Annotated in this window: 217 protein-coding genes, 1 tRNA gene and 1 pseudogene (2 of these 219 running past the window's edge); 98 read left to right on the top strand and 121 right to left on the bottom strand. The window is 61.9% G+C overall.

Features of this window, described 5'->3' with window-relative positions; translation table 11 throughout:
- From AMC88_RS05460 to AMC88_RS05435, 6 genes are all read right to left on the bottom strand, one after another.
- Positions 1 to 2,118 carry the 5' portion of a TniQ family protein gene (locus AMC88_RS05460; RefSeq protein WP_064829912.1) on the bottom strand. The gene continues 24 nt to the left of window position 1, outside the view, so 2,118 of the gene's 2,142 nt are visible here — the first part of the coding sequence; its start codon is at positions 2,116 to 2,118; the stop codon falls past the left edge of the window.
- Complete coding sequence (locus AMC88_RS05455) at positions 2,115 to 3,068, bottom strand: TniB family NTP-binding protein (RefSeq protein ID WP_064829911.1); 954 nt, start codon at positions 3,066 to 3,068, stop codon at positions 2,115 to 2,117. Before AMC88_RS05455 ends, AMC88_RS05460 begins: the two co-directional genes overlap by 4 nt.
- Entirely contained in the window at positions 3,065 to 5,392 is a 2,328-nt protein-coding gene (locus AMC88_RS05450) for a DDE-type integrase/transposase/recombinase (protein ID WP_064829910.1), read from the bottom strand. The genes AMC88_RS05455 and AMC88_RS05450 overlap by 4 nt, the downstream gene beginning before the upstream one ends.
- A 10-nt stretch (positions 5,393 to 5,402) precedes the next feature.
- The gene (locus AMC88_RS05445) at positions 5,403 to 6,155 is read right to left on the bottom strand and encodes a hypothetical protein (protein WP_150128079.1); all 753 of its coding nucleotides are present in this window, start codon (positions 6,153 to 6,155) and stop codon (positions 5,403 to 5,405) included.
- Between the two features lie 570 nt (positions 6,156 to 6,725).
- Positions 6,726 to 8,648 (bottom strand): AAA family ATPase, encoded by a 1,923-nt coding sequence (locus AMC88_RS05440; RefSeq protein WP_081282694.1) that lies wholly within the window; start codon positions 8,646 to 8,648, stop codon positions 6,726 to 6,728.
- A gap of 47 nt (positions 8,649 to 8,695) precedes the next feature.
- Entirely contained in the window at positions 8,696 to 9,295 is a 600-nt protein-coding gene (locus tag AMC88_RS05435) for a hypothetical protein (protein WP_064829907.1), read from the bottom strand.
- Between the two features lie 247 nt (positions 9,296 to 9,542).
- Between AMC88_RS05435 and AMC88_RS05430 the strand changes: the two genes are divergently transcribed.
- A complete protein-coding gene (locus AMC88_RS05430; protein ID WP_081282693.1) occupies positions 9,543 to 11,174 on the top strand; it encodes a cytochrome-c peroxidase in 1,632 nt (543 codons plus the stop codon).
- Between the two features lie 41 nt (positions 11,175 to 11,215).
- On the opposite strand, the gene AMC88_RS05425 is transcribed toward AMC88_RS05430, so the two are convergent.
- From AMC88_RS05425 to AMC88_RS31860, 4 genes are all read right to left on the bottom strand, one after another.
- A complete protein-coding gene (locus AMC88_RS05425; protein WP_064829905.1) occupies positions 11,216 to 11,551 on the bottom strand; it encodes a YnfA family protein in 336 nt (111 codons plus the stop codon).
- Between the two features lie 71 nt (positions 11,552 to 11,622).
- Positions 11,623 to 12,333: a cytochrome c biogenesis CcdA family protein gene (locus tag AMC88_RS05420; RefSeq protein ID WP_064829904.1), complete on the bottom strand. Its 711-nt coding sequence runs from the start codon at positions 12,331 to 12,333 to the stop codon at positions 11,623 to 11,625.
- A gap of 2 nt (positions 12,334 to 12,335) precedes the next feature.
- Positions 12,336 to 12,722 carry a thioredoxin family protein gene (locus tag AMC88_RS05415; RefSeq protein ID WP_064829903.1) on the bottom strand — a complete coding sequence of 129 codons (387 nt, stop codon included), beginning with the start codon at positions 12,720 to 12,722 and terminating at the stop codon, positions 12,336 to 12,338.
- On the bottom strand, positions 12,719 to 13,318 hold the full coding sequence (locus tag AMC88_RS31860) for a hypothetical protein (RefSeq protein WP_081282692.1): 600 nt from the start codon (positions 13,316 to 13,318) through the stop codon (positions 12,719 to 12,721). Before AMC88_RS31860 ends, AMC88_RS05415 begins: the two co-directional genes overlap by 4 nt.
- A 76-nt stretch (positions 13,319 to 13,394) precedes the next feature.
- Between AMC88_RS31860 and AMC88_RS05405 the strand changes: the two genes are divergently transcribed.
- On the top strand, positions 13,395 to 13,838 hold the full coding sequence (locus tag AMC88_RS05405; RefSeq protein WP_064829902.1) for a MerR family transcriptional regulator: 444 nt from the start codon (positions 13,395 to 13,397) through the stop codon (positions 13,836 to 13,838).
- Positions 13,839 to 14,275: 437 nt separating this feature from the next.
- Here AMC88_RS05405 and AMC88_RS05400 read toward each other — a convergent pair whose 3' ends face one another.
- The 4 genes from AMC88_RS05400 to AMC88_RS05385 all read right to left on the bottom strand — a co-directional run bounded on the left by AMC88_RS05400 (position 14,276) and on the right by AMC88_RS05385 (position 18,691).
- Positions 14,276 to 16,036 carry an ABC-three component system protein gene (locus AMC88_RS05400; RefSeq protein WP_064829901.1) on the bottom strand — a complete coding sequence of 587 codons (1,761 nt, stop codon included), beginning with the start codon at positions 16,034 to 16,036 and terminating at the stop codon, positions 14,276 to 14,278.
- On the bottom strand, positions 16,033 to 16,284 hold the full coding sequence (locus AMC88_RS34580; protein WP_064829900.1) for an ABC-three component system middle component 6: 252 nt from the start codon (positions 16,282 to 16,284) through the stop codon (positions 16,033 to 16,035). Before AMC88_RS34580 ends, AMC88_RS05400 begins: the two co-directional genes overlap by 4 nt.
- Positions 16,271 to 17,221, bottom strand: a complete 951-nt coding sequence (locus AMC88_RS05390) for an ABC-three component system protein (RefSeq protein ID WP_150128078.1) — start codon at positions 17,219 to 17,221, stop codon at positions 16,271 to 16,273. Before AMC88_RS05390 ends, AMC88_RS34580 begins: the two co-directional genes overlap by 14 nt.
- Positions 17,222 to 17,836: 615 nt before the next feature.
- Positions 17,837 to 18,691, bottom strand: a complete 855-nt coding sequence (locus AMC88_RS05385; RefSeq protein WP_064829898.1) for a DUF3800 domain-containing protein — start codon at positions 18,689 to 18,691, stop codon at positions 17,837 to 17,839.
- A gap of 210 nt (positions 18,692 to 18,901) precedes the next feature.
- Here AMC88_RS05385 and AMC88_RS05380 point away from each other — a divergent pair, with 210 nt between their 5' ends.
- The gene (locus AMC88_RS05380; RefSeq protein WP_081282691.1) at positions 18,902 to 20,590 is read left to right on the top strand and encodes a RecQ family ATP-dependent DNA helicase; all 1,689 of its coding nucleotides are present in this window, start codon (positions 18,902 to 18,904) and stop codon (positions 20,588 to 20,590) included.
- A gap of 460 nt (positions 20,591 to 21,050) precedes the next feature.
- Positions 21,051 to 21,314 (top strand): HNH endonuclease, encoded by a 264-nt coding sequence (locus tag AMC88_RS34650; protein ID WP_081282690.1) that lies wholly within the window; start codon positions 21,051 to 21,053, stop codon positions 21,312 to 21,314.
- A 451-nt stretch (positions 21,315 to 21,765) separates the two neighbouring features.
- Here AMC88_RS34650 and AMC88_RS05375 read toward each other — a convergent pair whose 3' ends face one another.
- The gene (locus AMC88_RS05375) at positions 21,766 to 22,578 is read right to left on the bottom strand and encodes a metallophosphoesterase (protein WP_064829897.1); all 813 of its coding nucleotides are present in this window, start codon (positions 22,576 to 22,578) and stop codon (positions 21,766 to 21,768) included.
- Between the two features lie 61 nt (positions 22,579 to 22,639).
- On the opposite strand from AMC88_RS05375, the gene AMC88_RS05370 reads away from it, so the two are divergent.
- Positions 22,640 to 23,494 carry a hypothetical protein gene (locus AMC88_RS05370; protein WP_150128076.1) on the top strand — a complete coding sequence of 285 codons (855 nt, stop codon included), beginning with the start codon at positions 22,640 to 22,642 and terminating at the stop codon, positions 23,492 to 23,494.
- Positions 23,495 to 23,496: 2 nt separating this feature from the next.
- On the opposite strand, the gene herA is transcribed toward AMC88_RS05370, so the two are convergent.
- The 4 genes from herA to AMC88_RS05350 all read right to left on the bottom strand — a co-directional run bounded on the left by herA (position 23,497) and on the right by AMC88_RS05350 (position 27,521).
- Positions 23,497 to 25,233 carry an anti-phage-associated helicase HerA gene (herA, locus tag AMC88_RS05365; RefSeq protein WP_064829895.1) on the bottom strand — a complete coding sequence of 579 codons (1,737 nt, stop codon included), beginning with the start codon at positions 25,231 to 25,233 and terminating at the stop codon, positions 23,497 to 23,499.
- A gap of 7 nt (positions 25,234 to 25,240) precedes the next feature.
- On the bottom strand, positions 25,241 to 26,497 hold the full coding sequence (locus AMC88_RS05360) for a DUF4297 family anti-phage-associated protein (protein ID WP_150128075.1): 1,257 nt from the start codon (positions 26,495 to 26,497) through the stop codon (positions 25,241 to 25,243).
- A 419-nt stretch (positions 26,498 to 26,916) separates the two neighbouring features.
- A complete protein-coding gene (locus AMC88_RS05355) occupies positions 26,917 to 27,252 on the bottom strand; it encodes a hypothetical protein (protein WP_064829893.1) in 336 nt (111 codons plus the stop codon).
- Between the two features lie 194 nt (positions 27,253 to 27,446).
- Positions 27,447 to 27,521, bottom strand: a tRNA-Gln gene (locus tag AMC88_RS05350).
- 165 nt (positions 27,522 to 27,686) lie between these two features.
- On the opposite strand from AMC88_RS05350, the gene AMC88_RS05345 reads away from it, so the two are divergent.
- The 4 genes from AMC88_RS05345 (at position 27,687) to AMC88_RS05330 (ending at position 32,388) form a co-directional block, all read left to right on the top strand.
- On the top strand, positions 27,687 to 28,595 hold the full coding sequence (locus AMC88_RS05345) for an MBL fold metallo-hydrolase (protein ID WP_064825811.1): 909 nt from the start codon (positions 27,687 to 27,689) through the stop codon (positions 28,593 to 28,595).
- A gap of 21 nt (positions 28,596 to 28,616) precedes the next feature.
- Positions 28,617 to 29,066 (top strand): thiol-disulfide oxidoreductase DCC family protein, encoded by a 450-nt coding sequence (locus AMC88_RS05340; RefSeq protein ID WP_064824924.1) that lies wholly within the window; start codon positions 28,617 to 28,619, stop codon positions 29,064 to 29,066.
- Positions 29,063 to 30,796: an SDR family oxidoreductase gene (locus tag AMC88_RS05335; RefSeq protein WP_064824923.1), complete on the top strand. Its 1,734-nt coding sequence runs from the start codon at positions 29,063 to 29,065 to the stop codon at positions 30,794 to 30,796. The genes AMC88_RS05340 and AMC88_RS05335 overlap by 4 nt, the downstream gene beginning before the upstream one ends.
- Positions 30,797 to 31,062: 266 nt before the next feature.
- Entirely contained in the window at positions 31,063 to 32,388 is a 1,326-nt protein-coding gene (locus AMC88_RS05330) for an IS1182 family transposase (protein WP_049772018.1), read from the top strand.
- A gap of 400 nt (positions 32,389 to 32,788) precedes the next feature.
- On the opposite strand, the gene AMC88_RS05325 is transcribed toward AMC88_RS05330, so the two are convergent.
- Positions 32,789 to 33,694 carry a DUF1499 domain-containing protein gene (locus AMC88_RS05325; RefSeq protein ID WP_064824922.1) on the bottom strand — a complete coding sequence of 302 codons (906 nt, stop codon included), beginning with the start codon at positions 33,692 to 33,694 and terminating at the stop codon, positions 32,789 to 32,791.
- 331 nt (positions 33,695 to 34,025) lie between these two features.
- On the opposite strand from AMC88_RS05325, the gene AMC88_RS05315 reads away from it, so the two are divergent.
- Positions 34,026 to 34,415: a hypothetical protein gene (locus AMC88_RS05315; protein WP_016734534.1), complete on the top strand. Its 390-nt coding sequence runs from the start codon at positions 34,026 to 34,028 to the stop codon at positions 34,413 to 34,415.
- A gap of 30 nt (positions 34,416 to 34,445) precedes the next feature.
- On the opposite strand, the gene AMC88_RS05310 is transcribed toward AMC88_RS05315, so the two are convergent.
- Positions 34,446 to 34,691: a hypothetical protein gene (locus AMC88_RS05310; protein ID WP_004668480.1), complete on the bottom strand. Its 246-nt coding sequence runs from the start codon at positions 34,689 to 34,691 to the stop codon at positions 34,446 to 34,448.
- A 121-nt stretch (positions 34,692 to 34,812) separates the two neighbouring features.
- Here AMC88_RS05310 and AMC88_RS05305 point away from each other — a divergent pair, with 121 nt between their 5' ends.
- Together AMC88_RS05305 and AMC88_RS05300 are read left to right on the top strand one after the other, a co-directional pair.
- Positions 34,813 to 35,010 carry a hypothetical protein gene (locus AMC88_RS05305; protein WP_029531594.1) on the top strand — a complete coding sequence of 66 codons (198 nt, stop codon included), beginning with the start codon at positions 34,813 to 34,815 and terminating at the stop codon, positions 35,008 to 35,010.
- Positions 35,011 to 35,286: 276 nt separating this feature from the next.
- Positions 35,287 to 35,556: a hypothetical protein gene (locus AMC88_RS05300; RefSeq protein ID WP_064821481.1), complete on the top strand. Its 270-nt coding sequence runs from the start codon at positions 35,287 to 35,289 to the stop codon at positions 35,554 to 35,556.
- Positions 35,557 to 35,621: 65 nt separating this feature from the next.
- On the opposite strand, the gene ppdK is transcribed toward AMC88_RS05300, so the two are convergent.
- The gene (gene ppdK / locus AMC88_RS05295) at positions 35,622 to 38,306 is read right to left on the bottom strand and encodes a pyruvate, phosphate dikinase (RefSeq protein WP_064824920.1); all 2,685 of its coding nucleotides are present in this window, start codon (positions 38,304 to 38,306) and stop codon (positions 35,622 to 35,624) included.
- A gap of 939 nt (positions 38,307 to 39,245) precedes the next feature.
- Between ppdK and AMC88_RS05290 the strand changes: the two genes are divergently transcribed.
- The 5 genes from AMC88_RS05290 to AMC88_RS05270 all read left to right on the top strand — a co-directional run bounded on the left by AMC88_RS05290 (position 39,246) and on the right by AMC88_RS05270 (position 44,662).
- Positions 39,246 to 39,779, top strand: coding sequence for an AAA family ATPase (locus tag AMC88_RS05290; RefSeq protein ID WP_029531596.1), 534 nt, complete (start codon positions 39,246 to 39,248; stop codon positions 39,777 to 39,779).
- Between the two features lie 118 nt (positions 39,780 to 39,897).
- Positions 39,898 to 40,548, top strand: a complete 651-nt coding sequence (locus AMC88_RS05285; RefSeq protein WP_016734540.1) for a glutathione S-transferase family protein — start codon at positions 39,898 to 39,900, stop codon at positions 40,546 to 40,548.
- A 217-nt stretch (positions 40,549 to 40,765) separates the two neighbouring features.
- Positions 40,766 to 41,488, top strand: coding sequence for a hypothetical protein (locus AMC88_RS05280; RefSeq protein ID WP_237353168.1), 723 nt, complete (start codon positions 40,766 to 40,768; stop codon positions 41,486 to 41,488).
- Entirely contained in the window at positions 41,485 to 42,564 is a 1,080-nt protein-coding gene (locus tag AMC88_RS05275) for a toxic anion resistance protein (RefSeq protein WP_064824918.1), read from the top strand. The genes AMC88_RS05280 and AMC88_RS05275 overlap by 4 nt, the downstream gene beginning before the upstream one ends.
- Before the next feature lie 235 nt (positions 42,565 to 42,799).
- Positions 42,800 to 44,662 carry a hypothetical protein gene (locus tag AMC88_RS05270; RefSeq protein WP_237353167.1) on the top strand — a complete coding sequence of 621 codons (1,863 nt, stop codon included), beginning with the start codon at positions 42,800 to 42,802 and terminating at the stop codon, positions 44,660 to 44,662.
- Positions 44,663 to 44,707: 45 nt separating this feature from the next.
- On the opposite strand, the gene AMC88_RS05265 is transcribed toward AMC88_RS05270, so the two are convergent.
- Complete coding sequence (locus AMC88_RS05265) at positions 44,708 to 48,169, bottom strand: chromosome segregation SMC family protein (protein WP_064824917.1); 3,462 nt, start codon at positions 48,167 to 48,169, stop codon at positions 44,708 to 44,710.
- Positions 48,170 to 48,274: 105 nt separating this feature from the next.
- Positions 48,275 to 49,045: a DsbA family protein gene (locus AMC88_RS05260; RefSeq protein ID WP_404817289.1), complete on the bottom strand. Its 771-nt coding sequence runs from the start codon at positions 49,043 to 49,045 to the stop codon at positions 48,275 to 48,277.
- Positions 49,046 to 49,504: 459 nt separating this feature from the next.
- Between AMC88_RS05260 and AMC88_RS31850 the strand changes: the two genes are divergently transcribed.
- A protein-coding gene (locus AMC88_RS31850) for an IS5 family transposase (protein WP_097541909.1) occupies positions 49,505 to 50,265 on the top strand; the annotation gives its coding sequence in 2 pieces (ribosomal slippage) (positions 49,505 to 49,832 and positions 49,832 to 50,265; 762 coding nt in all).
- Positions 50,266 to 50,320: 55 nt separating this feature from the next.
- Here the strand turns inward: AMC88_RS31850 and AMC88_RS32980 are convergent.
- Both AMC88_RS32980 and AMC88_RS05245 read right to left on the bottom strand, forming a co-directional pair.
- A complete protein-coding gene (locus AMC88_RS32980) occupies positions 50,321 to 50,497 on the bottom strand; it encodes a hypothetical protein (RefSeq protein ID WP_185171392.1) in 177 nt (58 codons plus the stop codon).
- Positions 50,494 to 50,991 carry a DUF721 domain-containing protein gene (locus tag AMC88_RS05245; protein WP_064821475.1) on the bottom strand — a complete coding sequence of 166 codons (498 nt, stop codon included), beginning with the start codon at positions 50,989 to 50,991 and terminating at the stop codon, positions 50,494 to 50,496. The genes AMC88_RS32980 and AMC88_RS05245 overlap by 4 nt, the downstream gene beginning before the upstream one ends.
- Positions 50,992 to 51,087: 96 nt before the next feature.
- Between AMC88_RS05245 and mutY the strand changes: the two genes are divergently transcribed.
- The 3 genes from mutY to AMC88_RS05230 are packed head-to-tail and all read left to right on the top strand — an operon-like array spanning position 51,088 to position 53,178.
- A complete protein-coding gene (mutY, locus tag AMC88_RS05240; protein WP_064824916.1) occupies positions 51,088 to 52,191 on the top strand; it encodes an A/G-specific adenine glycosylase in 1,104 nt (367 codons plus the stop codon).
- A 2-nt stretch (positions 52,192 to 52,193) separates the two neighbouring features.
- Positions 52,194 to 52,808, top strand: a complete 615-nt coding sequence (locus AMC88_RS05235) for an HAD family hydrolase (protein ID WP_064825809.1) — start codon at positions 52,194 to 52,196, stop codon at positions 52,806 to 52,808.
- Between the two features lie 4 nt (positions 52,809 to 52,812).
- Positions 52,813 to 53,178 carry a nuclear transport factor 2 family protein gene (locus tag AMC88_RS05230; protein ID WP_004673987.1) on the top strand — a complete coding sequence of 122 codons (366 nt, stop codon included), beginning with the start codon at positions 52,813 to 52,815 and terminating at the stop codon, positions 53,176 to 53,178.
- Positions 53,179 to 53,276: 98 nt separating this feature from the next.
- Here the strand turns inward: AMC88_RS05230 and AMC88_RS05225 are convergent, their stop codons facing one another.
- The 3 genes from AMC88_RS05225 to AMC88_RS05215 all read right to left on the bottom strand — a co-directional run bounded on the left by AMC88_RS05225 (position 53,277) and on the right by AMC88_RS05215 (position 55,220).
- Complete coding sequence (locus tag AMC88_RS05225; protein WP_012482959.1) at positions 53,277 to 54,419, bottom strand: site-specific DNA-methyltransferase; 1,143 nt, start codon at positions 54,417 to 54,419, stop codon at positions 53,277 to 53,279.
- Positions 54,420 to 54,543: 124 nt separating this feature from the next.
- Positions 54,544 to 54,894 (bottom strand): antibiotic biosynthesis monooxygenase family protein, encoded by a 351-nt coding sequence (locus tag AMC88_RS05220; protein ID WP_012482958.1) that lies wholly within the window; start codon positions 54,892 to 54,894, stop codon positions 54,544 to 54,546.
- Positions 54,891 to 55,220 carry an NIPSNAP family protein gene (locus tag AMC88_RS05215; protein ID WP_012482957.1) on the bottom strand — a complete coding sequence of 110 codons (330 nt, stop codon included), beginning with the start codon at positions 55,218 to 55,220 and terminating at the stop codon, positions 54,891 to 54,893. Before AMC88_RS05215 ends, AMC88_RS05220 begins: the two co-directional genes overlap by 4 nt.
- A 69-nt stretch (positions 55,221 to 55,289) precedes the next feature.
- Here AMC88_RS05215 and AMC88_RS05210 point away from each other — a divergent pair, with 69 nt between their 5' ends.
- The 5 genes from AMC88_RS05210 (at position 55,290) to AMC88_RS05190 (ending at position 58,429) form a co-directional block, all read left to right on the top strand.
- On the top strand, positions 55,290 to 55,976 hold the full coding sequence (locus AMC88_RS05210) for an ArsR/SmtB family transcription factor (protein WP_012482956.1): 687 nt from the start codon (positions 55,290 to 55,292) through the stop codon (positions 55,974 to 55,976).
- A gap of 245 nt (positions 55,977 to 56,221) precedes the next feature.
- Positions 56,222 to 56,692 (top strand): hypothetical protein, encoded by a 471-nt coding sequence (locus AMC88_RS05205; RefSeq protein ID WP_041683560.1) that lies wholly within the window; start codon positions 56,222 to 56,224, stop codon positions 56,690 to 56,692.
- A 51-nt stretch (positions 56,693 to 56,743) separates the two neighbouring features.
- Positions 56,744 to 57,088, top strand: a complete 345-nt coding sequence (locus AMC88_RS33970) for a hypothetical protein (protein ID WP_012482954.1) — start codon at positions 56,744 to 56,746, stop codon at positions 57,086 to 57,088.
- A gap of 9 nt (positions 57,089 to 57,097) precedes the next feature.
- Complete coding sequence (locus tag AMC88_RS05195) at positions 57,098 to 57,547, top strand: hypothetical protein (protein WP_012482953.1); 450 nt, start codon at positions 57,098 to 57,100, stop codon at positions 57,545 to 57,547.
- A gap of 192 nt (positions 57,548 to 57,739) precedes the next feature.
- Positions 57,740 to 58,429 (top strand): HAD family hydrolase, encoded by a 690-nt coding sequence (locus AMC88_RS05190; protein ID WP_064824915.1) that lies wholly within the window; start codon positions 57,740 to 57,742, stop codon positions 58,427 to 58,429.
- 198 nt (positions 58,430 to 58,627) lie between these two features.
- Here AMC88_RS05190 and AMC88_RS05185 read toward each other — a convergent pair whose 3' ends face one another.
- Positions 58,628 to 59,275, bottom strand: a complete 648-nt coding sequence (locus tag AMC88_RS05185) for a hypothetical protein (RefSeq protein ID WP_170965696.1) — start codon at positions 59,273 to 59,275, stop codon at positions 58,628 to 58,630.
- 262 nt (positions 59,276 to 59,537) lie between these two features.
- On the opposite strand from AMC88_RS05185, the gene thrC reads away from it, so the two are divergent.
- From thrC to AMC88_RS05155, 6 genes are all read left to right on the top strand, one after another.
- Positions 59,538 to 60,962: a threonine synthase gene (gene thrC, locus AMC88_RS05180; protein ID WP_064824914.1), complete on the top strand. Its 1,425-nt coding sequence runs from the start codon at positions 59,538 to 59,540 to the stop codon at positions 60,960 to 60,962.
- 3 nt (positions 60,963 to 60,965) lie between these two features.
- The gene (locus tag AMC88_RS05175; protein ID WP_010024890.1) at positions 60,966 to 62,264 is read left to right on the top strand and encodes a M16 family metallopeptidase; all 1,299 of its coding nucleotides are present in this window, start codon (positions 60,966 to 60,968) and stop codon (positions 62,262 to 62,264) included.
- Positions 62,265 to 62,292: 28 nt separating this feature from the next.
- Positions 62,293 to 62,907: a GNAT family N-acetyltransferase gene (locus tag AMC88_RS05170; RefSeq protein WP_004673096.1), complete on the top strand. Its 615-nt coding sequence runs from the start codon at positions 62,293 to 62,295 to the stop codon at positions 62,905 to 62,907.
- The gene (locus AMC88_RS05165) at positions 62,904 to 65,816 is read left to right on the top strand and encodes a sensor domain-containing phosphodiesterase (RefSeq protein WP_004673094.1); all 2,913 of its coding nucleotides are present in this window, start codon (positions 62,904 to 62,906) and stop codon (positions 65,814 to 65,816) included. The genes AMC88_RS05170 and AMC88_RS05165 overlap by 4 nt, the downstream gene beginning before the upstream one ends.
- Positions 65,817 to 65,934: 118 nt before the next feature.
- Positions 65,935 to 66,354: a hypothetical protein gene (locus AMC88_RS05160; protein ID WP_041683849.1), complete on the top strand. Its 420-nt coding sequence runs from the start codon at positions 65,935 to 65,937 to the stop codon at positions 66,352 to 66,354.
- 96 nt (positions 66,355 to 66,450) lie between these two features.
- Entirely contained in the window at positions 66,451 to 66,759 is a 309-nt protein-coding gene (locus tag AMC88_RS05155) for a Dabb family protein (RefSeq protein WP_010017558.1), read from the top strand.
- Positions 66,760 to 66,823: 64 nt separating this feature from the next.
- Here the strand turns inward: AMC88_RS05155 and AMC88_RS05150 are convergent, their stop codons facing one another.
- From AMC88_RS05150 to AMC88_RS05130, 6 genes are all read right to left on the bottom strand, one after another.
- Entirely contained in the window at positions 66,824 to 67,726 is a 903-nt protein-coding gene (locus tag AMC88_RS05150; RefSeq protein WP_016734569.1) for a metal ABC transporter substrate-binding protein, read from the bottom strand.
- 16 nt (positions 67,727 to 67,742) lie between these two features.
- On the bottom strand, positions 67,743 to 68,615 hold the full coding sequence (locus AMC88_RS05145; RefSeq protein ID WP_010021814.1) for a metal ABC transporter permease: 873 nt from the start codon (positions 68,613 to 68,615) through the stop codon (positions 67,743 to 67,745).
- Positions 68,612 to 69,361, bottom strand: coding sequence for a metal ABC transporter ATP-binding protein (locus AMC88_RS05140; RefSeq protein ID WP_064824913.1), 750 nt, complete (start codon positions 69,359 to 69,361; stop codon positions 68,612 to 68,614). Before AMC88_RS05140 ends, AMC88_RS05145 begins: the two co-directional genes overlap by 4 nt.
- Positions 69,358 to 69,486 carry a hypothetical protein gene (locus AMC88_RS34475; RefSeq protein ID WP_257784690.1) on the bottom strand — a complete coding sequence of 43 codons (129 nt, stop codon included), beginning with the start codon at positions 69,484 to 69,486 and terminating at the stop codon, positions 69,358 to 69,360. The genes AMC88_RS05140 and AMC88_RS34475 overlap by 4 nt, the downstream gene beginning before the upstream one ends.
- 514 nt (positions 69,487 to 70,000) lie before the next feature.
- Complete coding sequence (locus AMC88_RS05135; RefSeq protein ID WP_012482942.1) at positions 70,001 to 70,486, bottom strand: peroxiredoxin; 486 nt, start codon at positions 70,484 to 70,486, stop codon at positions 70,001 to 70,003.
- Between the two features lie 83 nt (positions 70,487 to 70,569).
- Positions 70,570 to 71,409, bottom strand: a complete 840-nt coding sequence (locus AMC88_RS05130; RefSeq protein WP_170965695.1) for a protein-disulfide reductase DsbD domain-containing protein — start codon at positions 71,407 to 71,409, stop codon at positions 70,570 to 70,572.
- A gap of 141 nt (positions 71,410 to 71,550) precedes the next feature.
- On the opposite strand from AMC88_RS05130, the gene AMC88_RS05125 reads away from it, so the two are divergent.
- The 3 genes from AMC88_RS05125 (at position 71,551) to AMC88_RS05115 (ending at position 73,611) form a co-directional block, all read left to right on the top strand.
- Positions 71,551 to 72,156, top strand: coding sequence for a YqgE/AlgH family protein (locus AMC88_RS05125; protein ID WP_004673076.1), 606 nt, complete (start codon positions 71,551 to 71,553; stop codon positions 72,154 to 72,156).
- 101 nt (positions 72,157 to 72,257) lie between these two features.
- Entirely contained in the window at positions 72,258 to 72,449 is a 192-nt protein-coding gene (locus AMC88_RS05120) for a CsbD family protein (RefSeq protein WP_010019980.1), read from the top strand.
- Positions 72,450 to 72,540: 91 nt separating this feature from the next.
- Positions 72,541 to 73,611, top strand: coding sequence for a zinc-binding metallopeptidase family protein (locus AMC88_RS05115; RefSeq protein ID WP_064825808.1), 1,071 nt, complete (start codon positions 72,541 to 72,543; stop codon positions 73,609 to 73,611).
- A gap of 306 nt (positions 73,612 to 73,917) precedes the next feature.
- On the opposite strand, the gene AMC88_RS05110 is transcribed toward AMC88_RS05115, so the two are convergent.
- The 6 genes from AMC88_RS05110 to AMC88_RS05085 all read right to left on the bottom strand — a co-directional run bounded on the left by AMC88_RS05110 (position 73,918) and on the right by AMC88_RS05085 (position 77,857).
- On the bottom strand, positions 73,918 to 74,148 hold the full coding sequence (locus tag AMC88_RS05110) for a hypothetical protein (protein WP_039751149.1): 231 nt from the start codon (positions 74,146 to 74,148) through the stop codon (positions 73,918 to 73,920).
- 41 nt (positions 74,149 to 74,189) lie between these two features.
- On the bottom strand, positions 74,190 to 74,645 hold the full coding sequence (gene rnhA, locus AMC88_RS05105) for a ribonuclease HI (protein ID WP_010032196.1): 456 nt from the start codon (positions 74,643 to 74,645) through the stop codon (positions 74,190 to 74,192).
- Complete coding sequence (locus tag AMC88_RS05100; RefSeq protein ID WP_037143786.1) at positions 74,642 to 75,607, bottom strand: homoserine kinase; 966 nt, start codon at positions 75,605 to 75,607, stop codon at positions 74,642 to 74,644. Before AMC88_RS05100 ends, rnhA begins: the two co-directional genes overlap by 4 nt.
- Before the next feature lie 56 nt (positions 75,608 to 75,663).
- Positions 75,664 to 76,665, bottom strand: a complete 1,002-nt coding sequence (ispH, locus tag AMC88_RS05095) for a 4-hydroxy-3-methylbut-2-enyl diphosphate reductase (RefSeq protein ID WP_064821464.1) — start codon at positions 76,663 to 76,665, stop codon at positions 75,664 to 75,666.
- 63 nt (positions 76,666 to 76,728) lie between these two features.
- Positions 76,729 to 77,484, bottom strand: a complete 756-nt coding sequence (locus tag AMC88_RS05090) for an SURF1 family protein (RefSeq protein ID WP_064824911.1) — start codon at positions 77,482 to 77,484, stop codon at positions 76,729 to 76,731.
- Positions 77,477 to 77,857: a DUF983 domain-containing protein gene (locus tag AMC88_RS05085; RefSeq protein ID WP_010029252.1), complete on the bottom strand. Its 381-nt coding sequence runs from the start codon at positions 77,855 to 77,857 to the stop codon at positions 77,477 to 77,479. Before AMC88_RS05085 ends, AMC88_RS05090 begins: the two co-directional genes overlap by 8 nt.
- 119 nt (positions 77,858 to 77,976) lie before the next feature.
- On the opposite strand from AMC88_RS05085, the gene AMC88_RS05080 reads away from it, so the two are divergent.
- On the top strand, positions 77,977 to 78,618 hold the full coding sequence (locus tag AMC88_RS05080) for a chloramphenicol phosphotransferase CPT family protein (protein ID WP_064824910.1): 642 nt from the start codon (positions 77,977 to 77,979) through the stop codon (positions 78,616 to 78,618).
- Positions 78,619 to 78,640: 22 nt separating this feature from the next.
- Here the strand turns inward: AMC88_RS05080 and AMC88_RS05075 are convergent, their stop codons facing one another.
- The 7 genes from AMC88_RS05075 to coxB form a co-directional block, all read right to left on the bottom strand.
- Entirely contained in the window at positions 78,641 to 79,141 is a 501-nt protein-coding gene (locus AMC88_RS05075) for an HIT family protein (protein WP_064824909.1), read from the bottom strand.
- Positions 79,142 to 79,586: 445 nt separating this feature from the next.
- Complete coding sequence (locus AMC88_RS05070; protein ID WP_037143778.1) at positions 79,587 to 80,465, bottom strand: cytochrome c oxidase subunit 3; 879 nt, start codon at positions 80,463 to 80,465, stop codon at positions 79,587 to 79,589.
- Between the two features lie 62 nt (positions 80,466 to 80,527).
- Entirely contained in the window at positions 80,528 to 81,136 is a 609-nt protein-coding gene (locus AMC88_RS05065) for a cytochrome c oxidase assembly protein (protein ID WP_064824908.1), read from the bottom strand.
- Entirely contained in the window at positions 81,133 to 81,273 is a 141-nt protein-coding gene (locus AMC88_RS33525) for a hypothetical protein (RefSeq protein ID WP_004672998.1), read from the bottom strand. Before AMC88_RS33525 ends, AMC88_RS05065 begins: the two co-directional genes overlap by 4 nt.
- Positions 81,273 to 82,223 (bottom strand): heme o synthase, encoded by a 951-nt coding sequence (locus AMC88_RS05060; RefSeq protein ID WP_029531605.1) that lies wholly within the window; start codon positions 82,221 to 82,223, stop codon positions 81,273 to 81,275. The genes AMC88_RS33525 and AMC88_RS05060 overlap by 1 nt, the downstream gene beginning before the upstream one ends.
- 68 nt (positions 82,224 to 82,291) lie before the next feature.
- Positions 82,292 to 84,013: a cytochrome c oxidase subunit I gene (ctaD, locus tag AMC88_RS05055; protein ID WP_064824907.1), complete on the bottom strand. Its 1,722-nt coding sequence runs from the start codon at positions 84,011 to 84,013 to the stop codon at positions 82,292 to 82,294.
- 18 nt (positions 84,014 to 84,031) lie between these two features.
- Positions 84,032 to 84,916: a cytochrome c oxidase subunit II gene (coxB, locus tag AMC88_RS05050; protein WP_012482931.1), complete on the bottom strand. Its 885-nt coding sequence runs from the start codon at positions 84,914 to 84,916 to the stop codon at positions 84,032 to 84,034.
- Positions 84,917 to 85,231: 315 nt separating this feature from the next.
- Here coxB and AMC88_RS05045 point away from each other — a divergent pair, with 315 nt between their 5' ends.
- The 5 genes from AMC88_RS05045 to AMC88_RS05025 all read left to right on the top strand — a co-directional run bounded on the left by AMC88_RS05045 (position 85,232) and on the right by AMC88_RS05025 (position 89,956).
- Complete coding sequence (locus tag AMC88_RS05045) at positions 85,232 to 85,888, top strand: invasion associated locus B family protein (RefSeq protein WP_029531606.1); 657 nt, start codon at positions 85,232 to 85,234, stop codon at positions 85,886 to 85,888.
- A 310-nt stretch (positions 85,889 to 86,198) separates the two neighbouring features.
- A complete protein-coding gene (gene tldD, locus AMC88_RS05040) occupies positions 86,199 to 87,614 on the top strand; it encodes a metalloprotease TldD (protein WP_064821457.1) in 1,416 nt (471 codons plus the stop codon).
- 14 nt (positions 87,615 to 87,628) lie between these two features.
- A complete protein-coding gene (locus tag AMC88_RS05035; RefSeq protein WP_064824906.1) occupies positions 87,629 to 88,120 on the top strand; it encodes a GNAT family N-acetyltransferase in 492 nt (163 codons plus the stop codon).
- Positions 88,121 to 88,301: 181 nt separating this feature from the next.
- On the top strand, positions 88,302 to 88,943 hold the full coding sequence (locus AMC88_RS05030; protein ID WP_004671832.1) for a DUF47 domain-containing protein: 642 nt from the start codon (positions 88,302 to 88,304) through the stop codon (positions 88,941 to 88,943).
- On the top strand, positions 88,943 to 89,956 hold the full coding sequence (locus AMC88_RS05025; RefSeq protein ID WP_064824905.1) for an inorganic phosphate transporter: 1,014 nt from the start codon (positions 88,943 to 88,945) through the stop codon (positions 89,954 to 89,956). The genes AMC88_RS05030 and AMC88_RS05025 overlap by 1 nt, the downstream gene beginning before the upstream one ends.
- A gap of 45 nt (positions 89,957 to 90,001) precedes the next feature.
- Here the strand turns inward: AMC88_RS05025 and AMC88_RS05020 are convergent, their stop codons facing one another.
- A complete protein-coding gene (locus AMC88_RS05020) occupies positions 90,002 to 90,319 on the bottom strand; it encodes a nucleoside triphosphate pyrophosphohydrolase family protein (protein WP_010016042.1) in 318 nt (105 codons plus the stop codon).
- Positions 90,320 to 90,402: 83 nt separating this feature from the next.
- Positions 90,403 to 91,686, bottom strand: a complete 1,284-nt coding sequence (locus tag AMC88_RS05015; protein WP_064824904.1) for a D-alanyl-D-alanine carboxypeptidase family protein — start codon at positions 91,684 to 91,686, stop codon at positions 90,403 to 90,405.
- 214 nt (positions 91,687 to 91,900) lie between these two features.
- Between AMC88_RS05015 and AMC88_RS05010 the strand changes: the two genes are divergently transcribed.
- Positions 91,901 to 92,938 (top strand): polysaccharide deacetylase family protein, encoded by a 1,038-nt coding sequence (locus tag AMC88_RS05010; RefSeq protein ID WP_064824903.1) that lies wholly within the window; start codon positions 91,901 to 91,903, stop codon positions 92,936 to 92,938.
- Positions 92,939 to 92,943: 5 nt separating this feature from the next.
- On the opposite strand, the gene pdxH is transcribed toward AMC88_RS05010, so the two are convergent.
- Positions 92,944 to 93,564 carry a pyridoxamine 5'-phosphate oxidase gene (gene pdxH / locus AMC88_RS05005; RefSeq protein ID WP_064824902.1) on the bottom strand — a complete coding sequence of 207 codons (621 nt, stop codon included), beginning with the start codon at positions 93,562 to 93,564 and terminating at the stop codon, positions 92,944 to 92,946.
- A 65-nt stretch (positions 93,565 to 93,629) separates the two neighbouring features.
- Between pdxH and AMC88_RS05000 the strand changes: the two genes are divergently transcribed.
- The 4 genes from AMC88_RS05000 to AMC88_RS04985 all read left to right on the top strand — a co-directional run bounded on the left by AMC88_RS05000 (position 93,630) and on the right by AMC88_RS04985 (position 97,168).
- Positions 93,630 to 94,088 carry an RT0821/Lpp0805 family surface protein gene (locus tag AMC88_RS05000; protein WP_010020363.1) on the top strand — a complete coding sequence of 153 codons (459 nt, stop codon included), beginning with the start codon at positions 93,630 to 93,632 and terminating at the stop codon, positions 94,086 to 94,088.
- 305 nt (positions 94,089 to 94,393) lie between these two features.
- Positions 94,394 to 95,617: a DnaJ C-terminal domain-containing protein gene (locus AMC88_RS04995; protein WP_029531607.1), complete on the top strand. Its 1,224-nt coding sequence runs from the start codon at positions 94,394 to 94,396 to the stop codon at positions 95,615 to 95,617.
- A 121-nt stretch (positions 95,618 to 95,738) separates the two neighbouring features.
- Complete coding sequence (gene fabI, locus AMC88_RS04990; RefSeq protein WP_012482922.1) at positions 95,739 to 96,557, top strand: enoyl-ACP reductase FabI; 819 nt, start codon at positions 95,739 to 95,741, stop codon at positions 96,555 to 96,557.
- Positions 96,558 to 96,577: 20 nt separating this feature from the next.
- Entirely contained in the window at positions 96,578 to 97,168 is a 591-nt protein-coding gene (locus AMC88_RS04985; RefSeq protein WP_012482921.1) for a histidine phosphatase family protein, read from the top strand.
- A gap of 20 nt (positions 97,169 to 97,188) precedes the next feature.
- On the opposite strand, the pseudogene AMC88_RS31845 reads toward AMC88_RS04985, so the two are convergent.
- The 3 genes and pseudogenes from AMC88_RS31845 to AMC88_RS04975 form a co-directional block, all read right to left on the bottom strand.
- Positions 97,189 to 97,382, bottom strand: a pseudogene (locus AMC88_RS31845) (type II toxin-antitoxin system HicA family toxin).
- Between the two features lie 4 nt (positions 97,383 to 97,386).
- Positions 97,387 to 97,644: a DUF1902 domain-containing protein gene (locus tag AMC88_RS04980; RefSeq protein WP_064824901.1), complete on the bottom strand. Its 258-nt coding sequence runs from the start codon at positions 97,642 to 97,644 to the stop codon at positions 97,387 to 97,389.
- Positions 97,645 to 97,767: 123 nt separating this feature from the next.
- Positions 97,768 to 98,028, bottom strand: a complete 261-nt coding sequence (locus tag AMC88_RS04975; protein ID WP_003569889.1) for a DUF1344 domain-containing protein — start codon at positions 98,026 to 98,028, stop codon at positions 97,768 to 97,770.
- Between the two features lie 325 nt (positions 98,029 to 98,353).
- Between AMC88_RS04975 and aroC the strand changes: the two genes are divergently transcribed.
- Together aroC and ribB are read left to right on the top strand one after the other, a co-directional pair.
- Positions 98,354 to 99,451 (top strand): chorismate synthase, encoded by a 1,098-nt coding sequence (gene aroC, locus AMC88_RS04970; RefSeq protein ID WP_064825807.1) that lies wholly within the window; start codon positions 98,354 to 98,356, stop codon positions 99,449 to 99,451.
- 8 nt (positions 99,452 to 99,459) lie between these two features.
- Positions 99,460 to 100,563: a 3,4-dihydroxy-2-butanone-4-phosphate synthase gene (ribB, locus tag AMC88_RS04965; protein WP_004674139.1), complete on the top strand. Its 1,104-nt coding sequence runs from the start codon at positions 99,460 to 99,462 to the stop codon at positions 100,561 to 100,563.
- Between the two features lie 183 nt (positions 100,564 to 100,746).
- Here the strand turns inward: ribB and AMC88_RS04960 are convergent, their stop codons facing one another.
- A complete protein-coding gene (locus AMC88_RS04960) occupies positions 100,747 to 101,937 on the bottom strand; it encodes a winged helix-turn-helix domain-containing protein (protein WP_064829892.1) in 1,191 nt (396 codons plus the stop codon).
- A gap of 288 nt (positions 101,938 to 102,225) precedes the next feature.
- Between AMC88_RS04960 and AMC88_RS04955 the strand changes: the two genes are divergently transcribed.
- Genes AMC88_RS04955 through AMC88_RS04945 form a run of 3 tightly spaced genes read left to right on the top strand, consistent with a single transcriptional unit; the run spans position 102,226 to position 104,096 of the window.
- The gene (locus AMC88_RS04955) at positions 102,226 to 102,900 is read left to right on the top strand and encodes an energy-coupling factor ABC transporter ATP-binding protein (RefSeq protein WP_016734594.1); all 675 of its coding nucleotides are present in this window, start codon (positions 102,226 to 102,228) and stop codon (positions 102,898 to 102,900) included.
- Complete coding sequence (locus AMC88_RS04950) at positions 102,900 to 103,508, top strand: energy-coupling factor transporter transmembrane component T family protein (RefSeq protein ID WP_064824899.1); 609 nt, start codon at positions 102,900 to 102,902, stop codon at positions 103,506 to 103,508. The genes AMC88_RS04955 and AMC88_RS04950 overlap by 1 nt, the downstream gene beginning before the upstream one ends.
- 24 nt (positions 103,509 to 103,532) lie before the next feature.
- On the top strand, positions 103,533 to 104,096 hold the full coding sequence (locus AMC88_RS04945) for a biotin transporter BioY (protein ID WP_064825806.1): 564 nt from the start codon (positions 103,533 to 103,535) through the stop codon (positions 104,094 to 104,096).
- 217 nt (positions 104,097 to 104,313) lie between these two features.
- Here the strand turns inward: AMC88_RS04945 and AMC88_RS31840 are convergent, their stop codons facing one another.
- Positions 104,314 to 104,496, bottom strand: a complete 183-nt coding sequence (locus AMC88_RS31840) for a hypothetical protein (protein WP_081277714.1) — start codon at positions 104,494 to 104,496, stop codon at positions 104,314 to 104,316.
- A 144-nt stretch (positions 104,497 to 104,640) separates the two neighbouring features.
- Entirely contained in the window at positions 104,641 to 105,525 is an 885-nt protein-coding gene (locus AMC88_RS04940) for a LysR substrate-binding domain-containing protein (protein WP_064824898.1), read from the bottom strand.
- Between the two features lie 189 nt (positions 105,526 to 105,714).
- Between AMC88_RS04940 and AMC88_RS04935 the strand changes: the two genes are divergently transcribed.
- The 5 genes from AMC88_RS04935 (at position 105,715) to AMC88_RS04915 (ending at position 109,234) form a co-directional block, all read left to right on the top strand.
- Entirely contained in the window at positions 105,715 to 106,101 is a 387-nt protein-coding gene (locus tag AMC88_RS04935) for an ectoine synthase (RefSeq protein ID WP_064824897.1), read from the top strand.
- Positions 106,102 to 106,404: 303 nt separating this feature from the next.
- Complete coding sequence (locus AMC88_RS04930) at positions 106,405 to 106,674, top strand: PepSY domain-containing protein (RefSeq protein WP_185171390.1); 270 nt, start codon at positions 106,405 to 106,407, stop codon at positions 106,672 to 106,674.
- A 3-nt stretch (positions 106,675 to 106,677) separates the two neighbouring features.
- The gene (locus AMC88_RS04925) at positions 106,678 to 107,244 is read left to right on the top strand and encodes a cytochrome b/b6 domain-containing protein (RefSeq protein WP_064817599.1); all 567 of its coding nucleotides are present in this window, start codon (positions 106,678 to 106,680) and stop codon (positions 107,242 to 107,244) included.
- Positions 107,241 to 107,918 carry a response regulator gene (locus AMC88_RS04920; RefSeq protein ID WP_064817598.1) on the top strand — a complete coding sequence of 226 codons (678 nt, stop codon included), beginning with the start codon at positions 107,241 to 107,243 and terminating at the stop codon, positions 107,916 to 107,918. Before AMC88_RS04925 ends, AMC88_RS04920 begins: the two co-directional genes overlap by 4 nt.
- Positions 107,915 to 109,234 (top strand): sensor histidine kinase, encoded by a 1,320-nt coding sequence (locus AMC88_RS04915; protein WP_064817597.1) that lies wholly within the window; start codon positions 107,915 to 107,917, stop codon positions 109,232 to 109,234. Before AMC88_RS04920 ends, AMC88_RS04915 begins: the two co-directional genes overlap by 4 nt.
- Before the next feature lie 31 nt (positions 109,235 to 109,265).
- Here AMC88_RS04915 and AMC88_RS04910 read toward each other — a convergent pair whose 3' ends face one another.
- The 4 genes from AMC88_RS04910 to AMC88_RS04895 all read right to left on the bottom strand — a co-directional run bounded on the left by AMC88_RS04910 (position 109,266) and on the right by AMC88_RS04895 (position 115,111).
- On the bottom strand, positions 109,266 to 110,369 hold the full coding sequence (locus AMC88_RS04910) for a helix-turn-helix transcriptional regulator (RefSeq protein WP_064825804.1): 1,104 nt from the start codon (positions 110,367 to 110,369) through the stop codon (positions 109,266 to 109,268).
- 258 nt (positions 110,370 to 110,627) lie between these two features.
- Positions 110,628 to 111,977: an SLC13 family permease gene (locus AMC88_RS04905; RefSeq protein WP_064824896.1), complete on the bottom strand. Its 1,350-nt coding sequence runs from the start codon at positions 111,975 to 111,977 to the stop codon at positions 110,628 to 110,630.
- Between the two features lie 198 nt (positions 111,978 to 112,175).
- On the bottom strand, positions 112,176 to 113,690 hold the full coding sequence (locus AMC88_RS04900) for a malonate--CoA ligase (RefSeq protein ID WP_064824895.1): 1,515 nt from the start codon (positions 113,688 to 113,690) through the stop codon (positions 112,176 to 112,178).
- Positions 113,687 to 115,111 carry a malonyl-CoA decarboxylase gene (locus tag AMC88_RS04895; RefSeq protein WP_064824894.1) on the bottom strand — a complete coding sequence of 475 codons (1,425 nt, stop codon included), beginning with the start codon at positions 115,109 to 115,111 and terminating at the stop codon, positions 113,687 to 113,689. The genes AMC88_RS04900 and AMC88_RS04895 overlap by 4 nt, the downstream gene beginning before the upstream one ends.
- Before the next feature lie 158 nt (positions 115,112 to 115,269).
- Between AMC88_RS04895 and AMC88_RS04890 the strand changes: the two genes are divergently transcribed.
- The gene (locus AMC88_RS04890) at positions 115,270 to 115,920 is read left to right on the top strand and encodes a GntR family transcriptional regulator (protein WP_064824893.1); all 651 of its coding nucleotides are present in this window, start codon (positions 115,270 to 115,272) and stop codon (positions 115,918 to 115,920) included.
- Between the two features lie 6 nt (positions 115,921 to 115,926).
- Here the strand turns inward: AMC88_RS04890 and AMC88_RS04885 are convergent, their stop codons facing one another.
- Positions 115,927 to 116,328 carry an acyl-CoA thioesterase gene (locus AMC88_RS04885; RefSeq protein WP_064824892.1) on the bottom strand — a complete coding sequence of 134 codons (402 nt, stop codon included), beginning with the start codon at positions 116,326 to 116,328 and terminating at the stop codon, positions 115,927 to 115,929.
- A gap of 249 nt (positions 116,329 to 116,577) precedes the next feature.
- Between AMC88_RS04885 and AMC88_RS04880 the strand changes: the two genes are divergently transcribed.
- The 5 genes from AMC88_RS04880 to AMC88_RS04860 all read left to right on the top strand — a co-directional run bounded on the left by AMC88_RS04880 (position 116,578) and on the right by AMC88_RS04860 (position 120,476).
- Positions 116,578 to 117,159: a hypothetical protein gene (locus AMC88_RS04880; RefSeq protein WP_150128055.1), complete on the top strand. Its 582-nt coding sequence runs from the start codon at positions 116,578 to 116,580 to the stop codon at positions 117,157 to 117,159.
- Positions 117,160 to 117,434: 275 nt separating this feature from the next.
- Entirely contained in the window at positions 117,435 to 118,370 is a 936-nt protein-coding gene (locus AMC88_RS04875) for a histone deacetylase family protein (RefSeq protein ID WP_064824890.1), read from the top strand.
- A 2-nt stretch (positions 118,371 to 118,372) separates the two neighbouring features.
- A complete protein-coding gene (locus tag AMC88_RS04870; protein WP_012482899.1) occupies positions 118,373 to 118,624 on the top strand; it encodes an exodeoxyribonuclease VII small subunit in 252 nt (83 codons plus the stop codon).
- Positions 118,625 to 118,704: 80 nt separating this feature from the next.
- Complete coding sequence (locus AMC88_RS04865) at positions 118,705 to 119,472, top strand: SDR family NAD(P)-dependent oxidoreductase (protein WP_064824889.1); 768 nt, start codon at positions 118,705 to 118,707, stop codon at positions 119,470 to 119,472.
- A gap of 80 nt (positions 119,473 to 119,552) precedes the next feature.
- Positions 119,553 to 120,476, top strand: a complete 924-nt coding sequence (locus tag AMC88_RS04860) for a pirin family protein (RefSeq protein WP_012482897.1) — start codon at positions 119,553 to 119,555, stop codon at positions 120,474 to 120,476.
- A 61-nt stretch (positions 120,477 to 120,537) separates the two neighbouring features.
- Here the strand turns inward: AMC88_RS04860 and AMC88_RS04855 are convergent, their stop codons facing one another.
- Positions 120,538 to 122,514 carry a phospholipase D-like domain-containing protein gene (locus tag AMC88_RS04855; protein ID WP_064824888.1) on the bottom strand — a complete coding sequence of 659 codons (1,977 nt, stop codon included), beginning with the start codon at positions 122,512 to 122,514 and terminating at the stop codon, positions 120,538 to 120,540.
- A gap of 288 nt (positions 122,515 to 122,802) precedes the next feature.
- Between AMC88_RS04855 and dxs the strand changes: the two genes are divergently transcribed.
- Positions 122,803 to 124,719 carry a 1-deoxy-D-xylulose-5-phosphate synthase gene (gene dxs, locus AMC88_RS04850; protein WP_012482895.1) on the top strand — a complete coding sequence of 639 codons (1,917 nt, stop codon included), beginning with the start codon at positions 122,803 to 122,805 and terminating at the stop codon, positions 124,717 to 124,719.
- Between the two features lie 242 nt (positions 124,720 to 124,961).
- Here dxs and AMC88_RS04845 read toward each other — a convergent pair whose 3' ends face one another.
- Together AMC88_RS04845 and AMC88_RS32970 are read right to left on the bottom strand one after the other, a co-directional pair.
- The gene (locus AMC88_RS04845; RefSeq protein WP_064824887.1) at positions 124,962 to 126,905 is read right to left on the bottom strand and encodes a methyl-accepting chemotaxis protein; all 1,944 of its coding nucleotides are present in this window, start codon (positions 126,903 to 126,905) and stop codon (positions 124,962 to 124,964) included.
- Entirely contained in the window at positions 126,881 to 127,168 is a 288-nt protein-coding gene (locus AMC88_RS32970) for a hypothetical protein (protein ID WP_139052573.1), read from the bottom strand. Before AMC88_RS32970 ends, AMC88_RS04845 begins: the two co-directional genes overlap by 25 nt.
- Before the next feature lie 9 nt (positions 127,169 to 127,177).
- On the opposite strand from AMC88_RS32970, the gene AMC88_RS04840 reads away from it, so the two are divergent.
- Positions 127,178 to 127,924, top strand: coding sequence for a TlyA family RNA methyltransferase (locus tag AMC88_RS04840; protein ID WP_029531612.1), 747 nt, complete (start codon positions 127,178 to 127,180; stop codon positions 127,922 to 127,924).
- The gene (locus AMC88_RS04835) at positions 127,921 to 129,171 is read left to right on the top strand and encodes a class I SAM-dependent RNA methyltransferase (protein ID WP_064824886.1); all 1,251 of its coding nucleotides are present in this window, start codon (positions 127,921 to 127,923) and stop codon (positions 129,169 to 129,171) included. The genes AMC88_RS04840 and AMC88_RS04835 overlap by 4 nt, the downstream gene beginning before the upstream one ends.
- 47 nt (positions 129,172 to 129,218) lie before the next feature.
- Here AMC88_RS04835 and AMC88_RS04830 read toward each other — a convergent pair whose 3' ends face one another.
- Positions 129,219 to 129,668, bottom strand: coding sequence for a winged helix-turn-helix transcriptional regulator (locus tag AMC88_RS04830; RefSeq protein WP_012482891.1), 450 nt, complete (start codon positions 129,666 to 129,668; stop codon positions 129,219 to 129,221).
- Positions 129,669 to 129,752: 84 nt separating this feature from the next.
- On the opposite strand from AMC88_RS04830, the gene AMC88_RS04825 reads away from it, so the two are divergent.
- The gene (locus AMC88_RS04825; RefSeq protein WP_064823070.1) at positions 129,753 to 130,571 is read left to right on the top strand and encodes an oxidoreductase; all 819 of its coding nucleotides are present in this window, start codon (positions 129,753 to 129,755) and stop codon (positions 130,569 to 130,571) included.
- 80 nt (positions 130,572 to 130,651) lie between these two features.
- A complete protein-coding gene (locus tag AMC88_RS04820) occupies positions 130,652 to 131,656 on the top strand; it encodes an MBL fold metallo-hydrolase (protein WP_064824885.1) in 1,005 nt (334 codons plus the stop codon).
- A 168-nt stretch (positions 131,657 to 131,824) separates the two neighbouring features.
- Here AMC88_RS04820 and AMC88_RS04815 read toward each other — a convergent pair whose 3' ends face one another.
- Together AMC88_RS04815 and AMC88_RS04810 are read right to left on the bottom strand one after the other, a co-directional pair.
- Complete coding sequence (locus AMC88_RS04815; RefSeq protein ID WP_064824884.1) at positions 131,825 to 132,577, bottom strand: crotonase/enoyl-CoA hydratase family protein; 753 nt, start codon at positions 132,575 to 132,577, stop codon at positions 131,825 to 131,827.
- A gap of 29 nt (positions 132,578 to 132,606) precedes the next feature.
- Positions 132,607 to 134,382, bottom strand: a complete 1,776-nt coding sequence (locus tag AMC88_RS04810) for an acyl-CoA dehydrogenase (protein ID WP_064824883.1) — start codon at positions 134,380 to 134,382, stop codon at positions 132,607 to 132,609.
- Positions 134,383 to 134,675: 293 nt separating this feature from the next.
- On the opposite strand from AMC88_RS04810, the gene AMC88_RS04805 reads away from it, so the two are divergent.
- Together AMC88_RS04805 and AMC88_RS04800 are read left to right on the top strand one after the other, a co-directional pair.
- Positions 134,676 to 135,671 carry a transporter gene (locus AMC88_RS04805; protein ID WP_064824882.1) on the top strand — a complete coding sequence of 332 codons (996 nt, stop codon included), beginning with the start codon at positions 134,676 to 134,678 and terminating at the stop codon, positions 135,669 to 135,671.
- A gap of 431 nt (positions 135,672 to 136,102) precedes the next feature.
- Positions 136,103 to 136,366: a DUF982 domain-containing protein gene (locus AMC88_RS04800; RefSeq protein WP_012482886.1), complete on the top strand. Its 264-nt coding sequence runs from the start codon at positions 136,103 to 136,105 to the stop codon at positions 136,364 to 136,366.
- Between the two features lie 271 nt (positions 136,367 to 136,637).
- On the opposite strand, the gene AMC88_RS04795 is transcribed toward AMC88_RS04800, so the two are convergent.
- Both AMC88_RS04795 and AMC88_RS04790 read right to left on the bottom strand, forming a co-directional pair.
- Entirely contained in the window at positions 136,638 to 137,093 is a 456-nt protein-coding gene (locus tag AMC88_RS04795) for a BA14K family protein (RefSeq protein WP_010018941.1), read from the bottom strand.
- 139 nt (positions 137,094 to 137,232) lie between these two features.
- A complete protein-coding gene (locus AMC88_RS04790; RefSeq protein WP_064825803.1) occupies positions 137,233 to 138,477 on the bottom strand; it encodes an aromatic ring-hydroxylating oxygenase subunit alpha in 1,245 nt (414 codons plus the stop codon).
- Between the two features lie 413 nt (positions 138,478 to 138,890).
- Here AMC88_RS04790 and AMC88_RS04785 point away from each other — a divergent pair, with 413 nt between their 5' ends.
- The 3 genes from AMC88_RS04785 (at position 138,891) to AMC88_RS04775 (ending at position 142,103) form a co-directional block, all read left to right on the top strand.
- Complete coding sequence (locus tag AMC88_RS04785) at positions 138,891 to 139,499, top strand: DUF6656 family protein (RefSeq protein WP_004680461.1); 609 nt, start codon at positions 138,891 to 138,893, stop codon at positions 139,497 to 139,499.
- A gap of 61 nt (positions 139,500 to 139,560) precedes the next feature.
- Positions 139,561 to 140,535 (top strand): L-threonylcarbamoyladenylate synthase, encoded by a 975-nt coding sequence (locus AMC88_RS04780; protein ID WP_041683846.1) that lies wholly within the window; start codon positions 139,561 to 139,563, stop codon positions 140,533 to 140,535.
- Positions 140,536 to 140,666: 131 nt separating this feature from the next.
- The gene (locus AMC88_RS04775; RefSeq protein ID WP_064825802.1) at positions 140,667 to 142,103 is read left to right on the top strand and encodes an FAD-binding oxidoreductase; all 1,437 of its coding nucleotides are present in this window, start codon (positions 140,667 to 140,669) and stop codon (positions 142,101 to 142,103) included.
- A gap of 213 nt (positions 142,104 to 142,316) precedes the next feature.
- Here AMC88_RS04775 and AMC88_RS04770 read toward each other — a convergent pair whose 3' ends face one another.
- A complete protein-coding gene (locus tag AMC88_RS04770) occupies positions 142,317 to 145,652 on the bottom strand; it encodes a DUF1217 domain-containing protein (protein ID WP_064824881.1) in 3,336 nt (1,111 codons plus the stop codon).
- Between the two features lie 300 nt (positions 145,653 to 145,952).
- On the opposite strand from AMC88_RS04770, the gene AMC88_RS04765 reads away from it, so the two are divergent.
- On the top strand, positions 145,953 to 146,519 hold the full coding sequence (locus AMC88_RS04765) for a DUF6101 family protein (protein ID WP_004680407.1): 567 nt from the start codon (positions 145,953 to 145,955) through the stop codon (positions 146,517 to 146,519).
- An 82-nt stretch (positions 146,520 to 146,601) separates the two neighbouring features.
- Here AMC88_RS04765 and ubiA read toward each other — a convergent pair whose 3' ends face one another.
- From ubiA to AMC88_RS04740, 5 genes are all read right to left on the bottom strand, one after another.
- Positions 146,602 to 147,561: a 4-hydroxybenzoate octaprenyltransferase gene (ubiA, locus tag AMC88_RS04760; RefSeq protein WP_029531616.1), complete on the bottom strand. Its 960-nt coding sequence runs from the start codon at positions 147,559 to 147,561 to the stop codon at positions 146,602 to 146,604.
- 151 nt (positions 147,562 to 147,712) lie between these two features.
- A complete protein-coding gene (locus AMC88_RS04755; protein ID WP_064824880.1) occupies positions 147,713 to 148,525 on the bottom strand; it encodes a MipA/OmpV family protein in 813 nt (270 codons plus the stop codon).
- A gap of 169 nt (positions 148,526 to 148,694) precedes the next feature.
- Entirely contained in the window at positions 148,695 to 149,276 is a 582-nt protein-coding gene (locus AMC88_RS04750) for a histidine phosphatase family protein (RefSeq protein WP_012482876.1), read from the bottom strand.
- A 34-nt stretch (positions 149,277 to 149,310) separates the two neighbouring features.
- Positions 149,311 to 150,570, bottom strand: coding sequence for an SAM-dependent methyltransferase (locus AMC88_RS04745; RefSeq protein WP_064824879.1), 1,260 nt, complete (start codon positions 150,568 to 150,570; stop codon positions 149,311 to 149,313).
- A 133-nt stretch (positions 150,571 to 150,703) separates the two neighbouring features.
- On the bottom strand, positions 150,704 to 153,013 hold the full coding sequence (locus AMC88_RS04740) for a Tex family protein (RefSeq protein ID WP_064824878.1): 2,310 nt from the start codon (positions 153,011 to 153,013) through the stop codon (positions 150,704 to 150,706).
- Positions 153,014 to 153,258: 245 nt separating this feature from the next.
- On the opposite strand from AMC88_RS04740, the gene glyS reads away from it, so the two are divergent.
- The gene (gene glyS, locus AMC88_RS04735) at positions 153,259 to 155,373 is read left to right on the top strand and encodes a glycine--tRNA ligase subunit beta (RefSeq protein ID WP_064821425.1); all 2,115 of its coding nucleotides are present in this window, start codon (positions 153,259 to 153,261) and stop codon (positions 155,371 to 155,373) included.
- 472 nt (positions 155,374 to 155,845) lie between these two features.
- Positions 155,846 to 156,361, top strand: a complete 516-nt coding sequence (locus AMC88_RS04730) for a 2-thiouracil desulfurase family protein (protein WP_010025685.1) — start codon at positions 155,846 to 155,848, stop codon at positions 156,359 to 156,361.
- Positions 156,362 to 156,504: 143 nt separating this feature from the next.
- Here AMC88_RS04730 and AMC88_RS04725 read toward each other — a convergent pair whose 3' ends face one another.
- The 10 genes from AMC88_RS04725 to AMC88_RS04680 form a co-directional block, all read right to left on the bottom strand.
- Positions 156,505 to 156,969 carry a plant virulence effector HPE1-like domain-containing protein gene (locus AMC88_RS04725; RefSeq protein ID WP_064824877.1) on the bottom strand — a complete coding sequence of 155 codons (465 nt, stop codon included), beginning with the start codon at positions 156,967 to 156,969 and terminating at the stop codon, positions 156,505 to 156,507.
- Between the two features lie 105 nt (positions 156,970 to 157,074).
- Positions 157,075 to 158,346, bottom strand: coding sequence for a phosphoribosylamine--glycine ligase (purD, locus tag AMC88_RS04720; protein ID WP_010025687.1), 1,272 nt, complete (start codon positions 158,344 to 158,346; stop codon positions 157,075 to 157,077).
- A gap of 64 nt (positions 158,347 to 158,410) precedes the next feature.
- Positions 158,411 to 160,345 carry a DUF2207 domain-containing protein gene (locus AMC88_RS04715; RefSeq protein WP_064824876.1) on the bottom strand — a complete coding sequence of 645 codons (1,935 nt, stop codon included), beginning with the start codon at positions 160,343 to 160,345 and terminating at the stop codon, positions 158,411 to 158,413.
- Between the two features lie 37 nt (positions 160,346 to 160,382).
- Positions 160,383 to 161,645 (bottom strand): 3-phosphoshikimate 1-carboxyvinyltransferase, encoded by a 1,263-nt coding sequence (gene aroA / locus AMC88_RS04710; RefSeq protein ID WP_064824875.1) that lies wholly within the window; start codon positions 161,643 to 161,645, stop codon positions 160,383 to 160,385.
- Positions 161,646 to 161,839: 194 nt separating this feature from the next.
- Positions 161,840 to 162,391 carry a LemA family protein gene (locus AMC88_RS04705; protein ID WP_012482870.1) on the bottom strand — a complete coding sequence of 184 codons (552 nt, stop codon included), beginning with the start codon at positions 162,389 to 162,391 and terminating at the stop codon, positions 161,840 to 161,842.
- A gap of 114 nt (positions 162,392 to 162,505) precedes the next feature.
- On the bottom strand, positions 162,506 to 164,254 hold the full coding sequence (locus AMC88_RS04700) for a DUF2207 family protein (RefSeq protein WP_064824874.1): 1,749 nt from the start codon (positions 164,252 to 164,254) through the stop codon (positions 162,506 to 162,508).
- Between the two features lie 296 nt (positions 164,255 to 164,550).
- The gene (locus AMC88_RS04695) at positions 164,551 to 165,102 is read right to left on the bottom strand and encodes an AAA family ATPase (RefSeq protein WP_064824873.1); all 552 of its coding nucleotides are present in this window, start codon (positions 165,100 to 165,102) and stop codon (positions 164,551 to 164,553) included.
- On the bottom strand, positions 165,099 to 166,055 hold the full coding sequence (locus AMC88_RS04690; protein ID WP_004672605.1) for a glycine--tRNA ligase subunit alpha: 957 nt from the start codon (positions 166,053 to 166,055) through the stop codon (positions 165,099 to 165,101). Before AMC88_RS04690 ends, AMC88_RS04695 begins: the two co-directional genes overlap by 4 nt.
- Positions 166,056 to 166,196: 141 nt before the next feature.
- Positions 166,197 to 166,388 (bottom strand): hypothetical protein, encoded by a 192-nt coding sequence (locus tag AMC88_RS04685; protein ID WP_064824872.1) that lies wholly within the window; start codon positions 166,386 to 166,388, stop codon positions 166,197 to 166,199.
- Between the two features lie 17 nt (positions 166,389 to 166,405).
- Positions 166,406 to 167,266, bottom strand: coding sequence for a S49 family peptidase (locus tag AMC88_RS04680; RefSeq protein ID WP_004672606.1), 861 nt, complete (start codon positions 167,264 to 167,266; stop codon positions 166,406 to 166,408).
- A gap of 182 nt (positions 167,267 to 167,448) precedes the next feature.
- Here AMC88_RS04680 and AMC88_RS04675 point away from each other — a divergent pair, with 182 nt between their 5' ends.
- A complete protein-coding gene (locus tag AMC88_RS04675; RefSeq protein ID WP_016734641.1) occupies positions 167,449 to 168,789 on the top strand; it encodes an Nramp family divalent metal transporter in 1,341 nt (446 codons plus the stop codon).
- A 100-nt stretch (positions 168,790 to 168,889) separates the two neighbouring features.
- On the opposite strand, the gene AMC88_RS04670 is transcribed toward AMC88_RS04675, so the two are convergent.
- On the bottom strand, positions 168,890 to 169,684 hold the full coding sequence (locus AMC88_RS04670) for a tRNA1(Val) (adenine(37)-N6)-methyltransferase (RefSeq protein WP_064824871.1): 795 nt from the start codon (positions 169,682 to 169,684) through the stop codon (positions 168,890 to 168,892).
- A 5-nt stretch (positions 169,685 to 169,689) separates the two neighbouring features.
- On the bottom strand, positions 169,690 to 169,917 hold the full coding sequence (locus AMC88_RS04665; protein WP_004672609.1) for a putative signal transducing protein: 228 nt from the start codon (positions 169,915 to 169,917) through the stop codon (positions 169,690 to 169,692).
- 108 nt (positions 169,918 to 170,025) lie between these two features.
- Here AMC88_RS04665 and AMC88_RS04660 point away from each other — a divergent pair, with 108 nt between their 5' ends.
- The 4 genes from AMC88_RS04660 (at position 170,026) to moaB (ending at position 174,523) form a co-directional block, all read left to right on the top strand.
- Positions 170,026 to 171,042 (top strand): polyprenyl synthetase family protein, encoded by a 1,017-nt coding sequence (locus AMC88_RS04660; protein WP_064824870.1) that lies wholly within the window; start codon positions 170,026 to 170,028, stop codon positions 171,040 to 171,042.
- 131 nt (positions 171,043 to 171,173) lie between these two features.
- Positions 171,174 to 173,009, top strand: coding sequence for a tetratricopeptide repeat protein (locus AMC88_RS04655; protein ID WP_064824869.1), 1,836 nt, complete (start codon positions 171,174 to 171,176; stop codon positions 173,007 to 173,009).
- 54 nt (positions 173,010 to 173,063) lie between these two features.
- A complete protein-coding gene (locus tag AMC88_RS04650) occupies positions 173,064 to 173,972 on the top strand; it encodes a 4-(cytidine 5'-diphospho)-2-C-methyl-D-erythritol kinase (RefSeq protein ID WP_064824868.1) in 909 nt (302 codons plus the stop codon).
- Entirely contained in the window at positions 173,972 to 174,523 is a 552-nt protein-coding gene (moaB, locus tag AMC88_RS04645) for a molybdenum cofactor biosynthesis protein B (protein WP_064824867.1), read from the top strand. The genes AMC88_RS04650 and moaB overlap by 1 nt, the downstream gene beginning before the upstream one ends.
- A 39-nt stretch (positions 174,524 to 174,562) precedes the next feature.
- On the opposite strand, the gene AMC88_RS04640 is transcribed toward moaB, so the two are convergent.
- Both AMC88_RS04640 and AMC88_RS04635 read right to left on the bottom strand, forming a co-directional pair.
- Entirely contained in the window at positions 174,563 to 174,877 is a 315-nt protein-coding gene (locus tag AMC88_RS04640; protein ID WP_064823065.1) for a hypothetical protein, read from the bottom strand.
- Positions 174,878 to 175,319: 442 nt separating this feature from the next.
- Positions 175,320 to 175,838 carry a glycosyltransferase family protein gene (locus tag AMC88_RS04635; protein ID WP_010017818.1) on the bottom strand — a complete coding sequence of 173 codons (519 nt, stop codon included), beginning with the start codon at positions 175,836 to 175,838 and terminating at the stop codon, positions 175,320 to 175,322.
- A gap of 138 nt (positions 175,839 to 175,976) precedes the next feature.
- Between AMC88_RS04635 and AMC88_RS04630 the strand changes: the two genes are divergently transcribed.
- Positions 175,977 to 177,134: a PA0069 family radical SAM protein gene (locus tag AMC88_RS04630; protein WP_064824866.1), complete on the top strand. Its 1,158-nt coding sequence runs from the start codon at positions 175,977 to 175,979 to the stop codon at positions 177,132 to 177,134.
- A 166-nt stretch (positions 177,135 to 177,300) separates the two neighbouring features.
- Positions 177,301 to 177,990, top strand: a complete 690-nt coding sequence (locus AMC88_RS04625; protein ID WP_064824865.1) for a ribonuclease HII — start codon at positions 177,301 to 177,303, stop codon at positions 177,988 to 177,990.
- Positions 177,991 to 178,387: 397 nt separating this feature from the next.
- Here the strand turns inward: AMC88_RS04625 and AMC88_RS04620 are convergent, their stop codons facing one another.
- The 13 genes from AMC88_RS04620 to AMC88_RS04570 form a co-directional block, all read right to left on the bottom strand.
- On the bottom strand, positions 178,388 to 178,879 hold the full coding sequence (locus AMC88_RS04620; protein WP_004675824.1) for a F0F1 ATP synthase subunit B: 492 nt from the start codon (positions 178,877 to 178,879) through the stop codon (positions 178,388 to 178,390).
- Positions 178,880 to 178,882: 3 nt separating this feature from the next.
- On the bottom strand, positions 178,883 to 179,506 hold the full coding sequence (locus AMC88_RS04615; RefSeq protein ID WP_004675823.1) for a F0F1 ATP synthase subunit B: 624 nt from the start codon (positions 179,504 to 179,506) through the stop codon (positions 178,883 to 178,885).
- Between the two features lie 77 nt (positions 179,507 to 179,583).
- Positions 179,584 to 179,811, bottom strand: coding sequence for a F0F1 ATP synthase subunit C (locus tag AMC88_RS04610; protein ID WP_003588243.1), 228 nt, complete (start codon positions 179,809 to 179,811; stop codon positions 179,584 to 179,586).
- Positions 179,812 to 179,878: 67 nt separating this feature from the next.
- A complete protein-coding gene (locus tag AMC88_RS04605; protein WP_010004512.1) occupies positions 179,879 to 180,631 on the bottom strand; it encodes a F0F1 ATP synthase subunit A in 753 nt (250 codons plus the stop codon).
- A 62-nt stretch (positions 180,632 to 180,693) separates the two neighbouring features.
- On the bottom strand, positions 180,694 to 181,032 hold the full coding sequence (locus tag AMC88_RS04600; protein WP_004675822.1) for an AtpZ/AtpI family protein: 339 nt from the start codon (positions 181,030 to 181,032) through the stop codon (positions 180,694 to 180,696).
- Positions 181,033 to 181,304: 272 nt separating this feature from the next.
- Positions 181,305 to 182,516 (bottom strand): cell wall hydrolase, encoded by a 1,212-nt coding sequence (locus AMC88_RS04595; RefSeq protein WP_049772051.1) that lies wholly within the window; start codon positions 182,514 to 182,516, stop codon positions 181,305 to 181,307.
- 265 nt (positions 182,517 to 182,781) lie between these two features.
- Positions 182,782 to 184,680, bottom strand: a complete 1,899-nt coding sequence (locus AMC88_RS04590; protein ID WP_004680422.1) for a potassium transporter Kup — start codon at positions 184,678 to 184,680, stop codon at positions 182,782 to 182,784.
- A gap of 17 nt (positions 184,681 to 184,697) precedes the next feature.
- Entirely contained in the window at positions 184,698 to 185,675 is a 978-nt protein-coding gene (locus tag AMC88_RS04585; RefSeq protein ID WP_012482854.1) for a magnesium transporter CorA family protein, read from the bottom strand.
- A gap of 116 nt (positions 185,676 to 185,791) precedes the next feature.
- Positions 185,792 to 185,926: a hypothetical protein gene (locus AMC88_RS34470; RefSeq protein WP_016734653.1), complete on the bottom strand. Its 135-nt coding sequence runs from the start codon at positions 185,924 to 185,926 to the stop codon at positions 185,792 to 185,794.
- 185 nt (positions 185,927 to 186,111) lie between these two features.
- Positions 186,112 to 187,296, bottom strand: a complete 1,185-nt coding sequence (locus tag AMC88_RS04580; protein WP_004680421.1) for an Mrp/NBP35 family ATP-binding protein — start codon at positions 187,294 to 187,296, stop codon at positions 186,112 to 186,114.
- Positions 187,297 to 187,321: 25 nt separating this feature from the next.
- Positions 187,322 to 187,597 (bottom strand): hypothetical protein, encoded by a 276-nt coding sequence (locus AMC88_RS32960; protein ID WP_141489230.1) that lies wholly within the window; start codon positions 187,595 to 187,597, stop codon positions 187,322 to 187,324.
- Positions 187,598 to 187,829: 232 nt separating this feature from the next.
- Positions 187,830 to 188,567 (bottom strand): helix-turn-helix transcriptional regulator, encoded by a 738-nt coding sequence (locus AMC88_RS04575; protein ID WP_041683555.1) that lies wholly within the window; start codon positions 188,565 to 188,567, stop codon positions 187,830 to 187,832.
- 308 nt (positions 188,568 to 188,875) lie between these two features.
- Positions 188,876 to 189,673, bottom strand: coding sequence for an IclR family transcriptional regulator (locus AMC88_RS04570; RefSeq protein WP_012482849.1), 798 nt, complete (start codon positions 189,671 to 189,673; stop codon positions 188,876 to 188,878).
- 103 nt (positions 189,674 to 189,776) lie between these two features.
- On the opposite strand from AMC88_RS04570, the gene AMC88_RS04565 reads away from it, so the two are divergent.
- From AMC88_RS04565 to AMC88_RS04545, 5 genes are all read left to right on the top strand, one after another.
- Complete coding sequence (locus AMC88_RS04565; protein ID WP_010019944.1) at positions 189,777 to 190,547, top strand: SDR family NAD(P)-dependent oxidoreductase; 771 nt, start codon at positions 189,777 to 189,779, stop codon at positions 190,545 to 190,547.
- Positions 190,547 to 191,461: a 2-dehydro-3-deoxygalactonokinase gene (locus AMC88_RS04560; RefSeq protein ID WP_012482848.1), complete on the top strand. Its 915-nt coding sequence runs from the start codon at positions 190,547 to 190,549 to the stop codon at positions 191,459 to 191,461. Before AMC88_RS04565 ends, AMC88_RS04560 begins: the two co-directional genes overlap by 1 nt.
- Before the next feature lie 13 nt (positions 191,462 to 191,474).
- The gene (locus AMC88_RS04555) at positions 191,475 to 192,107 is read left to right on the top strand and encodes a 2-dehydro-3-deoxy-6-phosphogalactonate aldolase (RefSeq protein WP_012482847.1); all 633 of its coding nucleotides are present in this window, start codon (positions 191,475 to 191,477) and stop codon (positions 192,105 to 192,107) included.
- A gap of 4 nt (positions 192,108 to 192,111) precedes the next feature.
- A complete protein-coding gene (locus tag AMC88_RS04550; RefSeq protein WP_004680414.1) occupies positions 192,112 to 192,999 on the top strand; it encodes an SMP-30/gluconolactonase/LRE family protein in 888 nt (295 codons plus the stop codon).
- Positions 193,000 to 193,216: 217 nt separating this feature from the next.
- The gene (locus AMC88_RS04545; protein ID WP_004680413.1) at positions 193,217 to 193,822 is read left to right on the top strand and encodes a PRC-barrel domain-containing protein; all 606 of its coding nucleotides are present in this window, start codon (positions 193,217 to 193,219) and stop codon (positions 193,820 to 193,822) included.
- A gap of 216 nt (positions 193,823 to 194,038) precedes the next feature.
- On the opposite strand, the gene AMC88_RS04540 is transcribed toward AMC88_RS04545, so the two are convergent.
- Positions 194,039 to 195,403 carry a putative bifunctional diguanylate cyclase/phosphodiesterase gene (locus tag AMC88_RS04540; protein ID WP_064824864.1) on the bottom strand — a complete coding sequence of 455 codons (1,365 nt, stop codon included), beginning with the start codon at positions 195,401 to 195,403 and terminating at the stop codon, positions 194,039 to 194,041.
- A gap of 157 nt (positions 195,404 to 195,560) precedes the next feature.
- A complete protein-coding gene (locus tag AMC88_RS04535) occupies positions 195,561 to 197,291 on the bottom strand; it encodes a response regulator (protein WP_064824863.1) in 1,731 nt (576 codons plus the stop codon).
- A gap of 182 nt (positions 197,292 to 197,473) precedes the next feature.
- On the opposite strand from AMC88_RS04535, the gene mutL reads away from it, so the two are divergent.
- Entirely contained in the window at positions 197,474 to 199,294 is a 1,821-nt protein-coding gene (gene mutL, locus AMC88_RS04530; protein ID WP_012482844.1) for a DNA mismatch repair endonuclease MutL, read from the top strand.
- A gap of 67 nt (positions 199,295 to 199,361) precedes the next feature.
- On the top strand, positions 199,362 to 199,592 hold the full coding sequence (locus tag AMC88_RS04525) for a DUF2093 domain-containing protein (protein ID WP_004677472.1): 231 nt from the start codon (positions 199,362 to 199,364) through the stop codon (positions 199,590 to 199,592).
- A 92-nt stretch (positions 199,593 to 199,684) separates the two neighbouring features.
- Here the strand turns inward: AMC88_RS04525 and AMC88_RS04520 are convergent, their stop codons facing one another.
- From AMC88_RS04520 to AMC88_RS04490, 7 genes are all read right to left on the bottom strand, one after another.
- Positions 199,685 to 199,978: a DUF1330 domain-containing protein gene (locus tag AMC88_RS04520; RefSeq protein ID WP_012482843.1), complete on the bottom strand. Its 294-nt coding sequence runs from the start codon at positions 199,976 to 199,978 to the stop codon at positions 199,685 to 199,687.
- A gap of 87 nt (positions 199,979 to 200,065) precedes the next feature.
- Positions 200,066 to 201,109, bottom strand: coding sequence for a tetraacyldisaccharide 4'-kinase (lpxK, locus tag AMC88_RS04515; protein WP_012482842.1), 1,044 nt, complete (start codon positions 201,107 to 201,109; stop codon positions 200,066 to 200,068).
- A gap of 114 nt (positions 201,110 to 201,223) precedes the next feature.
- Positions 201,224 to 201,946, bottom strand: a complete 723-nt coding sequence (locus AMC88_RS04510; RefSeq protein WP_012482841.1) for an HAD family hydrolase — start codon at positions 201,944 to 201,946, stop codon at positions 201,224 to 201,226.
- A gap of 9 nt (positions 201,947 to 201,955) precedes the next feature.
- Positions 201,956 to 203,275 carry a lipid IV(A) 3-deoxy-D-manno-octulosonic acid transferase gene (gene waaA, locus AMC88_RS04505; protein ID WP_012482840.1) on the bottom strand — a complete coding sequence of 440 codons (1,320 nt, stop codon included), beginning with the start codon at positions 203,273 to 203,275 and terminating at the stop codon, positions 201,956 to 201,958.
- 182 nt (positions 203,276 to 203,457) lie between these two features.
- Complete coding sequence (locus tag AMC88_RS04500) at positions 203,458 to 203,706, bottom strand: DUF4170 domain-containing protein (protein ID WP_004673745.1); 249 nt, start codon at positions 203,704 to 203,706, stop codon at positions 203,458 to 203,460.
- A 63-nt stretch (positions 203,707 to 203,769) separates the two neighbouring features.
- The gene (locus tag AMC88_RS04495; RefSeq protein WP_012482839.1) at positions 203,770 to 204,579 is read right to left on the bottom strand and encodes a 3'(2'),5'-bisphosphate nucleotidase CysQ; all 810 of its coding nucleotides are present in this window, start codon (positions 204,577 to 204,579) and stop codon (positions 203,770 to 203,772) included.
- 89 nt (positions 204,580 to 204,668) lie between these two features.
- Positions 204,669 to 206,015 carry a TldD/PmbA family protein gene (locus AMC88_RS04490; RefSeq protein WP_064817549.1) on the bottom strand — a complete coding sequence of 449 codons (1,347 nt, stop codon included), beginning with the start codon at positions 206,013 to 206,015 and terminating at the stop codon, positions 204,669 to 204,671.
- A 119-nt stretch (positions 206,016 to 206,134) separates the two neighbouring features.
- On the opposite strand from AMC88_RS04490, the gene AMC88_RS04485 reads away from it, so the two are divergent.
- The 3 genes from AMC88_RS04485 to AMC88_RS04475 all read left to right on the top strand — a co-directional run bounded on the left by AMC88_RS04485 (position 206,135) and on the right by AMC88_RS04475 (position 208,915).
- Entirely contained in the window at positions 206,135 to 207,949 is a 1,815-nt protein-coding gene (locus AMC88_RS04485; RefSeq protein ID WP_012482837.1) for a monovalent cation:proton antiporter-2 (CPA2) family protein, read from the top strand.
- A 111-nt stretch (positions 207,950 to 208,060) separates the two neighbouring features.
- Complete coding sequence (locus AMC88_RS04480) at positions 208,061 to 208,432, top strand: VOC family protein (RefSeq protein WP_064821405.1); 372 nt, start codon at positions 208,061 to 208,063, stop codon at positions 208,430 to 208,432.
- A gap of 3 nt (positions 208,433 to 208,435) precedes the next feature.
- Positions 208,436 to 208,915, top strand: coding sequence for an EVE domain-containing protein (locus tag AMC88_RS04475; protein WP_064821404.1), 480 nt, complete (start codon positions 208,436 to 208,438; stop codon positions 208,913 to 208,915).
- On the opposite strand, the gene AMC88_RS04470 is transcribed toward AMC88_RS04475, so the two are convergent.
- From AMC88_RS04470 to AMC88_RS04460, 3 genes are read right to left on the bottom strand one after another with little or no spacing between them, the layout of a single operon-like run.
- Positions 208,904 to 209,785, bottom strand: coding sequence for a patatin-like phospholipase family protein (locus AMC88_RS04470; protein ID WP_064824862.1), 882 nt, complete (start codon positions 209,783 to 209,785; stop codon positions 208,904 to 208,906). The genes AMC88_RS04475 and AMC88_RS04470 overlap by 12 nt on opposite strands.
- Before the next feature lie 13 nt (positions 209,786 to 209,798).
- Positions 209,799 to 210,359 carry a 16S rRNA (guanine(966)-N(2))-methyltransferase RsmD gene (rsmD, locus tag AMC88_RS04465; RefSeq protein WP_012482833.1) on the bottom strand — a complete coding sequence of 187 codons (561 nt, stop codon included), beginning with the start codon at positions 210,357 to 210,359 and terminating at the stop codon, positions 209,799 to 209,801.
- On the bottom strand, positions 210,340 to 212,277 hold the full coding sequence (locus AMC88_RS04460) for a pseudouridine synthase (RefSeq protein WP_064821402.1): 1,938 nt from the start codon (positions 212,275 to 212,277) through the stop codon (positions 210,340 to 210,342). Before AMC88_RS04460 ends, rsmD begins: the two co-directional genes overlap by 20 nt.
- A gap of 90 nt (positions 212,278 to 212,367) precedes the next feature.
- Between AMC88_RS04460 and AMC88_RS04455 the strand changes: the two genes are divergently transcribed.
- Positions 212,368 to 212,805, top strand: a complete 438-nt coding sequence (locus AMC88_RS04455; protein WP_064821401.1) for a nucleoside deaminase — start codon at positions 212,368 to 212,370, stop codon at positions 212,803 to 212,805.
- 271 nt (positions 212,806 to 213,076) lie between these two features.
- Here AMC88_RS04455 and AMC88_RS04450 read toward each other — a convergent pair whose 3' ends face one another.
- Positions 213,077 to 213,706 (bottom strand): hypothetical protein, encoded by a 630-nt coding sequence (locus AMC88_RS04450; RefSeq protein WP_012482830.1) that lies wholly within the window; start codon positions 213,704 to 213,706, stop codon positions 213,077 to 213,079.
- Positions 213,707 to 213,837: 131 nt separating this feature from the next.
- Positions 213,838 to 216,765, bottom strand: coding sequence for an isoleucine--tRNA ligase (gene ileS, locus AMC88_RS04445; protein WP_064823064.1), 2,928 nt, complete (start codon positions 216,763 to 216,765; stop codon positions 213,838 to 213,840).
- 351 nt (positions 216,766 to 217,116) lie between these two features.
- Here ileS and AMC88_RS04440 point away from each other — a divergent pair, with 351 nt between their 5' ends.
- Together AMC88_RS04440 and AMC88_RS04435 are read left to right on the top strand one after the other, a co-directional pair.
- On the top strand, positions 217,117 to 217,380 hold the full coding sequence (locus tag AMC88_RS04440) for a type II toxin-antitoxin system Phd/YefM family antitoxin (protein WP_064821400.1): 264 nt from the start codon (positions 217,117 to 217,119) through the stop codon (positions 217,378 to 217,380).
- Complete coding sequence (locus AMC88_RS04435; protein ID WP_012482827.1) at positions 217,377 to 217,835, top strand: type II toxin-antitoxin system VapC family toxin; 459 nt, start codon at positions 217,377 to 217,379, stop codon at positions 217,833 to 217,835. Before AMC88_RS04440 ends, AMC88_RS04435 begins: the two co-directional genes overlap by 4 nt.
- Before the next feature lie 26 nt (positions 217,836 to 217,861).
- Here AMC88_RS04435 and AMC88_RS04430 read toward each other — a convergent pair whose 3' ends face one another.
- Together AMC88_RS04430 and AMC88_RS04425 are read right to left on the bottom strand one after the other, a co-directional pair.
- Positions 217,862 to 218,845, bottom strand: a complete 984-nt coding sequence (locus tag AMC88_RS04430) for a bifunctional riboflavin kinase/FAD synthetase (protein WP_064821399.1) — start codon at positions 218,843 to 218,845, stop codon at positions 217,862 to 217,864.
- 14 nt (positions 218,846 to 218,859) lie between these two features.
- Positions 218,860 to 219,708 carry a TIGR01459 family HAD-type hydrolase gene (locus tag AMC88_RS04425; RefSeq protein ID WP_012482825.1) on the bottom strand — a complete coding sequence of 283 codons (849 nt, stop codon included), beginning with the start codon at positions 219,706 to 219,708 and terminating at the stop codon, positions 218,860 to 218,862.
- 334 nt (positions 219,709 to 220,042) lie between these two features.
- Between AMC88_RS04425 and groES the strand changes: the two genes are divergently transcribed.
- The 3 genes from groES (at position 220,043) to AMC88_RS04410 (ending at position 223,206) form a co-directional block, all read left to right on the top strand.
- On the top strand, positions 220,043 to 220,339 hold the full coding sequence (gene groES, locus AMC88_RS04420; RefSeq protein ID WP_004675403.1) for a co-chaperone GroES: 297 nt from the start codon (positions 220,043 to 220,045) through the stop codon (positions 220,337 to 220,339).
- Between the two features lie 70 nt (positions 220,340 to 220,409).
- Complete coding sequence (gene groL, locus AMC88_RS04415) at positions 220,410 to 222,047, top strand: chaperonin GroEL (protein WP_012482824.1); 1,638 nt, start codon at positions 220,410 to 220,412, stop codon at positions 222,045 to 222,047.
- Positions 222,048 to 222,759: 712 nt separating this feature from the next.
- Entirely contained in the window at positions 222,760 to 223,206 is a 447-nt protein-coding gene (locus tag AMC88_RS04410; protein ID WP_064823063.1) for a hypothetical protein, read from the top strand.
- 180 nt (positions 223,207 to 223,386) lie between these two features.
- Here the strand turns inward: AMC88_RS04410 and AMC88_RS04405 are convergent, their stop codons facing one another.
- Positions 223,387 to 224,005 carry the 3' portion of a glutathione S-transferase family protein gene (locus tag AMC88_RS04405; protein WP_037143620.1) on the bottom strand. It continues 92 nt past the right edge of the window, so 619 of the gene's 711 nt are visible here — the last part of the coding sequence; its start codon lies off the right edge, out of view; it ends in the stop codon at positions 223,387 to 223,389.

Genomic DNA, 224,005 nt, shown 5'->3' with positions numbered 1-224,005 from the left:
GATAAGCGATACCAAAGCACTCTCCAGACGAGCCAGCGAACGTTCTGGGTCGCAAACGCGAAGTGCAACGGTCCCCAAGCTCATCGCCTGACGCCTACCCTCGAACCTCAGAATTCGCATCTCCGGCTCATAGTTCACCAGAAACGCAACGGAGTTCTTGGCATTCGACACCAGCTGCCCATCGACCGGGAGCTGCGACGGCAGTTGAAGATACGGAGGCATGTTCCCGCCAAGCGCCCTTACCCGGTCCCAAAGCTCATCGAATTCGGGATCATCAATGCGCGTCGGATCGATCTTCAAACCAAAAGCCTTGGCGATGTCTTCGTACCGATAAATCGTGTTGACCGAGCGGAACGCCGCCTTTGGACGGCGAGGCAGGACTGGCTCTACACCGTTGACGACCATGATGGCGATCATCTCTTCCAAGCCAACGCCAAGCGAGCGCAGGAACTCGCTGGCATTTCGGTACTCAGCAGCGAAAGCCAGGACAGAACTCTTTTCCAACCAACGAGCGGCCCCATCCTCCTTTCCTTCTTTCAAATGCCCCTCTTCGATCAACCGAACTAGCGTCGTGCGGGTCACGTTCAATTCGACTTGTGCCTCGCCAAGCGAAAGCACGTCATCGGGCCGCTGAAGCTTTCGCAGAGGTCGTCGTGTTGATGTGGAAGGCTCACAAATGATCGCCAGCGCCTCGAAGCCGACATTCGATTGGGAAGCAAGCGCCACTTCAAGCTCTCCCTTCAGGATCGAGACAGCGAGATCACCTCTGCGCAAGTTGTGGTCTTTGGCATAGTAGCGAAATCCGGTCCGGTTCGCGGGCAATCCGTCTTTGGAGAGGGCTGCCAGCTTGGAAAGAACGTCATCGATATCGGACGTCAGGTAACGGAAGCCTTCGTCGTCCTCGACCCCACGGCTTGAAAACTCTCGAAGGTGTCCAGCGTCAACGAGCGGTTTGATCTCCGGCGGAGTGAGACCGAGGAGCGGCGCTGCTTGCCGACGATGGACAGTCTTTCCCCAGAATGCCTCGATGGCATCGGCCTCAGACGGGTCGAACATCACAAGTCCGCGATAGTGCTCACGTTTTGGAAGGAACCCAAGCATATCAGCAACAGTTGCGACACCGTTCTTGGCCACACCCATGCGGCGAGCAAGCGCCGCCAGCCCAATTTCCCGCTCTAAAAATGCTGTAGACGTGAGCGGCTCAACCGACCTGCGTCCTTCGAGGGCCAAAGCCTTGCGGAGCACCTTCTGCAACATGTCCGTAACACGCAGGTCTAGAAGGCCCCACTTCCTATCAACAACCCACTCAAAGACGAACCCGTATCCTTTGATGCGGTCCGCTTGGAGCACGGCACGTCTAATCCAAGCTCGCACGGCCTCCACGAAGACTACTGCATCACCACGCAAAGCCTGAAACCCGATCTCCGCGAACTTCCAATCGGCCGGTGGGACGTCGTACATGGAAGGGGACGCTAACAACCGGCCAACCAAGGTGCAAAGGTCGAGTACGGTGCCGATATCGCTTCCGTCCAAAAGCGGTGCCTCGACCGGCCGATCAAAGCCGAGCCTGCCGATAATATAGCCTGCGAAGGTCTCGTTGTTGTTGGCTCGCGGCAGCGGCGCAGAAAGCATCGTCCCGCGCGGGGACGCGTCCATGATCGGCCACCACCATCTGACGGGCTCGCCGTCCTGGTCGAGATCGAGGAGCGCATGCTTGTGATATGGACACTCGGTGATCGCAACGATGTCCCACCACGCTCGATGATGAGCGCTCTCGTGCAAACAGCCTGGGCACCACCGCCGGGCCGAGAACGAGAGGTCGAATGCGTTGAAACGTTGTCCTGCCAACCAGACGCCGTCGTCTCTCCGCAAAGGGGTGGCATTTCGGAGACGCTGTTTGCGCTCTTCGCTGAGTGGCAGCTTCAGAATGATATCCATCAGCCTCTCAGGGTTCATGTGGCGAGTATCTACATCGATGCCGTCACTGTAACGAGTGACACTCGAATGTCCTTCCGCCGCGACCAGTCGCGCGTAGTAGCCATGGCCCGGCTCGTCGCGCTCGTTCTCGACGGTCCAGCGGCTGAAGGGTGCTGTTCGAATATCGAAAGCGATGGTCATGCAGGCACTCCTTGACCAAATGGTTTGTAGGTCTTGCCAGTCGGCAAACGGTCCATGGCTGCTCGCTCAAGATGTTCGCGCATAATGCATGCGGTATTGTCGTTGATCGCTTCGTAAGCGGCTGCGATGACGATGTTCATGACCATGCCAAGCGATCCATCAGACATTTCGATCAGGTCACTGAGGTAACGCTTTGAAGACAGGTCCGAGAGTGTCTTGAACGGAAGACGTTGGTCGACGCCGTGCAGGAAGATTCGAAATTCGTCCCGTCCGGACTTAGCCTTGATATCGAAACCATTGGTCCGGAAGCGGGGAAATCCGCCGCGCCCAATCATCTGCATGTCCGTTTCCATCGAACGCTCAACGATGGAGGGCCCCACGAGCAAGATGTTGCAGGCATTAACCTGGTCGAGAAGATACTTGATCAGGGAAATGAATACCGTCCGACGGCGGCCCGGCGTTGCAAGCAGGCAGTGCGCGTCGTCCACGATGATGAGCTTCACGCCGCAATCGACAATCCGGCGGGCGGCCTTCGTATTCAGTGTTGACGTTGTAAGGCGCGGCAGCGTTGGCATGCCGGTCGCAAGGTAAATCTGCCGTCCAAGTTCCAGCGAATCCCAGTCCATGCGAGCTTGCAGGTAGACGACCACTTGTTCTAAGCCGTTGCCAGTGATGACCGGTGGAAACTGACGTGCAAAGTTCTGAAGAATAAAGGTTTTCCCTGACCGATACTCTCCGATCAATCCACCCAACCAACCAGTATCGGCCTCGCCACCATCCACCGGCCGATGGAACTTCTCGATCTGCTTGGAAATCGTCAAAAACTGCTCATACGGGAAGAGAACGTTCTTCACCATTGCCTGACGTTCGGCGGGAGGAAGACGCGATGCACCTTCACGCTCCAGGGCGGTTTTAAACGGCGTCGTGTGAAACTTGGGGAACACCATCATTTCGCATTGTCCTTGTCATTCAGGAGATTCGTGATGTCATCATCGTCGTAGTCGATATCGAGATTGTATTTCCGACCCTGGTTGGCCGAAGTGGCTGGCTCATCCGCCTTTGGTTTCCTCGATGACCTTTTGGCTGGTGACTCGTGGGGCTGATCGGCAGGCGGCGGGGCCGACCCGTCTGCCGAAACGGGTGCCGAGGCCGTAGCAGCCCCGTCCGGCGCAGAATCCATGTCGCTGGCCAATTGCATCGGCACCGCACCCGACGGCGCTTCATGATCGATCTCCACGATCCGGCTACGGAGGTATTTCTTCGAGGCTTTGGCGTGAAACCTTGCGAGCGCTTGGCGGGTGTGCCGGTTGCCTCGAATGCGGTTGATCTCCACCAGACGACTTGAAAAGGCGTCGAGCGCTCCGGCAAAGTCACGCTTGTCGCGGCCCATTTCGCGATTATAAGCCATGATCTGCTGATGCTGATAAAGCCTCAGACCCTTGGCATACCAGGCGTCGATGCCTTGCACCGGGACCGTAATAACGCGGTCGTTGTGGTGATCGAGAACATAAATCTCGCCAAGGTCAGATGGATCGCGCCAAGCTTTATAGAGCGTTGTACTCACGCCCGGGACAGCCGTTTTGTTTCGGGCGTCAGCCTGAACGACAAGCAGGTCAGGATGGCTATAGGTAAGGTTATCCCACAGGATGTTGCCGTTCCGGATCGCGACATCTTCCGTATTGCCTGTGGCACGAACGAGAACGTCGGGATCGAACGGACGCCGGTCCTTGGCATTTTTAATGTCCTGGTCCCAGAGCGTGTTCGGCACGCCGTTCAGCGTTCGGAGCATGCCAAGCCCCTTATGCGAGCTGGGATGGTAGTCCGCGCAGATGTAGTGAGTGAGGAAAGAATCAAGTTCACTCAGTGTGATCTGCGGCTCGTCTTCGTTGACCTCAGCGAACTTCTGGCGTTCAACAACATTCGACATTGTCGCGCCAGGGAGGTTGTGGACGAGGTCCTGATTGAGAATGCGAAAGAGACGCTCGACCGCGCCCTTTTCCCATGGATGGCCAGGCCGGTATTCTACAAGCTGGATGCCCAACTGCGAGAGGGTGAAGCGGACGTGATCGTTGATGAGCGCTTGGTCGTTATCGACCCCAAGTCGCAGGAACGTCCCGAACTGCTTCCATTCGAGACCGGGATATTGCGACATATCCTTCGGCATGATTGCCATCTTCAAACCTTCGAGGAAGGCCTCGAAGGTGGCCCCCATGAAGCTGATAGCCTTGCCAAGAATCGAGCCCGTCTTTCGGTCGCGGAAAGCGATAATATGCGGGCGACCGTAGATGATCGGGCGCTCATCATCGATCACGGTCACATGAATTGGAGTGAAGTCCACATCGACGATATCGAGCGGATGATCGGGCAATGCTTGGCGAACGTAGAGATCGCAATTCTTCTTCGCGTATCCAGCACCGTATCGCCACAACGTCCTCTGAAAGTTGTCGACAGCTCCGAAACGGCGCTGAATGGTTCGATCTGACGGACGGGCCAATCGGCCCTTCTCATCGAACAAGATCGCCTTCAACGAAGCGTTTTCCGGCTTCTTCAGATAGGCGATGAAGATGGATTTTACGTCGAACCAATCGCCGGTCTTCAAACGCCAGGCGCTTTCGACAGCGTCCGCGAGCAACTCTTCGATCCTGTCGCAGAACCGGTGAGACTTGTTACCGGAACCCGACTTCGGCGCAATCGCAACCAGATGGTCAAACGAGCCGCCGCAATACTGCTTGATCTTCGAATTCACGGTGTTGTAGCACGGAGGATCGTTGTCGTCCGTGAGAGCAGCGTGGTTGCGAATAGCGGCTTCAATCATGCCACGACGAAGCGGACGCTGAGCATCATGGCAAGCTTTCAAGCACGCCTCGACATATCCAGCATACCGTTCCGCCTTCGCCTGGCGGCGCTCTGAAAGAAGGAAAGCGGTACCGGGAGCATTATCGGCGCGTTGCCCACCATCATTCGGCCGCATCCGACGGTGCTTCTCCAAATACACGAGTTGGGAGCTAGTAAGGTGGATGGAGCTATTGCTGAGGACATTGTCCATCGTGACGAACGCACCGAACCGGTCATCGACTGACCAGGAGCGCACGACATATCGGCCCACCCGCAGGCGGTCTGCGGAATAAATGTCATAGCCGTCGCCAACCGCCATCGAGAGCGGTTGTTGATTTTTTGCCTCTTGTGCATGTGGCAGGTCGAGATCATTGGCCGTCATTGCCATCTTGAGGGCATTCGGGCTGAGGAAGGCGGTTGGGTTCTCCCGGATCGACATCACTATCCCCCTACACCGCAGGCTCAGAGAGGATCGACACATCGCTGAAGGGGCGAGCAAGGTCGATGGAAATCTCCCCCATCGCCGCCATCTGCATGATCGCCGTGAACACCCGGTCAACTCCGTTGAGAGTTCTGGCAAACACGATTGTTTGGCCGGTGAGATCGGATACTTCGAAACGGAGGACGCGCAATTTAGCTTCCTTCCGAACAGCTGCAATGTTCGTCGGCATGTCCATCTGGGCTACGATGCGGCGCACGACCATCAAGGCCTCGTCGTCTTTCACACGCATATGCCGGTACATGATTTTGATATTGGAGAAGCGTGGTTGGATGTGGAGGATGCGTTCGTCGTGGACGGCATAGTCCGCCCCAAGCTCGCGCCGAGCGACGTCCTGCAAGCGCTCGGTACGGTCCGCGATCCAACGACGCTCCTGCTGGATAGCAAAAGGCTCATAATCGATGTAGATGCGCCGTCCATCGCGCAACTCGACGCCGAGATCGAACGTGTGCTCACGCATCTTGAACACCTCGCTGGTCTGGCTCGACGCGTATTCGATGCGGATGGGATACGGACGAATTCGGGCGACCGACGGATTGGTCTCCAGATGCAACATGCCGTCCATCATCAAAGGGAGCCGGGTACGGACATAGCCGCCGTCGACCTTAATGCTTGGCGCAATACCAGGCAGCGTCATGTGCATCACACGACGCTCCGGCTCAAATACAGGAGCGCTATTTGGCTCAAATCCCGTCTTCATCATTGAGCACCCCCGGACGTTTTGACGGACGCATCGTGGCATGAGGACATGATCGACGAGAGGGCAAGAACCGAACTGGGAGGAACGCCAAGCAGTTCGAGATCGCAAAGCTCGACAAATGAAATTGCACGCAAAAAAATCGAAGCGGGGAAAACCACACCAACCTCCAACATCGGCACGACAACGGTCGGCCAATCACATTCGGACTGATCGAAAAGACGGTTCAGTTCGCTATGCGCGGTAGTCGGCAGGAGGCGGCAATGACCAGGACGTGCTGCAACGCACGGGCCAACGAGAAACCTTCAATTTTTACTTCGATTACGTTCATGCCACCTGATCCACATACGGTTTCTCGGTGACGTTCGGCCTGTCGCGGCCGAGAGGAGACTCAGCGCACGGACAGGCTAAACGCCCATAGGTCCTTCAGTCTTGATAGCGCTGCATTCACGATCTTGTTCTCCAACACAAACGTGCCTGCAGCGTATTTCATGCAACCTGAGAGAGTCACGAGAAACCTATTTTCATGGGTAATTCCTTGCAAAAATGGGAAGCTATTTTTGAGTGATTTCCTTGTCACGACGCTAACGCCGTTTCCTTGGGAGGGCGGTATCTGCGCCGAATTTCCTGAAACCGTTCGGCGGAAACCCGTCCTATTTCCTCCAACTCCTTCGACAATGCTTCGAGAAGCGGACGCTGATTGGAAAGGATGGCTTTGGCCCGCTCGAACTCAGCCCTGAGAATTTGATCGACCTTCTGCGAAAGCTGCCGGTCAACCTGGGTGGAATTTTCGTCGGACGGGATATCGACGAAGCGAAGTCCGTCGCCCATGCCGAAGTTGCCTTCGATGCGGAAAGCCAACCGAGTCGCCCGTCGAAGATCGTTATCGCTTCCAACACCCGAACCATCACCGTGGCGGCCAAAGACGACATGCTCCGCAGCCATACCGGCGAGATTCCTGCAAATTTCGTCTAAGTAAGATTGGCGGTCCCGAAATGAGATCGGTGCATAGCGGAATACAGCTGCCCCGGCTTGCTGCTCCCGGATACGTGGATTGAGCTGGCGACCAACGAAAACGCCGACGAGTTCGCCATGGCCGATTTCATCTGCCGCGATGACATGGCCTGCTTCATGTACCGAGACAGTTTGCCTAAAGAAGCCTTCCACGGGAATGAGACGCGGCAAATTGGCCCGGAGGTCATCAACCGTTACAGCTCGTCGTTCTCTACGGGCAAGCCGCCGAGCCTCCCTTGCCAACTGCTCGATGTCGGCACCCGACATGCCTTCCATCTGAGGTCCGAGAATCGAGAGGCTTGCGGAAGGAACCGAACTGCCGAGATGGTGTCCAAGGATGGCGACCCGCTCCTCTTCGTCAGGCATACCGATGATGACGTGCTTGTCGAGGCGTCCAGCGCGTCGCAAGGCGGGATCGATCCGGTCAGGGTTGTTCGTAGCGCCAACAACGATGACCCCTTCTCGTCCGGCGATGCCGTCGATACATTCGAGCAAGGCATTCACGACCTGCACCGAATAAGACGCATAGTTATTGGTGAAGGTGTCCCGATCACCGATGCTGTCGAGTTCGTCCAAGAAGATGATCGCAGGTACGTTTTGACGGGCGGCGTCGAAGTCCGCTCTCATTGCCTTGAGAAGATCACCAAGATGCCCTTTTGCCTGCCACTGCCCGAGAGAAGACGCGATGAAATGGCACCCGCAAGTCTCGGCGAGGGATCGTGCAAACTGCGTCTTTCCAACACCCGGAGGTCCGCTTAACAAGAGGCCCTTGTCGACATCGCTCCAATCAAGCTTGCCGTCTCGCCACTGCGCGAGGTCGGTCGCGAGCTGAAGGCCCCAGTCTTTCGCTTGTCCGTAGCCATGCATTTCTTCAAGGCGGGCGACGCGATTCGACCTGGCGCGTGATGCGACAGCGTTCTTTTCGGCTACGGTCGCTTCTTTCAACCGTCTAAGCGTGTCATCCATCGGCCGCCCAACGCGCAACGCGCTCCAAAGCATCGCCTCTGGATACGAGAGCGCTTCGGCCGCTTGCTCCTCGGTGGCTTCGATCTTAAGGGCACAGTGGCAAGCGGCCTGAAGGTCCTTCGGCGTGATCGGCGGGATGTCGACTACGGCGTCTGCGGCCAACGAGATCACCGTCGGCACGATCTCTCTCGACTCGGCGATCACGATTGCCCGGTGTTTATCTCGGCATTCGGTTTCAAATTCACCGATAGATTTCGCCGGACGATCCTTCGATACAATGCACATGAATCCCAACTCACGGCCAAGGTAGTCAACCTCGGTTCCATGAAGTGCGGTTGTGACCGGTTTAACATAGTCAAATGGAGGCTTGCCACCAGGCGTGATGAGCACGAGGACACCGGGGCCGCCAGCGGCGAATGCCGGAACTGAACGAACAGCTCGCGTGATGCAGCAATGTAACGCAAACCCGTAACTCGAAGCGGGCTTTTGCCGTTTTCTCGGCTTTTCGATCTTAGACATAGAAACCTACCTGCAGCCGATGCTGCGGAACCAATAGAAAAAGGAGGCTAGTCGCGCTTGCGACGGACCTGCGTCTCGGGGCCGATCAACGCGTCATCTAGGTCCATCGTGATGAAGCGATGGAGCACAAGGCTGGCGAGCCCGGCTATTGGTTTGGTTTCTTGAAAGGCATTGAGGCATTCGGCGACGCTAAGGCTGCCATGCTCGTCGAGGGCGGCAAGGAGCCGGATGCGGTCGGAAAGGGCTGCCTCAAACTTCGCGTATCGGAGAAGGTCTTTGGCGTTTTTTACACGAATTTGGGGCAACGCCGACCGCGAGATTGTCTCGTGATGGTACCCGGCAAGCTTGGCAGCCTGATGAATCCACGACGGTAAAGAGCCCTCGGACGTAACGTCCACGACGAACGTGATGTCGTTACGCTCGACGACAAAGTCCGGCCGGTGAAAGCTTTCGCCGTCAGTAAGAGAGATTGACATGCAGGACCACGCGACGATGTCGTCATCCACGTCAAGGATGCAGCCGACGTCCCGCGCAAGCTGGCTGCGGAATACGCTAGGTCCCGCGCAGCGAACGGTGCCGAGGGGATAATAGGTTTGTGCCGATGCCGTCGGCAATCCGGTTTGGGATGAAAGAGAGACGCTCATCATGAACACTCGCAACAGAACAACACTGGTCAGTCCCGCCTAAGCGGAACGGCTCATAGGGTTATTCGTAGCGATGTGAGCGCGTGCTGGGTCATGGCGTGAACAAATACAGAACGTAGCTCGCTGTGTCAACCTCAGCGGCTCGATTTTTTTCTGATCGCAACCTGTGAACGCCTAATACAATTTTGATGGATTCGAATTTTGCATTCTGCTAACGTCCTGGTTGTTTCTTCGGAGGTGGGGGCCAGTCATGAAGAATGCAATATCCGGGAGTGTAAACGGCGTACGCAATATTGGGCTATTTTTGATAATAGCGTCTTCTTGTGCCGTTCCTAGTATTATATGGGCGCAGTCAACCAATCCTGATCACGAGCTGAAACAGCTTTTAGCTCGATATAACTTCACTGGAAACACACAAGCCACCCTTGAAAAGAAACATCCAGTTGATGAAAAACTAGCTGCAATCGGTCAAAATCTGTTTTTCGACCGCATTCTTGGACTTTCTAACGACAACTCTTGCTCAGGCTGTCATTCGCCTCAGTTTGCATTTGCCGACTCGCAATCAATCGCGATTGGTGTCGACAATAACTGTCGTGTCGGCCCGGGTCGTGTCGGGCCGCATAATCAACGCAGAAGTCCAACGGTCACGAACGCGGTACTCTACCCCGTGATGATGTGGAACGGTAGGTTCAGTTCCATTTCGGGCGATGGTCTGGACAATAGTAAGGGCTTCCTGTTTCCCGCACCTGAAGGGAATACAAAGTTCGCTTCCTACGATCCGTATGTAAAAATGTTGATGGCCGCTCAAGGACATATGCCGTCCACGGAGTTGCCGGAGATGGCGGGGTTTCCGCCAAAAGGAACGTCACTGTTCCTGACGATGTCTAAGTTTGGCGGCGATCTAGCGCTTGTCGAGGACAACATGATCAAGCGACTTAAAGCTCCCATTTCCAGCTCCCAAGCAAAGGATGCTAATCTCCGGGCATTCTCTAAATCCAGTCTTTCTGGAATCCAGCCCCTTACGACGAATGCTTGTGGGACGACCCCGACGCCGCTGCCCATAGCCGACATCCCCATTACGAGTTTGAACGAACCAATTCGGCGAGAAGTCTTGAAGCGCCTCGACGCTGATCAGGGTTATCACAAGCTCTTCGCTGACCAGTTCCCTTCTGAGCCTTTGAATTTTGGGATGATCGGAGCGGCTTTAGCCGAGTTCCAAACGAAACTCGTGTTCGCTGACGCTCCGATTGATAAGTACGCGAGAGGCGACGTAAACGCTTTGACGGACGAAGAGAAGCAGGGTGCAATTCTGTTTTTTGGCTCAGCTGGCTGTGTAAGCTGCCACGCTGTCAACAGCACGGGTGGCGAATTATTCAGCGATTTTGCGTCGCATAATATCGGCGTTCCCCCACTGTATCCCTCCCCAGGCGAGGGCAACGTTGAGTTCCTCGGCGTGAACAAAGATACAGATTTTGGAAGGGCCGAGTTTACAGGCCTTGAAGACAGCAACGCTGCCGACCGATACCTCTTTAGAACCAGCCCGTTGCGAAATGTAGGCCTGCAGCCTACCTTCATGCACAATGGCGCGTATACAAAACTGCGGGATGCAATCGCACACCATTTGGATGCGCCACGAAGTCTTCTGGACTACGATCCCGCTAAGGCTGGGGTCAAAGGCCTTTCCAGGGTCGCCAATCGGTATCCCATTCTTGATACAATCGATCCCACTCTAAAGCCCATTGCTGCCAGCGATACCGAGTTGAACGCCTTAACATCCTTCGTCGGCAATGCTCTGACTGACCCCAGAGCCCGCAAAGGCTGCGACCTCGTGCCGAAAACACTTCCCAGCGGCAACCCGCTGCCCGTTTTCGAAGGGTGTTAATACTCTGCTCGGTGGTGCACGTCGCTACCGAGCACCTCGAACTAGGTCCGGGGTGCAAAGAGGATCACTGCTGAGGCAATTAACGCCAGGCCCGAGCCGGATAGGTCCCACCGGTCGGGCTGATGTCCTTCGACCGCCCACAGCCAGATCAGCGATGCGACGATATAGATGCCACCGTACGCGGCGTAAGCTCTTCCTGCGGCCCCACTCGGAACCAGCGTCAGCAAATAAGCGAACGCCACCAGCGAGATGACACCCGGGATCAACCAGTAAATGGACCTCTCAAGCTTGAGCCATGCCCAGAAGGAGAAGCAACCTGCAATCTCGCAAATCGCGGCGGCCGCAAAAATGAGGGCCGTGGAAAGAAACACCGGCATTCAACTCTCAATTAGGTCAACAATGTTGACGCTATGGTCACACACATTATTCCGATTGGCTACCCGACAAGTCAAAGCGAGGTGGTGATCCGTGCGATCCAATCCGGTACATGGCTTTCGAGCGCCGTCTGAACTGAGCGGTCAACGCCCGTTAAGGTCATCGTTCCGGCCAGTATCAAAAGCACGCCAAGGACTATTTTCATCTGAGAGGCGAAAGCAGTCATCCTCCCGCGCCACCTAAGTAGCGCCTCACGAGAAAGCATGCCAATGACGAGCAACGGTACCGCCGTGCCGATTCCGAAAAGCAGCATGGTCAAAGACACGATGCCCAGGCTTTGACCTCGGGCGGCCATCACCGAAGCGGCCCCTAAGGTTGGCCCCACACACGGTGTCCAGACAGCGCCGAGTAGGACGCCGACGCCGAATTGTCCACTCACCCCCGAGGTAGACAGACCGCCGAATTGGGTTTGGGTCCAGTTTGCGACCGGCCCCGTCGCAGCTGAAAACCGAGCTTGCAGACGAGGCAAGACGAGGAACGAGCCAACAAGTACCAGCATGATCGCCGAAGCGGCCCGAAACAGCGTCATATCGAGGCCGATGGAGAATCCTATTGTTGCGACGAACAGTCCAATTGCCGTGAACGATAGCGCCACCCCTGCTGCCAGCCCTAAAGGCGCAAGCCGATGTTCGGAAACGGCACTCGCCAGAACGACTGGCACCAACGGCAAGACGCAGGGCGACAGGATCGAAAGAACCCCGGCGATAAAGGCGAGGACCAGCATCGTCACAGCGCCTTTCGCAGGAAGGCTTCGATCACCGATGGTTCAGTTTCCCCAACCTGCCGATCAATCTCCTTGCCGTCCTTGAATATGATCATCGTGCTCTGCATTTGGACCCGATAGCGCTTGAGGATTTCTTTCTGGCTATCGAAATCGACATCGAACTTTTTCATCTTGGCGAAATCACCATTGCCGACCAGCTTGGCAACGATAGGTTTCTGAGCCTGACAGACTTCGCACCATGGTGCAGTTACATGGACGAGCACAGGAATGCCGCTGGCGGCCGCCTCATCGAATCCGGGTATGGTTTCGTCGCCATTATGAGCAATGGCTGGAACGGTCATCGCGAGTGAAAAACCGGTTGCGGTAAGAAGAAAATGGCGGCGGTTCATTGAGCTGGCTCCAGGTGGGTCAAATTCTGCTGAGGGACGAAATGGGCAAACAGGAGGTCGGCGGCTTCGGCCGCGTCAGTTGGCGCGGTGATCTTGAGGTAGACACCGCCGTCATCCCGGCTGAGATCGAAGTCCAGGAATGCACAACAGATTTGCTCTTTGCGCACGAGTTCCTGCACAGCGTGGAACGCTGACGATTTGTAGGTCAGCGAAAGGGTCAACCCATTGCGCGTGGCTTTGACCAGTTGCGCGGTCGATAACTCCTCGATCCACTGTGTGCGAGCCTTGAAATCCTCTGCATCGAGTGTGCAGGCGATAGCAGGCGGGGTCTCGGCTTTTGGAATACACGCTCCGCCACATCCACAGGCTTCAGCATTTGCCGAGAACAAATTGAAGGGGCTGGGTGAAGCTGTCCGCCGTCGGGAAAGGGCGAAGAGTGTTCCCAGTGGCAACACAATCAAGAGCGCTGCAGCACCCCAGTAAGCGATCATGCTGCCAGAAATCACTGCACTCGCAACCAGGGCAGGAATTGGGAACGCGCAACAGGCCACACAAGCAACCGCTGCCGCTCCGGCTAATTTCGTTTTCGTCTGCATGTTTCGGCCTCCAAATTTTGTGATTGGTCGAAGCCTACTCCTTCAAGTAACTTTAAGGGCAAGGAGAAAAATTGCTATGAACCTTCACGTCCGTGTGTTCACCATTGGTGCGTTAGCAAAAGCTGCAGGCGTCAGCGCCCCGACGATCCGTTACTACGAAGATATTGGCTTACTGCCGAAGGCTCGGCGCACCGGAGCTGGACAGCGGAATTACGAGGAGAGCGATCTTTCTCGGCTGACCTTCATAAAGCAGTGCCGGGATTTCGGCTTCAGCATTGATCAGGTTCGAGACCTCCTCGCTCTCTCCACCAGCTCGGACCGGGATTGCGTTGAGACGCGGGACATCGCCCAGATGCACCTGAACGAGGTTCGTCAGAAAATGGCCGAGTTGAAGCAGCTTGAGAGACGTCTGGCAGGTTTTGTAGACCAGTGCAATCAGGCTTGCGCGGGCGGACCGGGCGACGAGTGCATGATCTTTAAGGAACTCGCCCAGACGGAAAGATCATGTTGTGGAGGCTAGAGCCGATGGATCGGGCTTGGGGTCCGGCCGGTATGTATTGCTGCAATCATTTCACTTGAACGGGTTTCCAGATCACCTGCGTGCTTCGCGGATCGGGATCGAATATCTCGCAAGTGATCTTCATCTCGTAACCCTTGCATTGGCTGCACCGGAACCTGAGCTTCCACGGGCTCCTGTTCCAGCCAGCGTATGAAGCAAGGTCGCTCGCCAGAAATCGCCCCTCCCGTCCACAAGGTACGCATTTTGCCACGACAACCATGTTGTGCCGCGCTGCCTCGCCAAGGGTTTTCAAACTTCCGACCATGGCTGGAAACATGGAACGAAGAGGGAACGAGATCAAGCCGCAAAAGCGTTGATCTCTGCTGTCAGTTCCACGTATCTACGTGCAGCACCCGCCGACTTCTTGGCGTGCATTTGCGGACACGGAGTTACTCTTGTCACTCAAATCGGAACCCAAACAGCCCACCCGTTGTGGTGTCATCAAGCACCACAGGAAGTACATGGCGGCTGGCATCAAAGCCCTCCGAGAAAGGCATTTCTTTGAAAACGTCGCTATTCATCGTGACTATATATTGACCCGCCATCTCATTCGCTAGTGCGCCGCCGATTTCTAGCGCCGTCGCGACTTGTCGCGAGTCCACCCCATCGAAAAGATGGCTGTCGTGGATCAGGAAGTGCGGCCCGCCAAAGCTCTTGGACACCAGTTTGAAAAGCGCATAATCCATCGCGAACACCTCCATGTTCGCGATGCCACCGCTACGGTTCCCGTCAATATGGACGATAAAGCGAGGCCCATTTTCGGTGCTCTCGATACGCAATGACTTGTTTCTGTCTGCTTCGTACAGGGCGTTTAGAGCCTCATTGACGGCGAGCGTGGCGTCCCGTACGGCCTTCTCACGCGCGGCCAAGTCGGCATCAAGCCTCTGTTTGAGATTGATGCGCTCTTTCCGGTGTTCGCTTTTGTTGCTTTCTGCCTTTTGCAGAGCATCTTTCTGCATGGCGAGTGTAGCGACCTGCTGATTCACCTCAGCGAGCCTGCGCTGCATGTCGACCAGCTCGCCAAAAGCGCCCTTGCCTTTTAGGCTCTGGTAGATTTCGCTTTGGCGGGTTGTGTGAGAGCGCCTTTCGACGTCTATTTCCCGCAGCCGCTGCTGGTTGCGTTCAAGCTCCTGGGAAAGATGAAATTTCCGGTTCGTCACAACCGACTCATGGAATGCGGCAACGTTTTCGAAGCCGATACGGACGCTGTCTGGCAGTTGAAATCCGACAGCGTCGTAGAGCCGCTCGACATCGCTTAGGGTCGACCGTTTCTCGTTTTCGACGCTGGCTTCGATGTGCTTTATTGCTGTAGCGTACTGGACCTCTTCGCGCGTCAATCGTTCGGCCTGTAGGCGCGAGTCAGTCGCCTCCTTCATGAGGTCGTGATAATGCTCCTCAACCTGAAAATCGGCGATCTGCTGGGACAGCCTCGCGGCACGCTGCTGGGCGAGAACGTGTTCTGCCGTGACAGATGCGTGGGTGGTCAGTGACGGATTGGCGCGAATCGCGTTTTTAGCGTCAGCGTCGATCTCTCTCTTTGCCTGCTTTGCCTCTTCGAAAGCGCGGACGATGGTCCAGTCCAGACCCATCATATAGGAGAGCGCGGTTTGAGCTTGGGGATCGGGAGCTTTCTCAAAAGCCTTTGCCGGATGAAGGAAGCCGCCATTGCTGCGCCGCCGGGTGAAGTATGGCAGCAGCATGCGAAAGGTCGGGCCGCCGTCTTCATAGACGGTGTTTTCTCGATGAAGCGGGAGCCGGAACAGGACATGGCCAAGCCATGTATTCCAGTTTCTGACGGAAGTGTACGGCTCGATCAGGTCGCCTTCCTGTACCAGCGGGGTCTCAGGCTGACCATCGAACTGAACGTAAACCCGGTCAGCCATATTCACATGCCTGGTCACCCTTGTTCTGGTTCCGGCAATGTTGAACTCTCCCCAAAACGACGATTTGGCCAAAGCTTTGGCGACAAAAGGCGTGCCTTGGGTGATGTCGGCACCCAGCAGGAAGTGAACGATCTCGATGACGCTCGATTTCCCGGCGCTGTTACGCGTCTGTTTCTCCGTTGAGATTTCGCTCTCATCGGCCAAAAGGATATTGAGACCATCGCGGAAATTGATGGTCTTGAACGATGGAAGCGAGCTACCGATAGCAATGATCATGGCCTGACTGCCCGGCGAACCCGAAGAAGCCCGTCACTCATCTCAATCATCTGCACGGTGTAGAGGAAGGTGAGAGCCAAAGTGAACCAGTCGAAGCCCAGGATTTGCCCACGGGTCTTTCGATCCGCGCTCACACGTTCCCAGACCTCGCTCACTGAGCGTGGCGTCTCGTTGATCACCGTTAGGACCTCGCCGCCTACGGTTATAAGGGCGCGGTCAGCGGGCAAGAATTTGCTAGGCAGGATCATTGACGACTTCCGGAGATTTTGCCTTCTCTTTATCCTCAAAGATCATGCAGGATTCAAACATGCTGGCCATTATCGCGAGCGCAGCTTCGTAGCGGCCATTATGCTCCGAAACATACCCGGCGAGCTGTTCATGCAAGGTCTGCAGGATGGTCGTCGGCGACAGATGCTGCTGCTTCAGGAGTTTGTATTGCCTGTTGAAATAGGGCGGCGCTAGCTCCGCTGCTTTCTCCGTTGGATAATTCTCGATCACGTATTCCACCGTCGGGGCGTGCTTCAGCCAGGTGATGAGGTTCTCCCGCCAGATGGGCGGGATGTTGTTATATTCCAACTTATCAAGCGGAACCGGCTTGATCGGAAGCGCTGCAAGCTTCGTCTCGATCCCGGACGAGTAAATCTCCTGGATAACGCCGTCCAGAATTCCAGAGACGAGTATCGGCAATTCCTCGACGTGAGCGGTGTTTAGCGCTCTGATCCCGATGAGTTCTTCGAGGTTGTCCGCCGACTGCTGCGACAACAATTCGCGAAAGTTGTTGAACCCAAAGAAGCCGACCTTGATGCCGTGCTTTTTGCCCTCGTCTTCCAGTGCGAATAGCTGTTTTACAATTGGGGCCGGGATATCAATCAGATTGTGCGTGAAGCGCCACTCCTTGAGATTCCCGTAGTGTGTCCGCGCGGTGTCGAAATCGTCCTTCATCTTGCCGATGACATTGTGGATATTGTTAACAACCCCATTTTCCGCACCGTAGCACTGATAGAGCGTGTCGCTGCTACGCAAGTAACCGTCCATGCCGCCGTCGCCAAGCGACCCATGCGGCCTAACCGGGATGTAGTCGTCTGGATACAAGCAGCCCATAAAGTCCGCGAAGAACTTCTGAAAACTTGTCGAGGTGCTTTTCCTCAAGCGCAGTTCGAGCAACTGCCGCCATTCACGAGCCACTGTTATCCCCTCCAGACGTCCGACGCAGATTCTGGTAAAAGTATCAATGCAGGGTTTACGGAAAGCAAGATATGCATGCCGAAGTGGCCCTGGCGCTCCCTGCCTGGAAGTAGGCGAGCAAGCGGCTGAATCGGGAGGTTTGGCCACCCGCGATCCCGGTCAGACGGCAACCGTTACATTCCGTAACCGTCAGGTTCATACTCTCCAAACGGGCGGTTCAGGAGCCTGACAGCTTCCGTCGCTGAAAAGATGCGATTGCCCGAGTATCCGGTTTTCTCCTCCAGAATGCCGACTACAAACGTCAATCTTGATATCTTGGAGCAGAGTGACGCCATTGCTCTGTACGATGCCTTTGGCTTCAAGCGAAGCGTTCCAGAGCCCGCAAGCTTGCAAGCCCATCACGTTTTTCATGGAGAGGAACTCTAAGCGAGCGTGATTCCGTGAAGGCGGAAGCGTTTCTGACCGTTGGTTCCGGCGGGCAAGATGAGGAGCAAGTCAAAGTCGGTGCACCGTTTCCACGATGACCATACAGTACCCCAGAAACACATAACGCCCCCTCGCGGGAGCGCTAAGGCGGCCTCATTCGGAGACCCAACAGGCATTGCCTACATTCATTTATAGCGAATCTTTTTCGCCAAGCAAGCCTTCAGTCGAGTTTTTCTCATTTGAACTGTCGAAACAGCTATATTTGATGCCGCATTGTGCGAGCTGGTCAGCAGCTAGGTAGGCATCATAAAATTTTTTATCTCTCACTAATAGCTCATAGGCTTTGTAGGTCGGATCGTATCGACCTGCAGCCATGGGGTAGAGCAACAGGTCCGCGAGCTGCATCATTTTTGATGCTTTGGTTTTGTATTGGAAGTCTATTAGGATTGACGAGAAGTCCGTCTGAGAAAGTGGAGCATATTTTGAAGAGCTGTCCTTGTCGAAAGGCATGCCGGTTGACTTGAGGTCTTTATAATACGCTCTAATCTGCTGGTCGACCTTCTTGCCACTTGATTCAATAAATACACGCAGCTTTCTTTCTCTGGAATTCGCATACCGAGCGGCCCTTTCAACGACGATATTGAAGGCGGTTTTGCACATCTTCCATCGTTCATTCTTGTAGGCCTCCTTGTACCGAGTGTTGTAACCGCCCCTATCGATAACACATCCCATTCCTAAGATCGGGAGCGAACAAATGGTATCGTGCAGGTCTGTATAGAATTGCGTCTTTTTCTCCTTTGGCAGCTTGTACAGCCAGCTAAAATTGTCGGCTGCGTGCCTTATAGCTACTGAGTGCAAGGGGTATGTTATTTCCCATCGCTGACAAAAGGCGTCATACTTGATCTTTGAAGAGTCTTCTTCCTCTTCATCGATCATAAAACCGCCCATAGCAAAGTAGTCGAATTTTGGCGGCTGTTCATTGGGGCTTCGATCAGGCTTTCTCGAACCAGAATCGTCGATGTAGAGGTTTACGCTTTTTGCCATGTTGCTCTCCTGCACGTCTTAGGACACTACCGGCGAAAGGTTGCTGCTTAACTTACGGACGAGAAGAGCTAACCGGCGGAGAGCTTAAGGGGAGCATTCCTGCGACGAACAAAATTCGATAGTCCCGACCGTGTTCCTTCGTGAGCGGTGTCGAGTAGCAGGTGGCTCCTGGTTACACTTTCTCAGCGACTTTCGCTCATTCTCAGCCCGATGAAGAAAGCCGCCAGACAAAGTCTGACAGAAAACTGGAAGCAAACGCGCCGCGTTGTCCTGCAACGTGATGGTTTTCAGTGCGTGTCCTGTTCGATGAAGGTGACGTCCGCCGAGGCCGACGTGCACCATCTATTGCCTCGGTCTATGGGCGGGTCCGATGACCCCTCAAATCTTGTCACCCTTTGCGATGGCTGCCATGCAGCCCATCACCCGAATCTCGCCGGAGGCCTTGCGCGGCGAGTGATCGAACGCTGGGCGATGCGGCTTGCCCGATGGCTGGACAAGGAGGCGCGAGCCCTTGAGGCCGATATGAACTTCGGCCCCATTCTCCGGCTTTTTGGTGCATCCCATTTTCGCGACGGTCAGCTGCCAATCGTTTTGGCTGCGCTCACCGGCAAATCCATTCTGGTCGTGAGTCCGACGGGGTCCGGCAAGTCGCTATGTTTCCAGCTCCCCGCCATGCTGCGAAAGGGGATGACAATTGTCGTCAGCCCTTTGAAGACGTTGATGACCGACCAAGTTTCGGGACTGCTCCGCAAGAAAATACCGGCCACTTTCGTCAACAGCGGCCTCAGTCCCGACGAGAAGGAAATCCGTTACTCCATGGTAGAGCAGCAGGCCGTGAAGTTCCTCTACCTCGCGCCGGAGCGCTTCTTCGTTCGGCGACAAGAGGAGCGAGACGCCTTGGCACGAAGCCAGCCAGAATACATCGTCGTCGACGAAGCCCATTGCGTCGATCAATGGGGTCGCGACTTCCGCCCCGAATATGGGCGTCTGCGGGACGTGCGCCGGAGCTTGGGTTCGCCGCCGATCTTGGCTTTCACCGCGACTGCCGGATTGGCGATGCAGAAACGCATCCTCGCATCCTTAGGGATCGAAGACGCGACTGTCTTCGTTCGCGGCGTTGATCGGCCGAACATCGCATTGATCCGCTGGCGCTGCGCTCCTTCCTCTCGCCATTTGGAAATCGCGAAGTTGCTGCGCATGCCGTTTATCGCGGGACGGAAGGCCATGATCTTCGTTCCGACGGCTCGTATTGGCCAGGAACTGCAATCCAACCTGCGAAACGGTGGCCTTGACGTCCCGTTTTACCATTCAAAACTCGGAACAGAGTGGGAGCGCCAGGAACTGCTAAAGCGCTTCCAAGGGGAAAGCCGACCAGTTGTCGACCACATAATCTGTACGAACGCCTTCGGCATGGGCTTGGATGTTCCCGACGTTCGGCTCGTTATCCACTGGCAACAGCCGTCGTCAGTGGAAGATTACCTTCAGGAATTCGGAAGAGCCGGGCGCGATGGCAAACAGTCGGCAGCGATCATATTCACCGAAGGCAACCGTGCCGGGCGCGATGTTGGCCTCCTTCGTTTTATGGCCGAAAAGACGTCCGGCAGCGCCGAACTCGATGAAGTCACTGCTCGGTCGATGCTCCAACAGCGGTATTCGCAGATTGATGATCTCAGTGTGCTGCTCAACGCCAAGGGTTGTCTGCGGACTGGGCTCGTCGAATATTTCGAGGGTCCGAAAGTCCCGCCCCGGCAAGGGCTCGGACGCATGATCTTAAACTGGGTCTTCAGCAGCGATAGCAAGGCGCGGCGCTTCCGATATTGTTGCGACGCCTGTGCGCGACAAGGCCGCCAGTCCAAGGCTCTTCCAGACCATGTCATGTCGGTGTTCACACGTTTCTGAGGCTGACAATGTTGCGCCTGGTCGCGACGCCTGAGGTTGCAGCTTGGTCCGAATCTCGTCATGTCGATGCCCTGCCCAAATGATCCGCCTTCAAGACGGCTTTCGCCTGATCCAGATAGCGCTACTTGGAGCAGTCGATGTTGACAATCTGGCTTACCCATTTACCTTGGGATCGGGCGGAGGCAAGATGATATGCTTGCTTGGGGTTGGTTGAAGACCCGTCAGCGTAGCGCGGATATCGACGCGTCGTACCGTTCAAAGACTGCGGAGTGACGCCAATAGGCGTCGTCTTGTGCGAGGATTGTCCTCCCAACTGAGGGGCGGCTCTTAAGTCGCTGCACGTCCGCTTCAGCAATGAAGCAAGGGACGTGGACTCGTGAAATCAAAGAACCGAATACAAAATCTGAGACGCAAGGCAGCCGAGCGCCAGGAATGGCAATGCTACTACTGTCAGCAACCCATGTGGCAGACCGATCAGAGAAGCTTCAGCGCACGCTTCCGTGTCACCGACCGCGCCGCGTTGCGCTTCCGGTGTACGGCAGAGCATTTGGAGGCGCGATGTGACGGAGGGCAGGATACCGAGGAGAACGTCGTCGCTGCCTGTCTGTATTGCAACAAGAACCGCCACAAGAGGAAGCGGCCGAAAGACCCCGTGTCCTATAAGAGCCTTGTTCGATCACGGATGGAGCAAGGTCGATGGCATTCTGTAGCGCTGACGCATTAGTACGGCCCCGACAGGATAGTCCTCCCAATGTAAAAGCCTCCCGGCGCGAACCGAGAGGCTTCATGTCACTCAATCTTCCACTAAGGGAAAATTCTAGCAAGCAGCGAAATCAAACCAATGATCCGCATATCGGTAATACCGAAGGAGTGGACCACCCTGTAAGTCTCGCCCTTGGTATTGCGATATTCCAGCGCGAGGAGTGAAAACACTCTTAGCCCCTTCATATTGCTGCACGAGAAGCCTCCAAGGCAGACCATTCTCGTGCTCGTTAAGCCGACGCCCCGCAAGGGTTTCCTTAATTAGGCCGTAATGAAACCCTTGCGGGGAAACGTCGTGGCCTTTTTCCGTGGGGTGCCAAAGCACCAACGCGTTCTCGATGTAGGGACGGCGATTTAGTTGTTCAAGTCGCGGAAGGTCAATTTCGGCGAGCAGATGCCACAGAGGTGGCTATCTAAATCGTTGGGAGCAACGGAATGGCGTGCCCGGCAGCAATGTGCTCGACGTCAATGCTGCTTGACGATTTCTCGGTTGCGCAAATAAAACGCGGCGCTGTATTTTTCTCAAACACGGCCGCCGTCAGCCTGCCAGTTGCATATGCGCCCGTGTCGACCGCGATCCGGTTGGGGTAAATTTCCGGCAGATCGGTCTCGGTCGGAGTGTGCCCGTGCACGATGATCTTTTCAAACTGATCTTTGTGATCAAGGAATTCCTCTCGTATCCATCGCAGATCAAACGAATTCTGCGCATCCAGGGGAATGCCAGGCCTCACGCCTGCGTGCACGAAACAGTGCGATCCAATAACCACCTTGTCGGTGGCCTGCTTCAGCAGCAAATGATGATGTCCGTAGTATTCATGAATGAACCCTGCGAACTGCTGAACGGTCGGGCTGCTGCCGGGGAGATATGACTGCACGGTCGCCCGACCCCCGTTGCCTGCCAACCAAATCGCAGCGTCTGTCTCCGTCAGAAGACCTTCGAGCGCGAGAAGAAAATATTCATCGTGATTTCCAAGGATCAGCCGCGAACCTGGGAAGCGGTCGAAGGCTTCATCGACGAGTTCAAGTGCCTCTTTGCTATCGGGACCTCGGTCGATGATATCGCCAAGGAAGATGATAATCGGGCTTTGATCACCGGCATCGTCCGCAATGGCGTCCAGCAACGGGCGCAGCAAATCTGCTCGGCCGTGGACGTCCCCGATAGCGTAGATCAGCTGCTCATTCTGCACTTCGAACCGCTCGCTTTTCCCTTGCAAAATCAGATGCAAAACTCGTTATCGTGAAATTTGGAAACGAGCAATGCGCTACCCTCATCCGTCTCGGTCGATCATGTTTGACACCCTGTTCGAGAACAGGGTGCATGCGCTTGCCCGCACATACAGGGAAACACTGCAGAATTCGGACCTGCGCAACACCTACAGCCAACAGCAAATTATCAGAAACTGGGCCTCCTCGAAGGAATTCGCGGGAATGCGGGACGATGAACGCATTGAGAGGTTCGAGACCCTTGTTGGCCTACAGCCGCTCGCGACTGATGTGTTGGTTCACGGTGATCGCCTATTCGATATTTCACACCTCGTAGATCAATTCCAGTCAGACAGCCTTGTTGGCCTCCAGTTCGACAAGGAGCGCCTACCGTTTGAGACGATTTTCGTTTCCTTCGGGAAGAGACGGAGCCTCACTGTCGATGCTAACGAAGGCATATTCTTCGAGGGAGCGTACGTCCGCCAGTCTGTCGAATGCGGAGAGGTCATCTTCGACGTCGTCCTGGTTTGCAACGACCCGAAATTCGTCAACGAAGACGAAAACATCGGCGACATGCTGAAAGGATTGACCCGGTTCTACCAAGTGAAAATTCCACTTGGAAAGCCGTTGGAGGCGGCTACCAACACCCTGTCGCACGCTCTTGATCCATCGGTTCTAGGAGACCGGTTCGCAGTGGTCGCCGGGACGCGATTGGTCGCCCACACCATCATGTATCTCTCGCAACCGAAAATCGATGCAGTGTTCGGGCACGATGCCGCAGCGCCTAAAAAGATGGCGCAGAGAGCAATGATGAGGGAGTATGGCGCTCAGCCTGAGTTGGATTGGCGTGGATATCCGAGTGTCACGTATCTGGGTCGTAAACCGAAGGTCGCTGCAGCATGGGACACCACGCCCTACCGACGCCTCCCCGGGATGTAAAATCATCCCTTCCAATTTTTTGCACGCTTCTCGAAATCGATCTTTTTCCATTCCTCCTTCCAAAGCGTGAGATATTTCACGTCGCTAGAAGCCGGTTCCGGATCGCACTTTTCCACGTAGACAACGCAGGGCATGATGACGGCGTCACCAATGAGCAGCGCCTCACCCTGCTCCAACGCAGGCATGCCTTCGGTCAGATTGCCAAGGGTGTCCGGCAAAAGGCGGCGCACATAGCTCTGATCGTCCGGGTTTGTAAGGCGCATTGCCAGAAAGTTGCTGCACTGTGAGAAGATAGTCTCCGAGATTTCCGACGGCCGCTGGCTCGATATCATAAGGCTGATGCCATACTTGCGGCCCTCCTTCGCGATGCGTTCGATAGCTGCCAAGGACGCCTTGTAGCGAGCCAGGCCGCTTTTAGGGGCGTATTTGTGGGCCTCCTCGTACACCATCAAGAAGGGCTGCTCGGTGCCGCTCTCGACCCGTCGCGCATAATAGCAAAAGTCAAACATCAGGCGGGAAATCAAGGAAACTGTGATACTCAGAAGTTCAAAGGGAATGCCGCTGAGGTCGATGATCGTGACATTGGCCTCCGATCCCTTTGGGTAACCAGTGAATTGCTCCAAGACAGCTTCGAGCGTCGCCTTCTTCGCCTTGTCACCGAACAGGAATTCGAGCCGTGAGTTTGTGATCTTCGATCTCACACGCCGTTCGAACTTATCGATGCTTCCTTCAGCGTATGGCCCCTTTTTTACGCCTGTGGCCTTGATCGCGAACTCATATGTATGCTGGCAATAATGGGAAAACTGGTCATCTGTGTCGATGAACTCCTTTGAAGTTCCGTCTTTAAGCTTGATGATCAAAGAATTGTCGCTGTCGATTTTTTCCCGGGTCAAGTTGCGCAAAGCGTTTGCCAGATGATCGATGTCATATTGAAGCGGGCTATCGAAATTAACCTTCGTTACTGCCGGATTAGCCACCCGTTTTGCAACGGTAATGATGGAGCGCAGCAACGCTTCCTGGTTGTAGTTGTTGTTGTCCCCTGACTCCAGAAACATGTCCTCCATCTCGTCTTCGTTCAGAAGCCAGTATGGAAGGACAAGGTTGTCGACGGTTATTACGTTCGCCTGTGGGAACGCCGCCGCATATTCGGAATGCAGATCAAATATTACGATATGAGAGTTGTTTAATCCGTCGTATTCGCCATTTTTCGCCGCCATTGCCTTCTGCAAAATGGAAGACACGCTTGACGATTTACCCGATCCGGAAGCGCCAACGACGGCAATATGCTTGTTGAAGAACCGATCCCCGTGCACTGGAACCTTGATGTCGCGCTGCCGTATCAGCGAAGAAAATCCAAAGCGGTCTTTAACATCAAAGGCCTCTGCATAGATCGCCGCGATCTCGTCTTTCGTGGCAGGCACGACCTTCTTCGGCGGGATCGCCAGCTCGTCGCCGCCACGGTTGAATTTTCCGTTCTTCAGGGTGCCCAGTGGGTACGCATCAATCATGTATACGCGTTTAGAATCCGAGGCACCCTCGGTCTTCGTTTCCTTCATCTCGATGGAAAAGCTTTCGATGATGCAGATCAAGGAGACGTTGTCGTTATCGGAAACCTTCAGGAAAGAGCCGACGCGCAGCGATTCACCGGCCGCCTGGAAATTGACCAAGTCATCGACTGCAACGCGAACCTTATTTGGATAGACGGCAACGACTTCCGCGTTCGCGATCTCTTCGGTCATGTTTACCTCAAATGATTTTCTTGATTGTGGAAATGTCATCAACTGGGATCGAGAACGTGCGGGCCTTAAAGTCGGTCGGTTCCAGCGCCAGGGGACGTTCAAGGAAGAAGTCGTACAGATGGCAAAGCTTTCGCCCGACGCCCGCGAGCGCGTGCAGGAGCTGGTCCAAGTCGTCGGCGAAGCGAAGCGCTATCTGCCGCTCTCTGGTCTGCGCAGTGTGAAGATGTTCCGCCCGGAACGCCGAGCCGTTGTAAGGATAGCCGTCTACAAAATCGGTGCCGGTGTCAAAAAGCTCGTTCTTGACCTGGGCAATCAGCTCTGGGGACGAATTTCTCAGCATGACAAACGGCGCGTACCGGTCGTTATTCGGCATATTCTTGTTTTTAGCCGAACTCCATTTACGAGCCATCTCCCTCAGCTGGTCGCAGACGGCTGCGCTGTCGCTATTGGGGGCGACTTCAACGATGAACGTCCTCACGACACCAGCACTGTTGCTTGGCGAGAAATAGAGACGACGCATAAAGCTGCCGTACTCGGAGCTTTCCTTTTCGCGCAATAGCCATCGGTGGTGAATCGCCTGCGTGCCTTTCAGATGCTCTTGCAAGGCTCGGCGTGTCGTCGTGCGCTCCAAGTGATTGGCCTTTGTTGCCATTGTCGCAACAAAATCAAAGGCACGCGGATACTGAAAGCCTTCAGCTTCCACAAGCGTGACACCTTGCGCTTTCTTGACGGCCGCTATTACCGCAGCACGATGCTCGAAGAACTCAGCGGACAGCACAATGCTGAAAGCTTTACAGAACTCTCCGATGACGTCATCGGTTACCGGTGCTTGATCCAGCAATGATTTCTTGTGGAGCCGCTTAGCACCAGCAGCGTCGGTAACATATTCACCGACCTCCATAAGGCCCTTGAAATCGTCGACCGCCAGCTCGTCAGTCGAGATTTTGACATCCGCATAAAACCCGTAGAGCACATACTTGCGTTTTTTCCGCGCATCCTCATCAAGGCTAAGGAAGTGCTGAAAAAGCTTGAAGAGCGGATCGCGGAGCACGCTGTTCGTCAGGTCCTTGCCAGCATAATATTTGACCTGGCTGTAGGTAATTTGCTCAACCGAGTACCTGTCGAAATCTTCGATGCCTTCAATGACGATCTTATCGTCTATGTCGGCATTTAAGATTTCCAGCAAAGCAGCGTCGAGCTGATACAGATACCCGCGTATAGAAGCTGTGGCTTCTCGCTGTTTATCAACGTCTACGTCTGCCACCCCGGCCCCCGAATCAATCCCTGATTGGCAGCATAGTCCGGAGATCGCATCCAAGGCGAGCGTTGACGCTTGCGCCGACGAAAATCTCGCGGGAAAATTCGGAGGGGAACACCAGCGTCAGAGAGTGGAGAAATCATGTTGAAATTAACTGAAAGAAATATCGAGAATTTCCGCAGGTTCTACATCCCTCATATCCAGGAATGTCTTGAGGTAGGGAACGTCGCTCGTCTTCGCTCTGTTGTCAGCCAGCACTCTGAATTTGTGCAACAAGTAGGGCAAGCGGATTTCACAGCGGTCTTCGCCAAGGCAAATGACTGGCTATTCGAGGCCGAACAATATGAAGCTGCAAATGGCGCAGGATCGCGATTTAACTCTGCACATCCATTGGTATTGGAGGCCCGACAGAAAGCCGCTCAACGTCACATGCCGAAGCCCCCTGTCGACCAACTTTTTCTCAAATCAACTTCCGAGTCAAAAGCGGGCGTCCAGCCACCTGGGGTCAAAGCAGCGTAGCGCTCATAACCATTCCACGTCGCTTTGAAAACCCGCTCTCTTTCGGCGTCGGCTGATTCGTCGGCCTTTGTGTCAAAGATTTCTTCGACGACGACGTTGTTGATAGCATCGACTTCAACACCAAGTGATGTCGCCAATTCGGTAAAAGTTCCGATCAACACACCGAGCACTCGCACTTCAAAATACGTAAGATTCCCTGAAGTTATTTTCTTGGGGCCGGTTGCGATCACGTTCGTTGACATCGAGCATCCTCTCACTTTGAGGGCTTGTCTAAGCGAAATCACGTTGCCAGTTGATTAAAACTGAAAAATTGACGCGTCAGAATGACGCCGAAATAGCAGAACGGTCGTCATCGATGATGAACAAACAACTACTGAGAGCACTTTGCTCAATTTGAGTGGCGAAAGTTCAAAGATATGTGGCGAGCTATAGAAAATGGCTGGGGCGCCTGGATTCGAACCAGGGGATGGCGGTACCAAAAACCGCTGCCTTACCGCTTGGCTACGCCCCACCAGAGCTTTCGGCGCTAAGCGCCGGCTCAAATCGACGCCTGATTAGCAAAGCTCTCCGTCTGTCACAATGACTAAGTTGCGCCTCGCGCAGATTTATACGCTGCAGAGTGCCAAGGCCCGTGCTAGGAATGGGCGACGTCATCGGCCGCGAGATCATCGCCTTCATGGAAAGCCCCGCATTCGACCTTGCTTTCGAGCCGGCCTATGGGCGCGCCGTGCCGGTGGCGCCTCAGGTCGAGCGGATCACGGCTGAGAATCCCGGGCCTTTCACCTTTTACGGCACCAACAGCTATATCGTCGGCGCCGCCTCGGTTGCGGTCATCGATCCCGGGCCGGAGGACGAGGCGCATTATCAGGCGCTGATGGCGGCGCTTTCCGGCCGCGAGGTGACGCATATCTTCGTCAGCCACACGCATCGCGACCACTCGCCGCTGGCTCGCCGGCTGCAGGCGGCGACGGGGGCGGTGACGGTGGGCCAGGGGCCGCACCGGCCGGCACGGCCGCTCCGGGACGGCGAGATCAATCCCTTTTCCGAAAGCTCGGATCTTTCCTTCGTGCCCGATATCGCGCTCGGCGACGGGCAGACCCTATCCGGCGATGGCTGGTCGCTGACCTCGGTGCCGACACCGGGGCACACGGCCAATCATGCCGCCTTCGCGCTCGAAGGCCGCGACATCCTCTTCTCCGGCGATCATGTCATGGCCTGGTCGACCTCGATCGTCGCACCGCCGGATGGGTCGATGGCCGATTATATGGCCTCGCTCGAGCGGCTGATCGCGCGCCAGGACCGCCTGCTGCTGCCCGGCCATGGCGGGCCGGTGACGCAGCCCGCCGCCTTCCTGCAGGGCCTGAAGGCGCACCGGCTGGGGCGCGAGCAGGCGATCCTCGAGCGCATCCGGGCGGGCGACCGCGCGATAACGGGGATGGTGAAGGCGATCTATCGCGATACCGATCCGAAGCTGCATGGGGCGGCGGCGCTTTCCGTGCTCGCCCATATCGAGGATCTCGTCGAGCGCGGCGCGATCGCGGCGGATGGGCCGCCTTCTCTTGCCGCCACCTACCGGCTGTTGTAAGCGTGAGATGGGGAGATTACCATGGCGCGTGCCGCTTACAGCTATCGCGATGATGCCGATGTGCCGGCTTTTGCCGATGACCAGCCGCTGATCATCTTCGATGGCGAATGCGTCTTCTGCTCCGGCTGGGTGAAATTCGCGCTGAAGCACGACAGGCAGCGGCGATACCGCTTCCTCGCCGCCCAGTCGCCGCTCGGCGCCGCGCTCTACCGGCATTATGGGCTGAACGAGCGCGACTATGAAACCAATATCCTCATCGAGAATGGCCGCGCCTTCTTCAAGTCGGACGGGTCGATCCGCATGGTGGCCGGCCTCGGCTTTCCCTGGTCGCTGGTGAAACTCTTCCGGCTGCTGCCGCGCCGCCTTGCCGATACGCTTTATGAATTCATCGCCCGCAACCGGCTGAAGATCGCCGGCCGGCAGAGCTGCATGGTGCCGACGGCGGAGCAGCGCAGCCGTTTCATCGCATGAGCGGCGAGCGGCTCTCGCTGCTGATCATCGGCGGCTACGGCACCTTCGGCGGCCGGCTGGCGCGGCTGCTGGGCGACGAACCGCGGCTCAGGCTGTTGATCGCCGGGCGCTCGCTTGAAAAGGCCGATGATTTCGTGGCCGAGCTCAGATCGCCGAAAGATGGATCCGAGGGCCTGGGAAGCAGCAATCTCGGGGCGACGCTGCAGGCAGTGCGCTTCGATCGCGACGGCGACCTCGCCGAACAGCTGACGCGGCTGCGGCCGGATCTCGTCATCGATGCCTCCGGACCGTTTCAATGCTTCGGGCAAGACCCCTATAAGGTCGTGCGCGCCTGCATCGTGCTCGACATCGATTATGCCGATCTTGCCGACAGCACCGGCTTCGTTGCTTCCATCGGCGGGCTCGATGCCGAGGCGCAGGCGAAGGGGGTTTTTGCGCTCTCCGGCCTCAGCAGCCTGCCGGCGCTGTCCTTCGCCGCACTCGAGGCCATGGCGCCGCGGTTTTCTCGGATCGATGCGGTGGCCGCCGGCATTGCCCCGTCGGCGCATGTGAAGATCGGGCTTAATGTGGTGAGAGCAATCGCGAGTTATGCCGGCAAGCCGGTCTCGGTGCTGCGCCAGGGGCGGCCGGCGCTGGCGCCCGGGTTGATCGAGGCGATGCGGGTGACGATCGCCCCGCCCGGCGTGACGCCGCTGAAGAGCCGGAATTTCCTGCTGGTCGATGCGCCGGATCTGGCGCTGCTGCCGGGCCGCTTTGCCGGCCTGCAATCGAGCTTCACCGGGGTCGGCACGGAGCCGCAGCTGCTGCAGCGGCTGCTTGGGCTTGCGGCGGGTCTCACGCGGCGGAAGCTCTTGCCGTCGCTGACGCCGTTTGCGCGGCTCATGCAGCGGGCGAGCCACGGCCTGGCGGTCGGCGAGCATCGCGGCGGCATGTTCGTGCGCCTGAGCGGCCTCGATGCCGCCGGCCAACCGCTTGCCTGCGGCTGGCATCTGATTGCCGAGGGGGATGACGGGCCGTTCATTCCGGTCACCGGCGTGGCGGCGCTGGTGCGCCGGCTGCTCGGCGGCGTCCGGCCGGAGAGTGGCGCGCGGCCGGCGACAGGGGAATTGCGGCTGGAAGATTTCGAAGCGGAATTCCGGCGGTTCTCGATTGTGACGGGTATCCGGGCGGAAAGCGAGGGCGCCAGCCTGCCGCTTTACCACAGGGTTCTCGGCAGCGCCTTCGCGCGGCTGCCGGCGGCGATAGCAGCCATGCATCCGGGCGAGCCCGCCGGCAGCGCCCGCACCGCCTCCGGCCGGGCGCGGGTCGAGCGCGGCAGCGGCTGGCTGGCAAGGATCGTCGCCCGGCTGATCGGCTTTCCCCCGGCGGGTGAGGATGTGCCGGTGACGGTGCGCTTTACCGCCGATGGCGAGAAGGAGATCTGGACGCGGCAGTTCGGGGATAAGAGCTTCCACAGCCAGCAGCTCGAGGGCAAGGGCCGCGACCGCCACCTGCTCACCGAGGTGTTCGGGCCGTTCCGGGTGCTGGTGGCGCTGGTGCCGGAGGGAGAGAGGCTGCGGCTGGTGGTGCGCGGCTGGCGGTTTTGCGGGATCCCGCTGCCGCTGTTTCTGGCGCCGGGCGGGGAGACTTATGAGGAGGCGCGTGAGGGGCGGTTCCATTTCCACGTCGAGATCGGCGGGCGGCTGACGGGGCTGGTGGTGCGCTATACGGGGTGGTTGGTGGTGGAGTGAGGGGCGGCGCGCCCTCTCCCCAGCCTTCGGCGCGCCCTCTCTCCAGCCTCGTGGCGACCTCTCTCCAGCCTCATCCTGAGGTGCGCAGCCCATAGGGCGAAGCCTCGAAGGACGGGGCTGGCCACCTTCTCGATGCCGTCGCAATTCAGCCACCCGCCCTCGCCCTTCGAGGCCCCTGCGGTGCACCTCAGAGCCTGTGAATGTTTAGTGGCGGAGGCGATTTTATTGTGATTCTGTTGGGTCGTTGATTTGCTTGGAGGACGGTGATGGACGACGAGTTGTTCGAGGGATTGCCGGCGCAGGGATCGCGGCGCAGTGCTCAGGTGGGGCGCGGGGCGGCGCGCATGCGCGAGCCGGTGCGCGATCAGATCGAGTTGCGTGCCGTCGATATCGACAGCTTGATCGGCCAGGATCACGCGGTGCGCGTCATTTGGAGCTATGTCGAGGGGCTGGATCTGAGCGCGCTTGAAGGTCGGATCAAAGCGCGCGAGCACCGGCCGGGCCATCCGCCGATTTCGCCACGGCTTTTGCTGGCGCTGTGGCTCTATGCCAGCAGCGACGGTGTAGGCAGCGCGCGGGCTCTGGAACGGCTGTGCGAGAGCCACGACGTCTATCGCTGGCTGTGCGGCGGTGTCTCGGTGAACTATCACACGCTGTCGGATTTTCGGGTTGGTTGCGCCGATCTGCTCGACCGGCTGCTGGCCGAGCATCTGGCGGCGCTTGCCGATGCCGGCCTCGTCACTCTCGACAGTCTGGCGCAGGATGGCGTGCGGATCCGGGCGAGCGCGGGGGCCGCCTCGTTCGGCCGCAAGGCGAAGCTTGATCGACATCTTTCGATTGCCGAGGCGGTTGTGGATCAGCTCAAGCACGAGGTTGATGCGCGTTCGGATGCCAGCACTCGGCGTATCAAAGCGGCCAGGGAACGAGCGGCGCGCGAGCGTGGTGAGCGGGTCAGAGCAGCCCAGGTCGCTCTTGACGAGATCCAGCGCCAGCGTCAGGCGCGCGAAGAAAAGCGCGGCAATGGCAAAAAGCCGAAGGAGCCGCGCGCCTCCAGCACGGATGCACAGGCGCGGGTGATGAAGATGGCCGACGGCGGCTTCCGTCCGGGTTATAATGTGCAGGTTGCGAGCACGGCCGGTGAGCAGTTCGTGGTCGGGCTCGAGGTGACCAATGCCGGCTCCGATCGCGGCCTCATGCGGCCGATGCTGGAGCGGTTGCGCGCGTTAAGCGGCCATCTGCCGCGGCGCTATCTCGCCGATGGCGGCTTTGGCAGCGCTGAAGATATCGAGTGGGCGCACGGCGAAGGGGTTGAGGTCTTTTGTCCGCCCACTCAGTCCAAGCACGGAACCGATCCCTTCTTGCCGCGGCGCGGCGACGGTCCGGGTGTGTCGACCTGGCGGGCCCGCATGGCAAGCGAGGCGGGCAAGGCTCAGTACAAACCCCGATCGATCTGCGAATGCATCCATGCCCGCTGGCGCAACTGGAATCTGCGACAATTGACGGTCCGCGGTATCGAAAAGGTCCGTGCCGTCGTGCTCTGCTACGCACTCACCAACAATATCTTGCAAGGCCGTCGGCTTGCCAATGGATAGCTAGTGCCATCACCCAAACGCCAACTAGCGACCATCCGCACGCACCGCGCAATCGTCTAACGTTCGATTGCATCGGTCAGCCAAGACCGGCCAGAACCGCACCAACTCAAAAGCTTCACAAGCTCTCAGGTGCGTAGCCCAGAGGGCGGAGCCTCGAAGGACGGGGCTGGCCGCCGCAGTCACCCGCCCCCGTCCTTCGAGGCCCCTGTGGGGCGCCTCAGGATGAGGGCTGATCGTTGTGGGTGGCGCCGTCTCGCCAGGCGGCTGATCGTTGAGTTTGCGGCGCCGTGATTGGGTTGAGCCTGCCGCACCCTCTCCCGGCCCTTCGCTTTGGGCTCAGGGCGTTCGCCGCTGCAATCGATTCACTGGATCGATTGCTGGCGCTTTGCGCCACCGCGGCTCACCCACCCGCAAGCCCCAGCAGTTCGGCATCGAGCGCCTTCAGATAATCGCCGGCGACCGCGGCGCTGAAGCCGAGGTCGTGTTGGCCGTAGCGGGAGGCGACGCGGATGTCGACGAAGGTGGTTTCGGCCTCTTCGCGCAGGCGAATGAGGATATCGAAGCGCAGGCCGAGGATCAGCGTGCGGTGGCTCGCCTGCAGCGTCACACCGTTGGCGCCGCGGATCAGCTTGGCGACATCGTCGTCATAGGGGCGCGGCGTCGGCACGGGGATGATGCCGGGCGCATCGGCGACGGCCTCGTCGCCGGCGCCAGGTTTTGCCGGTCTGTCCTCCGGGTCGCGGTCCGGCTCGCTGGTGCCGCTGCTCCTGACGATGGTAAAGCCGCTCTGCTTGGCGACCTTGCGCACCGCCTCCAGCACGCGGTCGAGCGCGCCCTCATAGCGCCGGCCGGTCAGCTCGGGATAGGCGGCCAGCTGCTTTTCGCGATCCTCCGGTGTGACGAGATTGCGCTTCAGCCAGATCTGATCGGCTTTCGGGGTCGACAGCCAGTCGGGGGCGGCGACCGGATCGGTGGAGACGTCGTAGATATCGGGCAGCGTCATATAGCGCTCGGCGGCGAAGGCGCCGATGCCGAGCGGAAAGGCGGCGTAGATCAGCGCGGCGAGTGCCGCCAGGCCGCCTTCGGCGCCCGATGTCCAGAGGCTGCGCAGGCCGACGGCTGCCAGCAGCGCGGCCAGCAGCGCAAAGCCGGCGGCAGCAATCAGGAGCAGCACGAGATAGGGGGTGGCGAGCCCGCCGAAGCGATGGGCGATGAGCACCGCCAGCGCCAGAACCAGCGAAAATGCCCCGAGCAGCCGCGAGACGCGGGCGGCGCTGGAAACGGGACGGTCGTAACGGATGGCCATCAAACTTACCGGTTGCTCGTCAGCGCCGCGCCCTCAACCACGCAAATCGCCATATCCCTGTTTAGAGCATGAAGCCGAAAAGTGTGAAGCGGTTTTCGGACGACATCATGCTCTATTTCTTTGATTCAGATTTTAGGCCAGCCCGGCCTGAAATCATCCGGATCTGCGCAAGCTGCGGCGGAATTGAAACTGTTGTCTCGGAATATCCGATGGAATTCTCCTGGGATGATCGAGGCGATTGCCGGCCGGATTCATGAGCCCTTGCTGATATGTCAAAAACAGGTCATTCTGCCGCGGTTTCATCTCCGGTTTAAAAGCAAGGAGAGGCGGGATGATTTCACCCGAGATAGCAGCAAGGCCGCAGGCGTCTGCGCTTGGCGGAATCGACCACGGCGAACCGATGCTGCCGATGGAGCTCGTCGAGCTCGAACTTTCGCTCGAAGGCTATGCCGGCGGCGATGCCGGTTTCTGCGAGGCGGTGCGCCAGGCGGCGAACCGGGCGGGCGGCGAATTGCTGTTCGACCTGCCGGCCGCAGGCCTTGTCGCCGATTGCCGGCGCATCGCGGTGCTGCGCATTCCGGATGGCGGAAGCGAGATGCGCGTCGTGCTGGCGCTGCTCGATTATGCCGGCACCGAAATCCGCATGCAGGCGCCGGACGAGGACACCGCGCATCTGGTGCGCTTCGCCGATGCCTTCGTCGCGCTGCTGGAGCGGATCTGAAGCCTTGGCGCGTGATGCCGAAATGATGAGCTAGCGCCGCTCGGCGGCCGCCTCCGCCAGGCTGCGGAAGGGAAACTTGCGGCCGCATTCGCATTTGAGCATGAAGCTTTCCTGGTGGTTGGCGGCGCGCTGCACGCCAAAACCGCGCGGCAGCTGATCGACCTTGAAATCCGGGTGCTTGCGGGTGGGATCGTCGATCTCCGAGGCCTCGGCAAAGCCGGCATTGCCGCATTGCGGGCAGCTCAGTTTCTTCGAAAATCGATCGCGGATGGCCATGCTCGTCCTCATGCTTGAGGCTTTCTCATACAGAGGAATGCCCTTCATGCCTAGCAAGGTGGGCGGCGAAAGTGGAACCATCTTCTGGCGGTGCCGTTCCCTTTTTGAAAAGGAGGCCATCATGCCGAACAGAGATCCAATCCCGACACCGACGACCGATACGCCGCGCGGGCCGACCCCGACGCCCGGCATTCCCGACCGCATCCAGGAAAAACCGCCGCTGACGCCGGCCCAGGACCCCGGCGATACCAAGAACCCGCAAGACCCGCCGCTCGACCCGGCGCTGCTGCCGATCGGCGACCCGGCCGGGGCGGCTTGACGATGTGGGTTGTACCGTATGGCTGCCCCTCACCCTAACCCTCTCCCCGTTCTGACGGGGAGAGGGGACGTGCCATGTGAGAGGTTGGTGGGGAACGGAGAGGTTGCGGCATATCCCCTTCTCCCCGCGCGCGGGGGTCCGAAGGACGGGTAGAGACCCGTGGCTCGACCCGGTCGGTGCCGGCAGGCGGATGAGGGGCACGCTCCACCCAGCGGCCCGCAACTTGACGCCCGCGCCCGAATGGCATTTCCTCAGGGAAAAGCAAGGAATACTCCGATGCGCATCGCCCTCCTCATCACCCTTCTCGCCGCCGGCCTGTCCGCCTGCCAAACGATGACGCCGGAGGAGCGGCGGGCGGCGGATGAGCGGCAGTGCCTGAGCTATGGCTTCCGCCGCGGCACCGATGGTTTTGCCACCTGCCTGCAGCGCATCGAGCTCGACCGGCGGGCCGAATCGCGGGCGCAGAGCGCCGAGCTGATGCAGAGCATGGCCTGGGATCTGAACGGGCCTTACGTCTACGGCCGTCACTGGCACCATCATCATTAATCCCAGGGGCCCGAGGGGCTCCCGCGGGGGCCGAAGGGCTCCCCCAGGGGCAAGCCTCGCTTTGGCTATTTCGCCGCCGCGCCCTTCAGATTTTCCGCTATGACCGCCTGGGCGGCCGCCAACCTGGCGATCGGCACGCGAAACGGCGAGCAGGAGACATAGTCGAGCCCGATCGTCTCGCAGAAGCGGATCGAGGCCGGGTCGCCGCCATGTTCGCCGCAGATGCCGAGCTTCATGTCGTTGCGGGTGCGCCGGCCGCGTTCGGCGGCGATGCTGATCAATTCGCCGACACCGTCGAAATCGAGCGAGATGAAGGGATCGTGCTCGATGATGCCCTTGCGCTGGTAGGTGGGGATGAAGGCGGAGGCATCGTCGCGCGAAATGCCGAAGGTCGTCTGCGTCAGGTCGTTGGTGCCGAAGGAGAAGAATTCAGCGGCTTCGGCAATCACGTGGGCGCGAAGGGCGGCGCGCGGCAGCTCGATCATCGTGCCGACGAGATAATCGATCTTCATGCCGGCCTCGGCCATGACGTCGCCGGCAATGGCGTCGATGCGGGCCTTGACGTAGTCGAGCTCGGAGCGCAGGCCGACCAGCGGCACCATGATCTCGGGCACGACGGCGGCGCCCGTCTCGTGGGCTGCGGCCACTGCCGCCTCGAAGATGGCGCGTGCCTGCATCTCGACAATCTCGGGATAGGAGATCGCCAGCCGGCAGCCGCGATGGCCGAGCATCGGGTTGAACTCGTGCAGCGCATCGACGCGCTGGCGAAGCGCGATCGCCTCCATGCCCATGGCGAAGGCGACTTCGGCCACCTCGTCGTCGGTCTTCGGCAGGAATTCGTGCAGCGGCGGGTCGAGCAGGCGGATCGTCACCGGCAGGCCGTGCATGACGGTGAAGAGGCCGGTGAAATCCGAGCGCTGCATCGGCAGCAGCTTGTCGAGCGCCAGCCGCCTGCCCTTCTCGTCCTCGGCCAAAATCATCTCGCGCATGACATGGATGCGCTCGCCCTCGAAGAACATATGCTCGGTGCGGCAAAGGCCGATGCCCTCGGCGCCGAAGGAGCGGGCGGCCATCGCATCGGCCGGCGTATCGGCATTGGTGCGCACCGTCATGCGGCGCACGCGGTCGGCCCAGCCCATGATGCGGCCGAAATCGCCGGACAGTTCCGGCTGGATCATCGGCACCTCGCCCTTCAGCACCTGGCCGGCCGAACCATCGATGGTGATGATGTCGCCCTTCTTCAATGTGACGCCGACGCCGAGCAGCCGCTCGTTGCGTTGATCGATGCGCATGGTGCCGGCGCCGACGACGCAGGGCGTGCCCATGCCGCGGGCGACGACCGCCGCGTGGCTGGTCATGCCGCCGCGCGTCGTCAGGATGCCTTCGGCGGCATGCATGCCGTGAATATCCTCCGGGCTGGTCTCGACCCTGAGCAGGATCACCTTGCGGCCCTCGGCCTCGGCCTCGACCGCCTCTTCGGCGGTAAAGACGATGGCGCCGGTCGCCGCCCCCGGCGAGGCCGGCAGGCCGGTGCCGATCACCTGGCGGGTGACGCGCGGATCGATCGTCGGATGCAGGAGCTGGTCGAGGCTGGAGGGCTCAATGCGCAGCACCGCCTCCTCCTCGGTGATCACCTTCTCATCGACCATGTCGACGGCGATCTTCATCGCCGCCCGGGTCGAGCGTTTGCCGGCGCGGGTCTGCAGCATCCACAGCTTGCCGCGCTCGATGGTGAACTCGATATCCTGCATGTCGCGGTAATGAACTTCGAGTTCGGAACAGATGCGGCTGAGCTCGTGGAAGGCCTCCGGCATCAGCTTTTCCATCGACGGCTTGTCGGAACCGGAGGAAATCCGCCCCTCCTCGGTGATGCTCTGCGGCGTGCGGATGCCGGCAACGACATCCTCGCCCTGCGCATTGACGAGGAATTCGCCGTAAAGCGCCTTCTCGCCGGTCGAGGGGTTGCGGGTGAAGGCAACGCCGGTCGCCGAGGAATTGCCGAGATTGCCGAAGACCATGGCCTGGATGTTGACGGCCGTGCCCCAGCCTTCGGGAATATTGTGGAGCTGGCGGTAGGTGACGGCGCGCGCGCTCTTCCAGCTGGAAAAGACCGCGCCGACCGCGCCCCAGAGCTGCACCTCAGGATCCTGCGGGAAGTGCTGCTCCAGCTCCTCCTCGATCAGCCGCTTGTAGAGCGAGACGATGTGCTGCCACTCGGTGGCGCTGATTTCGGTATCGAATTCATGGCCGAGCTTGGCCTTCTCGTCTTCCAGTATCTCCTCGAAGGCGTCGTTGCCGAGGCCCATGACGACATCGGCATACATCTGGATGAAGCGGCGGTAGCTGTCCCAGGCAAAACGCGCATCGCCGGCATCATGGCCGAGCGCCTGCACTGTCTCGTCGTTGAGGCCGAGATTGAGCACCGTGTCCATCATACCAGGCATGGAGACGCGGGCGCCGGAGCGCACCGAGAGCAGCAGCGGCTGGCTGCCGGAGCCGAAATGGCGGCCGGTGATCGCCTCGATCGCCGCTATGCCGGCGCGAATCTCGGCCTTCAGCCCGTCCTCGATATGGCCGCCATTTTTGTAATAGGTGTCGCAGGCGCCGCTGACGATCGTCAGCCCCGGCGGAACCGGAAGGCCCAGGCTGCACATTTCTGCGAGATTGGCGCCCTTGCCGCCGAGAATTTCGTGATCGGGCGCGCCGCCCTCAGCCTGTCCGTCGCCGAACCTGTAGACCCACTTGGTCATCTTCCCCCCAACACCACGGAAGGATCAGCGTGATCCCCCAGCTGCCGACAATGCCGCCATCTTCTCTTTCGTCATGCCCGGGCTTGGCCCCTAGCATCTGCATCCCTTGATAGGACAGCAGATCCTCGGCACAAGGCCGAGGATGACGCCGAGTAGAAAGCGACGTCCGTCAACACTTAGGACTAGCTTAATGCCTTGGAGTTGAAATGAAAATCGACAAATACGGCGAAAATGCTGCGGCGCACAATAATTTTCGCCGGTCGCGGCGGTCGAACACCGGAATCGCACCCTAGGAAGACGGCATAAAAAAAGCTTTGCGGGGCTGCAACATTGCCCCGCAAAGCCTTATTTCCGTCCGGCCAGGAAAACCGGACGGGGGGTCCCACAACCCGGAGCGATTGACCAACCACTCCGATCCTTGTTTCCGCAATCCTCAGAAATCCGCCTCACGTTTTCCGGGGGTTGCTCAACAGCTCCCGGATCCTTGCCCTCGACCCGGGAAGCGCATCGCAAATTCTACAATCCGCAACTTTAACCGCCCGCTTTCCAGCAAAGTAATCAGGTTGCGTTGAAACAACTTCTAATGCAAGTCAGCGAAAAGAGCATCACCCAAATGAGGTACGGAACGCAGCAGAGCCGACCTTTTTTGGTGTTTATCGCCAAACGCGCGAAAAATGCGCGCGATTTGTTGGGTTTGATGCCCTCGAAGCCGGGCTAATCCTGGTTACCCTTGGGCACACGCGGCCGACCAGAGATGGGTTTTGATTTTCAATCGAGGGTGATGGAATCAGCCCACGATCAGCGATCGCAGGCCTTCGAGCCTGAATCCGCGCCACGGGCGGCGCGGGTGCCGCCGAGGCCGGGCGTTTCGCAGCGGCGGCAACCATGTTAAGCCAATCGCCCCGTCACATGAGGACGGCTGTTTCAGAGATCGGCGACATGGGCGTCAGAAACTATCTGATCGAAGGCGTTTCCGGCGCCGGCAAGACGGCGGTGGCCGAAGAGCTGCAGCGGCGCGGTTACCATGTCATCCATGGTGACCGGGAGCTTGCCTATCGCGGCGATCCCTCGACCGGGGAACCTGTGGTCCAGCCTGCCGAGGAGAGCGTGGCGGACCGCAGCGCATGGGTGCACGCGCATCACCTCTGGGATGTCGAGAAGGTCAGAACCATGATCGTCGATCGGCGCAGCCTCATCTCCTTCTTCTGCGGCGGCTCTCGCAATCTTCCCCGCTTCGTCGATTGGTTCGACGCGGTCTTCGAGCTCGATGTCGATCTCGACACGCTGAAGCGGCGGCTTGCCGCAAGGCCCGAAGACGAATTCGGCGGACGACCGGCCGAACGGGCGCTGATCATGCGATTGCATGCGACGAAAGAAGACGTTCCAAAGCAGGCGCTGCGCATCGACGCCACGGCGCCGCTCGCCGTCATCGTCGACGAGATCCTCGCGAAATGCGGTGAGGCGGAAGGCTGACGCGCGGCGGCGGCAGGGCTTCGCCCTCTGCGAAGCGCCGGCGAGGATTATCGCGAATAGCGATGTCGGAATCCTGGTTGGCCGGACGTCTTCAAGACAGACAGCGATGGAGGAAGCGATGACGATTACCATTACCGCCTTTGAACGCTCGCCCGATCGCGGCCGGGGGCTGGCGCGCGACATGCGGGTGCGCTGGGCGCTCGAGGAAGTGGGCGAGCCTTACGAAGTCCGGTTGCTCTCCTTCAAGGCGATGAAGGAGCCGGCGCATCTGGCGCTGCAGCCCTTCGGCCAGATCCCGACCTATGAGGAAGGCGATCTCACACTTTTCGAGTCGGGCGCGATCATCTTCCACATCGCCGAGCGTCATACCGGCCTGCTGCCCGACGATGCCAATGCCCGGGCGCGGGCGATTTCATGGATGTTTGCGGCGCTCAACACGGTCGAGCCGCCGATCGTCGATCACAGCCTCACCAGGATCCTCGAGCGCGACCAGCCCTGGTACGAGCACCGCCTGCGCGCGCTTGACGAGAGCATCCGCAAGCGGCTCGACAGCCTGTCGGCCCGCCTCGGCGATGCCGAATGGCTCGACGGCCCCTTCAGCGCCGGCGACCTGCTGATGGTCTCGGTGCTGCTGCGGCTGCGATCCTCGAATATCCTGGATGCATACCCGAACCTCGCCGCCTATGTCGCCCGCGCCGAGGCGCGCCCGGCCTACCAACGCGCCTTCGCCGCGCAGCTCGCGGTCTTCCAGGCCGCATCGGGTGGGTGATCAAGGTCAGGCCTGCCTGATCGGGATCACCAGCTTCGTCGGGAAATCGCGAAAAAATAGGCTAGGCTGCGGAATAGTGCGGTGCCCGTAAAAGGCGTACGAGCAGATTCATTCTATTTTCAATATTCGCGCGGAGATTGCGGTTCGAAACCTATATTCTGTGAGCCCGATAGTGACTGCCCCCGGCGCCAAGTATTTCCATTCCAGTACGGAGAACGTGCCCACTGCGGATCATGTGGAAGAGCAGCCAGCTCTGACGCAAGCGATCGACGACAAGGCGATTGCAGCCCTTGATATGGCGGCCCGCTCGCCGAAGATGAACAACGATATCCTGAGTTCGGCCCCGGCCCGGGACATTCGCAGTTTTGCCAATGAGCTGGTCGAGATGTTGGAGGAGATCGACCTCCAGAAGATGCTGCGCAAGCAGGGAGCGATCGGCCGGTTCACCGGCGCAGCCGTCGAAGCCCGTCTGAAGTTCGAGCTTGCCAGCCACAGGGTCGCCGACCTCTTCCGGCAGCTGAGCCGGGCGGCTCAGGTCGGCAAACGCATCCGGGAAATTCTTGACGAAACGCGATTGCAGCTCATCGACGAGCAGGTGCGTCTTGCCGGCGTGATATCGGATGGCAAACGGCTGCTTTCGCAGTCGGGCGGCTCGGACCTTTCTCTCGTCGCCAGGTACGAACGACGGCTTTCCAACATCATGGCGATGGAGGCAGCCAACGCGCTGACGATCCAGCAGATCGAGCTCTCGGCCAGTGTGCTTGCTTCGTTGCTCGACAGGTTCACCGACATCGAAACGCTGTTGTTGCCTCTTTGGCAGCGGAACGCGCTGGCGATCATTCACGGCGAGGCCGTAAGACCGCGCAGTTCGGCCGCAACTGCGTTTCTCGATGCCCACAGCAATCTCATAGGCTTCCTGAAGAGGGTTGGACAAGAATGATCAAGGCTGCTTTGCCATTGCACGACACCCAGAGTGCCGCCGTCAGCGACAATCAGATCGATCCGGAAGTCAGTCGTCTGGCAGCCACGATCGACCTGCAGTCGGCGCTCTCGATCCAGCAGTTCGGCCGGGAAGTCGCCGAACGCTCGTCCCAATATGCCGATGAGATCCTGCAAACGGCGCGGGCGACCGACCTCGACGGCACCGGCGCGCAACTGAACGAGATCGTCCTTGCGGCGCAGCAGTTCAACCTGTCGTCACTCGACAGTTCGGTCGGACGAATTCCCGTGATCGGCGGCATCCTGAAACGGATCGCGCGCACGAAGGAACGCGCCGTCGCCCGGTTCGATACCGTCAAAGGCCAGGTCGACAAGCTCGTGGCGCAAATCGAGACGACAGCCCAGACGCTGTCGCGGCGAAATCATGACTACCAGCTGATGTATGAGGGTGTGCGCGCCGAATATGCCGCGCTTGGCCAGCACGTCCAGGCAATCGAACTGCGGCTTCGCGACATGGAGGCGGAAATCGGCCACCAGAACGGCGCCGTCGGCGACCTGGCCTCGAGCGAATATCTGGCCGTGCTCGAAGCAAACCGTCAGCAGCTTTCGAAGCGGGCGGACGATATGCGCGTGCTTCAGCACGCGGCCATGCAGACTTTGCCGATGGTTCGTATCATCCAGGCAAACAATCTCGCACTCGTCGACAAGTTCCAGACGATCCGCCAGCTGACCTTGCCGGCATGGAAACGCGCCTTCATGCTGGCCCTGACCCTCGACGAGCAGAAAAGCGCCGTCGCATTGGCCGACAGCATAGACAGCGCCACCAACGACATCATGCGCAGGAATGCCGAGCTCCTGCACCAGAACTCCGTGGCGACGGCGAAATCCAACCAGCGCCTGGTCGTCGACGTGGAAACGCTGCAGCATGTTCACGACAATATCCTGCTGACGCTGACCGACGTTCGCGATGCCCATGAGAAGGGAGCGACGGACCGCCGTCAGGCAATCGGCGAGCTCGAACGCCTTCGCGGCGAGATGCTGTCCGGCGTGACGGCCGCCGGAGCTGACGGTGGCTGACGCCTCGGCTTTCGGCAGGCGCATGGCCGGCCCGGCCTCGGCTGCGGCGACTCCCATACCGGAAAAGATCGATCAGACCGGTGAAGAAGAGCATGCTGGACTGGGCCGCCGGTCCAATCTGCTATCGCTGCTGTCACAGGGATCGGCTTTCGCCGGCTTCATGCTGCTCTTCGCAGCCGCCTATACCTGGCCATCCGATCCGACCGATCTCAGGATGTTGGGCGGCTCGATCTATGTGCTCGACGGCTTCACCAATGCCCTTGGCCTGTCGGGCGTCAAATCCACGGTCTCCCCAGTTGAGACCGGGCTCGCGAACCTGCCCTATCATGCGCACTATGTCTCCTTCATCATCGCCCTTGCGACCGCTGGAATGATTATCCGGGGGCGTTGGTTTTTCACGGGACTGGCAGTCGCATTCTTTCTGATATGCTGGGCATTGTTCGGACGGGCAGAAGTGCTCGCCCCCTTCGCATTCGCCTTTTTCGCCTTCATTGGCCTAGCATTTCATGCTCCGCTTTCCCGCCGCGCGATCATTGCCATTGTTGTCCTCGGCATCCCGGGCACCCCTATTGTTGGCGGAGTGATGTCCGACTTTTCGCAGGATTTCAGTGCTCGGCCGATCTATGAGAAATACAGGGTGATCCGCCCCTCGGATTTACCGGCAAGCATCTACCAGGCTGCCGCTGATGCGAACGGAGATCACCGGACGCAACCGGATGGAAACGCGAGGATCATGCCGTATTTCCTGGCGCAGGCGGAGGCTTTTCGCGGCGATGGCGCTGCTGCCGCGGCCGCACTCGACAAGCTGGAAACAAGCGGCTTCCTTCTGAACAATTTCGATCAAATCCGTATTCAGGCGATCCGAAACTTCGCGCTGGCCTCCGGCGGTTTTGGGCCGCAGGCGCGCGAAAAGTTCCTGGCCGGCAATGCCGCTCAATCGCAAAGGGCCTATTTGCTGTTATCGGCCGCACTGTTCTTTGCAATCGCCGCGCCGCTGACGAATGGGCTCGGCTGGTGGATCGCGCGCCGAAGCCGAAGGGTTTTGTCGATCGAGCGCGAGCTGCAAGAGCGCCGCGCCAACCTGCCGGACGCCGTCAAACGCGCGGCAGGCGTGTTCGGCAGCCGCATCGCAAATAAACTGCCCAAACCGTCTTCGATTGCCAATGGCGAGCGCGCGGTCGGCGCAATCGCCTCCCGCGCACGCGGCTACCTTCTGTTTGTCCTTGGTCTTCTGGCCTTTGCGGCGCTGTCAGCATTCGGGGCCCATTGGATCTGGCTGCCTGAGGCGGCTGATAACACCGCCTTCCATTTCGTGGCGCTTGCCGGAAGCGCGGCCGATTATGCACAGCGGAACGGCATTGCCGTCATCCCCGGCGCTGACGACTGGACGGTCGGGCCCTTCTTGCTGAACTGGCTCAAATATCCGATATGCCTTGCCGCGATTGTTCTTGCCACGCGCCGATCGCGATATCTCGGCGCCGTGAGCGCGATGGCTTTCGTTGCGTTCTTCGCACTCGATGATTATCGATTTTCCCAGCACTCGCGTCGTGAAGCCCTGCCCCATCAATTCTCGCAGCGCCTGCGCTCGGAGCTGGATCTGGCCGCCGGCGCGGCATACCACAGCCCCATAACTCTGCCACAGCCCGTCACCGACGGATCCGGAGGCCTGGACGTCAATCTTCGTGGTTCGATCGCGGTGGGCAAGACGTCCGCTTCCGCCCCTCCGCCCATGGAGATCGACCCTTCCCTCGCGGCCTATACGCTTGCACAGATCGCCTATCTCGAGGGGAATGTCGTCGATGCATCGACCTTCCTCAACCAGATCAGGGAAGTGAAGGTTTTGTACGCCGATGTTCATTGCGAGCGTTTGGCGCTGATGCGGGATTGGGTCTCGGCCAATGGCTACACCGTGAATGCGATGGATTGGCTCAATGTCGATTTTCCGTCGCTGGTACGGCGGTTGGGAAGGTGGCTGCTGATGCTTTCGATCGGAAGCTTGGGGCTCGCGGCTCTTGTCACACCCCTGGTCGCAATCGCCCTTGCCCGGCGCCGCCGGATCGAAGCCCTTCTGGAAGAGCGCGGTCGATATCAGCTTTAGAGCCAAGCTCGGCTTCGATCATCAACCGTCGGCAACCAGAGAAATTCAGGCAATCTCGCGCAGGCGCTCGGCCGTCTGCAGGTCGACGGAGACCAGGGTGGAGACGCCCTGTTCGGCCATGGTGACGCCGAAGAGGCGGTTCATGCGGGCCATGGTGATCGGGTTGTGGGTGATGATGACGAAGCGGGTTTCGGTGGAAGCGGCCATCTCGTCCATCAGGTTGCAGTAGCGCTCGACATTGTGGTCGTCGAGCGGCGCGTCCACCTCGTCGAGCACGCAGATCGGCGCCGGATTGGTGAGAAAGACGGCAAAGATCAGCGCCATTGCCGTCAGCGCCTGTTCGCCGCCGGAGAGCAGCGTCATGGTCTGCGGCTTCTTGCCGGGCGGCCGGGCCAGGATTTCGAGGCCGGCCTCCAAGGGATCGTCGGATTCGATCAGTTGCAGCTCGGCGGTGCCGCCGCCGAAAAGGTGGGTGAACAGCCGCTGGAACTGGGCATTGACGACGTCGAAGGCGGCGATCAGCCGCTCGCGGCCTTCGCGGTTCAGGCTCTGGATGGCGCCGCGCAGCTTGCGGATCGCATCGATGACGTCGTCGCGCTCCTTGATCAGCGCTTCGAGCTTTTCGCTCAGCTCCTTCTGTTCCTCGTCGGCGCGCAGGTTGACGGCGCCGAGCCGCTCGCGCTCCATTTTCAGCCGCTCCAGCTCGCGCTCGACCTCGCGCGGATCGGGCAGCGCCTGCATCGGCTGCAGACCGGCGAGCCGCAGCGCCTCGTGCGGCGGCACGTTCAGCACCTCGCGGATGCGGCTTTCGCTTTCCTGCCGTTTCTCGCGGGCCGAGACCAGGCGCTCTTCGGCGCGGCCGCGGCGTTCACGGCATTCGGCAAGCTCGGAAAGCGCCGTTGCCGCCTTGTGGTCGGCCTCGCGCTGGATGCGTTCGGCTTCGGCCAGCAGATCGCCGGCATTGCGGCGCGCCTCCTCGGCCTTCTGCAATTCCGAGAGCAAGGCGCGGCGCTTGTCGTCGAATTCATCCGGCGCCATTTCGAGATCGGCCGCCTCTTCGCGCGCTTCCTCCTCGCGCTCGCGCAGCGTGGCGACATGATCTTCGCCGCTGGCCGCCCGCTGGCGCCAGGTCTCGCGCTCCTGGCCGATCGCCATGATGCGGCGCTGGCGGGCCTCGTTTTCCCTTGCCAGGCTTTCATGGCGGGCGCGGGCCTCGGCGAGCGCGCCGCGATCGGTCGCGACCTCCGCCTGCTGGAAGCGCAGCCGCTCGTCGATCTCGGTCAGATCGGGCGCGTCCTCCAGCTCGATGCGGGCATTCTCCTCCTGGACGCCGATCTCCTCCAGCTGCGCGCCGAGCTGGCTGGCCGCCTCGCTGACGACATCGCGGCGGCGGATCAGATCGCCGGAGGCCCGCTCGGCTGCGGCCAGCGCATCGCGGGCCTCGGCGAGATGACGCGCCGACAGCCGGCTCATGTCGCGGGCCTCGGCAAGCTTTCGCTCCTCGACGCGGATCGCCTCGGCGGCCGCAGCCTGCCGCTCTTCGGCCTCGGCAAGCACGTCGCCGGCGATCGCCGCCTCGCCCTCGAGTTCGGCCAGCCGGTTTTTCTGGGCAAGGCGCAGCGCCGCGGCACTCGGCGCGTCGGCGCCGGTGACATGGCCGTCCCAGCGATAGACGGCACCCTCCTTGGTCACCAGCCGCTGGCCGGGCTTCAGCGCCGCCATCAGCGATTGCGCGTCTGCTTCCGCGACCAGGCCGATCTGGCGCAAACGGCGGGTCAGCGCTGGCGGCGCGCTGATATGGGCAAGCAACGGGGTGGCGCCTGATGGAAGCGCGGGATCGGCGGCGCCATCGCCATTCTCCGACCAATGGGCCGGCGCTTCGGCATCGAGCGGCGATTCCAGGTCGTCGCCAAGGGCTGCCCCGAGCGCCGTTTCGAAGCCGCGATCGACCTTCAGTTCTTCGGCAACCGGCGCAAACTTCCCGGACGCCGCGCCGGCGGCGAGCATGCGGGAAATGGTGCGGGCCTCGGTTTCGACAGCATTCAGCCCCGCGCGGGCCTGATCGACCGGGGCGCGCGCCAGCGCCTCGGTCTGGCGGGCGGCGGCGAGCGCCTGTTCGACCGCCTGCACAGCGGCTTCGGCATCGGCGAGCGCGATCTCGCCGGCCTCCACGATCGCCCGCTTCTCCTCGGGATCGGGCAGGCCTGATATCTTCTCGCCGATGGCGGAGAGTTCGTGATTGGCCTCGTCCATCTGCCGTTCGAGGCGCATGCGGCGGTCGGCGAGATCGCGGATGGCGCGCTCCAGCTGGTTGCGGCCGGCAGCGGCCTCGGCGCGCTCGGCGGTCAGCTGGGTGAAGACGCGCTCGCTGTCGGCAAGCTTGGCCGCAGCACCCTCGAAGGCCTCCCGGGTTTCCTCGGCATAACGGCCGGAATCGGCGAGGATTTCCGCTATTTCGGCCTCTTCGGCGTCGAGTCTGGCGAGGATCACCGCATTGTCGGCGACCAGCCGCTCCTCGCGGCGGATGTCTTCCGCCAGCTGGGCGAGACGGCGGGTCAGCTCGTCGCGGCGGCGCAGGATGCGGCCGGCGTCCTCCTCCAACTGGCTCCTGGCGATCTGCAGGCGTTGCAGGGCGGCGGCGGCGCGGGCCTCGCCCTCGCGCAGCTCCGGCAGCTTCAGGCTGGCGATGCCCTGATGCTTGGCCGCCTCCATCTGGATCTGCGCCTTTTCGGCGACGACTGATGTCGCCTGGTTGAGTGCGCTGTCGGCCTCGGCCTCGGCCTCCTTGGCCTGCACCCAGCGGATATGCAAGAGCATCGCCTCGCGGCCGCGGATATCGGCCGACAGCGTCTTGAAGCGGTTGGCCTGACGCGCCTGGCGCTTCAGGCTCTCGATCTGGCTTTCGAGCTGCGAGGTGACGTCGTCGAGGCGCTCGAGATTGGTTTCGGCGGCGCGCAGGCGCAGTTCGGCCTCGTGGCGGCGCGAATGCAGGCCGGAAATGCCGGCCGCCTCTTCGAGCAGCTGGCGGCGGGCCTGCGGCTTTGCCTGGATCAGCTCGCCGATGCGGCCCTGCCCGACCATCGAGGGTGAACGGGCGCCGGTCGAGGCGTCGGCAAACAGCAGCTGCACGTCCTTGGCGCGGCTTTCCTTGCCGTTGATGCGGTAGAGCGAGCCCTGTTCGCGCTCGATGCGGCGGGTGACCTGGATCTCGTCGGCATCGTTGAAGGCGGCAGGCGCGGTGCGCTCGCCATTGTCGAGATAGAGCGCCACTTCGGCAGTGTTGCGGGCCGGGCGATTGCCGGAACCGGAGAAGATCACGTCGTCCATGCCGGAGGCGCGCATGTTCTTGTAGGAATTCTCGCCCATCACCCAGCGCAGCGCCTCGACGAGATTCGACTTGCCGCAGCCGTTCGGGCCGACGACGCCGGTCAGCCCCCGCTCGATGATGAATTCCGTCGGCTCGACGAAGGATTTGAAGCCGACCAGGCGCAGCTTGTTGAACTTCATGCGGAAAGATCCACGGCAGAAAGCCCCCTCATCCGCAAACTGCGCTGAAAACAAAAAACGGGCGCACGGCTTTCGCCGTCGCCCGTCTTCGTCAAACGGTCCGGTTCAGATGAGGCTGTCGATGAGCTTCGACATGGTGTCAACCGGCATGTCTCCAGAATAGCGCTTGCCATTGATGAGGAACGTTGGCGTGGCATTGACGCCGAAATCCTTGGATCCCCTTTCCCGCGTGGCGTTCACTTCATCCAGAAGCTTCTGGTTCGTCAAGCATTTCGTGAAGCTATCCTCAGTAAATCCGGCGAGCTTCGACATCTGCAGCAGTGCGGCGCGGCCGTCATCGGCGGCGGCCCAGACCTGCTGCTGCTTGAACAGCATGGAAACCATCGGGAAATACTGCTCCGGCGTGCTCAGCTGCTCCGGGTTGGACGCGCTGCAGCGGGCGAGCATGAAGGCGGCGGCGGCGCGCGGATCGAAGGGGAATTCGCGGATGATGAACTGCACCTTGCCGCTATCGACATATTTCTGCTTGATGGCGTCGAAGGTGGTGTTGTGGAAATGGGCGCAGTGCGGGCAGGTCATCGACATATATTCGACGATCTTGACCGGGGCGTCGGCCTTGCCGAGCGCCATCTCCGGCAGCGCGCCGGGCTTCAGCACCTCGGCCATGTCGACATCGCCGTCGGACTGCGGCATGTCGGTCGAGGACGTCGCCGCGGTGTTGATGGTATCGACATTGGTGCCGTCGGCCATGGTCTTGCCGGAGGACGACGCATCGGCCGCGTCCTTGCTGTCGTTGCAGGCGGCAAGCGCTGCGGCAGCTGCGGCGATGGCGATGCCACCTAGGAGGCGGCGTTTCGTCAGTTGCATTTCGGACATCTGCATGGGTTCCCCATAGGTATGAGAGTGACGGCGTGATTGTGCGATATAACGGCTGACGGCCACTCACAAGCCACGGTTCACCAACTTCCTTCAAAGAATTGTGACCGTGATGGGACCGAGAGCCCGACCTGGCGTCCGAAATGCGCGATTCTCAGTTTCGGTGGAAGGCCGAAGGTACTGCGGCCGCCTCGAAAACCAAAATGTGACCACACGAGCAGGGTCCAATGTCATGAGATTCGCGCTCTGGGAGATCGTCGCCCGCCCCTCATCCGGCTGCCGCCACCTTCTCCCCGCTCGCGGGGAGAAGGGGATATGCCGCAACCTCTCGGCCCCTCGCCAACGTCTCGCATGGCACGTCCCCTCGCCCCGTTTACGGCCAGAGGGCTAGGAGCCGTGGACTCTTGGGATTCCCAAAGCTGAGCAAATCAGATTCAAGACTGTCTTTTGGAGGCAGTCATGGGTGTTTTAGATCGTCTCATTCTTCGAGATGACCAGTGGGAGCGGATGTCTCGTCATATCATTGGCGACGATCGCACGCGCGGTTCGTCTGGACGTGACAATCGCATGTTTGTGGAAGCGGTCTTGTGGATCGTGCGGACGGGTTCGCCCTGGCGCGATCTGCCGGAGGTGTTCGGTGATTGGAACAGCGTGTTTCGCCGCTTCAGCCGCTGGAGCCAAAAGGGTGTCTGGTGGCGTGTCTTCGAAGCAATGTCGGAGGATACCGACTTCGAATACCTGATCGTCGACAGTACTATTATTCGCGCCCACCAGCACGCCTCCGGCGCAAAAAAGGGGCTGAAGATCAGGCCCTTGGCCGCTCGCGCGGCGGCTTGAGCACCAAAATCCATATGGCCGTGCGTGGCCTTGGATGTCCTGTTCGTTTCATCCTGACCGCCGGCCAGAAAGGCGATGCACCGCAAGCCGATCTCCTGATCGAAGACCTGCCAGCCGAGGTCGTCATGGCCGATACGGCCTATGACAGCGACCGGCTACGCAAACTCATTGCCGACAAGGGCGCGCAAGCGGTTATCCCGAACAACCCCTCGCGTGCCAAGAAGTATCCACTCGACAAGGAACTCTACGCTCAGCGCTATCTCGTCGAATGTTGCTTCTCGAAGCTCAAGCAGTTTCGACGCATCGCCACGCGATATGAGAAAACCGTTCGAAACTACAAAGCCATGATCGCTCTGGCCGCAACAATCTTATGGCTCAGATAAGTGTCCACAGCTCCTAGGGTGAGGGGCAGTCACTAGCGCGAACTGGACTCAGTGTTCATCCGTTCGGCATGCCGGCTTTCCAGCCGCTCAAAAACGTATCGGCATCGATATCGGCACTCGAATCATCTATCACCTCGCGGATTTTTCGACGCATGATTTCATCGCTCGCGTCCACTTGCCGGCCATGCCCAGTCTTGGCATTACGGGTCAACTCAGGCATCTTGCCCGTCACCGCCCCCTCCCTCGGTTGCCCATCACCGCAGTCCCCAAGCGCTGGATCGCCTGGCGCAGCTTGTCGCCCTCGATGCCTTCCATCATGCCTTCCAGCTTGCGGGCGGCTTCGCCCTTCAGCGGCGGCGGAGTGCGGGAGCGGCGGACGGCTTGGGAGACCGGCTTCTGGACGATGCGGATCTGGTGGACGGCGGCAAAGCCGAAGAAGCTGTTGATGCGCTGGATGAGTTCGCCCTGGGCATGGGTGAGGAAAAGCGCGCGCGCACCTTCGCAGGCGATCGTCAGTACGCCGGGGCGGAAGCTGCCGTCATCGCCGCCGCCACGCGCCCAGGCGATCTTTTCCGGCCGGGTGCAATCGGCGAAATCCTCGCCGGCGATTTCGCTCCAGGAGCCGAGCAGCGCCGTGTTGATGCCGGCGCGGCGCGCCAGGACGGGATCGATCAGCCCATTCGCCAGCTCGGAAATCTGCTTCACATCTTTGCGTGGATAACTCATCGAAACCCTTGGGCACGGCTGCCAATTGGCGCGGCCGCCTTGATCGCGCGCCATTGCTTCGGCAAGTATAGGACCTTCCCCTCATCGCGGCAAATCATGACGATCACCACACCCGACACGCCCCACGCACAGCCCCTGCTCGACTGGTACGACCGCCACCACCGCGACCTGCCCTGGCGGGTATCGCCCGGCATGGCGGCGCGCGGCGTCAAGCCCGATCCCTATCGCGTCTGGCTGTCGGAGGTGATGCTGCAGCAGACGACGGTGCAGGCAGTCAAACCTTATTTCGAGCGGTTTCTCGCGCGCTGGCCGGAGGTGACCGACCTTGCCGCGGCCGAAAACGACGCGGTCATGGCCGCCTGGGCCGGGCTCGGCTACTACGCCCGGGCCCGCAACCTGAAGAAATGCGCCGAGGCGGTGGCGCAGGAACATGGCGGCGTCTTTCCCGATAGCGAAGCCGGCCTCAAGGCGCTGCCCGGCATCGGCGACTATACGGCGGCGGCCGTCGCCGCCATCGCCTTCAACCGGCAGGCGGCCGTCATGGACGGCAATGTCGAGCGGGTGATATCAAGGCTCTATGCGATCGAAACGCCGCTGCCGGCCGCCAAGCCGCTGATGAAGAACAAGGTGGCGCTGCTGACGCCCGCCGATCGGCCCGGCGATTTCGCCCAGGCGATGATGGATCTCGGCGCGACGATCTGCACCCCGAAGCGGCCGGCCTGTTCGCTCTGTCCGTTCCGTGGGGCCTGCCAGGCGTTGAAGCTTTCCGATCCCGAGCACTTCCCCGTCAAGACGGCGAAGAAGGAAAAGCCGGTGCGGCAGGGGGCCGCCTTCGTCGCGGTGACCGCCGATGGCGAGATTCTTTTGCGGCGCCGCGCCGAAAGCGGCCTGCTCGGCGGCATGACCGAGGTGCCGACGACGGCCTGGACGGCGCGCATCGACGGCGAGACCTCAGTTGCGGCCGCACCCTTCAATGCGGCCTGGCAGGCCTGCGGCACCGTCATCCATGTCTTCACTCATTTCGAGCTCCGGCTGTCGATCTGGCGCACGGCGATCGCGGCCAAACCACAGATCGGAAACGCGACGAATGACGAATGGTGGGAGCCGGTTACAAATCTTGAAGCCCAGGCGCTGCCGACCATCATGAAAAAAGCGATCGCAGCGGCTATTCCTCTCGCGTTCAAAACATCCAAGGCATGACCATGACGACTGAGATAAAACACATCGTTTTCGATATCGGCAAAGTTCTTATTCATTACGATCCGCATCTTCCCTTCGCCCGCCTCATTCCCGATGAGACCGAGCGCAACTGGTTCTTCGCCAATATCTGCACGCACGACTGGAACATCGAGCAGGACCGCGGCCGCACCTGGGAAGAGGCCGAAGCGCTGCTGATTGCCGAGCACCCTGCCCGCGAAGAGCATATCCGCGCCTTCCGCAAATATTGGCACGAGATGGTGCCGCACGCCTATGAGGACAGCGTCGCCATTCTGGAAGGGCTGATCGCCGAAGGCCGCGACGTGACGATGCTGACCAACTTCGCTTCCGACACCTTCCGCGAGGCGCAGGAGCGCTTTCCCTTCCTCAAGCTGCCGCGCGGCGTGACCGTTTCCGGCGATGTCGGCCTGATCAAGCCGGATGCCGCGATCTACGACAGCCATACGAAGAGCTTCGGCCTCGATCCGAAGGCGACGATCTTCATCGACGACGCGCCTGTTAATGTCGAAGGCGCCAGAACCTTCGGCTGGAATGCGGTGCTGTTTTCGGGCGCCGACAAGCTGCGCAGCGATCTTGCCGCCTACGGATTGAAGGTCTGAGACCATGGCTTTCGACCCGGCCGAGGAAATCGAACGCTTCCATGCTGCCATCAACGCGCTGGATTTTCCCACGATCGAGGGTTATTTCGCCGAGGATGCCACCTATGTCTCGAACGGCGTCGGCAGCCTTGCCGGGCGGGGCGAGATCATGGCCGCCTTCCGGCGCTATTTCGACGATTATCCCGATCAGACGGCAGAAAATTCGCTTGTCGAGACACTGACGCCGCTCTCCGGCCGGGCCGTCTGGTCGCTCCGCGCCACGCACAGCAAATCAGGCAAGCCGCTGATCCGCGAGGGTGAGGAGACGATCACCTTCGATACAGAAGGCCGCATCATCCGCGTCGATGTCACCGACTACAAGGACTTCTAGAATAGAAGACGCCCGAGGTTCGAGCCCCGGGCGCCTTGGCCTTCTTCCGCAACTGGAGGAAACCGGAAGAAGCTATTTCGATCTTGCGAAGGTGCTGCTCACTCCACCTTTGCCAGATCACTGCGGATGACGGACCTGAGATCGTCGATCGGGCGCAGGGATTGCCCGTCTTCGAAATGCCAGAAGGTCCATCCGTTGCATGCATCGAGACCCTGCACCTTGGCGCCGAGACGATGAATGGAGCCGGCCTCGCCGCCTGAAGCGACGGTGCCGTCGGCGCGCACGATCGCGCTGTATCGGCGTTTGGCGTCGGTCAGTACCTGGCCGGGCTTGATCAGGCCGCTTTCGACGAGCACGTTGAAGGCGACGCGAACCTCGGCCTTCTTGCCGGTCATGACCGTCAGTTCCGCCTTGCCGAGCGGCTCGACGGCGGCGATGCGGGCGGATGCCGCATCGATATAATCCTGCTCGCGCTCGATGCCGACGAAGTGACGGCCGAGACGCTTGGCCACCGCACCCGTCGTTCCCGAGCCGAAGAAGGGATCGAGCACGATATCGCCGGGCTTGGTCGAGGCCATGATGACGCGGGCGAGCAGCGCTTCCGGCTTCTGGGTCGGATGCACCTTCTTGCCGTCCTCGCCCTTCAGCCGCTCATTGCCGTTGCAGATCGGGAACAGCCAGTCAGAGCGCATCTGCACATCGTCATTGGCGGCCTTCATCGCATCGTAATTGAAGGTATAGCCCTTGGCCTTGGCATTGGGGCTCGCCCAGATCATCGTCTCATGGGCGTTCTGGAAACGGCGGCCCTTGAAATTCGGCATCGGATTGGTCTTGCGCCAGATGATGTCGTTGAGGATCCAGAAATTCAGATCCTGCAGCGTCGCGCCGACGCGGAAAATATTGTGGTAGGAGCCGATCACCCAGATCGAGCCCGTCGGCTTCAAAACGCGGCGGCAGGCAAGCAGCCAGGCGCGGGTGAAGGCGTCATAGGCCTCGAAGGAAGCGAACTGGTCCCATTCGTCATCGACCGCATCGACCAGCGACTGATCGGGACGGTGCAGCGTTCCACCGAGCTGGAGGTTATATGGCGGGTCGGCGAAGATCACGTCGACGGAGTGGGTGGGCAAGGCTTCAAGGGCGCTGACGCAATCGCCCTTGATGATCGTGTCGATCCAGGACTCCGACCGGGAACCCGGCTTGACGGAGGCCTTGAGGTCGGCAAGCGGAAAAACTGATGCCATTCTGATACTCACTCATACGCTTTACGCTTAACTCTCCGTTATGGTTACGCAACTTAGTTACCAAAGCCTGAAGGGGCGGCCGATTTCGGGAATTTATTGCACCTGCTACCCTACCCTCCCCTCGTCACGCCGCATCATGCACCCTGCGGCTATCCGCCGGTGCCTCGTCGCGTTCGAACATGCCGTAGTCGCGCAAGACGCTGGCGATTCGCAGGCGGTAATCGGCGAAGATGCCGCCGCGGCCGGCTTGCTGGGCGGCGCGATGGGCTTCGACATTGCGCCAGTTCCGGACGGCCTCCTCGTCGCGGAAGAAGGAGAGCGACAGCAGCTTGCCGCGGTTCGTCAGGCTCTCGAAACGCTCGATCGAGATGAAGCCGTCGATCTTTTCGAGTTCGGACCGCAGCTCGCCGGCGAGGTCGAGATATTTGTGGCGCTCGCCCATATAGGGCACGACTTCGAAGATGACGGCGATCATGGCAGCACCAGCCTGGCGTGAGGAGCGGAGACGTTTTTCAGGAAGATACGGTCCTCCTTGCGGATGAAGCCTTCGCGTCTGGCGAATTCGTAATTGTCGCGGCCGAGCGGATCGGCGGCCAGCCTGGCGCGATAGGCTTCGTAGGCGGCGAGGCTTTCGATGTTATAGACGCCGTAAGCCGTCGTCGCCGAGCCCTCATGCGGCCCGAAATAGCCGATCAGGTCGGCGCCGTTCCGAGGGATTGCCTGGCCCCAGTTGCGGGCATATTCGGCAAAAGCCTCCTTCTTGAAGGGGTCGATCTGATAACGGATGAAGCAGGTGATCATCGGGTTCTCCTTTTTGCTTCCCCGTTTTCGCACATTGCCTGACGGCGATGCTTCGGTTACGATCGAAGTATGAAGGAAGGCCCTGACATTGCGCAGATCGGTGCGCTGATCGGCGATCCCGCCCGCGCCAACATGCTGGCGGCGCTGACCGGCGGACGGGCGCTGACGGCGACCGAGCTTGCCGGCGTCGGCGGCATCACGCTGCAGACGGCAAGCACGCATCTGGCGAAGCTCGAAGCCGGCGGGCTGCTGGCCCAGCGCAAGCAGGGACGGCACCGTTATTTCACGCTCGCCGACGAGGCCGCCGCCCGGCTGATCGAAAGCATGATGGGCTTTGCCGCCGGCCGCGGGCATCTGCGCCACCAGCCGGGGCCGAAGGAGCCGGCGCTGCGCAAGGCGCGGATCTGCTACGATCATCTGGCCGGCGATTACGGCGTGCGCATGCTCGACAGCCTGATTGCCTCAGGCGCGATCGACGCGGTCGGCGACGGCCTGGCGCTGACGGAAAAAGGTGAAAGCGACCTCAAGCGCATCGGCATCGATGTCGGCGACCTCCGATCATCGCGCCGCCCGCTCTGCCGCTCATGCCTCGACTGGAGCGAAAGACGGGCGCATCTGGCCGGCGGCCTCGGCAAGGCGCTGCTGTCGAGCTTCCTCGACAAGGGCTGGGCCAGGCGCACCGCCGAAAGCCGCTCGATTCTATTCTCGCCGGAAGGCGACCGGCAGTTCCTGAAGCTGTTTCCGGTCGAGGCATGAAGCATAGAATCCTAAAGCCTTTGTTCTGATGCCTGTGGTTATCCCGGACCCACTGCACGGTTCCGGGCGACTGGATCGAGTTTGCATCGCTCCGCGGCCCGCGAGCGACGGACCAGACCAAGGTCCGACGCTGATCCGACTGAGTGCCCAGAATAGGAACAGCGGGATGTAACCGAAGTTTGTCAAACAGCTGTCCATCCGCCCCGGAAGCGACAGCAACTCAACGACAAACGGAGGAATTCATCATGTTGAAGGTAACACATGTGGCTTTGGCGGCGGCTCTTCTGGCCGGCACGGCTGTTTCCGGCTTCGCGCAATCGTCCAGCACGACCGGTACGGGCGGTTCGACGGCCGGCGGCGGAACTGCGAGCAGCACGGTCGGTACTGGTGGCAGCTCTGCCGGGGGCACCTGCCCGGACGGTTCGACGACCTGTAAATCCGGCACGTCTTCGACCACCGCAACCGGCGGCTCGTCGGCCGGCGGCGGCACTTCCAGCAGCACGGTCGGCACCGGCGGTTCGGCCGCGGGCTCGGGCGATGCGAATGCGGCATCGAGCGTCGGTACCGGGGCTTCGTCGGCGGATGGAGACAAGACCGGCAGCACGGTCGGCACCGGCAGCAGTGCGGCAGGCACCTCGCATGACAACCAGGGCAAGAAGGGCTGCGCGCCCGGCCAGGTCAAGAAGGACGCCGCCGGCACCGAGGACTGCAAGTGATGTCGGCCGGCGCCCTTCGGGGCGCCGGCTAAACCCTTGGGAGATAAACCAATGACCCGGTTTTTCACAATCACACTCGCCGCTTCGCTCGCTCTGATCGCCGGCCCAACCATGTCGGAGGAGATCAAGCTCGATGACGGAACGACCTGCACGGTCGTTCAGTCACAGGCGGGTAATACGTCCACCACCGTGACGGCTGGCAATGGGCAGGTGTCTTCCTCAACCACAACAGGAAGCGGGGCGGCCGGTTCGTCCTCATCATCCGCCTCGGCCGGCTCTTCGGCCGGATCCGGAAGCGTTGACAGCTTTTCCACCGCAAGCATCACCCGGCCTGACGGCACCGTCATCACCAAGCGTTCCGATGGCACCTGTTCGGTAACGAAACCTGCGAAATAGGAGACGGCAATGAAACCTATCCACCTCATCGCAGCCGCCTCGATCGCGCTGCTCGCCTCCACTTCGGTCGGTCTTGCGGAGGAATGCAACGCGGCCGGAGCGGTCGGGACCGCGGGAAGCGCGTCGGCCGGCGACACCTCGGCGAGCTCGGTCGGAACGGCCGGCGCCTGCCGCACCGACGGCGGCACGACCTCCTCGATCGGATCAGGGGGAAGTGCGGCCACCACCGACGGCAAGGTGCAGAGCAAGACGCATATCAACGACAATAATGGCGACAAGCTCAAGGCGCAGACTAAGGCCCAGGCGGTCGACAAGGGGACGTTCAGCAAGTCCCGCACCAAGACCAGCACCGACGGCGACACGCTGCAGAGCACGACCCGCACCATGTCGCACGTCCCCGGCGAGAAGCCGGTCAAGAGTACCACCAGCAAGAAAATCATCCTGCCGGAACAACAGTAGTCAACCAGGGCCCGCCATGGATGAACCATGGCGGGTCCTCCCCTTCAACCATCATATCAGCGGCGAGCGGCCATGCAGCCGGTCGCCTGCCGCATCGCAGCCATGCTGGAGATCAGGTTGAGCTTTGGTCGGCCATCGTGTAAAGCCGCACCACCCCTGACAAGACCCGGATTTCCAGCAAGGCGTGAACATATGGACGGCTTCGATCTCATCATCTTCGATTGCGACGGCGTTCTCGTCGATTCCGAAATTATCGCGGCGGAAGTGGAATCCGCACTGTTGACGGAAGCCGGATATCCGATCGGCGCCGAGGAAATGGGCGAGCGCTTCGCCGGCATGACATGGCACAATATCCTGCTGCAGATCGAGCGCGAGGCGAGCATCCCGCTTTCGGCCTCGCTGCTTGATAAGTCGGAGCAGCTGCTCGACGTCAGGCTGGCGAACGACGTCAAGGCCATACCGGGCGTCGAATTCGCCGTCTCCAGGCTGCCGATGAAGCGCTGCATCTGCTCGAATTCGAGCACGAAGCGGCTCGACATGATGCTCACCAAGGTGGGGCTGAAGCCGCTGTTTGCGCCCAACATCTTCTCCGCCAAGGATCTCGGCCCGGACCGCGTCAAGCCGAAGCCGGACATCTTCCTGCACGGTGCAAGCCGCATGGGTGTCTCGCCCGACAGGACCGTCGTCGTCGAGGATTCCGTGCACGGCGTGCATGCGGCGCGCGCCGCCGGCATGCGCGTCATCGGCTTTACCGGCGCCTCGCACAGCTACCCCGCGCATGCCGACAAGCTGACGGACGCCGGCGCCGAAACGGTGATCTCCCGCATGAACTACCTGCCGGGCGTCGTCGCCGCATTGGCTGCCTGGGAAGGCGTGCTTTAGGGTTTAGGCAACCCCCTCTCCTCCCTCATCCCTGTGCTCGTCACAGGGATCCAGTGCGCCCAAGTCCTTGGGCGCGAGAGAACGCTTACGTCGACGACAGTCATTCACGGCGCAGACGCGCCGTGGCTGGATTCCTGTGACGAGCACAGGAATGAGGGAAGGTGGAGAGCCGCGCCTGGGAAGCAGACCCGATATTCCTCAGCTGCTCTTCTTGCTCTTGGCCGGCTGGGTGTCGAAGCCGACGTTGACGCGCACCAGTGCGCCGGCGCCGACCGGCATCTTGATGCCGTCCTTGCGGAAGATGACCTGCGTGCCGGGTGCGCCGGCGGGGATTTCGGTCGGGAACTTGGTGACCTCGGAATAGAGCACGTTCTCACCGTCGAGGATGGTGACGCGGACAGGCAGCGTCACCGGGCCGGGATTGCCGGCCGGGCCGGTGATGAGCCTGAGCTGGGCGACAACCGTCATCGTCAGATTGGTATCGTTCAGCATGCACTGGCGGGTGTAATCGCCGAAGGAGGCCTGGAAGACGATCTGCTGCGGATCGTCCTTCTTGCCCTTGGCATAGGTGCGGTAGATCGAGTCCTGGTCGCGCAGGAAGATCTGCGGGCAGGCGCCCTGGACGACCGGGGCGACGGTGCCCTGTGCCGTCTTGGCGGTGCCGATCGACGGGTTGTTCGATGACGGATTGGCCGGCGCCAGCGGCATGATCTGGGCATTGCCGTTCGGCTGGGCGGGCGCCGCCTCAGGCTTGCTGTCGCCGCCGAGCCCAAGCGAGTTGCAGCCGGCAAGCAGGGCAACGAAAGAAGTGGAGATGATAAGACGCGAGACCTTGCCGAGCACTATGTTCCACCCTTTGCACAAGCGTTTCTTGGAGGCCCCAGTCTTTTCCGTGAGGCCTTTCACGACGGTTTGCGATGGTCTATATCAGCGGCGCAAACAAAAATCGATTGGGTACGCGCCGTTTTGATGCACTTTTCGCCGCCGGATGCGGGCAACTTCAACAAGATAACGGCGATGGTATGGCCGCAGGCGCAGCCCTTTCCGGTTTCCGGCGGAGCAGGCCACGGCCGGGCCCGGCCAAATTTCTTCCAGCGATAGATCAAGGATGACCAACGTGGATTATATCTCGACCCGCGGCGAGGCCCCTGCCCTCGGCTTTTGCGACGCCCTGCTGACGGGACTGGCGCGCGATGGCGGGCTCTATGTTCCCCGGGAGTGGCCGCAATTTTCGAAGAAGGAGATCCGCGCGCTGAGGGGCAAGACCTATCAGGAGATCGCCTTTACCATCCTGTCGCCCTTCACCAATGGCGAGATCCCCGCGGCGACCTTCCGGGCGATGATCGACGAGGCCTACGCCACCTTCCGCCATCCGGCGATCGCGCCGCTCGTCCAGACCGGGCCGAACAGCTTCGTCATGGAGCTTTTCCACGGCACGACGCTCGCCTTCAAGGACGTGGCGATGCAGTTGCTCGCCCGGCTGATGGATTATGCCCTGGAAAAGCGCGGCGAACGGGCGACGATCGTCGGCGCCACCTCGGGCGATACCGGCGGGGCGGCGATCGACGCCTTTGCCGGCCGCGAGCGCACCGATATCTTCATCCTTTTCCCGCACGGCAAGGTCTCGCCGGTGCAGCAGCGGCAGATGACGACCTCGACGGCCGCCAACGTGCATGCGCTCGCCGTCGAAGGCAATTTCGACGACTGCCAGAATCTCGTCAAGGCGATGTTCAACGACGCGGCGTTCCGCGACAAGGTCAGCCTGTCGGGCGTCAACTCGATCAACTGGGCGCGCATCATGGCCCAGATCGTCTATTATTTCACTACCGCCGTGGCGCTCGGCGGGCCGGACCGGAAGATCTCGTTTACGGTGCCGACCGGCAATTTCGGCGATATCTTCGCCGGCTACTGCGCCAAGCGCATGGGCCTGCCGATCGACCGGCTGGTGATCGCCACCAACGAGAACGACATTCTCGCCCGCACGCTGAAGACCGGCCGCTACGACATGAAGGCGGTCAAGGCGACGAGCTCGCCGTCGATGGACATCCAGATCTCCTCGAATTTCGAGCGGCTGCTGTTCGAAGCCTATGGGCGTGACGCCTCGAAGGTGCGCGCGGCGATGGAAAGCCTGAAGCAATCCAATGGTTTCGAGATCGGCGGGCAGGCGCTGAAGGCGATCCGCCGCGACTTCCGCGCCGGGCGCGCCAGCGAAAGCCAAGTCGCCGAGACGATCCGCAAGACCCATGCGGAAACCGGCTATCTCCTCGATCCGCACTCGGCGATCGGCGTCTTCGTCGCGGCCAAGAAAGAAAAGCCGAATACGCCGATGGTGACGCTTTCGACCGCCCATCCTGCGAAATTTCCGGTTGCCGTAAAATCGGCCTGCGGTATTGACCCGGCGCTTCCGACGTGGCTTGCTGATCTGATGCACAGGGAGGAGCGTTTCCAGATCATCGCACCGGAGCTGAAAGCCGTTCAAACCTTTGTCGGCAAACACGCCCGCGGCAAGACGACGGCAGGCGCAGAAAGATAGCCAATGACAGTTGAGTGCACCCGGCTCAAATCCGGGCTGACAGTAGTCACAGAAACCATGCCGCACCTTGAAAGCGTTGCGCTCGGTGTCTGGATCAAATCGGGATCGCGTAACGAGACGGAAGACGAGCACGGCATCGCCCACCTGCTCGAACACATGGCCTTCAAGGGCACGGCGCGGCGCAGCGCCCGTGAGATTGCCGAGGAGATCGAGGATGTGGGCGGCGAGGTCAACGCCGCCACCTCGACCGAGACGACCTCCTATTACGCCCGCGTGCTGAAGGATCACGTGCCGCTCGCCGTCGATATCCTCGCCGACATCCTGACGGAATCGGCCTTCGAGGAGGAGGAGCTCGAACGCGAGAAGCAGGTGATCCTGCAGGAGATCAACGCCGCCAACGATACGCCCGACGACGTGGTGTTCGACCGCTTCTCCGAGGCCGCCTATCGCGACCAGACGCTCGGCCGGCCGATCCTCGGCACGCCGCAGACCGTCGTTTCCTTCACGCCGCAGCAGATCCGCACCTATCTCGGCCGCAACTACACCACCGACCGGATGTTCGTGGTGGCGACCGGCGCCGTCGACCATGAAGAATTCCTGCGCATGGTCGAGGATCGTTTCGCCAGCTTGCCGACTTCGCCATCGGCGCCGCCGGTCATGGAAGCGGCGCGTTATATCGGCGGCAGCGTGCGCGAACCGCGCGACCTGATGGATGCGCAGATCCTGCTCGGCTTCGAGGGCAAGCCCTATCACGCCCGCGACTTCTACTGCTCGCAGATCCTCGCCAATATCCTCGGCGGCGGCATGTCCTCGCGGCTGTTCCAGGAAGTGCGCGAATTCCGCGGCCTCTGTTATTCCGTCTATGCCTTCCATTGGGGTTTTTCCGACACCGGCATCTTCGGCATTCATGCCGCGACCGGCGGCGAAAACCTGCCGGAGCTGGTGCCGGTCATCATCGACGAACTGCACAAATCCGCCAATGAGATCCACCAGAAGGAAATCGAGCGCGCCCGCGCCCAGATCCGCGCCCAGTTGCTGATGGGCCAGGAGAGCCCGGCCGCCCGCGCCGGCCAGATCGCACGGCAGATGATGCTTTACGGCCGGCCGATCTCCAATCCGGAGATGATGGAACGGCTGGAAGGCATCACCATCGAGCGGCTGACCGATCTCGCCGGCCGGCTGTTCTACGACACGGTGCCGACGCTCTCGGCGATCGGGCCGCTCGAACAGCTCGCACCGATGGAAGATATCACCGCCTCGCTTTCGGTCTCCGCGCCGAAGACGATGCAGGCAGGCCGCTGAGCCGACATCCGTCTGCCGGGAGTGATCGATGCCAAAATCGGTGTTTCGGTTCCTGTCGCGGCAGCCGGATGCGGTCGAGCTGGAAAACGACAAGTACCTCTTGCGCCTGCCGCGCTACCAGGATTTCAACCAGTGGCACCGGCTGCGCTCCGAAAGCCGCAAGTTTCTCGAGCCCTGGGAGCCGACCTGGCGGCGCGATGAGCTGACGGAGGGCGCCTATCGCGCCCGCGTCATCCGCGGCAAGCAGGAATATGCCTCTGGCCAGGCGATCCCGCTGTTCATTTTCCTCAAGGAAAACCGCAGCCTCGTCGGCGGCATCACCATCGGCTATATCAGGCGGGGTGCGGCACAAAGCTGCATGATCGGCTACTGGATGGGCGAACGCCATGCCGGCCAGGGGCATATGTTCGCCGCGCTTCAGTTGGTTATTCCTTACATCTTCTCCGGGCTTGAGTTGCACCGTATTGAAGCAGCCTGTATTCCAGATAACGCGCGCAGCATGCGCCTGCTTGAAAAGGCCGGGTTTCAGCGGGAAGGCTATCTGCGCGGATATTTGAAGATCAACGGTCAGTGGCACGACCATGTGATGTTTTCACGGCTCGCCACCGATACGGATAAAGGCAGGATAACCGACAGCCGATGACCAGAGACCGCATGCTGCCCAAGTCACCGTCCGGACGAGTGATCGCGGTGATCGCAGCCATTTTCCTGGCGGCCTTCGCCCTTTCGGCGGGTCTTGCCCGGGCGGCCGAACCGGTGAAGATTTCCCGTGACGATACCGCGCTCGATCTGACGGCGACGACCGAGATCTACGCCAACCAGGGCGAGGCCTTCCAGGTTTCGACGGCGGCCGGCGCCGATGGCATCCGCCGGCGAATCGAGGTCCGGGCGAGCTCGGAGAATCACCAGGGCGACTGGGCGGTGTTTGCGCTTGCCAATGTCTCGGAGGAACAGCTGGAGCGCGTCATCGTCGCGCCGCATTTCCGACTGGTCAATTCCAAGCTCTTCTGGCCGGATCTCGGCTCGCAGCGCATCAGCGCGATCACGCCGAGCGAAGGTTTTGCGCTCGACCGGCAGCCGAGCGACGAGGCCGATGTCTTCCGCATCACGCTGAACCCCGGCGCCGTCATCACCTTCGTCGCCGAATTGTCGACGCCGGAGCTGCCGCAGATCTATCTCTGGGAGCCGAACGCCTACAAGGATACGATCAACGCCTTCACGCTCTATCGCGGCATCGTGCTCGGCATTGCCGGCCTGCTCGCCGTGTTTCTGACCATCCTCTTCGTCGTCAAGGGCACCTCGATGCTGCCGGCGACGGCAGCCCTTGCCTGGGCGGTGCTCGGCTATATCTGCGTCGACTTCGGTTTCCTCGGCAAGCTGATCAGCGTCGCCTCCGCCGACCAGCGAATATGGCGCGCCTGCGCGGAAGTGGCGCTGGCCTCGAGTTTCGTCATCTTCCTCTTCACCTATCTCAACCTCAACCGCTGGCATGCGCATCTCGGTTACGCCACGCTCGCCTGGGTGCTCGGCCTTGCCCTGCTCTTCGGCGTGGCGATCTACGATCCGTCGATTGCCGCCGGGATCGCCCGGCTGTCCTTCGCGCTGACGGCGGCGACCGGCCTGCTGTTGATCATCTATCTCGGCTTCAACCGCTACGACCGCGCCATCCTCTTGGTGCCGGCCTGGGCGCTGACGCTCGTCTGGCTGTTCGGGGCGTGGCTGACGGTCACCGGCCGGCTCGACAACGACATTATCCAGCCGGCGCTCGGCGGCGGCCTGGTGCTGATCGTGCTGCTGATCGGCTTCACCGTCATGCAGCACGCCTTTGCCGGCGGTGCTTTCCAGCAGGGGCTGTTTTCCGATCTCGAACGGCAATCGCTGGCGCTGACCGGCTCCGGCGACATGGTCTGGGACTGGGATGTGGCGCGCGACCGCGTCGTCACCATTCCCGACGTCTCGGTCAAGCTCGGCCTCTCCCCCGGTGCCATGCATGGGGCGGCGCGCAACTGGCTGCCGCGGCTGCACCCTGATGACCGCGACCGCTTCCGCGCCACGCTCGACGTGCTGCTCGAACACCGGCGCGGCCGGCTGAACCACGAATTCCGCATCCGCGCCGAGGACGGGCATTTCCACTGGCTGCTGATCCGCGCCCGGCCGGTGCTTGGCTCGAACGGCGAAATCATCCGCTGCGTCGGCACGATCGTCGACGTCACCGAGCAGAAGAATTCCGTCGAGCGGCTGCTGCAGGATGCGCTGCACGACAATCTGACAGGCCTGCCGAACCGGCAGGTCTTCCTCGACCGGCTGCAGGCGGTGCTGGCGCTGGCGCCCGGCGGCGAGACGCTGCGCCCGACCGTGATGGTGATCGATATCGACCGCTACAAGCTGGTCAATGATGCGCTCGGGGTTGCGGCCGGCGACAACATCCTCATCGCGCTGACCCGGCGGCTGCGCCGCCTGATGAAGCCGCAGGACACGCTGGCGCGGCTGGCCGGCGACCAGTTCGGCCTGATCCTGGTGTCGGAGCACAATCCGGCCAAGGTCGCCGATTTCGCCGATGCGGTCAGCAAGGCGATCATGGTGCCGATCAACTTCTCCAACCGCGAGATTATTCTGACGGCGTCGATCGGGCTCGCCTCGTGGGTGGACCGGCAGGAGAGCGCCAGTGGCCTGCTCAGCGATGCCGAGCTTGCCATGTATCGGGCGAAACGGGCCGGCGGCAACCGCGTCGAGCCGTTCCAGCCGGCCTTCCGCGATTTCGGCACCGACCGGCTGCAGCTCGAAACCGATCTGCGGCGCGCCATCGAACGTCGGGAATTGTCGATGGTCTACCAGCCGATCGCCCGGCTGGAGGATGTCGAGGTCGCCGGCTTCGAGGCCCTGATGCGCTGGGAACATCCCAAGCGCGGCACTATCCCGCCGTCGGAATTCATCCCGATCGCCGAGGCCTCCGATCTCATCGGCCCGCTCGGCATGTTCGCGCTCGAACAGGCGACCAACGATCTGATGAGCTGGCAGAACCAGACCGGCGAATTGCCGATCTTCGTGTCGATCAACCTGTCGAGCGTGCAGCTTCTCAACAACGAACTCTATGACGACGTGCGTTCGGTGCTCGCCAAGACCCATTGCGCGCCCTCGCGGCTCAAGCTGGAACTGACGGAATCCATGGTGATGGAAAATCCGGAACAGGCCCGCCTGGTGCTGCAGAAGCTGAAGGAGGCCGGCATCGGCCTGGCGCTCGACGATTTCGGCACCGGCTACTCGTCGCTTGCCTATCTCACCCGCTTCCCCTTCGACACGATCAAGCTCGACAAGGCGCTGGTGCGCGACGGCAGTGACAAGAAGGCGACCGTGCTCCGCTCGGTCATCGCCATGGCGCGCGAGCTGGAAATGAAGGTGGTGGCCGAAGGCATCGAATCCAACGAGGATGCGATCGAACTCGCCAAGATGGGCTGCAGTTACGGACAGAGCTATCTGTTCGGGCCGCCGATCCCGTCGGAATCGGTGCTGCGGCTGCTGCGCGACCGCTTTCCGCTGACAAAAAGGGCCTGAGCGAAGCCCATCGGGCTTTGCCGGCTTCCCGCGCACGGCGCGCGCCTCTCCCCAGGAATGGTGATTGACCACCGACCGGCGATATGCGCCTCTTTTCCTATCGCATAAGGACAATTCGATGCTCAAGTTTCTGCTCGCCCTTTCGGTCGGCGCCCTTTCCGTCTCGCCGGTCCAGGCGACCGACCTCTATCCTGCCACGCAAGCCTGCTTGCCGGGCAAGCCCCATTGCGAGCGGTGGACGGATGAATTCAAGAGCGCGCTGGTGCTGGCGCAGAAAGGCGATCATGTCGCCCAGCAGACGGTGGCCTTCTGCCTGTCTTCCGGCTGCCACGGCGCCGTCGCCATCGACAGGGTCGCCTCCTGCAGCTGGTACCTCGTCATCGTCAATTCGGGTGCGGCGACGGTGCTCGACCGCTCCAACCTCAGAAATACCTGCCGGCCGATGACGCCGGCGCAGAAGGATGAAGCCCGTGCTTCATCCGGTGAGCTCGTCCGCAAGCTCTACAATCGCGCACTGACTGAAGGCGACCAGATGTAAGCTCGCCTGCCCGCCACATCAGGTTGACGATAAATCTGATTGCCCTCCCGGCTTTCGCCGCTATTCTGCCGGCAAAGACAATCGGGAGGACCACTGATGATCCTGCACTGCGTGTTCCTGCGGCTGAAGACCGCCATGACGATCGACGACAAGCAGGCGCTGTTTGCCGCCATCGTCGCCCTGAAACAGGTCATTCCCGGCATCGTCGATATCAAATACGGGCCGAATGTCTCGCCCGAAGGGCTGCATGGCGGCTTCGTCGACGGTTTTGCCGTCACCTTCGAAAGCGCCGAAGCGCGGGATGCCTATCTCGTCCATCCCGAACATGTGAAGGTCGGCGAGCGCATCGTCTCCTCGACGGACGGCGGCCTCGCCGGCATCCTGGTCTTCGATCTCAATATTTGAATCAGCAAATTCGGGACCATGATGCCGAAGCGGATCTCGGCATCATGCTTGTCACAATCGACTCTCAGCTCGATTTGGCCATCGCGGCGGCGAGCTGGTCGACATTGTAGCGGAACATCTTCTCATAGGTCGGCGCCGGTCCCTTGGCGTCGGAAAGCGATTCGACGTAGAGCTCGCCGCCGGGCTCGGCACCCGTTGCCTTGGCGACCTGCTTGACCAGGCGCGGGTCGTTGGAATTTTCGAAGAAATAGGCTTTGACGTGCTCGCCCTTGATCTGTTCGATCAGCTTGGCGACGTCGGCGGCCGAGGCCTCGCTCTCGGTGGACAGGCCAAGCGGCGCCAGGAAACTCACCTTGTATTCGCGGCCGAAATAACCGAAGGCGTCGTGGCTGGTCAGCACCTTGCGGCGGTCGTCGGCGATCGTATCGAATTTCGAATGAGCATAGGCGTTCAGCTCATCCAGCTTCCGGGTATATTTCTCGGCATTGGCCTTGAAGACGGTGGCGTCGGCGGGGTCGGCTGATGACAGCGCCTTTTCGATGTTGGCGACCCAGACCTTGACGTTGACGGGGCTGTTCCAGACATGCGGATCGGTGATCGTCTTCCCGTCCTCTTCCATGGTGCGGGTGCTGATGCCCTCGGAGACCGTCACCGGCTTGCCCTTGTAGCCCGAGGCGGTGATCAGCCGGTCCATCCAGCCTTCCAGCCCTTCGCCGCTGACGAAGGTGACTTCGGCCGCCTTCAAGTTCTTTGCATCGGCCGGCGACGGCTCGAATTCATGGGGATCGCCGTTCGGGCCGACGAGGCTCGTGACATGAACATGGTCGCCGCCGACCTCCCTGACGACATCGGCAAGCACGGTGAAGGACGCCACCACCTTCAGCGTTTCTGCGGAAGCGGGTGCGGCCGAGAGCGCCGTCAGCGCGGAAAGTGCAGCGGCGGAGAGAAGCAGTCTGCGCGATGTCATCGAAGTCTCCTTGAAATCAGCCCTTCAGATGCGGGCGGGGAAAGAAGCGCCGGGCAATGCCGGAAGGCGCGAAGAGGATTGAGAAGGCGTAAAACAGCGCCGCCGTCATGATGATCGTCGGGCCCGAGGCGAGTTCGAGATGGTAGGAGGCGATCAGGCCGAGATAGCCGGCGGCGGCCGCACTGGCGGTCGCAATCAGCATCATGACAGGCAGACTGCGCGACCACAGCTGGGCGACGGCCGCCGGCAGCATCATCAGGCCGACCGCCATCAGCGTGCCGAGGGCCTGGAAGCTGGCGACGAGGTTCAGCACGACGAGCAGCAGGAAGAGGACGTGATAGACCGGCCCGCGCCCGCCGACGGCTCTCAAGAAACCCGGATCGAAACATTCGGCCACCAGCGGCCGGTAGATGGCGGCGAGGATGACAAGCGTCAGCGAGGTGATCGCGCCGATCTGATAGAGCGCCGGCGCATCGATCGCCAGGATGGTGCCGAAGAGCACGTGCAAGAGATCGATGTTCGAGCCGCGCAGCGAGACGATCAGCACGCCGAGCGCCAGCGAAGCGAGATAGAAGCTGGCAAAGCTTGCATCCTCGCGCAGCACGGTCATGCGGCTGACGGCGCCGGACAGCAGCGCCACCGACAGGCCGGCGATAAGGCCGCCGAGGCCCATCGCCGTCAGCGACAGCGAGCCGGCGACGAGATAACCGATCGCCGCCCCAGGCAGCACGGCATGGCTCATGGCATCGCCCATCAGGCTCATGCGCCGGAGCATCAGGAAGACGCCGATCGGCCCCGAGCCGAGCCCGAGGCAGAGGCAGGCGACAAGGGCGCGGCGCATGAAGCCGAAATCGGCAAAGGGCGCGAGGAAGAGATCGTAAACCGTCATGCCGCCGGCGCCTCTTGCGGTTCACAGGCCGTCGCATCCTCATCCCAGCGCTCGGCCATGGCGCGCGCCTTCAAGAGATTGGCGGAGGACATGACGTCGACGGTCGGCCCCCATCCTACCAGTTCGCGGGCCAGCAGCAGGGTCTCGGGGAAATGCGTCCGGACGAGCTCGAAATCATGCAGCACGGCGATGACGGTGCGGCCCTCGCCATGCCAGCGGGAAACGATATCGAGGAGATCCCGGGTGGTGCGGGCATCGATGGCGGTAAACGGCTCGTCGAGCAGGATGACGCCGGCATTCTGCAAGAGCAGGCGGGCAAAGAGCACGCGCTGGAACTGGCCGGCCGAGAGCGAGCCGACATGACGGCGGCCGAAACCGTCGAGTCCGACGGCGGCCAGCGCCTCGCCCGCCCTTTTTACATCGGCCGGTGCCACGCGGCCGAAGGCTCCCCTGCTCTTCCAGGCGCCGAGCATCACCGTGTCGATGACCGAGATCGGAAAGCGCCGATCGATCTCGGCCGCCTGCGGGAGATAACCGAACTCCGCCCGTGCCAGCCGGTGCTCGACCCTGCCTTCGGCTGGACGAAGCTCCCCCATGATCGCCTTCAGCAGCGTCGACTTGCCCGCCCCGTTCGGCCCGGCAATCGCCGTCAGACTGCCCGGCGCAAACGCGCCGGAGACATGGTGGACCGCAGGGTGGCGATCATAGGCGACGGTGAGATCATCAAGGCGGATCAGCGGCGTCATGGCAGCAGAACCGCCCAGTGAATGGCAAGCCAGAGCCCGGCTATGATCACCGCGATGCTGATCACCCTTGAGAAGGCCGATTGTCCCAGCAGGCTGACGGAGGGGCGATCGGGGCTCGGGTGCATGGCTCATCCTGACAATGTAATAACATTACGGTTATGTTATAACGATTGCGGCAAGATTGAGGCGGGAGAACCGGCTTTCGTGTCGCAGGATGATCGGTGGTGGGTTCCTGGCTCAAAGGCCTGGGATGACGGAGTTTTGGGGAAGAGTGAATTGGCAGGAGGCGCGGCGCCGCGGCTATTGCGTCACTGTCGGTGGATTTGCCACAGAACTTACCGCACTCTCCGTCGTCCTCGGCTTGACCCGAGGACCTAGGCTGGCCTCTGTCGGCATCGGGGCTTGGATCCCAGGCTCGGAGGCTGGGATAACGGAGATTGGGGCGCGTTTCTGCCAAACTCGCTGTCAGCGCACGCCCCTCATCCGCCTGTCGGCACCTTCTCCCCGCATGCGGGGAGAAGGGAACATGCCGCGACCTCTCCGTCCCCACCAGCCTCTCGCAGGGCACGTCCCCTCGCCCCGTTTACGGGGAGAGGGTTAGGGTGAGGGGCAGCCTTCCCACCAACATCTATCGAAAACTCAAAGCAATTCCAGCATCGCAGCCGCACCCGAAACCGTGGCCTGGCCGGGGCTTTCCTCGACGTTGAGGGCCTTCACGACGCCGTCCTCAACCAGCATCGAATAGCGCTTGGAGCGCAGGCCGAGGCCGCCGGCGGAGAGGTCGGCGTCGAGGCCGACGGCCTTGGTGAAGCCGGCGTCCCAGTCGGCGAGGAAGTGGATCTTGCCCATACCGCCGGAGGATTGCGCCCAGGCGCCCATGACGTGCCAGTCGTTGACGGCGAGAACGGCGATGTCGTCGACGCCCCTGCCGAGGATGGTGTCGCGGTTTTCGAGATAACCCGGCAGGTGGTTCAGCGAGCAGGTGGGCGTGAAGGCGCCGGGCACGGCAAAGAGCACGACGCGCTTGCCGGCAAAGAGCTGCTCGGTGCTGATTTCGACCGGGCCGTCGGCGGTCTTTTCCTTGAAAGTGGCGGCAGGAAGCTTGTCGCCGATCGCGATGGTCATGGGTTTTCTCCTTTGTTCTGGTTTGCGGCGGATGCCGGCCTGGCGGGCGCCGCGAGAAGATCGCAGGCGACTATAGGTGCCGCTCAGTCGAAGGCAAGCGTGGTCTCCATCGCCTTGCCGCCATCGATGACCAGCAAGCTCCAGCGCTTGCCCGATAGGTCATAATCCTTCGGCAGCTTGCCGATTGCAATGTCGGTCTTGAAGGTGGCGCCGTCGCGTTTGCCGCCGATCTGCTTGGCGAAGGCATAGCCGCTCGGCCCGGTGACGACGATATCGGGCGCGGCGCTTCCTGCGCCCGGCAGGGTGAGCGTCAGCGACAGTGTCTTCCTGTCCGGCGCGATCGCATGCGCCGTGACCTTGAAATCGTCCGACGGCGGCTTCGGCAGCGCCGCATCGGCGGCGGCAAGGATCGCCTCCTCCTCCGGATGCGACTGGATGGCAGGGCCGAGCGTCACCGAGAGATTTGCCTGGAAGGGAACGCAGATATCCCTGCATATGCCGATGAAGGCCGTCGCGTCGATCGTGACCGGGGCTTTGCCGGATGCCGTCAGCGACAGCGGCAGCGTCACCGGCGCGTCATAGGCGATATCCTCAATGGCGCCGTTGAAGAAGTGCTTGGGAACCGGATAGGCGATGCTATCAAGCGTGACGCCGCTTCCGGCCGCGATGGTGAGTTGAGGCGGAATGCCGCTGTTGCCGGGCTCGCGCCAATAGGTGATCCAGCCGGGTTTCGGCTCGATCTGCAGGCCGGCACGGATTTTGCCGCCGGCATCGGGCGCCAGCGCCACGAGGCGCATACGGCCGCCCTCGGCCTCGGCCCAGGCGCTCATTTCCGCCTGGGCGGAACTAAAGGGGGCGAAGGCTGCGGCCAGCGAAATGGCCGCCATGAAAAGCCGGTACGGTGCCAAAGAAATAATCATCATGGAACAACGGTTTACCGAAAGTGTCGTTTCGCCGCCAGAAGTGGACGGCCATATAATCTTCATTTTCAGTTGATTGATTGGTGACATTGGCCCATCCTTCTCTAGTCGGGGCCTTGGTGCGGTCTGGCAGCAGGAGGAACGATGTCCTTATCGACGCTGAAGAACAGACGGGAACGTGGCTTCTTCGATGGCCAGTTCCTCATCGCCATGCCCGGCATGGAGGACCGCAATTTTGCCCGCACGGTGATTTACATCTGCGCGCATTCGGATGCCGGCGCCATGGGCTTCGTCATCAACCGGCCGCAGAGCCTGACCTTCACAGACGTGCTGCTACATCTCGACATGATCAAGCAGGAAGAGCCGATCGTGCTGCCGCAGCGCGCCCGCGATTTCCCGATCCAGACCGGCGGCCCGGTGGAAAGCGGCCGCGGCTTCGTGCTGCATTCGGACGATTATGCCAGCGACTCCTCGATCCCCGTCAGCGACGATATCTGCCTGACGGCAACGCTCGACATCGTGCGCGCCATCTCCAAGGGCGCCGGGCCGAAGCGCGCGACGATGCTGCTCGGTTACTCCTCCTGGGGCGCCGGCCAGCTCGAAAACGAGGTTGCCAACAATGGCTGGCTCACCTGCCCGGCCAATGAAGAACTGATCTTCGATCGCAGCCTCGAGGACAAATACGAGCGGGCCCTTGCCGGCATGGGCGTGACCGCCGCCATGCTTTCGGCCGAGGCCGGGCACGCATGACGCCGGTGGCGAGGCCGCTGGCGATCGCTGGAACGAATAGCTCGAAGTGACGTTTCCTTCCCGCGCGGACGAGAGGTCCGACGCTGACAAGGAGATATTACATGGGTAGCACCAGCGACAAGATCTCAGGCAAGGCAAACGAAATTGCCGGCAAAACGAAGCAGGCGGTCGGCAAGGCTGCCGATGATCGCGACATGCAGGCCAAGGGCGCCGTCCAGGAAGCCAAGGGCAAGGGGCAGGTCGCAACCGGCAAGGTCAAGGACAAGCTCAAGGGCGCCGTCGACCGGCTCTGACCACCAGCGCAGCCTTGATGTAACCATGCCTGCTGCGCGCACCGCGCGGCGGGCATTTTTAATCCGCCGCTTCCTTGCTGAGATCAAGACGATGAAGCTTTTCGCCTGCGACAATTGCGATCAGGTCGTGCACTTCGACAACCGCCACTGCGTGCGCTGCAATCATCGCCTCGGCTTCCTGCCCGGCGATCTCGCCATGCATGCGCTGGAGCCGCGCGACGAGTCGGTCTGGCAGCTGGTTGCCGACCCCGACCGGCAGGTGCGCTTCTGCGCCAATGCCGGCCTCGACATCTGCAACTGGCTGGTGGAGGACGACAGCGACGGTGAGTTCTGCACCGCTTGCCGCCACAACCGGCTGGTGCCCAACACCGATACCGAGGACGGCATCGGTCGCTGGCGGCGCATCGGCCAGGCGCAGCGCCATCTGTTTTATTCGCTCTTGCGCTGGAAGCTGCCGCATCCCGACCGGACGCAAGACCCGCAAGGCGGCCTCGTCTTCGATTTCCTCGAGGATTCGCTGCAGAATGACGGCCATGTGGTGCCGGCCATGACCGGCCACGAGGAAGGCCTGATCACCATCCGCGCCGCGGAAGCCGACGATGCGACGCGCGAACAGGCGCGCAGCTCGATGAACGAGCCCTATCGCACCCTGCTTGGCCATTTCCGCCACGAGGCCGGCCATTTCATCTGGAACAAGCTGGTGCGCGACCGCGACGGCCTTGCTGAGTTCCGCGCCGTCTTCGGCGACGAACGGCAGGATTATGCGGCTGCCCTGCAAAATCACTATGCCGGCGGCGCACCTCCTGGATGGCAGGACAGTTTCATCAGCGCCTATGCGGCATCCCACCCCTGGGAAGATTTCGCCGAATGCTTCGCCCATTATCTCCATATCGTCGACACGTTGGAGACGGCACGCGCCTTCGGCATCGCCATCGATCCGCGCGGCCACGAGGAAATATCAGGCGAGGTCGATTTCCTCCCCTACCGGGCGGCAAGCGCCGAACAGCTGGTCAGCGCCTGGGTGCCGCTCAGCCTGGCGATCAACGCCATCCAGCGCAGCATGGGCCAGCCCGACTCCTACCCCTTCGTGCTGTCGTCGCCCGTGGTGAGCAAGCTCGAATATCTGCACCGGCTGATTCAGGGGGCGGCGGTGGTGCGGTGATAGGTGGGACAAATGCTGCGCGAACTTCGCTGACGCAGTGCGAGAAGGCCAAATGGGCGCTTCGCTGCTGTGAGGCGCCGCCATATCCCCACCCTCATTCCTGTGCCCGTCACAGGAATCCAGCCACCGCGCGTCCGCGCGGTGAATGACTCATATGACCTGAAGAGAGTCTCCCGCGCCCAAGGACTTGGGCGCACTGGATTCCTGTGACGAGCACAGGAATGAGGGAGCAGGAGGAGACGCAATCCCATCATTATCGGCCTTCCGCATCGCGGCCGCAGGATGAACGCGTAAACCGTCTCTCCTTCAACCGCGCCAGGGATCTGCGCCTTTGTCTTCGAGCCAATATTTGATCATCATCAGCGCTGCCCCTTTGCTGAGCAGCACATCACGCTCGTCCGCCAAATCCTGTTCGAAACGCTGACAGAGCTTTTCATAGGCATTGAAGAGAGCGCTGGCTTCTTCGTGACAACGATACACGTTCTCCATACGATCGATCGTTGAGCGCAATTCGACTGTCGTTGGAATTGATGACACTCTTGCCTCCCGAACGAAAAACGGTCTCGGCCTGCAATATACTAAAAGGAAACCGCCTTGCCCTTCTTGAACGGCTCCATGCCTCGGCGGGCAAGTTCATCCGCGCGTTCGTTTTCCGGGTGGCCGGCGTGGCCCTTGACCCAGTGCAGCGTCACCTTGTGGCGATTGCGGGCTTCTTCCAGCGCCTGCCAGAGCTCGGCATTCTTGACCGGCTTCTTGTCTGATGTCTTCCAGCCGTTTTTCTTCCAGCCGAAAATCCACTTGGAGATGCCGTCCTTGACGTAGGCGCTGTCGGTATAGAGATCGACCTCGCAGGGGGTCTTCAGGGCCTGCAGCGCCGAGATTGCCGCCAGCAGTTCCATGCGGTTGTTGGTGGTGTCCGCCTCGCCGCCGCAAAGCTCCTTTTCGACGTCGCCATAACGCAACACGGCGCCCCAGCCGCCGGGACCGGGATTGCCGGAGCAGGCGCCGTCGGTGAAGATATCGACGTGTTTCATAGGCTCAATCCGTATTCGGCGGCCGAGCCGATCTGGCGGTGGAAGCGCAGTTTGCGCAGATATTCGAGCGGGTCCTTCTTGGTGACCATGGCGCCCTCCGGCGTTGTCAGCCAGTCATAGAGCCGGGTCAGGAAGAAACGCAGCGCCGAACCGCGCGACAGCACCGGCAAGGCGGCGATTTCTTCGCCGCTCAGGGGGCGCACGCTCTGGTAACCCTCGAGCATCGCCGTGCCCTTGGTGATGTTGTAGGCGCCGTCCTTTTCGAAGCACCAGGCATTCAGGCAGATCGAGACGTCATAGGCGAGCAGGTCGTTACAGGCGAAATAGAAGTCGATCAGGCCCGAGAGCTGATCGCCGAGGAAGAAGACATTGTCGGGAAAGAGGTCGGCATGGATGACGCCGGCCGGCAGACCCTTCGGCCATGCGGCAGAGAGGAAATCGAGTTCGCCGCGGATCTCATGCTGCAGGCCGGGCTCGACCTCGTCGGCGCGCGCCTCGGATTTTTCCCACAGCGTCCGCCAGCCGTCGATCGACAGCGCATTCGGGCGCTTCAGCTCGAAACCGTCGCCGGCCACATGCATCTGGGCGAGCGCCCGGCCGACTTCGCGGCAATGCTTTGCCTCCGGCTTTCTCAGCCACATGCCTTCGAGGAAGGAGATCAGCGCCGCCGGGCGGCCGGAGAGCGAGCCGAGCAGCGCGCCGTCGCGGCGCGGCAGCGGCAGCGGGCAGGAGAGGCCGCGGGCCGCAAGATGCTGCATCAGGCCGAGGAAGAAGGGCAGATCGGTCTTTTCCACGCGCTTCTCATAGAGCGTCAGGATCAGCGGCTCCTTGGAGGTGTGCAGCAGGAAATTGGAATTTTCGACACCTTCGGCGATGCCCTTGTAGGAGAGCAGGCTTCCCGCGTCATATTCGGTCAGGAACCACTTCAGATCGTCTTCGGCGATATCGGTATAGACTGCCAAGTGAGGTCTCGTCGTTGCTTATGGATGATGGATGGCCGGGGCGGCGATGCGGTTGCCTAGCCGTTGACGAAGGCCATGTCGGCCGCCGTCAGCTCGATGCTGCGCAATTCGCGGTTGACCAGGAAATTCTCGGTTTCCTGCACCGTTTCGGCAAGTTCGACGCGGGCGTCGAAGCGGGCGCGGAAGGCCTCGATGATCTCGTTGACGATGACCTCGGGGGCGGACGCGCCGGCGGAAAGGCCGAGCGTCGAAATCGCGCCGATCTCGTCCCAGTCGAGTTCGGCGGCGCGCTGCACGAGGATCGATTTCTTCGCCCCTGCCCTCAGCGCCACTTCGACGAGGCGCTTGGAGTTGGAGGAATTCGGCGCGCCGACGATGATGAAGAGATCGCAGCCGGGGGCCGCCTGCTTCACCACTTCCTGGCGATTGGTCGTCGCATAACAGATCGAATCGGCGGCCGGCGCGGTCAGGTTGGGAAAACGCTCGTGCAGGCGAGCGATGACGCCGGCGGTGTCGTCGACGGACAGCGTCGTCTGGGTGACATAGCCGAGATTGTCCGGATCGGCGGGCGCATAGGCGTCGGCATCTTCGATCGTCTCGATCAGCGAGACCGATCCCTCCGGCAGCTGGCCCATGGTGCCGATCACCTCGGGATGGCCGGCGTGGCCGATGAGGACGACATGGCGGCCGAGGCGGTTGTGGCGCATCGCCTGCTTGTGGACCTTGGAGACCAGCGGGCAGGTGGCGTCGAGATAGAAGAGGTTGCGGCTTGCCGCATCCTCGGGCACGGATTTCGGCACGCCATGGGCGGAGAACACCACCGGCTGGGCGCGATGTTCGGCCGGGATCTCGTCCAGCTCCTCGACGAAGACGGCGCCCTTGGCCTCCAGCCCCTCGACGACATAACGATTGTGGACGATCTCGTGGCGCACATAGACCGGCGCGCCATAGGATTTCAGCGCCAGCACAACGATCTGGATGGCGCGGTCGACGCCGGCGCAGAAGCCGCGTGGCCCGCAGAGCCTGATCGTCAAGGGAGGTTTCGCCGCAATATTCATGTCTGTTCCGGATTGAGAGGGTTAGGGACCTCTAGCCCAATATGGCCGAGAATTGAAGCAATACTATTGCGCCGGCTGCTTGCCTGACTTGCGGGACCACGAAATCGCCACCACGACGACGAGCACGGCGGCCAGGCCATACCAGGTGAAAGCATATTGCAGATGGTCGTTCGGCAGATCGACCTGGGTGACGCCGCCGATCGGCAGGCCGGCCGGATTGGGCGTCGAATCGGCGTCGACGAAGAAGGGGATGACGCGCCCCTTCTCCAGCCCGACGCTCTCGGCCATGACGTCGAGGTCCTTCCAGTAGAAGATGTTCTTGGCGACATCATTGTCGGGCACCAGCGAGGAGGGCTTGCCGGGAAGTTTTGCCCGCGCGAGACCTGTGACGGTCTGCTGATCCGTCAACTGGCCCTGCATGCGCATTTCCGGCTCCTTATTCTCATAGGGAACGAAGCCGCGATTGACGAAGAGGAAACGTCCGTCGGCAAGCTCGAGCGGGGTGTAGACGTAAAAGCCGGTCTGGCCGCGCCAGGTGGCGAAGAAGTGGCGCTCCTTGTTGTTGATGTAGCGGCCGGTGGCGGTGACCTTGCGGTATTCGATATCGCCGCCCGATGCCGCCATCGCCTCGATATCGGCCAGCGGCACGGGGGCAGCCACTTGCCGCGCGGCGATATCGGCGAGAAGGCCTTCCTTCCAGTGGAGGCGCTGCACCTGCCAGGTTCCGAGCGAAATCAGGATGGCAAGGGCGATCAGCACCAGGGTGCCGGTGACGACAGGCAGCCGGCGGCGCGGCGCGGCACGGTCGATATCAGTCACTCAGGCGTCCCTCGCGGGCATTATGGCGATATTGCATGGCAATGAGGATGCCTTTGAACCAGCGCAGCGTCAGCAGCGACAGGATGATGGTCAGCGGCCCGAACAGCAGGATATGCACCCAGATCGGCGGGCCATAATTCACCTGTAGCCAGAGCACCATGCCGATGATGATAAAGCCGACGATAAGGATGACGAAGACAGCCGGACCATCGCCGGAATCGGCGAAGGAATAGTCGAGACCGCAGGAGGCGCAACGCGGCTTTACGCCGAGCAGGCCATCGAACAGCTTGCCTTGGCCGCAGCGCGGGCAGCAGCCCTTGATGCCTGTTTTAACAGGATCGACAGGGGGAAAATGCGCGCTGTCCTCGTTCATACCATTCCTTCTGACAATTCCATGCTGCCTTAACTCTCCCATAAAGTATTCGCATCCCGAATGGAAAGGCCTGCGCGGTTTCGCCTCACCGATTCGCGCCAAACAGAAGAAGAAGACTGATGACCAACGACAGCCATGCCGGACAGATCATTATTTTGAACGGTGCGCCCAGGAGCGGCAAATCCAGCATCGCCCGGGCAATCCAGGATGAATTCGAGGGCCCGTGGATCAACCTCGGCGTCGACAGCTACAATGCCATGACGCCGCAGCGCTACCTGCCCGGCATCGGCCTCAGGCCGGGCGGCGAGCGGCCGGATCTCGAAGAGCTTATACCGTTCCTCTATGCCGCACTTTACGAGTCGATCGCCATCCATGCCGGGCTCGGCCTCAATGTCGTCGCCGATCTCGGCCATCACGACAGCTATTCGCAGCCGCTCGGCATACTTGCCGACTGCGCCCGGCGCCTCAATGGATTTTCCGTGCTGTTCGTCGGCGTGCGCTGTCCGATCGAGACGATCATGCAGCGGCGCGAGGTTGCCCAGGAGGGCCGTGAGACCCTGTATCTCCGCGCCGCCGACGACATGCCGGTTCCCGAACCGGTTCAGCGCTGGCAGGACGAAGTGCATCGGCCGGGCATCTACGACATGGAGGTCGATACGTCGGTGATGACCGCCCGCGAATGCGCCGAGGCAATCCGCCAGCGCCTCGATCTCGGTATCCCCGCACCCTCGGCGTTCGAACGGATCGCTGACGGGCGTTGATGGCGATCGAACGTCAGCAGCTTTAGGAGGCCTTTGACGATCCAAGTCGCATTGCCTCCCGCAGCAATTCGATGGTCTGCGTCACGGATCGCCCTTCGACCCGGGGCGGCTCCGCGCGCTCGCAAAACTCGCGCCAGACGAACAGCGTCAGCTCCGCGCCATCAGTTGGAGTTTCCCCCGGTCCGTCGGCAAAATTCTGCAGCGCGCGATAGCGGCTGTCTTTCCAGAACAGTTCCTCCACCCAATCGTAGATCGGGATCACATGAAAATGGATGGGATAGCCGGGAGAATGTCCATAGCGGCCGATGTAAACGCGCTGCGCTCCCAGTTTCCGCTTCAATACGTCCTGCGCTGTCGCCAGCAACGGACCCAGCTCCTGCAACGCGGCTGCGGACAAATCGGAAAGATCATTCGTGTCCGTCTTCGAACTGATCATGAGATAACCGGGAAGAGCGGAATTCATCCGATGGTTCACCAACCATCCCTCGGTTTCGACAATGTGAAAGCGCTCAGGAATCTCCAAATTGCCTACTCCTCAATGAATTCGGGAATTTTGCTGACAGAGCACCCTTGATCTCTCCCGGGTCAGGCAAATACGTATCGATGACAAAGCATGGGATGAGTGTTCGGCTCTTGCCAATCGTATGCCCCACTCTCCGTCGTGCTCGGGCTTGACCTGAGCATGCATGCAAGCGTTTCTTCTTGTCTCAAGCGATCGCGGGGACGAGCCCCTCATCCGCCTGCCGGCACCTTCTCCCCGCTTGCGGGGCGAAGGAGGGTTGCCGCAACCTCTCCGTCCCCCGCTGACCTCTTGCAAGGCACGTCCCCTCGCCCCGTTTACGGGGAGAGGGTTAGGGTGAGGGGCAGCTTTCGGCGCTAATCGAACAGCCGTGGGATCAGCGAGCGTGCGGAACTACGTACAAAAAAAGCGGGCCGAAGCCCGCCTTTTCACTTGAACATCGCTGCAATCAACCAGCTGCGAGAGGTGCGCCCCAGCCGCCCCAGACGTAGATGCAGAAGAACAGGAACAGCCAGACGACGTCGACGAAGTGCCAGTACCAGGCGGCCGCCTCGAAGCCGAAATGCTGCTTCGGGGTAAAGTCGCCGCGCAGCGCGCGCAGCAGGCAGACCAGCAGGAAGATCGTGCCGACCAGCACGTGGAAACCGTGGAAGCCGGTCGCCATGAAGAAGGTCGCGCCGTAGATCGAATTCTTGAAGTCGAACGGGGCGTGGGCATATTCGTAGGCCTGCACGCTGGAGAACAATATGCCGAGCAGCACGGTCAGCGTCAGGCCCTGGATCAGGCCCTTGCGGTCATTGTGCAGCAGCGCATGGTGCGCCCAGGTGACCGTCGTGCCGGAAAGCAGCAGGATGACGGTGTTGTAGATCGGCAGGTGCCAGGGGTCGAGAACCTCAATGCCCTTCGGCGGCCAGACGCCGCCGGTATAGGCCAAGCGCGAGGCCTGGATCGCCTCGTTCGGAAACAGGCTGGCATCGAAATAGGCCCAGAACCAGGCGACGAAGAACATCACTTCCGAAGCGATGAACATGATCATGCCGTAGCGCAGGTGCAGCGAGACGACGCGGGTATGGGCGCCCTCATGGGCTTCCTTCACCGTATCGGCCCACCAGCCGTACATGACGTAGAGAACCAGCACGAGGCCGATATAGAAGAGCCAGGGATTGGCGAGTTCGGCGCCGGCAACCTTGAACGAGCCGCCATTCAGGTAGCGCATATAGCAGACGCCGCCGATCGCCATGATGAAGGCGCCGAGCGAGGCGAGAATCGGCCACGGGCTCGGGTCGATGATGTGATAGTCGTGATTCTTCTGATGCGCATCGGCCATGTCAGCTATCCCCGGATGTCTTCCTTCACTCCGCTCCCGGCATAGCCGGAAACGGGCCTTGATCAAAGTTTCTTTTCAACCTTCTCCGCTCCACCCTCGTTCGAAGCCAGCGGCTTCGAGCCCTCTTTCGGGTAGAACGTGTATGACAGCGTCACCGTGTGGATATCCTTCGATTCCACCGCCTTGACGATTTCCGGATCGATGTAGAACACCACCGGCATTTCGAGCTTCTCGCCCGGCTTCAGGTCCGTTTCTGTAAAGCAGAAACATTGCACCTTGTTGAAATAGACGCCCGCCTCGCCCGGCGTGACGTTGAACACCGCCTGGCCGCGCTGGGTCTCGTTCGAGCGGTTCTCGGCGGTGAACTTGACCTGGATGGTTTCGCCGATCCGCGGATTGACCTCGCGCTCGACCGGCTTGAAATCCCACTGCAGGCCCGGCGCGACATTGGCGTCGAAGGTCACCCGCATCTTGCGGTCGAGCACGACGCTCGACATCTGCTCGACGCGCTGCGTCGTGCCGTTATAACCGGTCACCTGGCAGAAGATGCGGTAGAGCGGCACGGCGGCATAGCTCATCGCACCCATGCCGAAGACGAAACTCAGGCACATCAGCACGACGGCGCCGTTGTTGCGTCCCTGCTTTTTCGGTGCGGCGGCCTTGTCGCTCATCCGGCCATTCCCCCGCCGATCTTGACGATCGTAATCGCATAGAAAAGCACGACGAGGCCGGCGAGCACCAGCCCGAGGGCGATGTTGCGGTTGCGACGCGACTTCATCTGCTTTTCGGTGAGCTTGACGAGATCCATCAGAGCGAGCCTCCCGCATACGAGACCAGCATGGCGGCCAGCCGGTCGATCATCAGGGCGGAGAAGATGGCGAAGAGATAGAAGATCGAGAAGGCGAACAGCTTCTTCGCCGGGATCATCTTCAGATCGCCATCGGGCATGCGCCAGACGGCGATGGAACAGTAGATGAAGATCGCGCCGAGCGCGGCGGCGACGAGGCCGTAGGCGAAGCTCGCGAAGCCGAGGTAGGACGGCAATACCGCGCAGATCGCGGTCAGCACCGCATAGGCGACGATCTGATGCTTGGTCACCCGCTCGCCGGAAACATTCGGCAGCATCGGCACGCCGACGGCCTCGTAGTCACGCATCTTGAAGAGGGCCAGCGCCCAGAAATGCGCTGGCGTCCACAGGAAGATGATCAGGAAGAGCACGGTGCTTTCGATCGTCACCGAATTCGTCACGCAGGCCCAGCCGATCATCGGCGGGAAGGCGCCGGCAGCACCGCCGATGACGATGTTCTGCGGCGTCGAGCGCTTCAGCCACATGGTGTAGATGACGGCATAGAAGAAGATGGTGAAGGCGAGAATGCCGGCCGACAGCCAGTTGACGGCCAGGCCGAGAATGGCGACCGAAAAGCAGGAGAGCACCAGGCCGAAGGCCAGCGCCTCGGAGGGTGCGATACGGCCGGCCGGGATCGGACGCTTGGCGGTGCGGCTCATGATGGCGTCGATATCGGCGTCGTACCACATGTTGAGCGCACCGGAAGCGCCGGCGCCGACGGCAATACAGAGGATGGCGATCAGGCCGAGGACCGGATTGATGTGGCCCGGCGCCAGCACCAGGCCGGCAAAAGCGGTGAAGACCACGAGCGACATCACCCGTGGCTTCAAGAGTTCGAAGTAATCGCGTGCGCTCGCTTCCGACAATTCGCCGTCCTTTGCAAGCGCCTCGTGATTGTCGATGACCGTCATCATTCCGTCCTGAATGTCTCAATGCCAGGACGCCGTATCAAGATGCGGCGTCCTGTTGTCCGCACAGTTTACTTGATGCGCGGCAGCTGTTCCCACTGGTGATAGGGCGGCGGCGAAGGCAGCTGCCATTCGAGCGTCGTAGCACCCTCGCCCCACGGATTGTCACCGGCCACGCGCTTCTTGGCCAGCGCTTCGAAGACGCAGAACAGGAAGATCACTACGCCGAAGGCCGAGATGTAGGAGCCGACGGACGACACGTAGTTCCAGCCGGCAAAGGCATCCGGATAATCGATGTAGCGGCGCGGCATGCCGGCGAGCCCGAGGAAGTGCTGCGGGAAGAACACCAGGTTGACGCCGATGAACATGACCCAGAAGTGCAGCTTGCCGAGGAATTCACTGTAGAGGTAACCGGTCATCTTCGGGAACCAGTAATACCAGCCGGCGAAGATCGCGAAGACGGCGCCGAGCGACAGCACGTAGTGGAAGTGCGCCACGACGTAATAGGTGTCATGCAGCGACCGGTCGAGACCGGCATTGGCAAGCTGGACGCCAGTGACGCCGCCGACCGTGAACAGGAAGATGAAGCCGATCGCCCAGAGCATCGGCGTGCGGAACGAGATCGAGCCGCCCCACATCGTCGCGATCCAGGAGAAGATCTTCACGCCCGTCGGAACGGCGATGACCATCGTGGCAAAGACGAAGTAGCGCTGCGCGTCGAGCGACAGGCCGACCGTGTACATGTGGTGGGCCCAGACGACGAAGCCGACGGCGCCGATCGCGACCATGGCGTAGGCCATGCCGAGGTAGCCGAAGATCGGCTTCTTCGAGAAGGTCGAGATGATGTGGCTGATCATGCCGAAGCCCGGCAGGATGAGGATGTAGACCTCGGGGTGACCGAAGAACCAGAACAGGTGCTGGTAGAGGATCGGGTCACCGCCGCCTTCCGGAGAGAAGAACGAGGTGCCGAAGTTACGGTCGGTCAGCAGCATGGTGATGCCGCCTGCCAGAACCGGCAGCGACAAGAGAAGCAGGAAGGCGGTGATCAGCACCGACCAGGCAAACAGCGGCATCTTGTGCAGCGTCATGCCCGGAGCGCGCATGTTGAGGATCGTGGTGATGAAGTTGATCGCACCGAGGATCGACGAGGCGCCGGCAATGTGCAGCGCGAAGATCGCCAGATCGACCGCAGGGCCGGGCGTGCCGCTGGTCGCCAGCGGCGGATACATCGTCCAGCCGCCGCCGGTGCCGTAGGCGCCTGCCGGGCCTTCGACGAACATCGACAGAAGCAGCAGCGCGAAGGCCGGAACGATCAGCCAGAAGGAGATGTTGTTCAGGCGCGGGAAGGCCATGTCGGGGGCGCCGATCATGATCGGCACCATCCAGTTGGCGAAACCGCCGATCATCGCCGGCATGACCATGAAGAAGATCATGATCAGCGCGTGCGCGGTGGTGAACATGTTGAACATCTGCTTGGCGCCGTCGATCGCAGCATCGCCCTCGTAGCCGTAGACCATCGAGGCCAGGCCGTGGAAGATCTGGATGCCCGGCTCCTGCAGCTCCATGCGCATGGCCACCGACAGCGCGCCGCCGATGATGCCGGCAATGATCGCAAAGATCAGGTAGAGCGTGCCGATGTCCTTGTGGTTGGTCGAGAACAGCCAGCGATTGATAAAGCTCGGCTTGTGCCCGTGATCGTGATCACCATGCGAGTGATCGTGGTCATGATCATGGGCGTGGTCATCATGGGCATGACCGTGAGAATGATCGTCGTGAGCGGAAGGTCCAGCCATTGTCCCGATCCCCTTTAATTACTGTGCTTCGGCGACGTCGACGGTCTTTGCGGGACCATCGGTTGCGGCCATGAGTGTCTTGTAGGCGCCGGGCAGGTCGCTGGCGGCTGCGCTCAGCCACTGCTTGTACTTGTCCTCGGAGACGACGCGGATGGCGATCGGCATGAACGCATGGTCCTTGCCGCAGAGCTCGGAACACTGGCCGTAGAACAGGCCTTCGCGCTCGGCCTTGAACCAGGTCTCATTGAGGCGGCCCGGCACGGCGTCAATCTTGATGCCGAAGGACGGCATGGCGAAAGCGTGGATCACGTCGGTCGGCGCTGCGGTCACGAGGACGCGCACCGTCTTATTAACGGGCAGGACCAGCTCGTTGTCGACAGCCAGAAGCCTGGGATAGATCGACTTGTCTTCCTTGCCGGCGGCGGCACGGTCCTGATCCTTCAAGAGGTAGGAATCGAAGGCGAGCGGGTTGTCGCCCGAACCTTCATATTCATAGTTCCACTGCCACTGCGTGGCGGTCGCCTTGATCGTCACGTCGGGGTTTTCGGGCAGCGTCAGCTGCGCCGTCAGCAGGTTGAAGGAGGGAATGGCGAGGAGGAGCAGCACCAGGACCGGCCCCACGGTCCAGATGACCTCGATCAGCGTGTTGTGGCTCGTCCTCGAAGGCACCGGATTGGCGCTGGCGCGGAACTTGACGCAGACGACGATGAGCAGGATCAGAACGAAGAGCGTGATCGGAACGATAAACCACAGAGTATATTGTTCGAACCAGTGGATTTCCCGCATGATCGGCGTCGCCGCCGGCTGCAGCGTCGCCTGCCACGGCTTCGGCTGGTCGGCATATGTGCCGGAAGCAAAAAGCAGACAGACCAGCGCGGTCAGAGCTGCATAAGCCTTCTTCATCACCTTATTATCTCCCTCGAGCGCTTGACCTGCAAAACCAATGCAGAATCCTTGCCATCTTCAGCGCTTCAAACCACAGTTTGGCATTTGCCGCAACAGGCCAGAGCAATTGTCTATGCGGCATTTTTGCTTAAACAGCAGGCAGGCTTGGGCGGCAAAACATCCCAAGTTTTTCATCAGCATATGAAAAAACGCCTTTCCGGCCAATCCGGCCGCCGCACATTCTTGCCAAAAGGTCCAATTTCTGCCGCAGTCCCCCGGTTTTCACGGCGTGGGGCTTTTCATTTCCGGTGGGCAGCTTCAACAATAGCCGCAATGATTCGATATCCAGAGGTTTTCATGGGTTTCCGTTCCCTCGCGCAGTCGCTCGTCGTGACTGTCAGCATCGCGGCTGCCGCGGCGACGCCCGTTTTCGCACAGCAACCCGTTCCGGCCACGCCCACCACACCAGCACCGGCCGCCCCTGCCCCCGCCCCGCAGCAGCCGAACGCCGCCAGCCCGAAAGTCGAACCGGCGACACCAGGACAGACGCAGCCGCAGGCGCCGGGCACGGTGAAATCCAATCATGGCGCCTGGTCTGTTGTCTGCGACAAGCCGGCCGGGGCTTCGACCGAACAATGCGCGCTGATGCAGAACGTCATCGCCGAGGACCGGCCGGAGGTCGGCCTTTCCGTCGTCGTCCTCAAGACGGCCGACCGCAAGTCGAAGATTCTGCGCGTGCTCGCACCGCTCGGCGTGCTCTTGCCGAACGGCCTCGGCCTCAATGTCGACGGCAAGGATATCGGCCGCGCCTATTTCGTGCGCTGCTTCGCCGATGGCTGCTATGCCGAGGTGGTGCTCGAGGACGAGTTGCTGAAGACCTTCCGCAGCGGCGCCCAGGCAACCTTCATCGTCTTCCAGACCCCGGAAGAAGGCATCGGCATCCCCGTCGACCTCAAGGGTTTTGCTGAGGGTTTTGACGCGCTGCCTTGAGGGCAATTGCCATCTTTCGTGGTCCGCCCCTCATCCGCCTGCCGGCACCTTCTCCCCGCTTGCGGGGCGAAGGGATATGCCGAACCGCCTTCTTCAACCTCAACGCAGCGTTTGGCACGTCCCTCGCCCCGTTTACGGAGAGAGGGCTAGGGTGAGGGACAGCCGCCCGCGCGAACCGGGCGGTATCGCACAAGGCCGAGTAATCTCTCCAACAAAGAATATTCCGCCGCAGGGCTTCACTCCTTATCATTAGGAGCCCTATCTAGATGCGTAAGCGCATTCCCGAACGCGTGCCCATTGGAGCCAGACCATGACCACCGATCTCCTGACGCTATTCGATGCCGACGAAGCCGCGATGCGCGGCCTGGTCGCCGAGGCTCTGTCCGGCGCCGATGACGGCGAGCTTTTCATCGAGCATGCACAAGCCGAAGCGCTGACCTTCGACAACGGCCGGCTGAAGGGCGGCAGCTTCAATACCGAGCAGGGTTTCGGGCTACGCGCCGTTGCCGGCGAGGCTGTGGGTTATGCGCATGCAGGCGATCTTTCCGTCACGGCGCTGAAACGGGCCGCCGATGCCGTCAGTGCGGTCACGCGCGGTTATGCCGGCAGCTATGCAGCGGCACCCCAGCGCACCAACCGCAAGCTCTATACCGACGAAAATCCGATCGGCTCGCCGAGCTTCGAAGAGAAGGTGAAGGTGCTGACCGAGATCGACGCCTATCTCCGGAACAAGAACGACAAGGTGCGGCAGGTAACGGCGTCGGTGGCGGCTAGCTGGCAGATGGTCGACATCCTGCGGGCCGACGGTCATCGCGTTCAGGACATCCGCCCGATGACGCGCATCAATATCTCGGTCGTGGTCGGCGATGGCGACCGGCAGGAAAGCGGCTCCTATGGCCAGGGCGGCCGTATCGGCTTCGGCGATTTCATCGCAACGGGAAGCTGGAAGCTCGGCGCCGACGAGGCGTTGCGCCAGGCGCTGGTCAATCTCGAGGCGATCGATGCGCCGGCGGGCACGATGGATGTCGTTCTCGGTTCCGGCTGGCCGGGCGTCATGCTGCACGAGGCGGTCGGTCACGGGCTCGAAGGCGATTTCAACCGCAAGAAGACGTCGGCCTTTGCCGGCCTCCTCGGCCAGATGGTCGCGGCACCCGGTGTCACCGTCGTCGACGACGGCACGATCGACAACCGCCGCGGCTCACTCACCATCGACGACGAGGGCACGCCGTCGGGCTACAATGTGCTGATCGAGAAGGGCAAGCTCGTCGGCTATATGCAGGATCGGCAGAATGCCCGGCTAATGGGCATGGCGGCCACCGGCAACGGCCGCCGCCAAGGCTATGCGCATGTGCCGATGCCGCGCATGACCAACACCTATATGCTCGGCGGCGACAAGACGCCCGAGGAAATCATCGCCTCGGTGAAGAAGGGTATCTATGCCGTCTCCTTCGGCGGCGGCCAAGTCGACATCACCTCCGGCAAGTTCGTCTTCGGCTGCACCGAGGCTTACCTGATCGAAAACGGCAAGGTCGGCGCGCCGATCAAGGGCGCAATGCTGATCGGCAACGGCCCGGATGCGATGAAGCGGGTGTCGATGATCGGCAACGACATGAAGCTCGATACCGGCATCGGCAATTGCGGCAAGGGCGGCCAATGGGTGCCTGTCGGCGTCGGCCAGCCGCATCTGCGTATGGATCAGGTGACGGTCGGCGGCACGCAGACCTGAGGCGGGAGGAGCGCATGGCGGAGATCGAAATCAGGCCTTTTGCCGAAGGCGACGCCGATGACGTGCTATCGGTGATCCTGCCGATACAGCGCGAGGAATTCGGCATCGACATCACCGCCGATGCGCAGCCGGATCTCAGGGTCATTCCGGATTTCTACCAGTCCGGCAAAGGCCAGTTCTGGGTGGCCGTCAAGGACGACGTCATCGTCGGGACGGTCGGCTTGAAGGATATCGGCAACAACCAGGCGGCGCTGCGCAAGATGTTCGTCGCCGCCGAGGTTCGCGGCCGCGAGCACGGCGTGGCGGCGCTGCTCCTCGACCGCCTGTTTGCCCACGCCAGGGATGTCGGCCTCACCGATATCTTCCTCGGCACGACTGACAAGTTCGTCGCCGCCCATCGCTTCTATGAGAAGAACGGTTTCACCGAGATCGCCAAGAGCGCCCTGCCCCGCACCTTCCCGCTGATGGCGGTGGACAGCAAGTTCTACCGATACAAAGTCGGCTGATCGCTGCTGCTGAAAACCCGCCTTCGTGGGAAAAGCGGCTTTTCGGGGCCGGCTGTCACAAATCTGTCATAAACCTCGACCCGGCCCTATCTCGTCAAGGAGATAGAGGTTATGAACGGCCGTCCCGGATGGCGGCTCGCTGTCGCTGTCCAATGCCCAGACCAGGAATCGCGAGGTCCTTATGCTTGGTTGGTTTCGAAAGTTGATGCCGCGCGAAGACCGGTTTTTTGTGCTGTTTGAACAGCATTCGACGACCATCGTTGAAGCCGCGGAAGCCCTGGACCGGTTGCTGTCGGGCATTGAGATCGAACGGCAATGCGACACGATCGTACGATTGGAAGACCAGGCGGACAATATCACGCGTGAGGTCATGCAGGCCGTGCGGCGAAGCTTCATCACGCCCTTCGATCGCGGCGACATCAAGGACCTCATCCAATCCATGGATGATGCGATCGACATGATGCACAAGACCGTCAAGACCATCCGCCTCTTCGAGCAGACCAGCTTCGATCCGGGCATGCGGGAGATGGGCAAGACCGTTGTCGAGGCAGCCAATCTTATCGCCGAGGCAATTCCGTTGCTCGATCGCATGACCGCCAATGCGCCGCGTCTATCCGCCATTGTCGAGCAGGTCACGCGGGTAGAAGGCCGCTCCGACGAACTGCACGAGCAGGGCCTCAAAGATCTGTTCCGCCGGCACGGCGCCAACAATGCGATGGCCTATATGATCGGCAGCGAAATCTATGGTGAGCTGGAAAAGGTGGTCGACCGTTTCGAGGATGTCGCCAACGAGATCAGCGGCATCGTGATCGAGAATGTCTGATGGAGGCCGCGCTCGCTCTTCCCCTTCTCGTCGGCCTGATCGGCGTCGCCCTGCTGTTCGATTTCCTCAATGGCCTGCATGATGCCGCCAATTCGATTGCGACGATCGTATCGACCAGGGTCCTGAGGCCGCAATACGCGGTCATCTGGGCTGCGTTCTTCAATTTCATCGCCTTTCTGTTCTTCGGCCTGCATGTGGCCGAAACGCTCGGAACCGGCATCATCGATCCGGCGATCGTCACGCCACAGGTGATTTTCGCAGCGCTCGTCGGCGCCATCGTCTGGAACGTCGTGACCTGGATCTTCGGCATTCCTTCCAGCTCCTCCCACGCTCTGGTCGGCGGACTGGTCGGAGCGGGCCTTGCCAAAACCGGTCTGAGCTCGATTGTCTGGAGCGGCCTTCTGAAGACGGCTGCGGCAATCGTCATGTCGCCGATGATCGGCTTTCTCCTGGCGCTGTTTCTAATCCTGGCGGTGACCTGGACATTCATCCGCCAGACGCCCTTTGCAGTCGATCGATCGTTTCGCTTCCTGCAATTCGTCTCGGCCTCGCTCTATTCGCTCGGCCACGGCGGCAACGACGCGCAGAAGACCATGGGCATCATCGCCGTGCTGCTTTATTCGCAAGGTTACCTCGGCGGCGGCTTCCATGTGCCGCTCTGGGTGGTCCTGTCATGCCAGGCCGCAATGGCTCTCGGCACGCTGTTCGGCGGCTGGCGCATCGTTCACACGATGGGTTCGAAGATTACCAGGCTGAACCCGATGCAGGGCTTCTGCGCCGAGACGGGCGGCGCCTTGACGCTTTTCGGCGCGACCTGGCTCGGCATTCCGGTTTCAACCACCCACACCATAACCGGCGCCATCATCGGCGTCGGCGCTGCAAGGCGCATGTCTGCGGTGCGCTGGGGTCTGGCGGGCAATATCATCGTCGCGTGGGTCATCACGTTGCCGGCCGCCGCGATGATTTCGGCGCTTTCGTTCTGGCTGGTAACCGGATTGAGCGCAATCTTCTAAAGCCGGTCGCGATCTCCAGGATCCGGGGGCGCGATGCCGCAGTGCTTATGCGTCCGGCCTCTGCGCCGGCTGAAACCGCCACTTCCGTTCGATCGCGGCGGCAAGGTCGATGTCGTTGCGGCGGGCAAAGAGCAGGATATGACCGAGCAGGTCGGCGGCCTCGTCGGCAAGATCGCGGTCGAGCTCTTCCTGCGTCCGCTCCCTCCGGCGGCCGCGGCCGGTCAGGCGGTTCCAGGCCTGGGTGAGCTCACCCATTTCCTCCTGCAGTTTCAACAGGAACCAGTCGGCGTCGCGCTCAATGCCGTTGGCGGCGGCATAGGCGGCGGATGAGGTTTCGAACTGGTCGGCGAGACGGCGCAGCATGGGCGTTCTCCTTTTGTTTATGGAAGGAGACCGCGATTCCCGAGGAATGTCCAGAGTGGCCTGCCCGGACTGTCGCGCGGCGGTCAGCCGTGATCGGGCAGCAGCATGCAGTCGTAGGACCGCTGCTTCAGCGCATCGCAGGCGGAGACGGCGGCATCCTTGCTGGCGAAGCCGACGAAGCGGGCGCGATAGATCTTGTTAGCGCCCGTCCCGACCGCCTCGGTATAGGGCGAGGCGGAAACCAGCGGCGCGCCGCCTTCCGACTTCGCCTGAGCGAGAAGCGCACGCGCCGCATCGGCGCTCGGGGCGGCCGAGATCTGGATCTGCCAGTCGCCATCGGCCTTGTCTGCCGGCATTTTCGACGCCTTGCCGGCGTTCAGAATCTCGTCCATCGCGACCGGACGCTCCATCGGCACGACGGCGTCATCGGCATAGGCCAGGCTCTTTGCAGCTAGATCATCGGCCGGGCGCGGCGCATTGAGCGGCACCGGAACATCGGAGGCATCGGCGGCAGAGGCGACTTCGACAGGCTCCTTGGCGCCGACGCTCGCCACCAGTCTGGCACCGCCGGAAGACGAGGCACGGCCGAGATAGCGGTCGAGCAGACCGGCCATCTTGGCGTCGCGGCTGCGGGCGGTGCGGCCGCCGAGCACGACGCCGACGACGCGGCGGTTGCCGTCCCTGACGGCGCTGACGAGGTTGAAGCCAGAGGCGTTGGTATAGCCCGTCTTGATGCCGTCCATGCCCTGGTAGCGGTACATGAGGTTGTTGTGACCGCGCACGGTCTTGCCGCGGAAATTGAAGCTTGCCATCGAAAACAGGCGGTATTCATTCGGGTAATTCTTCATCAGCGCCACGCCAAGCGTCGACATGTCGCGCGCCGTCGTCACCTGGCTCGGATTGGGCAGGCCCGATGCGTTGACGAAGACGGTGCGGCTCATGCCGAGCTGGCGGGCTTTGGCCGTCATCATCCGGGCAAAACCGCTCTCCGAGCCGCCGAGCGTCTCGGCCATGGCGGCGGCGGCATCATTGGCGGATTTGACGATCATGCCATAAACGGCCTCTCGCACCGTGATGGTGCCGCCCGCCTTGACACCGAGCTTAGTCGGGGGCCGGGCGGCAGCATATTTCGACATTCTGATCGGCGTATCCCAATCGATCTTGCCGCGCTTCAGCGCCTCGAAGGTGAGATAAAGCGTCATCATCTTCGTCAGCGAGGCCGGGTGGTTCAGCGTGTCGGCGTTTTCGGCGGCAAGGACCTTGCCGGTGCGGGCATCGAGAATCAGCGAGGCGCTGCCGGCCAGAGCCGCAAGCGGCGCCGAAACGGCGAGCGTCACGGTCAAAACAGCCGCCAATAGCTTTCTCATAGAGTCCCCCTGATGCGCTGGCTCCCGATGGGCCGGCCCTGTGTCGTAATGTGACAGAAGCAACAAGTTTGGCGCGACTTTGCGGCAACGCCTACCATTTTTCTAGTCTTTTCATCGTCTTGGTTAACAGAAAACCAAAGAAGCTGTGTGAAATCAGGATTCAGCAAGGCTTAAGCCGCTGTTGCTAGTTTACGCAAAAGACAGTAGGCGGCGCATGACGGGACAATTGAAGCGACTGGCAAAACGCGTGGCGATCGGCGCCGGGCTCGAGGCATCCTGGCTGATCGCCGCGGCCGGGCTGGTGCGACAGGCGCGCGGGCGCGGCGTCATCTTCACGCTGCATCACGTGCGCCCGCACGTTGCCCATTCCTTCGCGCCGAACGCACATCTCGAAATCACGCCTGACTTTCTCGACGCGGCGCTCAGGCGGCTCAAGCGGGAAGGCTATCGCTTCGTGCCGCTCGATGAACTGCCGGCACTGCTGGCCGAGCCCGAAGGCGGCAGGCCGTTTGCGGCCTTTACCCTCGATGACGGCTACATCAACAATCTGGAGCATGCGCTGCCGGTGTTCGAGCGGCATCGGGCGCCGTTCACCGTGTTCGTGGCCAAGGGTTTTGCCGAAGGCTCCCACAGCATCTGGTGGGAAACGCTCGCCGTTCTGCTGCGTCAGACGCGTGAAATCCGCTTCGACTTCGGCCGCGGCAGCGAGCGGCTGGCGCTCGAAAGCCCGCAGCAGCAATGGGACGCCTTCGACCGCTTCGCATGGTATATCCACCGTTCCGACGAGGCCCGCGCCGTCGCCGCCCTCGATGTGCTGGCGCGGGACAACGGCATCGAGCCGACCGATGTCGTGCGCGCGCTGGTGATGGGGCCGGCGCAGTTGCAGTGGCTCGCCCGGCGTCCGCTCGCCACACTCGGCGCTCATACGATCAGCCATCGGGCGCTCGCCCGCCTGCCGGAAGCCGAAGCGCGAATCGAGATGGAAGTTTCGGCCGATTACCTCGAGGCGGTCACCGGCATCCGTCCCGCCACGATCGCCTATCCCTATGGTACGCCGGAGGCAGCGACCGGCCGCGAGGCGGCGATTGCCGGCCGGCTGGGCTTTTCGGTTGCGGTCACCACGCAGCCGGGGCTGCCTGCCGCGGAGAAAACCGGCTATCTCCCGCGCATGTCGCTGAATGGCTTCTACCAGAGGCGGCGCTACGTCTCGGCGCTTGCCTCCGGCATTCCGCTGAAGCTGATGGGCAAGTAAGCTTCCTACGGATACATCCGCACCTTTTCCCAGTCGCCGACCGGCGACGGGCGACGGAATTCGATTCGGTCATGCAGGCGGAACGCCTGATCCTTCCAGAATTCGATCGAGGTCGGCCGGATGCGGAAGCCAGACCAGTGGGCCGGGCGGGGTATCTCGCCGAGGGCATAACGGGCGGTGTATTCGGCCACCGCTTTCTCGAGCGCGAAGCGGCTTTCGAGCGGACGGGACTGTTTGGAGGCCCAGGCGCCGATGCGGCTGCCGCGCGCCCGCGTCTTGAAATAGGCGTCGGCTTCGGCGTCGCTCACGATCTCGACGGGCCCGCGCAGCCGCACCTGACGGCGCAGGCTTTTCCAGTGGAAACACATGGCGGCTTTTCTCTGCCCCAAGATTTCGCGACCTTTCTGGCTCTCGAAATTCGTGTAGAAGACGAAACCGTCATCATCGAATCCCTTCAGGAGAACCATGCGGACATTGGGAAGGCCATCTTCATCGACCGTTGCCAGCGCCACGGCATTCGGGTCGTTCGGCTCCGAGGCCTCCGCCTCCTTCAACCACTCGGCAAAGAGCTTGAAGGGTTCGCCACTTTCGGTAAAGTCACCGCTTGTTAACTCGTTTGCCGACATATTGGTTCAAATGCCCCGGATTATTCAAAACTCGCCCAGCTTTTGATAACTGGACAGGATGCAGGGTGGAAGTCATAGCAAAGTCATATCGCCATACAAAGGGGCTGCGGCAACGCGGCAGCGTCTTCCTGGTCATCGGCGCTGCAATGCTGTCGCTTTCAGGCTGCCTTGCCGGCGGTATGGATTTCCTGAGCGAAGCCAAGGTCGACCGGTCGGTGGCAACGGGCACGGTGCCGCAGACGCCGCCGAGCACCGACACGCTCTCGGACGAGATGACCGTGCGCAACGCCGTGACTTCGGCCGATGTCGGCAAGCTCGAAGGCCAGCCGCTTCCCTGGGCGAATGCATCGACCGGCAGCGCCGGCGTCATCGATACGATCGTCGAGAACAATGAGGCGGGCCAGGTCTGCCGGCAGTTCCGCACCACCCGGCACTCCTATGTCGGCATCGCCAAATTCTACGGCAAGACCTGCCTGGTCGGCGGCGGCAACTGGCAGCTCCTGAGCTTCCAGCCGGAGAGCTGATCCGGCCGAAAATTGATCCACGCGGGAATCATCCCCGCGGCAGAACCGATTCGGCGCGCACAGGTTAACGGCCGCCGGCTTCCGCCGAATGCTTAGCAAAGAGCTAACCATTTGCGGCAAAACACTCCCAATCCCTCCACAGAAATAAGAAGTGATTAGCAACTCAGTCGCACGATCGGCGTTGAGAGTGGCTCTCCCTGCCTTTGCGGCCGGTGGCGCCGCACGGCGTTGATATTGGACTTTGATATTGGGCGGGGATGCCGGGCAAGGACAGGCGCCCGCATCGCAACACCGGCGGTTTTGACATGCGCGATCCTTACAAAATTCTGGGCGTCAAGCGCGACGCGGCGGCCGACGAGATCAAGGCGGCCTGGCGCAATATGGCGAAGGCCGCCCACCCCGACCACAATCAGGACGATCCGACGGCGACGGCCCGGTTCGCCGAAATCGGCCGCGCCTATGAAACGCTGAGGGATCCGCGCAAACGCAGCCTGTTCGACAATGCGGTGCGAATGGCGGAAGCCAAGAAGCAGGAACAGACGATCATGCAGCAGCGTCAGGCCGCACGCGAGGCAGCCGCCCGCGCCAAGGCGGCGCAGGCCAATGCCGAGCGGGTGATGGAAGAGCTTGCCCGCGCCGCCCAGAAGACCGCGGCCGAAGGCTCCAGGCAGCAGGCCGGTGCCGGCGAAGGCGCCGAAGAGATGGTGGAACGCATTTTCGGCGCACAGGCCCGGACTGCGGCGGGCGGCCAGGCGCAGAGCCGCGCCCAGAACACCCAGAATCAGCAGAGCCAATATCAGCAGGCCCAATCTCAACAGGCACAGTCTCAGCAAACACAGGGCCAGCAGACGCAGGGCCAGGCACAGGCCGAAGCGGGCAAGCGCGCCGATGGCGATGCCGCCGACGCCGAGGAGGAAGCCGGCGAGGCGTCCAACAACGCCGGCACCAATCTGCCGCTGCCCCTCAGCATTCTGACATCGCTGGTGCGCCGTTTCACCGGCGCCAAGGATACCGGCCTCGAAAAAGCGCCTGACGAGGTGACGACGGCGACGGTGACGATCGACGACGTGCTGAAGAGCGGCTGGGTCACCGCATCTCTGCCGGAGGGCCGCGAAATCGGCTTCGCATTGCCGGCGGGCACGACGGATGGTCACGAGGTCCGGCTCAAGGGACAGGGCTTCAAGCTGCCGGGCATGCAGCGCGGCGACGCCGTCGTCAATATCCGCATCGCCCCCGATCCGCGCTTCACCGTCGACGGTTTCGACCTGCACGCCGTGCTGCCGCTCAGCATCGAGAATGCCGTGCTCGGCACCGAGGCGCGCATCGACGGACCGGCCGGGCCGCTTGATATCACCGTTCCCGCCTGGTCGGGCTCGGACAAGACAATCCGGATTTCCGGCCAGGGATTGCCGCGCGACGACGGCAGCAGAGGCGATCTCGTCGTCGAATTGCGCATCATCCTGTGGGAAAAACCCGACGACAAGATCACCGATCTCATGCGCAGCATGCGCGAAGGCCTGTTTTTGTGAAATTTTTACGACAATCGCACCCTTTGTTACGATCCCTAACAGTTGATGATCCAGGCCAAGCTTGAACCGATTAACGGCCTATGCCATAGGCAGGATCGATCAGAATCCTAGGGAGCGAAATATGGCTCAAGCATCCGGCCTCATGGCAGGCAAACGCGGCGTCATCATGGGTGTCGCCAACAATCGTTCGATTGCGTGGGGTATTGCCAAGGCCATTCATGCGCAGGGCGGAGAAGTTGCGCTCACCTATCAGGGCGATGCCCTGAAGAAGCGTGTCGAGCCGCTCGCCGCCGAAATCGACGCGACGCTCGTCGGCCATTGCGACGTCGCCGACGAAGCCACCATCGACGCGGTTTTCGAAAATGTCGAAAAGCTCTGGGGCAAGATCGATTTCCTCGTGCATGCCATCGGCTTCTCCGATAAGGACGAACTGACCGGCCGCTACATCGACACCTCGCCCGACAATTTCAACAAGACGATGCAGATCTCCGTCTATTCCTTCACCTCGGTCGCACGCCGCGCCGAGAAGCTGATGACGGATGGCGGCTCGATGCTGACGCTGACCTATTACGGCGCCGAGAAGGTGATGCCGAACTATAACGTCATGGGCGTCGCCAAAGCCGCGCTCGAAGCCAGCGTCAAATATCTCGCCGTCGATCTCGGGCCGCAGAACATCCGCGTCAACGCCGTTTCGGCCGGACCGATCAAGACGCTCGCCGCCTCCGGCATCGGCGATTTCCGCTATATTCTGAAGTGGAACGAATATAACGCCCCGCTGCGGCGCACCGTCACCATCGAAGAAGTCGGCGATGTCGGCCTCTACCTGCTGTCCGACCTGTCGCGCTCGGTCACCGGCGAGGTGCACCACGCCGACAGCGGCTATCATGTCATCGGCATGAAGGCGGTCGACGCTCCCGATATTTCGGTCGTCAAGGACTAAATGCCTGCGGAGTCTGGACCGTGCTTATCTATGTGATCAGACACGGTCAGACGGACTGGAATGCCGAGCGCCGCCTGCAGGGCCAGAAGGACGTTCCGATGAACGCCGTCGGCCTGGAGCAGGCCCGGCGGAACGGCCTTGCACTTGCGGAGATTCTCGGCGAGACGGTCGGCGAATTCGATTTCGTCGCCAGCCCGCTCGGGCGCACGCGCGCGACCATGGAGATCATGCGCGCCGCCATGGGCCTGCCGCCGCTTGCCTATCGCACCGATCCGAGGCTGGTGGAAATTTCCTTCGGCGATTGGGAAGGCTCGACGCTCAAGGAACTGAAGGCGACGCAGCGCGAGCGGGTGGCGGAACGCAATGCCTCGAAATGGGATTTCATCCCGCCCGGCGACGATGCCGAAAGCTATGAGATCCTCTCCTGGCGCACCGGCGCATGGCTGCGCTCGGTCGACCGCCCGACCGTCTGCGTCACCCATGGCGGCGTCATCCGCACGCTTTTCCAGATGATCGCCGACCTGCCGAAAAGCAGCGCCGCGGAAGGCGGCATCCCGCAGGACCAGATCGTCAGGATCGACACCGCCGAGCAGACGATCGTCTGGCTGTAGGTGTCGTTACTACGTCTCGATCAGAAAGCCTTCGGAAGTCCGGCCTGTTTCAGCGTTTCATTGGCTGTATGCGGGATTCAACACCATGATCGACCGTGAAATGACGGTTGGAAATCGGGCTGTACCAGATTTCATGATCGCCCTTCCCCGGTCGCACGTATTCGCAGCCACCTTTCAACAACAACTCCTTGAGTTCGCGGAGATAGCCGGCCATGCGCTCAGTAAGTTGGATAAGGGATGCGAACGAGCTGTTCGGCCATGATATGGACGGGGATTTCCGGCAGGCTCGAGGTGAAGCCGTTCAATTCGAAAAGGTCGGTGATCGCTGCGACAACCTTTGGCTCGAGTGCTTCGAGCGTATCGGCTTCGACGGCCAGCCCCTCGATATCATTGCTGCTGGCAACCCAAACGCCTGCCTCTTCATCCCAATCCGCGCGCACTATGATCGAGGCGTGCTTCGTACGATCAGTCTCCATAGCGGACACGATTATCCTACACGGTTTGCGCATCACCGCTGATATTACGCCGATGCGTCGTCGTATACATATGTAGCGGAATGGAAGTGAAATTTATACGTCAATCTAGGAGGTTAGGCCTGGCTATTTGACGATATCGAGATCGTTGATGACGCGCTTGCCGTCGACCTCGGTATAGAAGACGATCACTTTGACGCCGGCTTCGAGGCCGTCGAAATTGAATTCCTCGGGCGCCTGATAGGTCTTGCCGTCGTCGAGCGTCAGCACGAGATTGGCCGTGTCGACCTTCTTGATCGTCGCCTCGACGTCGGCGCTCTCGGCAAAGCCGCTCATCGGCGACAGGAAACTTGCTGTGGCCAAAAGCGTGGCGACGACGAAACGCATGGCAACAATCCTTTTGAAACGCTGCACGAGAACACTGGCCACAGATAAGCTCCTGAATATGGCGAAAATTGCCCGTAAGAATGGCTTTTCCCGCCCAATTGATGAACAGGATTTTAAATATAATCAAGATGCCGCGTTAACCGTGCCGCCGCATCGCAGCCGCGGCGGGCTTGGTGACGGCCATTGCAAAGTCCGGGAACAGCATTTCGGCAGCTGTCGGTTTGACGCAAAGAAAGGCTTTTGCCTCGGCGGTTTTTTGGCCTATGAGAGTCGCGCCTTTTCAAGCAATGGCGCGGCCGGCTTTGGCGCGCCGCCGTGGGAACACATGTCGCACAATACATTCGGTCACCTCTTCCGCGTAACCACCTGGGGCGAAAGCCATGGTCCGGCGCTCGGCTGCGTCGTCGACGGCTGCCCTCCGGGGCTGCGCTTCAAGCTTGAAGACCTCCAGGTCTGGCTCGACAAGCGCAAGCCTGGCCAATCCCGCTTCGTCACGCAGCGACGCGAGGACGACCTCGTCAAGGTACTATCAGGCGTCATGCTCGACGCCGACGGCGAGACGATGACATCGACAGGCACGCCGATCTCGATGCTGATCGAAAACACCGACCAGCGCTCCAAGGATTATGGCGAGATCGCCCGGCAATACCGCCCCGGCCACGCCGACTATACCTATGACCTGAAATACGGCATCCGCGACTATCGCGGCGGCGGCCGCTCCTCGGCGCGGGAGACCGCCGCGCGGGTTGCAGCCGGCGGCATCGCCCGCCTGGTCGTTCCCGGTGTGACCGTGCGCGGCGCGCTGGTGCAGATCGGCAAGCACAAGATCGACCGCCGCAACTGGGATTGGGACCAGGTCGGCCAGAACCCGTTCTTTTCTCCCGATGCGGCGATCGTGCCCGTCTGGGAGGAATATCTCGACGGCATCCGCAAGGCGGGCTCCTCGATCGGCGCTGTCGTCGAAGTGGTCGCCGAGGGCGTGCCCGCCGGTCTCGGCGCACCGATCTATGCCAAGCTCGATCAGGATATCGCCTCGCTGCTGATGTCGATCAACGCCGTCAAGGGCGTCGAGATCGGCAACGGCTTTGCCGCGGCCGAAACATCAGGCGAAGACAATGCCGACGAGATGCGCATGGGCAATGACGGCACGCCGATCTTTCTTTCCAACAATGCCGGCGGTATTCTCGGTGGGATCTCGACCGGGCAGCCGGTCGTGGCGCGTTTTGCCGTCAAGCCGACCTCCTCGATCCTGACCGAACGCCAGTCGATCGATGCCGACGGCAAGAATGTCGATGTCCGCACGAAGGGCCGGCACGACCCCTGCGTCGGCATCCGCGCCGTGCCGATCGGCGAGGCGATGGTCGCCTGCGCCATCGCCGATCATTATCTTCGCGACCGCGGCCAGATCGGCCGTCTGAAATAGGAGCGTCCATGTCTTACGATCAGAAACGCGTCGTCGACGCCATCAGGGCCTTCGAGGCCGGCGAAATCGTCGTCGTCATGGACGACAATGACCGCGAAAACGAGGGCGACCTGATCGTCGCCGCCGTCCACACGACGCCGGAAAAGATGGCCTTCATCGTGCGCCACACCTCCGGCATCGTCTGCGCGCCGATGCCGAAGGAAGAGGCCAAACGCCTCAACCTCAACGCCATGGTGGCGGAAAACGATTCCGCCCATACCACCGCCTTCACCGTCTCGGTCGATTTCAAGCACGGTACGACGACCGGCATCTCCGCCGACGACCGGACGCTGACGGTGCGGAACCTCGCCAATCCCAATGTCGGGGCCGCCGATTTCGTCCGCCCCGGCCACATCTTTCCGCTGGTTTCCCGCGAAGGCGGCGTGCTGATGCGCTCCGGCCATACGGAAGCCGCCGTCGACCTCTGCCGCCTCGCCGGCCTGCCGCCGATCGGCGTCATCTCCGAACTCGTCAACGATGACGGCACCGTCACGCGCGGACCGCAGGTGGTGGATTTCGCCGAGAAACACGGGCTGAAGCTCGTCTCCGTCGCCGATCTCATCGCCTATCGCCAGCGCAAGGAAACGCTGGTCGAGCACGGCGCGAGCTTCGACATCGACACGGCCTTCGGCAAAGCCAAGGCCCATACCTATGCCCTGCCCTGGGACCCGATGCAGCATCTCGCCGTCGTCTTCGGCGACATCCGTGACGGCATCGACATTCCCGTGCGCCTGCATCCGGAAAATGTCGCCGAGGATCTCTTCGGCAGGAAGAGCCCGGTCGATTTCTACATGGAGAAGATCGCCGCGGAAGGGCGCGGCGTCATCGTCTATCTGCGCGAGGGCTCGGTCGGCGTCGGCCATTACGACAATGGCCGCAAGGCCCGCAACCAGGGGCGCGAAGCCCATGCCGAAGCACAGAGCCGCGAAAGCGAATGGCTGGAAATCGGCCTCGGCGCCCAGATCCTCAAGGACCTCGGCGTCAGCTCGATCAAGCTGCTGACCAGCCGCGAGCGCCACTATGTCGGCCTGGAAGGTTTCGGGATCAAGATCAGCAAGACGGAGATTTGCTGAGGTCGAAAAGCGGGAGGGCAGCCCCTCATCCGGCTGCCGCCACCTTCTCCCCGTAAACGGGGCGAAGGGGAAATGCCGCAACCTCTCCGTTCCCCGCCAGCCCTCGTTTGGCACGTCCCCTCGCCCCGTTTACGGGGAGAGGGTTAGTGAGGGGCAAATGCAGCTCTCTCAACGTGGAAGAGACTACCCCCTCCACCCCTCCAACAACACCACTTTCTCCACGCCCGCAAACCGCGCCACCCGCTCGAGCTCCGCTTCCAGCCGCTCCAGCCGCCCTGCGGACGCTTTCACGCCCGGCTCAAGCCAGAGCCGCCTGACATCGAGCGTCGATTTCTTCCGGTCCGCCTTCATGTCGATGCGGCCGATCAGCCGGTCGCCTTCGAGCAGCGGGAAGACGTAATAGCCATATTCGCGCTTGGCTTCCGGCACGAAGATCTCGATGCGGTAGAAGAAGCCGAACAGGCGTTCGGTGCGGTTGCGGTCGCGGATCATCGGGTCGAAGGGGCTGAGCACGCGGATGCGCGGCGGCGCGGCGGGGTAGCTGCCGAGCGTCGTCAGGAAATCGGCAAAGGCCCAGGAGGGCCGCGGCTTGGCCCCGAGTGCGGGCTCGATCAGCATTTCGGCGAGTTCATCGCGATGGGCCGACACCCAGGTCTTGGCTTCGTCAGGCGAGACGAGGTTCCAGAAGGCGGCGATCTCTCCATGGGTGGCAAAGCCGAGGCGGGTGAGCGCGCTGCGGCAGGCCCAGTCGACGAATTCGGCGCGGCTCACCTCCGGCTCGCGGAAATGGGCCGGGACGACGCGCTCGGTCAGATCGTAGATCTTCTGGAAATTCGAGCGGCCGGCGATGGCGAACTTGCCGGTGTGCCAGAAATATTCGAGCGCCGTCTTGTTCGGATGCCAGTTCCACCAGCCGCCGGAAACATGGCCGTCGGCCTTGATGTCGCGTGCCAGGATGGCGCCGTCGCGCGCCACGCGCTCATAGGTCTCCTCGAAGGCCGCCTCGAAACCCTCGCCGCGCCATTTGCGCCAGCGCTCGATGATGACCTTCTCCTGATGGCGGAACTTGTGCTTCCAATAGACGAAGAAGGCGCTCGGCAGGATCGAGGCGTCATGCGTCCAGTGCTCGAACAGCGTGCCGTCCTTTTCGAGCAGCGCGGTCAGATGCTCGCGCCTGTAGGTCTGGTTGCGCGAAAACAGAATCTGGTGATGCGCCCGCTCGACCGTCTGGATACTGTCGACCTGGACGAAGCCGAGATCATGGATGAGCTGCAGCAGGCCCTCCTTGCTCAAGGCGCGGTTCGGCGGAGCGCTGAGGCCCTGCTTGGCCAGGAAGACCCGGCGGGCGTCGGAATTTGAAAGCAGATTCGTCATGAGGGCATCATATCGCGGAAAATCTTCCTAGCCACCCGATATCGAGATCAGATATCGACAGCGAGATTTGCTCTTTGTAGAAGCGCTGCTGTCAGGTTTGCGCTAATAGCTGCCCCTCACCCTAACCCTCTCCCCGTAAAACCGGGGAGAGGGGACGTGCCAAACGCAGCGTCGATATAAAGGGAGACGGTGCGGAATATCCCCTTCTCCCCGCGAGCAGGAGAAGGTGCCGGCAGGCGGATGAGGGGCTGGTGCGGCAGCACGATCGCATGGATGCGAGGAACTGGTTTGGACATACAATTCGAAGGCGCCGGGGTCAGTTTCGGAACGCGGGTGGCGCTCGCGCCGCTGACGCTCGGCATCAGCGGCAAACGCATCGGCGTCATCGGGCTCAACGGCTCGGGCAAGACCACGTTTGCGCGGCTGATCAACGGGCTGACCAAGCCGACGATCGGGCGCGTCACCGTCAACGGCCGCGATACAGCCGATGACAAGGCCGGCGCAGTCGATGTCGGTTTCATCTTCCAGTCGCCGCAGAACCAGATCATCCTGCCGATCGTCCGGGACGACATCGCCTTCGGGCTGAAGCGCCACGGCTTCAGCAAGGCGGAGATCGAGGCGAAGGTCGAGCGTGTTCTCGCCCGCTTCGGGGCCGAAGCGCTCGCCGACCGCCGGGCGCACGAGCTTTCCGGCGGCGAGCTGCAGGTGGCGGCCCTCTGCTCGGTGCTGGTGACGGGGCCCGGCATTCTCATTCTCGACGAACCGACCAACCAGCTCGACCTGAAGAACCGGGCACTGGTCGAGCGGATTATCGCCGGGCTGCCGGAAAGCGCCATCGTCATTACCCACGATCTGGAGCTGATCGCCGATTTCGAACGGGTGCTGTTGTTTCATGAAGGGCGGCTCGCCGCCGATGCGCCGGCGACCGAGGCGATCGCCCGCTACAGGGAGATCGCCGCCTGATGCAGTCGCTCTATGTAGAAGGCAACAGCCCGATGCACCGGCTTTCGCCGCGGGTCAAGCTGGTGTCGCTTGCGGTCTTCGGCGTCGTGCTGTTCATCAGCCAGAACATCACCCTGCTTTCCGGCTTGGTTGTGCTGACGGCGGTCGTCTACCGCACCACCGGCCTGCCGCTCGGCGAGGGCCTTCGGCGGTTGCGGCCGGTCTTCCTGACGATTGCGGTCGTGGCGCTCTTCAATCTCCTCTTCAATCCCTGGCAGGCGGCACTCGTGCCGGTGCTGCGGCTGACGGCGCTGATGCTTCTTGCCGCCGCCGTGACGGCGACGACGTCAATCACCGCCTTCATCGACGAGGTGACGGCGCTCGCCCGCCCGCTCGAGCGCACCGGCTTCGTGCAGGCCGATGATATCGGCCTGGCGCTCGGGCTCGTCCTGCGTTTCGTGCCCGATATTGTCGGCCGTTATCAGGCGATCCGCGAGGCCCACAAGGCGCGCGGGCTGAAGGCCCGGCCGACGACGCTGCTTGCGCCGCTGATCATCCTGACGCTCAGGGATGCGGATAATGTCGCCGCGGCGATTGACGCGCGCCGCATTCGACGGCATGGAAGTTAACCAATTTTAACCACGGAGTTCATGATGAGCACCCGCGACCTCGTCCTTACTGCCCTCTTCGCTGCGATCATCGTGGCCCTTGGCCTGCTGCCGCCGATCTCGCTCGGCTTCATTCCGGTGCCGATCACCGCCCAGTCGCTCGGCGTCATGATGGCCGGTGTCGTGCTCGGCGCTCGCCGCGGCGCGATTGCCGTGCTGATCGTGCTGCTGCTCGTCGCCATCGGCCTGCCGGTGCTTTCCGGCGGCCGCGGCGGCCTCGCCATCTTCGCCTCGCCGTCGGCCGGCTTCCTCGTCGGCTGGATCTTCGGCGCCTTCGTCACCGGCTATCTCAGCGAGCGCCTGGTCAACCACGGCCAATTCGGCCTGGTGCAGACGGTGAGCTTCTTCCTCGCCGCCATGGTCGGCGGGGTCGTCGTGCTGTATGCCTTCGGTATCGCCTATCTCGCCACCGTCGCCGGCCTCGGCTTCACCAAAGCCTTCGTCGGCTCGATGGCCTTCATTCCGGGCGACGTGATCAAGGCTTTTGTCGCCGCCCTGCTCGGCCGCGCCGTCATGGCCGGCTATCCCCTGCTGCCGGCGCGCGCATAAGGCGCCTCGACCGCAAATACATGCATTGGCCGTCTTCACCCGAAGGCGGCCATTTGTATTTGCGGCACGCCAAGACCACTTGCCTGTGGCGCAGGCTCTGCGTCTCGATGCTGATGGATTGAGGAAGGAAAGCTCGCTTCGAGCAGGTACGGCCTGGAACCTAGGCAACAAAAAACCGCCTTGAGGCGGTCGGGCATTCTATCGATTTCAGTTTGATCTAGTCTCCTCCACCTCCGTCACCGCCGCCGTCACCCGCGGCATCGCACCAGCCTCCCCCGCCATCGCCATCGCCATCGCCATCGCCGAAGCTTATTGAACGGCACTTACCACTCGCGACAAGCAGGGCAATAACCAAGGCGAAATATGCAATCACGAAGGCATTCGAGAAAAATGCGCTCAATCAGTCTCCTTTCGGTGCTTCATCAAATCATGTTTCTTGATAGAAATTGTAGATTAAATTTCGTTTTCCGCAATAGCTTCAATATGAAACTTTCATGACAATCCATGCTTGGTCAGCGCAAGCGAATGCCATGTCGCCGTTCACTTACCGAAGACTGCTGGAGTTGCACTCCTGAATGAACCATTCGGCAAAACGGCGCACCGGCTTTTTCGCCCAGGCGCTGGTGATCAGATAATATCCCTGGGTCTCGGCCGTCGAGATGTCCGACAGCACGACGAGGTCGCCGCGCTCGATCTCTCGCCGGAACACTTCGACAGGGCACAAGGCGACCCCATGTCCGGCGATCACTGCCGTCGCAAGAATGTTGAAGTCCTGAAAGATCGGCCCTCGGATCGGCTCGGTTGGCTTTAGCTCAGCCTTGCGGAACCATTCTTTCCAGCCGTCCACCGATTCGTCATGCAGCAGGTCGGCCCTCGCAAAGGGAACGTTCTCGATAGTCCAATTCCGCTTTGCCAGATAATGGACGCTCGCCACCGGCTGGTTGCGCCGGGAGAAGAGCAGCCTGCTCTCGCGCCCTGCCGACAGGTCTTCCCCCATGGTGATCAGAACATCCAGGCTTTCGTCATCGAAGCGCTCTTCCGCTCTGGCATAGACGATCCTGACATCGAGATCGGGATCGCTCTCCCGGAAAGACGGAAGTGCCGGAACCAGCCAGCGCGATGCGATCGACGGGATGCAGCCGACGGTGATCGAACGCATATTGTGGTCTCGGCGCATGTTGCCGGTTGCATGGGCGATGGCTGCCAATGCGCCGGAGACGGCCAGATAATATTCGGCGCCCGCCGGCGTCAGCGCCACGCCGCGTCCGGATTTCTGCAGCAGCTTGCGACCCAGCCACGTCTCCAGATGTTTGATCTGGTGACTGATCGCGGCGTGGGTCACATGCAGCTCGTCTCCGGCCTTTGACAGGCTCATCAGCCGGGCGGTCGCTTCGAAGGCCCTCAACGCATTCAGCGGCGGCAGCTGCATATGTTCGAATTCCTTACATGATAGCCGGAATGTTTCGCCCTGCATCCGCATCACACGGATCGAACCAGGAGGCTACATGTAAGTTATTCTAACGGCTTTCTCAATTTAGATCATTTGAAGCCACGTCGATTTCAGTGCCTAATCGATCACGGAGATCGAGTCATCTCCGCCATTTGCGAGGAGAAGAACATGTTTGTGAGAAGCCTGAAGGACGTGGAACAGACCGAGCGTTTCGTCGATTGGGGCAATGGCACGAGCCATCGACTACTGACCAGGGATGACGGGATGGGCTTTACGATCTGCCACACCGTCGTGCGCGCCAACACGCAAGCCCTGCTGCAGTACCGCAACCACCTGGAGGCCTGCTACTGCATTCAGGGAGAAGGCGAGGTCGAGGATATGGACGGCAATGTCTTTCCCATCCGCGTCGGCGACATCTATGTTCTCGACCAGCACGACCGCCACTATCTCAGGGGCGGCAAGGACGAGGACCTCATTCTCGTCAGCGTCTTCAATCCGCCGCTCAAGGGGACGGAGCGTCACGACCTCAACAACAGAAGCGGTTCGGAATATTGAGCCGAGCTCGAGCGGCCCCGTTCGCTCGATCTCCTTGATTTTGCGGTCGTGCTTGGTCATGGCTTTCATCAACGGCCGCCCGTGGGCGTGCTGCTGTGATCCGGCCGAAGATCGATACCCTGGTTCAAGCCGCCGCCATCGATCTCTCGCCCGGCACCAACCACAACGGCCTATGCACAACGACGCGATAACGCCTCAAAATTGAGCGGCAAGGCACGTTTCGCTTCCTCGGACAGCAAACCGACAGCGAGTGAATCCTATTGATCGGTCCGTCGCCCAGCCCGGGCGTAATCAAAGGACCGAATGATCATGTTGAAAGCAATTATCGCAGTCGCAATTGTCGCCCTCGCCCCGGCACTGGCGTTCGCTAGCCCGAGCTGCACCAAGGAGCCGAAATCCAAATGGATGTCCGAAGAGGCCATGAAGGCGAAGATCGATGCACTTGGCTACAAGGTCAAGACCTTCGAGATCACCGGCAACTGCTATGAAATCTACGGCAAGGACAAGGATGGCAAGCGAGCCGAGGTCTATTTCAATCCGGTATCCGGTGACATCGTTCAGAAGGACGATTGAGCGATGACGGCGATTTCATCGAGGAAGGAGGGCGTATCGCCCTCCGACACCACACCGAAGAGCGTCAAGGTCTGGGATCCGATCGTCCGGATTTTCCATTGGACCATCGTCACGGCGTGCACGCTGAACCTCTTCATTCTGGAAGAAGGCAAATACTGGCATCGCCTGACGGGCTACGTCGTCGGGGCGGCCATCGCAGTCCGCCTCATCTGGGGTTTCATCGGCACCAAGCACGCGCGCTTCACCGACTTCTGGCCAACGCCGCGAAGAGTAAGAGACCAAATCGCCAGCATTATCGACAGGAACGAGAACCGATATCTCGGCCATAATCCGCTGGCATCAATGATGATGCTCTTGCTTGTCGCTCTTCTTGCTGCAACGGCCTTAACGGGCTGGATGACGACGTGGGACGCTTTCTGGGGCGAAAAGTGGCTTGAGCGATTGCACGGGACAATCGCCAACAGCATTATGGTCCTCGTCTTCATCCATGCCGGCGCTGCAGTCCTGGAAAGCTGGAGGCATCGAGAAAATCTCATCTGGGCCATGGTTACAGGTCGAAAAAACGCATGAGAATTCTGCTCATCGAGGACAGCGCCCGGCTTCGTGAGCTTCTTTGCGAGGCAATCCGGGATGAGGGCTGGCGGATCGACGCGTTCGAGACGGCACAGGAAGGGCGGATCGCCCTTCGAGAGGGAAGTTACGACCTGCTGCTGCTCGATCTCGGTCTCCCTGACGAGGATGGGATCGACTTCCTGAAGTCGCTCCGGGATGCCGGCGCTCAGACGCCGGTGCTTGTCTTGACTGCAAGAGGCGCGATCGACGAGCGAATAGCCGGACTTGATGCAGGCGCAGACGACTACCTGGCCAAGCCGTTTCACAATGGCGAACTCACAGCCCGGATACGCGCACTGATCCGCCGGTCGCCCGTTACATCCATGCCGATCCTCGAATTCGCCGCACTGAAACTCGATGTCGCGTCGCGGCAAGTGACCTGCGCCGGTTATGACGTCGCTCTTGCCCCCTCCGAAAAGGGATTGCTCGAACTGCTGATGCGCAACGGTGGAAAGGTCGTTGCCAAAACAAAGATCGAGCATGCGTTCTCGGAATTTGGCGACGAGAGAAGCAGCAATGCCGTCGAGCTGGCAGTATCGCGTCTTCGCAAGAAGCTGGAGGGTCACAAGACGCGCTTGTCGATCGAGACGATCAGAGGTGTCGGCTATATGATGCGCGAGGTGCATGATTGAGCCAGTCGCGCCCCACATTAGGAGCCATTCTCGCCCGCCGGATCGCCTTCTTCGCGATCTTGGCAATGTTCCTGCAACTCGCCATCGTCTTCTCGGACTATTACTGGAACGTTGGTGAGCTATCCCGATTGTTCGTCGAGCAGGAAACAGAGCGGCTCGTGGCCGGGATCACCGTGGACGATGACAGCATTCGCTACCGCCTTCCGGACAATGTGCAGCAGCGTTACCAAAGAGGCGACACAGGTTATGTTGCCCGAATTCGGGCAGCAAATGGTGCGCTGGTGTTCCAATCATGTGATGCCGCCTGTGAGGATCGCTTCCTTCCCGCCGATGTGAACCCGCCGGATTTCTGGTTGCGGAGTTTGAAACCGGGAAAGCCGTTGTCGCTGGTCGGCGGTCGGGCATTCGTCGTTGGCGGCCAGCGTTTCCTCGTCGATATCGCGACGATCAGTGATCCCTCTGACGTGATGTCCGACGTTCTCTGGAACGAGATCATTGAACACCTGGTCGTGCCGATGAGCATTCTTCTGGTTCTCGTGCTCGGTGGCACCTTGCTGTCTGTCCGCCAGGCATTGCGGCCAGTCCGAGCCGCCGCAGATGCGGCCGAGCAGATCGACCCTATGGATTCCCGTTCGCACCTGGACTTCGATCAAATGCCGCGCGAAGTCGCTCATCTCGCAGCCGCCGTCAATCGCGCCTTCGCGCGGGTCGGCGAGTTGATGAAGTCGCAGAAGGTCCTGACAACAGGGATCGCCCACGAAATCCGGACACCGCTTGCAGCATTGAAGCTGGAACTCGGCCATATCGATCACCCACGCGCCAGGAAGGCGGAAGGGGACCTGGATGACCTCGCAAACTTCGTCGCGCAGCTCACTGCTCTCGCTCGGCTCGACAGCGTCGACCACGGCATGTTCGAGGAGGTGGATCTCGTGGAGCTATCCGCATCCGTCGTATCGCAACTCGCCCCCTGGGTTTACGAAAACAATCATAGGCTGGAGTTCTTCAGCCAGGTCGAAAGTTCCACGGTGAGGGGTGCTCCCTCCCTTTTACGCGACGCACTCCGGAATTTGATCGAGAACGCCGTCAAGCACACACGGGATCACACCCTCGTCATCGTTCGTGCCGGCAACGGCATCATCACGGTCGAGGATCGGTCCCTTGAAACACCGTTGCTTCATCCCAAAACTTTCGCTGCCCCCTCTGACAGTCTCGGCATCGGGCTGAAGATCATCGAACGGATCGTGGAAATACATCAGGCGTCGTTCTCGCAAACAAGGTTGAAGTCCGGGCATATGTTTGAACTGGACTTCAGATGAAACCGTGCGCTTCTGAGGCGGCTGATCCCATTCACCGCATCAGCAACGACACCAGACCGGCTCGGGAATTGACCCCGAGCTTCGCATAAATGTTTCTAAGATGCGTTCTGACGGTCTCGTAGCTGATGTCGTCGGCCATCGCCACTTCCCTTGGGGAATGGCCGGATGCGATGCTCGAGGCGATCCTGATTTCCGTTGCCGTCAGTTTATAAAGCTGCATCAGCAAATCGCGCCGCTCATTGAGGGGCGTCGCCACGATCGGTTCGACGATCACCGCCACGGTCGGCCCTTCCAGAAACTGGGTGAACGTATCGGAGTGCAGCCGGACGAGGGTGATGCGGTAGTTATCCTGGTTCCGGCCCTTGACGATCGCCGTGTGCGGTTGGGTCTGTACACCGTTTCTGGAGGTCAGGAATTCGAGAACCGCCGCCGACTTCTCGCATTGAAGTCCTAGGGTTCCGTCGGCGGCGATCTGCACGGGCACGCCGGCGGCGAACAGCGCCTCTGCGCTCCTGTTCCAGCGACGGGCTTTTCGTTGCTCCGAGACATAGATCAATCCGACGCCGATGCTGTCGAAAAGGGCCTGAGTTGTCTGTTCGTGCGGCGCAAAGAGATCGCGCTTGCGGATGAAGTCGAAGGCCCTCTTCAAATGCGGTGCGAGCTGTGTGTAGAGCTTGGCCGCCTCGCTGTTGAGATCTGGGTCGGCGGACGATGTGCAGGCCGAAAGGATGAAGGTGCGGTTTTGCTCGCGGATGATCGAGACGCCGATGCTCGTCTCGCATCCGGTCTGACGCTTCAGCCAGTCATTGTAGAATTCCGATCTGATCAGCTCTTCGCGTGGAACGATCTCGTCGCCGCAGAGGCCCTGGCCGACGGGCACGAGATCCAGTCTCGGAATCCAGGGATTGACCGAGGCAAAGTGGCTGGTGAACTGATCGATCTCGGATTGCGAAAATCCCGACATGAAGGGAACATGGGCAACCGAAGAGGTCAGATCATGGTAGTGAAGCGCCGCCTTGCCGCCCGGCGACGTCTGTGCAAGGCGATCCAGGAAATCCTGCCAGCTGCACTCTCCGAAGAGGCTTCCATAAATCATATCCGTCAGAAGAGATGAGACGTCAGGCGATTGAATCATGATCGATTTCAACATCTGCGAATGAAAGCATCTTCGAAGATAGAACAGTGTTGTCTTCGCAATTGCAACGAAATTCGCATGTGCAATATCGGAGGCTCCGGAGTGAGCGAGAAATACTACAACCACAGCATGTTATAGCTTCTCCGGTACTATATTTCCGGTCGGCGCGTCTCCCCGCCGGAGCATGGAACTCGGAATACCTTGCCCACGGCGTGAATGCCTTGACCGCCGCGAGCGAAGGCCCGCGGCGGCCCATCGTCAAACCAGGCCCGGCACGACGAACACCAGCCAAGCGACGATCGGGCCGATGATGGCAATCAACGCACTGTAGACCAGCAACTGCTTGAGGACCTGGTCTCGCCTCTCATCCGGCGCATTGGCGACGACAAGCGCACCATTGGTGGAGAACGGGCTGGTATCGACGATCGTCGTCGAGATCGCGATGGCGGCGACGACGCCGATGGCGCTGACATGTCCCTGCATGAGGAACGGAACGGCCAGCGGAATGATGGCGCCGAGCAGGGCGGTCGAGGATGCAAAGGCCGAAACGATGGCACCGGTAAAGCAAAGCAGCAGCGCCACCAGCAGCGGCATGCCGAGGCTGGATATGCCGTTCGCCACGTAGTCGACGGTACCGGCCTTCTCCATGACCCCGACATAGGTGATGATGCCGGCAATGAGCAGCACGGTCGACCAGCTGACCTTGTCGATTGCCGCCTTCTGCGTCTTCGGGGACAAGAGCGCCAGGGCGACGGCCACGGTCATGGCGACGAGGCCGACATTGAACTTGAAAACCAGAGCACCGATGCCGAGCGCCGTCAGGCCGATCAGCGTGGTAATCCTCTCATTGTTGAGACGCAGCGTCGCAGCGGTATCGGCCACGGTGCCATAGGCATGGTCCCGGATGGGTTTTGCCGGCGTGCCGCCGTGACCTCTGATCGAGGCCGACACGCCCTCGGGATGCAGTTCGGGCAAGGGACCAAGGGACGATGCAGGCACTTGCCGCATGACCTTTGCGCCTCCGAATACGAAGAAGACCAGCACAGCGATCGCCAGATTGAAGAAAAAGCTGGAGAGAAACAGGGACGTCGGCGCGAAAGGCAGGCCGGCCTTGGCAACGATCTGGTTGGTGATGCCGCCATAGATGCTGATCGGCGAAAAGCCGCCCGCCTGTGCGCCGTGGATCACCATCAGGCCCATCATGACGGGGTGAATGCGGTACTGGATGGCAAAGCTCAAGGCGACGGGCGCGAGAATGGCGACGGCAGCAGGCCCAAGCGCCCCGAAACCGGTGATGACGGCGGCGACGAGGAACATCACCCAGGGGATCAGTCCTATGCGTCCACGCACCAGCCGGACGGCGCATTCGACCAGCCAGTCGATGGTGCCGTTGATCTGCGCGATGGCGAAGAGGTAGGTGACGGCGACGAGCGTCAGGAACAGATCACTCGGAAAGCCCGCGAAAATATCGGTGGTTTTCATGCCGATGGTCATGGAGCCGAGCAGAAAGGCGCCGGCAAAGGCGAGCGCGCCCATGTTGATTGGCTGGATCGTCGCTACGATGAACATAGCGATGAGCAGGCCGATGGCCAGTATTTCAATACCCATGATTCCCCTCCCTGCGACGCCTCCAGCGCCGTGGTTGCTGTTTTCGCTAAAGGGCGTCGCGTCAAAACTTGAATCATGCGACGCGCTTTAGCTCTTTGTTTTTGCGCATGTCGTTGCCGCAAAACCGCTGCACACTTTTGCGCGACATGCTCTATTGATGCGGATATCGACGCGCCCTCCTCCCAGAGGGCGGCCGTCTTACGTCCCGGAGTAAAGATCGGCGTATTGCTGCCGCAGGATATTCTTCTGGACCTTGCCCATCGTGTTGCGCGGCAGGTCCTCGGCGAAGATGATGCGCTTGGGCTGTTTGTAGCGGGCGAGACGATCCTGCAGCGCGCTGACAATGGTCTTTTCATCCAGTACGGCGCCGGGCTTGCGCACCACGACGGCCGTCACGCCTTCTCCGAAATCGGGATGCGGCACACCGATCACGGCGCTCTCGACCACGCCCTCGATCCGGTCGATCTCGCTCTCGACCTCTTTCGGATAGATGTTGTAGCCACCCGAGATCACCAGGTCCTTGCCGCGGCCGACAATATGCACATAGCCGTCGCTGTCGATCTTGCCGAGATCGCCGCTGATGAAGAAGCCATCGCCGGTGAATTCAGCCGCGGTCTTTTCCGGCATGCGCCAATAACCCTTGAAGACGTTCGGCCCCTTGATCTCGATCATGCCGGTTCGTTCCGGCGGCAGCACCAGCCCGGTGGCGGGGTCGGTGACGCGCACCGTCACCCCAGGCAGCGGGAGGCCGACCGTTCCGGCAATGCGTCTGCCGTCGTAAGGGTTGGAAGTGTTCATATTGGTTTCGGTCATGCCGTAACGCTCGAGGATCGCGTGGCCGGTCCGGGCCTCGAACTCGGTATGCGTTTCGGCAAGCAGCGGCGCCGAACCTGAGATAAACAGGCGGATGTTGGCTGCCGCCTCCTTGCCGAAGCGCGGGCTTTGCAGAAGGCGCACGTAAAAAGTCGGAACGCCCATCAGCATCGTTGCCTCAGGCATCAGTGAAACGACCTCGTCGGCGTCGAACTTCGACAGCAGGACCATCGAGGCGCCGGCAAGCAGGGTGACATTGGTGGCAACGAACAGCCCATGCGTATGGAAGATCGGCAAGGCGTGGATCAGCCGGTCGCCGGCGGTGACGCGCCAATAGTCCCGCAAGGTCAGGGCGTTCGACAGCAGATTGCCATGCGTGAGCATCGCCCCCTTGGAGCGTCCCGTCGTTCCCGAGGTGTAGAGGATCGCGGCCAGATCGTCGGCGGAGCGCGAGGCGTCGACAAAGTCGGCCGGCTCGTCGCGCGCCAGATCGAGCAACGAGCCGCTGCCGTCGGCATCGAGCGTTTCGACGATCGCGCCGTAACGCTTGGCGATCGTCGCGACGCCTTCGCGAGCGGTCGAGGCAACCACGACCAGACGCGGCTCCGCGTCGCCGATGAAGTAATCGAGCTCGGCCAGCGTATAGGCGGTGTTGAGCGGCAGGTAGACGGCGCCGCTTCGAAGGCAAGCGAGATAGAGGATCAATGCCTCGGGGCTTTTCTCCACCTGCACGGCAACCCGGTCGCCGGGGCGGATGCCGAGCGTGTCCATCGCGCCGGCAATGCGGGCTGAAAGAGCGAAGGCGTCGTCATAGGTCCATGTTTGCCCGCTGCCGGTCCGCATGAACGGTGCGTCACCGGGTGCGGCGGCCCGCATGGCGTCGAAAAGGTGGTTGCTCACTTTCGCCCTCCTCCAAGCGTGGAATTCATCAGTTGCGCAAAGGCGCGAGAGCCTTGCTGGCCATTGCCGCCGCGGCGGCCTTCATCGTTCTGGTTGAGCAAGGTTTTGACCGCAGGCGAGGCGATCACTTCGCCGCGCTGCGCCAAGGCCTCGTGGTTGGCGACGATGTCATCGAGCTTGTAGAGATAGTTGACCATCAGTCCGTGGGCCTGCTGCATCGCCTTCGGCGAGCGATCGCCGAGGAAGTTCACTCGTTCAAGCCGGGCGCCATTGCCGAGATGGAAGCGGGCGACGGGATCGACCGGGCGGCCCTCCGGCGTGCGTTCGGTCAGGAAGTAGCGGGCCGCAAGCGGCAGCAGCACGCGCTCCACATCGGCCGCGCTGCTCTCGTTGTCGGGCCAGTCCGGATCGTCGAGCAAGGTCAGCGTTTTCAACGCCGCTTCGGATAGAGATGCATCGCCGGTCGCGGCGCGCACCTTGGCAAGCCAGCGGGCAAAACCCGGGACGGGCGACAGCGTGACGAAATTCTTGAGACCCGGCAGGTCCTTGCGCAGATCTTCCACGACCTGCTTGATCAGGAAATTGCCGAAGGAGATGCCGCGCAAGCCATCCTGGCAGTTGGAGATCGAATAGAAGACGGCCGTCGTCGCCTCGTCGGCATTGATCTGCTCCCGCCCCTCGTCGAGAACATCTGCGATCGCCTTCGGCAGGGAGCGGGTGAGCGCCACTTCAACGAAGACGAGCGGCTCATCGGCCAGCCGCGGGTGGAAAAAGGCAAAGCATCGACGGTCGGCCGGCGCCAGACGACGGCGCAACTCCTCCCAGCCGGCGATCTCGTGCACAGCCTCGTATTTGATGATCTTTTCGAGAATGTAGGCCGGCGTCGACCAGTCGATGGGCCGCAGCGTCAGAAAGCCGCGATTGAACCAGGAGCCGAACAGATGCGTGAAGTCGGCGTCCAGCGCTTGATAGGCTTCTGACTGGTCTTTGGAAGCAAGCAGCTGCTGACGCATCCGCACGAGCCTGGCGGTGCCGTTCGGCGCGTGATTCAACCGGCGCAGAAGCTCCTGCCGCCGCGGTTCCGCTGCCTGATGGAGTGCGATGACCGCAACGGCGCTTTTGTCGGTGCGGTAATTTTCCATTGCCCGGTCGAGCCTCGCCGTGTCGGGCCCGAAGTTTTCGTGAAGCACATGGAAAAAATTCTGCGCGCCCTCGCCATCGAGCGCGCCCCAGCGATCGAGAATCTCGGCTGCAAGGGCGATGCCGGATGCTTCGCCCCGGCTCGAGAGCAGCATCTCACAAAGGGTGCGAAGATCGGCCTTGGCGGCGGCCTGCGTATTGCGCGAGCCGGAAAACAGGAGCTGGCGTCCGTGATCTGTGATGCTTTGCAGCATGTCGGTGAAGAAAGAAGCCTCTGGCATGCCATTCCTCCCGTCTGAAGAAGCCGCTTGCCGCAGCCGCTGGACATCGCTTCCCATCCCCGGGCTTCGCCGGTAGTATGTAAACTGTCACTCTTCGTACACGAAGTCAACGCTCGTGTATACAAGAATGGCATTCTTGTATGGAGGATGCGAGAGAAATGTCCGAGAATGTCGGCCGGTGGCTCCGGGATGAGATTGAAAATGCAATACTTTCCTATGAGTTCGCCCCCGGCGAGCGGCTCGATGAAACCGTGCTTGCCAATCGCTTCGGTGTGTCGCGAACGCCGGTGCGCGAGGCGCTGATGCAGCTCGACGCCATCGGGCTGATCGAAATCCGTCCGCGCCGGGGCGCCGTCGTGATCGATCCGGGGCCGCACCGCATTTACGAGATGTTCGAGGTCATGGCCGAGCTCGAGGGCTTGGCCGGATCGCTCGCCGCCCGCCGGCTGGACAAGGCCTCCCGCGAGGCGATCACCGCCACTCACAGCCGCTGCGAGCAGTCAGCCGCCGCCGGTGACAGCGATGCCTATTATTATGACAATGAGGAGTTTCATAAGGCCATCTATGCCGCAAGCCGCAGCGATTTCCTGCAGGAGCAATGCGCGCAGCTGCATCGGCGCCTGCGGCCCTATCGGCGTCTGCAGCTGCGCGTGCGCAACCGCCTGTCGACCTCCTTCTCAGAACATTGCGCCATCGTCGATGCGATCTTTACAGGAGACGGCGACGAGGCCCGCCGCCTGCTGCGGACGCATGTCGGCATTCAGGGAGAGAGGTTCAGCGATCTGGTCGCAAGCATGGCGACGAGATAGAGTGACCTAATCCAAAAACCCATAAAGCCAATCGCGCGTTTCCTCCGGCAGCGAGGCCGGCTGCTGATCCTCGCCGCTGCGGGCCTGCCAGATGATTTCCACCTCGGCGGCGCGCTCCTCGCCGGTATCGATCAAGACGAGGAAGCCGATGGAACGCACGCCGATCTTGTCGACGGCGGCGGTAAAAAGGGCCGGCTCGTCGTAATGCAGCGGGCGGTGGAGAACGCAGGTAATCTTGCTGGCGTTATAGACCGGTTCGTCCTCGACCTCGGGCCGAGCCGACCAGAAGCTCGCAATGACGGATTCGGCATAGGAAATATAGGAGGCCAGGAACATCCGGCCGGTCATATCGACATCGCGAAACGGCACATGTATTTCCGTCACACCCGGGCGTTTCGACTGACTCATCAACAACTCTGCCTGCAAAATTCCCCGCTATCAACAGTAGCGACGGGAGGCGTCGAAGTAAACGGCTGAGATGAAAGGAGTTTACAAAGAGGCAACTGGCGCGAGGCGCCTGCCGGAGACCATTGTCAACGCGCCGCTTTCACCGAATATCGGCAGCACTGCTTTGGCCACATAATTGCATAGTGAAAGGGCAGCGAGGCCGATATATTTCTTATTGATCGAACAATATGATTCTTAGAGGAGACGCCAGTGGATGCTCGCCATGTTTTACTAACAGCCGAACGTTTTCGGAGGGCCGCCATCAAACTTGAAGGAATTCCCAATACTCCAGATTATCTCTCTGATATTCATTTAATGATACCAAGATTGGTCAATTTGGCGTTCGCGACTGAGATCTATTTGAAGTTTCTTATTATAACGAAGACGGCAGAGCAAAATCCGCGCGGCCATAAGCTTGATCTTCTCTATTCAAAACTGCCAGGAAAATACCGAGCTGAGATAAAAGCTCAGTGGGAAAATATGACGCCCAATGAGATGGAAGTTCGCGCCGCGCGGGACCTGCAGAGCGGCAAAGCACCCCCTACGTTCGAAACTTCTCTCGCAGATAGCGCCAGCTGCTTTGAAGCGCTGCGATACGCTTATGAAAATCCCAAGCAAATAAAGCTTGTCGATGGCGACATCATGGAGGCAACTCGCCGCGTCATCTTCAGATCATTTCCAACTGAATACGCTGATGTAAGGCTACCTCTTCCGGCAGGCGTTGTGCCGCCGGAACAGAAACACGGTGTCATGGAGCGCAAGCTCGGCAAGCTATTTGAGGACGCCCCATAATAATATATACAGTCGAGACTTGGCAGCGCGCGATGCCCTACCTCCAGTCCAAAAAGCAATAAAGTCGGTGCTCTTGTTCCTCTGGCAAGGAGATGGGCGGCTGAGCAGGGCGGACGCAAACCTTGCAAAGTCAACTCCACATCGGCGACAAGTCCGAAGGAGTGGATCGACCCGGCGGCGGAGAACGTCGGCTGCCGCAGGAGCGCTTGTTGAAATCATCGGGCGATGCCCCATCTGCTGTGGAACATGACACAAGCGGCCGATAGAGTGTCTCCATGAGCACCCGTCTTTATGAACACCCGATCTTCCTGGAACATGTGACGCCTTCCGGCCATCCGGAGCGATCGGATCGGATCCGCGCCATCAATGTGGCGCTGGAACATCCGAATTTCGAGCGGCTGCAGCGCCGGCAGGCGCCGCAGGCGAGCGAGGATGCGGTGCTGCTGGCGCATCCGGAAGAGCACCTGATGGCCGTCATGCGGGAGATCCCCGAGGAGGACGATCGGATCAACCAGCTGGAGGCCGATACCTATGCCAGCGTCAAGAGCCTGCAGGCGGCGCTGACCGGGATCGGCGGCGCGATGGCGGCGGTGGACGACGTTTTTTCCGGTGCCGCCGACAATGTTTTCGTCGCCGCCCGGCCGCCCGGGCACCATGCCGAGAAGATGACGGCGATGGGCTTCTGCTTCTTCAACAATGCGGCGATCGCCGCCCGTCACGCGCAGAAGCGGCATGGCGCCGAACGCGTCGCCATCGTCGACTGGGACGTCCATCACGGCAACGGCACCCAGGACATCTTCTGGGACGATGCGTCCGTGCTGTTCTGCTCGACGCATCAGATGCCGCTTTATCCCGGCAGCGGCGCCAAGGAGGAGAAGGGCAAGCACAACACCATCGTCAACGCGCCGCTTTCGCCGAATGTCGGCAGCGACCATTTCCGCGAGGCGTTCAAATCGCGGGTGCTGCCGGCGCTCGATGATTTCCGGCCGGATCTCATCATCATCTCGGCCGGGTTCGACGCCCATCACCGCGATCCGCTGGCGCAGATCAACCTGACCGGCGAGGATTTCGATTGGGCCACCGGCCGCGTTCTGGAACTGGCCGACCGGCACGCCAAGAACCGGGTCGTCAGCCTGCTCGAAGGCGGCTATGATCTCGAAGGCCTCGCCGAATCGGCCGGCATGCATATTCTGCGAATGATGAAGGGTTGAGAATGACTGACAGCGCCAAGCCGGAAGTGGCCGGCCTTTCCTTCGAAAAGGCGGTCGCCGAACTCGAAAGCATCGTCGCCCGGCTGGAACGCGGCGACGTGGCGCTGGATGAATCGATCGAGATCTACGAGCGCGGCGAAGCGCTGAAGAAACATTGCGAGACACTGCTTTCGGCCGCCGAAAACCGCATCGAGAAGATCCGGCTCGACCGCGCGGGCAAGCCGCAGGGCGTCGAGCCGCTGGACGGCGCCTGAGCGGATCGAAGCAGCCTTTCGAAGGCGATCGGCTGGCGGCCGATCTATGATCCCCTCCAGAACCATGAGGGGACAGACAAATGACGGATAGATTGAACGGCAAGATCGCCATCATCTCTGGCGGCGCGACCGGCATGGGCGGCGCTGCCTCGAAGCTGTTTGCGGCCGAAGGAGCGCGTGTCGCGATCATCGATCGCAATGGCGAAGCGGCGGCCGAGACCGTCAAGGCGATCCGCGATGCCGGCGGCGAGGCCGATTGCTGGACGGCCGATGTCTCGGATGAAGCCGCTGTCAAAACAGCCGTCGCCGGCGTCGAGGAACGCTACGGCGCGGTCACCGTGCTCTTCAACCATGCCGGCACGATCGTCATCAAACCCTTCCTGGAAACCACCGTTCAGGAATGGGACTGGCTGCATGCCGTCAATGTGCGCTCGATGTTCCTGATGACCAAAGCGGTGCTGCCGAAGATGATTGCCGCCGGCGGCGGCTCGATCGTCTGCACCTCGTCGATCTCGGCGGTCGCCGCCACGCCGATGGAAGTGCTTTACGACACCACCAAGGGCGCCGTCCACATGTTTGCCCGGGCAATTGCAGTGGAATTCCGCGACCGCAACATCCGCTGCAACGCCGTCTGCCCCGGCTTCATCCGCACGCCGCACGGTCTGCGCGAGGTGGCCGACCTGCAGGCGCTTGGCGTCGATGTTTCGGATGCCGCGATCGCCGCGCAGCAGGGGCGGATCGGCGAGCCGGAGGATGTGGCGCGGGCCGCCCTTTATCTCGCCAGCGACGAGTCGAGCTTCGTCAATGGCGCCCATCTCTTCGTCGACAACGGCTTCACCGCCATCTGAGCGCAAGCCCATCTCGATTGGACGCGCGAGGTGTGAGGCTCTATCTATGGCCGACGTCCCTACAAGCGGAGAGACCCGTCATGTCCTTCTTTCCCGGTAAAGACCCCCTGCCCGGCGATGCCTTTGCCTGTGATGCGATCGAGAATCTGATCATTCCCCGCACCAGCGATATCGGCGGCTTCCAGGTGCGGCGCGCGCTGCCGACGCGGCAGCGGCGGCTGGTCGGACCGTTCATCTTCTTCGATCGCATGGGGCCGGCGATCCTGAAGCCCAACGAGGCGCTCGACGTCAAGCCGCATCCGCATATCGGCCTGTCGACCGTCACCTATCTCTTCGACGGCGAAATCCGCCATCGCGACAGTCTCGGCACCGAAAAGGTCATCCGTCCCGGCGATATCAACCTGATGACGGCCGGCCGCGGCATCGTCCATTCCGAGCGCACACCGGAGAATCTGCGCGGCCACCCGCTGCTGATGTCGGGGCTGCAGACCTGGTTGGCGCTGCCCGACGACAAGGAGGAGATCGATCCCTCCTTTGCCCATACGGAAAAGTCCGAGATGCCGCTGATCGAAACATCCGGCGTGCGCGGACGTGTCGTCATCGGCTCGTTCGAAGGCATGGCATCGCCGGTCGGCACCTTCTCCGACACGCTCTATGTCGATCTCAACCTGCAGCCCGGCGTGCGCTTTCCCTTCGGCGCCGGCCATGAGGAACGCGCCGTCTACGTGCTCTCGGGCGAGGTGGTGATCGCAGGCGACCGTTTCGCCGCCGACCAGCTGCTGGTCTTCCGGCCGGGCGATCCGATCACGCTGGAAGCCGGCACTGACGGCTGTCACCTGATGCTCTTCGGCGGCGCGGCGCTGAACTCGAAACGATACATCTGGTGGAATTTCGTCTCTTCCTCGAAGGAACGGATCGAAAAGGCCAAGGAGGAATGGCGCACCGGCCGCTTCGACATCGTTCCCGGCGACGAGGAGGAATTCGTGCCGTTGCCGGAAGCCTGAGGATAATGGCGAATGCGTCGCGGAGCGATTTCCCTTCGCGGCGCTCGATCTGCGGCGGAATTCAGCCCGCCGCGAAATAGCGCGTCAGCGCACCTTTCGTGCGGTTGACATAGCCGTCCTGCCAGCTGTCATCAACATTGAGAAAGCCTGACCAGCCCTTCTTGCCCTGGCGCTTCAATTCCGCCTCGACGGCGCGGAAGCGATAGTGATCGTAGACATCGAGTATGTGGACGGCATAGGCCTCGGCCAGCGCCCGGTCGCCTTTGACGATCAGCATGTTCTCGTCATTGGCGTAGGAGGCCTTGAAGCCGAGATTGTGGCTGCCGAGAACGACGACGCAGTCATCCGACAGGGGATCGATCACCAGCACCTTGTCGTGGATGATGGCGCCGACCTTCTTGGCGGTCAGCTCCTCCGCGCCGAAATCCGCCAGCAGCTGGCGGTCATCGATGCGCGAGGCCCGGACGACGGAGACATTGGCCTCGTCGAAGGTGTGCGGCGACACGGCCTCGGCATCGTCGTCCTCATCGTCAGGATCGTTCTTCTTGCTGGCGACGTAATTGGGCATGGCCTGCGGGCTTGAAACGGCGCCGGTGACGATCAGCTTCTGATCCTTGAGGCCGATGTCGATCGCCTCGCCGACGATGCAATCCCTGCCCGACTGACCGGGATAGAAGGCCAGAAACAGCACGGCGTGCTCGGCCCGGCGCATCAGCCGGTAGACCTCGCGGAGATCGGGCGGCGTTGCCTTGCCCTTTCTGCGGCTTTGCATGTTCGGCGAGAACCAGGCTTCGAGCGACGCGCCATTGCCGGTCGGGACGACGGAAGGCGTCTCGTTCGAGCGGCGGAATTCCTTGCTCTGCTGGTTGTCGGGCATGCCGTCATCGAATTCGACGGGCGCTTCCAGCGTCGCATTGTCTTCCAGCATCCGTTCCCAATAAGCGACATAGGCCGCGGCAACCGCATCGTTGCGGACGATCAAGGCGTTGTTAGACTGGCCGGCAAGCCCCGTGGCGGTCCAGTTGGTGCTGCCGGTGAACACGCTGCGCGTCCCATCGGGCGCGATATGCACGACGAATTTGTTATGGCCGATCTGGCTCGAATTGTTGAACATCCGGTGGTGAATGTCGACGCCGGCCGTAATCAGCGCCTCGCGCGCCTCGTGATTGCGCACATCCCAATCGTCGCCGACCTTGCCGGTATTGGCGAGAATGATGCGGAGCCTGTCCTTGTTGGCGAGCAGCAGCTCAAGCAGTTCCTTGTCCTCGAGCTCGTAGAGGGCGAGAAGGAAGCGGCCGGGCGCATTCATGAAATCCCGGAGCATCGGAATGACATCGCCGGCAAGATATTTGCGGATGCCGTTCGCCGGATTGGAGATCATGTCGATCAGCTCGTTCGGCTGCTTCACACCGTCTTCCAGCAGGACGTTGCGCAGCCACTGGGCGGCGAGGATGCCGTTGGTGAAGGTCGATCCGAACTGGCCGCGCTTGCGCGTCACATGGACCGGGTTGGTGGCGACAGCCGGGCCGAGATAACCGAGCGGCCGCGGCGGGCCTTCATAGGCCTTGACCGCAATCTTCTCATAGGTGTTGTCGGCCTTCTTGATCGGCCGGCCTTTATCGTCCCGCTTGTTGATCTCGACGAGCGCAGGCGTCGGATCCGGGGCGGCCGGCATACCCGGCTTCAGGTCGCCGAGCGGGCGGATCTCGTAACGCACCCGGACCTCGTCCGGCCGCCGTCGCATTTCGTTGCGCCGCTTGCGCAGCGTCAGATCGCGCCAGGAAAGCTTCTGCACCGGCCAGAGCGATGTCGTCTGCGGCAGCCAGTGCGGATTGCGCTGCCCCTTGAAGGCTACCCAGGCGGCGCAGGTGACCCGGTCCTCGCTGCCATCGGACTTTCTCGCCACGTTTCCCTGCTCGTCGAGATAGACGCGGACGACTTCGAAGCCGAGGCATCCGTCGATCTTTGCATCGATATCCCAGGCCAGATAGGCGACCTCATTGTTCACATAGGCATGCGCTGCAACAATCGTTCCCATGACCTGATCCCCCAGTCAGCGCGGCAACATTGCTACCATTCCGTGTCATATTCAAGCCGCTCGCCGCGCTTCGGCGCATTCCACCGGCGGGGCGGAAATCCAGAGCGGCACTGGGCCAAGATCAGGCGAATGCAACTCACGGAAATAGAATGTGATATCGCCCGAAACCGCTCACACATTTTTCCGCCATGCTCTAAGGTGAAAACCTTCGGTTCCTGAAATCACTTGTTTTGCCTCGTTCTAATCGAATAAAGCGGTACAAGGAAAAGTAAGAAAGAGCGCCCGCCCGTGACACATCCGCCGAAGACCCCTCTGCTCGACCAGGTCATCTACCCCGCCGACCTGCGCAAGCTCGAGGATCGCGACCTGCCGCAGCTCGCCCGCGAGGTCCGCGACGAAATGATCGATGCGGTGTCGCGCACCGGCGGCCATCTCGGCGCCGGCCTCGGTGTGGTCGAGCTGACGATCGCCATCCACAGCGTCTTCGACACGCCCGACGACCGGCTGATCTTCGATGTCGGCCATCAATGTTATCCGCATAAGATCCTGACCGGCCGGCGCGACCGCATTCGCACCCTGCGCCAGGAAAACGGCCTGTCCGGTTTCACCCGCCGGGCCGAAAGCGAATATGATCCCTTCGGCGCGGCGCACTCCTCGACCTCGATCTCGGCCGGCCTCGGCATGGCGATTGCCGCCGATCTCGACAAGAACGACCGGCGCGTCATCGCCGTCATCGGCGACGGCGCGATGTCGGCCGGCATGGCATACGAGGCGCTGAACAATGCCGGCGCGCTCGATGCCCGCCTCATCGTCATCCTCAACGACAACGACATGTCGATCGCGCCGCCGACCGGGGCGATGAGCGCCTATCTCGCCCGGCTTGCCTCGGGGCGCACCTATATGGGCTTCCGCGACTTCGGCAAGAAGCTGACCGCCTATCTCGGCAAGAACATCGATCGCGCCATTACCCGCGCCGTCGAGCATGCGCGCGGCTACGTCACCGGCGGCACCATGTTCGAGGAGATGGGCTTCTATCACATCGGGCCGATCGACGGGCATTCCTTCGACCACCTGCTGCCGGTGCTGCGCAATGTGCGCGACAACGCGCGCGGCCCGGTGCTGATCCACGTCGTCACGCAGAAGGGCAAGGGCTATCCGCCGGCCGAAGCCGCGGCCGACAAATATCACGGCGTCAACAAGTTCGACGTCATCACCGGCGCCCAGGCCCGGGTCAAACCCAACGCGCCGAGCTATACCAGCGTCTTTGCCGAAGCGCTGGTGCAGGAAGCGGCCCTCGACGACAAGATCGTCGGCATCACCGCCGCCATGCCGAATGGTACCGGCCTCGACAAGCTCGCCGAAGCCTTTCCGTCGCGCTGCTTCGATGTCGGCATCGCCGAGCAGCATGCCGTGACCTTCGCCGCCGGCCTGGCTGCGGAAGGCTACAAGCCGTTCGCCGCGCTCTATTCCACCTTCCTGCAGCGCGCCTATGACCAGGTCGTGCACGACGTGGCAATCCAGGGACTGCCGGTGCGTTTTCCGATCGACCGCGCCGGCTTCGTCGGCGCCGACGGCCCGACCCATGCCGGCTCCTTCGACACCGCCTTCCTCGCCACCCTGCCCGGCTTCGTGGTGATGGCAGCAGCCGACGAGGCCGAACTCAAGCATATGGTGCGCACCGCCGTCGCCTATGACGCCGGGCCGATCTCGTTCCGTTATCCCCGCGGCGAAGGCGTCGGCGTCGACATGCCCGCACGCGGCGAAATCCTGCAGATCGGCAAGGGCCGCATTGTCAAGGAAGGCACCAAGGTGGCCCTGCTTTCCTTCGGCACCCGGCTTGCCGACTGTCTGCTTGCCGCCGAAGACCTCGAGGCCGCCGGCCTGTCGACGACGGTCGCCGATGCACGCTTCGCCAAGCCGCTCGATCACGACCTGATCCGCCAGCTCGCCCGCCACCACGAGATGCTGATCACCGTCGAAGAAGGCTCTGTCGGCGGCTTCGGCAGCCAGGTGATGCAATATCTCTCGAGCGAGGGCCTGCTCGACAACGGCCTGAAGATCCGCTCGCTTGTTATGCCCGACATCTGGATGGAGCAGGCCAAGCCGGAAGCGATGAACGCCCATGCCGGGCTTGATCGCGCCGGTATCGTGTCGACGGTGTTCCGGGCGCTGGGGCGCGGGGTTGCGGTTGGGGTTGCTGGATAGTGATTGGTGAGGGCGTGCCGTGAGGCCCCCTCATCCGCCTGCCGTCACCTTCTCCCCGAGTGTGAGAAGAGATATGCCGCAACGTCTCGAATCCCTCTTCTCCCCCCGGGGAGAAGGTGCCCGTAAGGCGGATGAGGGGGCCGCGAGCTCGGACAGACATAACAGAAGCTTATTCACAACAAAAAGGCGGCACCACTGCGCCGCCTTTTTCATTTGATGTCCCTTTCCGAGAAGGAGCGCGCTCAGAACTCCGTCCAGTCTTCCTGCACCGCAGCTGCTGCCGTTGCCTGTCTTCCGCCGAATGCCTTGCTGACCTTGCTGGCAAGGGCGCGGGCCGGAGAGGCGACCGGGCGGGAGGCTGGTGTTGCGGCGGCGGTCTTCTGAGCCGGAGCGGGAAGCTGGGTGCCGAGCTTGAACTGACGCAGCAGTTCGTCCAGGGCGCTTGCTTCCTGGGCGAGCGCATGGCTCGCCGCAGTCTGTTCCTCGACCATGGCCGCATTCTGCTGCGTGCCCTGATCCATGTTGTTGACGGCGGTGTTGATCTCCTGCAGCCCGATCGACTGTTCGCGCGTGGCGGTGACGATCGCGCTGACATTGCGGTTGATCTCCTGCACCTCGGCGACGATGGCTTCCAGCGCCTTGCCGGTCTCGCCGACCAGCGACACGCCGGTCTGCACATGCGTGCCTGATGTGGTGATCAGATCCTTGATCTCCTTGGCCGCCTTGGCCGAGCGCTGGGCGAGCTCGCGCACTTCCTGGGCCACGACGGCAAAGCCCTTGCCGGCCTCACCGGCGCGGGCGGCCTCGACGCCGGCGTTCAGCGCCAAAAGGTTGGTCTGGAAGGCGATATCGTCGATGACGCCGATGATGTTGGAGATTTCACCCGAGGATTTCTCGATCTGCTGCATGGCGGAGACCGCCCGGCGGACGACATCGCCGGACTTTTCGGCGCCGAGGCGGGTGCGCTCGACGAGATTGCCGACATCCTCGGCGCGCTTGGCGCTGTCGCGCACCGTCGTCGTCACCTCTTCGAGGGCTGCGGCGGTCTGTTCGACGGCTGCGGCCTGCCGCTCGGTGCGGTGGGCAAGATCGTCGGCGGCCGAGCGGATCTCGCCGGCGCCGGCGTTGATCGCAGAGGCGTTGTGGCCGACCGACTGGAGTGCCGCCTGCAGCTTTTCGACGGCATTGTTGAAGTCGTTGCGCAGGCTGTCATATTGCGGCGCGAACGGCGTCTGGATGCGGGCGGCGACATCGCCGACAGCCAGGCCGGCAAGGCCGCCGGCCAAGGCGTCGACGGCATAACGCAGCTCGCCTTCCTCGCGCGCCTTCTGTTCGTCACTTGCCTGGCGCTGACGCTCGGCGTCACCGCGCATACGGTCGGTCTCGCCGGCAAGGCGCAGCTTCTCGATCGCCGCCTGCTTGAAGACCAGGACAGACTGGGCCATGCGGCCGATTTCGTCGCCGCGCTCGACTGCCGGCACCTCGATATCGTTCTGGCCGCCGGCGAGGCGATCCATGGCCGCGGTCATGCCGACGACCGGGCGGACGATGGTGCGCGACATCAGCCACGCGAGAAGGGCGGCGGCAAGCGAGGCGACAATGCCGCCGGCAAGCAGTGTCGTCGCCAGATCGCTGTTGGCATCGGCCCGGATCGCGGCGAGCGCATCCGACTTTTCGCGGGCGGTGGCCTTGATCTTGGCGGAGGCCTGGCGGAAACCGTCGAGCTGGCCCTTGGTGGCGTTGACGCCGATCTTGACGACCTCTTCGATCGGCATGTCGGTTTCCTTGCGCGCCTTGGTCTGCGGTTCGGCGAGCTCATGGAAATAGAGGTCGGCGGCCTTCTGCATGCCGTCGATCATCTCGACCAGCTGCGGCTCGCCGGCGGCCGTCTGCCTGGCGGCGGCGATCGCCTTCAGCATGCGCTCGCGATTGGCGAAGACGTCGCCATAGGTGCTGTCGCTGCGAAAGAGGATGAAGCCGCGCAGATTGACCGCCTGCTCGAGCATCGCCTGCAGCGCATCGTCGATCTGGTTGACCAACAGCTCCGATTTTTCCTGCTCGGCCGACGCTGCCGCCGACGCTGTCGCCTTGGAATAGACGAAGGCCGAGACGGACATGAAGATGAGGATGAGGGCTGCGAACGTGGCCGCAAGCTTCCCGTTCAAGGATATGTTTTTAGCGGACATCGGTGAATTTCTCCTGACGACAGTCGACGCGGCGAGAGACAGGTCGCGCAAATGCGCAACCGCCAAGACTTTTCAATAGGAAACATGATCGGCGTCATGACGCCCTGCGCCTTCATGGCGCCAGAGAGGTTCGGGTGAACCGCTGCAATCGCGACGAACCTATGCGGGCAGGCTTTAAATTTGCTTAAATTGGCCATCTCAGGAATCGCCCGTATCAACCGCCCCGGAACAAAATGCTTGCAACCGGCGGCTTTGCCGGTCATTCACAGCCGATGTCCGATCAAAACAGCCAACGCCTCGACCAGCTGCTCGTCTCCCGCGGCCTCTTCGCCAGCCGCTCGCGGGCGCGCGATGCCGTGCAGCGCGGCACCGTCCGCATCGGCGGCCAGGTGGTGACGAAGGCCGGCGCGCTCTTTCGCGACGACGCCGATATCGCCATCGACGATCCGGCCCAGGATTACGTCTCGCGCGCCGCCCTGAAGCTTGCGGCCGCCCTCGAGCATTTCCGCCTTGATCCCGCCGGCCATCACTGTCTCGATATCGGCGCGTCCACCGGCGGCTTCACCGAGGTGCTGCTGCAGCGCGGTGCCGCGCATGTCACCGCGATCGATGTCGGCCACGGGCAGATGCATCCGCGCATCTCAGGCGATCCGCGGGTGACGAACCGGGAAGGCCTCAACGCCCGCAACCTGACGGCTGAGGATATCGGCCAACCCGCCAGCTTCATCGTCTCCGACGTCTCCTTCATCTCGCTGAAACTGGCGCTGGCGCCGGTGCTTGATATCGCCGCGCCGGGTGCTGCCGCCGTGCTGCTGGTCAAGCCGCAGTTCGAAGCGGGGCGCGAGGCGATCGGCAAGGGCGGACTGTTGAAGGACCCCTCGTCTGCGCCCGCCGTCGCTGCGGAATTGGAGCGCTGGTTCACCGAGGACATGGGCTGGAATAGCCTCGGCCTCATCCCCTCCCCGATTGCCGGCGGCGACGGTAATCAAGAATTCCTTCTGGCAGGATTGAAACCGTGAGCACCGAAACCGTCATCATCGAGAAGCTCGGCGCCCAGGGCGACGGCATTGCCGGCAGCGCCGGCGGGCCGGTCTATGTGCCCTTTTCCCTTCCGGGAGAAACGGTGGCGATCGCCCGCGTCAAAAGCCATGGCACGATCATGTCGATCGCGACGGCCTCGCCCGACCGGCAGGAGCCGCCCTGCCGGCATTTCGGCCCTGATGGCGTCAACGGCACCTGCGGCGGCTGCACGCTGCAGCACCTGGCGGATGGCCCCTACCGCGCCTTCAAGCGGCAGCTGGTCGTCGATGCGCTGAAATCCAAAGGGCTGACGCCTGATGTCGGCGAGATCGTTCCGGCCCGGCCGGGCGAACGCCGGCGCGTGGTGTTTGCGGCGCGCAAGACCGAGAAGGATATGTTGATCGGCTTCAACCAGGCCGAAAGCCATCATATCGTCGCCATCGAGGAATGTCCGATCTCGTCGGCAGGGATCGTCGCCCGGCTGCCGGCAATCAAGGCGATTGCCGCCTCGCTTGCGACCAATGCCGAACCCTTCCGGGTGGCGGTGCTGGAAACGCTCTCCGGCGTCGACATTGCAGTCGACGAGATCAAGAAACTCTCCGACCCGCAGCGGCGCAAGGCGATCGAAACCGTGCTCGGCCTGCGCGGCATCGCCCGCGTGACGCTGAACGGCGAAATCCTCGTCGAGCCGGCCAAGCCGATCATCGATTTCGGCGGCGTCGAGGTTTCGCCGCCGGCGGGCGGCTTCGCCCAGGCGACTAAGCCGGCGGAAGAGGCGATGGCGGAGCTGGTGCTCGCCCATGTCGGCAAGGCCAAGCGGATCGCCGATCTTTTTGCCGGCGCCGGCACGTTTTCGCTCAGGCTGGCGCGGATCGGCCGGGTGCATGCGGTCGAGGCCGAGGCAGCGGCGCTCGCGGCACTCGACCAGGCCGCCCGCAAGACACAGGGGCTGAAGCCGGTGAGCGTCGAAAAGCGCGATCTCTTCCGCCGCCCTGTGATGACGCAGGAGTTCAAGCCCTATGACGCCGTCGTGTTCGATCCGCCGCGCGCCGGCGCGGAGTTTCAATGCAAGGAGCTTGCCCGCTCAGCCGTGAAGAAGATCGCAGCCGTCAGCTGCAACCCGCTGACGCTGGCGCGCGACCTCGCGATCCTCGTCGAAGGCGGCTACCGCATTACCGGGGTGACGCCGATCGATCAGTTCCTCTGGACCTCGCATGTCGAGGTCGTGGCGACACTGGAGAAATAGGCCGCTTCGGCCCGGCGCGATCGCGATTCCGGAGCGTCAAGAACATTTTATCGGTCGCACGGCTCGCTTTCCGGCTGCAAGCTCATGCGCATTGGTCGCGTTCCGAGCTTTGCGCCGGTCACGGCATCGATTGCGATCGGCTCGATCTCCGCTCCTGACTCGACGTCGATATAGCGGGCGAGTTCGCCATCGCAATGGCGGTGTGCCCAGGCCCCGATCATCATCAGCACAGGCAGAAAATCGCGGCCGGCTTCGGTGAGGACATATTCTTCGCGAGGCGGCCGTTCGGAATAGAGCCGCTTCTCCAGCAGACCGTCCTCCGTCAGCGCCTTGAGACGCTTGGTCAGCATGGTCGGCACGATGCCGAGGCTCTTCCTGAACTGGTCGAAGCGGGTGAGGCCCGTATGGGCGTCGCGCAAGACGAGAATGCTCCACGCATCACCGACGGATTGAAGGCCGCGGGCGACCGGACATTGGGGAATTGGATTATTTTTCATTTAGTATCTTTTCGATAGTGACATGATATCGAAAAGATAGTAACAGATCGGCCAACAATGATCCACACTTTCGAAAGCTGCCATATGACCGACAAAAACAGAAGCGTAGCACTCGTCACCGGTGCGTCCTCTGGCATCGGCCTCGCAACGGCGCAATCGCTGGTCAAGGCCGGCTATCGCGTGTTCGGAACCAGCCGCAAACCTGTCGCCAACAGACCTGGGATAACGATGCTGATCTGCGACGTGGCCGATGAAGCCTCGGTGCAGGCGGCGATTGCCGAGATCGTCCGGCAGACCGGCCGCCTCGACCTCGTCGTCAACAATGCCGGCATCGGCCTCATCGGCGGCGCGGAAGAATCCTCGATCGCCCAGGCCCAAAGGCTTTTCGACGTCAACGTCTTCGGCGTCGCGCGCGTCGCCAATGCCGTGCTGCCGGTCATGAGGAAGCAGAAGAGCGGCCGGATCATCAACATGAGCTCGATCCTCGGCCTCATCCCGGCTCCCTACAATGCCTTCTATGCTTCGACCAAACATGCGCTCGAGGGCTATTCCGAATCGCTCGATCATGAAGTGCGCAACTTCGGCATTCGTGTTGTTCTCGTCCAACCCGGCGTCACCAGAACATCCTTCGAGGAAAATCTGACACGAGCAGACCAACCTCTTCCGGTCTATGCTTCGGAGCGCGCCCGCAGCGAAGCGCTGATGCGCAAGTGGGTGGAAACGGGCGATGCGCCCGAGGTCGTCGCCGACATGGTCGTGAAAGCCGCAACCGCGAAGAAGCCGAAGCTGCGCTATTCCGCAGGCAAGCAGTCGCGCCAGGTCCGCTCGCTTCGCCGCTATCTCCCCGAGCGGCTGGTCGACAGCCTGCTGCGCAAGGTCAACGAGTTTCCGGCCTCAGCCTAACGCGTTCATCGAGGACCGAATTCCGATTTCAAGCCGACAGGCTTAAACTTCCTGTCCTCGACCACGGAAACCGAACCTCAATGCGCAAGACCAAAAGACGCAATCCCTACTATGCGGGCCCGGTGTCCGATCACTTCGACGGCACGCTTTTCTTCAATCCCGAAGGGATCGAGCCGCTTGGTTTCCGCGAGCTTTTGCGGTGGCAATTCGGCGGCGGCCGTGACCGGTGGCCGCCGTCGGTCCCCAGTCCATATCCGGCCGCCAAGCCGGATCCCCATGTCGGTGGCGGGGATCTGCGGGTGACCATGGTCGGGCATGCAACAATGCTGGTGCAGGTCGCCGGGCTCAATATTCTCACCGATCCGGTGTGGTCGGAGCGGGTCAGCCCCTTCACCTTTGCCGGCCCCAGACGCGTCGTTCCGCCGGGCATCGCGTTCGATGATTTGCCGCCGATCGATCTCGTGCTGGTCTCGCACAATCATTATGACCATCTCGATATCGCAACGCTGAAACGGTTGCATGCGAAGCATCGGCCGCGGATCGTGACGCCGCTCGGCAATGACACGATCATGCGCCGCGCCGTGCCCGACATACAGACGACATCGATGGATTGGGGTGAGCGGATTTCGCACGCCGGCATAAGCATCGATGCGGAGCCGGCCCATCACTGGTCCGCCCGCGGCGGCGCCGATCGCCGGATGGCGCTCTGGGCCTCGTTCGTTTTGTCGACACCAGCCGGCAAGATCTACCACGTCGGCGATACGGGCTTTCATCGCGGCATCAATTACAAAGCGGCGCAGCGGAAACACGGCGGTTTTCGCCTGGCGATTTTACCCTTCGGCGCCTATGAGCCGCGGTGGTTCATGAAAGGGCAGCACCAGAATCCTGAGGAAGCGGTGATCGGGATGAAGCTGGCGAATGCGGCCTATGTGGCCGGGCATCACTTCGCCACGTTCCAGCTGACGAATGAAGCGGTCGACGCGCCGGTAAGAGCGTTGCAAGAGGCGATGAGCGAGCACGCCATTCCCCCAGACCGGTTCCGGCCGCTCAGGGCCGGTGAAGTATTCGATGTGCCGCCGGCCTGATCGATATCCGCCTGCTGCCGAAATTGTGGGATAGGCTGGTCTTCCCTAAAGCGCGTCGCATCAAAATTTGATTCATGCGACGCGTTTTAGCTCTTTGTTTTTATGCATGTCGTTGTCCCGGAACCGCTGCACACTTCCGGGCGGCATGCATTAGGTTTTCGGCAGCGCTCAACGACGCATGAAGGATTCGAACGCGGCGCGCGCTTCGGCGCTCTTCAGCCGCGCGGCGAAATGGCGGGCCTCGACATCGATGCGGGCGATGACCTCTTCGCGCGGTCCGCGAACGAGATCGCGGGCGATTTTCAAGGCTTCCGGCGGCTTGGCGGCGAGCTTCACGGCAGCATCGAGCGTCTGCCTTTCAAGCTCGTCCGCGCTCGTCACTTTCCAGATCAGCCCGGCTTGCCTCGCGTCCTCGGCGCTAAAAGCCTCGCCGGCAGCCAGCATGGCAAAGGCGCGCTGGTGGCCCATGATGCGCGGCGCAAGCAGGCTCGAGGCGGCTTCCGGCACCAGCGCCAGATCGACGAATGGCGTGCGGAACTGGCTGCGATCGGAGGCGATCGTCAGGTCGCAGTGCAGGTTGAGGGTGGTGCCGATGCCGATCGCCAGGCCGTCGACTCCTGACACCAACGGCTTTTCAGCATTGGCGAGCGCGTAGAGGAAATCGATCAGCTCGTCTCCCATGCTGCCGCCCATGGCCGTGGCAAGAAAATCGCCGATGTCGTTGCCGGCCGAGAAGCTGCCTTCGGTGCCGAGAAAGACCGTCACTCTGATATTCGCGTCCGCATTGGCGGCAGCGAGCGCCTCGGTCATGGTGCGATACATCGCCCGTGTGAAGGCGTTCTTCTTTTCCGGCCGGTTGAAGCGGATCAGCTGAACGCCGGGATGGGCGGAAGGCTGCTCGACGATGATGTGATCGGTCATTGGATCTCCTCGGAACTTATGGGGTCTCGTCAGGCAAGCAGAATGCGGGCGGCGGCAAGGCTTGCCGCGCCGTTGACCACCCGGTCGCGCAAGGCCGCGGTCTCGGCGAGCAGGTTTTCAGCGGCGAAGCGGCAGAGCGCGATACGGCCCTCGCCCTTGCCGTCGCCGCTTTCGGCCAGAGCCCCCTTGGCGAGGTAACAGCCGGTGAGCACGAGGCCGAACAGGCGCTGATAGGGGGTGGCGCCGGCAAGCGCCTCGGCGGCCCTGTCATCGGCAAGTGCTGCCAGAAGCCAGGCGGTCGCCGCGTCGAGATCGGCGATCGCGACGGCGAGTCTCGCGGCAGTTTCGCCGAAACCATCGAGATTGGAGCGCCCGGCAGCCTCGGCGATCGCCTTCAATTCGGCGATGAAGCCCATGACCTGATCGCCGCCGGAGAGCGGCAGCTTGCGGGTGACGAGGTCGATTGCCTGGATGCCGTTGGTGCCCTCATAGATCGGCGCAATGCGGGCGTCGCGGAGATAACGGGCCGCACCCGTCTCCTCGATGAAACCCATGCCGCCATGCACCTGGATGCCGAGCGAGGCGACCTCGACGCCGGCATCGGTCGAAAACGCCTTGGCGATCGGCGTCAACAGTGCGGCGCGTTCCTGCCAGTGGCGGCTGTCGCCTGCCCGACGCGACATGTCGATCGCATGGGCGCAGGCATAGGAGATGGCGCGCGAGCCTTGGGTCAGCGCCTTCATGGTCAGAAGCATGCGGGCGACATCGGGATGGTCGACGATCGGGCTCATGCCGGGCCCGGTCGAACCTGGCGCCCTGCCCTGCGTGCGCTCCCTGGCATAGGCAAGGGCCTTCTGGGTGGCGGCCTCGGCGATCGCCACGCCCTGCATGCCGACGGCGAGACGGGCATTGTTCATCATCGTGAACATGCAGGCGAGCCCCTTGTTCTCCTCGCCGACCAGCCAGCCGATCGCACCCTTTTCGCCGCCGAACCGGCCGTCGCCATAGATCATCGTGCAAGTCGGCGAACCGTGGATGCCGAGCTTGTGCTCCAGCGAATGGCAGAAGAGATCGTTGCGGGGTCCGAGCGAACCGTCGTCATTCACCAGGAATTTCGGCACGAGAAAGAGCGAGATGCCGCGTGTGCCGGCCGGCGCATCCGGCAGGCGGGCGAGCACCAGATGAATGATGTTGTCGGCCGCGTCATGCTCGCCCCAGGTGATAAAGATCTTCTGGCCGAAGATGCGGTAGCTGCCGTCGGGCCGGCGTTCGGCGCGGGCCTTCAGAGCGCCGACATCGGAGCCGGCATGCGGCTCGGTCAGGTTCATGGTGCCGGTCCATTCGCCGGACACCATCTTTTCCAGATATGTCTCCTTCAGCGCGGCGCTGCCATGGATGTGGACGGCCTCGATGGCGCCCATCGTCAGTGTCGGCGCGAGCGCGAAGGCCATAGAGCCGGAATTCCACATTTCCAGCGACGCGACATTCAGCATATCAGGCAGGGCCTGGCCGCCGAAGGCCTGTGGCGCCGTCAGGCCGTTCCAGCCACCGGCGATCCAGTTGCGGTAAAGATCGCGCCAGCCATCCGGCAGCCGGACTTCGCCATCGACGAGACGGGCGCCCTGGCGGTCGCCGATGTCGGAAAGTGGCGCCACTTCCTCTGTGGCAAAACGTCCCGCCTCGGAGAGGATCGCATCGACAAGATCGTCGCCGAGCTCGCCGAAAAGGCCGCTGGACATCACCTCGCTCATGCCCGCTACATGCTTCAACGTGAACGCGATTTCCTCGACGGGCGCCTTGTACATTGTTTTTCCTCCGGAGGGCCTGCCTCGACGCGGGCTGAACCCCTCGGGGTGAGAGCTAATTGATTTTTACGTAAACGTCAATTTCGATTTCTGGGACTGCCATGCGATAGTTTGCCCGAGATGGCGCTTGCCTCTTGCGCCCTTGCACAAATGGACGTCATGGAGAAGTTCTAGAGCATGTCGCGATAACGACATGCGTCAAAATACAGAGCTGAAACGCTGGGAGCGAATCCTAGAGATCGCGACGCGCTTTGGCCAGAAATGAAATCGCCTTCGCAAAGGACCGGCGAACAATGGATACATTGCCCGTCAACATACCCGGTTTCGTCTGGGCCTATCGCTTCTCGCCGGAAGAAAAGACGGCGGTGCGACTGAACAACAGCGCGACGGTGGCGGATCTGACCGCCGACAATTGTTTCTACTGGCTGCATCTCAATCTCGTCGATGCCCGCGTTCCGGCCTTGCTCGAGACGCTCGACGGACTGACGGAGGATGCCAGATCGGCGCTGATCACGCATGACACGCATGCGGCCATTACCGTCGACGAGCAGATGCTCTATGGCACGCTCGTCGATTGCCAGCGCGATTTCGCCCAGGACACCAACAATCTCGGCTGGCTGCATTTCGCCATGTCCGACCGCTTCATAATCACCACGAGGCTGCAGCCGCTGCGCAGCGTCGAGCGGGCGCGCGCGCTGATCGAGAAGAACCCGGGCAAATTTACGCTGCCGGTCGATCTGTTCGAACTGCTGGTGATCGAATTCCAGCGCACGCTGATCGCCATCGTCATCGAGCTCACCGAAGAGCTGAACCAGATCGAGGATATCGTCTACGACAACGCCCCGCGCGACGAGCGCCGGCGGCTGGCGCCGGTGCGGCGAACGGTGGTCAGGCTGCATCGCCATCTGCGCACGGTGTTGGCGCTGATGCGCCGGGCGGCGGCGACCGATGAAGACGAGATGCCCTTCGGCTTCGACGACGTGGCGCGGCGGCTGACGAGCCGGCTGGAGACGGTCGACCACGATATCTATGCGCTGCAGGATCGGGCGCGCCTGCTGCACGAAGAAATCGATTCGAAACAATCCTCCGAAACCAACCGCCACCTCTATCTGCTGTCGATCATGACCGCCTTCCTGCTGCCGCCGACGCTGGTGACCGGCTTTTTCGGCATGAACACCGCCAACCTGCCCTTCGCCGTCGGCGACTACGGCACGGAATACGCCGTCGCGCTGATCATCGCCTCGATTGCATTTGCCTGGTGGCTGTTGCGGCGGGTGAATATCCTTTGAATGTCAGCGGTGCGGTGGGCGTGCCGCCCCTCATCCGCCTGCCGGCACCTTCTCCCCGCTTGCGGCGCGAAGGGGGATAGCCGCAACCTCTCCGGTCCTCGCATCCATCTCGCAGGGCACGTCCCCTCTCCCCGTCTTACGGGGAGAGGGTTAGGGTGAGGGGCAGCTTTCGGCCCAAATCGATGCTACGGATGTAGCGCTGGCGCTGTCGTCGGCGCGATAGTTGGCACACGAGCGACGTGGCTTGAACCCATGCGGGGGCGCGGCCACTTTCAGTATTGCAACGGCTTCGTCCATTGAAGTTTGGCCTTAGCGATGGAGGGCGATCGCGGCGATCGACACTCGGATGGTCAGCTGGTTCATCCAGCCACCTCGCCCGGAACGGTTCTTGCACGGTTACTAATATATTTACCGTGGGGAGACCTAATGTCATGAAATGGTGCACATCCGAAGAGTTTGCCCCTCTGATGCTGGTTGTGAGTGGGCCGGAAAGATACAAGCTGGTTGCAACGCTTGTGCAGGCTGCCGAAATGCTAACGGTTGGCTGGCCGATCGACGATGGCGACGAATATCTTATCGCGATCAGGGCGTGCCGGATGGCAATTCACGGAGAAATTCCGGCTGAGGACGCGCGAGCAGCGCTTATCCGTGCCGCCGACGAAGCGGGCATTTCGGTGATAACCGCCGTTCACTGAGTGTCGCAATCGACGAAAAACGAGTGCGATTGACGGAAGCGTCCGACAGAGACGCGGCGTCATCGTGTCTCCGGCCATAGATGCTGCTAACCCGGATCTCCCGGAATTAAGCGCAGAGCTTCCCCCACTCTCTGTCATCCTCGGGCTTGACCTAGCTTGACCCGAGCATCCACCTTGGCCCCCACCGGCAGCGGGCATGGATCCTCGGCACAAGGCCGAGGATGACGCGGAGAGTGGGGTAGCGCGCAGCCCTGCGTTTGTCGTGCCTACCTCAATACGGCGAATAGCACTGCTGGCGCGGGCCGTTATAGGGCTGGAACGTGTTGTCGTAGGGCCGATAGGAACGGTAGCGGTTGGCGCACCAGGCGACGTGAGCCGAGCCGTAGCGCGGCGCGGGCGCAGCGTAGCGCGGTGCGGCAATGATCGCGCCGGCGCCGAAGGCGGCGAGCGGGTACCAATAGCCGTTATAGTGGCGATAACCCGGACGGTAGTAGCTGTAGCCGCGATAGCCGCCATACCAGCCGGGGCGGTAATAGGCGCCGGGACGATAGCCGGGCCTGTAATAGTCGCGGCGATAGTAGCGGCGGTATTGGACGCTCTCGATGTCGGAGGACTTTTCCACCTGTGGGGCGGTCGGCATCTGGATTGCCTGCGACGGGACAAAGCCTGTCAGCAGGACGGCGGCAGCCAGAACTGCGGTCGCGATTTTGTTTTTCAGCCTGATCATTACTACTCTCCATTCGACGGCGATTACCGCCTGCCCAGCAACGCATTTGCCGCCGAATGGTTCCAAGCGGCCGGAAACCGGCCGCTTTTTCTGTTTTGGATCGCCTGAACCGCTTGGGCTGCGGCGCAGGCGAGGTGCATCAGGCGACGGCGGAGATTTTCGCCTGGTCGCCCTGCAGGCGGTTCACCATGAAGTTCGTATACCACTCGAGGAACTGCATGACGCCGCCTTCATGCACGGACGAATAGGGACCGGGCTCATAGGCGGGCGAGTGGATGCCGAAGGCATTCTCTTCGACGATGCGGCGATCCTGGTCGTTGGTCTCGGTCCAGACGTGCGTCAGTTCCTCGAGATTGTAGTCCACGCCCTCGACCGCATCCTTGTGGACGAGCCACTTGGTCGTCACCGCCGTCTCGTTGGCGCTGAGCGGCAGCACGCGGAAGGAGATGGCATGGTCGCCGAGCAGGTGGTTCCACGTCGTCGGATAATGGAAGAGCAGCATGGTGCCGATACGGTCGATCGAGATATCGTCGGCAATCCGGCGCTTGACGGCGGGCTTGCCCGACATGGTGTAGCTTTCGGCATCCTCGATCAGCGGCATGCGGGCGGTGCGGAACTGGCCGTCCGGCGAAATCTGGAACTTGCTCGGCAGGCCGGCGGCCTCGCAGCGCGCCCAATGGCCGGCGATTTCAGGATCGTCGGCGCCGCCGTCGGTGCCGGTGACGCTCGGGGCTTCCGGATAGGTGCGGCAGAGTTCCGGGTGATTGGCGGCGCAGTGATAGCACTCGCGATTGTTTTCCCAGACGAGCTTCCAGTTGCCCTTCTCGATGATCGTGCTCTGGAAGGCGACCTTGGTCTCGCCGATGCGGTGCGGCGCCATGTAAGGCTCGATCTTGTCGCGCACCGCCTGGAAATCCGGAGCGCTGTCGGCCAGGCAGATGAAGATGTAGCCGGCGACGCTTTCGCAATGGACGGGCTTCAGGTTGAAGCCGGTCTTGTCGAAATCATCGCCCATGTGGCGGGCGAAGGCGAGCTTGCCATCGAGATCATAGGTCCACTGATGGTAAGGGCAGACGAGGCGCACGGAGGAGCCGTGGTCCTTGGTGCAGACGCGCGAGCCGCGATGGCGACAGCTGTTGTGGAAGGCGCGGATGACATTGTCGCGGCCGCGGACGATGACGACGGGATAACTGCCGATCTGAACGGTGAAATAGGCGCCCGGCTTCGGCAGTTCGCAATCATGGCCGATGAACAGCCAATCGCGATAATAGATCATCTCCATGTCGAGCCGGAAATAATCCTCGTCGATATAGAACGGCTGCTCGAGGCTGAAGCCCTCACGGCGGTTCTTGAGCTGACGCAAAACGTTGCTGCGAATATCCATCTTCATGTCCTCGTGCCCGTGGTTGCCGCCCTCAAGCAGAAGGCCGGCGGAAGCGCGCCCGCTTCCTTCTCCTTCGGGAGAATTGTTCATAGCGTCATTTAATCACCGAGCCCGCCTGCTGCTTGGTTGTAATGCGACATCGGCTTCGAAATTGACGACAGGATGCGGCAAGGCTGTGGCGGCCCGGCCCGATCGATCGCATCGCCGACTCTCCAGGCTATTATCGTCAATTGCGACATGGCGTAAAGGCCCGTTTGACAAAGAGGTCGGCTGTTGGATGCCGGCCACCGTCGCATTTGCGACATCCATTCGCATCCGCGGGCAGCGGTGGCGCAGCCGGAACAATGTTAACACTGCCTTAAGCATAGGACCCTATCCTTGAGGGAAAACAGACCGACCGAAGAATGCGATCCATGGCCAGACTCCGCTATTTCGATGCGAAGGACACCAGCAAATTACGGGAGCGGCAGCCGATTGCCGCCCATTCCGAATTCCTGCGCACCGGCCGCATTCCCCGCGAACGGCGGCACTGGCTGGCGGAGGAACGGCGCTACCTCACCCATGACGAGGTCGCCGCAAAGACCGGCCGCAAGCTTCAGGTGGCCGGCGAGAAGACACATCAGCATATCAACGGCTTCCACCACTCGATCCAGTTTCCGAAAATGATCTTCCACCGGACGCTGGAGGACAGCCCGCATCTCGGCTACTGCCACGTTACCGCGGCGCGCACGAAGTTCGCGCACTATGAAGAGGTCAGCTGGGCCTTCTATATCGCCAACTTCTACTCCGACATCGGCGACAACGACAATTTCTTCCAGCGGATCGACGTCGGCTATTCCCGCATGTATTTCGCCGTCGCGATGAAGCCGGGCGAAGATTCCTCGGAAAAGATGACCATCGACCGCTCGGTGCGCGGTAACGGGCTGCTCTTTCGCACCCACGATCCGCAGGCGGCGATCCGCAACATCCTGCTGCTCGGCGCCCGCAACGAACAACTGCGCGAAATCATCCGGCAGCTATAACAGCGATTGATCGGCGGCGACGGAAAGCCTAATGACTGCCGGGATCAACTCCGGGCAGCACATGGCACGCATCATCGACATAGAGGCAGACAGGCAGGCGGCGCTCGAAGCGGCCTCGACCGCGCTTGCCGACGGCTTTGCCATCGCCATGCCGACCGAGACGGTCTACGGTCTTGCGGCCGACGCAACCAATCCGGCCGCCATCACCCGCATCTACGAGACCAAGGGCCGGCCGCGCTTCAATCCGCTGATCTGTCATATGGCCGACCTTGCCATGGCCGAACACCATGCCGCGTTCGATCCGCTGTCGCGGGCGCTGGCCGAGGCCTTCTGGCCCGGTCCGCTGACGCTCGTGCTGCCGCTCAAACCCGAAAGCCCGATCCATTCGCTGGCGACCGCCGGTCTCGACAGTGTCGGCGTGCGCGTGCCGAAAGGATTTGCCGGCGCCCTGATCGGCGCCTTCGGGCGGCCGCTCGCCGCCCCCAGCGCCAATACCTCGGGCGCCATCAGCGCGACGAGTGCGGCCCATGTCGAGGCCGATCTCGGCGCGAAAATCCCGTTGATCCTCGATGCGGGCCCGAGCGCCGTCGGCGTCGAATCGACGATCGTCAAGGTGGAAGGCGACCGGGTCAGACTGCTTCGGCCCGGCGGCCTGGCGGCCCGCGAGGTCGAGCGTGTCGCCGGCCGGCCGCTGCTGCGCGCCAAAAAGGCATCAGCGGCCATCGAGGCGCCGGGCATGCTCGCCTCGCATTATGCGCCGGGCGCCAGCGTGCGCCTCAATGCGAGCGCGGTGGAACCCGGCGAGGCGCTGATCGCCTTCGGCGGTGCGGCGGTCGAAGGCGCACGCGACGCCCGCATCGTCCTCGACCTCAGCCCGCGCGGCGATCTTGCGGAAGCGGCGGCCAATCTTTTCGACTACATGAAGCGGGCCGATGCCAGCGGCGTTTCGAGCATCGCCTTTTCGCCCATTCCGGACGACGGCCTAGGCGAAGCGATCAACGACCGCCTGCAAAGGGCTGCCGCCCCGCGCGACTGACAGAGCATGTCTCGCAAAAGTGTGCAGCGGTTTTGCGATAAAGAGATGCGAGAAAATAAAGACCTAAAGCGTGACAAGCGAATCTGAAAGATCGCGACGCGCTTTAGAAGCCACAGAGGATGATCGACCCGATGAGCACCCCCGGCATTTCCACCGATCTTCTCGACCGCTTCGCCGCAATCGTCGGCGACAAATACGCGCTGCGGAGCGAGGCCGATTTGGCGCCGCATCTGATCGAAAACCGCGGCCTCTACCACGGCTCCTCCCCTCTCCTGCTGAAGCCCGGCTCGGCCGAGGAGGTCTCTGATATCATGAAACTCGCCACCGAGACCGGGACGGCAATCGTGCCGCAGACCGGCAATACCGGCCTCGTCGGCGGCCAGACGCCGCGCGCCGGCAAGTCCGACATCATCCTGTCGCTCGAGCGCATGAACAGGATCCGCGACGTCGATCCGGTGGCGAACGTGCTGGTCGCCGACGGCGGCGCCATTCTGGCCGATGTGCAGAAGGCGGCCGAAGCGCATGGCCGGCTCTTTCCGCTGTCGCTCGGCTCGGAGGGCTCGTGCCGCATCGGCGGCAATCTCTCCACCAATGCCGGCGGCACGGCGGTGCTGGCCTACGGCAATATGCGCCAGCTCTGCCTCGGCCTCGAAGTGGTGCTGCCGACCGGCGAGATCTGGGATGGCCTGCGCCGGCTGAAGAAGGACAATACCGGCTACGACCTGCGCGATCTCTTCATCGGCGCCGAAGGCACGCTCGGCATCATCACCGGGGCGGTGCTGAAGCTGTTTCCCCAGCCGCTCGGCCATCAGGTGGCATTCGCCGGCCTCAATTCGGTCGAGGACGCGCTTGCCCTCTTCAACTTGGCCGCCAGCCTCTGCGGCACCTCGCTCACCGGCTTCGAGCTGATGCCGCGCTTCGGCGTAGAGATCACCACGCGCCATATCGACGGGGTGCGCGATCCGCTGGAGGCGGCCTATCCCTGGTACGTGCTGATCGATATTTCGACCTCGGATTCGGCCGAGACGGCGGAGCGGATGATGAACGGAGTGCTCGAACAGGGTTTTGAGGCCGGGCTGGTGCTCGATGCGGCGATCGCCTCATCCGTGGCGCAGCAGCAAGCCATCTGGCACATGCGCGAGAGCATGTCGGATGCCCAGAAGCCGGAAGGCAGATCGATCAAGCACGATGTTTCCGTGCCGGTGTCAAGGATTCCGCATTTCATGGCCGAGGCCGAAGAAGCTGTCATGGCGGCGATGCCCGGCGCCCGCATCTGCGCCTTCGGCCATATGGGCGACGGCAATATCCATTACAATATTTCCCAGCCGGTCGGCGCCGACAAGGCCGCCTTCATTGCCCGCTGGCGCGAAATGAACCACATCGTGCACGGGCTGGTGCTCGCCCATGGCGGTTCGATCTCGGCCGAGCACGGCATCGGCCAGCTGAAACGCGACGAACTGGCGACGATCCGCCCGGCGATCGAAATCGAGCTGATGCGCCGCATCAAACGCGCCTTCGATCCGGCTGGTATCATGAATCCTGGGAAGGTGGTTAGTCTCGACGTTTGAGGGTGGCGGTCGGGAAGAGCCCCTCATCCGCCTGCCGGCACCGACCGGGGACGAGCCACAGGTCTCGACCCGTCCTTCGGCCCCCCTAAACGGGGCGAAGGGGACTTACCGCAACCTCTCCGTCCCTCACCAACGTTGGCGCAGGGCACGTCCCCTCGCCCCGTTTACGGGGAGAGGGTTAGGGTGAGGGGCGAATCTGAAACTAAAGAGCAATTATGACGACTGCGTGCCGCCGCCGGTCAGGAGCTGCAGCGCCGGCGATTGCTGGGTGTTGTTCTGGACGTCGTACATGGCGGTGAAGCGGCGCAGCAGCTTGTCGACCTTCTTCGGATCCTGGAGATCCTCGAGCTTGACGAAGCGATTGATCAGATCGGCCTGCTTGGCGACGTCCATGCTCGATATCTGCGCCGGCAGGCTGTAGGCGGTGGTGATCACCTGATAGAGCGCCTTGTCGCCGAGGATCGAATAGATCGAGGTGATGCTCGGGGCCTTGCGGCTGAAATAGAGCGCCAGGCGCACACCGTCGTTGCTTTCGCCCTGCTGGGTTTCCAACGTCTGCTTGACGTAGAGGTCCTGCGTATGCGCCTCGGCCGCCTTGTTCTGGATGGCGCCGATCTTGGCGCGGGTCAGATTGCCGTCCTTGTCGAAGTTGAAGGCGGCGACGATATCCTTGAAGCGCGCATCGGCCTTGGTGTTCAGGTAGCTCTTTTTGTCGTCGGGATCGGAGGTGAAGATCTTCTTCAGCGTCGCCTTGTCGTAATCCTTCGGGTCGAGGTTGTTCGCCTTCAGCACCAGATCGGTCAGGCGGCTGTCGGCCAGGAAATCGTCGAGCGACTGAACCTTGGCCGTGCCCTTGGCGAAATAATCGACCTCGGTCGTCGCATCCTTCGATGCCTTGTCTTTCACCGGGCCGGCCTTCAGCAGCATGGTGACATGCGCCTTGTAATCGGTGGCGTATTTGGCCAAGGTCGCGTCGGGCAGCGCCTGCAGAGGTGCTGCGGCCTTGCCGTCGGGGCCGAAGTTGAAGGCGCGGGCAAGGTTGGTGATGCGCTCGTCCTTCAGCGAGGCGATATAGCCGTTCGGATCGTAGGCATCGCTGGTCAGGATCTTGCGCATCATCGAGCGCGGGACCTCCTGGTCCGTCAGGCCGAAGGCCTGCAGCGCCACGTGATAGGGATCGGGCAGCTTGTCGTTGCTCTTCTTGAAATCGGCCGCGGCATTGGTGCGCAGGAAATCGTTGACGGTCTTGATCTCGGCCGTATCGAGCAGGCTGGTGCTGTCGGCCATCATGCTCGAGTAATTGTCGGCGACCTCTTCGATCGCCTCGTCGCGCTCGTCGTCATAGCGCGCCATGTAGTTGTCATTGGTGGTCTGTGCCTGATCGGCGGTCTGGACCGAGCTGACGGCCGGCAGCGATCCGTCGGCGGCGAAGTTGAAATCGGCGTTGAGATCGGCATGGCCGGCGGCTGCGGCAGCCGTCGCATCGGTCAGGATGCTCTTCAGCTCGGCGTCCGAGATGTCGAACGGCAGGTTGTAGGTGCTCTTCAGGAAATTGGTGATGGCGGGATCGGCGATGAGCTCGTCGACATTGGCGATCGTCGCCATGCGGGACGAATAATCGTCGGTGCGCGCTCCGGCGGCAATTTTCGTGTTCGTGGTCTGGCTGGAGGTCTGCGCCGCCAAGCCATCCTCGAGCGATCCATCGGCCTTGAAATTGAAGGCGGCGGCGACATTCGCATAGGTGCCGGTGCCGCTCTGATCGGTCAGGATGTTGCGAAGATCGACGTCGGTGACGGTAGCAGGGATGCCGTAGGCATTGCGCACGAAGTTGTTGAGTTTCTGGTCCGCCAGCAACTGATCGACATTCGAGATCCCGGCGATGGTCGACTGGTAATAGACGGCCGCACTGTCGGCCTTGCTTGTCGTGTTGGCGCTTTGCGCGGCGGTCTGCGTGGCATAAAGCGTCGCGACGGACCCGTCCGTCTTGAAATTGAAGAGATCGTGGACGTCGCTATAGCCCTGGGCGCTGGCTGCGGCGGGATCGACGAGGAAGGTCCGCAGCGTCGCATCGGAGACGCTGTCGGCGATCTGCATGCTGGTTCTGAGATAGCTGACCGCAACGGGATCGGACATGATGTCATCGACATTGGTGACGCTGCCGATCATCGCGTTGAAGTGGGCCGCGTTCGCCGCCGATTTGTCGGTCGTCGACTTGCGTTGCGCGGCGGTCTGAATCACCGAACCGTTGATCGACCCATCCGCATTGAAGTTGAAGTCGGCATTGAGGCCGGCCTGCCCCTGGGCGGCGGCATAGGACGAGTCGGTCAGGATGTTCTTCAGCTCGGCGTTGCTGAAATTCACGCCGAGGCCATAGGCATCCTTGATGTAGCGCGCCATGACGCTATCGGCGAGCAGGTCGTCGACATTGGTGATGCCGCTCGATTGCGAGGTCACGCTATAATAGTTGGCAGTGCTCGAGGCGGCCGACGCCAGCTTGTTCGCCTGGTCGATCGTCTGGGCGCGGGCCGTGGTCGAGGTCGAACCGTCCGACTTGAAGTTGAAGGCGTTATAGACATTGGTAAAGCCCATCAGCTGGGCATAGCTTGGATCGGTCAGGACCATGCGCAGCGCCGGCGCGGTGAAATCGGCGCCCATGCTGTAGGCGGTCTTGATGTAGGAGGTCAGGCGGGCGTCGGCGACGAGATCGTCGACATTGGTGATCGTGCCGATCTTGGCGGTATAATAGGCCTTGTTGTAGTCGGCCGCCGTCTTGCTGACATAGACAACGTCGGAACCAACCGCATTGTCGATGATGACGGATTGGGAATTCAGCGTGTAGGTCTCGATGACCGAGGCCTTCTGTGCCGCCGTCTGGGCCGTGCCGCTAACGGTGCCGTCGGCATTGAAGCTGAACTGGGCGGCAAGCGCCTTGTACTTGTCGCCGCCCTGCGTGTTGACGACGCTTGCGGGATCGCTGAGATCGCTCGTCAGCACTTGGCGCAAAAAGTCCTTCGACGCATAGGTCGGATCGATCTTGAAGGTCTTCAGCACATAGGTCCGCAGGCTCGTATTGTTGACCAGGTCGTCGACGGTCTGCACGCTGTCGATATTGTTGCTGTAATAGGTGCTCTCGGCGGCGGCCGCCTTGTCGGCATCGACGAAGGACTGCTTGTAGAGGCCGATCAGATCGTCCTCCTGGGCATCCGTCTGCACGTCCTTGTCAGGCGCGTTGAAATTGAAGGCGGCGGCAAATTCGCGGTAGCGCGTATCGGAGAGCTTGTTGGCGTAGCTGTTGGGATCAGTGAGATCGCTTTCCAGCACCTTCTTCATGAAGGCCTTGGCATAGGTCATGTCCTCGAGGCCATAGGCCTTCATCGCATAGCTGTAGAGCTTGTAGTCGCCGAGGAAATCGTCGACGTCTTTGACCTTATTGATATGGTCGGCGTAGTACTGCGCATCCTTCTTGACCGTCGCCTGCGACGCCACCTTGTTGAGGCTCGACGTCATATCCTTCGACAGGATCGAATAAGCGAGGGAAGCCGTAATCATCAAAAGCGCCCTTTTGGCAAAATCTCTAAAAGAACGACGAACTGCCGGTGAGCCCATTTTGCCACGCAAAACTTACCCGAGACTTACCTCTGGGTTGCGTCATTTCAGGTCAGCACACCGTTCACCTTCCGGAAACCCTGCCGGATTCGGTTTTGATAACCATCAGGGGAGGCAAAGTTTTCTTAACCGCAATTTTTAAGCTGTACGGAAGGGCGCCCGCCTATTGTCGGCCATAGAGGACGAAAAGTCCCGAGGAGAAGACCGCAATCCGGCTCTCAGGTAAGACAAGGGTAGAATGAAATGAACAATCCCGTTTTGAAGCCCGCTTGGGCTGGCACGACGCTGCGTCTCGATCCGTCCCGCTTCCCGCAGCAGGTCAGCTACGCCATCCATGATTGTTCGGATGACGTCAGCATCACCTTGGACGAACGCGGCGCGGTGCTGCGCAAAGTCCTCCCCTCCAGCGGCCTGCCGCTCTCGATTGCCCTGCCGAAGCGCGTCTTCAAGGGTGTCGCCGCCCGCGCCATCGACCATGGCGACGGCGAGGTGACCGTCACGCTCGAACTCCACCATGCCGATCCGGAGCTCTGCATTCCGCTGCTGGTCGCCCATGATCTCAGCGATATCGCCGCCGATTGGCGCAGCTGGTCCGAGGCCTTCCGCATTCCGATGCTGATGGTCGAGGCCGACGGCGTCGCGCGGCCGCTCGAAGACCATATCGGCGCCCTGCGCACCGGCGATCTGAAGCCGCGGCGCCGCCATTCCTACTTCGCCAATCGCCGTCCGCGCTTCCTGGTGCGCCGCACCACCGGCCAGCTCGGCGTCGCCATGCGGATCGAGGGCAAGGAAATCATCGCCCGCAACTGAGCGATATCGCGACACTTGGTTTTCGCAAACATTTGAAACCCGGCGTCCGCGCCGGGTTTTGCCATTTCACGCGTCGCTCCATTCAAGGAATGGCGAAGAGCAGCGAGACGAAGAGGCCCACGAAGATGATCAGGCCGACGCGGTTGTTCGACTTGAAGAGCGCCAGGCATTGGGCGGCATCCTCGATATCGAGCCGGACGATCTGCCAGGCGAACATGCCGGCCGCGCCGAGCAGCGCCAGGAAAGCGATGAGATTGGCGCCGGCAAGCGCGAAGGCGACAAACATCAGCACCAGCGTCAGCCCGTAAAGACCGATCAGCCATGTCCTCGTCCTGTCGCCGAACAGGCGGGCGGTGGAGCGGACGCCGATCAGCTCGTCATCCTCCTTGTCCTGATGGGCATAGATCGTGTCGTAACCGATCGTCCAGGCGACCGAGGCGGCATAAAGCAGGACGGCGGCAAAGGAGAGGCCACCGAGAATGCCGGCCCAGCCCATCAGCGCCCCCCAGGAAAAGGCAAGGCCGAGGTAGAATTGCGGCCAGTCGGTGAAGCGTTTGGCATAGGGATAGAGCGCGACGATGCCGAGCGAGAGCAGACCCAGGAAGACCGTGAACCAGTTGAACTGCAGGAGCACGAAGAGCCCGACCAGCGCCTGCAGGCCGATGAAGATCTTCGCGTGGGCGCGCGTGACGCGGCCGGAGGGAAGCGGGCGCGAACGGGTGCGCGCCACCTGCATGTCGATCTCGTGATCGACGAGATCGTTATAGGTGCAGCCGGCGCCGCGCATGGCGACCGCGCCGATGAAATAGAGGATAAGATGGGAGACCAGCAGGGTGCCGGAATAGACCCCCTTGTCGATCGCCGCATTGGCGGCAAGGGTCGCCGACCAGAAACACGGCCACATCAACAGCTGCCAACCGATCGGGCGGTCCCAGCGGGCGAGCTGCGCATAGGGCCAGAGCCATGGCGGCAGGATCCGGTAGACCCAGTTGTCGGAGGGCGCGTCGGAGACGCGATCGTTAAAATGGTCGGAGTCTTGCATGCCGCTCATGTAGCGGCGGCCCGGCGATCCGGTCAAGCAGCGATCGCCGCGGCGCGAGAGCACACCCGGTTCTCCCCGACATCGTGCAAGCCTTCATCCCCACGCGATTGCGGATGCAAACCGCTCCGAGCTCTCGCCGGAGCTACCCATCTCACTGCAGAGAAAAATTGAACTTGTAGGTCGCCGAAACGCCGATCAGCACCTGGTTCTTCGAGCCGCGCTCGCGCACCAGGCTGCTGTCGGCGGCGGGACCGGCCAGCCGCTTATATTCGAGGAAAGAGCTTGCCGAGAGGTTTTCGGTCGCCTTCCACGTCAGCGCCGCGCCGGCGCCATAGGACTGGATGCCCGACGAGGGCTTGTAGGGATCGAGGCCGCTTGCTGCAGCGTGCTTGGCGCTGACGCCATAATAGGCGTCGTAATAGCCTCTGGTCGCAAATGTCGCGCGCGGGCCGCCGGAGAGCTGCAGGTCGGGCGCGATATCGGTGAAGGCATCGACGGCGAGATCGGCGACGACGCCGTCATGAGAGCGGATGCCCTGCCGGACTTCGGCACGGGCGCGCAGGAAATCGGTCGGATAGACCTCGACGAAGCCGCCGGCCTCGGCACCCCATTTGACCTTCCGCAAGCCCTTCAGCTCACGGTCATCGCCGTCATCGCGCGACGGCACGAACCTGCCGACGATGCCGGCGCGGAAGGCGCCCTTGTCGATGAGAGCGAAGGAGGGATTGTCGTTGCGCGAGGAAAAGCGTGGACCCGCGCCCTGCCGGCCGACCGAAATCAGCGGGCTGAACTTGAACTCGTTGCGCGACGCGCCTTCGAATTTCGGCGCGGAAAAGCCGGCGACGCCGACATTCAGATACCAGTCGCCCGACCAGAAATGCTGACCGCTGTCCTGCGCGGCCGCGGGAGCGATGGATGAAAAGGCAATAATGAAAGAGATCGATACGACTGATCGATGAAACACGTCCGCACTCCAGAAAACGCAAAAACAAAGCCGCGGAGGGCGGCGGTGGGTAGACTTATCCCGATGTTGTTACCCCAATGTTAACCACGGCGAGCAAAGGGTGCCGATGACAGTCGTGCCAACGACGATTACATCATTCTGAAGCGAGATCACCCATCCCGCCGCATCCCTACCGCTGGTTCCACTGACGAATGACCGGTTCGGCCAGGTCGTGTTCGTAGCCGAGGATGCTGATGCTTGTCGTATCGAGGGAAAAAAGCGCGCCGCCCTGGGGCGGCAGGCCGAGCCAGCGGGCGGCGAGCACGCGCAGAAAATGCGAGCTCGAGAAAATCAGGATCGGGGCGGCTGCCTGGCGGAGCGCCTCGACGACGGCGTCGGCGCGGGCGCCGACATCGGCGGCTGTTTCGCCATTCGGGCAGCCGTCGCGAAAGAGTTGCCAGCCGGGGCGCTTCCCCAGGATCTCCTTCGTCGTAATGCCTTCATAGGCGCCATAGTCCCATTCGGCGAGATCGTCGCGGATCACCGCACCCGAACCGAAGCCGGCAAGGTCGCAGGTCTTGCGGGCGCGCGCGGACGGGCTCGACCAGACGGCAGCGAAGGAGAGGCCCGAAAGCCGCTCGGCAAGCTTGCGAGCGGCGGCCTCGCCCACCGTCGTCAGCGGAATGTCGCTGCGTCCGGTGTGGCGCCCCGACCGGCTCCATTCGGTCTCGCCGTGGCGGACGAGGTAGATCTCGGGAAACGCGCTGCTCATCGGCATGTCCTCTCATCGGTTCGGTCGCTGCCGCTCAGAAAGTCACCTTTTCCAGTGGCGCTCGCCGCGCCTCGAATGCCTTCAGCTTGGCTTCGTTTTCCGCGATGTAGTTGCGATTGTCGGGAACGGCGAACTGGTTCTTGGCGATCTGGATCTGCAGGATGAAAAGCTCATCCCAGCGGAATCCCATTTCGGAACCGGCCAGATAAAATTCCCACATGCGGAAGAACTGCTCGTCGTACAGCGCCACCGCTTCGGCCTTGCGCGCCACGAAACGCTCGCGCCAATGGCGCAGCGTATAGGCATAATGCAGCGGCAGGATTTCGACATCCTTCACCAGAAGGCCTGCCTTTTCGAGCGGCGGCACGACCTCGCCGACGGACGGGATATAGCCGCCGGGGAAAATATACTTCTCGATGAAGGCATTGGTGCCGAAACTCGGCTTGGGACGGCCGATCGAATGCAGCACCATGACGCCGTTGTCGTCGAGCAGATCGGATACCTTGCGGAAGAAATTGCCGTAATTGCCGATGCCGACATGCTCGAACATGCCGACCGAAACGATGCGATCGAACTTTCTGCCGGTCATGGTGCGGTAGTCCTGCAGTTCGAACCGCACGCGCTCGGAAAGGCCGCGTTTTTCGGCGCGGTTGCGGGAAACCTTCAGCTGTTCTTCGCTGAGCGTGATGCCGGTGAAATCGGCGCCCTCCGTCGCCTCCGCCAGATACATGCCCATGCCGCCCCAGCCGGAGCCGATCTCCAGGATACGCTGGTTCGGCTCAAGCAGAAGCTTGGCGGCGATGTGGCGTTTCTTGGCAAGCTGCGCCTCGTCGAGACCGATGCCCGGCGGGTTGAAATAGGCGCAGGAATATTGCCAGTCCTCATCAAGGAAAAGATCGAAGAGCTTGGCCGACAGATCGTAATGATGGGCGACATTGTGCTTGTTGCGATTGACCGGCAGGCGGCTCTTCAGCTGCTGCAAGGCAATGCGGCCGAGAAGCAGCGCCGCCATCTTGAAATCGAAGATTTCGTTGGTGGTGTTCTGCTTCACCAGCGACAGGAAATCATAGATGTTGCCCTGTTCGAGAATGAACCGGCCCTGCATGTACATTTCCCCGAGCTTCATCGTCGGGTCGCGGCGGATGGCGTCTTCGGCCTCCTGATCGGCAAGCCTGGCGACCACCATGTCGCCGGTGCCGTCGCCGATCATATGAGTATCGCCATTGGCAAGGGTAAGTTTCAACGAACCCTTGCGGATGATTTGCTGGACGATCGATAGGAAAGCCGACGCCATGGACGCCTCGCAAATGTGACAGGATGGTCACATCAACTTAGGCGATCTCTTTCGCCTTACAAGCGCCGGATTTAGCACTCTCTTCAGAACGCTGCCAAACTGTTGCATTTTTGCCGAAATGCCGGCTAAGCCCTTATTTTCGCTTCATCGCTTCGGCCAGCGCTGCGCCGAAGGCACCCTGGCTCTCCTGTTTCGGCGCCGCCGGCCTTCTTTCGTTCTGCGGCCGCGAGCCCTGGTTTCCGCGAGAATCACCACGCGGCGGCGGTGCTGCAGAACCGTCATCTCGTTTCATCGACAGAGCGATGCGCTTGCGCTTGGCGTCGACCTCGACGACCCGCACCTTGACGACATCGCCCGCCTTGACGACCTCATGCGGATCCTTGACGAAGCGATCGGCAAGCTGCGACACATGCACCAGCCCGTCCTGATGCACGCCTATATCGACGAAAGCGCCGAATGCAGCGACATTGGTCACCGTTCCCTCAAGCACCATACCGGGCTTCAGGTCGGAAATTTCGTTGACGCCCTCGGCGAAGGTCGCGGTCTTGAAGCTCGGGCGCGGGTCGCGGCCGGGCTTTTCCAGCTCGGCGATGATGTCACGCACCGTCGGCAGACCGAATGTCTCGTCGATGAACTGACGCGGATCGATCGCTTTCAGCACCGCGCTGTCGCCCATCAGCGCGCGCAGATCGCGGCCGCAGGCGGCGACGATCTTCTTGGCGACGCCATAGGCCTCCGGGTGGACGGAGGAGGCGTCGAGCGGCTCCTTGCCGTTCGGGATGCGCAGGAAGCCGGCGCATTGCTCGAAGGTGCGGCCGCCGAGCCGGGCGACCTTCAACAGATCGCGGCGCGTCTCGAAGCGGCCCTCGCTGTCGCGGTGGCGCACGATCGCGTCCGCAATCGATGGGCCGAGGCCGGAGACGCGGGCGAGCAGCGGCGCCGACGCCGTGTTGAGATCGACGCCGACGGCATTCACCGCGTCTTCGACGACGGCATCGAGCGAACGCGACAGCTTCTGCTGGTCGACATCGTGCTGATACTGGCCGACGCCGATCGACTTCGGCTCGATCTTGACGAGTTCGGCGAGCGGATCCTGCAGACGCCGGGCGATCGAGACGGCACCGCGCAGCGACACGTCGAGATCGGGAAATTCCGCCGCTGCGGTTGCCGAGGCGGAATAAACCGAGGCGCCCGCTTCCGAGACGATGACCTTGGTCGGCTTCGGCGCCGGCAGTTCGGCCAGCATGTCGGCCACCAGCTTTTCCGTCTCGCGGCTGCCGGTGCCGTTGCCGATCGAGATCAGCTCGACATTGTGCTTGCGGATCAGCGATGCGAGTTCGACCTGGGCGCCGCGCACGTCGTTTCGCGGTTGGAAGGGGTAGACCGTCGAGGTCGCAACCACCTTGCCGGTGCCGTCGACGACGGCGACCTTGACGCCGGTGCGGATGCCGGGATCGAGGCCCATGGTCGCGCGCGAGCCGGCGGGGGCGGCGAGCAGCAGATCCTTGAGATTGCGGGCGAAGACATGGATCGCCTCCTCTTCGGCTCTCTCGCGCAGTTCGCGCATCAGGTCGAGCGACAGCGACATGGAAAGCTTGACGCGCCAGGTCCAGCTGGCGACCTCCATCAGCCAGCGGTCGCCGGGGCGGCGCGCGCCGATCTCATAAGCCGCGGCGATCATCCGTTCGACCGGCTTGTTCGGCGAGGCGGTATCGGCATCGGCCTCGATCGTCAGCGTCAGCACCTCCTCGTTCCAGCCGCGCAGCATCGCGAGCGCGCGGTGGCCGGGGGCGGTCGCCCAGCGTTCGGAATGATCGAAATAATCGGAAAACTTCTCGCCCGTCGCCTGCTTGCCGTCGACGACCTTGGCCTTCAGCAGCGACGCCTGGCGCATATGGGCGCGCAATTTGCCGAGCAGGTCGGCATTTTCGGCAATGCCTTCGGCGATGATGTCCCGCGCGCCTTCAAGCGCCGTCTTCACATCGGCCACATCAGCGGTGATGAAACCTTCGGCGAGCACCGACGGCTCCCGGCCGCGGTCGGCAAGGATCGCCTCGGCAAGCGGGCCGAGGCCGCGTTCGCGGGCAATTTCGGCGCGGGTGCGCCGCTTCGGCTTATAGGGAAGATAGAGATCCTCGAGCTCGGCCTTGGTTCCGGCGCCGGCCACCTTGGCCATCAGCTCGTCGGTCATCTTGCCCTGGCTTGTGATCGATTCGACGATCGTGGCCCGCCGGGCTTCGAGTTCGCGCAGATAGACCAGCCGCTCGGCGAGATCGCGCAGCTGCGTATCGTCAAGCCCGCCCGTCACCTCCTTGCGGTAGCGTGCGATGAAGGGCACGGTGGCGCCCTCGTCGAGCAGCTCGATCGCGGCTTTGGCCTGATCCGGCCGGGCATTGATTTCGGCCGCGATGCGGGCTGCGAGAAAACGGAGGTCTGCGGCCATGGGCTTCCCTGAATTTCCTGTTTCGACGAAATTTGCGGGACCATAGCGGCGAAAAGCGGCAAGGCAATGCCCGACTGTGGTTTCCACAGCGGAAGTTGAGTGATTGGGGGCTGCACGGCCCAACGCCTACCAACATCCACCCCATCGCTCTCTTCCGTTTTTGCGGTTGTGCAGATGCGGCATTCTTTGATAGCAGAAGCAACGTTTTGGATCGCCCTGCCCGCGGGCGCAAGGAAAAGTGTGACATGCCGAACCTTCTTCTCGAACTCCGCTCCGAAGAGATTCCTGCCCGCATGCAGCGCAAGGCTGCCGGCGACCTGAAGAAGCTCGTCACCGATGCGCTCGTCGAAGCCGGTCTGTCCTACGAGGGCGCGCGCGAATATTGGACGCCGCGGCGGCTGGCGCTCGACATTCACGGCCTGACGGCGCGTTCGGCCGATGTGCGCGAAGAGCGCAAGGGGCCACGCACCGACGCCAATGAAAAGGCGATCGAAGGTTTTCTGCGCGGCGCCGGCCTTTCGTCGGTCTCCGAGGCGCAGGTGGTCAGCGATCCGAAGAAGGGCGATTTCTACGTCGCAGTCATCTCCAAGCCCGGCCGCGCGACGGAAGAGATCGTCGCCGAGGTGATGCCCGGCATCATCCGCGATTTCCCCTGGCCGAAGGCGATGCGCTGGGGCAAGGCCTCCTCGAAGTCCGGCGCGCTGCGCTGGGTGCGGCCGCTGCAATCGATCGTCTGCACCTTCGGTCCCGAACATGAGGAAACCACCGTCATTCCCTTCGAGATCGACGGCATTACCGCCTCCAACATCACCTATGGCCACCGCTTCCATGCGCCCGAGGCAATCACCGTCCGGCGCTTCGATGATTATGCGGCGAGCCTCGAAAAGGCGAAGGTCATCCTCGATGCCGAGCGGCGCAAGGATATCATCCTGCACGACGCGCGCGACATCGCTTTTGCCAACGGGCTGGAACTGGTGGAAGACGAAGGCCTGCTGGAGGAAGTCTCCGGCCTCGTCGAATGGCCGCAGGTGCTGATGGGGTCCTTCGAGGAGGATTACCTCTCCATCCCCTCGGAAATCATCCGGCTGACGATCAAGACCAACCAGAAGTGCTTCGTCACGCGCAAGCAGGGCGAGGACACGCTATCGAACCGGTTCATCCTCGTCTCCAACATCCAGGCGCATGACGGCGGCAAGGAAATTGTCCATGGCAATGGCAAGGTGGTGCGAGCCCGGCTTTCGGACGCGCTGCATTTCTGGAAGCGCGACCAGGGCAACCTGCCGGATCTCGAGACGCTCGCCGCTTCGGCGGCAAAGTTCGGCCTCGACCTGCAGAAGCCGCTCGACCAACGCATGGCCAAGCTCGACGACCTCGACGTGACCTTCCATGCCAAGCTCGGCACGCAGGGCGCGCGCGTCGCCCGCATCCGGGCGCTCGCGAAGGAATTGGCTGCTATCACCGGCGCCGATCCGGCGCTCACCGATCGCGCCGCCGTGCTTGCCAAGGCCGATCTGCGCACCGAAGCCGTCGGCGAATTCCCGGAGCTGCAGGGCCTGATGGGCCGCAAATATGCGGTGCTGCAGGGCGAAAATGCCTCCGTTGCCGCAGCCGTCGAAGATCACTACAAGCCGCAGGGCCCGTCGGACCGGGTGCCGGAGGACAAGGTGGCGATCACGTTGGCGCTTGCCGACAAGCTCGATACGCTCACCGGCTTCTGGGCGATCGACGAAAAGCCGACCGGCTCCAAGGACCCGTTTGCGCTGCGGCGGGCCGCCCTCGGCGTCGTCAGGATCCTGCTGGAGCGAAGGGTTCGCCTGCCGCTTCTGGCGACCACCAGGGATGGCGATCTGCTTTCCTTCTTCCACGACCGTCTCAAGGTCTATCTGCGCGATCAGGGCGCCCGTTACGATCTCATCGACGCGGTGCTGACGCCAGATGCCGACGACCTGCTGATGGTGGCGCGCCGCGTCGAAGCGCTGACCGCCTTCATCACATCGGAGGATGGCAAGAACCTGCTTGCCGGCACCAAGCGCGCGACGCAGCTGCTCGCCGCCGAGGAAAAGAAAGGCACTGTCATCGCCGACGGCGTGTCGCCGGCGCTCCTGAAGCTCGACGCCGAGAAGGAGCTGTTTGCCGCGATCTCAAGCGCCTCGAAGGACGCGGCGGACGCCGTGGCCGGGGAAGATTTCCGCTCGGCGATGGAAGCACTCTCCAAGCTGCGGAGCCCGGTCGACCGCTTCTTCGAAGAGGTGCTCGTCAATGACGAGGACGCCGCCATCCGCGCCAACCGCCTGGCTTTGCTGCGGCTGATCCGCGAAGCGACGGGAACGGTGGCGGATTTTTCGAAGATTTCGGGGTAAGAGCCGGGTTTCGGGTGGGTGCTTTAAGGTGACGCAGCGCTTGCGGCCGTGGGTCCTCGGGTCAATCCCGAGGACGACGGAGGGTGGGTGGAGCCTGTGTGCCAAAGAGAGCGCCGTACGCGCCAACGGCAAGCCAGCTGGGGCAGAGGTTTCTCGGTGACTTTGCATGATTATAAAGGCGAAAACCGCTACACAACCTTGCTGAGTTTGCCCCAGACCTCTCGCCTCTTGCCCGGCGCCCTCCCCACCCTCCGTCATACTCGGGCTTGACCCGAGTATCCACAACCAAGCACTCTGCCCGCCATGGCGGGATATTGCCTACATCGTGACCAACTCGGCCTTGATCCGAGGATCCATGCCTCTGGCGCTCGATGGTGCGGTGAGGTTGTTCGAGCCACCGCCGAGGGATGATCACGCAATACGAGGTCATCCAACACTGGCATTATCGCCCCCGTAGCGTTATCCAAAAGGCATGCAAAACAGGATTCTCGTCAGCGCCTGCCTCATGGGCCACGCCGTCCGCTATGATGGCCGCGCGAAGCCGTTGCTGCATCCGGCGACCGACAGATGGCGGGCCGAGGGGCGGCTGGTGACGATCTGTCCGGAAATGTCGGCGGGCATGCAGGTGCCGCGGCCGCCGGCGGAGATCGCCGGCGCGGCAACGGGCGAAGAGGTGCTGGCCGGCACGGCGCGGGTTGTCGAGATCACCGGCGGCGATGTGACGGAAGATTTCGTGCAGGCGGCGGAGAACGCCGTGGCGCTCGCAAGGCAGGCCGGCTGCCGCTATGCGCTTCTCATCGACGGTAGCCCGTCCTGCGGCTCGGCTTTCATCTACGATGGCAGCTTTTCCGGCCGCAGGCAGGCCGGCAACGGCGTGACGGCGGCGGCGCTGAAAGCGGCCGGTATCGAAGTGTTCTCCGATCGCGAGATCGAGCGGCTGATCGAACGTGTGGCGGAACTTGAAAGCGACGCGGCCGCCGGAGCTTAGGTCAAAACAGAATGCACCCCCGCTTCTCTTCGAGGGTGCATCCGCTCCACCTGAGGTGGAACCCCAACGATCGAAACCTTGATCGGGCAGGGGCAGGGAACTTTTTCTTCAGACAAATCAGGACGGAAGAAGCTGCAGCGCTTTTAGAACCGCAGCTTGAATTCGGACACGTCCAGCGGCGCCGGCTGTTGCGCCATGCCGGCGGCGACCGGCCGGGCATCGCTGCCGATGACGGCAGCGGTGGTGGCGCTCATATCGATGCCGTCAGCAGACGGGGCCGGCGGGGCGGCGGCAATCATCGCTTCCGGGGTTGCCTTGCTGACGAAGAGGACGGGCGAGCCGCCCATCCAGGCTTCGGTGCGATAGATCTTCTTTTCGCCGCCGATATCACGGACCTCGGTCGCCTGCAGCGCGCCGGGCTTCAGTTCCGGCACCGTGTAATCCTTCTTGGTGACCTCGGCCTGCAGCGGCGGGCAATCGGCGCAGCTTTCGGCGACGATGCTGCCCTCGGCGGGGCGCGGCGTAGCCTTGCCGATCACCTCGATCGAGGATGCCATTGCTGAACCCGCCATCAGCAGGATTGCCGCACCGAGGAAAATCTGACGCATGAAGGCTGCTCCGTCTCACTATGAGAGTGTTTTAACGCAGCTTTGTTTCCATCCCGTCAGGGGAAAGGGTAAAAATTTAACGAAGGCGCCGGTTTATACCTGATGTCAGGCCTTTTCACGCTCGATCGCCCGCCAGCCGATGTCGCGGCGGCAGAAGCCGTTATCCCAGCGGACCTTGTCGAGCAGGGCGTAGGCGCGGTCGCGCGCCTCGGCGACCGTGCCGCCCGTCGCGGTGACGTTCAGCACGCGGCCGCCGGTCGCAACCAGCGCGCCGTCCTTCAGGCCCGTGCCGGCATGAAACACTTTCTCGCCCTCGCCCGCCTGCGGCAGGGAGAGGATCGGCGTGTTCTTTTCATAGGCGCCGGGATAGCCCTTCGAAGCCATCACGACAGTCAGGGCCGGATCGTCGCTCCAGTCGGCGCTGACCTGATCGAGCGTGCCGTTGGCGGCGGCCAAAAGCAGCGGCAGCAGATCGCTCTTCAGCCGCATCATCAGCACCTGGCATTCGGGATCGCCGAAGCGGACATTGTATTCGATGAGTTCCGGACCCTTCTCGGTGATCATCAATCCGGCGAAAAACACGCCGGAGAAGGGATGACCGCTCTCGGCCATGCCGCGGATCGTCGGCTCGATGATCTCCTTCATGGTGCGCTCGACCATTTCGGCGGTCATGACGGGCGCCGGCGAATAGGCGCCCATGCCGCCGGTATTGACGCCGGTATCGCCCTCGCCCACCCGCTTGTGATCCTGGGCGGTTGCGAGCGGCAGCGCGTGTCTGCCGTCGCAGAGGCAGAAGAAGCTTGCCTCCTCGCCGTCAAGATAGGCTTCGACCACGACTTCGGCGCCGGCGGCGCCAAAGGCGCCCTCGAAGCAGTCGTCGACGGCGGCGAGCGCCTCGTCCAGGGTCATCGCAACCGTCACGCCCTTGCCGGCGGCGAGACCGTCGGCCTTGACGACGATCGGCGCGCCCTGAGCGCGAATATAGGCCTTGGCCTTCGGTGCGTTGTTGAAGCGCTGATAGGCGCCGGTGGGAATGCCGTAGCGGGCACAGATATCCTTGGTGAAGCCCTTGGAGCCTTCAAGCTGGGCGGCAGCCGCAGAGGGACCGAAGACCGCCAGGCCATCAGCGCGCAAGCGGTCGGCAAGGCCAGCGACAAGCGGCGCCTCGGGACCGACGACGACGAAATCGATCGCCTTCTCCCGGCAGAAAGCGGCGACGGCTTCATGATCGTCGATATTGATGGGCACGAGGACGGCGTGTTCGGCAATGCCGGGATTGCCGGGTGCGGCATAGAATTCGCTCAGCAACGGCGATTGCGCCAGCTTCCAGGCGAGTGCGTGCTCGCGTCCGCCCGATCCGATCAACAGAACCTTCATGCGCCACCCTTTCTTTTGTCCTTGGCGGTTAAGGGCCAAGCGCCGAAAGGTCAAGCGGGAAAGCTTACCAGCCCCCGCCACCGCCACCGCCGCCACCCCCGCCGGACGAACCGCCGCCGGAAAAGCCGGAAGATGAGCTCGATGGCGGCGGCGACGGGATCGTCGAGGCAATGGTCGAGGCCATCGACGACGAGAAGCCGCCGACACGATCGGAAAAGCGGCCGCCGTCGAAATTGCCGGAATACCAGGACGGCGCATAGGCAGCGGCCGTGCCGGCAGCGGCTGCCGCAAGCCAGGTTTCGAAGGTGCGCGACCAGGGTTTTTCGACACCGAGCGCCACCGCATAGGGCAGCAGCGTCTCGAAATGCTGCGGCGACATTTTGGGCGCGCCGGCCATGTTCATCCGGTCCTTCTCGGCCAGCGTCAGATATTGCCGCAGGCCGTCAACGCCGTCCATCATCCTGGCGCCGAGCGGGGTCGGCGCGCCCATGATGAAGAAATAGAGGATGTTGAGCAGCACGATGCCGCCGATCGCAAAGAGCATCGGCGTCTCGTGCAGTTCCATCAGCGACGAGGCAAATGTCAGGACCACGATCGAAAGGATGCTGACGCCGACGAAAACACCGACTGCCGCGGCGATGATGGCCATCACCTTGGCGAACAGCGATCGGCCGTGATGCAGCGACTTGACCAAACCGGCGATGAAGACGGCAATGAAGACCGAGATCGCAATCGGGATCAGCATCAGCATGATCGTGTCGGGATTGAGCGACCCGAAGACGAACAGCGCCACCAGGGCGGCGGCACTGAGGGCGATGCCGCCTGTGGTGTAGCCGATGTTGGAATTATAATATTTTCCGCGATGCTCCTTCTCGATCGCCGAACGGAAGGCCTGGCCGACGGATTTCACCCGCTCGCCATTGGCCTTGTCGATCGTCAGTGTCGATCCGGCGCCGCCGGCAGCTTTCAGGAGCTCGGTCTCGCCGGCCTGGAATTTTTCCCTGCCGGGTGGCTTTCCGGTGCCGCGAATGATGATCGAATCCTTGAGATCCTCGAGTTTGACGTAACCGCGGACGGCCAGATCGAGCGCGGTTGCGGCAAGCGCCGTCCAGCCTCCGCCGGAGAAGCCCTTGTTGTCGATATAGTTGACCAGCGCCGGCGAGACGCCCTCTGGCGCATCCCAGCGCGGCACGATGACACCGCGGGCGGGATCGCGGCCGACCTTCAGCCAGGATCTCAGATAATAGGCGAAAACCAGGATCAGGCCGCCGAAGCCGATGAAATAATCGCGGTTGTCCCTCAGCCACCAGCTGCTTTCCATATCGGCGCTCGGCGGATCGATCGAGCTCTTCGGCAGGCGGATCGCGAAGGTCAGGCCCTCATTGGCATCGAGCGGCGCGGTGGTCGCAAAGACGAGGCCGGCCGGAGTTTGGCCGACCCGGGCATTCTTTCCCGTCGCGCCCTGAGGACCGGTGAAGAAGATCGTGTCCGTGGCTGCGACACCCGGGGGCAGCCGCACCATCGCTGTGGCCGAGCGGATCGGAAAGATCCAGCCATTGCCGGTGACGTTCCAGTAGAGTTCGTCGTGATCGGCGAAATAGCGGATCTGACGGTCGGTCTTGTAGGTGAAGACGTAGCGATGGCGCCCCGGCGTCACCGTCACCTCGGCCGAACCGGCATAGATGCGGACGCCGCCCGATATCGATTCGGTATGCCAGGGCTCGTCCGCGCCGTCGCGGCTGACCGACACCATATCGAAATCGACGCTGCGGCGACGGCCCCCGAAATCGGTGAAATAAAGCGGAAAGTCCCGGAAGATGCCGTGATTGATCCGGTTGCCCTCGGCAGTGACGGTGACCGTTTCCGTCACCGTCATCGCGCCGCTCTTTTCGAGCGTAATATCGGAGGCGAAGCTGTCGATCACCTCGGCGGCAAAGACCGCCGGCGCGGCGAGCATCAACAAGAGCGCCAAGCAGAATCCGAAAAACCGACGCCCCATTCCTGTCTCCCCGCCGGCGGCCCGGCCGCGCTTTTCGTCAATCCTTGCCCTGATATGTGACGCCGAGGGCCGCGAGCGTGCGCCAGTAAGCCGGGAAGGTCTTGCCGACGCAATCGGGATCGAGAATGGTGATGCCGTCGATCTTCAGGCCGGCAAGCGCAAAGCTCATGGCGATGCGGTGATCGGCAAAGGTGTCGATCTCGGCCGGCAGCGTCTGACCGGCGAGAGCAGGATCGGAATGGACGATCAGATCGTCCCCCTCCTCGACGGCCAGACCTTCGCGGATGTTGTTGAGGCCGGTGGAGAGCGCACGGATGCGGTCGCATTCCTTGACGCGCAGATTGGCGATGCCGACGAAGCGGACCGGCGTCGCGTTGAAGGCGGCAAGCACGGCGATCGTCGGCACGGCATCCTGCATCTGCGAACCATCGATTTCAGCCGGCAGATGCGGGAACTTGGCGATCGTCTCGTAGGCCTTGGCATCCGGCTGGGTGAAGGCATCGTTCGGTACGCCGAGATCGATCTGGCCATCGCTCAGCACTTCGGCCGCCCAGAGATAGGTCGCGGCGGATGCATCCGGCTCGATGACGAAATCGGCGGCGCGGTAGCCGGTCGGCTCGACGCGCCAAGTGACGGGACTGGTCTTTTCGACCCTGGCGCCGAAGGCCTTCATCGCCGCCGTGGTGAGATCGATATAACCGAGCGCGCCGATATCCTCGCCGACGAGTTCGATGTCGACAGGACGGTCGCCGCCGGCCGCCATCATCAGCAGGGCCGAGACATATTGGCTGGACAACCCGCCATCGATCAGGATGCGGTCGGCCTCGAAGCGGCCGGTGCCCCTGACGGTGACCGGCGGGCAGCCGGTATCGGCGCTGACATCGATGCCGAGTGTGCGCATCGCCTCGACCAGCGGGCCGATCGGGCGCTTGCGCATGTGCTCGTCGCCGTCGACGACGACGGTGCCGTCGACGAGAGCGGCGGCCGCCGTCAGGAAGCGTGTGGCCGTGCCGGCATTGCCGAGGAAGAGCGGCGCCTTCGGCGGCATGAGTCGGCCGCTGCCGGTCACAACGAAGGTGGTGTCATCGGGCTCGTCGATCGCAACGCCCATGGCGCGCAGCGCATCGGCCATATAACGTGTGTCGTCGCTCTTCAGCGCGCCGGTCATCCGGCTCGTGCCCTTGGCAAGGCCGGCGAGCAGCAGCGCGCGATTGGTGATCGACTTCGAACCCGGGGGCATGGCGCGACCCGAAAGCGGCCTGCCCGGCGGGATGATCGTGAGTTTGGCTGTGCGTGTCATGCTAAGTCTTCCGTCCATGGGCGAGCCTAAAGCGCATCGCGATCTTTCAGATTCGCTTGGCCCGCGCTTTAGGTCTTTGGTTTTGCGCATGTCGTCATCGCAAAACCGCTGCACACTTTTGCGCGACAAGCTCTTATCGGCCGCAGTCTGCCCCTGCTCTTAATCGCTTTTTCGCAAAGGCAAAATGCCGATCGTCAGAATTTCACGCTGGGAACGGCGCGATCGGCCTCATTGGTGATCTCGAAATACTCCCGCTTGGCAAATCCGAACTGGCCGGCGACGAGATTGGAGGGGAAGCTTTCGACCTTGACGTTCAGATCACGGGCCGCCCCGTTGTAATAACGCCGCGCCATTTGCAGCTCGCCTTCCATGGTTTCGAGCGAAGCCTGGAGCTCGGCAAAATTCTGGTTGGCCTTAAGATCCGGATAGGCCTCGGCGAGCGCGATGACCCGCCCCAGCGCCTGGCCGAGCAACCCCTCCGCCTGCGCCCTGCCCACGACATCGCCGGATGGCACGGCCTGCGCCTTGTTGCGGAGCGCAACCACCTCTTCGAGCGTCGACTTTTCGTGGGCGGCATAGCCCTTGACCGTCTCGATCAGGTTCGGGATCAGATCGGCGCGGCGCTTCAACTGCACATCGATGCCCGACCAGGCCTCCTCCGCCATCTGCCGGGAGCGAACCAAGCCGTTATAGATGAAGACAATGTAGAGTGCGATGACGACGATAACGGCAAGTATCACATACATGCAGATGGGCTCCCCGATTTGATGAACGCACGTTAGTGATTCGGCACCGCAAAGTCATCTTGGCGAAACAATTCTACAGCCGGTTTGACGAGACTTTGATGAATATCCGTATGTTTAAGGGGTTATCAGCCAATCGGGAGCATAGGCATCCATCTTCTGGCCTTCTTGCCAGAGATTGAACCGTTCAGTCCAACGATGTTCGATGTCGAGCGCAACGGCGAAAGGCAGATAATGCTCGTAGCATTCGACCGACATTGCAGGGCCATCTATCTCGCCGCGCAAATAACGGTTCAAAACGAGCATGTTATTGCGGATCTGCCGCTGCTTCGCCGTCGGTATGCGCAGCATCGCCAAGACGGCGATCACGCCGACAATGTGCAGCAAGATCGCCATTAAATATGGCCACTGCTCGCTGATCACCTCAGTCGTGCCGATATAGACAAGTGCAACAATCGCCATCATCGGAAGACCCACTATCAAACTCATCGCCTGTTTGAACTGCTCGAAGGTACCGGTGGCCACGGGAAACCGCTCTGGATGGCGGAACATAGCAACCACGAGAAAAACAGTGAGCAATAACCCTGAGATGGCCGCGGAAAAAAGAAAAAGGCCCGAGAAAGAGGCGACGGCAATGCCGAGAACCAAAATGGAGGCTGCAGCCGCCAAGCTCCACCGATCTATGCCTCTGATCTTCTGATATTCCTCAGTGATTGTTCTGTGCAATTCATCTCTCACATCAGGCCGGGCATTTTTAACTCTGCGCCGATCGCCGACAGACGGTTCCTTTGCAATGCCGCCGAATACCAAGCGCGTTGCAGCCGGAAGATCATACCATTTGGCGCGACCCGCCTTGCTCTTCCTTCGGTCCTGCTTTGCCAATAAGTCCGAAGCCTCGGCATCCTCACCCAGGCTGGAAATGCGAAGCGTTCGCTTGACTGCGAGATGGCAGACAGACGCCATGAAGGCCGCCTTTGCCGCGTCTGCTTTCCAGTCTCGGAACAAATAGGCTGCCAGAGCGGGGGATATGCTTTCCGTCACTTTGGCGTCGACAGTTATCAATGGTGCAGGCACAAGCCATGACTGTCGAAATTTGAGGATAGCGACCAGACCGACGATGAGCGGCCCTAAAATGCTGAGGAATGGGAGAAAGTGATCGGAAAGCCATAACTGTACCCGCTTGCCGCTCGTGACTGTCACAAAGGTGCCTGCGGGATATTCAATCTCGATATCCGGCAGGACTCGATCCCCTTTACCTGCTGGAATTGACACCAAGATCTCATTCGGTGCGCTGCGCCTGAGGTCATAGGCGGCCGCTCGATTCTGTTGCGCGGGCCGTAACGTTCCGCCCGGCGGCAGCTTCAACGTAAGCGTTTTTTTCGCTGCCTGGCCGTGCACGCGGCCCATATAGGCCGGCAGGAAGAGAATCTCGTGGTCGCCTTCCTGACGAACGAGGCGTCCGAGCCAATAAGCGATCTGGATCTTTGTAAGGCCGGTGGGCAGATCTGCAGAGCAACTTTTGCAGTGTTCCGCCCCTATATAAATCGAGCGGCCCGGTACATTATGTTCCCGGGAATAGTATTCGTCTTCTCCGTCACGCCGAGCTGCGGCAAGTTTGAAATCTCGCCAGTGAGTACCACCTGATGCATCCGTGAAACGTTGAGGGATGTCAACGTAAACGCCGCCGTAATTTGCCGCCCTCTTGACCAGGATGTCGAAACTTTCGGACACAAAGGCGGTGCCGTCGGTGGAGACTTCGATCGTGGTGTTTGCCGACTGGACGGCGAACTCATTGTCAAAATCGCTGCACGAGGTCAGCAGGACAAGAACTGCGCATGGTGTCAGCCATGATAACAGCCGCGGCACACGGGCTGCGCAGTTTTCAAACGCGATTTTAAAATAAAGAATACTGCTCTTCAAAAGACAGACCGAATCTATACCTGATCGAAACAGCGATAAGATAGTGGTCGAGCGGTTCGCGTAAAAGAAGCGCAGTCGCGGAAGCGGTGATTTTTTAGAGGTGCTTTTACGCAGAATCTTTCGAGAAACTGACGCGGCCTGCGTCGGTCAGCAGGAAGGCCTCGCGCGGGTCTTGGCTCATCGCCAACGCCTGCAACGAGGTCAATGTTTGTGCAAAGACCACGCAGGATTCCCGGCTATCGTCAAACACCGAGATGCGCGAGAATCCGGGCCGCCGTCTCTTCCGGCGAAAGCTCCGTCGTATCAATTTCGACCGTCTGTTCAGCCAGTCCGCGCAACAGTTTATAGTTTGCCCGGAGCTGTTGCAGCTTCGCCGTATCCGTCAGCTTGAGCGCCTCGGACCGGCCGGGCGAGACGAGGCGCCTGGCATTCTCCTCCGGCGCGCAATCGAGGAGAACCGCGACCAGATCCGCGCCTCTGGCGGCTGCCAGATCGACATACCAGGAGAACGTCGCACTATCATCCGCGTCATCCGCAAGAGCATCGGTAAAGACGAAGCTTTCGGCCGGATCGGCGCGCACGGCATGGTCGAAAACCGCTCGACGAACCTGCTCGCGCAGCGATGCATGCAGAGGGTTGCTGCGGGCGAAAAGAGCTTCGGCCGGATTAAGCAGCATGTGATTGTCGATGAGCCGCGCGCCGAGGCTTTTCGCCAGCAAGCGACCGACGGTCAGCTTCCCGGTGCCTGGCCAGCCGTTGATGTGGACGATACGGCTGGCAGGTTTTTGCGTCACGCCGCCTCTTTCGACAGATTGACGCCGCCGGCGTCGGTCAGCAGGAAGGCTTCGCCGCAGGCCTTGGCGAGGGTCCGCACCCGCAGAATATAGCTCTGGCGCTCGGTGACCGAGATGACGCCGCGGGCATCGAGCAGGTTGAAGACGTGGCTTGCCTTGATGCACTGGTCATAGGCCGGGAAGACGCATTTGTGCAGGCGCAGGTTGGCGCTGTCGTCGGGCGCGCCGGCATCGAGCAGTGCCCGGCATTCCTTCTCGGCATCGACGAAATGGCGGTGCAGCATTTCGGTATTGGCGAATTCGAAATTGTGACGCGAATATTCCTGCTCGGCCTGCAGGAAGACGTCGCCATAGCTGATCTTCTCGTCGCCCTCGCGGCCGTTGAAGTTCAGGTCGTAGACATTGTCGACGCCCTGGACATACATGGCAAGACGCTCGAGACCGTAGGTCAGTTCGCCGGCGACCGGCGCGCATTCGATGCCGCAGACCTGCTGAAAATAGGTGAACTGCGAGACTTCCATGCCGTCGCACCAGCATTCCCAGCCAAGGCCCCAGGCGCCGAGCGTCGGGCTTTCCCAGTCGTCCTCGACGAAACGGATGTCGTGCAGCAGCGGGTCGAGGCCGATTGCCGCCAGCGAGCCGAGATAAAGCTCCTGCAGGTTCGGCGGGTTCGGCTTCAGGATGACCTGGTACTGGTAATAATGCTGCAGCCGGTTCGGGTTTTCGCCATAGCGGCCGTCGGACGGACGCCGCGACGGCTGCACATAGGCTGCCTTCCACGGCTTCGGCCCGAGGGCGCGCAGCGTGGTGGCCGGATGGAAGGTGCCGGCGCCGACCTCCATGTCGTAAGGTTGCAGCACCGCGCAACCCTTGTCCGCCCAGTAGCTGTGCAGGGTCAGGATCAGCGCCTGGAAGGAGCGCTTCGGGTTCATATGGTCTGGGATGGCTGACATGAAACGGCACCGATTGCTTGGGAATTATCGGCGCGACAGGTGCCATGGTGGGTCGCAGGGGTCAAGGGTTTTGCAAGAGTGGGCCGGCCCGTATGGAGAGAGCCTCTGCCCCTGGCGGATGAGGGGCGGGACAGCCGGGACCTACTCCTCATCCCGCTTCAATCGGTTTTCCCCGGTCACGGGATCCTTGACCAGCGTGCCGATCGCGCCGGTCTGGCGCTCCTTTTCGGCGCGGCGGGATTTTTCGGCGAGCTTGCGGGCGTCGGAGACGAAGCGGCGGTAGAGCCACCAGGCCGAAAAGACCAGCACCAGGATGGTGATAAGCTGCGCCATGTCCCTCTCTCGCTCCCTTAAAGCCCGAAGCGGCTCCACAATGCTCTTTCTTCGGCCGCTTCGACAAGCCCCGTCGCAAGACTAGATCCCGCCCCCTCGAGCGAGACCGGCGACACGCCGGGAATGCGGCGGCCGAGCAGGCCGCGGCTGGCGGTGACGAGTTCCAGCTTCGTCTTCTGACCGTAGCGCCGCTTCAGCTCCTGGCGCATGTCGCCGAGGCCATCGATGAGGCCGAGTTCGAGGCCGCGGGTGCCGCTCCAGAACAGGCCTGAGAAGACCGTCGCGTCGTCCTTCAGCTTGCCGGCGCGGCGCTCGCGCACCATCGCTATGAAGACCTGATGAATTTCGAGCTGCAGGCTCTTCAGGTACTCAATGTCCTTTTCCTTTTCCGGCTGGAACGGATCGAGGATCACCTTGTTCTCGCCGGCGGTATAGACGCGGCGCTCGACGCCGATCTTCTTCAGCAGTTCGGGAAAGCCGAAACCGCCGGAGACGACGCCGATCGAGCCGACGATCGAGGTGGCGTCGGCGATGATCTCGTCGCCGGCAAGCGCGATCATATAGCCGCCGGAGGCGGCGACATCCTCGACGAAGATCAGAACCTTCTTCTTCTTCTCGCGGGCAAGCTCGCGGATGCGGGTGAAGATCAGCCGGGACTGGACGGGCGAGCCGCCCGGCGAGTTGATCGCAATGGCAACCGCCGGCGCGTCCTTCATGGCGAAGGCTTTTTCCAGAACCGGGGCGACATTGGCGAGGTTGAGGGTCGGCCGGAACTGGCCGCCGCCGCTGATGATCGCGCCCTGCAATCTGACGACCGGGATGGTGACGCCATCCTTGCGGAACCGTTTCGGCAGCAATTTTCTCAAGAATCCGGCCATTTCCCATCCTTCGCTTCGGGTCGCCCGATCGTCATCTGCGATCGGCATCCATGTATGCGCTGGAACGACAAACGCAATGGCCGCGTTTGCAAAACATCGGGGATGATTTTTCTTGTTGCGAATGACTTGCATTATCATTCTAATTCGTCATAGTGCAGAGACGATAAACAGGTGGAAATGGCATGGACGCCCTCAATCCCAATGCAACAAGCGGCTGGCGGCACGAACGCGGAGAGGCGTCGCTGTCGGATGTCTATCGCACCGTCGGAACTGGGCGTCACAGCTCGAGATGGCGCAGAGCGGCGGCCTTTGCCGGGCCGGGTTATATGGTCGCCGTCGGCTATATGGACCCCGGCAACTGGGCGACCTCGCTCGCCGGCGGCTCGAAATTCGGCTATGCGCTGCTCACCGTCGCACTGCTTTCCAACCTGATGGCAATCGTCCTGCAATCGCTCTGCGCGCGTCTGGCGATCGCCTCGGGCCGCGACCTTGCGCAGGCGTGCCGTGACGCCTATCCGAAATGGGTTTCGGTGCCGCTCTGGGCCTTTGCCGAAATTGCCATCATCGCCACCGACATCGCCGAGGTGATCGGCACCGCGATCGGCCTCAACCTGCTGATGGGCATTCCGCTCGAACTCGGCGTTCTCATCACCGCGCTCGACGTTTTCGTGATCCTCTTCCTGCAGAAGCTCGGCTTCCGTTGGGTGGAAGCCTTCATCATCGCGCTGCTCGGCGTCATCGCGCTCTGCTTCGGCGTGCAGATACTGCTTGCCGACCCGCAATGGGGCTCCGTCATCACCGGCTTCTTCCCGACCACCGAGATCGTCACCAATCCTGAGATGCTTTATCTGGCGCTCGGCATTCTCGGCGCGACCGTCATGCCGCACAATCTCTACCTCCACTCCGGCATCGTGCAGACGCGGGCCTACGGCCATACGGTTCCGGAAAAGAAAGAGGCGCTGACCTATGCGACGATCGACTCGACGGTCGCTCTCTGTTTCGCGCTGCTGATCAACGCCTCGATCCTGATCCTGGCCGCGGCCGCCTTCAATGCACATGGCAGGACCGACATCGTCGAACTCGGCGAGGCCCATTCGCTGCTGTCGCCGCTGCTGGGCCTGGCGATCGCGCCGACGCTGTTCGGCATCGCGCTTCTGTGCTGCGGCCTCAACTCGACGGTGACGGCGACGCTTGCCGGCCAGATCGTCATGGAAGGTTTCCTCAAGATCCGGCTGCAGCCATGGGTGCGCCGGCTGATCACCCGGGCGATCGCCATCGTGCCGGCGGCAATCGTCACCATCTGGTACGGCGACCAGGGCACGGCGCAGCTTTTGATCCTCACGCAGGTGGTGCTCAGCCTGCAGCTTTCCTTCGCCGTCTTCCCGCTCGTGATGTTCACCGCCAGCAAGGCCAAGATGGGCGAACTCGTCGCACCGCGCTGGCTGAGCGGCATCGCCTATGTGATTGCGGTCGTGATCGCCGGGCTGAACGTCAAGCTGCTCTTCGACTTCGTCACCGGCTAGAACAGGATGATTTTAGGCCCGGCGGCCTATAATCTGAATCCTGTTCTAAATTAAAGAGTTGAGCATGATGTCGTCAGAAAACCGCTCACACTTTTCGGCATCATGCTCTAGCCGCTGATCGAAGCCTTGCATAGGCCGCCCGGCCATTGTTGAAATCGTCGACGAGAGGGGAGAACCTGTGGCTCCCCTCTTCGTGCATGATGAGCGGCGCGCGCAGCGACAGCCGCGCCCGCGATCCCTTGATCGCGGTCACCAGGATCCGCACGGCGTTTTCACCCTCGCGCGGATGGATGGCTGTCATTTCGATGCCGCCGAAGCGCCGGCCGCAAGCGTCGATGATCTCGGCGATCGATTGGGGCCTGGCGATCAGCGACAATTGCCCGCCGGGGATCATGATCGCGCCGGCCGTGCGGATCCAGCTTTCGAACAGGCCGTCGGTCATCGCATGGGCTTCGGCCTTCAGCGCATCCGGCGTGCGCCGGTCGCCGGCATCGTTGAAGGGTGGGTTCATGATGACGTGATGGAAGCTCTCATCGGCAAGCCCGGCATCGTTGCGCGCCTTGGCGGTCAGCGTCACATCCGCCTCGACGACGCTGACGCGGGCGGCAAGATGGGCGTTTTCCGGCAGGAGAATGCTGCGGCGGGCATAATCGGCCATCTCGGCCGAACGCTCGAAGAGCACCACTTGCGCCTTGGCAAGGCGCGAGGCGACGGCAAGGCCGGCAGCACCGGCGCCGGCGCCGAGATCGGCAACCCTGACCGGGCGATCGTCGGCGACGAGGGCGGCCAGCAGCATCGCATCCATGCCGGCGCGATGCCCCCTGCCCTGCGGCTGCACCAGATGGAAGGCGCCGCGATGGAAGGCGTCGATTGTTTGGCCAGGCGCGCCGGTCATTTCGCTCACTTCCTGTCGCGCAGCTCGCCGCCGAGACCGGCGTCGATCAGGATCCGGCGGGCCTGGTCGGCCATTTCCTCGTCGACCAGCAGACGGCGCGGCAGCATGCCGAGCGACCCTTCCAGCACGCTCATGCCCTGATCGGCGATGAAGCAATGAATGCCCGCATCCTTCATCAGGCTCTCGGCATAGGACAGCAGAACGGGGTCGTTGGCGCGGATAAGTTCATGCATTTGCCGTCATTTTCCTTCCAATTTCGCCTTGCGCGACAATTCACCTCTTGCCGCGTCCATCGCCCCTTTCTATTGTCAGCTGCAATGAATGAACAGGAGTCCGGGTCGTTGGGCGTGGTCATACCGCTTGAAGAAAGCAAAAACAAACTGGCATCCATCAAGCCGCTGGTCGATCTCACCAGGGCCGATATGGAGCGGGTGAACCAGCTTATTCTGTCCAAGGCCGGCTCCGACGTGCAGATGATCCCCGAAGTGGCGAACCATCTGATCTCGTCCGGCGGCAAGCGGCTGCGGCCGATGCTGACGCTGGCGGCCGCCTCGCTGTTCGACTATCGCGGCGAAAATCACGTCAAGCTCGCGACCTCGGTCGAATTCATGCACACGGCGACACTGCTGCATGACGACGTCGTCGACGAAAGCGACCTGCGCCGCGGCAAATCGACGGCGCGGATGATCTGGGGCAACCAGGCAAGCGTGCTGGTCGGCGACTTCTTGCTCGGCCAGGCCTTCCGCATGATGGTCGATGTCGGCTCGCTCGACGCGCTCGACGTGTTGTCTTCCGCCGCCTGCGTGATCGCCGAGGGCGAGGTGCTGCAGCTTTCCGTTGCCAAGAACATGGAGACCACGGAGGACGACTACCTCGCCGTCATCCGCGCCAAGACGGCGGCCCTCTTTGCCGCCGCCGCCGAAGTCGGGCCGATCGTCGCCGAAACCGGCCGCTCCGGCCGCAACGCGCTGAAATCCTACGGCATGAATCTGGGGCTTGCCTTCCAGCTCGTCGACGACGCGCTCGATTATGGCGGCAAGGCCGCCGATCTCGGCAAGAATGTCGGTGACGATTTCCGCGAAGGCAAGATCACGCTGCCCGTCATCCTCGCCTATCGCCGCGGCACCGAGGACGAGCGCGCCTTCTGGCGCGATGCGATCGAGGCCGGCAACAGCAGCGACGCCAATCTGGAAAAAGCCCTCGGGCTGATCACCAAATACGGCACGCTCGCCGACACGATCGGCCGGGCGGTCCATTACGGCACGATCGCCCGCGACGCGCTGGCGCCGCTTCCCGATACGGTCTGGAAATCCGCCCTGATGGAAGTGATCGATTTCTGCATCGAGCGCGTCAACTGATCAAACGTTCTCGATCGCGGGCTGATTTTCTTGCGGCGCCGCTTCAAAAAAGCCATCCTGTTATGAATCAGTGATCACAACTGATTTGCGATCGGCATCATGGCCGGACGCTCTCGAAGAAAGGTTTCCTCATGCGGCAGAGACTTGCCATCCGTCTTCTTACGAGCGCAGCATTGGCGGCTGTTCTTTCGCTCGGCGGCGTCGCCGGCGTGAACGCCGAAGATGCGGCCAAGACGGCGGCCGATGCCGGCAAAACCGAGACCTTCGATGCCGACAGCGTCACCACCTTCTCCGGCGCTTTCCTCGCCGCGCGCACCGCCGATGTCGATCATGATTACGAGACGGCCATCGAGCTCTACAAGAAGGCGCTGCAGATCGAGCCCGGCAATCCGGAGATTCGCCAGCGGCTGATGATCTCGCTGCTGCTCAACGGCGACATCAAGGAGGGCGTCAAATATGCCAACGACCTGAAGGGCGATCCCTCGGTCGAGCGCATCACCACCATCGTGCGCGGCATGGATGCCGTGCGCCGCGACGATTACAAGACTGCCGAATCCATCCTGAAATACAAGGGTCCGAACGATCTCGACCGGATGATGAACGACCTGCTACTCGCCTGGGCCCGGGTCGGCGCCGGCCGCGGCAAGGAAGCGCTTGCCATGGTCGAGAAGATGAAGGGGCCGGATTGGGTCCGCATCTTCCAGAATTACAATGCCGGCGCGATCGCCGTCGTCACCGGCGACGTGAAATCGGCCCGCCAGCATCTGAACGACGCCGTGCTCGACAAGGAAGGCGGTGCGACGGCGCCCGATACCTTCATGCGCGCGGTCATGGCGCTTGCCCGCCTCGAAGCGTCACAGGGCAACAAGCAGAAGGCGCTCGACGCCGTGTCCGTCGGCGACAACCTGCTGCCGAATTATGCGCCGCTGAACGCGCTGCGCGACAGCATCGAAAAGGGCGAGAAGCAGGAGCAACAGGTCAAGACCGCTGAAGAAGGGGCCGCCGGCGTGCTGTTTTCGGTCGGCGGCGCGCTGAACCGCGACGGCGCCGAGGACATCGTCTCGCTCTACCTGCAGACGGCCAATGCACTCGACCCCAACAGCGCCGATACGCTGGTGCTGCTCGGCGGCATCGCCGAGAAGCAGAACCAGATGGACCGCGCCATCGCGCTCTACAAGAAAGTGCCGGAAAATTCGCCGATGCGGCGCATCTCCGAGCTGCAGCTCGGCCTTGCCCTTGCCCAGGGCGGCAAGGTGGACGAGGCGCGCAAGCACTTGCAGGCGCTGATCGCCTCCGACCCGAAGGACATCCGCAGCTACCTCGCCTATGGCAGCGTGCTCTCCGACGCCAAGGATTACGAGGCAATGGCCGCCAATTACGACAAGGCCGTCGAAGTGATCGGCCCCTTTCCCGGCCGCCCCAACTGGAGCGTCTTCTTCCAGCGCGGCATCGCCTATGAGCGGCTGAAGAAGTGGGACCAGGCGGAGCCGAATTTCCGCAAGGCCCTGGAACTCAATCCCGATCAGCCGCAGGTGCTGAACTATCTCGGCTATTCCTGGATCGACATGAACCGGAACCTCGACGAGGGTCTCGGCATGATCAAGAAGGCCGTCGAGCTTCGCCCTGACGACGGCTACATCATCGATTCGCTCGGCTGGGCCTATTTCCGCCTCAACCGCTTCGACGATGCTGTCGACGAGCTGGAGCGGGCCGCACAGATCAAGGCCGGCGACGCCACGATCAACGACCATCTCGGCGACGCCTACTGGCGCGTCGGCCGCAAGCTCGAGGCCGTCTATCAGTGGAACCGGGCGCTTGCCTCCGAGCCGGAAGCCGCCGAAATTCCAAAGATCAAGGACAAGGTCGCCAACGGCCTGCCTCCTGCCAGCGACGATGCCAGGGCGGCCGACAAGAAGCAGCCGGATCCGGCACCGGTCACTCCGCCGCCGGTCGACAAGAAATCCTGACGGGCGGCAAACATGCCTGAAGAGGGCCCGGCCGGATTCCCGAAGAAATAGAGCATGACGTCGTCCGAAAACCGCTCACACTTTTCGGCATCATGCTGCGGCGTCACCGAAGAGGCGCGCGCGAAGATCAACCTCGCTTTGCATGTGACCGGCCAGCGGGCGGATGGCTACCATCTGCTCGATATGCTGGTGACCTTCGCCGATTGCGGCGACCGGCTCGGTTTCCTGCCTGCACAGGCCGACGCTTTCACGCTGTCTGGCCCTTTCGGCGAGGCGCTTGCCGGCGACGGCGGCAATCTGGTGTTGCGGGCCCGCGATCTCCTGCGCGAGCAGGTCGGCGCCCTCGCCTTCCCGGTGCATATCCATCTGCAAAAGAACCTGCCGATCGCTTCCGGCATCGGCGGCGGCTCGGCCGATGCGGCCGCAACGCTGCGCGGGCTGATGCGGCTCTGGGGCATGAGTTTGCCGGCGGAGGCGCTTGCCCGCCTCGCGCTGACGCTCGGCGCCGATGTGCCGATGTGTTTTGAAAGCCGGCCGCTGATTGCCCGCGGCATCGGCGAAAGAATCGAAGCCGTGCCGGATCTGCCGGCCTTTGCCATGGTGCTCGCCAATCCCCTGAAGGGCGTTTCGACGCCTGAGGTCTTCCGCCGGCTGGCGGCAAAGAACAATCCGGCCCTGCATCTCGCTCGCAGCTTGTCCGCGACCGGCGACTGGCTCACGGCGATCGGCTCGGCCCGCAACGATCTGGAGCCGCCAGCGCGCGAACTGGTGCCGGAGATTGCCGTGATCTCGCAGATGCTGCAGGCGCACGGCGCGCTCATCACCCGCATGTCCGGCTCCGGCGCCACCTGCTTCGGGATCTTTTCGACAATGACGGCGGCGCAAGAGGCGGCGGCAGCTCTTCACGGCGAGCGGCCCGACTGGTATGTCCAGGCGACGGAAACGGCTTCGGGAGGCATGTAATGGCAGGTCTGGACGAGAAGCGGCCGTTCATCGCCGTCGGCATAGCCATTCTCACCGTCTCGGATACCCGCACGCCGGAAACCGACAAATCCGGCGATACGCTGGCGGCGCGGATCACTGAGGCGGGTCACCGGCTGGTCGGCCGGACGATCGTGCCTGACGACCGGGACGCAATCGCCGCGCAGGTCAAGGCCTGGACCGAACGGGACGACATCGATGTCGTCATAACCTCAGGCGGCACCGGCTTTACCGGCCGAGATGTGACGCCCGAGGCGCTGGAACCCTTGTTCGAAAAGCGCATGGACGGCTTTTCCGCCGTCTTTCACCGCATTTCCTACGACAAGATCGGCACGGCGACGATCCAGTCGCGCGCCACGGCAGGTGTCGCCAACGCCACCTTCATCTTCGCTCTGCCGGGCTCGCCCGGCGCCTGCCGCGATGCCTGGGACGGCATCCTGAAAGCGCAGCTCGACTACCGCAGCACGCCGTGCAACTTCGTCGAGATCATGCCGCGTCTCGACGAGCATCTGAAACGCGGCGCGAAGAAATAGAATTTCGCCAGAAGCCAATCCGAACGATCACGACACTCTTTAGGTCGCAAGGCCGGGCAGAGACGGCATCGTTTCCCAGCTGTCACCCGACAGCAGGATGCAGCTTACACCGTGAACATCCGTGACGATGAGCGTCCAGGTGCCGCTTTCGGCGGCATAGACCTCGAGGATGGCGTTCTCGTTGACCAGCCCGACCGCCGTCAGCTTCTCAGCAAAATTCGTATCCAGGTATTTGACGACGTCGGATCGGCCTGCGCAACTGAGCATCGCCTGCGATGCTGCCGAATGCGGATGCGCGATCATCAACATCGCCGACATGACGGCCACGAGACCGTACAGCATATGGCGGATCATGACGCACCTCCTTTCGCCGGAAACCCGGCAGAAGAGGAGATTTTCGCCGACCTGTTCTGCCGTCCACCGGCATTCCATGGCCATCCGTTGCGAAGCGCGGCGCTTCGGCGGCGCCATGCACGAATTATAGCGCGAAATCTGATCGGGCGCCATTTTTTGCGCGATGTGGGAAGGACCGCCGAAGCGCGCTCACGACAAATCGGCCCCTCATCCGGCTGCCGCCACCTTCTCCCCGTGAACGGGGCGAAGGAACCATTCCGCAAGCTCTCCGTCCCTCTCCTACTTATCGTATGGCACGTTCCCTCTCCCCGTTTTACGGGGGTCCGAAGGACGGATCGAGACCCGTGGCTCGACCGCGGCAAGGGTCAGGTGATGGGCCGTTTTTTCGGCGCCAAGTAGACATGCGCGCTCAAGCCCAGAGCAAGATGGAGAGCGAAATCACTCACCGCGCAGCGCGCGCCACCCAGGAAGGAATGAGTTCGCTGGCCAGTTTGCGCAGCTTCTGGCCTTTGGCGAATGCGGCGAGCGGCATGCCGCTTCTGGCAGCGGCCAGCGCTTGGCTTTTCGGCATCAGCAGGCCAAGTTCCAGCGGCGGGGTGGCGCGGCCGATGCGCTCGAAAAACGGGCGCCGGTAACCGCGCGAGGCGGTGAAGCGCGCCGGCAGCTTGTTGAGAGCGATATATTCGGCAATCTCGTCGATCCAGCCCGCCTGCGGGCGTGCACCGGGCTCGACGAAAAGCAGCCAGTCGCCGCGGGCGGAACCGATGATATCCTTGATATCCCACTGCGAATGAAACCGGCAGCCGGCCGCGTCGGCGACCCGCGACGTGCCGTCGCGCGAGCCGTGATCGAGCACGACCACATCGCCGACGAGCCCCTCCACCGCGCCTGCCACCAAGACCGACAGGGTCTGGGCCAGCTCGGATTCCTGATCCTGACACTCGAGAACAACCGTCAACATCGCCTACTCATAATGCGCCGCACAAATTTTTGCCAGCGGCGTTTTCCGCATTTTGTTCTTGCATTGTTCTCCATTTGCCGATAGGAATTTAATCATCAAAACGGGCGGAGGCGTCGCTTCCCGCCGCGGGAGAATCCGATGAGAGAGCAGTCCCTGGCAGGGCAGGCCGCATTCGCGCCTGCCAATACGGCAGATATTGCCGATGCGATGATCGCGTCCTCCGGGCTGCGGGTCGAGGGCGATCGGCGGCGCGGGCGCGGCGCGGGATTGAACCCGACCGGCCGCTTCGAGGCGCTGCAGCGGGAGACCTTTGACGACGGCTGGCAGACGCTGGAAGAGCTGCCGCCGTTCAAGACCGAGGTGCAGATCGAAAGGCCGCGCACGGCCATCACCCGCAACGAATCGCCCGACGTCGCCTTCGACCGCTCGATCAATCCCTATCGCGGCTGCGAGCATGGCTGCATCTATTGTTTCGCCCGGCCGACACATGCCTATATGGGGCTTTCGGCGGGGCTCGATTTCGAGACGAAGCTGTTTGCCAAGCCGGATGCGGCAAAGCTGCTGGAGCGGGAACTCGCCAAGCCGGGCTACAAGGTGCGGGCGATCGCCATCGGCACCAATACCGACCCCTATCAGCCGGTCGAGAAGGAATGGCGCATCATGCGCGGCATTCTCGAGGTTTTGAACAAGGCGAACCATCCGGTCTCGATCGTCACCAAGTCGGCGATGATCCTGCGGGATCTCGACATTTTGCAGGAGATGGCGGCAAAGAACCTGGTGCGCGTCGGCATCTCCGTGACCACGCTCGACCGCAAGCTTGCCCGGACGATGGAGCCGCGCGCCGCCACGCCGCCGCGTCGGCTGGAGACCATTCACACGCTGTCGGAAGCGGGGATCCAAACGGCTGTGATGGTTGCCCCGCTGATCCCGGCGCTGAACGATCACGAGCTGGAGCGTATCCTCGAATCGGCCAAGGCGGCCGGCGCCGTCGAGGCGAGCTATGTCATCCTCAGGCTGCCGCTCGAGGTGAGCCCGCTCTTCCGCGACTGGTTGCTGCAGCATTATCCCGATCGCTACCGGCATGTGATGTCGCTGGTGCGCTCGATGCGCGGCGGCAAGGATTACGATGCAGAATTCGGCAAGCGCATGAAGGGCGCCGGTCCCTATGCGTGGCAGATCGCCCGCCGCTTCGAAATGGCAGCTCGACGCTTCGGCTTGACGCGACGCGGCCTGCCGCTGCGCGACGATCTGTTCGTGCCGCCGGATGGCAGCGGCGTGCAGCTGTCGCTGCTCTGATTTAGAAAATTTGCGCATCGGTCCTCGGGAAACCGCCCGGTTTTCGAGCCCCGAGCGCAATCCCCGCGGATGGCCCTGACCGCCACCATCCGCCGGACCGTCCCCGGCCCGCCGCCCTGATCCGGGGACTTGCGGGAAATCGGGTTGGCGTGCGAGGTTCAGCCGCATGAAACCTCGCACGTCACCCGATTCTCCCCTGCTGTTCGACACGGCTCCGCTCGTGCCGGATTTCCGCCTGGAGCTCAAAGCCCGAAAGGCCGGCCACTGGCCCGTCGCAGGGGCCGACGAGGCCGGCCGCGGGCCGCTTGCCGGGCCGGTCGTCGCCGCCGCCGTCATCCTCGATCCGAAGCGCATCCCCGAGGGCCTCAACGATTCGAAGCAGCTTTCGGCGCAGCGGCGCGAGGAATTGTTCGTGCAGATTCTCGCGACCGCGACCGTCTCGATCGCCTCTTCCAGCTCGACGCGCATCGATGAGACGGATATCCGCAAGGCAAGCCTCGACGCCATGCGCCGCGCCATCTGCAGTCTTGCCGTTCCGGCAAGCTACGTGTTGACAGACGGCCTCGACGTGCCGCCCGGCCTCGATTGCCCCGGGCAGGCCGTGGTCAAGGGCGACGCCCGTTCGGTCTCGATCGCCGCCGCCTCGATTGTCGCCAAGGTGACACGCGACCGGATGATGGCGCGCGCCCACAATGTCTTTCCGGATTATGGCTTCGCCGCGCATGCCGGCTACGGCACCGCGCAGCACCGCGCCGGCATCGAGAAACACGGCCCCTGCTCCCTGCACCGAATGAGTTTCCGGCCGTTGCGCAAGAGCGAGGACGGGCCCGAGATGGATGAGTTGATCCCGGAATAGGCCTGCTCAACCGGCACGAGCCTGCGGCTGTCCGTTCCACACCCGATGGCGCCCCTCACCCTAGCCCGACCGGGGTCGAGTCACTCGCCTCGACCCGTCCTTCGGACCCCCGTAAACGGGGCGAGGGGACGTGCCTCGCGAGAGGCGGAAGAGGGACCGAGAGCTTGCCGCATATTCCCTTCGCCCCGCAAGCGGGGGTCCGAAGGACGGGTCGAGACCCGTGGCTCGACCCCGGTCGGTGCCGGCAGGCGGATGAGGGGCTGGCGATGATCTGCTCGGCCGGATTTCGCATGATCCGTGAATTCCGCCCGCATGGAAACAACGCGACGAACGAGGTCGTCAACAACAAAAAAGGCCGGGACATGCCCGGCCTTTTCCTCATTCCATTCGATACCGCTCAGTTGAGCCGCGTCTTGACCTGGCTGACGGCATTGCCGAACAGTTCGGACTGGACCTTGGCGTCGGCCTGCTTGGCGAGCACCGTTTCGGCGGCGGCGATCGCCAGATCGACGGCGGCGGAACGGACCGCTTTCATCGCTTCGGCCTCGGCCTGCAGAATCTTCTGCTCGGAGAGCGCCGTGCGATTGGCGACGAATTCTTCCGTCTTCTTCTTCGCGTCGGCGGTCAGCATCTCAGCTTCGCGCTCGGCGGCGGCAACGATGTGAGCCGCCTCGGCTTCCGCTTCCTTGCGCTTGCGCTGGTATTCGGCGAGCAGGTGCTGGGCCTCTTCGCGCAGACGCTTGGCTTCGGCCAGCTCGTTGCGGATCTGATCGGCGCGGTCATCAAGCGACCGTGCCATCATGCCGGGAACCTTCAGGTAGACGACCAGCGCCAGGAACAGGACCAGGCCAACAAAAGCGAAGAAAGTCGCGTCAAGATGAAATTCCATCGCTTAAGCCTCCTTCTTGGCGGCCGCGACGGCGGCGGCGACATCAGCCTGGGCAGCAGTGCCGCCGATCAGCTGTTCGACGACGGCAGCCGCCGTTTCCTCGGCGATGGTGCCGACATCGGCGAACGCCTTCGCCTTGATGTCGGCGATTCGGACTTCGGCAGCCTTGATCTTTTCCGACAGGCTCGCCTCGACAGCGCGGCGATCCTCTTCGGCCTTGGCCTTGGCGGCGTCGCGGGCGGCCGAGCCGATCGCATTCGACTTGGCGCGTGCGGCGGCGAGCTCGCCTTCATAGGTCTGGACGGCGGCGTCGGCTTCCGCCTTCAGGCGGCCTGCTTCTTCCAGGTCCTGGGAGATGCGCGTGTGACGCTGATCGAGGATGGCCCCGATGCGCGGCGCGATGACCTTTTGCATAAGGAGGTAGAAGACGCTGAACGTAATCACCAGCCAGAGCAGCTGGGATGCGTAGGTCGTCGAATCGAAAGGCGGGAACGGGCCGCGGGCGTGTTCGCCTTCGGCAACGCCGGTCTCCGTATGGACCTCGCCTGCGGCCGGAGCGGCATGCGCATCCGTGCCAGTCGCTGCCGCCGGTGCTTCTTCAGCGTAAGCCGGGGTCACAAAAAACATGCTCACCTCCAGGTGGACTGCAAATGCAAAGGATCACGGCTTGCGGTCGCAGGCCGTGATCCATCTATCCGCCGATATCAGACGGCGAAGAGCAGGAGGAGAGCGACGAGCAGCGAGAAGATGCCCAGAGCTTCCGTAACGGCGAAGCCGAATACCAGACGGCCGAACTGGCTGTCAGCGGCAGACGGATTGCGCAGAGCGCCGGAGAGGTAGCTGCCGAAGATATTGCCGAGGCCGAGAGCCGTACCGGCCATACCAAAGCAAGCCAGACCTGCACCGATGAACTTTGCTGCTTCCGCTTCCATGTTGAACTCCTTTGAAATGGTTGTTGCGGCGAATGACTGACGCCCTTTGACGTCGATGTCGTTATCCTTAGTGCCCGCCCGGATGGATCGCGTCATTGAGGTACATGCAAGTCAGCACCGCAAAGACGTAAGCCTGGAGGAAGGCGACGAGGAACTCGAGACCGGTCAGGGCGACGGTCATGATCAGGGGAAGAACGGCTCCGCCGACACCGACGGCACCGAGGGCTCCAAGCGAGGCGACGAAGCCTGCGAACACCTTCAGCGTGATGTGACCGGCGAGCATGTTCGCAAAAAGACGAACAGAGAGCGAAATCGGACGGGACAGGAAGGAAATGATTTCAATCGCGACGACCAGCGGCAACAGAATGCCCGGCACGCCCGAAGGCACGAAGACATTCAGGAAGTGGAAGCCGTGCTTATAGAAGCCGTAGACCAGCACCGTGCCGATGACGAGGATCGCCAGCGCGAAGGTGACGATGATCTGGCTCGTCACCGTGAAGAAATAGGGAAACATACCGAGCAGATTCGCCGTCAGCACGAACATGAACAGCGAGAAGACCAGCGGGAAGAACTTCATTCCCTGCTTGCCCGCGCCTTCCTTCAGCATATTGGCGATGAATTCATAGGACATTTCCGCGACCGACTGCGAACGGCCCGGCACGATGGCGCGGTTCGACGTCGCGAAATAGAGGAAGCCGACGGCAACGGCAGCCGAAGCGGCCATGAACAGCGAGGCGTTGGTGAACGAAAAATCAATTCCGCCGACTTCGATCGGGACAATCTTCTGGATCAGGAACTGATGAGTCGGATCGTTAGACACCGCTTGTACTCTCTCTTTGGCCCGCAGGACGCGGGGTCATTGCAGGGGACCGGGACCGGTCCTTATTTTTTGTCGTCCTTGTCGTCCAGGGGATGGGCCACCACCCCCGCAGAACGCAGCACGTTCAGAACGCCGGCACAGAATCCGAGAAGCAGAAGAACAATCAACCCCCAAGGCGCCGTGCCAACAAAACGGTCGAGGAGATAGCCAAGGACGGCACCGACGACGATGGCGGCAATGAACTCGCTGGAAAGCTTCATCGCCTGGGCATAACCTTTGCGGCTTACCTCGGCTTGGGCCTCGTTTGCGTGTTCCACTCCCGCCTCAGCGCGCTTGGTTGCGAGTTCCGCTCCCAATTGCGCACGGCGCTTTTCAAGACTTTCCTCGCGATCGTCCGCCATGGATCTCTCCTCGCCTGCCCGTCGCCCGCACTCCCGCTACCCCGGTCATTCGGACCCCGGACGCGAAGGTTGAGACCCTTCCGGCCCGTTCTGAAGTCGCGCGCAACATAGTTTTAGGGATTAGTATAGTCAAGGCGTAGACAGCTTCTGTCCAGCGAGAAAATAATCTCGTCGAATCAAAGGGATAAATCGCTCAAAGGCCGATCGAGCAAATTCGACGGAAAGAATCCGCTTTTCGGGGCCGGAAATCGACCGGACCCGGACGATTTATCTCAGCTCCAGCCGCCGCCATAGGTGCGGTAGAAGACGTGGAGGCCGATGCGGCCGACCTTTTCCATGGTCTTTGCCCATTTCGGGCGGACGTAGACGGCGTGGTAGTGGGTCGCCGAGCCCACCTGCGGCAGCCAGATCTTGCCTGATGTCACCGCCATCGCCACGTCGCGGGCGACTCGCCAGTGATATTCCGAGTTCACCCTGTCCTTGATGGCGTCGCAGGCGAAGGAAAACTGGCAGCGGTTGCGCCAGTCCTCGTTCTGATAGACGACGCCGCAAATGCTCTTCGGATAGGCAGGATTGCGGACGCGGTTGAGGATGACCTGGGCGACGGCCGCTTGGCCCTTCACCGATTCTCCACGCGCCTCGAAATAGATGCCGGAGGCAAGACATTGCTGCTCGCGGGCGGAAAAGACGCTTGCCGGCAGCACGCTTGCGGCCCAGGCGTGATCGCGCGGGCCGATTTCGGGGACGAAGCGGCCGCTGTCCGGCTCGGTCAGGATCGAATCGAAGGGTGACTGGCGGGAATAATCGGGCGCTGCCGGCGCATAGGCCGTGGCCAGCACATCGGCCTTGTTGCTGGTGACGAGGCTTGCGAGCATCGCCGGCACGCCATTATCCTCGATCACCGGCCGCTTCTTATAGAAAGACGTAGCGATCTCGATTTCCTTGCCCTGGATCTTCGGCTTGACGAAGGCCGACCTTTCCTTGAGATCGAAGCTCGGGGTGAACAGCATCCTAGTGCGCTCGAGGATGGAGCCGGCCGAAAAATCCTTCGGCGGCTGCATTTTTTCGACGGCGACGATGCGGCCCTTCTTCATGGCGCGATTGACGCGATCCTCGTCCGGCGTGTCGTCGTGGCCCTTGTCTTTGGCAGTAAAAGCAACCTTGCGGCCATCCGGCAGCACCATGCCGGCGCCCGACGAAATCGAACCCGTCACTTCAGGATCGGCAAAGGCGAGTTCGGCCTGATGAATGGAGCCGGCGGGAGAGTTGGTCAGCACCATGCGCCAGCTCTCGCCCTCACGATCTAGACCGGCGAGCATGGTGGCGAGATCGGCTTGGGAGGCGACGCTCGGGAAGATCAGCCAGCCGGCGAGCCCGAAGATGATAGGCGATACCCAGTTCTCGGGAAGAAGACGCAGCTTGCTACGGGAGGGGCTCTTTCGACGCAACACGAACTCCGGGCATGGAACGCGGGAACATTCCATCGAAAATCTCTCATTAACCTTGACGTCCGGTTAACGGGCCGTGCCGGAATGTGGCTATGCGTAGTTTTGCATGTTCTAATGTGGCTTGTTTGACAGGGACGCATCCCCAATCTCCATCATCCTCGGCCTTGAGCCGAGGATCCATGCCCCGGCTGCTGGTGGGTGCCGTATGGATGCTCGGCTCAGGGCCGAGCATGACGGAGGACCAGGTGGGGAAGCAGCCAGACAGCGCAGACACGCGTGTCGGGAATGTCGTCCTCACTCGTCAAATTATCACATGCGACCCCAGTTCCACCACGCGGTTTGCCGGCAGGCGGAAGTAGTCCGAGGGGTTGGCGGCGGCGTTGGCAAGGGCGATGTAGAGCCGGTCCTGCCAATAGGGCATGCCGGATTTGGCGTCCGGCACCAGCTTGCGGCGGCCGAGATAGAAGGAGGTCGACATGATGTCGAACTTCAGCCCGGTCTTGCGCAGGGTCGCCAGGGCCTGCGAAACATTCTGCGATTCCATGAAGCCGAACAGCAGTTCGACGCGCGAGAAGCGCTCGGAGATCTGCTCGACCTTGTAACGGTCGTGGCTCGGCACGCGCGGCTTATTGACCGTGCGGATGGTCAGGATGACGTTGCGGTCGTGCAGCACGTGATTGTGCTTGAGATTGTGCAAGAGAGCGGCGGGTGCGGATTCCGGATCGCTGGTCAGGAAGATCGCCGTGCCGGGAACCTGGGCCGGCGAATGCTCGCTCTTGCGCTCGATGGAACTGACGAAGGAGGCGAGCGGAATATCGGTGTGGCGGGTCTTTTCCATCAGGATCGCCGTGCCGCGGCGCCAGGTCCACATGACGACGGTAAAGGCGGTGGCGATCAGGATCGGGATATAACCGCCGTCGTGGATCTTCAAAAGATTGGCGCCGAGGAAGATCATTTCGAGCACGACTAGCGGCGCAAGCGCGATCACCGCAACCGGCAGCGACCAGTTCCAGCGGGCGCGGACGAATTCGAAGGCCATGATCGAGGTGACGACCATGGCGCCGGTGACGGAAATGCCGTAGGCGGTCGCCAGCGCGTCCGAGGTCTTGAAGCTCAACACCAGGAAGATGACACCGAAGAACAGCACGGCATTGACCGACGGCACGAAGATCTGCCCGGTATTCGTTTCCGAGGTGAAGAGAATTTCCATGCGCGGCAGGAAGCCGAGGTTGATGCCCTGGCGCACCAGCGAGAAGGCGCCCGTGATGACGGCCTGGCTGGCGATGATCGTCGCAGCGGTGGCCAGGATGACGACCGGCAGTAGCGCCCATTGCGGATACATCAGATAGAAGGGATCGGACATGGTCTCCGGCCGGCCGAGCACGAGAGCGCCCTGGCCGAGATAGTTCAGCGTCAGCGCCGGAAACACCAGGGCGAACCAGGCCCATTGAATGGGGCGGCGGCCGAAATGGCCGAGATCGGCATATAGCGCTTCGGCGCCGGTCACCGTCAGGAAGACGGCGCCGAGCACGACGACGCCGTAGAAGCCCTCGTGCAGCAGGAAGCTGACAGCATAATAGGGATTGAAGGCGGCGAGGATGCCGAAATCATCCGAGATATGGGAAATGCCGGCGGCGGCCATGACGATGAACCAGACCGCGGTGATCGGCCCGAAGAATTTGGCGACGGCGCCGGTGCCGCGCGATTGGACGACGAAGAGCAGCGCCAGGATCACCACCGAGATCGGCACGATATAATCCGCCAGACTAGGTGTGACGAGCTTCAGACCCTCGACGGCCGACAGCACCGAAAGCGCCGGGGTGATCATCGCATCGCCGAGGAACAGCGCAGCGCCCATCAGCCCGAGCAGCATCAGGAGAGCGGTGTGGCCGTTGGCGGTCTTCATCAAAAGGGCGAGCAGCGACAGCGTGCCGCCCTCCCCGTCGTTATCGGCGCGCAGCAGGAAAAGGACGTATTTGATGGTGACGATGATGGTCAGCGCCCAGATCATCAGCGAGATCAGGCTGATGACCTCGAAACGGGTGACGCCGTCATGGGCGACCGGCTTCAGCGCCTCGCGAAACGCATAGAGCGGGCTCGTACCGATGTCGCCGTAGACGACGCCGACGGAACCGAGCGCGAGATAGAACAACTTGCGCGGCGTCATATGGCGGTCGTGCGGATGGCTCTCTTCGGACATGAAATTTCACAGGCTCCTCAGAGCCAGCCTTTCCAGCGAAAAAAGAAAAAGGGGATGACGGCCGATATCACCATCAAAGCCAGCGAATAGGGATAGCCGGCCGTCCAGGCTAGTTCGGGCATGACCTGAAAATTCATGCCATAGACGGAGGCGACCAATGTCGGCGGCAGGAACACGACCGAGGCGATCGAGAAAATCTTGATGATCGAGTTCTGCTCGATATTGATCAGACCGAGCGAGGCGTCGAGCAGGAAGGTGATGTTGGCGGCGATGAAGGACGCGTGCTCCGACAGCGACTGGATATCGCGCGAAACGGTACGGCAGAGCTCCTTGGCCTCGCGGTCCTGCTGGATCGCCGGGATCGTGTGAAAGAAGGTCAGCAGCCGGGACAGCGAACCCAGACTGTCGCGCAGCTTGCTGATCATGCGGTGATGACCGGCAATATCGCGCAGCTTTTCCTCAAGGTAGTTCGACGGCTTGCGCACCTTTTTCGCCCGGTCGCCGAAGACATGCGTCGACAGGATGTCGATGCGCGAAACGGAGATCTCGAGGATTTCCGCGGTGCGATCGACAATCGTCTCGAGCAGCTTGGCGAGAAGGGCTGCGCCGCTGCGCCAGTTTTCCGGCAGCCGGTGAAGGGCGGCGATGAACAGCGCAAAGGATTTGGGATGGGCGTAACGGATGGTGACGAGACGGTTTCCGGCCAGGATGAAAGCGACATCGGTCAGGGTCGGCGCGTCGGTATCGGCTTTCCAAACGAGCGAGGCGGTCATGAAGACGGCGTCGTTTTCAACGTAGAGGCGGGCGGAAGGCTCGATATCCTTGAGGTCGTCGCGGGTCGGAACCTCGATGCCGAGAACCTTCTCGACATAAAGCTCCTCTTCGCGGGTCGGCTCGATCATGTCGATCCAGACGACATCCTTGGGAAGGGATGCCGGCTGCGACAGGTCGCGGACCTCGACCGACTTGCAACTGGAACTGTAAGCGGTGATCACCGGCAGCGTCTCCGATGCTCACGACACTTCGTGCTCATCGCCATCATCGAAAGCCTTTCCGTGCCGCCATCGCGGCGATGCGAGGGCGGCTCGTCCCATATCCAAACGGAAGCGGTTCAAGAAAGTTCATAAAACTCCTGCTGCATCCAGCCTTCAAGGCCAGCATGCGCATTGTGCTCCACCGCATCGCAATTACCAATCCTTCGATCTTGCAGGCGGGCCGGAATCTTCGAAACGAAGACGACCGTCATTGAGCATCTGCAGCAACGCCATCATGGCGCCGCGGCATATGAAGCAAAGCCGTGAAATAATCAAGACATCTTCCGTGAAGCGCGGCTTTTCACCACGTTTCCCCCACAATCGGCGTGATCGCAGCGGTGATTCGGCGCCTGGCCTTCCCGTGCCGTCATGCCGTGCAGTTCCGGCAGGCCCCGCGCTATTCGAAGACGATTGCCGGCGCTGGGCGCCGGGACTGGCCGCCGAGCTGCTCCCAGACCTTGGTGGCGATGCCGCGATAGATGCCGGCAACGACACCGTTCGGATCGGAGGCGACGAGCGGGGTGCCGGCGTCGGAGGTTTCACGGATATTCATCGTCAACGGCACTTCGCCGAGGAAGGGCACGCCGATGCGCTCGGCTTCCTTGCGGGCACCGCCGTGACCGAAGATGTCATAACGGGTGCCGGTATCGGGGGCGATGAAATAGCTCATGTTCTCGACGATGCCGAGCACCGGCACCTCGACCTTGCGGAACATGTTGAGGCCCTTGCGGGCATCGATCAAAGCGAGATCCTGCGGCGTCGAGACGATGACGGCGCCGGCAAGCGGCACCTGCTGGGCCATGGTCAATTGCGCATCGCCGGTACCGGGCGGCATGTCGACGACGAGGACGTCGAGCTCGCCCCAGGCGACTTCGCGCAGCATCTGCAGCAGCGCCGACTGAACCATCGGCCCGCGCCAGATCATCGCCGTCTCCTCGTCGACAAGGAAGCCCATCGACATGACCTTGAGGCCGTAATTCTCCATCGGATTGATGATACGGCCGTCGATCTGCGTCGGGCGACCGGAAATCTTCAGGAGCCGCGGCATGGAGGGGCCGTAGATATCGGCATCGAGAATGCCGACGCGAAGGCCGTTGGCAAGCAGGCCGAGCGCCAGGTTGACGGCGGTGGTCGACTTGCCGACCCCGCCTTTGCCGGAGGCGACGGCGATGATGGCGCCGATGCCGGGAACGCCGATCTTGCCGGCCCGCGGCGCCTGTTGCTGGGGCGCAGGGGCGTGATGCTGGTGATCATGGCCGCCGTGATCATGACCGGCATGGCCATGCGGCGGGTTTGGCGCCGGGCGCGCAGCGGGTGCTGCGGCCGCCGCTTTCCGGTCCGCAGTCAGCGTGACGAGCGCGCCCTTGACGCCCGGCATTTCCTTGATGACGCGCTCGGCAGCGAGCCGCATCGGCTCCAACTCCTTGGCGCGCTCGGCCGGGACCGTGATGGAGAAATAGACCTTGCCGTCGGAGATGAACACATCCGAGACCATGCCGAGCGCGACGATATCGTGCTCGAGATCCGGTCCGCGCACGGTCTTCAGCGTTTCGAGAACCTGTTCCTTGGTGACGTCGGTCATTCCACCCTCACTGCTTCTTCTTGGATCACAGATAGTGGAGGCGCACGTCTTCGCCAAACAAAATCAGCGAGAGGAAAATCGATTTGGCGGCTTTGAAAAACGCCGGCCGGGTTTCGAAATCCGTTGCGGCCATCAAGTCCGCCGGGCTTTTGCCCTGATGGCCGCAACGGTCTCTCTCCCCGAGAACCGGCGCAATGCGGGGCGAACTAGCGCAAGCCGAAAAAAAGGCCAGAAAAAAGTGAGCGGCAAGAGGAAATCGTGAACAGCTGCGCAAGAAGCGGTGCCGAAAGGCAACAACCACCGCCGACGCCGAGGGCCCAGGAGAGAAGCGGCATCGGCGTCGGGCAGCGGTGTGTCGGCCGCGCCATTTCCTGGCGCTGGTCAGCAAAGTCCCCTCTGGACCTCTGGCAGAAGAGATGCAGAAAGCGTGCCAGATGGAAAAAGCGGGAAAAGCAGGCGCAAAGGGCGGGACGGCGTGCAGATCTGCCTACGCGCTAAGCGGCCCGGCTAGCGTCTATCGCCGTCTTTGCAACTTATTTGATCAAGCCGATCCTGAGCGCCTTGGCGACGGCCTGGGTGCGGTTGACGGTGTCGAGCTTCTTGGTGGCGCGGTTGAGGTAATGATTGACCGTATGCTCGGACAGCACCAGGATTTCGGCGATTTCGGCGCTCGTCTTGCCCGCCGCCGTCCAGTTCAGGCAATCGATCTCGCGGTCGGTCAGCGCATCGGTGACGCGGGTATCGAGGTTGCGAATCTCGGCAAGCCTGTCGAAGACGTGGATGGCGATATAGCAAAGCTCGCGCATCTCGGCCGGGCTGAAGGGTTCACGATCGCCGGCGAAGGAGACGGCACCGCGCAGACCGGACGGTTCATGCGTCGGGAAATAGGCGCAGCGCGTCATCCTGAAACGTTCGAACAGCCCGACGACGAGGTCGGACTTACCGTCGTCGCGCGACCAGTTCTGCCGCGACATGTCGTAAGAGAAGGGTCGCGCCGATGTTCTCAGCCGCCGCAGAATCGGGCTGTTCACCATCAACCCCTCCTGATCGTAAAGCGCCAGAAGCTCGGCCGGCCAGCTGGTGATGACGGTATTGCCCTGAAGATCGAGGGATGTGATCGGCGGCAGATTGAGAACCATGAAGGCGCGGCAGCGATAGGCTTCGGTCATGCGTTTCATGAACCGGAAGATGTCGAACTGCGTCTTCAGGCCGGCAATTTCCTTGATATAATCGTCTTCTTCGTCCGTGGATGTTTGCGCTAAGGGTTCCATCACATTTCTTCATCTTCGGCACCGCGGCCGGTTCGCTTGCATCGGGGAATGACGATTGCTGCCGGATCAAATGCAATCCGGCCGCGGCGTTAAGCGTTCGGCCGGAAAGTGTTGTCGATTGCTATTTCCAGTTGTCGTCGCCGGCAAACCTCAATAACGCCTCATGATAAGCATGCTCTCAAATCGCATTCGGCAAGGGCCAGAGAGCAAATTTTTCTCGAATTCGTTTCAAATTCCCGCGTGGCGTTTTAACCCCGTATTTTTACATCGTTATCGGATGACCGCTGCGTCGCTTTGCGCGGCATGCTCTAGCGACGCGGGCCGAGCCGGATGCGCATGCCTTCCATGATGCTTCCGGCAGCCTGCTGAACCGGAACGGCCCATTGGGCGAGAAGTTCCATCGATAGGCGGTAGGCCGGGCCGGTGATCGAGACGCCGCCGAGAAAAGTCCGATCCTCCGACCAGATGGGCGCGGCGACGCAGCGGATGCCGGCCTCATGCTCCTCGCGGTCGAAAGCATAGCCCTGAGTGGCGATCTCATGGATTTCGGCGAGTAGGCTGGCCGGCGAGGCATGGGTGGCGGCGGTAAAGCGGGTGAAATTCACGCCGGCAAGAAGATCGGCCAGGCTTTCGGCCGGAAGCAGCGACAGCGCCGCCTTGCCGACGCCGGTGCAGTAACAGGGCGAGGCATTGCCGATCTGCGAATACATCCGCACCGGCTGGCGGCCCTCGACCTTGTCGAGATAGATGATCGAGTGGCCTCGGAGAACACCGAGATGCACGGTCTCACCGGTCGCCTGCTGCAGAGCGGCAAGATGCGGTTCGGCAATCAGGCGGAATTCATTGCGCGCCCAACTGCGGGCGGCGAAATCGAGCAGGCGCAGGCCCGGCGCATAACGGCCATCGCCGTCGAGTTCGAGCAGCCCCTCCTCGACGAGGTGGCTGAGCTGGCGATGGAGGGTGCCGCGCGGCTGGCCGGCGAGCGACAGGATATCGGTGAACCGCAATGGCGCATCCGCATGGGTAACGAGATCGAGCAGCACCATCAGTTTGCCGAGTGTGCCGGTCTCGCGTGCCTGCGCCATGCCGTCGCCCTTTGCATTCATGGTTTCATCCGCCCTTGACAGAACGGGCAGCGTAATCCGATAATTCCATATAGTCAAATTCAGTTCCAAATAATGGAACAATCTATTTCGTCGGGAGAAGACGATGACTGCGACGTCAGCCCAGTTTCCGGAATTCAGGGACCGAACCGTGCTCGTCACCGGCGGCGGATCGGGCATCGGGGCTGCGATCGTCGAAGGTTTTGCGCGCCAGGGCGCCAAGGTTTCCTTCATCGACATCGCCGAGGCCGCCGGCAACGCGCTTGCCGAGACGCTGTCGGGCCAGACCGCGCACCCGGTTTCCTTTTACCATGCGGATCTGCGTGATATCGAGGCGATCCGGCGCGCCGTCGATAATGTCGTTGCCGCTTCCGGGCCGATCCGCGTGCTCGTCAACAATGCCGCCTGGGACGACCGCCACGAATTCGACGCCGTCACCGAGGCCTATTGGGACAACAACCAGGCGGTCAACCTGCGGCATGTATTCTTCACCTCGCAGGCGGCCGCACCATCGATGCGGGCGGCCGGCGGCGGTGCGATCGTCAATATGTCGTCGATCGCCTTCAAGCTGAACATGGGCGGCTTTCCCGCCTATGCGGCGGCAAAGGCGGCGGTGGTCGGCCTGACGAAGAGCATGGCAGGCAGGCTCGGCCCGGAAAATATCCGGGTCAACTGCATCCTGCCCGGCATGGTCGTCACCGAACGGCAGATGCAGTTGTGGCTGACCGAAGAGAGCATCGCCCGCTCGGTCGAGCAGCAATGCCTGAAAGTCCCGCTCAAAGCCGATGCGATCGTCGGTCCCTGCCTGTTTCTTGCATCCGACTGCGCGGCCGGAATGACCGCCCAGTCCCTGATTGTCGACGGAGGCGTTCTGTAATGGCTAATCCCGCTTATGTCGCGGTGGACTGGGGCACCAGCAGCTTCCGATTGTGGCTGATGGCCCGGGACGGCAGCGTGCTTGCCGAGCGCCGCAGCGGCGAAGGCATGACCAGCGCGGCAAAGACCGGCTTTTCCGCCGTCCTATCTGGCCATCTCGCCGCTGTCGAAGCACCGGACACCCTGCCGGTGATCGTCTGCGGCATGGCCGGCGCAAGGCAGGGCTGGGTCGAGGCCGGTTATATCGACGTGCCAACGCCGCTCGCCTCGATCCTGACTGCCGCCGTCCGCGTGCCTGGCGAAAGCCGCGACGTCCGCATCTTGCCCGGCCTTGCCCAGCGGCAGACGGCGACACCCGACGTCATGCGCGGCGAGGAAACCCAGCTGCTCGGCGCGCTCGGCGGCACAAGCGCCGGCCCTCAGGCGGTCTGCATGCCCGGCACGCATTCGAAATGGGTGCATGTGGGGGATGCAGAGGTGACCGGCTTTTCCACTTTCATGACCGGCGAACTCTTCGACGCGATCAGCAAACACACGATCCTGTCGCATGCCGTTGCCGGGGCCGAGGAGCAGCCGGCCGATGCGGCGGCCTTCGAGGCGGCGGTTTCGGCCGCTTTCGCCCGGCCGGCCCTTGCCTCCAACCTGCTCTTTACCGCCCGCTCCGGCCAGCTCCTGCACGGGATCTCCGCCGCTGCCGCGCAAGCCCGGCTCTCCGGCACGCTGATCGGCCTCGAAATCGCCGGGGCGCTGCAGGATGCGGCCAACTCAGGCATCACCCTCGTCGCCTCCGGACGCCTGCAGGCGCTCTACGAACAGGCCTTTAAAACCCTCTCCCTTGCCTTCACCGCCATCGATGCGGACGCCGCCGTGCGCCGCGGGCTTTCGGCTGCTGCCGACGCCATCTGGCCGAACTGAGAAAGCTGTCACGATGAACCGCATCCCCTTCCCTGACATGAAGCGCCCGCTGATCGCCATCCTGCGCGGCATCCGGCCGGACGAGACCGAAAGCGTCGTCGGCGCGCTGATCGACAACGGCCTGACGGCGATCGAGATCCCGCTCAACTCGCCGGAGCCGTTCAAATCGATCGAGATCGCCGCCAAGCTGGCGCCCGCCGGGGTGCTGATCGGCGCCGGCACGGTGCTGACGGTCGAAGCGGTCGACAGCCTGAATGCGGCCGGCGGCAAGCTGCTGGTGACGCCGAATGTCGAACCCGAGGTGATCATCCGGGCACGCGGCTATGGCATGGTGACAATGCCAGGCGTCTTCACGCCGACCGAGGCACTGGCCGCAGCGCGGGCCGGCGCCACCGGGCTCAAATTCTTTCCGGCGAGCGTGCTCGGCCCTTCCGGGATCACGGCGATCCGGGCGATCCTGCCGCCGGAGCTGACGATTGCCGCCGTCGGCGGCGTATCGGACAAGAATTTCGGCGATTACACCAAGGCCGGCATCTTCGCCTTCGGCCTCGGCACCAGCCTCTACAAGCCGGGAATGACCCCGGCAGAGGTTGCCGAGCGTGCCAAGACGACCATTTACGCCTATGATGCAGCCATGGGAGCGTGAGCGTATGACCGAGATTTACGAGTTCGAAGGCAAGACCCTTTGCAACACCAATTCCGTCCTCGGCGAAGGGCCGACCTATGATCCGGACAGCAACACGGTCTGGTGGTTCAACATCCTCGGCAAGGAGCTGCACGAACTCAGACTCGCGACGGGGGAGAAAAAGGTGCATCCGCTGCCTGTCATGGCAAGCGTGCTGGCCCGCATCGACGCCGGACGGCAGCTGATCGCGACGGAAGAAGGGCTGTTCGTGCGCGATGTGGCAAGCGGCAATCTCACCTTCTACGCCGCGCTCGAAAACGACCGGCCGGAAAACCGTTCGAACGATGGCCGCACCCATCCTTCCGGGGCGCTCTGGATCGGCACGATGAGCAAGCGGGCGGAAAACCAGGCTGGCGCCATCTATCATGTCGCGAGCGGCAAGGTGACGAAGATCTTCAACGGCATCAGCATTCCGAATTCGATCTGCTTCTCGCCCGATGGCACGATCGGCTATTATACGGACTCTCGCATAAACCGGCTGATGCGCGTCATGGTCGATCCGCAGACCGGCCTGCCGGCGGGCGAGCCGATCGTGCTCGTCGACAGCATGAACGAGCCCGGCGACATAGACGGCTCAGTGGTCGATGCCGACGGCTATATCTGGAATGCCCGCTGGGGCGCCGGCGTCGTTGATCGCTACAATCCCGATGGGCTGCGCATCTCGCGCTACAAGGTCCCCGCCGTCCAACCCTCCTGCCCGGCCTTCATCGGTGTCAATGCCGACCGGCTGGCGGTGACGACAGCCTGGGAAGGCCTCGACGAAGATGCCCGTTCGGCCCAGCCTTCCGCGGGCGCCCTTCTGGAACTCGGCATCGAGGTCAAAGGCGTGTTCGATCCCCTCTATGTGATCTGAACCCGGCCACTTCCGGCCGCCATCGAAGGCACTCCTGGGCAGGAGCGCCTTTTCGTTTTGGCCACTATCGATCGATAAAAGTTCCGTGAAAATCGAGAAATTTTCCGTGTTTTCAACCGGAACCAATCGGCGCACCGCTCATTTTCCCTACGAACCGGCGCGGCAAGGATCATTGCCGGGTCAGCGCTCACACTAGGGAAATGAAAGTAGGTTCGAAATGACACGCAAACTTTTGACGACCGTTGCCGCTGGCGCGCTGTTTGCCACGGCTTTCGCACCGGCGGCATTCTCGCAGACCGCTCCGAAGCCTGCGGATCCCGCCGCGACCAACCAGGCAGCGCCGGCCGATCCGGCAGCACCGAAACCGGTCACCCCTGACGTCACCAAACCCGCAGGCGATGCCGCACAGGCTCCGGCTGCAAAACCGAGCACGGATATGGCTCAGGGCAGCTATCTGACGGAGCAGGCTCCGGACCAGATCAGCGCCAACACCTATATCGGCCAGTCGGTCTATAACGGCAACAACGAAAGCATCGGCAGCATCAACGACCTGATCCTGAAGAAGGACGGCGGCATCGTCGCCGCAATCGTCGGCGTTGGCGGCTTCCTTGGCATCGGCGAAAAGGATGTCGCAGTTCCGATGGAAAAGATCACGGTTGCCCAGAACACCCAGGACGGCAGCCTCAAGCTGACGACCAGCGAAACGGCCGAATCGCTGAAGGCCGCGCCTGAGTTCAAGACGCTGGCAATGCAGTCCGCAGAAAAGGCCCCGGCCGCAACCGGTACCGATACGACGGCAACCGGCTCGACCACGCCTAAGTAAACCGCGTGCGGTAGTATAGCGTAGGCGATGGCGCTCCTAGGGCGCCATCGCTTTTTCTGATGGGCTGATTTCACGTCATCGCGAGCGCAAAATCACGGGCTTGGCTGCTTTGCGCGATTCCGGACGCAAAACCGCTGCGCACTTTTGCTGGAATTGGGCTTGCCTGCTTTACGCAATCCCGGACGCAAAACCGCTGCGCACTTTTGCTGGAATTGCTTATGCGCTGACGCGCTCGGTGATCGCCGTGTCGTAGTAGTTCTCGTGCAGGAAGCGCAGCGTGGCGATGCCATCGGCCGGGCGGCCGAAATGATAGCCTTGGCCCATGCCGCAGCCGAGCGTGCGCAGTTGCACCGCCTCGGCGTAATCCTCTATTCCCTCGGCCACGACTTCCAGTTCCAGGCCGTCGCACATGGCAAGGATTGCCTTGATGATGTGTTCGGAGGCGCGGTCGGAATTGATGCGCGAGACGAAGGCACGGTCGATCTTGATCTTGTCGAAGATGAAGTCGCGCAGGCGCCCGAGGCTCGACTGGCCGGTTCCGAAATCGTCGAGCGAAATGCGCACGCCAGCGGCGCGCAGATCGGCGATGATGCGGTGGGCGGTGTCGGCCGAACCCATCACCGCCGTCTCGGTGATCTCCAGTTCCAGACGATGCGGATCGAAGCCGACCCTGCCGAGGATCGACAGGATGCTGCCGCTCGTGCCGGGATCCATCAGCTGCGCTGAAGAAAGATTGAACGACAGGAAGAGTTCGCGCGGCCAGGAAAGCGCTGCTTCCGCGGCCTTGCGCAGCAGCGTTTCCGACAGCGCGTCAATGAAACCGCGCTCTTCGGCGAGCGGCACGAAGACGCCGGGCGAAACGAAGCCGAGATCGGGATCGTTCCAGCGCGCCAGCGCCTCGAAGCCGACGACCTGATTGTTTGACAATGAGACGATCGGCTGGAAATGCACGTCGATCGCGTCTGAGATGATGGCGTTTCTCAGCGCCTGCTCCAGCTGCGTGGCGCGCTTCATCTCCTGGGCGATCTCACGCGAATAGACGGTGATCTGGCCGCGGCCGCGGCGCTTGGAGCGATAGAGCGCCGTTTCAGCGCTTTTCAGCAGTTCCTCGCAGTCCTCTCCGGCAAAGGGGTAGATGGCAAAGCCGAAAGAGGCGGAGAGACGGACGTTGCGGTCGCCGAGATCATAGGGCGCTGACAGCACCTCGCGGATCATCTGGCCGAATTTCTCCGCACTCGCCCGCTCGAAAATCAACGGCAGCACGAAGGCGAATTCGTCGCCGTCGTGACGGGTGACCATCGCGCCATCAGGAATGCAGGCCTTGAGCCGATGGGCGACCTGGCAGAGGATCTCATCGCCGGCCGAGGAGCCAAAGAGATCGTTGATCGGTTTGAAACTGTCGAGATTGGCAATGCCGATGGCGAAGGGAGCCGGATCGCTGGCGCGCTCGGCGGAAATCTGCAGAACCTTCTCGCGCATGCGATTGCGGTTTCCCAACCCGGTCAGCGGATCGGTATAGGCCATCGCCTGAAGCTCACTATGACTCACGGTCAAGGAAGCCATGTCCGCCGATTTCATCATTCAAACCCGAGCTTTCCTCCGCAGTCGAGCAAACAATGACCGGGATTTCTTAACAATTCGCTAGTAAATCAGCCGTCCTGACAGTCCGATCCGTCGGCAATGTGGGGAGTTGACGCGGCGAGTGCAGGACGCCGTGACGAGACGACGGCCATGAGTATTACGCGCTCGTTCGGACCCGAACGCCCTCTTCCACCAAATATTTTTGAAAAATTGCCTCGAGCATGTCGGGACTGACCGGCTTCATGATGACGTCGTCCATGCCCGACTTGACGCATTCGGCTCGGTCGCGCTCGAAGGCCTGGGTGAGCACGCCGATGATCGGGGTACGGGCTGCACCGCCGGCTTCCTCCATCTGCCGGATCACGCGCGCGGCTTCGAAGCCGTTGAAGCCCGGCAGGGAAATGTCCATCAGCACCACCTGCGGCCGGTGTTCGGCCCAGAGGCGCACGACCTCGTCGCCGGTCGCCGCGATCATATGGCGATAACCGAGGCCCTCGAGAATCTGTGTGAAGACGATCTGGTTGATATCATTGTCTTCGGCGACGAGAACCTGCAGGCCGATGGTGTCGTCGGAGATGCTGATTTCCCAATCCGAATCCGTGCCGGCGCCGTTGTTGCGGCTGTTGCGATTGAAATGGCGGGCGATCTGGAAGGTGAGCTCGTTGGCGATCTGGAAGCCGTCCATGACGAGCGACGGTATGCCGTATTGCTCGGCAAGCTCGAGGCAGCGCATGCCCATCTGATTGTCGATGATCAAGAGGTCGAGCGAGATGCCGGAGGAGGTGGCGATTTCCAGGAAGCGCTCCTCCTCGTCCTCGCCGCGCACCGAACAGGATTCGAAACCGTATTTCGCCAGCGTGCGCAAGGCCGCGGCCTCGGCGGCGAGGTCGGCGGTGACGACGAGGATCTTGCGGCCGGAAAAATTCTCCGGAACGATCGCTTCCATCGCCGCCGGCTCGCGACGCTCCACCGCGCTCGGCACCGGCACATAGGCGCGGCGATAGCTCTGGTTGGTGGAGGTGGTGACCGACGAGGCGCGGTCGAACTCCTCGAGATCGGCGCCGTCGCGCGGCAGGTCCTGCGTCGTCGACACCAGGAAATAGCGACCGGGCTTGCCGATACGGTGCTTGCGACTGACGATGTCGCGCTCGATGCCGTCGCGGGAGATCTGTCGCTGGCGGGAGATCGACATTTCGCCGGTCTCCAGCACGTGACGGTCGCTCTCTTCGAAGCGTTTGGCGATCTCGGGCGAAAAAAGGTCGCCACTCTTGCGCCCGAGCACCTCGTCGGCGGTGGTCTGGTATTTCGCGCAGAAGGCGAGATTGACCGCGACATAGGTCAGGTTGCGGTCCTTGACGAAGAGCGGGAACGGCAGATTGTCGAGAATGTCCTCGGTGAGCTGCACCCGCTCCAGATCTGAACGCCACTGCTCCTCGCGCTTCTTGTCCTCGGAAATGTCGGAGACGATGGTGACGCCATAACCGCCCGGCAGCCTGCGCTTGACGAATCGGACCCAGCTGTCGGCGCCATGGCGCTCGACGGCGTCGAAGCGCTCGCGCCAATGGGAAGCGATCTTCTGCGACAGCCAGTCCTCGCGGCTGAGCGCGCCGCCCTGCCTCACTTCATATTGCTGGCGAACGCCGGTATCGTAGATCGCGCCCAGGAAATCGCGCAGCCGCGTGCCCGGCTTCAGCATCTCGGCCGACAGCGGGAAGAATTCGAGGATCTGGCGGCTTGCGAAGATCAGATGATCGTTCTTGTCGTAGATGATGAACGCTGCCGAAAGGCTGTCGCACACGACATCGAAAAGCGCCGTCTGCAGATCGGCCTCGGCGGGCGTTCCGTCGATTTCCGATGACGTGTCCGCCTTTTCGAAGCCGGCACTCATTCTATTGCGTCCCACATCTGTTCGATTTCGCAGCTTCCGGAGGTATATGAATAAAAATGCCATTTTTCTGTTAAAACCGGCTTAACACTGCCGACCGTCGAAACGGGGGCGCCGCAGATCACGCTTCTGTAAAACCTACGGAATCCCCTTCCCTCCAGCCCGCGAATCCCCGAAAATAGCCCATGGCCATCAGACAGCTTTCCGAAACGCTCATCAACCAGATCGCCGCCGGCGAGGTCATCGAACGGCCGGCGAGCGCTGCCAAGGAACTGATCGAAAATGCGCTCGACGCCGGGGCGACGCGCATCGAGATCGCCACGGCAGGCGGCGGCAAGGCGCTGCTGCGGGTCAGCGACAACGGCTCCGGCATGGAGGCGACCGATCTCGAGCTGGCGGTCCGGCGCCACTGCACGTCGAAGATCTCCGAGACGCTCGAGGATATCCGCACGCTCGGCTTCCGCGGCGAGGCGCTGCCGTCGATCGGTTCGGTCGCCAGACTCAACATCGCCAGCCGCAGGCGCGACAGCGCCGGCGGCCACGAAATCGCTGTTGCCGGCGGCAAGATCGTGCATATCAGGCCGGCCGCCGCCAATCCCGGCACGATCGTCGAAGTGCGCGACCTGTTTTTCGCCACGCCGGCGCGGCTCAAATTCCTGAAGAGCGAAAAGGCCGAAGCCGGCGCCATTACCGAGATCGTCAAGCGCATGGCGATCGCGTTTCCCGCCGTGCGCTTCGTGCTGTCGGGCTCGGACCGCACGACACTGGAATTTCCGGCGACCGGCGACGACCATCTGGCGCGCATGGCGCAGGTGCTCGGCAAGGAATTCCGCGACAACGCCATTCTCCTTGATGCCGTGCGCGAGGACATCTCGCTCACCGGTTTTGCCGGCGTGCCGACCTTCAACCGCGGCAACTCGGCCCATCAATATGCCTTCGTCAACGGCCGGCCGGTGCAGGACAAGCTGATCCTCTCGGCGATCCGCGGCGCCTATGCCGAGACGATCCCTTCAGGACGCTATCCGGTGGCGGTGCTGTCGATCACCCTCGATCCGGCGCTCGTCGACGTCAACGTGCATCCGGCAAAATCCGACGTGCGCTTTCGCGACCCGGGCCTGGTGCGCGGCCTGATCGTCGGCGCCATCCGCGAAGCCTTGGCGCGCGACGGCAGCCGGGCGGCGACAACAGGGGCGAGCGACATGCTGCGCGCCTTCCGCCCCGGCTTCCAGCCCCATGCGCAGCGGCCGCAGGCGCCATGGTCGGCCGAGACCTCACCCTTTCGGCCCTACCCGCCGGCAGCCGGTTTCAGTGAGCGGCCGCAGGCGTCGTTCGACCGGCTCTCGATGCCGACGGCGCGGGCCGAGCTGCAGCCTTCGCCGCAGCCGGGCGCACCCGAACCGGCCGCCTCTGCCGAAACAACCGGGCGCTATCCGCTCGGCGCCGCACGGGCGCAGATCCACGCCAACTATATCGTCGCCCAGACCGAGGACGGGCTCGTCATCGTCGACCAGCATGCGGCGCATGAGCGGCTCGTCTTCGAGGCGATGCGAAAGGCGCTGCATTCGAAGCGGCTGGCCTCGCAGGTGCTGCTCATCCCTGAGATCATCGACCTTCCCGAAGAGGATTGCGACCGGCTGATGCAGCATGCGGCCGAGCTTTCCGAACTGGGCCTGGCGATCGAGCGTTTCGGTCCCGGCGCGATTGCCGTGCGCGAAACGCCGGCCATGCTCGGCGAGGTCGACGCCCATGGCCTCATCCGCCAGCTCGCCGACGAGATCGCCGAATGGGACACGGCGTCGGGGCTGTCGGCCAAGCTCGAATATGTGGCGGCAACGATGGCCTGCCATGGATCGGTGCGCTCCGGACGACGGCTGCGGCCGGAGGAAATGAACGCGCTGCTGAGAGAAATGGAAGTGACGCCCGGTTCCGGCCAATGCAACCACGGCCGGCCGACCTATATCGAACTGAAGCTCAGCGATATCGAGCGGCTTTTCGGCAGAAGCTAAAAAAGCTGGCAAAGCGGCTGTTGCGGGAGTATGGCAGACACATGACAGGTTGCAGGGAACGGAGCAGATGAATTTGTTCGAAGGGCACGGAAACCGCGAGGCGAAGATCCGCTATCTCGACGGCGATTTCCAGATTGTCTCGCCCGGCTCCTATGTCGTCTGCGCGATGACGGGAAAACATATTCCGCTCGACGAGCTGCGCTACTGGAGCGTCGCCCGCCAGGAGCCCTATGCCGACGTGATCTCGGCGATCGAGGCCGACAAACGCGCCGGCGTGCTGCCGAACCAGCGGCGTTAGAGTTCAGCTGTCAGGGAGGCGCGGGCCGCTCCGGCCCGCCATTGACGACGGCATCGGGATCACGCCGGAAGCCGCCATTGCCGCTAACCGGGCTACGCAAAATCCCCTTCGATGATGAGAAGTTCGCGATTTGACGCCCGAAGCGCAAATTGCCGCGCTTCTTCGTAGGCGGCGTCATCGTAACACGCCTTAGCAAGCTGATAAGAGGGGAACTCGACGATCGTCACCCGGCGCGCATCCCGTGCCTCCTTCAATAGAGGCGAAACCTTCGATGGGTTGATTCTGGCCTGATATTTCTGAGCGATGGGTTGCCATAGCCTGCCGTATTCGCTCTGCGCCTCCTGGTCGGACACCTCGGTTCCAATGATAATCCAGTATCCCTTCACCAACGTAGCTCCTTGTCGGTTGATTTCTGTGACCTGCGGGATCGTCGCCTAACCCAAGTGCCGCCGCGCGCCGCTGGGCGACATGCATCAGCTCTTAGTCTTCATCTCCCGCAAGCGGCGCTCGCGGCAGGCGACGATCGCCCGGTCGATGATCAAACCTGGAGCGAGGTGATCGTCGAAGACCATGTCGACTTCGATCACCCGGCACTGTTGCGCCAGCTCTTGCGCCTTGCCGTGATGGCCGGACAGACGGACGAAATCCTTCGAGGTGGTGACGATCAGAAGATCCTGGCGCTCGGCGGTCGTCAGGATATCGCCGATCTCGTCCTCGCTCAGGTGCTCGTGGTCGCCGAAGGTCTTGGCGACTGTGATTTCGGCGCCGCGCGATTCGACGGTGCGGAAAAATTTGGCGGGATCGGCGATGCCGGCAAAGGCCAGCACCCTGATGCCGGTGAGCCTGTCGTCGCCGCGCACCTTCAGCGATGCGGTGAAATAGGGCTTTGCCGCGCGCGCCGCCATGCGGACGATCCTGTCGGCGGCCTGGCCGCCGCCGACCTTCAGCAAAGCCGTCGCCGAGCGCAGTTGCTGGCCGATCGGTGCACGGACCGGGCCGGCCGGCACGATATGGCCGTTGCCGAGGCCGCGCGTCGCATCGATGACGAGCAGGGCATAGTCGATCGCCAGCCGGGCGCTCTGGAAACCGTCATCCATGATGATGAGGTCCGCGCCCTCCGCCACCAGACGGTGCGCGCCGTCGACGCGCCTGCGGGAAATCACCGTCAGCGCCTCCTGGGCAAGCAGCAGCGGCTCGTCGCCGACGGCGACCGCCCGGTGATGATGAGGATCGACCACCGTCGTCACGTCGAGCGAACCGCCGTAACCGCGGCTGAGGAAGCCCGGTTTCAGGCCTTTCGCCTTGGCGGCGCGGGCGATCGTCAGCGCCGTCGGCGTCTTGCCGGCGCCGCCCACGGTGAAATTGCCGACGCAGATGACGGGAATGGATACGGAAGCGCGGCGCGCATGGGCCATTCGGTGGCCGGCGACACGGCCGTAGACAAAGGAAAGCGGCGCCAGCATCCAGGCCCGCCAATCGGCTTTCCTCCACCAGAACGGCGGCGCTTCGGATATCATCTTGCCGTCCCGCTCCCCTGCCCGGCTTCAGAACCGGCCCTTGCTTTTCGACCGGCCGGATTGAGAAGCCAAAACCGGTGAAAATGCAAGTCCTTGCCAAGATCGCGACGCGGTTTAAGCTGGCTGCAGGTCCGGCAGCAATGTCTCGATGGCGGTGATGTCGTCGAGAACATGATCGGCAGCGGCGGCAAGCGAATCGCGCGAGCCGGTGCCAGTCAGCACCGCGATCCTGAGCCCCGTTCCGGCATTCAGGCCCATGTGCAGATCATGATTGTTGTCACCGACCATCGCGACCTCTTCAGGCAAAAGACCGGTCGCGGCGCAGAAGCCGAGCACCATGCCGGGTTCCGGCTTGACGCCGAAGCCGCTGTCGTAGCCGGCGATGTAATCGACATAGCGGGCAAAACCGAAACGCTCGGCCGTCTGGCGGATCGAGCGCTCGTTGTCGCTGGAGGCGACGCCGAGCTTGAAGCCGCGCCGATGCAGCCTTGCGAAGAAGCCGGAAAGATCGGTCACCGGCACGGAAAATTCGGCGGCGCCGGAAAAGAGGTCGTCGAGACGGATCGTCAGTTCGCCGACAGCAACCATCGAGCCGGCGGCAACGAGCCCCTCGGCGATCTGACGGGTATTGCCGGCGGCGAGCAGGCTGTCGGGAACGATATGGCCGGTGACCGGATCCATGCCGCAAGCCAGGAGCAATCGGTCCGCGAGCAGCGGATCGCCCTCGGCGGCGATGCGAGCAAGCTCGCGATTGACCGGCAACCAGCTCTCGTCATAATCGAGCAGCGTGCCGTCCTTGTCGAAGAGGATGCCTTTGATACGCGCCGGGCTCGACATTGCGCCTCCTCAGAGCTGGGCGACGGCCTTGGGCAACAGGCGCGCCTTGACCGTCAGCGGATTGATATAGGGTTCCAGCCCCTTCACCGTCGCCGTCAGCGCGCCGCGCATCTCGTGCACGGTGGCGATGCCGGCTTCGATCATGGTGCGGCGGGCTTCGTCGTTGGTCAAAAGGTAATGCACGCCCTTGGCCAGCATTTCGGTATCGCGCACCATGCGGGCGCTGCCGCTGCGGGCCAGCTTCTGATAGGCCTCGCGGAAATTCTGCACATTGCCGCCGGAGAGGATGGCGCAGCCGAGCATGGCCGGCTCCAGCGGGTTCTGGCCGCCTTCGGCAAACAGCGACCGGCCGACGAAGGCGATCTCGGTCAGACGAAGATAAAGACCCATTTCGCCGATCGTGTCGCCGAGGAAAACATCGATATCGGCGGACAGAACGTCGTCGCGGGTGCGGCGAGCGACCTTGAGGCCCTGCTTGACCAGAGCCGCCTCGATCTCGTCGCTGCGTTCGGGATGGCGCGGCACGATGATCGTCAACTGGCGATCGCGTTCTTTCAGCGCCCGATGCACGATGCCGGCGGCATTCTCCTCGCCGTCGAAGGTCGAAATCGCCGCCCAGGTCTTGCGATCGCCGATCTGCTTCTTGTAGCGGGCGAGGACAGCGCTGTCATAGGGCGGCGCGTCGGTATCGACCTTGAGATTGCCCGAGGTGATGACGGGAACCGCACCCAGATCGCGGAAACGCTCGGCATCGACATCCGACTGGGCGATGACGAGGGCGAGATTTTCGAACAGGGCTTCGGCAATCGATGGGCGGCGGCGCCAGCGGGCAAAGGAGCGATCCGACATGCGGGCATTGATCAGGATCTGCGGAATGCGGCGGCGGCCGAGCTCCAGCACGGTTGCCGGCCAGATCTCGGATTCGGCGATGATGGCGCAATCGGGCTGCCAATAATCGAGAAAGCGGCTGACCGACGGCTTCAGATCGAGCGGCACATATTGATGGATCGCTTCGTCGCCAAGGCGCTCGGCGGCGAGCCTGGCCGAGGTGATGGTGCCGGTCGTCAGGATGACGTGGATATCACGGCGGCGGATTTCGCGGATCAGCGGAATGACGGCATTGGTTTCGCCGACACTTGCGGCATGGAACCAGACGAGCGGGCCCTGCGGCCGGTTGGCGCTCGGATAGCCGAAGCGTTCCAGGCGACGCGCGCGGTCTTCCTTGCCCTTGGCCGTGCGGTAGGTGATATAGAGGCCGACGACCGGAGAGGCTACAGTTCCCGCCAGACGATATGCGCTCAGACCGAACCGCGCCATCCGGGAGCTCATTGCGCCAGCCTCCGATCCAAGACGATCGACATCAAACCCATTCCCTGATTATCGTTGCGGCCGAAATGGCCGATTAATTTGTTCAGAATGCGTCAGACGATCCGGATCGACGGCGCCCGATGCAGCAAGCCGGCGCGACCGCGGGCGGCCGCCGGCACTTGGCGCGGAATCGATGGCCGAGCTCAGTGGCCGCCGGCCTTTTCCTGCGGATCGAGCAAACGATGCATGTGGACAATGAAATAGCGCATATGCGCATTGTCGACCGTCTGCTGCGCCTTCGCCTTCCAGGCCGTCAGCGCCGTGGCATAATCGGGAAAGATGCCGACGATATCGAGACCCTTCAGGTCACGGAACTGGACGTCATCGAGACTTTCCAGTTCGCCGCCAAAAACGAGATGCAAAAGCTGCTTCTTGTCACCGGACTCAGTCATTTTCTTGTTCTCTTTCTGCCCATTCTCCTCCGCCACCCCATCTGCGGGATTTTGACGGAAACGTCAACTGTCTCGTCGCCCGGCAAAGGCCGCGAGGAACTCATCGATGCGGGGCGCCGGCGCCGCGCACAGAACCTTGTGGGTGACCTCGGCGCGATTATAGACGACCGGGTTTCCGTCGAGGTCGACGAGGCGGCCGCCGGCACGGCTAAGGATCAGATCGGCGGCGGCAAGGTCCCAATCATGCGAATTGCCCTTGACGAAGGTGGCTTCGAGACGGCCGTCCGCCACCATGGCGATGCGATAGGCAAGCGAGGGGACATGTTTTTCGCGCCTGACCCGCTCGCGGAATGCCGCGGGAAGGGTCTTCAGCACGTCTTCACCGATTGCCAGACGGCTCGTCTCCTCCGGCCCGGCGGCGGAAACGATGAAGGGCTCGCCGTTCCTCAGCGCCGCGCCGCCCTCGACCGCCTCATAAAGCTCTTCGAGCGCCGGGGCATAGAGCACGCCGGCGACCGGCCGGCCGCGATGGACGACCGCGACGCTGACGCACCAGACCTTCTGCCCGGCGAGGAAAGCGCGCGTACCGTCGATCGGATCGATAATGAACAGCGTCTCGCGCGAGAGGCGCTCGGCATCGTCCTCCGTCTCCTCCGACAGCCAGCCATAATCCGGCCGGGCCTTGCGCAGGATCGACTCCAGCGTCTTGTTGGCGGCGAAATCGGCGGCACTGACGGGAGAGCGATCCCCGTTCTTCCACCAGACCTCGGGGGACTGGTTGAAGAAGCCGAAGGCGATCGCGCCGGCCTCCTTCGCCGCATCGGCGATCAAGGCGAGATCGCCCTGCCAGCGGCGCTTTTCGCTGTCGCTCATCGCGTCAATCACTTCCTTCTCGCCGCTTTTCAACTTTCGTTTGAGCATGATGTCGTCCGAAAACCGCTCACACTTTTCGGCATCATGCTCTAGCGCCCCGCGAGGGTCATGCCTTCGATGGCGAAGGTGGGTGCGGCGACCCCGAACTTGCGGTCGATGTCGTTTGCCGGCGTCAGGCGCATGAACATGTCCTTGAGGTTCGAAGCGATCGTCACTTCGGACACCGGGAAAGTGAGTTCGCCGTTCTCGATCCAGAAGCCGGTGGCGCCGCGGCTGTATTCGCCGGTGATCATGTTGACGCCGTGGCCGATCAGTTCGGTGACGTAAAAGCCGTTGCCGACGCTGCGGATCAGTTCCTCCGGCGAAATGTCGCCGGGTTCCAGCGCGAGGTTGGTGGAGGACGGCGAAACGGCGGTGCCGCCGCGCACACCGCGGCCATTGGTGGGAAGGCCGAGCTCGCGGCCGGTCGAGGTCGAAAGGAACCAGTGTTTCAGGACACCGTCCTCGATCATCACCAGCCGCTCGCCGGCCACGCCCTCGCCGTCGAACGGCCGCGAAGCGGGGCCACGCACGATCAGCGGATCGTCGGTGATCGACAGGCCTGATTTCAGCACCTGCTGACCCATCCTGTCGCGCAGGAAGCTGGTCTTGCGGGCGACGGCGGCGCCATTAATCGCGCCGGCGATATGGCCGACGAAGCCGCGGGCGACACGCGGGTCGAAGATGACGGTGACGTTCTTGCCGGTCGGCACCTGGCGTGGATTGATACGCTTCACCACCCGTTCGCCGGCGCGGCGGCCGATTTCGGCGGGGTCTTCAAGCTCGGCATAATAGAGGCGGCTGTCGAAATCATAGTCGCGTTCCATGCCGGTGCCTTCGCCAGCGATGACACTGACGGAATGGCCGAACCGGGAGCCCATGTAGCTGCCGGCAAAACCGTGCGAGGTGGCGAGAACAAGGCCGCCCATGCCGCCGGATGCGCCGGCGCCGGAGGAATTGGTCACGCCCTTGACCGCAAGGGCCGCCGTCTCGGCGGCAAGAGCCGCCTCGCGCAGCATCTCGGAGGAGACCTCGGTGGGATCGAACAATTGCAGGTCGGGATAGGATTTCGCAAGGCTCGCCTCATCGGCGAGGCAGGCGAAGGGATCCTCCGGCGAGACTTTGGCCATGGCGACGGCGCGTTCGGCAAGCGCCTGCAGATCGAAGCCCGGATTGGCCGAAACGCTGGCGACGCGTTTGCCTATAAAGACCCGCAACGAGAAATCGTCGCTTTCGGAGGATTCCGTTCCCTCGACCTTGCCAAGACGGACACTGACCGATTGCGAACGCGAGCGAACGACGACGGCATCGGCGGCGTCGGCCCCTGCCTTCCTTGCCAGATCGATCAATTGACTTGCGCGGGAAAGAAGTGTCGAGGAATCGATTTCAGAGGACATGATTTGGCCTTTCCTTCGCGTTCCATTTATTGTGCACTCTCCCAAGCATCAAGGCCGCCGCCGCCGATTCTTTATCGGGACTGCCTGCATGCCCCCGCCACCCGAAAGAAATCGTCAGCATGTCAGCGCCCAACGCCCTTTTTTCCGAAACGATCCTGCTTCTCGGCGGTGCGGTGGTCGCCGCTCCGATCTTCAAGAAGCTCGGGCTCGGCACCGTCCTCGGCTATCTCGCCGCCGGCATCGTCATCGGACCGGTCTTCCACGGCATTACCGACGGCGAACAGATCCTCGGCGTCGCCGAGCTCGGTGTCGTCTTCCTGCTGTTCATCATCGGGCTGGAATTGAAGCCCAGCCGCCTCTGGCAGATGCGGCGCGACATTTTCGGCCTCGGCACGGCGCAGGTGGTGGTGACCGGACTGGCGCTGACCGCGCTCGCCTTCCTCTCCGGCGTTCTCGACTGGCGCGGCAGCATCGTCGCCGGCTTCGGTCTGGCGCTGTCCTCGACCGCCTTCGCCATGCAGATCCTCGAGGGCGACGGCGACGTCAATACGCGATACGGGCAGCGCTCCTTCTCGATGCTGCTGTTCCAGGACCTGGCGATCGTGCCGCTGCTGGCGCTGATCACCGTGCTCGATGGCAGCGGCAAGGGCAGCAATGCGCCGCTCACCGATTTTGCCGTCGCCGTCGGCGCGGTGGCGGCGATGGTCGTTGCCGGACGCTACCTTCTGACTCCGCTCTTCCAGATCATCGCCCGGACCGGCGCCCGCGAGGCAATGATCGCCGCCGCCCTCTTCGTCGTCATGGGATCAGCAAGCCTGATGCAGCTGGCCGGCCTTTCAATGGCGATGGGCGCCTTTCTCTCCGGCGTAATGCTGGCCGAATCCTCCTATCGGCACGAGCTGGAGGCCGACATCGAGCCCTTCCGCGGCGTGCTGCTCGCCATCTTCTTCATCGCCGTCGGCCTGTCGCTGCAGCTCGACGTGCTCGCCGACAACGCGCTCTTCGTCATCGTCGCCGTGCCGATCGTCATGGCCGTCAAGGCGATCATCATCTATGGGCTCTGCCGGATCTCCGGCTCACCCCACGACGATGCGATCCGCATCGCCTTCCTGCTGCCGCAGGGCGGCGAATTCGGCTTCGTGCTGTTTACGGCGGCTGGCGTCACCGGGCTGATGTCGACGAGCACGGCCTCGCTGCTGGTGGCGATCGTGACCCTCTCCATGGCGCTGACGCCGATCGGAGCCGCGCTGTCGAAGCGGCTGCTCAACGGCGATGCACAGGAAGAGCTGGACGAGGATTTCGAAGGGGCCGGCGCTGACGTGCTGATGGTCGGCTTCTCGCGTTTCGGCCAGATCGCCGCCCAGATCCTGCTTGCCGGCGGGCGCAGCGTCACCGTCATCGATTTTTCGGCCGACCGCATCCGCCAGGCCTCCGCCTTCGGCTTCCGCATCTATTTCGGCGACGGCGCCCGCAAGGACGTGCTGCGCTCGGCCGGCATCGACCGGGCGAAGATCGTGCTCGTCTGCACGCAAAAAAAAGAGATCACCGACAAGGTGGTGGAGCTGGTGCAGGCGGACTATCCGCACACAAGACTTTATGTGCGCTCCTACGACCGCATCCATTCGATCGAGCTGCGCAACAAGGGCGTCGACTATGAGCTGCGCGAAACGTTGGAATCCGGCCTGTTGTTCGGACGGCGCACGCTGGAAGCGCTCGGCGTTTCGGAGGTTGACGCCTATGAAATCGGCGAGGACATCCGCAAACGCGACGAGGCGCGCCTGGTGCTGCAGGCTTCCGAAGGGCTGCAGGCTGGCCGCGACATGCTGTTTTCCCACCCCGTCCGGCCCGAACCGCTGGTCAAGCCGAAACGCGCCGCCGACCCCTTCGAGGACGACCCGCTGGCGGGCACCGCTGATGCGACAGCGGACGCATAAGCCGGTTCGGGACGGTACCAACATGGAGTGCATCGAAAGGCGGAGGCTACTGCCAGAATCTGTCAGCATATCACGATAGAACCCGTCCTGACCAATAACAGGAGGCTTCACATGATCGACGGCAACAGCATTCTCCTTTTCGTCACCGACGCGGCAGAGAGCGCCAGCTTTTATCAGCGATTGCTCGGGCAGAATCCGGTGGAGGCCAGTCCGACTTTCGCCATGTTCATCCTGCCTTCGGGCCTGGCCCTTGGCCTGTGGGGCAAGGCGGGCGTTGAGCCGGCGCCGGCTGGCATGGGCGGCGGCTGCGACGTCGGTTTCAGGGTTGCGACGGCGGATGTGGTTGATGCACTTCATGCCGAATGGCTGGACAGGGGCGCGAGCATTCTTTTGCCACCGACCGACCTCGATTTCGGCCGCAGCTTTGTCGCGGCCGATCCCGACGGGCACCGTCTGCGCGTCTACAATGTCGCGGAGGGCTGAAATATGCCCCGCAGCTGGATCGCCGTTGCATCAGCAAATCATGTCCGCATCGGGCGGGAGGCCGGCTTCATGCAGGTTTGTCACGGAAAGGCCGCTCCGCTCAAACGGAGCGCGCCCGGCGACCGGGTGATCTACTATTCGCCGACCGAAACATTCGGCGGCAAGGATCGGCTCCAGGCGTTCACGGCACTTGGCGTGGTCAAGGAAACCGAGGCGTATCAGGTGGAAGCCCACCCCGGTTTTCGCCCCTGGAGGCGGGATGTCGCCTGGTCCCAGGCTCTGGAAACGCCGATCCGGCCGCTGCTCGGCCGGCTGTCATTCACCAGCGACCGGGCAGGCTGGGGCTATCAACTGCGCTTCGGTCTGTTCGAAATCGGCAATGACGATGCCGAGATCATAGCCGAGGCGATGCGCGGCGAACCGCTCATGGAGGTCGCGCAAACAGGCGCGGCGGTTCGCGTGCAATATAGTCTAGCGTTTTAATCGCGCTTCGATTTCGCGATCGAGGGCGAATTTCAGTTCGTCCTTGACGCCGACCGACATGGCCAGCACGTCGCGGGCCTTGAGGAAATCCATCACGCCGGTGCGGCCGACCGCCGGGCGCAGGAAGATTTGCGGCCGGCAGAGCTTCAGCTTCAGCGAGATCGCCGTCTGCATCATCAACTGGCCGGACCCGAAGATGCTTTCCATGCGGTTCGGAATATGGGTGCCGTCGCCTTCCGGCGCGCCGACGACATCGATGCCGACGACGATGTCGGCAAGATCCATCAGGGGTTCATAGGGCACGGGATTGCTGATGCCGCCGTCGATCATCACCCGGCCGCGCAGGCGCACCGGCATGAAGACGGCGGGGATGGCGGATGAGGCGGCGAGTGCCGGAAAAAGCTCGCCCTCTTCGATGATCACTTCGTTCTGACCGTAATAATCGGTGGTGATCACCTTCATCGGCACCAGCAGATCCTCGAAGCGGGCCGGCAGTTCGGAGGGCAGGAAGGCCTTGAGGATCCGCTCCAGATTGAACTGGCCGATGCGAATGCCCTTGGCGACCGCATCACGCACCGTCGCCGGTCTCAGCCCCCAAATGCGGGCGACGACCGCCGTCTTATTGCCGACTGTCGTCAACGCATGTTCGCGGATTTCGGCCCCCGACATGCCGGCGGCCATGCCGGCCCCCATGATCGCACCCATCGACGAGCCCGATATCGCCACCGGGCGGATGCCGAGCTCGTCGAGCGTCTCGATGATGTGGATATGGGCAAGTCCGCGCGCGCCGCCGCCGCCGAAAGCAACCGCGACCGTCGGAAGATCGCTGACCGCAGGCAGTTTCGGACTGATGAATTCTGCCTGCTGCACGCCCCGCCCCCGCTTATTGCGGCTGATACCGGAAGAAATGCACCCTCGTATCGCCAAAAATGCGGCTTTCGAGGAAAACATAGGAAGGATGCACGGAAACGACAACATCGGCGCGTTCTTCGAGCACCGCGATCGCGCCCGGCCTGAGCCAGCCGCCCTGGGCGGCCGCCGCCATCGCCTTTTCGCCGAGGCCTTTGCCATAGGGCGGATCGGCGAACAGCACGTCGAAGGCTTCGAGATTGCCGACGCTGCCGAGATCGGTGGCATCGCGGCGAAGGATGCGCGTGCGGCCGTGCAGGCCGAGCGCATCGATGTTTTCCCAGAGCAGCGCCCTGCCCTCGACACTGTTTTCGACGAAGAGCGCATGGCGACAGCCACGCGACACGGCTTCGAGGCCGACGGCGCCGGTGCCGGCAAAAAGATCAAGGATCCGGGTGCCGTCGACGCATTCCGGATAGGCATGACTCAATATATTGAACAGGCTCTCGCGCGTCCGGTCGGCAGTCGGCCGGATATCGTTGGATTTTGGCACGGCGAGAGGCCGTCCGCGAAACTCACCGCCGACGATCCGCACCGCGCGTCATTCCCTTTCCTTTTCCACCACCTCTGGACGGGCCGCCCGCAGGCCTGTCACCGCCCGGCCTGTCGCTGCCGGGCTTGCCGCCCTTCGGCTTGCCGGAAAAATTCTTCGATCCGCCGGGCCTGGCACCAAAGCCCTTGCCGCGCGGCTTATCGCCCGAAGGCTTGCCGCCGGGAGCCTTGTCGCCGAAGGACCGTTCGCCGCGCGGACGCTCGGAGCGCCCCTCACCGGCAAAGCTTCTGGCTGCCCGCGGGCGTTCGTCACCGTCTTCGCGCGGCCTGCGATCCCCACGCGGCTTGTCGCCGAAAGGCCGATCTCCACGCGAAGGACGATCACCGAACGGGCGGTCGCCGCGCGGACGTTCCGAACGGCCTTCGCCGGCAGCGGCTCTGGTGGCACGCGGACGCTCGTCGCCGTCGGCACGCGGCCTGCGGTCGCCCCGCGGCTTGTCGCCGAAAGGCCGGTCGCCGCGTGAAGGACGTTCGCCGAAACCGCGGTCTTCGCGGGCGGGGCGATCGCCGAAGGAGCGCTTGCGGCCGAAGCCCTCGCCCTCATCCTTGCGGCGGGGCTGCTCGCTCGAGCGGATCCATTCGCCGTCCTCTTCGCGCACGCGGTTGATCGGCGTGCGCGGACGATCCTCGATGCGATCGAAGGCAGCACTCTTTGCCGGCGCCTGCTCGCCGCGGCGGCGCGCAGTCTGGGCGTTCTTGGCAGCTTTCGCCGCCGCCTTTTCACCGAGCGGCCGGGCGCCGGGCGCCATCCAGACATTGGCGCTGCGGCGCTGGCCGAGCGGCTCGGAGCGCTTCGGCTTCTCGTCATCCCGGCGGCCGCCGTCGCGGCGATCGTCATCGCGGCGCGCGCCACCACGGCGGTCATCACCGCGACGGTCGTCCCGCTTGGTGTCGAGACGGCTCAACGCCCTTTCGCGTTTGTCCTCGTCACGGCGCGGACGCTCGCGTTTCTCCGGTGCGGCGACCTCAGCCTCTTCCTCGGCGGCAACCGCCGGGGCGTTATAGATCGGCGCGTCAAAATTGGCCTTGGCTTCCTCAATGAGGCGCGGGCCGAGCTGGTCGCGGAGCGTGCGGCCGCGCACTTCGATGACATGGCCCTCCGGCAGATCGCCGAGCTGGAACGGGCCGTAGGAAATGCGGATCAGGCGGTTGACGTCGAGGCCGAGGGCGCCGAGCACATTCTTGATTTCGCGGTTCTTGCCTTCGCGAAGACCCATGGTGATCCAGACGTTCGAACCTTGTGTGCGGTCGAGCGTCGCCTCAATCGAACCATAGAGCACGCCGTCGACGGCAATGCCGTCCTTCAGCTTGTCGAGCGCCTCCTGATCGATCTCGCCGTGGGCGCGCACGCGATAGCGCCTCAGCCAGCCGGTCGCCGGCAGTTCCAGCGCCCGGGCAAGACCGCCGTCATTGGTCAGCAGCAGCAGGCCTTCAGTGTTGATGTCGAGACGGCCGATCGACATGACGCGCGGCAGTTCTTCCGGCAGGTTATCGAAGACGGTAGGGCGGCCTTCCGGATCGGCATTGGTGGTCACCAGACCGGCCGGCTTGTGATAGAGCCACAGCCTGGTGCGCTCGATGCCGCGGATCGGCATGCCGTCGACCTCGATCCGGTCGGCAAGCGTGACATTGACGACGGGGGTTTCGAGAACCTTGCCGTTCAGCGTCACCCGGCCTTCCATGATCATGCGTTCGATGTCGCGGCGGGAGGCGACGCCGGCGCGCGCCATCACCTTGGAGATGCGTTCGGCCTTGGCCTCGCTCTCGGTTTCGGCCGCGGCCGGGCGCGCGGCTGCAGCCTTTGCCGGCTTCGCGGCGCCCGCTTTCGGGCCGGCCTTGGCCCCGGCGTCGCGTGAAAAGGGCTTTGCGCCCGGGCGTTTTGGCTTGTCTTTGGATGTCATTTGTTGTTTGCCTGCCTTTTGGGCCTGTCTATCAGGTCACGCATCTGCGGTTAAGTGGAAATTCGTGCGATCGTGAAGACAAATCGTTTCATGGAGATGGCGCTCGAAGAGGCGCGTGCCGCCGGCGAACGCGGCGAAGTGCCGATCGGCGCCGTCGTCGTCGTCGACGATATCGCCGTTTCCCGCTCGGGAAACCGCACGCGCGAGCTCAATGACGTCACCGCCCATGCCGAAATCGCCGCGATCCGGCTTGCCTGCGAAGCGCTCGGACAGGAACGTCTTGCCGGCGCCGATCTCTATGTGACGCTGGAGCCCTGCACCATGTGCGCGGCAGCCATCTCGTTTGCGCGCATTCACAGGCTCTATTACGGCGCCGAGGACCCGAAGGGCGGCGCCGTCGACAATGGCGTGCGATTCTATACGCAGCCGACCTGCCACCACGCCCCGGAAGTCTATTCCGGCTTCAACGAGGTTCAGTCGGCCGAGATTTTGCGGACGTTCTTTTTGCAGAAGAGAGAGGCGCTGTAGCCCAGCGCACACGGTTATCGGCTTTGCGCCGATTGCCCCTCACCCTAACCCTTGCCGGGTCGAGCCACTGGTCTCGACCGGTCCTGCGGCCCCCTGCAAACGGGGCGAAGGGACGTGCCAAACGGGACGTGGATGTGAACGGAGAGGTTGCGGCATATCCCCTTCTCCCCGCGCGCGAGGGGAAGGTGCCGGCAGGCGGATGAGGGACTGCTCGGCGATGTCGTCTGACAGTTAAACCAACCGAACGGCGCCTAAGCGCCGGGACAAGCCGCTATTGCAGGAAGTTCCACCACTGCTTGCCGGAATTGGCGATCGCCGCGTCCTTCTTGCGCTTCTTCTGCTTCTTGAGCTCGGGCTCGCCGACGTCGTCGAGCTTTGCCGGGTCGTCGACGGTGCGGTAACCGGGCGGCGGGTCGGAAATATAGCGGCGCTGATCGACGTAGGAACCCTTCTGCAGGGCGCGGGCTTCGCGATAGGCCTGCGTCTGGGCTTCCGTCGTGCGCCGGCCGCCTTCAATCGCCGAGCTGGCGAGCGGCGAGCGGTAGTTCGGGTTGTCGGAGTTCGCGTCGGCCTCCGAAACGAGGCGGGCGCGGGTTTCCTCCGGCGATTCAAGCCATTGCGGATTGTCCTTGTTGGCCACCGTCTGCTGCGGTTGAACAAGAGTCTCCCTCTGCCCCTCAGCCGGCAGCACCAGCGTCGGACGCGGCGAGTATTTGACGCCCTTGTTCTTCGGATCCGGCCCGGTCAGCGACACGGACTGGCCGAGATCGTCGGTCAGCTGCTCCATGGCGGTCTTGTCGGTGCCGTAAGTCGGGCTGCTGGCGCAACTGGACACCAACGAGCATCCCGCCACGACGACAGACAGGCAGGCGCCCATACGGAACCAATGCGTTGCGAACATGAAAACCCTTCCAGCCACCGGTGCAATCGTTGCCCAACCGGACAACCGTCCCCCTGACGCAAAAATCCGGCCATTTTCAGGCAGCTTTTACCGGATGAACGCCACAAAGGCAATTCACCCGGCAAATATCTTCAGGCGCGGATGCCGAGTTCACGCAAGGCCGCAGCGTCGCGCGCCGAGACGTCGGGATAGTCGGGATCGGAGCCGACATCGGTGGTGATGCGCCAGGAACGGGCGCATTTGACACCTTCGGCCAGCGTCGGCACGACCGCGACGTCAGGCACCTCGGCCAGACGGAAGGCTTCCGCCGGACCGGCATCCGCCTTGATTGTTATGCCCGAGGTGATGCAGACTTCGCTGAAATCCTGGCCTTCGAGCGCCTTGCGAAGCTCGGCATCGGCGATATGGACGACGGGTGCTGCTTCCAGCGAGGAGCCGATGCGCTTGTCCTTGCGCTCGATTTCCAGCGCCCCTGTCACGACCGAACGCACGGCGCGGATCTTCTTCCACTTCTCGGCCAGGGCATCGTTGCGCCATTCCTTGGCAACCGGGGCGAACTGCTCCAGATGCACGGAAACGGCCGAAGGATTGCGCGACAGCCAGGCCTCCTCGGTGGTGAAGGGCAGCATCGGCGCAAGCCAGGTCACCATGCAATCGAAGATCTGGCGGATGACGTGCAGGCTGGCGCGCCGGCGCAGGCTCGACGGCGCGTCGCAATAAAGCGCATCCTTGCGGACATCGAAATAGAAGGCCGAAAGCTCGACATTGGCGAAATCGATCAGCGCGCGGGCGATCTTCTTGAAGTCGAACGCGTCATAGTTTTCGCGCACCAGCTGATCGAGCTCGGCCAGCCGATGCAGCATCAGCTGCTCCAGCTCCGGCAGATCGGCCAGCGCGATCTCCTCGCCCTTGTCATGGGCCAGCGTGCCGAGCATCCAGCGGATGGTGTTGCGCAGCTTGCGATAGGCATCGACATTGGTCTGGATGATCGTCTTGCCGACGCGCAGGTCGTCGGCATAGTCCGAGGTCATCACCCAGAGGCGCAGAATGTCGGCGCCGGCGTCCTTCATCACCTCCTGCGGGGCGGTGACGTTGCCCTTCGACTTCGACATCTTCTCGCCCTTCTCGTCCATGGTGAAGCCATGGGTGAGGACGGCGTTATAAGGCGCGCGGCCACGGGTGGCAGCCGATTCCAACAGCGAGGAATGGAACCAGCCGCGATGCTGGTCGGAGCCTTCGAGATAAAGATCGGCCGGCCATTTTAGGTCCGGACGGTCTTCCAGCGTGAAGGTGTGCGTCGAGCCCGAGTCGAACCAGACGTCGAGGATATCCATGACCTGCGACCACTTGGCCGGATCATGCTCGTTGCCGAGGAAGCGCTCCTTGGCGCCTTCGGCAAACCAGGCGTCGGCGCCCTCGGCGTCGAAGGCCTCGAGGATGCGGGCGTTGACGGCCTCGTCCTGCAGCACGGCGCCATGTTCATCGACGAAGACGCAGATCGGCACCCCCCAGGCGCGCTGACGAGAAAGCACCCAGTCCGGGCGCTGCTCGATCATCGCGCGCAGGCGGTTCTGGCCGGCAGCCGGCACGAAGCGGGTGTCGTCGATCGCCGTGAGCGCACGGGTGCGCAGCGTCGTTCCATCCGGCAGCGTCTTGTCCATATAGACAAACCATTGCGGCGTGTTGCGGAAGATGACCGGCTTCTTCGAGCGCCAGGAATGCGGATACTGGTGCTTCAGGCGGCCGCGGGCAAAGAGCGCGCTGCGTTCGATCAGCGCCTTGATGACGCGGTCATTGGCATCACCCTTCTTGCCGTTGTCGTCGATGACGCGGGCGCCTTCGAGGCCGGGGGCATCGGCTGTGTAGAAGCCGCCGTCGTCGACCGGAAACGGGATCTTGGTCTCGATGCCGCGCGCCTCGATCTCGCGGCCATGCGCCATCCAGACGTCGAAGTCTTCGCGGCCGTGGCTGGGCGCCGTATGAACGAAACCCGTACCGGCATCGTCGGTGACATGATCGCCTTCGAGCAGCGGCACGGCAAATTCATAGCCGCCGCCGAGCCCCTTGAGCGGGTGGGCGCAGGTGATCCCGGCAAGATCGGCGGCCGTAACATCGGCAAGGCGCTTGTACTGCAGCTTCGCCTTGGCGAAGGATTCCTCAGCCAGCTTGTCAGCGAAGATCAGCTTTTCGCCCGGGCGCGGGCCAAAATCATTTTCGGCAGCCGTGACTTCGTAGAGGCCGTAGGCAACCCGCGAGGAATAGGCGATCGCCCGGTTGCCGGGGATCGTCCAGGGCGTCGTCGTCCAGATGACGACGAAGGCATCCAGCAGATGAAACTTTGCTTCCGCGCCGTCACGCACGACAAATTTCACCGGAAACTTCACCCAGATCGTGTCGCTCTCGTAGTCGTGATACTCGACTTCGGCTTCGGCCAGCGCGGTGCGCTCGACCACCGACCACATGATCGGCTTGGAGCCTCGATAGAGCTGGCCGCTTGCGGCGATCTTCAGCAGCTCGCCGGCGATGCGGCTCTCCGCATGAAAATTCATCGTCAGATACGGGTTGTCGAAATCGCCGACGATGCCGAGGCGTTGGAACTCGTCGCCCTGGACCTTGATCCATTTTTCGGCATAGGCGCGGCACTCGCGGCGGAACTCGATCATCGCCGCCGGTTCTTTCAGATCCGGCTTGGCCTTGCCCTTGGCGCGATAGTTCTCCTCCTCGATCTTCCATTCGATCGGCAGGCCGTGGCAATCCCAGCCGGGCACGTAATTGGCGTCATAACCGCGCATCTGGAACGAACGGTTGATGACGTCCTTGAGGATCTTGTTCAGCGCGTGGCCGATATGGATGTTGCCGTTGGCATAGGGCGGGCCGTCATGCAGGACGAATTTTTCGCGGCCGGCGGCAGAAGCGCGCAGTTTCTTGTAGAGATCCATCTCCTGCCAGCGCTTGACGAGCTCCGGCTCCTTCTGCGGCAGGCCGGCGCGCATCGGGAAATCGGTTTCGGGCAAATAGAGGGTCTTCGAGTAATCGATCTTTTCGGCTGTGTCGGTCATATCGGGACAATCGTTTCTGGCGGCCCAGAAAGGGGCGCAACGGCGTGAAAAAGCTGGTGACGGAAGCGCTTGTATCCAAGCGCCGAAAACCCGGACCTCCCGGCCGCTTAGCGCGCGCGGAAGGCCGGGCCGATAATTCGTATCGTGATCGCCAGCCGAAATTTTCTCATCGCGCCGGTTCATAGGCGTTTTTGCGGGGAAAAGGAAGAGAAGAATTCACTCCGGCAATCGACATCAATGACTGGAACTGCCCACATATTATTCATCCAGAAGAACAGAACGGCTGGAAACCCCCGGCAGCCTGCAGTATGATCTGACTATCTGACCTGTTTCGATTGCAGGCATTGAGACATGAGAAAAATTGTAAAGCAAAGCTGGAAGCTCGAGGACGCCAAAGCGCGCTTCAGCGAAGTAGTACGCCGTGCCCGCAGCGAAGGGCCGCAACGCGTGACAGTGCGCGGCAGAGACAGCGTCGTCATCATCAGCGTCGAAGAACTCGAACGGTTGACGAAGGCCGAGCCCAGAAAGCCTTTGGTCGATTTCATGGAGAGCCTCGCTCTGAAAGAGTTCGATCTCGAGCGGGAGGCCGATTACGGGCGGGATGTCGAACTGTGATCGGATGGCTGCTCGACACCAACGTCATTGCGGCGCTGATCAATCCGAACGGCGCGCCCTCTGTGAAGTCTTGGGCTGCCGCGCAGGACGAGAACCAGATGTTCATCAGCGTCCTCACCCTCGCAGAATATGACAAAGGCATCGAAAATCTGCCTGAAGACGACCGAAACCGCTATCGTTATATAGCGGCGCGTGACGCTCTGGAGGAGCGGTTCTCACAGCGTACTCTCTCGCTGAGCGACGCGGCCGTCAGGCATTGGGGCGCTATTTCAGGGCGCATAAAATTGCGAACCGGACATGCGCCACCGGTCATCGACACAATGTTGGCCGCCACCGCCATTGAGCACAATCTCTATCTGGTGACGCGGAACGCAAAGGATACGCGCTTCTCCGGCGCGGCAGTTTTCGATCCGTGGACACACGATCCGAATCAATTTCCGTTGAGCCGGAGATAATCGAAGACAACGGCATTTTAGATGGCTCAGGAAAAGCAGAGCTTCCGGTCGAGTTCGCCGAGCGGTTTCACCCCCGCCAGCAGCGCCCTCGCCTCCTCCTCGTCGCGCTTGATCTGGGCGACGAGCGGATCGAGACCGTCGAACTTCAGCTCCGGTCTCATATAGCCGAAGAAGGAGACGGCGCAGAGCTGGCCGTAGAGATCGCCGCTGAAATCGAAGAGATAGGTTTCAAGCAGCGGCGCGCCGTTTTCCGTCACCGTCGGCCGGCGGCCATAGCTGGCCACCGCATCGTGGAGCGTTCCGTCCTGGCGGCGGAAGCGGACGGCGTAGATGCCGGCGGCAAGTTCGGCCTCCGGCGGCAGGCGCATGTTGGCGGTGGGGAAGCCAAGCTGCCGGCCGAGCTTTTCGCCGTCGATCACCTCCGCCTCGACCGTATAGCGGTAACCGAGCATGCCGGCGACCTGGCTGACCTCGCCCTCCTTCAGCAAGGCGCGAATATGGCTCGACGAGACGACGTCGGCATTTTCGTCGCGGAAGGCATCGATCAGTGTGACGCCGAAGCCGTAGGTCTGGCCGGCATTCATCAGGAAGGCGGGGCCGCCTTCGCGGTTGCGGCCGAAATGGAAATCGAAGCCGGTGACGACTTCGGAGGCGCCGAGCCAATCCTTCAGAATCGAATGAATGAAATCATCGGCCGAGCGCTGCGAGAACTCGTAGTCGAAAGGATATTCGATGACGGCGTTGAACCCCAGCGTTTCCAGGATACGGGCCTTGAGCGGCGCGGGTGTCAGGCGGAACACCGGGGTCTGCGGCCGGAAGACGGTGCGCGGATGCGGCTCGAAGGTCAGCACCAGAGCGGGGATGCCGCGCGCCCTTGCGATCTCGAGCGCGCGGTTCAGCACCGATTGATGGCCGCGATGGACGCCGTCGAAATTGCCGATGGCGATCACCCCGCCCCGGAGATGGGCGGGCAAGGGATCGCGGGTTTCATTGCGGTGGAAGACGGTCATCGGCTGGCTTCTCTTTATGCAAGGCGCGGCATCCACCACTTCGGCGCGGCGTTTTCCCGTTCGAGGTAGGCGTTGAGGATTGCCTCGTCGGTTTCGCCATTTAAGGTGTATTCCTTGGCGTGAATCCCGCCGCTGATGTAGAGAAGGTCGAGGCCAAAATTCAAGGCGCCACGGACATCGGTCGGCATGCCGTCGCCGATCGCCAGCACGCGCTCGGCCGGCACCTCGCCGCGAAGTTCGCGGGCAGCGGCCAGCGTCGCCTCGTAAATCGGCCGGTGCGGTTTGCCGGCGATGCGGGTTTTGCCGCCGAGCTGCTCATAATAGGCGGCCATGGCGCCGGCGCAGGGAATGATGCGGTGACCGCGCTCGACAACGAGGTCGGGATTGGCACAGATCATCGGCACCTCGCGCGCCTGAAAATCCAGAAGCATGTCGGTGTAATCTTCCGGCTTCTCGGTCTCATCGTCGAAAAAGCCGGTGCAGACGAGCGATCGCGCTTCGCCGGATGGCGCCCGCTCGACGCCAATGCCTTCGAGAAGCGCCTTGTCGCGTTCGGGGCCGAGCAGAAAGACCGTCTTCGGCCCCTCGGAAATCAGCCCGCGCGTGACGTCGCCCGAGGTGACGATCCTGTCATAGGCGCTGTCGGGCACGCCGATATGACGCAATTGCTCGACGACCTGCCAGGAAAGGCGCGGCGAATTGGTGATGAGGACGACGGCGAGGCCGCTCTCGCGGGCGGCCTGAAGGGCGGCAGCAGCCTTCGGGAACGGATCGACACCGTTGTGAACGACGCCCCAGACATCACAGAGCACCACGTCATAGCGATCGGTGATCTCAGAGAAGGTTTCTATCCGCTTGGCCATTCCAATGTCCCGAGTTGCTGCAGTCACCGGTGACATTGCAAAGGCGCAGGACGATGGCAAGGCATTTTCTTAGCGCCGGCCACGGCAAAGCCCTGTCGCGACAAACCGGCCCGTAATCGACAAGGTGCGCCCGCGACAGAGGGTTCGGCCGGAATCTCCGGCATTTCTCCGGTCTCTTCACAATTCCGGCACAAAAATTCGTGATTGCTCTCATTGACTCCTTTCGGAGCCATCCCTAAATGCTCGTCGCTAGCACTCACCGCAAGGGAGTGCTAACACCTATCCATGTGGGCCGCTCCGGTCCGCGAATGTCATTCGATCGAGGGATTAGACAATGGCAAGCACCAATTTCCGTCCGCTTCACGACCGCGTCGTCGTTCGTCGCGTCGAGTCCGAAGAGAAGACCAAGGGCGGGATCATCATTCCCGACACCGCCAAGGAAAAGCCGCAGGAAGGCGAAATCGTCGCCGTCGGTTCCGGCGCTCGTGACGAGTCCGGCAAGGTCGTCGCACTCGACGTCAAGGCTGGCGACCGCGTGCTGTTCGGCAAGTGGTCCGGCACCGAAGTCAAGATCAACGGCGAAGACCTTCTGATCATGAAGGAAGCCGACATCATGGGCATCATCGGCTGATTGCCGATCCGCTTTCCCGAAATGACTGACGGGCCTTTGCCCGAACAAATCGAATTCAGGAGTCACAAACATGGCAGCTAAAGAAATCAAGTTTGGCCGCACCGCGCGCGAAAAGATGCTGCGCGGCGTCGACATTCTCGCCGATGCAGTCAAGGTCACGCTCGGCCCGAAGGGTCGTAACGTCATCATCGACAAGTCCTTCGGCGCGCCGCGCATCACCAAGGACGGCGTTTCGGTCGCCAAGGAAATCGAACTCGAAGACAAGTTCGAAAACATGGGCGCCCAGATGGTCCGCGAAGTTGCTTCGAAGACCAACGACATCGCCGGCGACGGCACGACGACTGCAACCGTTCTTGCCCAGGCGATTGTTCGCGAAGGCGCCAAGGCTGTTGCCGCCGGCATGAACCCGATGGACCTGAAGCGCGGCATCGATCTCGCCGTCGCCGAAGTCGTCAAGGATCTCCAGGCCAAGGCCAAGAAGATCAACACCTCGGAAGAAGTCGCCCAGGTCGGCACGATCTCGGCAAACGGCGAGCGCCAGGTTGGCCTCGACATTGCTGAAGCCATGCAGAAGGTCGGCAACGAAGGCGTCATCACGGTTGAAGAAGCCAAGACCGCCGAAACCGAACTCGAAGTCGTCGAAGGCATGCAGTTCGACCGCGGCTACCTCAGCCCCTACTTCGTCACCAACCCGGAAAAGATGGTCGCCGACCTCGAAGACGTCTTCATTCTCCTCCACGAGAAGAAGCTCTCGAACCTGCAGTCGATGCTCCCGGTTCTCGAAGCTGTCGTCCAGACCGGCAAGCCGCTCCTCATCATCGCTGAAGACGTCGAAGGCGAAGCCCTTGCAACGCTCGTCGTCAACAAGCTGCGCGGCGGCCTGAAGATCGCTGCCGTCAAGGCTCCTGGCTTCGGCGACCGCCGCAAGGCCATGCTCGAAGACATCGCCATCCTGACGGGCGGCACCGTGATCTCCGAAGACCTCGGCATCAAGCTCGAGAGCGTCACGCTCGACATGCTCGGCCGTGCCAAGAAGGTTTCGATCTCCAAGGAAAACACCACGATCGTCGACGGTTCGGGCGCCAAGTCCGACATCGAAGGCCGTGTTGCCCAGATCAAGGCCCAGATCGAAGAAACCACCTCCGACTACGACCGCGAGAAGCTGCAGGAACGCCTTGCCAAGCTCGCTGGCGGCGTTGCCGTCATCCGCGTCGGCGGCTCGACGGAAGTCGAAGTGAAGGAAAAGAAGGACCGCATCGACGACGCCCTCAACGCGACGCGCGCTGCCGTTCAGGAAGGTATCGTACCGGGCGGCGGCGTTGCCCTGCTGCGCTCCTCCGTCAAGATCACCGCCAAGGGTATCAACGACGACCAGGAAGCCGGCGTCAACATCGTTCGCCGCGCGCTGCAGGCTCCGGCCCGCCAGATCGCTGAGAACGCAGGCGACGAAGCCTCGATCGTTGTCGGCAAGATCCTCGACAAGGATCAGGACAACTGGGGTTACAACGCCCAGACCGGCGAATATGGCGACATGATCGGCATGGGCATCATCGACCCGGTCAAGGTCGTTCGCACCGCCCTGCAGGATGCCGCTTCCGTTGCATCGCTGCTGATCACCACCGAAGCCATGATCGCCGAGCTGCCGAAGAAGGACGCTCCGGCTATGCCGGGCGGCATGGGCGGAATGGGCGGAATGGACATGATGTGATAGGCCAACGGCCTTTCACAGCATCGTCCATGAATCCGCCCATCATCCAAGATGGTTCAGCGCGTCAAGCGCGCTGAACTGGCGGCATGGACATGATGTGATAGGCGAAGCCTGCACTCATTCCGGCATCCGGAACAGGAAGGGCGGCCCTCGGGTCGCCCTTTTTCTTTGCCGTAAGCTTCGTCCGAAAACGATTCGTTCCATTGCGCGCGATTTTGTGCCGTGCATCGTATGTGCCGGCGGCCCAAGCTTTTGCGAGGCTTGCGCCGCTGCCTGTATTTCTCTCCACGCAACGTGCGGGCAATCGTCGTCTTGCGGCGATCTATCTCCCGCCAAGTGAGGCGAAACCAGGAAAAAGCGCCGAAAATTGAGCTCCTGGGCTCCATTCTCGCCAAGCAGCGCGGGGGCCGACATTTCCGGTAAAAGGATCTCGATCCGAACACCCCTTAAAAAGCCGTTGCCGTTTGTGCAAAAGTTCCTATAAATCCGCGCTGCAATTGAAGCGCGCCCGGCGATTATTTTCGCTGTCAGACGAGCGCGGGAAGGCGATGCCAGAATAGATGGTTTCAAAGGGCTCCGGTTCGGAGGCTCGGATGGCCGTGGCAATGATCGCCGATATGGGCGCGGGCATTATGCCCGCTGCTGCATAAGCCTGTCTCTAGTGTTTGCCGAGCGTGCGGCGGAGGAGCCGCATGCGAACGAGGGAACGCCCGTGTTCAAGATTGCCAAAGCCAATGCAGCCGTACCGATGCTGCCCGGCTCGATGAACGACAATAATCAACAGCACGAGATGCTGGCGCAGTTTTCCGTTTCCGAAAGCTGGACCGGGGATCTGTCGAGCGGGGTGCTTCGTCTCGGCAAGTGGAGCGCCATACTGCACGGCCTTTCCACAGAGGAATGCGGACTGCTGAATCTGATCCGATGCTACGATTCCGGAGATCGCAATCACGTGCTGGAACTGTTCGAACAGGCGGCAACACATTGCTCCTCCTTCTGCTTTTCGACGACTATCATCATGCCGAACGGCTTGCGCCAGCCGCTGTTCTGCATGGGCGAGTCAAACGGGCTTGAGGAGAAATACAGCGGCAGCATGGCCGGCGTCTTCGTCTTTCCGCGCTTCAAGCTCGAAGGTGCGAGGCAGATCGCCAACCGGCAATAGAGGCGGGCGGGAACGTCTGCCCCTCACCCTAACCCTCTCCCCGTTTTACGGGGAGAGGGGACGTGCCGTGCGGGAGGTAAGTGGCTGACGGAGAGGTAGCGGCATATCCCCTTCGCCCCCCGTGCGGGGAGAAGGTGCCGGCAGGTGGATGAGGGGCAGGCGGCGATCTCTGGCCGTCAACTACTCCGGCTTGACCGGAATATTGAGCCCCCTGGCGCTGGCCGGACGGGCGATGCAGCGTTCCAGCCAATCGGAAACCGCGGGGAAACTCGCATAGTCGAGGACCTCGCGGCCGCCATAGAAGATGTCGGCGCCGCGGACCCAGGTGAAGGTGGTGATGTCGGCGATCGTATACTGATCGCCCATGATCCATTGCCGGCCCTTCAGCCGGCCTTCGAGCACGCCGAGCAGCCGCTTGGATTCGTCGCGATAGCGTTCCACCGGATAGGAATTGTTGGCGACCTTGTCGGCAGCGGATTTATAGAAATGCCCGAACTGGCCGAACATCGGGCCGATGCCGGCCATCTGGAAAAACACCCACTGAATGCATTCGTAACGGCCGGCGGCATCCTCGGGGATGAGCTTGCCGGTCTTTTCCGCGAGATAGAGCAGGATGGCGCCGGATTCGAAAAGGCCGATCGGTTTGCCGCCTGGCCCGTTCGGATCGATAATCGCCGGAATGCGGCCGTTCGGATTTAGGGATTCGAACTCCGGTGACTTCTGTTCGTTGGCGGCGAAGGAAACATAATGCGGCTCATAGGGGAGCCCGAGCTCTTCGAGGGCGACGGATACCTTCACC

Origin of the sequence: Rhizobium phaseoli (assembly GCF_001664385.1) — a bacterium.
Lineage (GTDB): Bacteria > Pseudomonadota > Alphaproteobacteria > Rhizobiales > Rhizobiaceae > Rhizobium > Rhizobium phaseoli.
The sequence above is the reverse complement of the archived record's forward strand: the minus strand, read 5'-3'. Positions and strand labels throughout refer to the sequence as shown.

Bases quoted from the DNA above. Each gene is read 5' to 3' on its own strand.
- AMC88_RS05455 (WP_064829911.1), bottom strand. From the start codon at position 3,068: ATGATGGTGTTCCCCAAGTTTCACACGACGCCGTTTAAAACCGCCCTG.
- AMC88_RS05450 (WP_064829910.1), bottom strand. From the start codon at position 5,392: ATGTCGATCCGGGAGAACCCAACCGCCTTCCTCAGCCCGAATGCCCTC.
- AMC88_RS05445 (WP_150128079.1), bottom strand. From the start codon at position 6,155: ATGATGAAGACGGGATTTGAGCCAAATAGCGCTCCTGTATTTGAGCCG.
- AMC88_RS05440 (WP_081282694.1), bottom strand. From the start codon at position 8,648: ATGTCTAAGATCGAAAAGCCGAGAAAACGGCAAAAGCCCGCTTCGAGT.
- AMC88_RS05435 (WP_064829907.1), bottom strand. From the start codon at position 9,295: ATGATGAGCGTCTCTCTTTCATCCCAAACCGGATTGCCGACGGCATCG.
- AMC88_RS05430 (WP_081282693.1), top strand. From the start codon at position 9,543: ATGAAGAATGCAATATCCGGGAGTGTAAACGGCGTACGCAATATTGGG.
- AMC88_RS05425 (WP_064829905.1), bottom strand. From the start codon at position 11,551: ATGCCGGTGTTTCTTTCCACGGCCCTCATTTTTGCGGCCGCCGCGATT.
- AMC88_RS05420 (WP_064829904.1), bottom strand. From the start codon at position 12,333: ATGCTGGTCCTCGCCTTTATCGCCGGGGTTCTTTCGATCCTGTCGCCC.
- AMC88_RS05415 (WP_064829903.1), bottom strand. From the start codon at position 12,722: ATGAACCGCCGCCATTTTCTTCTTACCGCAACCGGTTTTTCACTCGCG.
- AMC88_RS31860 (WP_081282692.1), bottom strand. From the start codon at position 13,318: ATGCAGACGAAAACGAAATTAGCCGGAGCGGCAGCGGTTGCTTGTGTG.
- AMC88_RS05405 (WP_064829902.1), top strand. From the start codon at position 13,395: ATGAACCTTCACGTCCGTGTGTTCACCATTGGTGCGTTAGCAAAAGCT.
- AMC88_RS05400 (WP_064829901.1), bottom strand. From the start codon at position 16,036: ATGATCATTGCTATCGGTAGCTCGCTTCCATCGTTCAAGACCATCAAT.
- AMC88_RS34580 (WP_064829900.1), bottom strand. From the start codon at position 16,284: ATGATCCTGCCTAGCAAATTCTTGCCCGCTGACCGCGCCCTTATAACC.
- AMC88_RS05385 (WP_064829898.1), bottom strand. From the start codon at position 18,691: ATGGCAAAAAGCGTAAACCTCTACATCGACGATTCTGGTTCGAGAAAG.
- AMC88_RS05380 (WP_081282691.1), top strand. From the start codon at position 18,902: ATGAAGAAAGCCGCCAGACAAAGTCTGACAGAAAACTGGAAGCAAACG.
- AMC88_RS34650 (WP_081282690.1), top strand. From the start codon at position 21,051: ATGTGGCAGACCGATCAGAGAAGCTTCAGCGCACGCTTCCGTGTCACC.
- AMC88_RS05370 (WP_150128076.1), top strand. From the start codon at position 22,640: ATGTTTGACACCCTGTTCGAGAACAGGGTGCATGCGCTTGCCCGCACA.
- herA (WP_064829895.1), bottom strand. From the start codon at position 25,233: ATGACCGAAGAGATCGCGAACGCGGAAGTCGTTGCCGTCTATCCAAAT.
- AMC88_RS05355 (WP_064829893.1), bottom strand. From the start codon at position 27,252: ATGTCAACGAACGTGATCGCAACCGGCCCCAAGAAAATAACTTCAGGG.
- AMC88_RS05345 (WP_064825811.1), top strand. From the start codon at position 27,687: ATGGAAAGCCCCGCATTCGACCTTGCTTTCGAGCCGGCCTATGGGCGC.
- AMC88_RS05340 (WP_064824924.1), top strand. From the start codon at position 28,617: ATGGCGCGTGCCGCTTACAGCTATCGCGATGATGCCGATGTGCCGGCT.
- AMC88_RS05335 (WP_064824923.1), top strand. From the start codon at position 29,063: ATGAGCGGCGAGCGGCTCTCGCTGCTGATCATCGGCGGCTACGGCACC.
- AMC88_RS05330 (WP_049772018.1), top strand. From the start codon at position 31,063: ATGGACGACGAGTTGTTCGAGGGATTGCCGGCGCAGGGATCGCGGCGC.
- AMC88_RS05325 (WP_064824922.1), bottom strand. From the start codon at position 33,694: ATGGCCATCCGTTACGACCGTCCCGTTTCCAGCGCCGCCCGCGTCTCG.
- AMC88_RS05315 (WP_016734534.1), top strand. From the start codon at position 34,026: ATGATTTCACCCGAGATAGCAGCAAGGCCGCAGGCGTCTGCGCTTGGC.
- AMC88_RS05310 (WP_004668480.1), bottom strand. From the start codon at position 34,691: ATGGCCATCCGCGATCGATTTTCGAAGAAACTGAGCTGCCCGCAATGC.
- AMC88_RS05305 (WP_029531594.1), top strand. From the start codon at position 34,813: ATGCCGAACAGAGATCCAATCCCGACACCGACGACCGATACGCCGCGC.
- AMC88_RS05300 (WP_064821481.1), top strand. From the start codon at position 35,287: ATGCGCATCGCCCTCCTCATCACCCTTCTCGCCGCCGGCCTGTCCGCC.
- ppdK (WP_064824920.1), bottom strand. From the start codon at position 38,306: ATGACCAAGTGGGTCTACAGGTTCGGCGACGGACAGGCTGAGGGCGGC.
- AMC88_RS05290 (WP_029531596.1), top strand. From the start codon at position 39,246: ATGGGCGTCAGAAACTATCTGATCGAAGGCGTTTCCGGCGCCGGCAAG.
- AMC88_RS05285 (WP_016734540.1), top strand. From the start codon at position 39,898: ATGACGATTACCATTACCGCCTTTGAACGCTCGCCCGATCGCGGCCGG.
- AMC88_RS05275 (WP_064824918.1), top strand. From the start codon at position 41,485: ATGATCAAGGCTGCTTTGCCATTGCACGACACCCAGAGTGCCGCCGTC.
- AMC88_RS05265 (WP_064824917.1), bottom strand. From the start codon at position 48,169: ATGAAGTTCAACAAGCTGCGCCTGGTCGGCTTCAAATCCTTCGTCGAG.
- AMC88_RS05260 (WP_404817289.1), bottom strand. From the start codon at position 49,045: ATGTCCGAAATGCAACTGACGAAACGCCGCCTCCTAGGTGGCATCGCC.
- AMC88_RS05245 (WP_064821475.1), bottom strand. From the start codon at position 50,991: ATGAGTTATCCACGCAAAGATGTGAAGCAGATTTCCGAGCTGGCGAAT.
- mutY (WP_064824916.1), top strand. From the start codon at position 51,088: ATGACGATCACCACACCCGACACGCCCCACGCACAGCCCCTGCTCGAC.
- AMC88_RS05235 (WP_064825809.1), top strand. From the start codon at position 52,194: ATGACGACTGAGATAAAACACATCGTTTTCGATATCGGCAAAGTTCTT.
- AMC88_RS05230 (WP_004673987.1), top strand. From the start codon at position 52,813: ATGGCTTTCGACCCGGCCGAGGAAATCGAACGCTTCCATGCTGCCATC.
- AMC88_RS05225 (WP_012482959.1), bottom strand. From the start codon at position 54,419: ATGGCATCAGTTTTTCCGCTTGCCGACCTCAAGGCCTCCGTCAAGCCG.
- AMC88_RS05220 (WP_012482958.1), bottom strand. From the start codon at position 54,894: ATGATCGCCGTCATCTTCGAAGTCGTGCCCTATATGGGCGAGCGCCAC.
- AMC88_RS05215 (WP_012482957.1), bottom strand. From the start codon at position 55,220: ATGATCACCTGCTTCATCCGTTATCAGATCGACCCCTTCAAGAAGGAG.
- AMC88_RS05210 (WP_012482956.1), top strand. From the start codon at position 55,290: ATGAAGGAAGGCCCTGACATTGCGCAGATCGGTGCGCTGATCGGCGAT.
- AMC88_RS05205 (WP_041683560.1), top strand. From the start codon at position 56,222: ATGTTGAAGGTAACACATGTGGCTTTGGCGGCGGCTCTTCTGGCCGGC.
- AMC88_RS33970 (WP_012482954.1), top strand. From the start codon at position 56,744: ATGACCCGGTTTTTCACAATCACACTCGCCGCTTCGCTCGCTCTGATC.
- AMC88_RS05195 (WP_012482953.1), top strand. From the start codon at position 57,098: ATGAAACCTATCCACCTCATCGCAGCCGCCTCGATCGCGCTGCTCGCC.
- AMC88_RS05190 (WP_064824915.1), top strand. From the start codon at position 57,740: ATGGACGGCTTCGATCTCATCATCTTCGATTGCGACGGCGTTCTCGTC.
- thrC (WP_064824914.1), top strand. From the start codon at position 59,538: ATGACCAACGTGGATTATATCTCGACCCGCGGCGAGGCCCCTGCCCTC.
- AMC88_RS05175 (WP_010024890.1), top strand. From the start codon at position 60,966: ATGACAGTTGAGTGCACCCGGCTCAAATCCGGGCTGACAGTAGTCACA.
- AMC88_RS05170 (WP_004673096.1), top strand. From the start codon at position 62,293: ATGCCAAAATCGGTGTTTCGGTTCCTGTCGCGGCAGCCGGATGCGGTC.
- AMC88_RS05165 (WP_004673094.1), top strand. From the start codon at position 62,904: ATGACCAGAGACCGCATGCTGCCCAAGTCACCGTCCGGACGAGTGATC.
- AMC88_RS05160 (WP_041683849.1), top strand. From the start codon at position 65,935: ATGCTCAAGTTTCTGCTCGCCCTTTCGGTCGGCGCCCTTTCCGTCTCG.
- AMC88_RS05155 (WP_010017558.1), top strand. From the start codon at position 66,451: ATGATCCTGCACTGCGTGTTCCTGCGGCTGAAGACCGCCATGACGATC.
- AMC88_RS05150 (WP_016734569.1), bottom strand. From the start codon at position 67,726: ATGACATCGCGCAGACTGCTTCTCTCCGCCGCTGCACTTTCCGCGCTG.
- AMC88_RS05145 (WP_010021814.1), bottom strand. From the start codon at position 68,615: ATGACGGTTTACGATCTCTTCCTCGCGCCCTTTGCCGATTTCGGCTTC.
- AMC88_RS05140 (WP_064824913.1), bottom strand. From the start codon at position 69,361: ATGACGCCGCTGATCCGCCTTGATGATCTCACCGTCGCCTATGATCGC.
- AMC88_RS34475 (WP_257784690.1), bottom strand. From the start codon at position 69,486: ATGCACCCGAGCCCCGATCGCCCCTCCGTCAGCCTGCTGGGACAATCG.
- AMC88_RS05135 (WP_012482942.1), bottom strand. From the start codon at position 70,486: ATGACCATCGCGATCGGCGACAAGCTTCCTGCCGCCACTTTCAAGGAA.
- AMC88_RS05130 (WP_170965695.1), bottom strand. From the start codon at position 71,409: ATGATGATTATTTCTTTGGCACCGTACCGGCTTTTCATGGCGGCCATT.
- AMC88_RS05125 (WP_004673076.1), top strand. From the start codon at position 71,551: ATGTCCTTATCGACGCTGAAGAACAGACGGGAACGTGGCTTCTTCGAT.
- AMC88_RS05120 (WP_010019980.1), top strand. From the start codon at position 72,258: ATGGGTAGCACCAGCGACAAGATCTCAGGCAAGGCAAACGAAATTGCC.
- AMC88_RS05115 (WP_064825808.1), top strand. From the start codon at position 72,541: ATGAAGCTTTTCGCCTGCGACAATTGCGATCAGGTCGTGCACTTCGAC.
- rnhA (WP_010032196.1), bottom strand. From the start codon at position 74,645: ATGAAACACGTCGATATCTTCACCGACGGCGCCTGCTCCGGCAATCCC.
- ispH (WP_064821464.1), bottom strand. From the start codon at position 76,665: ATGAATATTGCGGCGAAACCTCCCTTGACGATCAGGCTCTGCGGGCCA.
- AMC88_RS05085 (WP_010029252.1), bottom strand. From the start codon at position 77,857: ATGAACGAGGACAGCGCGCATTTTCCCCCTGTCGATCCTGTTAAAACA.
- AMC88_RS05080 (WP_064824910.1), top strand. From the start codon at position 77,977: ATGACCAACGACAGCCATGCCGGACAGATCATTATTTTGAACGGTGCG.
- AMC88_RS05070 (WP_037143778.1), bottom strand. From the start codon at position 80,465: ATGGCCGATGCGCATCAGAAGAATCACGACTATCACATCATCGACCCG.
- AMC88_RS05065 (WP_064824908.1), bottom strand. From the start codon at position 81,136: ATGAGCGACAAGGCCGCCGCACCGAAAAAGCAGGGACGCAACAACGGC.
- AMC88_RS33525 (WP_004672998.1), bottom strand. From the start codon at position 81,273: ATGGATCTCGTCAAGCTCACCGAAAAGCAGATGAAGTCGCGTCGCAAC.
- AMC88_RS05060 (WP_029531605.1), bottom strand. From the start codon at position 82,223: ATGACGGTCATCGACAATCACGAGGCGCTTGCAAAGGACGGCGAATTG.
- ctaD (WP_064824907.1), bottom strand. From the start codon at position 84,013: ATGGCTGGACCTTCCGCTCACGACGATCATTCTCACGGTCATGCCCAT.
- coxB (WP_012482931.1), bottom strand. From the start codon at position 84,916: ATGAAGAAGGCTTATGCAGCTCTGACCGCGCTGGTCTGTCTGCTTTTT.
- AMC88_RS05045 (WP_029531606.1), top strand. From the start codon at position 85,232: ATGATTCGATATCCAGAGGTTTTCATGGGTTTCCGTTCCCTCGCGCAG.
- tldD (WP_064821457.1), top strand. From the start codon at position 86,199: ATGACCACCGATCTCCTGACGCTATTCGATGCCGACGAAGCCGCGATG.
- AMC88_RS05035 (WP_064824906.1), top strand. From the start codon at position 87,629: ATGGCGGAGATCGAAATCAGGCCTTTTGCCGAAGGCGACGCCGATGAC.
- AMC88_RS05030 (WP_004671832.1), top strand. From the start codon at position 88,302: ATGCTTGGTTGGTTTCGAAAGTTGATGCCGCGCGAAGACCGGTTTTTT.
- AMC88_RS05025 (WP_064824905.1), top strand. From the start codon at position 88,943: ATGGAGGCCGCGCTCGCTCTTCCCCTTCTCGTCGGCCTGATCGGCGTC.
- AMC88_RS05020 (WP_010016042.1), bottom strand. From the start codon at position 90,319: ATGCTGCGCCGTCTCGCCGACCAGTTCGAAACCTCATCCGCCGCCTAT.
- AMC88_RS05015 (WP_064824904.1), bottom strand. From the start codon at position 91,686: ATGAGAAAGCTATTGGCGGCTGTTTTGACCGTGACGCTCGCCGTTTCG.
- AMC88_RS05010 (WP_064824903.1), top strand. From the start codon at position 91,901: ATGACGGGACAATTGAAGCGACTGGCAAAACGCGTGGCGATCGGCGCC.
- pdxH (WP_064824902.1), bottom strand. From the start codon at position 93,564: ATGTCGGCAAACGAGTTAACAAGCGGTGACTTTACCGAAAGTGGCGAA.
- AMC88_RS04995 (WP_029531607.1), top strand. From the start codon at position 94,394: ATGCGCGATCCTTACAAAATTCTGGGCGTCAAGCGCGACGCGGCGGCC.
- fabI (WP_012482922.1), top strand. From the start codon at position 95,739: ATGGCTCAAGCATCCGGCCTCATGGCAGGCAAACGCGGCGTCATCATG.
- AMC88_RS04980 (WP_064824901.1), bottom strand. From the start codon at position 97,644: ATGGAGACTGATCGTACGAAGCACGCCTCGATCATAGTGCGCGCGGAT.
- AMC88_RS04975 (WP_003569889.1), bottom strand. From the start codon at position 98,028: ATGCGTTTCGTCGTCGCCACGCTTTTGGCCACAGCAAGTTTCCTGTCG.
- aroC (WP_064825807.1), top strand. From the start codon at position 98,354: ATGTCGCACAATACATTCGGTCACCTCTTCCGCGTAACCACCTGGGGC.
- ribB (WP_004674139.1), top strand. From the start codon at position 99,460: ATGTCTTACGATCAGAAACGCGTCGTCGACGCCATCAGGGCCTTCGAG.
- AMC88_RS04960 (WP_064829892.1), bottom strand. From the start codon at position 101,937: ATGACGAATCTGCTTTCAAATTCCGACGCCCGCCGGGTCTTCCTGGCC.
- AMC88_RS04950 (WP_064824899.1), top strand. From the start codon at position 102,900: ATGCAGTCGCTCTATGTAGAAGGCAACAGCCCGATGCACCGGCTTTCG.
- AMC88_RS04945 (WP_064825806.1), top strand. From the start codon at position 103,533: ATGAGCACCCGCGACCTCGTCCTTACTGCCCTCTTCGCTGCGATCATC.
- AMC88_RS04940 (WP_064824898.1), bottom strand. From the start codon at position 105,525: ATGCAGCTGCCGCCGCTGAATGCGTTGAGGGCCTTCGAAGCGACCGCC.
- AMC88_RS04935 (WP_064824897.1), top strand. From the start codon at position 105,715: ATGTTTGTGAGAAGCCTGAAGGACGTGGAACAGACCGAGCGTTTCGTC.
- AMC88_RS04930 (WP_185171390.1), top strand. From the start codon at position 106,405: ATGATCATGTTGAAAGCAATTATCGCAGTCGCAATTGTCGCCCTCGCC.
- AMC88_RS04925 (WP_064817599.1), top strand. From the start codon at position 106,678: ATGACGGCGATTTCATCGAGGAAGGAGGGCGTATCGCCCTCCGACACC.
- AMC88_RS04920 (WP_064817598.1), top strand. From the start codon at position 107,241: ATGAGAATTCTGCTCATCGAGGACAGCGCCCGGCTTCGTGAGCTTCTT.
- AMC88_RS04910 (WP_064825804.1), bottom strand. From the start codon at position 110,369: ATGATTCAATCGCCTGACGTCTCATCTCTTCTGACGGATATGATTTAT.
- AMC88_RS04905 (WP_064824896.1), bottom strand. From the start codon at position 111,977: ATGGGTATTGAAATACTGGCCATCGGCCTGCTCATCGCTATGTTCATC.
- AMC88_RS04895 (WP_064824894.1), bottom strand. From the start codon at position 115,111: ATGCCAGAGGCTTCTTTCTTCACCGACATGCTGCAAAGCATCACAGAT.
- AMC88_RS04890 (WP_064824893.1), top strand. From the start codon at position 115,270: ATGTCCGAGAATGTCGGCCGGTGGCTCCGGGATGAGATTGAAAATGCA.
- AMC88_RS04885 (WP_064824892.1), bottom strand. From the start codon at position 116,328: ATGAGTCAGTCGAAACGCCCGGGTGTGACGGAAATACATGTGCCGTTT.
- AMC88_RS04875 (WP_064824890.1), top strand. From the start codon at position 117,435: ATGAGCACCCGTCTTTATGAACACCCGATCTTCCTGGAACATGTGACG.
- AMC88_RS04870 (WP_012482899.1), top strand. From the start codon at position 118,373: ATGACTGACAGCGCCAAGCCGGAAGTGGCCGGCCTTTCCTTCGAAAAG.
- AMC88_RS04865 (WP_064824889.1), top strand. From the start codon at position 118,705: ATGACGGATAGATTGAACGGCAAGATCGCCATCATCTCTGGCGGCGCG.
- AMC88_RS04860 (WP_012482897.1), top strand. From the start codon at position 119,553: ATGTCCTTCTTTCCCGGTAAAGACCCCCTGCCCGGCGATGCCTTTGCC.
- AMC88_RS04855 (WP_064824888.1), bottom strand. From the start codon at position 122,514: ATGGGAACGATTGTTGCAGCGCATGCCTATGTGAACAATGAGGTCGCC.
- AMC88_RS04845 (WP_064824887.1), bottom strand. From the start codon at position 126,905: ATGTCCGCTAAAAACATATCCTTGAACGGGAAGCTTGCGGCCACGTTC.
- AMC88_RS32970 (WP_139052573.1), bottom strand. From the start codon at position 127,168: ATGACCGGCAAAGCCGCCGGTTGCAAGCATTTTGTTCCGGGGCGGTTG.
- AMC88_RS04840 (WP_029531612.1), top strand. From the start codon at position 127,178: ATGTCCGATCAAAACAGCCAACGCCTCGACCAGCTGCTCGTCTCCCGC.
- AMC88_RS04830 (WP_012482891.1), bottom strand. From the start codon at position 129,668: ATGAAAAATAATCCAATTCCCCAATGTCCGGTCGCCCGCGGCCTTCAA.
- AMC88_RS04825 (WP_064823070.1), top strand. From the start codon at position 129,753: ATGACCGACAAAAACAGAAGCGTAGCACTCGTCACCGGTGCGTCCTCT.
- AMC88_RS04820 (WP_064824885.1), top strand. From the start codon at position 130,652: ATGCGCAAGACCAAAAGACGCAATCCCTACTATGCGGGCCCGGTGTCC.
- AMC88_RS04815 (WP_064824884.1), bottom strand. From the start codon at position 132,577: ATGACCGATCACATCATCGTCGAGCAGCCTTCCGCCCATCCCGGCGTT.
- AMC88_RS04810 (WP_064824883.1), bottom strand. From the start codon at position 134,382: ATGTACAAGGCGCCCGTCGAGGAAATCGCGTTCACGTTGAAGCATGTA.
- AMC88_RS04805 (WP_064824882.1), top strand. From the start codon at position 134,676: ATGGATACATTGCCCGTCAACATACCCGGTTTCGTCTGGGCCTATCGC.
- AMC88_RS04800 (WP_012482886.1), top strand. From the start codon at position 136,103: ATGAAATGGTGCACATCCGAAGAGTTTGCCCCTCTGATGCTGGTTGTG.
- AMC88_RS04795 (WP_010018941.1), bottom strand. From the start codon at position 137,093: ATGATCAGGCTGAAAAACAAAATCGCGACCGCAGTTCTGGCTGCCGCC.
- AMC88_RS04790 (WP_064825803.1), bottom strand. From the start codon at position 138,477: ATGGATATTCGCAGCAACGTTTTGCGTCAGCTCAAGAACCGCCGTGAG.
- AMC88_RS04785 (WP_004680461.1), top strand. From the start codon at position 138,891: ATGGCCAGACTCCGCTATTTCGATGCGAAGGACACCAGCAAATTACGG.
- AMC88_RS04780 (WP_041683846.1), top strand. From the start codon at position 139,561: ATGGCACGCATCATCGACATAGAGGCAGACAGGCAGGCGGCGCTCGAA.
- AMC88_RS04775 (WP_064825802.1), top strand. From the start codon at position 140,667: ATGAGCACCCCCGGCATTTCCACCGATCTTCTCGACCGCTTCGCCGCA.
- AMC88_RS04770 (WP_064824881.1), bottom strand. From the start codon at position 145,652: ATGATTACGGCTTCCCTCGCTTATTCGATCCTGTCGAAGGATATGACG.
- AMC88_RS04765 (WP_004680407.1), top strand. From the start codon at position 145,953: ATGAACAATCCCGTTTTGAAGCCCGCTTGGGCTGGCACGACGCTGCGT.
- ubiA (WP_029531616.1), bottom strand. From the start codon at position 147,561: ATGCAAGACTCCGACCATTTTAACGATCGCGTCTCCGACGCGCCCTCC.
- AMC88_RS04750 (WP_012482876.1), bottom strand. From the start codon at position 149,276: ATGAGCAGCGCGTTTCCCGAGATCTACCTCGTCCGCCACGGCGAGACC.
- AMC88_RS04745 (WP_064824879.1), bottom strand. From the start codon at position 150,570: ATGGCGTCGGCTTTCCTATCGATCGTCCAGCAAATCATCCGCAAGGGT.
- AMC88_RS04740 (WP_064824878.1), bottom strand. From the start codon at position 153,013: ATGGCCGCAGACCTCCGTTTTCTCGCAGCCCGCATCGCGGCCGAAATC.
- glyS (WP_064821425.1), top strand. From the start codon at position 153,259: ATGCCGAACCTTCTTCTCGAACTCCGCTCCGAAGAGATTCCTGCCCGC.
- AMC88_RS04730 (WP_010025685.1), top strand. From the start codon at position 155,846: ATGCAAAACAGGATTCTCGTCAGCGCCTGCCTCATGGGCCACGCCGTC.
- AMC88_RS04725 (WP_064824877.1), bottom strand. From the start codon at position 156,969: ATGCGTCAGATTTTCCTCGGTGCGGCAATCCTGCTGATGGCGGGTTCA.
- purD (WP_010025687.1), bottom strand. From the start codon at position 158,346: ATGAAGGTTCTGTTGATCGGATCGGGCGGACGCGAGCACGCACTCGCC.
- AMC88_RS04715 (WP_064824876.1), bottom strand. From the start codon at position 160,345: ATGGGGCGTCGGTTTTTCGGATTCTGCTTGGCGCTCTTGTTGATGCTC.
- aroA (WP_064824875.1), bottom strand. From the start codon at position 161,645: ATGACACGCACAGCCAAACTCACGATCATCCCGCCGGGCAGGCCGCTT.
- AMC88_RS04705 (WP_012482870.1), bottom strand. From the start codon at position 162,391: ATGTATGTGATACTTGCCGTTATCGTCGTCATCGCACTCTACATTGTC.
- AMC88_RS04690 (WP_004672605.1), bottom strand. From the start codon at position 166,055: ATGTCAGCCATCCCAGACCATATGAACCCGAAGCGCTCCTTCCAGGCG.
- AMC88_RS04685 (WP_064824872.1), bottom strand. From the start codon at position 166,388: ATGGCGCAGCTTATCACCATCCTGGTGCTGGTCTTTTCGGCCTGGTGG.
- AMC88_RS04680 (WP_004672606.1), bottom strand. From the start codon at position 167,266: ATGGCCGGATTCTTGAGAAAATTGCTGCCGAAACGGTTCCGCAAGGAT.
- AMC88_RS04675 (WP_016734641.1), top strand. From the start codon at position 167,449: ATGGACGCCCTCAATCCCAATGCAACAAGCGGCTGGCGGCACGAACGC.
- AMC88_RS04670 (WP_064824871.1), bottom strand. From the start codon at position 169,684: ATGACCGGCGCGCCTGGCCAAACAATCGACGCCTTCCATCGCGGCGCC.
- AMC88_RS04665 (WP_004672609.1), bottom strand. From the start codon at position 169,917: ATGCATGAACTTATCCGCGCCAACGACCCCGTTCTGCTGTCCTATGCC.
- AMC88_RS04655 (WP_064824869.1), top strand. From the start codon at position 171,174: ATGCGGCAGAGACTTGCCATCCGTCTTCTTACGAGCGCAGCATTGGCG.
- AMC88_RS04650 (WP_064824868.1), top strand. From the start codon at position 173,064: ATGACGTCGTCCGAAAACCGCTCACACTTTTCGGCATCATGCTGCGGC.
- moaB (WP_064824867.1), top strand. From the start codon at position 173,972: ATGGCAGGTCTGGACGAGAAGCGGCCGTTCATCGCCGTCGGCATAGCC.
- AMC88_RS04640 (WP_064823065.1), bottom strand. From the start codon at position 174,877: ATGATCCGCCATATGCTGTACGGTCTCGTGGCCGTCATGTCGGCGATG.
- AMC88_RS04635 (WP_010017818.1), bottom strand. From the start codon at position 175,838: ATGTTGACGGTTGTTCTCGAGTGTCAGGATCAGGAATCCGAGCTGGCC.
- AMC88_RS04630 (WP_064824866.1), top strand. From the start codon at position 175,977: ATGAGAGAGCAGTCCCTGGCAGGGCAGGCCGCATTCGCGCCTGCCAAT.
- AMC88_RS04625 (WP_064824865.1), top strand. From the start codon at position 177,301: ATGAAACCTCGCACGTCACCCGATTCTCCCCTGCTGTTCGACACGGCT.
- AMC88_RS04620 (WP_004675824.1), bottom strand. From the start codon at position 178,879: ATGGAATTTCATCTTGACGCGACTTTCTTCGCTTTTGTTGGCCTGGTC.
- AMC88_RS04615 (WP_004675823.1), bottom strand. From the start codon at position 179,506: ATGTTTTTTGTGACCCCGGCTTACGCTGAAGAAGCACCGGCGGCAGCG.
- AMC88_RS04610 (WP_003588243.1), bottom strand. From the start codon at position 179,811: ATGGAAGCGGAAGCAGCAAAGTTCATCGGTGCAGGTCTGGCTTGCTTT.
- AMC88_RS04600 (WP_004675822.1), bottom strand. From the start codon at position 181,032: ATGGCGGACGATCGCGAGGAAAGTCTTGAAAAGCGCCGTGCGCAATTG.
- AMC88_RS04595 (WP_049772051.1), bottom strand. From the start codon at position 182,516: ATGGAATGTTCCCGCGTTCCATGCCCGGAGTTCGTGTTGCGTCGAAAG.
- AMC88_RS04590 (WP_004680422.1), bottom strand. From the start codon at position 184,680: ATGTCCGAAGAGAGCCATCCGCACGACCGCCATATGACGCCGCGCAAG.
- AMC88_RS34470 (WP_016734653.1), bottom strand. From the start codon at position 185,926: ATGACGGTCGTCTTCGTTTCGAAGATTCCGGCCCGCCTGCAAGATCGA.
- AMC88_RS04580 (WP_004680421.1), bottom strand. From the start codon at position 187,296: ATGACCGACGTCACCAAGGAACAGGTTCTCGAAACGCTGAAGACCGTG.
- AMC88_RS04575 (WP_041683555.1), bottom strand. From the start codon at position 188,567: ATGGAACCCTTAGCGCAAACATCCACGGACGAAGAAGACGATTATATC.
- AMC88_RS04570 (WP_012482849.1), bottom strand. From the start codon at position 189,673: ATGAATGCAAAGGGCGACGGCATGGCGCAGGCACGCGAGACCGGCACA.
- AMC88_RS04565 (WP_010019944.1), top strand. From the start codon at position 189,777: ATGACTGCGACGTCAGCCCAGTTTCCGGAATTCAGGGACCGAACCGTG.
- AMC88_RS04560 (WP_012482848.1), top strand. From the start codon at position 190,547: ATGGCTAATCCCGCTTATGTCGCGGTGGACTGGGGCACCAGCAGCTTC.
- AMC88_RS04555 (WP_012482847.1), top strand. From the start codon at position 191,475: ATGAACCGCATCCCCTTCCCTGACATGAAGCGCCCGCTGATCGCCATC.
- AMC88_RS04550 (WP_004680414.1), top strand. From the start codon at position 192,112: ATGACCGAGATTTACGAGTTCGAAGGCAAGACCCTTTGCAACACCAAT.
- AMC88_RS04545 (WP_004680413.1), top strand. From the start codon at position 193,217: ATGACACGCAAACTTTTGACGACCGTTGCCGCTGGCGCGCTGTTTGCC.
- AMC88_RS04540 (WP_064824864.1), bottom strand. From the start codon at position 195,403: ATGATGAAATCGGCGGACATGGCTTCCTTGACCGTGAGTCATAGTGAG.
- AMC88_RS04535 (WP_064824863.1), bottom strand. From the start codon at position 197,291: ATGAGTGCCGGCTTCGAAAAGGCGGACACGTCATCGGAAATCGACGGA.
- mutL (WP_012482844.1), top strand. From the start codon at position 197,474: ATGGCCATCAGACAGCTTTCCGAAACGCTCATCAACCAGATCGCCGCC.
- AMC88_RS04525 (WP_004677472.1), top strand. From the start codon at position 199,362: ATGAATTTGTTCGAAGGGCACGGAAACCGCGAGGCGAAGATCCGCTAT.
- lpxK (WP_012482842.1), bottom strand. From the start codon at position 201,109: ATGATATCCGAAGCGCCGCCGTTCTGGTGGAGGAAAGCCGATTGGCGG.
- AMC88_RS04510 (WP_012482841.1), bottom strand. From the start codon at position 201,946: ATGTCGAGCCCGGCGCGTATCAAAGGCATCCTCTTCGACAAGGACGGC.
- waaA (WP_012482840.1), bottom strand. From the start codon at position 203,275: ATGAGCTCCCGGATGGCGCGGTTCGGTCTGAGCGCATATCGTCTGGCG.
- AMC88_RS04500 (WP_004673745.1), bottom strand. From the start codon at position 203,706: ATGACTGAGTCCGGTGACAAGAAGCAGCTTTTGCATCTCGTTTTTGGC.
- AMC88_RS04495 (WP_012482839.1), bottom strand. From the start codon at position 204,579: ATGAGCGACAGCGAAAAGCGCCGCTGGCAGGGCGATCTCGCCTTGATC.
- AMC88_RS04490 (WP_064817549.1), bottom strand. From the start codon at position 206,015: ATGTCCTCTGAAATCGATTCCTCGACACTTCTTTCCCGCGCAAGTCAA.
- AMC88_RS04485 (WP_012482837.1), top strand. From the start codon at position 206,135: ATGTCAGCGCCCAACGCCCTTTTTTCCGAAACGATCCTGCTTCTCGGC.
- AMC88_RS04480 (WP_064821405.1), top strand. From the start codon at position 208,061: ATGATCGACGGCAACAGCATTCTCCTTTTCGTCACCGACGCGGCAGAG.
- AMC88_RS04475 (WP_064821404.1), top strand. From the start codon at position 208,436: ATGCCCCGCAGCTGGATCGCCGTTGCATCAGCAAATCATGTCCGCATC.
- AMC88_RS04460 (WP_064821402.1), bottom strand. From the start codon at position 212,277: ATGACATCCAAAGACAAGCCAAAACGCCCGGGCGCAAAGCCCTTTTCA.
- AMC88_RS04455 (WP_064821401.1), top strand. From the start codon at position 212,368: ATGGAGATGGCGCTCGAAGAGGCGCGTGCCGCCGGCGAACGCGGCGAA.
- AMC88_RS04450 (WP_012482830.1), bottom strand. From the start codon at position 213,706: ATGTTCGCAACGCATTGGTTCCGTATGGGCGCCTGCCTGTCTGTCGTC.
- ileS (WP_064823064.1), bottom strand. From the start codon at position 216,765: ATGACCGACACAGCCGAAAAGATCGATTACTCGAAGACCCTCTATTTG.
- AMC88_RS04440 (WP_064821400.1), top strand. From the start codon at position 217,117: ATGAGAAAAATTGTAAAGCAAAGCTGGAAGCTCGAGGACGCCAAAGCG.
- AMC88_RS04430 (WP_064821399.1), bottom strand. From the start codon at position 218,845: ATGACCGTCTTCCACCGCAATGAAACCCGCGATCCCTTGCCCGCCCAT.
- AMC88_RS04425 (WP_012482825.1), bottom strand. From the start codon at position 219,708: ATGGCCAAGCGGATAGAAACCTTCTCTGAGATCACCGATCGCTATGAC.
- groES (WP_004675403.1), top strand. From the start codon at position 220,043: ATGGCAAGCACCAATTTCCGTCCGCTTCACGACCGCGTCGTCGTTCGT.
- groL (WP_012482824.1), top strand. From the start codon at position 220,410: ATGGCAGCTAAAGAAATCAAGTTTGGCCGCACCGCGCGCGAAAAGATG.